At 40.8% G+C, this 230686-nt stretch carries 206 protein-coding genes and 1 riboswitch (2 of these 207 cut by a window edge); of the genes, 124 read left to right on the top strand and 82 right to left on the bottom strand.

The window, feature by feature from the left end:
* A protein-coding gene (locus PLZ15_05095; GenBank protein ID HOI29119.1) for a gamma-glutamyl-gamma-aminobutyrate hydrolase family protein crosses the window boundary here: on the bottom strand, positions 1-536 show its 5' portion. 34 nt of this gene lie to the left of the window's left edge; 536 of the gene's 570 nt are visible here — the first part of the coding sequence; its start codon is at positions 534-536; its stop codon lies beyond the left edge, outside the window.
* A gap of 45 nt (positions 537-581) precedes the next feature.
* Between PLZ15_05095 and PLZ15_05090 the strand changes: the two genes are divergently transcribed.
* Both PLZ15_05090 and PLZ15_05085 read left to right on the top strand, forming a co-directional pair.
* Entirely contained in the window at positions 582-1556 is a 975-nt protein-coding gene (locus PLZ15_05090; GenBank protein HOI29118.1) for an aminodeoxychorismate synthase component I, read from the top strand.
* The gene (locus tag PLZ15_05085; protein HOI29117.1) at positions 1540-2148 is read left to right on the top strand and encodes an aminotransferase class IV; all 609 of its coding nucleotides are present in this window, start codon (positions 1540-1542) and stop codon (positions 2146-2148) included. The genes PLZ15_05090 and PLZ15_05085 overlap by 17 nt, the downstream gene beginning before the upstream one ends.
* 20 nt (positions 2149-2168) lie before the next feature.
* On the opposite strand, the gene PLZ15_05080 is transcribed toward PLZ15_05085, so the two are convergent.
* Positions 2169-2783 carry a YdeI/OmpD-associated family protein gene (locus PLZ15_05080; GenBank protein HOI29116.1) on the bottom strand — a complete coding sequence of 205 codons (615 nt, stop codon included), beginning with the start codon at positions 2781-2783 and terminating at the stop codon, positions 2169-2171.
* Positions 2784-2860: 77 nt separating this feature from the next.
* Between PLZ15_05080 and PLZ15_05075 the strand changes: the two genes are divergently transcribed.
* A complete protein-coding gene (locus tag PLZ15_05075) occupies positions 2861-4192 on the top strand; it encodes a pectinesterase family protein (protein HOI29115.1) in 1332 nt (443 codons plus the stop codon).
* 2 nt (positions 4193-4194) lie between these two features.
* Positions 4195-5022, top strand: coding sequence for a tRNA pseudouridine(38-40) synthase TruA (gene truA, locus PLZ15_05070; protein ID HOI29114.1), 828 nt, complete (start codon positions 4195-4197; stop codon positions 5020-5022).
* A gap of 53 nt (positions 5023-5075) precedes the next feature.
* Here the strand turns inward: truA and PLZ15_05065 are convergent, their stop codons facing one another.
* Positions 5076-6197: a hypothetical protein gene (locus PLZ15_05065; GenBank protein ID HOI29113.1), complete on the bottom strand. Its 1122-nt coding sequence runs from the start codon at positions 6195-6197 to the stop codon at positions 5076-5078.
* 159 nt (positions 6198-6356) lie between these two features.
* Between PLZ15_05065 and PLZ15_05060 the strand changes: the two genes are divergently transcribed.
* The 7 genes from PLZ15_05060 (at position 6357) to PLZ15_05030 (ending at position 15715) form a co-directional block, all read left to right on the top strand.
* Positions 6357-7265: a DMT family transporter gene (locus tag PLZ15_05060; GenBank protein HOI29112.1), complete on the top strand. Its 909-nt coding sequence runs from the start codon at positions 6357-6359 to the stop codon at positions 7263-7265.
* 14 nt (positions 7266-7279) lie between these two features.
* Positions 7280-8395 (top strand): hypothetical protein, encoded by a 1116-nt coding sequence (locus tag PLZ15_05055; protein ID HOI29111.1) that lies wholly within the window; start codon positions 7280-7282, stop codon positions 8393-8395.
* Positions 8396-8510: 115 nt separating this feature from the next.
* Complete coding sequence (locus PLZ15_05050) at positions 8511-10157, top strand: amidohydrolase (protein ID HOI29110.1); 1647 nt, start codon at positions 8511-8513, stop codon at positions 10155-10157.
* Between the two features lie 47 nt (positions 10158-10204).
* Positions 10205-11143, top strand: a complete 939-nt coding sequence (locus tag PLZ15_05045; protein HOI29109.1) for a polysaccharide deacetylase family protein — start codon at positions 10205-10207, stop codon at positions 11141-11143.
* Positions 11144-11284: 141 nt separating this feature from the next.
* A complete protein-coding gene (locus PLZ15_05040) occupies positions 11285-13741 on the top strand; it encodes a TonB dependent receptor (GenBank protein ID HOI29108.1) in 2457 nt (818 codons plus the stop codon).
* Positions 13742-13846: 105 nt separating this feature from the next.
* A complete protein-coding gene (locus PLZ15_05035) occupies positions 13847-14998 on the top strand; it encodes a metallophosphoesterase (protein HOI29107.1) in 1152 nt (383 codons plus the stop codon).
* A gap of 6 nt (positions 14999-15004) precedes the next feature.
* Positions 15005-15715, top strand: coding sequence for a ThuA domain-containing protein (locus PLZ15_05030; GenBank protein HOI29106.1), 711 nt, complete (start codon positions 15005-15007; stop codon positions 15713-15715).
* Positions 15716-15717: 2 nt separating this feature from the next.
* Here PLZ15_05030 and PLZ15_05025 read toward each other — a convergent pair whose 3' ends face one another.
* From PLZ15_05025 to dnaA, 11 genes are all read right to left on the bottom strand, one after another.
* Positions 15718-16569, bottom strand: coding sequence for a T9SS type A sorting domain-containing protein (locus tag PLZ15_05025; protein ID HOI29105.1), 852 nt, complete (start codon positions 16567-16569; stop codon positions 15718-15720).
* Between the two features lie 239 nt (positions 16570-16808).
* Positions 16809-19655 carry a S8 family serine peptidase gene (locus PLZ15_05020; protein ID HOI29104.1) on the bottom strand — a complete coding sequence of 949 codons (2847 nt, stop codon included), beginning with the start codon at positions 19653-19655 and terminating at the stop codon, positions 16809-16811.
* Between the two features lie 134 nt (positions 19656-19789).
* The gene (locus tag PLZ15_05015) at positions 19790-21706 is read right to left on the bottom strand and encodes a M1 family metallopeptidase (GenBank protein HOI29103.1); all 1917 of its coding nucleotides are present in this window, start codon (positions 21704-21706) and stop codon (positions 19790-19792) included.
* Between the two features lie 161 nt (positions 21707-21867).
* Positions 21868-23076, bottom strand: coding sequence for an aminotransferase class I/II-fold pyridoxal phosphate-dependent enzyme (locus PLZ15_05010; GenBank protein HOI29102.1), 1209 nt, complete (start codon positions 23074-23076; stop codon positions 21868-21870).
* 25 nt (positions 23077-23101) lie between these two features.
* Positions 23102-25543, bottom strand: a complete 2442-nt coding sequence (gyrA, locus tag PLZ15_05005; GenBank protein ID HOI29101.1) for a DNA gyrase subunit A — start codon at positions 25541-25543, stop codon at positions 23102-23104.
* A gap of 93 nt (positions 25544-25636) precedes the next feature.
* Positions 25637-26617, bottom strand: coding sequence for a CBS domain-containing protein (locus PLZ15_05000; protein HOI29100.1), 981 nt, complete (start codon positions 26615-26617; stop codon positions 25637-25639).
* 3 nt (positions 26618-26620) lie between these two features.
* Positions 26621-28630: a DNA topoisomerase (ATP-hydrolyzing) subunit B gene (gene gyrB, locus PLZ15_04995; protein HOI29099.1), complete on the bottom strand. Its 2010-nt coding sequence runs from the start codon at positions 28628-28630 to the stop codon at positions 26621-26623.
* Between the two features lie 21 nt (positions 28631-28651).
* A complete protein-coding gene (locus PLZ15_04990) occupies positions 28652-28951 on the bottom strand; it encodes a DUF721 domain-containing protein (protein HOI29098.1) in 300 nt (99 codons plus the stop codon).
* Positions 28929-30041, bottom strand: coding sequence for a DNA replication and repair protein RecF (gene recF, locus PLZ15_04985; GenBank protein ID HOI29097.1), 1113 nt, complete (start codon positions 30039-30041; stop codon positions 28929-28931). The genes PLZ15_04990 and recF overlap by 23 nt, the downstream gene beginning before the upstream one ends.
* Before the next feature lies 1 nt (position 30042).
* Positions 30043-31173: a DNA polymerase III subunit beta gene (dnaN, locus tag PLZ15_04980; GenBank protein HOI29096.1), complete on the bottom strand. Its 1131-nt coding sequence runs from the start codon at positions 31171-31173 to the stop codon at positions 30043-30045.
* A gap of 302 nt (positions 31174-31475) precedes the next feature.
* Positions 31476-32867 carry a chromosomal replication initiator protein DnaA gene (gene dnaA, locus PLZ15_04975; GenBank protein ID HOI29095.1) on the bottom strand — a complete coding sequence of 464 codons (1392 nt, stop codon included), beginning with the start codon at positions 32865-32867 and terminating at the stop codon, positions 31476-31478.
* Positions 32868-33252: 385 nt separating this feature from the next.
* Between dnaA and PLZ15_04970 the strand changes: the two genes are divergently transcribed.
* Entirely contained in the window at positions 33253-34230 is a 978-nt protein-coding gene (locus PLZ15_04970; GenBank protein ID HOI29094.1) for an asparaginase, read from the top strand.
* A gap of 20 nt (positions 34231-34250) precedes the next feature.
* Entirely contained in the window at positions 34251-34772 is a 522-nt protein-coding gene (locus PLZ15_04965) for a hypothetical protein (protein ID HOI29093.1), read from the top strand.
* 12 nt (positions 34773-34784) lie between these two features.
* Here PLZ15_04965 and PLZ15_04960 read toward each other — a convergent pair whose 3' ends face one another.
* The 4 genes from PLZ15_04960 to PLZ15_04945 form a co-directional block, all read right to left on the bottom strand.
* The gene (locus tag PLZ15_04960) at positions 34785-36086 is read right to left on the bottom strand and encodes a sodium:proton antiporter (protein ID HOI29092.1); all 1302 of its coding nucleotides are present in this window, start codon (positions 36084-36086) and stop codon (positions 34785-34787) included.
* Between the two features lie 120 nt (positions 36087-36206).
* Positions 36207-36608 (bottom strand): large-conductance mechanosensitive channel protein MscL, encoded by a 402-nt coding sequence (gene mscL, locus PLZ15_04955; GenBank protein HOI29091.1) that lies wholly within the window; start codon positions 36606-36608, stop codon positions 36207-36209.
* 30 nt (positions 36609-36638) lie between these two features.
* Entirely contained in the window at positions 36639-37685 is a 1047-nt protein-coding gene (locus tag PLZ15_04950; protein HOI29090.1) for a Fic/DOC family N-terminal domain-containing protein, read from the bottom strand.
* A gap of 214 nt (positions 37686-37899) precedes the next feature.
* Positions 37900-38262: a co-chaperone GroES family protein gene (locus PLZ15_04945; protein HOI29089.1), complete on the bottom strand. Its 363-nt coding sequence runs from the start codon at positions 38260-38262 to the stop codon at positions 37900-37902.
* 112 nt (positions 38263-38374) lie between these two features.
* On the opposite strand from PLZ15_04945, the gene PLZ15_04940 reads away from it, so the two are divergent.
* The 8 genes from PLZ15_04940 (at position 38375) to PLZ15_04905 (ending at position 46112) form a co-directional block, all read left to right on the top strand.
* On the top strand, positions 38375-38977 hold the full coding sequence (locus PLZ15_04940) for a methyltransferase domain-containing protein (GenBank protein ID HOI29088.1): 603 nt from the start codon (positions 38375-38377) through the stop codon (positions 38975-38977).
* Between the two features lie 117 nt (positions 38978-39094).
* A complete protein-coding gene (locus tag PLZ15_04935) occupies positions 39095-39694 on the top strand; it encodes a TetR/AcrR family transcriptional regulator (protein HOI29087.1) in 600 nt (199 codons plus the stop codon).
* A complete protein-coding gene (locus PLZ15_04930; GenBank protein HOI29086.1) occupies positions 39691-40656 on the top strand; it encodes an efflux RND transporter periplasmic adaptor subunit in 966 nt (321 codons plus the stop codon). The genes PLZ15_04935 and PLZ15_04930 overlap by 4 nt, the downstream gene beginning before the upstream one ends.
* A 12-nt stretch (positions 40657-40668) precedes the next feature.
* The gene (locus PLZ15_04925; GenBank protein HOI29085.1) at positions 40669-41577 is read left to right on the top strand and encodes an ABC transporter ATP-binding protein; all 909 of its coding nucleotides are present in this window, start codon (positions 40669-40671) and stop codon (positions 41575-41577) included.
* A 25-nt stretch (positions 41578-41602) separates the two neighbouring features.
* On the top strand, positions 41603-42919 hold the full coding sequence (locus tag PLZ15_04920) for a TolC family protein (protein ID HOI29084.1): 1317 nt from the start codon (positions 41603-41605) through the stop codon (positions 42917-42919).
* Positions 42916-43854 (top strand): ABC transporter ATP-binding protein, encoded by a 939-nt coding sequence (locus PLZ15_04915; GenBank protein ID HOI29083.1) that lies wholly within the window; start codon positions 42916-42918, stop codon positions 43852-43854. Before PLZ15_04920 ends, PLZ15_04915 begins: the two co-directional genes overlap by 4 nt.
* Positions 43847-44977, top strand: a complete 1131-nt coding sequence (locus PLZ15_04910; protein ID HOI29082.1) for an ABC transporter permease — start codon at positions 43847-43849, stop codon at positions 44975-44977. The genes PLZ15_04915 and PLZ15_04910 overlap by 8 nt, the downstream gene beginning before the upstream one ends.
* 4 nt (positions 44978-44981) lie before the next feature.
* Positions 44982-46112 (top strand): ABC transporter permease, encoded by a 1131-nt coding sequence (locus PLZ15_04905; GenBank protein HOI29081.1) that lies wholly within the window; start codon positions 44982-44984, stop codon positions 46110-46112.
* Positions 46113-46168: 56 nt separating this feature from the next.
* On the opposite strand, the gene PLZ15_04900 is transcribed toward PLZ15_04905, so the two are convergent.
* Complete coding sequence (locus PLZ15_04900; protein HOI29080.1) at positions 46169-48820, bottom strand: DUF5916 domain-containing protein; 2652 nt, start codon at positions 48818-48820, stop codon at positions 46169-46171.
* Between the two features lie 423 nt (positions 48821-49243).
* Here PLZ15_04900 and PLZ15_04895 point away from each other — a divergent pair, with 423 nt between their 5' ends.
* Complete coding sequence (locus tag PLZ15_04895) at positions 49244-54187, top strand: DUF2341 domain-containing protein (protein HOI29079.1); 4944 nt, start codon at positions 49244-49246, stop codon at positions 54185-54187.
* Positions 54188-54660: 473 nt separating this feature from the next.
* Positions 54661-59463 carry an SdrD B-like domain-containing protein gene (locus PLZ15_04890; protein ID HOI29078.1) on the top strand — a complete coding sequence of 1601 codons (4803 nt, stop codon included), beginning with the start codon at positions 54661-54663 and terminating at the stop codon, positions 59461-59463.
* 169 nt (positions 59464-59632) lie between these two features.
* Here PLZ15_04890 and PLZ15_04885 read toward each other — a convergent pair whose 3' ends face one another.
* Complete coding sequence (locus PLZ15_04885) at positions 59633-59839, bottom strand: hypothetical protein (GenBank protein HOI29077.1); 207 nt, start codon at positions 59837-59839, stop codon at positions 59633-59635.
* A gap of 77 nt (positions 59840-59916) precedes the next feature.
* Between PLZ15_04885 and rpmH the strand changes: the two genes are divergently transcribed.
* From rpmH to PLZ15_04860, 5 genes are all read left to right on the top strand, one after another.
* Positions 59917-60063: a 50S ribosomal protein L34 gene (gene rpmH / locus PLZ15_04880; GenBank protein ID HOI29076.1), complete on the top strand. Its 147-nt coding sequence runs from the start codon at positions 59917-59919 to the stop codon at positions 60061-60063.
* Between the two features lie 82 nt (positions 60064-60145).
* The gene (rnpA, locus tag PLZ15_04875; protein ID HOI29075.1) at positions 60146-60544 is read left to right on the top strand and encodes a ribonuclease P protein component; all 399 of its coding nucleotides are present in this window, start codon (positions 60146-60148) and stop codon (positions 60542-60544) included.
* A gap of 55 nt (positions 60545-60599) precedes the next feature.
* Positions 60600-60755, top strand: coding sequence for a membrane protein insertion efficiency factor YidD (gene yidD, locus PLZ15_04870; GenBank protein ID HOI29074.1), 156 nt, complete (start codon positions 60600-60602; stop codon positions 60753-60755).
* Positions 60756-60770: 15 nt separating this feature from the next.
* Entirely contained in the window at positions 60771-62621 is a 1851-nt protein-coding gene (gene yidC, locus PLZ15_04865; protein ID HOI29073.1) for a membrane protein insertase YidC, read from the top strand.
* Between the two features lie 83 nt (positions 62622-62704).
* Positions 62705-65383: a BamA/TamA family outer membrane protein gene (locus PLZ15_04860; GenBank protein ID HOI29072.1), complete on the top strand. Its 2679-nt coding sequence runs from the start codon at positions 62705-62707 to the stop codon at positions 65381-65383.
* Between the two features lie 14 nt (positions 65384-65397).
* On the opposite strand, the gene PLZ15_04855 is transcribed toward PLZ15_04860, so the two are convergent.
* Complete coding sequence (locus PLZ15_04855) at positions 65398-65943, bottom strand: hypothetical protein (protein ID HOI29071.1); 546 nt, start codon at positions 65941-65943, stop codon at positions 65398-65400.
* Between the two features lie 5 nt (positions 65944-65948).
* A complete protein-coding gene (locus PLZ15_04850; GenBank protein HOI29070.1) occupies positions 65949-66338 on the bottom strand; it encodes a VOC family protein in 390 nt (129 codons plus the stop codon).
* A 103-nt stretch (positions 66339-66441) separates the two neighbouring features.
* On the opposite strand from PLZ15_04850, the gene PLZ15_04845 reads away from it, so the two are divergent.
* Genes PLZ15_04845 through PLZ15_04835 form a run of 3 tightly spaced genes read left to right on the top strand, consistent with a single transcriptional unit; the run spans position 66442 to position 68048 of the window.
* Complete coding sequence (locus PLZ15_04845) at positions 66442-66975, top strand: RNA polymerase sigma factor (GenBank protein ID HOI29069.1); 534 nt, start codon at positions 66442-66444, stop codon at positions 66973-66975.
* The gene (locus PLZ15_04840; GenBank protein ID HOI29068.1) at positions 66953-67507 is read left to right on the top strand and encodes a hypothetical protein; all 555 of its coding nucleotides are present in this window, start codon (positions 66953-66955) and stop codon (positions 67505-67507) included. The genes PLZ15_04845 and PLZ15_04840 overlap by 23 nt, the downstream gene beginning before the upstream one ends.
* A 1-nt stretch (position 67508) precedes the next feature.
* A complete protein-coding gene (locus PLZ15_04835; GenBank protein HOI29067.1) occupies positions 67509-68048 on the top strand; it encodes a DUF4252 domain-containing protein in 540 nt (179 codons plus the stop codon).
* A 41-nt stretch (positions 68049-68089) separates the two neighbouring features.
* Here the strand turns inward: PLZ15_04835 and rlmD are convergent, their stop codons facing one another.
* The 4 genes from rlmD to PLZ15_04815 form a co-directional block, all read right to left on the bottom strand.
* Positions 68090-69529, bottom strand: a complete 1440-nt coding sequence (gene rlmD, locus PLZ15_04830) for a 23S rRNA (uracil(1939)-C(5))-methyltransferase RlmD (GenBank protein ID HOI29066.1) — start codon at positions 69527-69529, stop codon at positions 68090-68092.
* Positions 69526-70230, bottom strand: coding sequence for a methyltransferase domain-containing protein (locus tag PLZ15_04825; GenBank protein ID HOI29065.1), 705 nt, complete (start codon positions 70228-70230; stop codon positions 69526-69528). The genes rlmD and PLZ15_04825 overlap by 4 nt, the downstream gene beginning before the upstream one ends.
* Positions 70231-70307: 77 nt before the next feature.
* Complete coding sequence (locus PLZ15_04820) at positions 70308-72134, bottom strand: T9SS type A sorting domain-containing protein (GenBank protein HOI29064.1); 1827 nt, start codon at positions 72132-72134, stop codon at positions 70308-70310.
* Positions 72135-72264: 130 nt separating this feature from the next.
* Positions 72265-73500, bottom strand: coding sequence for a T9SS type A sorting domain-containing protein (locus PLZ15_04815; protein ID HOI29063.1), 1236 nt, complete (start codon positions 73498-73500; stop codon positions 72265-72267).
* Positions 73501-73626: 126 nt separating this feature from the next.
* Between PLZ15_04815 and PLZ15_04810 the strand changes: the two genes are divergently transcribed.
* Genes PLZ15_04810 through PLZ15_04795 form a run of 4 tightly spaced genes read left to right on the top strand, consistent with a single transcriptional unit; the run spans position 73627 to position 76536 of the window.
* Entirely contained in the window at positions 73627-74220 is a 594-nt protein-coding gene (locus PLZ15_04810; protein HOI29062.1) for an SCO family protein, read from the top strand.
* 21 nt (positions 74221-74241) lie between these two features.
* Positions 74242-74691, top strand: coding sequence for a copper chaperone PCu(A)C (locus tag PLZ15_04805; GenBank protein HOI29061.1), 450 nt, complete (start codon positions 74242-74244; stop codon positions 74689-74691).
* A gap of 42 nt (positions 74692-74733) precedes the next feature.
* Positions 74734-75624, top strand: coding sequence for a hypothetical protein (locus PLZ15_04800; protein ID HOI29060.1), 891 nt, complete (start codon positions 74734-74736; stop codon positions 75622-75624).
* 21 nt (positions 75625-75645) lie between these two features.
* Positions 75646-76536, top strand: a complete 891-nt coding sequence (locus PLZ15_04795; GenBank protein ID HOI29059.1) for a hypothetical protein — start codon at positions 75646-75648, stop codon at positions 76534-76536.
* A 53-nt stretch (positions 76537-76589) separates the two neighbouring features.
* Here the strand turns inward: PLZ15_04795 and PLZ15_04790 are convergent, their stop codons facing one another.
* The 7 genes from PLZ15_04790 to PLZ15_04760 all read right to left on the bottom strand — a co-directional run bounded on the left by PLZ15_04790 (position 76590) and on the right by PLZ15_04760 (position 82036).
* A complete protein-coding gene (locus PLZ15_04790) occupies positions 76590-78005 on the bottom strand; it encodes an alpha/beta hydrolase (protein HOI29058.1) in 1416 nt (471 codons plus the stop codon).
* A gap of 9 nt (positions 78006-78014) precedes the next feature.
* Positions 78015-78218, bottom strand: coding sequence for a hypothetical protein (locus PLZ15_04785; protein ID HOI29057.1), 204 nt, complete (start codon positions 78216-78218; stop codon positions 78015-78017).
* A gap of 8 nt (positions 78219-78226) precedes the next feature.
* Positions 78227-78751, bottom strand: a complete 525-nt coding sequence (locus PLZ15_04780; GenBank protein HOI29056.1) for a hypothetical protein — start codon at positions 78749-78751, stop codon at positions 78227-78229.
* A gap of 16 nt (positions 78752-78767) precedes the next feature.
* Positions 78768-79643, bottom strand: coding sequence for an SPFH domain-containing protein (locus PLZ15_04775; GenBank protein ID HOI29055.1), 876 nt, complete (start codon positions 79641-79643; stop codon positions 78768-78770).
* 183 nt (positions 79644-79826) lie between these two features.
* Positions 79827-80039 carry a cold-shock protein gene (locus PLZ15_04770; GenBank protein ID HOI29054.1) on the bottom strand — a complete coding sequence of 71 codons (213 nt, stop codon included), beginning with the start codon at positions 80037-80039 and terminating at the stop codon, positions 79827-79829.
* A 208-nt stretch (positions 80040-80247) separates the two neighbouring features.
* On the bottom strand, positions 80248-81108 hold the full coding sequence (locus PLZ15_04765; protein ID HOI29053.1) for a hypothetical protein: 861 nt from the start codon (positions 81106-81108) through the stop codon (positions 80248-80250).
* The gene (locus tag PLZ15_04760) at positions 81098-82036 is read right to left on the bottom strand and encodes an NAD(P)H-binding protein (GenBank protein HOI29052.1); all 939 of its coding nucleotides are present in this window, start codon (positions 82034-82036) and stop codon (positions 81098-81100) included. Before PLZ15_04760 ends, PLZ15_04765 begins: the two co-directional genes overlap by 11 nt.
* A gap of 216 nt (positions 82037-82252) precedes the next feature.
* On the opposite strand from PLZ15_04760, the gene PLZ15_04755 reads away from it, so the two are divergent.
* From PLZ15_04755 to PLZ15_04715, 9 genes are all read left to right on the top strand, one after another.
* Positions 82253-83209, top strand: coding sequence for a calcium/sodium antiporter (locus PLZ15_04755; GenBank protein ID HOI29051.1), 957 nt, complete (start codon positions 82253-82255; stop codon positions 83207-83209).
* 108 nt (positions 83210-83317) lie between these two features.
* The gene (locus PLZ15_04750) at positions 83318-84157 is read left to right on the top strand and encodes an SDR family NAD(P)-dependent oxidoreductase (protein HOI29050.1); all 840 of its coding nucleotides are present in this window, start codon (positions 83318-83320) and stop codon (positions 84155-84157) included.
* A 47-nt stretch (positions 84158-84204) separates the two neighbouring features.
* Positions 84205-85017: an ion transporter gene (locus tag PLZ15_04745; protein HOI29049.1), complete on the top strand. Its 813-nt coding sequence runs from the start codon at positions 84205-84207 to the stop codon at positions 85015-85017.
* 40 nt (positions 85018-85057) lie between these two features.
* Positions 85058-86554 carry an AbgT family transporter gene (locus PLZ15_04740; GenBank protein ID HOI29048.1) on the top strand — a complete coding sequence of 499 codons (1497 nt, stop codon included), beginning with the start codon at positions 85058-85060 and terminating at the stop codon, positions 86552-86554.
* A gap of 43 nt (positions 86555-86597) precedes the next feature.
* Positions 86598-88055, top strand: a complete 1458-nt coding sequence (locus tag PLZ15_04735) for an SDR family oxidoreductase (GenBank protein ID HOI29047.1) — start codon at positions 86598-86600, stop codon at positions 88053-88055.
* A complete protein-coding gene (locus tag PLZ15_04730) occupies positions 88052-88606 on the top strand; it encodes a CIA30 family protein (protein HOI29046.1) in 555 nt (184 codons plus the stop codon). Before PLZ15_04735 ends, PLZ15_04730 begins: the two co-directional genes overlap by 4 nt.
* Positions 88607-88665: 59 nt before the next feature.
* Positions 88666-89403: a hypothetical protein gene (locus tag PLZ15_04725; protein HOI29045.1), complete on the top strand. Its 738-nt coding sequence runs from the start codon at positions 88666-88668 to the stop codon at positions 89401-89403.
* Between the two features lie 130 nt (positions 89404-89533).
* A complete protein-coding gene (locus PLZ15_04720; GenBank protein HOI29044.1) occupies positions 89534-90550 on the top strand; it encodes a pirin family protein in 1017 nt (338 codons plus the stop codon).
* Positions 90551-90573: 23 nt separating this feature from the next.
* Positions 90574-91047 carry a tryptophan-rich sensory protein gene (locus PLZ15_04715; protein ID HOI29043.1) on the top strand — a complete coding sequence of 158 codons (474 nt, stop codon included), beginning with the start codon at positions 90574-90576 and terminating at the stop codon, positions 91045-91047.
* Positions 91048-91181: 134 nt separating this feature from the next.
* Here the strand turns inward: PLZ15_04715 and PLZ15_04710 are convergent, their stop codons facing one another.
* Both PLZ15_04710 and PLZ15_04705 read right to left on the bottom strand, forming a co-directional pair.
* Positions 91182-92171, bottom strand: a complete 990-nt coding sequence (locus PLZ15_04710; GenBank protein ID HOI29042.1) for a hypothetical protein — start codon at positions 92169-92171, stop codon at positions 91182-91184.
* On the bottom strand, positions 92172-92777 hold the full coding sequence (locus PLZ15_04705; protein HOI29041.1) for a hypothetical protein: 606 nt from the start codon (positions 92775-92777) through the stop codon (positions 92172-92174).
* 360 nt (positions 92778-93137) lie between these two features.
* On the opposite strand from PLZ15_04705, the gene PLZ15_04700 reads away from it, so the two are divergent.
* The 3 genes from PLZ15_04700 to PLZ15_04690 all read left to right on the top strand — a co-directional run bounded on the left by PLZ15_04700 (position 93138) and on the right by PLZ15_04690 (position 95770).
* Positions 93138-94214 carry a serine hydrolase gene (locus tag PLZ15_04700; GenBank protein HOI29040.1) on the top strand — a complete coding sequence of 359 codons (1077 nt, stop codon included), beginning with the start codon at positions 93138-93140 and terminating at the stop codon, positions 94212-94214.
* A gap of 68 nt (positions 94215-94282) precedes the next feature.
* Positions 94283-94849 carry a hypothetical protein gene (locus PLZ15_04695; protein HOI29039.1) on the top strand — a complete coding sequence of 189 codons (567 nt, stop codon included), beginning with the start codon at positions 94283-94285 and terminating at the stop codon, positions 94847-94849.
* Between the two features lie 183 nt (positions 94850-95032).
* Positions 95033-95770: a hypothetical protein gene (locus PLZ15_04690; protein ID HOI29038.1), complete on the top strand. Its 738-nt coding sequence runs from the start codon at positions 95033-95035 to the stop codon at positions 95768-95770.
* A 35-nt stretch (positions 95771-95805) separates the two neighbouring features.
* Here PLZ15_04690 and PLZ15_04685 read toward each other — a convergent pair whose 3' ends face one another.
* On the bottom strand, positions 95806-96651 hold the full coding sequence (locus PLZ15_04685) for an HNH endonuclease (protein ID HOI29037.1): 846 nt from the start codon (positions 96649-96651) through the stop codon (positions 95806-95808).
* Between the two features lie 250 nt (positions 96652-96901).
* Here PLZ15_04685 and PLZ15_04680 point away from each other — a divergent pair, with 250 nt between their 5' ends.
* Positions 96902-98296, top strand: coding sequence for a pitrilysin family protein (locus tag PLZ15_04680; GenBank protein ID HOI29036.1), 1395 nt, complete (start codon positions 96902-96904; stop codon positions 98294-98296).
* Complete coding sequence (locus PLZ15_04675) at positions 98293-99750, top strand: pitrilysin family protein (protein HOI29035.1); 1458 nt, start codon at positions 98293-98295, stop codon at positions 99748-99750. Before PLZ15_04680 ends, PLZ15_04675 begins: the two co-directional genes overlap by 4 nt.
* A 102-nt stretch (positions 99751-99852) precedes the next feature.
* On the opposite strand, the gene PLZ15_04670 is transcribed toward PLZ15_04675, so the two are convergent.
* A complete protein-coding gene (locus PLZ15_04670; GenBank protein HOI29034.1) occupies positions 99853-100275 on the bottom strand; it encodes a secondary thiamine-phosphate synthase enzyme YjbQ in 423 nt (140 codons plus the stop codon).
* 137 nt (positions 100276-100412) lie between these two features.
* On the opposite strand from PLZ15_04670, the gene PLZ15_04665 reads away from it, so the two are divergent.
* Positions 100413-101609, top strand: coding sequence for a heparan-alpha-glucosaminide N-acetyltransferase domain-containing protein (locus tag PLZ15_04665; protein ID HOI29033.1), 1197 nt, complete (start codon positions 100413-100415; stop codon positions 101607-101609).
* 57 nt (positions 101610-101666) lie between these two features.
* Here PLZ15_04665 and rsgA read toward each other — a convergent pair whose 3' ends face one another.
* The gene (rsgA, locus tag PLZ15_04660; protein ID HOI29032.1) at positions 101667-102740 is read right to left on the bottom strand and encodes a ribosome small subunit-dependent GTPase A; all 1074 of its coding nucleotides are present in this window, start codon (positions 102738-102740) and stop codon (positions 101667-101669) included.
* A 301-nt stretch (positions 102741-103041) separates the two neighbouring features.
* On the opposite strand from rsgA, the gene PLZ15_04655 reads away from it, so the two are divergent.
* A complete protein-coding gene (locus PLZ15_04655; GenBank protein ID HOI29031.1) occupies positions 103042-104298 on the top strand; it encodes an MgtC/SapB family protein in 1257 nt (418 codons plus the stop codon).
* Between the two features lie 9 nt (positions 104299-104307).
* On the opposite strand, the gene PLZ15_04650 is transcribed toward PLZ15_04655, so the two are convergent.
* The 5 genes from PLZ15_04650 to PLZ15_04630 all read right to left on the bottom strand — a co-directional run bounded on the left by PLZ15_04650 (position 104308) and on the right by PLZ15_04630 (position 108804).
* Positions 104308-105063, bottom strand: coding sequence for a sulfite exporter TauE/SafE family protein (locus PLZ15_04650; GenBank protein ID HOI29030.1), 756 nt, complete (start codon positions 105061-105063; stop codon positions 104308-104310).
* Between the two features lie 86 nt (positions 105064-105149).
* Entirely contained in the window at positions 105150-106130 is a 981-nt protein-coding gene (locus PLZ15_04645) for a hypothetical protein (protein ID HOI29029.1), read from the bottom strand.
* Between the two features lie 181 nt (positions 106131-106311).
* Positions 106312-106965: an outer membrane beta-barrel protein gene (locus PLZ15_04640; GenBank protein HOI29028.1), complete on the bottom strand. Its 654-nt coding sequence runs from the start codon at positions 106963-106965 to the stop codon at positions 106312-106314.
* A 116-nt stretch (positions 106966-107081) separates the two neighbouring features.
* Positions 107082-107945 (bottom strand): hypothetical protein, encoded by an 864-nt coding sequence (locus PLZ15_04635; GenBank protein HOI29027.1) that lies wholly within the window; start codon positions 107943-107945, stop codon positions 107082-107084.
* A 130-nt stretch (positions 107946-108075) separates the two neighbouring features.
* A complete protein-coding gene (locus PLZ15_04630) occupies positions 108076-108804 on the bottom strand; it encodes a hypothetical protein (GenBank protein HOI29026.1) in 729 nt (242 codons plus the stop codon).
* Between the two features lie 590 nt (positions 108805-109394).
* On the opposite strand from PLZ15_04630, the gene PLZ15_04625 reads away from it, so the two are divergent.
* Positions 109395-110069 carry a DUF805 domain-containing protein gene (locus PLZ15_04625; protein HOI29025.1) on the top strand — a complete coding sequence of 225 codons (675 nt, stop codon included), beginning with the start codon at positions 109395-109397 and terminating at the stop codon, positions 110067-110069.
* A 189-nt stretch (positions 110070-110258) separates the two neighbouring features.
* On the opposite strand, the gene PLZ15_04620 is transcribed toward PLZ15_04625, so the two are convergent.
* Positions 110259-110792 (bottom strand): hypothetical protein, encoded by a 534-nt coding sequence (locus tag PLZ15_04620; GenBank protein HOI29024.1) that lies wholly within the window; start codon positions 110790-110792, stop codon positions 110259-110261.
* A 339-nt stretch (positions 110793-111131) separates the two neighbouring features.
* Here PLZ15_04620 and PLZ15_04615 point away from each other — a divergent pair, with 339 nt between their 5' ends.
* From PLZ15_04615 to chrA, 3 genes are all read left to right on the top strand, one after another.
* Positions 111132-112247: a DUF5009 domain-containing protein gene (locus tag PLZ15_04615; protein HOI29023.1), complete on the top strand. Its 1116-nt coding sequence runs from the start codon at positions 111132-111134 to the stop codon at positions 112245-112247.
* Between the two features lie 73 nt (positions 112248-112320).
* Positions 112321-112764, top strand: a complete 444-nt coding sequence (locus PLZ15_04610) for a DoxX family protein (protein ID HOI29022.1) — start codon at positions 112321-112323, stop codon at positions 112762-112764.
* On the top strand, positions 112757-113962 hold the full coding sequence (gene chrA / locus PLZ15_04605) for a chromate efflux transporter (protein HOI29021.1): 1206 nt from the start codon (positions 112757-112759) through the stop codon (positions 113960-113962). The genes PLZ15_04610 and chrA overlap by 8 nt, the downstream gene beginning before the upstream one ends.
* 49 nt (positions 113963-114011) lie before the next feature.
* Here the strand turns inward: chrA and PLZ15_04600 are convergent, their stop codons facing one another.
* The 5 genes from PLZ15_04600 to clpB form a co-directional block, all read right to left on the bottom strand.
* Positions 114012-116174 (bottom strand): DUF5916 domain-containing protein, encoded by a 2163-nt coding sequence (locus tag PLZ15_04600; GenBank protein ID HOI29020.1) that lies wholly within the window; start codon positions 116172-116174, stop codon positions 114012-114014.
* Between the two features lie 95 nt (positions 116175-116269).
* Positions 116270-118450 (bottom strand): DUF5916 domain-containing protein, encoded by a 2181-nt coding sequence (locus PLZ15_04595; protein HOI29019.1) that lies wholly within the window; start codon positions 118448-118450, stop codon positions 116270-116272.
* Positions 118451-118642: 192 nt separating this feature from the next.
* The gene (locus PLZ15_04590) at positions 118643-120436 is read right to left on the bottom strand and encodes a DEAD/DEAH box helicase (GenBank protein ID HOI29018.1); all 1794 of its coding nucleotides are present in this window, start codon (positions 120434-120436) and stop codon (positions 118643-118645) included.
* Between the two features lie 153 nt (positions 120437-120589).
* A complete protein-coding gene (locus PLZ15_04585; GenBank protein ID HOI29017.1) occupies positions 120590-121090 on the bottom strand; it encodes a ferritin-like domain-containing protein in 501 nt (166 codons plus the stop codon).
* Between the two features lie 92 nt (positions 121091-121182).
* Positions 121183-123801, bottom strand: coding sequence for an ATP-dependent chaperone ClpB (gene clpB, locus PLZ15_04580; GenBank protein ID HOI29016.1), 2619 nt, complete (start codon positions 123799-123801; stop codon positions 121183-121185).
* Between the two features lie 199 nt (positions 123802-124000).
* On the opposite strand from clpB, the gene mnmE reads away from it, so the two are divergent.
* The 6 genes from mnmE to PLZ15_04550 all read left to right on the top strand — a co-directional run bounded on the left by mnmE (position 124001) and on the right by PLZ15_04550 (position 130879).
* Positions 124001-125365, top strand: coding sequence for a tRNA uridine-5-carboxymethylaminomethyl(34) synthesis GTPase MnmE (mnmE, locus tag PLZ15_04575; GenBank protein ID HOI29015.1), 1365 nt, complete (start codon positions 124001-124003; stop codon positions 125363-125365).
* 113 nt (positions 125366-125478) lie between these two features.
* A complete protein-coding gene (mnmG, locus tag PLZ15_04570) occupies positions 125479-127353 on the top strand; it encodes a tRNA uridine-5-carboxymethylaminomethyl(34) synthesis enzyme MnmG (protein HOI29014.1) in 1875 nt (624 codons plus the stop codon).
* Between the two features lie 15 nt (positions 127354-127368).
* Complete coding sequence (rsmG, locus tag PLZ15_04565; GenBank protein HOI29013.1) at positions 127369-128049, top strand: 16S rRNA (guanine(527)-N(7))-methyltransferase RsmG; 681 nt, start codon at positions 127369-127371, stop codon at positions 128047-128049.
* A 117-nt stretch (positions 128050-128166) separates the two neighbouring features.
* On the top strand, positions 128167-129282 hold the full coding sequence (locus PLZ15_04560) for an SIR2 family protein (protein HOI29012.1): 1116 nt from the start codon (positions 128167-128169) through the stop codon (positions 129280-129282).
* A 71-nt stretch (positions 129283-129353) separates the two neighbouring features.
* Complete coding sequence (locus tag PLZ15_04555) at positions 129354-129941, top strand: PadR family transcriptional regulator (GenBank protein ID HOI29011.1); 588 nt, start codon at positions 129354-129356, stop codon at positions 129939-129941.
* A 92-nt stretch (positions 129942-130033) separates the two neighbouring features.
* Complete coding sequence (locus PLZ15_04550) at positions 130034-130879, top strand: DNA/RNA non-specific endonuclease (protein HOI29010.1); 846 nt, start codon at positions 130034-130036, stop codon at positions 130877-130879.
* Positions 130880-130897: 18 nt separating this feature from the next.
* On the opposite strand, the gene PLZ15_04545 is transcribed toward PLZ15_04550, so the two are convergent.
* Complete coding sequence (locus PLZ15_04545) at positions 130898-131971, bottom strand: MBL fold metallo-hydrolase (protein ID HOI29009.1); 1074 nt, start codon at positions 131969-131971, stop codon at positions 130898-130900.
* Between the two features lie 267 nt (positions 131972-132238).
* Between PLZ15_04545 and PLZ15_04540 the strand changes: the two genes are divergently transcribed.
* Together PLZ15_04540 and PLZ15_04535 are read left to right on the top strand one after the other, a co-directional pair.
* Complete coding sequence (locus tag PLZ15_04540) at positions 132239-132625, top strand: hypothetical protein (protein ID HOI29008.1); 387 nt, start codon at positions 132239-132241, stop codon at positions 132623-132625.
* An 11-nt stretch (positions 132626-132636) separates the two neighbouring features.
* Positions 132637-135423: a T9SS type A sorting domain-containing protein gene (locus PLZ15_04535; GenBank protein HOI29007.1), complete on the top strand. Its 2787-nt coding sequence runs from the start codon at positions 132637-132639 to the stop codon at positions 135421-135423.
* 219 nt (positions 135424-135642) lie between these two features.
* Here PLZ15_04535 and PLZ15_04530 read toward each other — a convergent pair whose 3' ends face one another.
* Entirely contained in the window at positions 135643-136422 is a 780-nt protein-coding gene (locus PLZ15_04530) for a hypothetical protein (GenBank protein ID HOI29006.1), read from the bottom strand.
* A 118-nt stretch (positions 136423-136540) separates the two neighbouring features.
* On the opposite strand from PLZ15_04530, the gene trmB reads away from it, so the two are divergent.
* Complete coding sequence (gene trmB / locus PLZ15_04525) at positions 136541-137182, top strand: tRNA (guanosine(46)-N7)-methyltransferase TrmB (GenBank protein ID HOI29005.1); 642 nt, start codon at positions 136541-136543, stop codon at positions 137180-137182.
* Between the two features lie 202 nt (positions 137183-137384).
* Here trmB and PLZ15_04520 read toward each other — a convergent pair whose 3' ends face one another.
* Positions 137385-138227, bottom strand: a complete 843-nt coding sequence (locus tag PLZ15_04520; GenBank protein ID HOI29004.1) for a NigD-like C-terminal domain-containing protein — start codon at positions 138225-138227, stop codon at positions 137385-137387.
* A gap of 221 nt (positions 138228-138448) precedes the next feature.
* Here PLZ15_04520 and PLZ15_04515 point away from each other — a divergent pair, with 221 nt between their 5' ends.
* Positions 138449-138856, top strand: a complete 408-nt coding sequence (locus PLZ15_04515; protein HOI29003.1) for a DUF1761 domain-containing protein — start codon at positions 138449-138451, stop codon at positions 138854-138856.
* 270 nt (positions 138857-139126) lie between these two features.
* Positions 139127-140071, top strand: a complete 945-nt coding sequence (locus tag PLZ15_04510; GenBank protein ID HOI29002.1) for an NAD(P)-dependent alcohol dehydrogenase — start codon at positions 139127-139129, stop codon at positions 140069-140071.
* 190 nt (positions 140072-140261) lie between these two features.
* On the opposite strand, the gene PLZ15_04505 is transcribed toward PLZ15_04510, so the two are convergent.
* The 11 genes from PLZ15_04505 to PLZ15_04455 form a co-directional block, all read right to left on the bottom strand.
* Complete coding sequence (locus tag PLZ15_04505; protein HOI29001.1) at positions 140262-141518, bottom strand: T9SS type A sorting domain-containing protein; 1257 nt, start codon at positions 141516-141518, stop codon at positions 140262-140264.
* A gap of 298 nt (positions 141519-141816) precedes the next feature.
* Entirely contained in the window at positions 141817-142683 is an 867-nt protein-coding gene (locus PLZ15_04500; GenBank protein HOI29000.1) for an alpha/beta hydrolase, read from the bottom strand.
* Positions 142684-142767: 84 nt separating this feature from the next.
* Positions 142768-143712 (bottom strand): alpha/beta hydrolase, encoded by a 945-nt coding sequence (locus tag PLZ15_04495; GenBank protein HOI28999.1) that lies wholly within the window; start codon positions 143710-143712, stop codon positions 142768-142770.
* A gap of 9 nt (positions 143713-143721) precedes the next feature.
* On the bottom strand, positions 143722-145287 hold the full coding sequence (locus tag PLZ15_04490) for a hypothetical protein (GenBank protein ID HOI28998.1): 1566 nt from the start codon (positions 145285-145287) through the stop codon (positions 143722-143724).
* Between the two features lie 72 nt (positions 145288-145359).
* Positions 145360-145893: a hypothetical protein gene (locus tag PLZ15_04485; GenBank protein HOI28997.1), complete on the bottom strand. Its 534-nt coding sequence runs from the start codon at positions 145891-145893 to the stop codon at positions 145360-145362.
* An 18-nt stretch (positions 145894-145911) separates the two neighbouring features.
* A complete protein-coding gene (locus tag PLZ15_04480) occupies positions 145912-147438 on the bottom strand; it encodes a long-chain fatty acid--CoA ligase (GenBank protein ID HOI28996.1) in 1527 nt (508 codons plus the stop codon).
* Between the two features lie 48 nt (positions 147439-147486).
* Positions 147487-149001 (bottom strand): sodium:solute symporter, encoded by a 1515-nt coding sequence (locus tag PLZ15_04475; protein ID HOI28995.1) that lies wholly within the window; start codon positions 148999-149001, stop codon positions 147487-147489.
* 11 nt (positions 149002-149012) lie between these two features.
* Positions 149013-150002, bottom strand: a complete 990-nt coding sequence (locus PLZ15_04470) for a ketoacyl-ACP synthase III (protein ID HOI28994.1) — start codon at positions 150000-150002, stop codon at positions 149013-149015.
* Complete coding sequence (fabG, locus tag PLZ15_04465) at positions 150002-150742, bottom strand: 3-oxoacyl-ACP reductase FabG (protein HOI28993.1); 741 nt, start codon at positions 150740-150742, stop codon at positions 150002-150004. The genes PLZ15_04470 and fabG overlap by 1 nt, the downstream gene beginning before the upstream one ends.
* Positions 150743-150826: 84 nt before the next feature.
* Positions 150827-151315, bottom strand: a complete 489-nt coding sequence (locus PLZ15_04460; GenBank protein HOI28992.1) for a MarR family transcriptional regulator — start codon at positions 151313-151315, stop codon at positions 150827-150829.
* A gap of 6 nt (positions 151316-151321) precedes the next feature.
* On the bottom strand, positions 151322-152500 hold the full coding sequence (locus tag PLZ15_04455) for an acetyl-CoA C-acetyltransferase (protein ID HOI28991.1): 1179 nt from the start codon (positions 152498-152500) through the stop codon (positions 151322-151324).
* A gap of 177 nt (positions 152501-152677) precedes the next feature.
* Between PLZ15_04455 and PLZ15_04450 the strand changes: the two genes are divergently transcribed.
* The 4 genes from PLZ15_04450 (at position 152678) to PLZ15_04435 (ending at position 156147) form a co-directional block, all read left to right on the top strand.
* The gene (locus PLZ15_04450; protein ID HOI28990.1) at positions 152678-154717 is read left to right on the top strand and encodes a WD40 repeat domain-containing protein; all 2040 of its coding nucleotides are present in this window, start codon (positions 152678-152680) and stop codon (positions 154715-154717) included.
* Positions 154718-154863: 146 nt separating this feature from the next.
* Positions 154864-155571 (top strand): peroxiredoxin, encoded by a 708-nt coding sequence (locus PLZ15_04445; GenBank protein ID HOI28989.1) that lies wholly within the window; start codon positions 154864-154866, stop codon positions 155569-155571.
* Between the two features lie 207 nt (positions 155572-155778).
* A complete protein-coding gene (locus tag PLZ15_04440; protein ID HOI28988.1) occupies positions 155779-155976 on the top strand; it encodes a hypothetical protein in 198 nt (65 codons plus the stop codon).
* 33 nt (positions 155977-156009) lie between these two features.
* Positions 156010-156147: a hypothetical protein gene (locus PLZ15_04435; GenBank protein ID HOI28987.1), complete on the top strand. Its 138-nt coding sequence runs from the start codon at positions 156010-156012 to the stop codon at positions 156145-156147.
* A gap of 36 nt (positions 156148-156183) precedes the next feature.
* Here the strand turns inward: PLZ15_04435 and PLZ15_04430 are convergent, their stop codons facing one another.
* The gene (locus PLZ15_04430; protein ID HOI28986.1) at positions 156184-157092 is read right to left on the bottom strand and encodes an MBL fold metallo-hydrolase; all 909 of its coding nucleotides are present in this window, start codon (positions 157090-157092) and stop codon (positions 156184-156186) included.
* Positions 157093-157200: 108 nt separating this feature from the next.
* Between PLZ15_04430 and PLZ15_04425 the strand changes: the two genes are divergently transcribed.
* The 9 genes from PLZ15_04425 to PLZ15_04385 all read left to right on the top strand — a co-directional run bounded on the left by PLZ15_04425 (position 157201) and on the right by PLZ15_04385 (position 166096).
* The gene (locus tag PLZ15_04425) at positions 157201-157389 is read left to right on the top strand and encodes a hypothetical protein (protein HOI28985.1); all 189 of its coding nucleotides are present in this window, start codon (positions 157201-157203) and stop codon (positions 157387-157389) included.
* Positions 157390-157396: 7 nt separating this feature from the next.
* Positions 157397-157879, top strand: a complete 483-nt coding sequence (locus tag PLZ15_04420) for a DinB family protein (GenBank protein ID HOI28984.1) — start codon at positions 157397-157399, stop codon at positions 157877-157879.
* Positions 157872-158630 carry an arylamine N-acetyltransferase gene (locus PLZ15_04415; GenBank protein ID HOI28983.1) on the top strand — a complete coding sequence of 253 codons (759 nt, stop codon included), beginning with the start codon at positions 157872-157874 and terminating at the stop codon, positions 158628-158630. Before PLZ15_04420 ends, PLZ15_04415 begins: the two co-directional genes overlap by 8 nt.
* A gap of 106 nt (positions 158631-158736) precedes the next feature.
* Positions 158737-159630, top strand: a complete 894-nt coding sequence (locus PLZ15_04410; protein HOI28982.1) for a hypothetical protein — start codon at positions 158737-158739, stop codon at positions 159628-159630.
* Positions 159627-160232 (top strand): hypothetical protein, encoded by a 606-nt coding sequence (locus tag PLZ15_04405; GenBank protein ID HOI28981.1) that lies wholly within the window; start codon positions 159627-159629, stop codon positions 160230-160232. The genes PLZ15_04410 and PLZ15_04405 overlap by 4 nt, the downstream gene beginning before the upstream one ends.
* 8 nt (positions 160233-160240) lie before the next feature.
* Positions 160241-160504, top strand: a complete 264-nt coding sequence (locus PLZ15_04400) for a hypothetical protein (protein ID HOI28980.1) — start codon at positions 160241-160243, stop codon at positions 160502-160504.
* A 9-nt stretch (positions 160505-160513) separates the two neighbouring features.
* Positions 160514-160981, top strand: a complete 468-nt coding sequence (locus PLZ15_04395; GenBank protein ID HOI28979.1) for a hypothetical protein — start codon at positions 160514-160516, stop codon at positions 160979-160981.
* A gap of 59 nt (positions 160982-161040) precedes the next feature.
* Entirely contained in the window at positions 161041-163452 is a 2412-nt protein-coding gene (locus PLZ15_04390) for a transglutaminase domain-containing protein (protein HOI28978.1), read from the top strand.
* Between the two features lie 154 nt (positions 163453-163606).
* Complete coding sequence (locus tag PLZ15_04385) at positions 163607-166096, top strand: DPP IV N-terminal domain-containing protein (GenBank protein HOI28977.1); 2490 nt, start codon at positions 163607-163609, stop codon at positions 166094-166096.
* A 97-nt stretch (positions 166097-166193) separates the two neighbouring features.
* On the opposite strand, the gene PLZ15_04380 is transcribed toward PLZ15_04385, so the two are convergent.
* On the bottom strand, positions 166194-167585 hold the full coding sequence (locus PLZ15_04380; protein ID HOI28976.1) for a Gfo/Idh/MocA family oxidoreductase: 1392 nt from the start codon (positions 167583-167585) through the stop codon (positions 166194-166196).
* Positions 167586-167735: 150 nt separating this feature from the next.
* Between PLZ15_04380 and PLZ15_04375 the strand changes: the two genes are divergently transcribed.
* Positions 167736-168176 carry a GNAT family N-acetyltransferase gene (locus PLZ15_04375; protein HOI28975.1) on the top strand — a complete coding sequence of 147 codons (441 nt, stop codon included), beginning with the start codon at positions 167736-167738 and terminating at the stop codon, positions 168174-168176.
* A 98-nt stretch (positions 168177-168274) separates the two neighbouring features.
* Complete coding sequence (gene ppk2 / locus PLZ15_04370; protein ID HOI28974.1) at positions 168275-169111, top strand: polyphosphate kinase 2; 837 nt, start codon at positions 168275-168277, stop codon at positions 169109-169111.
* Between the two features lie 41 nt (positions 169112-169152).
* Here ppk2 and PLZ15_04365 read toward each other — a convergent pair whose 3' ends face one another.
* The gene (locus PLZ15_04365; protein HOI28973.1) at positions 169153-170286 is read right to left on the bottom strand and encodes an Sb-PDE family phosphodiesterase; all 1134 of its coding nucleotides are present in this window, start codon (positions 170284-170286) and stop codon (positions 169153-169155) included.
* A gap of 153 nt (positions 170287-170439) precedes the next feature.
* Between PLZ15_04365 and PLZ15_04360 the strand changes: the two genes are divergently transcribed.
* The 9 genes from PLZ15_04360 (at position 170440) to PLZ15_04320 (ending at position 180016) form a co-directional block, all read left to right on the top strand.
* Positions 170440-171570: an alpha/beta hydrolase-fold protein gene (locus PLZ15_04360; protein ID HOI28972.1), complete on the top strand. Its 1131-nt coding sequence runs from the start codon at positions 170440-170442 to the stop codon at positions 171568-171570.
* The gene (yjjX, locus tag PLZ15_04355) at positions 171567-172100 is read left to right on the top strand and encodes an inosine/xanthosine triphosphatase (GenBank protein ID HOI28971.1); all 534 of its coding nucleotides are present in this window, start codon (positions 171567-171569) and stop codon (positions 172098-172100) included. The genes PLZ15_04360 and yjjX overlap by 4 nt, the downstream gene beginning before the upstream one ends.
* Positions 172101-172161: 61 nt before the next feature.
* Complete coding sequence (locus tag PLZ15_04350) at positions 172162-172950, top strand: PhzF family phenazine biosynthesis protein (protein HOI28970.1); 789 nt, start codon at positions 172162-172164, stop codon at positions 172948-172950.
* Positions 172951-173049: 99 nt separating this feature from the next.
* Positions 173050-174018 carry a carboxypeptidase-like regulatory domain-containing protein gene (locus PLZ15_04345; protein HOI28969.1) on the top strand — a complete coding sequence of 323 codons (969 nt, stop codon included), beginning with the start codon at positions 173050-173052 and terminating at the stop codon, positions 174016-174018.
* A gap of 5 nt (positions 174019-174023) precedes the next feature.
* The gene (locus PLZ15_04340) at positions 174024-175514 is read left to right on the top strand and encodes a sigma 54-interacting transcriptional regulator (GenBank protein ID HOI28968.1); all 1491 of its coding nucleotides are present in this window, start codon (positions 174024-174026) and stop codon (positions 175512-175514) included.
* 1 nt (position 175515) lies between these two features.
* Complete coding sequence (locus PLZ15_04335) at positions 175516-177090, top strand: serine/threonine-protein kinase (GenBank protein HOI28967.1); 1575 nt, start codon at positions 175516-175518, stop codon at positions 177088-177090.
* A gap of 5 nt (positions 177091-177095) precedes the next feature.
* Entirely contained in the window at positions 177096-178415 is a 1320-nt protein-coding gene (locus PLZ15_04330) for a kelch repeat-containing protein (protein ID HOI28966.1), read from the top strand.
* Positions 178412-179221: a hypothetical protein gene (locus tag PLZ15_04325; protein HOI28965.1), complete on the top strand. Its 810-nt coding sequence runs from the start codon at positions 178412-178414 to the stop codon at positions 179219-179221. Before PLZ15_04330 ends, PLZ15_04325 begins: the two co-directional genes overlap by 4 nt.
* A gap of 420 nt (positions 179222-179641) precedes the next feature.
* On the top strand, positions 179642-180016 hold the full coding sequence (locus tag PLZ15_04320; protein ID HOI28964.1) for an STAS domain-containing protein: 375 nt from the start codon (positions 179642-179644) through the stop codon (positions 180014-180016).
* A gap of 2 nt (positions 180017-180018) precedes the next feature.
* On the opposite strand, the gene PLZ15_04315 is transcribed toward PLZ15_04320, so the two are convergent.
* Positions 180019-181236 carry a peptidase U32 family protein gene (locus PLZ15_04315; GenBank protein ID HOI28963.1) on the bottom strand — a complete coding sequence of 406 codons (1218 nt, stop codon included), beginning with the start codon at positions 181234-181236 and terminating at the stop codon, positions 180019-180021.
* A gap of 106 nt (positions 181237-181342) precedes the next feature.
* Between PLZ15_04315 and PLZ15_04310 the strand changes: the two genes are divergently transcribed.
* From PLZ15_04310 to PLZ15_04285, 6 genes are all read left to right on the top strand, one after another.
* A complete protein-coding gene (locus tag PLZ15_04310; GenBank protein ID HOI28962.1) occupies positions 181343-182467 on the top strand; it encodes an MFS transporter in 1125 nt (374 codons plus the stop codon).
* 72 nt (positions 182468-182539) lie between these two features.
* Positions 182540-184471 (top strand): PAS domain-containing sensor histidine kinase, encoded by a 1932-nt coding sequence (locus PLZ15_04305; GenBank protein HOI28961.1) that lies wholly within the window; start codon positions 182540-182542, stop codon positions 184469-184471.
* Between the two features lie 14 nt (positions 184472-184485).
* Positions 184486-185868 carry a sigma-54 dependent transcriptional regulator gene (locus PLZ15_04300; protein ID HOI28960.1) on the top strand — a complete coding sequence of 461 codons (1383 nt, stop codon included), beginning with the start codon at positions 184486-184488 and terminating at the stop codon, positions 185866-185868.
* A gap of 9 nt (positions 185869-185877) precedes the next feature.
* Complete coding sequence (locus PLZ15_04295; GenBank protein HOI28959.1) at positions 185878-186228, top strand: STAS domain-containing protein; 351 nt, start codon at positions 185878-185880, stop codon at positions 186226-186228.
* 14 nt (positions 186229-186242) lie between these two features.
* The gene (locus PLZ15_04290) at positions 186243-187385 is read left to right on the top strand and encodes a SpoIIE family protein phosphatase (protein HOI28958.1); all 1143 of its coding nucleotides are present in this window, start codon (positions 186243-186245) and stop codon (positions 187383-187385) included.
* A gap of 311 nt (positions 187386-187696) precedes the next feature.
* Complete coding sequence (locus PLZ15_04285; protein HOI28957.1) at positions 187697-187951, top strand: septation protein SpoVG family protein; 255 nt, start codon at positions 187697-187699, stop codon at positions 187949-187951.
* 117 nt (positions 187952-188068) lie between these two features.
* On the opposite strand, the gene PLZ15_04280 is transcribed toward PLZ15_04285, so the two are convergent.
* From PLZ15_04280 to PLZ15_04270, 3 genes are all read right to left on the bottom strand, one after another.
* Positions 188069-189067, bottom strand: a complete 999-nt coding sequence (locus PLZ15_04280; GenBank protein ID HOI28956.1) for a DUF4922 domain-containing protein — start codon at positions 189065-189067, stop codon at positions 188069-188071.
* A gap of 8 nt (positions 189068-189075) precedes the next feature.
* Positions 189076-190524: a glycosyltransferase family A protein gene (locus PLZ15_04275; protein HOI28955.1), complete on the bottom strand. Its 1449-nt coding sequence runs from the start codon at positions 190522-190524 to the stop codon at positions 189076-189078.
* Between the two features lie 99 nt (positions 190525-190623).
* A complete protein-coding gene (locus tag PLZ15_04270) occupies positions 190624-192576 on the bottom strand; it encodes a TonB-dependent receptor (protein HOI28954.1) in 1953 nt (650 codons plus the stop codon).
* A 596-nt stretch (positions 192577-193172) separates the two neighbouring features.
* On the opposite strand from PLZ15_04270, the gene PLZ15_04265 reads away from it, so the two are divergent.
* The 4 genes from PLZ15_04265 to PLZ15_04250 all read left to right on the top strand — a co-directional run bounded on the left by PLZ15_04265 (position 193173) and on the right by PLZ15_04250 (position 195505).
* Entirely contained in the window at positions 193173-193655 is a 483-nt protein-coding gene (locus PLZ15_04265) for a septal ring lytic transglycosylase RlpA family protein (GenBank protein ID HOI28953.1), read from the top strand.
* Between the two features lie 110 nt (positions 193656-193765).
* Positions 193766-194302: an outer membrane beta-barrel protein gene (locus PLZ15_04260; GenBank protein HOI28952.1), complete on the top strand. Its 537-nt coding sequence runs from the start codon at positions 193766-193768 to the stop codon at positions 194300-194302.
* Between the two features lie 150 nt (positions 194303-194452).
* Positions 194453-194884 (top strand): Rrf2 family transcriptional regulator, encoded by a 432-nt coding sequence (locus PLZ15_04255; protein ID HOI28951.1) that lies wholly within the window; start codon positions 194453-194455, stop codon positions 194882-194884.
* Between the two features lie 15 nt (positions 194885-194899).
* Complete coding sequence (locus PLZ15_04250) at positions 194900-195505, top strand: PH domain-containing protein (protein ID HOI28950.1); 606 nt, start codon at positions 194900-194902, stop codon at positions 195503-195505.
* Here PLZ15_04250 and PLZ15_04245 read toward each other — a convergent pair whose 3' ends face one another.
* The 10 genes from PLZ15_04245 to PLZ15_04200 form a co-directional block, all read right to left on the bottom strand.
* Positions 195506-196249 carry a class I SAM-dependent methyltransferase gene (locus PLZ15_04245; protein ID HOI28949.1) on the bottom strand — a complete coding sequence of 248 codons (744 nt, stop codon included), beginning with the start codon at positions 196247-196249 and terminating at the stop codon, positions 195506-195508. It abuts the gene before it with no gap.
* 164 nt (positions 196250-196413) lie between these two features.
* Positions 196414-197247, bottom strand: a complete 834-nt coding sequence (locus PLZ15_04240; protein HOI28948.1) for a 4Fe-4S binding protein — start codon at positions 197245-197247, stop codon at positions 196414-196416.
* A gap of 26 nt (positions 197248-197273) precedes the next feature.
* Positions 197274-198065 carry an ABC transporter permease subunit gene (locus PLZ15_04235; GenBank protein ID HOI28947.1) on the bottom strand — a complete coding sequence of 264 codons (792 nt, stop codon included), beginning with the start codon at positions 198063-198065 and terminating at the stop codon, positions 197274-197276.
* Position 198066: 1 nt separating this feature from the next.
* Positions 198067-198771 (bottom strand): ABC transporter ATP-binding protein, encoded by a 705-nt coding sequence (locus PLZ15_04230; protein ID HOI28946.1) that lies wholly within the window; start codon positions 198769-198771, stop codon positions 198067-198069.
* Positions 198768-200078 carry a nitrous oxide reductase family maturation protein NosD gene (gene nosD, locus PLZ15_04225; GenBank protein HOI28945.1) on the bottom strand — a complete coding sequence of 437 codons (1311 nt, stop codon included), beginning with the start codon at positions 200076-200078 and terminating at the stop codon, positions 198768-198770. Before nosD ends, PLZ15_04230 begins: the two co-directional genes overlap by 4 nt.
* A complete protein-coding gene (locus tag PLZ15_04220; GenBank protein ID HOI28944.1) occupies positions 200056-200514 on the bottom strand; it encodes a nitrous oxide reductase accessory protein NosL in 459 nt (152 codons plus the stop codon). Before PLZ15_04220 ends, nosD begins: the two co-directional genes overlap by 23 nt.
* On the bottom strand, positions 200511-201089 hold the full coding sequence (locus PLZ15_04215; protein HOI28943.1) for a hypothetical protein: 579 nt from the start codon (positions 201087-201089) through the stop codon (positions 200511-200513). The genes PLZ15_04220 and PLZ15_04215 overlap by 4 nt, the downstream gene beginning before the upstream one ends.
* 47 nt (positions 201090-201136) lie before the next feature.
* A complete protein-coding gene (gene nosZ, locus PLZ15_04210; protein HOI28942.1) occupies positions 201137-203083 on the bottom strand; it encodes a Sec-dependent nitrous-oxide reductase in 1947 nt (648 codons plus the stop codon).
* A 15-nt stretch (positions 203084-203098) separates the two neighbouring features.
* The gene (locus PLZ15_04205; protein HOI28941.1) at positions 203099-203566 is read right to left on the bottom strand and encodes a cytochrome c; all 468 of its coding nucleotides are present in this window, start codon (positions 203564-203566) and stop codon (positions 203099-203101) included.
* Between the two features lie 9 nt (positions 203567-203575).
* Positions 203576-204322 (bottom strand): hemerythrin domain-containing protein, encoded by a 747-nt coding sequence (locus PLZ15_04200; GenBank protein ID HOI28940.1) that lies wholly within the window; start codon positions 204320-204322, stop codon positions 203576-203578.
* A 337-nt stretch (positions 204323-204659) separates the two neighbouring features.
* On the opposite strand from PLZ15_04200, the gene PLZ15_04195 reads away from it, so the two are divergent.
* From PLZ15_04195 to PLZ15_04085, 23 genes are all read left to right on the top strand, one after another.
* Entirely contained in the window at positions 204660-205778 is a 1119-nt protein-coding gene (locus tag PLZ15_04195; GenBank protein ID HOI28939.1) for a 4Fe-4S binding protein, read from the top strand.
* The gene (nrfH, locus tag PLZ15_04190; protein ID HOI28938.1) at positions 205750-206376 is read left to right on the top strand and encodes a cytochrome c nitrite reductase small subunit; all 627 of its coding nucleotides are present in this window, start codon (positions 205750-205752) and stop codon (positions 206374-206376) included. Before PLZ15_04195 ends, nrfH begins: the two co-directional genes overlap by 29 nt.
* 30 nt (positions 206377-206406) lie before the next feature.
* Complete coding sequence (nrfA, locus tag PLZ15_04185; GenBank protein ID HOI28937.1) at positions 206407-207894, top strand: ammonia-forming cytochrome c nitrite reductase; 1488 nt, start codon at positions 206407-206409, stop codon at positions 207892-207894.
* 290 nt (positions 207895-208184) lie between these two features.
* The gene (locus PLZ15_04180; protein HOI28936.1) at positions 208185-208655 is read left to right on the top strand and encodes a Rieske (2Fe-2S) protein; all 471 of its coding nucleotides are present in this window, start codon (positions 208185-208187) and stop codon (positions 208653-208655) included.
* Entirely contained in the window at positions 208652-209707 is a 1056-nt protein-coding gene (locus tag PLZ15_04175; GenBank protein HOI28935.1) for a cytochrome bc complex cytochrome b subunit, read from the top strand. The genes PLZ15_04180 and PLZ15_04175 overlap by 4 nt, the downstream gene beginning before the upstream one ends.
* A gap of 26 nt (positions 209708-209733) precedes the next feature.
* Entirely contained in the window at positions 209734-211341 is a 1608-nt protein-coding gene (locus PLZ15_04170) for a multiheme c-type cytochrome (protein HOI28934.1), read from the top strand.
* Positions 211342-211543: 202 nt separating this feature from the next.
* Positions 211544-212749: an ATP-binding protein gene (locus PLZ15_04165; GenBank protein ID HOI28933.1), complete on the top strand. Its 1206-nt coding sequence runs from the start codon at positions 211544-211546 to the stop codon at positions 212747-212749.
* Positions 212749-214098: a sigma-54 dependent transcriptional regulator gene (locus tag PLZ15_04160; GenBank protein ID HOI28932.1), complete on the top strand. Its 1350-nt coding sequence runs from the start codon at positions 212749-212751 to the stop codon at positions 214096-214098. The genes PLZ15_04165 and PLZ15_04160 overlap by 1 nt, the downstream gene beginning before the upstream one ends.
* 196 nt (positions 214099-214294) lie before the next feature.
* Complete coding sequence (locus PLZ15_04155) at positions 214295-215776, top strand: hypothetical protein (protein HOI28931.1); 1482 nt, start codon at positions 214295-214297, stop codon at positions 215774-215776.
* A gap of 19 nt (positions 215777-215795) precedes the next feature.
* Positions 215796-216161, top strand: a complete 366-nt coding sequence (locus tag PLZ15_04150) for a cytochrome c3 family protein (GenBank protein HOI28930.1) — start codon at positions 215796-215798, stop codon at positions 216159-216161.
* A gap of 22 nt (positions 216162-216183) precedes the next feature.
* Positions 216184-218475 carry a nitrate reductase gene (locus PLZ15_04145; GenBank protein HOI28929.1) on the top strand — a complete coding sequence of 764 codons (2292 nt, stop codon included), beginning with the start codon at positions 216184-216186 and terminating at the stop codon, positions 218473-218475.
* Positions 218476-218555: 80 nt separating this feature from the next.
* Positions 218556-218789, top strand: coding sequence for a chaperone NapD (locus tag PLZ15_04140; protein HOI28928.1), 234 nt, complete (start codon positions 218556-218558; stop codon positions 218787-218789).
* A gap of 27 nt (positions 218790-218816) precedes the next feature.
* Positions 218817-219341, top strand: coding sequence for a 4Fe-4S dicluster domain-containing protein (locus PLZ15_04135; protein HOI28927.1), 525 nt, complete (start codon positions 218817-218819; stop codon positions 219339-219341).
* 9 nt (positions 219342-219350) lie between these two features.
* Positions 219351-220211 (top strand): 4Fe-4S binding protein, encoded by an 861-nt coding sequence (locus PLZ15_04130; GenBank protein HOI28926.1) that lies wholly within the window; start codon positions 219351-219353, stop codon positions 220209-220211.
* 6 nt (positions 220212-220217) lie between these two features.
* Entirely contained in the window at positions 220218-220361 is a 144-nt protein-coding gene (locus PLZ15_04125; GenBank protein HOI28925.1) for a twin-arginine translocase TatA/TatE family subunit, read from the top strand.
* 7 nt (positions 220362-220368) lie between these two features.
* Positions 220369-220505, top strand: a riboswitch (molybdenum cofactor riboswitch).
* A 48-nt stretch (positions 220506-220553) separates the two neighbouring features.
* Positions 220554-221150 carry a hypothetical protein gene (locus PLZ15_04120; protein ID HOI28924.1) on the top strand — a complete coding sequence of 199 codons (597 nt, stop codon included), beginning with the start codon at positions 220554-220556 and terminating at the stop codon, positions 221148-221150.
* Positions 221147-221704, top strand: coding sequence for a hypothetical protein (locus tag PLZ15_04115; GenBank protein HOI28923.1), 558 nt, complete (start codon positions 221147-221149; stop codon positions 221702-221704). The genes PLZ15_04120 and PLZ15_04115 overlap by 4 nt, the downstream gene beginning before the upstream one ends.
* Entirely contained in the window at positions 221704-223644 is a 1941-nt protein-coding gene (locus PLZ15_04110; GenBank protein ID HOI28922.1) for a TonB-dependent receptor, read from the top strand. The genes PLZ15_04115 and PLZ15_04110 overlap by 1 nt, the downstream gene beginning before the upstream one ends.
* Before the next feature lie 115 nt (positions 223645-223759).
* Entirely contained in the window at positions 223760-224971 is a 1212-nt protein-coding gene (locus PLZ15_04105) for an alginate export family protein (protein ID HOI28921.1), read from the top strand.
* A gap of 89 nt (positions 224972-225060) precedes the next feature.
* A complete protein-coding gene (locus PLZ15_04100; GenBank protein HOI28920.1) occupies positions 225061-225351 on the top strand; it encodes a muconolactone Delta-isomerase family protein in 291 nt (96 codons plus the stop codon).
* A complete protein-coding gene (locus tag PLZ15_04095) occupies positions 225348-225980 on the top strand; it encodes an HAD family phosphatase (protein HOI28919.1) in 633 nt (210 codons plus the stop codon). The genes PLZ15_04100 and PLZ15_04095 overlap by 4 nt, the downstream gene beginning before the upstream one ends.
* Positions 225981-226061: 81 nt before the next feature.
* Entirely contained in the window at positions 226062-227861 is a 1800-nt protein-coding gene (locus PLZ15_04090; GenBank protein HOI28918.1) for a beta-galactosidase, read from the top strand.
* A 132-nt stretch (positions 227862-227993) separates the two neighbouring features.
* Positions 227994-229250 carry a hypothetical protein gene (locus PLZ15_04085; protein HOI28917.1) on the top strand — a complete coding sequence of 419 codons (1257 nt, stop codon included), beginning with the start codon at positions 227994-227996 and terminating at the stop codon, positions 229248-229250.
* Here the strand turns inward: PLZ15_04085 and PLZ15_04080 are convergent.
* Positions 229247-229882, bottom strand: coding sequence for a corrinoid protein (locus PLZ15_04080; GenBank protein HOI28916.1), 636 nt, complete (start codon positions 229880-229882; stop codon positions 229247-229249). The genes PLZ15_04085 and PLZ15_04080 overlap by 4 nt on opposite strands.
* 153 nt (positions 229883-230035) lie before the next feature.
* Between PLZ15_04080 and PLZ15_04075 the strand changes: the two genes are divergently transcribed.
* Positions 230036-230443: a PEGA domain-containing protein gene (locus PLZ15_04075; protein ID HOI28915.1), complete on the top strand. Its 408-nt coding sequence runs from the start codon at positions 230036-230038 to the stop codon at positions 230441-230443.
* A 40-nt stretch (positions 230444-230483) separates the two neighbouring features.
* Here the strand turns inward: PLZ15_04075 and PLZ15_04070 are convergent, their stop codons facing one another.
* A protein-coding gene (locus tag PLZ15_04070) for a sucrose synthase (GenBank protein ID HOI28914.1) crosses the window boundary here: on the bottom strand, positions 230484-230686 show its end. Its footprint extends 2185 nt past the window's final position; only the last 203 of its 2388 coding nucleotides appear in the window; the start codon falls outside the window, past its right edge — the gene reads right to left on this strand; the stop codon is at positions 230484-230486.

The following is a 230686-nucleotide window of genomic DNA, read 5'->3' as shown; positions in this document are numbered from 1 at the left end:
CCATGAGAAGTCATAATTGATTCGGGATGAAACTGAACACCATTAAGATCAAGCGTTCTGTGCGAGATGGCCATTATAATACCTTCGTCTGTTACAGCTGTTATTTTGAGCTGTTGCGGAAAATTCTCCTTTGAAACAAACCACGAATGATACAAGCCGACATTAATCACTTCGGGAAGCCCTTTGAAGAGGCGCCCGTTTCGGTCGATCACCCTGGCAGGCTTTGAAATTCCGTGGACAACATTATTAAAATTTATAAGCTTGGCGCCGTAAAACTTCCCTATTGCCTGGTGGCCAAGACAAACACCAAGGATGCTTTTTGTACCGGAATATCTTTCCAGGATTTCGAACATTGCGGGAAAATCTTCCGGAAGCCCCGGTCCGGGAGTAAACAATATTTTGTCGAATCCGGCAACTTTTTCTATCCTGAGCTCATTGCTCTTTTCAACCGCGCATTCACATACACCGATTTTTCTTACAAGTTCTACGAGATTGTAAGTGAACGAGTCATAATTATCCACAACCAGCAATTTCATTTGAGAGATTTTTATAAATTAGTTACGGCTAATATAAACTTAACAATGGAAAATAGAACCACCGCCATAAATTTAATGAACCGTCTGGGGACTTTAAAAATCCCCTTCCTGTTTATTATCGATTTCGAGATGAAAAATCCGGTCATAATCGAACTCGACAAAGTGAATAAAAATAAGATTAAGTACCGGTTAAAAAATCTGTCGAATTATAACGATGATTCTGTTTTAAACTCAAAACTCGATTTTAAAATAAAGCCGATTTCATATAATGATTACGTTGATTCTTTCAATGTTGTAATGAAAAACATTCTTGCGGGCAACACATATCTCTGTAATCTTACTTTCCCGACTCAAATAGAATCAAATTATTCGCTTAAAGAACTTTTCTTTATCAGCAGGGCAAAATATAAACTGTTTTTTGAAGACCGGTTTATTGTTTTCTCGCCGGAGAGCTTTGTCAAAATAAATGACGGAAGAATTTATTCTTTTCCCATGAAGGGAACAATCGATGCATCAATTCCCGATGCTGCCGAAAAAATCCTCGGCGATGGGAAAGAACTGGCCGAACACAATACAATTGTTGATTTGATAAGAAACGATCTCAGTATAATAGCAACAGATGTGAGAGTTGAAAGTTTCCGGTACATTGACAAAATAATTACGAACAAGAAGAATCTGCTGCAGGTCAGCTCGAAAATCAGCGGCAGACTGCCGGGTGATTACAATTCGCGAATAGGGGAAATTATTTTTAAGTTACTGCCCGCGGGTTCTATCAGCGGTGCGCCAAAGAAAAAAACAGTCGAAATAATTAAATCGGCTGAGATTTATAACCGGGATTACTATACCGGTGTATTCGGAATCTTCGACGGCTTAAACCTCGATAGCGCTGTGATGATACGGTTCATAGAGAAAACCGGTGACCTTTTTTACTTTAAAAGCGGCGGCGGTATTACTTTCGCAAGCAAGCCGGAAAACGAATATCAGGAGTTAATTGATAAAGTATATGTCCCTATTATTTGAGACAATTAAAGTTAAAGATGGTGCTGTACAGAACATCCGTTACCATAACGACCGGTTTAATTTATCGCGCAGGAACCTCTTCAATATTGATCAGACTGTATATCTTGAGGAAATCATCAAGGTCTCTGCAGATTATTCCGCGGGTGTATGCAAGTGTAAAGTTGTTTATGATTCTTCGATCAGAAGCATAAGTTTTTCTAGATACATTATTAAGCCGGTCAACCGATTAATCACGGTTGAGTGCAACGATATTGATTACGGATATAAATATTCCGACAGATCCCGGCTGGAAGAGCTTATTACGCAGGCCGACTGCTCGTTTGACGAAGAAATTCTGATAATTAAAAACGGACTGATTACCGACACGTCATATTCAAACGTTGCTCTGTTTGACGGTAAAGATTGGATCACCCCATCAACACCTCTTCTATCTGGAACCCGGCGCGCAAACCTCCTGGAGAGAAAAATTGTAAGAGAGGGTGAAATCAGGATTATTGACTTAAAGTATTTTGAGAAGATAAAGCTCTTTAACGCAATGCTGGATTTTGATGAATGCCCTGTTTTACCAACAATGAATATAGAAAGAATATGACTCTGTATAAGTCTTCTTTTTTATTTCTCCATGTATTTCCAGTTTCTCGGTTTTCCTCCGGCTATCCAATCTACCGCGGTTGATATTCTTTTGCTGCGTGTTTCTTCGGTTTTTGCCTCGGTTATCCATTCAATATATTCTTTTTTATGAGATGGGCTGAAATCTCCGAAGTTCTTTATTGCGGATCTTTTTTTCTTTAGGGCTCTTATAAAATAATCGGGCACAGCAATTTCTTTTTTTGACTGAATCGATTTCCTCGGGGGAAGTTTTACATCTTCATCATTAAGTTTTTTCGCCTCTTTTATATACGAAATCAGAATTTTATCCTTCGGCAAATCTTTAAGCGAGGTGATTCTGCCCAGGTGCCCCATTGAAGATTCCGACCTTGCGTTTTCAACCAGCTTTTTATCTTTCATAAGAGAGGCCTTCCAGAAACTGAACGCGCAATGCTGCTTGAATGAAGCCATGCTGCACATCATCCCCTTATAATCGAAATGAGGAAAGCCCCATTTCACGGTTTCTTCAACTTCGGGACAAGCTTTATGTACAAGTACTCTGAGGTGCTCTAAAATCGGTCTGCTAAATTCCTGCGACTTAGCAATATAAGCATCAACCCGCGGATCGTATTTACCCATAACACATTTCCTTTCTCTAATATGTAATTTTAAGATATGGATCGTTATTTTAACTATCAAATAAATAAGGGTTGTTGATGATTTCTCAGCTCTATAAAAACACCCTACTAATACTGATCTTAATTGGTGTTTCCGCTTGCTTTAATTTTGTTTATTCAAACGAACGTGCAGATATAATTGTTTCAAAAGACGGGAAAGGTAATTTCAGAACAGTAACAGAGGCGCTTAACTCTGCTCCTGCGCAGAACATCAAAACATTCGTCATCCTCGTAAAGAACGGTACTTATAACGAAAAATTGTTCATAACAAAAAGCAACATTGCGATTGTTGGAGAAGACCGCGACAGCACTAGAATTGTATTTGCGGAACTTCGGAAAAACTGGCTATCCGGGAAAGATAGAACCGACTGGGGTTCGGGTACCATTAATATTGATTCTGCGGTTACCGGATTCACGCTAGCAAACATTACTGTTCACAATAATTACGGTTCGCTATACGGCGATCACGATCACCAGTTTGCCATCCGCGGGTGGGGTACAAAAATAATTTTTATCAACTGCAATATAATTGCCGATGGCGGAGATACGGTTGCCCTCTGGCATCCGAACGGAATGTATTATCACAATAATTGTTACTTCGAAGGCTGGGTCGATTACGTTTGTCCGCAGGGCTGGTGTTACGTAACCGACAGCAGGTTTTACGGTCACAATTTATCGGCATCGCTCTGGCACAACGGTTCAGAGAATAAAGATCAAAAATTTGTTATCCGCTATTCATTCTTCGACGGTGTTCCCGGATTTCCGCTCGGAAGGCATCACCGTGACGCTCAGTTTTATCTGCTCGATTGCGTCTTCTCCGGAAACATGGCCGATATTCCAATCTACTGGCCTGTCTCGCCGAATGCTAAGACATGGATATGGGGGGCGCGTCATTATTTTTATAACTGCAGCCGTATTGGCGGCGATTATGACTGGTTCGGGGACAATCTTTTTGAAGCTGAGAATCAGCCCGCCCCTGAAACGATCGATGCGAAATGGACATTTGATAATAAATGGGATCCCGAAAATGAAATGACGCCGGTTCTTTCCTTCATATCTTTGCCGGCACCAAGAAACGGCTTGTATAAAATCGACTTGTCAGCAAAATTGAAGTGGCTCCCTTCGCGTAATTCAGTTTCCTTTAATGTGCATTTCTGGAAATCTATTTATCCGCAGGCATTAAAGAGGGGGGAAAAATTAAAAACCGGGACTCATGCACCCGGTGAACCAATTTTTATCAGAAATCAAAATGAGAATTTTTTTGATACTCCAATGCTTGAACCAAACTCCACTTATTACTGGAGAATCGACGAAGTATTAACAGACGGTTCTATTGTAACCGGACCGCTCTGGCATTTTACTACAAAATAATTATGGCACGATTTAAACTTTATATCGAATACGAAGGAACCCGCTATAGCGGGTGGCAAATGCAGAAAAACTCGAAATCCGTTCAGGGTAAACTCTATGAGGCTGCCGGAATTGTTTTTAAAGGGGAGCGGATTGAAATCTACGGTTCGGGACGGACCGACGCCGGCGTTCATGCGCTACGGCAGATTGCTCACCTCGACGTAAAAACAATGCTCGCCCCGGAAATAATCAGGATTAAAATCAATGATGAACTACCGGCGGACATCAATTTGCTTGAGGTAGAAAAAACGGATCCTAAATTCCATGCCCGGTACGATGCGAAAAGCAGAATATATCTCTATCAGGTGGCCAGAAGAAGAACTTCATTCGGCAAGAACTTTGTCTGGTGGATTAAAGATCAACTTAATTTTGAGAAGATGAATAACGCTTCACAATTGTTTGTCGGAATGCACGATTTTGTCTCTTTTGCCGATAAAGACGACGAAGAGAAGTCGACAAAAGTTCTTATCGAAAGCGTTCAGGTGAAAGAAGAGGGAGACTTAATATTGATAAGAATAACCGGATCGCATTTCCTGTGGAAACAGGTCCGGCGAATGGTTGGTGCTCTCGTTGAAGTTGGAAGGGGCAAGCTTACACATAACGACATAAAATATTTTTTAGAACACGCGTCGCCCACTCCGGCAAAATATACAGCTCCTCCGTCCGGGCTCTTTCTGGAAAAAATTATTTATGATGGGGATTCATTTCCCGAAGATTTAAAGTCGACGATAAATATTTCATCGGAAAAAAAGGTGGTGTCTAGAAAAAGCGTTACGGGAAATAAGAGATAACCTCCGGCCGGGGTAATTTATTTTAAATTATTTTTTAACTGATTGTTTCGTATTTAAAAATGCTTGATATAGCATCTTCGTCTTTTGTGCTGCCTTCCCTGATAATGACGCCACTGTGCTTGAACCTTGGTATTGGTTTCCAGTTCGGGATTAGATTCTGCTTTAGAAATGTTGTTGGCAATATAGATTTTGTTGATTTCATACATCATTATTGCGTTAACTCCTTTATCCTGATAATCCGGCCGTACTCCGGTAAGGTACAGATCAACGCGGTCGTTTTTTCTCAATGCTTTTAAAATGTAGAACAATCCGAACGGAAACAATTTTCCCTTTGCTTTCTGAAATGCCTTGGATAACGAGGGCATTGTAATTCCGAATGCAACAACTTCATTCTTTTCATTTACCACAACCGGCACAAATCCCGGCTTTATGAAACCGAAATATTGTTTTACATATAGATCGATCTGCTTTTCGGTTAGCGGAACGAATCCGTAAATATCTTTATACGCATCATTTAGAACGTGGAATATTTCATGGGCGTAAGGTAGAAGATCTTTGGCTTTTTTTACTTCAAGCATTCGGAGACGGTATCTTTCAAGAACTGCTTTTGCAATTCTCTCAACCTTTTCGGGAATTTCTTTCGGGGGAACGAGTTCGTACTCCATCCAATCTATATCTTTTTGATAACCAAGTTTTTCTATGTGGGCCGGGTAATATGGAAAATTATAAATGGTCGCGATTGTCGGAAGCTCTTCAAACCCTTCAATTAACATCCCTTCCGGATCCATGTCGGTAAAGCCGAGCGGTCCGTGAATTGCTTCTGCGTTTTTATTCTTCGCCCACTCCTCCGCTGTTTTAAAAAGTTGAGTTGAAACTTCGCTGTCGTCAATAAACTCTACATAACCGAATCTTGCAATTTTCTTTCCGACTTTTTCATTGTACCGGTTATTAATAATTCCGGCTATTCTGCCTGCAACACGTCCGTCTTTAAATGCAAGCCAGTAGGATGCTTCACAGAAATCGAATGCCGGATTTTTATCGGCATCCAGATTTTTATTTTCATCCATTAAGAGAGGCGGTACCCAGAATTTATTGCTCGAATAGTGTTTATAGGGAAATGTTATGAATTTTTTTAGATCTGATTTCGATTTTACTTCTTTTATTTCGATGCCCATCAGCAGGTTCCGCCCCGGTTTATAATATGAACTTTTTTTATGAATCAAATCAAAGATAATTTTATTTTCCTTCAGAAAGCAACTTAAAAAACCCCGAATAGTTAATTTCAAGCGGGTATCTGCTTTGAATGTTTAAGAAAGAAATTGTTAATTTTTGCCGTGAGTTTAGACAAACAAAAACCAAACAGAACCGCGACCGCCGGTTTTTTAGTAGAATACTGGAAGCCGATTGTTTCCGTAATATTTTGGGGCGCTTCTTTCATTGCCACAAAACAGGCGCTTGAAGAACTCGAGCCGCTGCTTATAATATTTTTAAGACAGGTTCTTGCTATAAGCCTTCTGGCTTCGATCGCCATACATCAGAAAAAAAATTTTTCTGTTAATCTTAAAAATCACGGCCGGATATTCATACTTTCATTAATTGCATCGTTTCATCTATGGATTCAGGTTACCGGGCTTCAATATACTTCCGCTTCCAATACCGGCTGGATTATCGGGATTACCCCGGTCTTTATGGTTCTACTGGGATTTTTATTTTTCAAGGAAAGAATCTCCCCTATTCAGATTTTCGGTATACTGGTGGCATTCGGCGGTCTTCTATTGCTTGTCGGTAAGGGTGATGTTACCTCGATCGATCTGATATCAAACAAAGGTGATTTGCTAGTTCTGATGAGTTCTTTTACATGGAGCGTCTATTCCCTTGTTGGAAAAAGGATTACAATTGAATACTCTCCGATTATGACAATCCTGTTTTTGTTTATAATGATGTCAATAATAGTTGTGCCCTTTGCATTAACCGCGGAGAATATTTCAGCTCTTATTAATCTAACGGCTGCCGGTTGGACTTCTATTTTGTTTCTCGGTCTTTTATGCTCCGGAATTGCATATGTTTTTTGGGCGGAATCACTAAGCCGAATGCCGGCTTCTAAAGTCGGGGCCTTTCTTTATCTGGAGCCTTTCGTCACAGTATTTACCGCGTGGATTTTTTTAAATGAAGAAATAAGTTTATTAACTTTTGTAAGCGGTTTGATAATTATCGGCGGTGTAATTTTAGTAAACAGAAAATAGATTGGCGGGATTGAATGAAAAAAAGAACGATAGTTTTTTTGTTAATCTTAAATCTGCTTTCAGCTCTTTCTCTTTCGGCACAGTCCGAAGAGAACGGATTCGAGGATTTAATTAAAAAATTTTTTAACGATATAAAATTCTCGGGTCAATGGTTCATCTCCTATCAGAGCGGAAGATTCAATAACATAACCGACAACGAATTCCTTCTTAAACGGGGATATATTACTTTCCAGAAAAAGTTCGACGACCGGTTCTCGGCAAGAATTACACAGGATGTGGTGGTTGACCGGGAAGGTGATGGCGAGGGAGACATCGAGATTCGTCTTAAATACGGTTTCCTGCGCTACCAGTTTGAAGGCGGAAGTTTTTTTCATAAGCCTTACCTTGAATTCGGATTGGTCAGCCGTCCCTGGATCGATTTTGAGCAGTCGATCAACCGCTACCGTGTTCAGGGCACTATGTTCCTTGAAAGATACGGATTGCTAAGTTCGGCTGATTACGGAATAGGGTTTGTTTCCCTCCTCGGGGGAGAACTGAGCGAAGAATATCAAAAAAATGTAAGTAACAACTTTCCCGGAAAATACGGAAGTATTGCCGTCGGGATTTATAACGGAGGCGGTTATCACGCTATCGAAAAAAATGAAAACAAAACTTTAGACGGCAGGCTGTCGCTTCGCCCGGTTCCGGATTATCTGCCGGGCCTTCAATTAAGTTTTGCCGGAACTTACGGAAAAGGAAACATTGCTTCCTCCCCGGAACACAGTGTTGCCGCGGGGATAATCTCGTATGAAAGCAGACTTTTTGATGCCACTGCGATTTATTATACGGGTAAAGGATTTGAAGACGGCAGCCGACTCGATCAATCCGGTAAGCCCCCCTCAAATAAAGGATACTCATTTTTTGCCGATTTCAATATACCCGGGACAAAACTAAGTCTGATCGGTCGATACGATTATTTTTCATCCGGGGCGCAAAATATTTTGAGAGAGTCCGAAAGATTTATTGCCGGAATTGCTTATTACTTTTTTGGGGATTCAAAAATTTTAATTGATTACGATCGGATTAAAAAAATACCCGCTTTATCCAGAGATGATTATATCTTCGAGGTAGCCGTTGAATTCAGATATTAATAAATTGATTTAAGACAAATTCGGGAATGTAATGATGAAATTACAAAGTAAGTTTTTCCCTGTTTTAGTTAGTCTCGTTTTGCTAACCTTTTTTCAAAGTTGCGGAGGAAAAGAAGTGAAAGAAGCTGCGGACCTGGTACTTACAAACGGAATTATTGCGACCATGGATGAATCCATTCCGTCTGCGGAAGCAATCGCGATTAAAAACGGAAGCATTTTGTTTGTCGGATCATCCGACGAGGTCGAATATTACACCGGCGATTCAACTGAGGTGATTGATCTCCAAGGAAAATTTGTGATGCCGGGATTTATTGAAAGTCATGCGCATTTTCTGGGACTTGGGAAATCGAAACAAATACTGGATTTGAGGAATGCTAAGAACTGGGATGAAGTTATTGCAATTGTAGCTAAGGCCTGCGAGACGGCAAGGCCCGGTGAATGGATCCTGGGAAGAGGTTGGCACCAGGAAAAATTTGATCCGGTTCCTTTCCCGAACGTTCATGGATATCCCGTTCATGAACAATTAAGCAAAGCTTCTCCGAACAATCCCGTTATGCTTTCCCACGCGAGCGGACACGCAATATTTGCAAACCGGAAAGCAATGGATCTCGCCGGAATTTCCAAATCGACACCAGATCCGGTTGGAGGTACAATTATTCGTGATTCATTGGGGGTTCCCGTTGGGGTTTTTGAAGAAAACGCCGAAAACCTGATCGCTAATCTTTACAACGATTATTTTAACAGCAGAACACCGGCGGAAATACGGAACGATTATATAAGCCAGATCCGTCTTGCCTCGGAAGAATCTCTCCGAAAGGGAATAACGTCTTTTCACGATGCCGGCGAAACTTTCGAACTTATTGATCTTATTAAGGAACAGGCCGATTCTAATAAACTTATGCTTCGGCTTAATATTATGATCGGCGACTCATACGACAATATGAAAGAAAAATTGAACAACTACAAACTGATCGGATATGCAAATAATTTTCTAACCGTCCGTTCAATAAAGCAGTATGTCGACGGGGCGCTCGGTTCCCGCGGCGCATGGATGATTGAGCCGTATACGGATCTGCAAACCCACTCGGGATCCAATGTTACGCCAATTGAAACTCTTAAAAAAGTTTCCGAGCTCGCTATTCAAAACGGTTTTCAAATGCGGATTCACGCCATTGGAGACCGCGGCAACCGCGAGGTTCTAAATATTTATGAAGATGCTTTTTCAAAACATCCGAATAAAAAGGATTTACGCTGGTGCATTGAACACGCGCAGCATCTTTCGGAAGCTGATATTCCGAGATTTGCAGAGCTTGGGGTAATTCCGGCGATGCAGAGCGTTCACTGCACCTCCGATGCAACGTTCGTTCCCGAAAGAATCGGCGATGTCCGCGCTGCCGAGGGCGCTTATGTGTGGAAAAAACTGATAGATAGTGGTGCGCGTATATGCAACGGGACAGATGCGCCCGTTGAAGATGTTGATCCTATAAAATGTTTCTATTCTGCCGTTACAAGAAAATCTTCCGGTGGTGATGAGTTTTATCCGGATCAGAAAATGTCGCGCCTTGAAGCTTTGAAATCATATACGATAAACGGGGCCTTTACATCTTTCGAAGAAAATTTAAAAGGCTCTTTATCTATCGGCAAGCTTGCCGATATTGTTGTGCTTTCGAAAAATCTTCTAACCTGTTCTGATAACGATATTTTGAGTACTGACGTGCTATTCACTATTGTTGGAGGAAAAATTTCATACCGTTCAAATTAATTCTATTTTATCATAACAACACAAAATAAATCGGGGGGATACAAACAATGAATAAATTTCTATTCCTGTCTCTGCTTTATACTTTAACAACATCCGGCCAGACAAAAAATATCGCGATTACAATAGACGACCTTCCTTTAAATCGTATCATTCATTATGACAGGAAGGAATACGGGGATTTAACAGACAGGCTGTTAAATCAGCTTGTCCGGCAGGGAGCCCCTGTTATTGGATTTGTAAATGAGGATAAACTTTATACAGACGGCAGTCCCGATAGCTCCAAGACCGGATTACTAACAAAATGGCTCGATGCCGGATTTGAGCTTGGCAACCATACATACGGTCATCAAAGCGCTAACCGGATTCCGCCGGAAGAATTCATCGAAAATATTAAGCGCGGTGAAATTGTAACGCGAAAGTTGATGAACCAGCGCGGTAAACAACTCCGGTTCTTCAGACACCCGTTTCTTCATACAGGCACTTCCCTTGAAACAAAAAACCGGATTGAATCTTTCCTTAAAGAGAGCGGATACACAGTTGCACCGGTGTCGGTTGATAATTCCGAGTGGATCTTTGCCGCTGCTTATGAAAAAGTCCGGCTCGATAATAATGTAGCTCTTATGAAATATGTGGGCGAAGAATATATCCGCTATATGAAAGAGAAACTCTTATACTGGGAGGAACAGGCACAATCCCTGTTCGGAAGAGATATTTCACACATTCTTCTGATTCATGCAAATTCTCTAAATGCGGATTATTACCATGAGCTTTGCGAAATGATCCGGTCCCTGAATTATAAATTTATCTCCCTGGAGGAAGCTCTTAAAGACCCTGCTTACGAAACCGCCGACAGGTTTATTAAAAATAACGGCATTTCATGGATTCACCGGTGGGCAATTACAGCGGGAAAGAAAAGAGATTTTTTCGGAAACGAACCGACAACACCGCAAAGCATTTTAGACCTCGCGGGAATTGAATCAGAATAATACCGCACAAAACAATTGCCGACTTATAAGGCGGCTGGATCGGTTAATCCGGCCGCTTATATAAAATTTTTATCCCTCGGTAACTTTTTTCGAGCTTTCCTCGTCTATAGGGTAGTAAAATAAATTTAATCGGGGGGATAAATGAAAAAGCTCTTGTTGCTTCTAATCTTTACTACATCTCTTTATTCGTCAACGTTTTTGCCCGGCGGAGAAAAAATCGACACGAAAAAAGGGATTATAAAAGCTGTTATTATGGACGGAAAAAACAACATTCCGGTTGAATATGCCAATGTTACCGTCCACAAATCTGCTGATTCAACTTTTATTACTGGCAGCGCTTCGGGAAAAAACGGCGAGCTGCTCATACCGAATATTCCTGAAGGCACCTATTATGTAAAAGTAAGTTTTATCGGTTACGACAAAACAATTATTCCGAACATCGCCATAACACCGGATAAAAAGGAGATCTCTCTCGGTGTTGTAAAAATAAATCCGACCGAAATTGCAATTGATGCGGTGAATGTTGTTGGAGAAAAACCGACCGAAGAATATCATCTTGACAAAAGGGTGATAAACGTAAGCAAAGATAATACTGCGGCAGGCGGAACGGCTCTCGATGTATTGCAGAATCATCCGTCGATCCAGGTGGATCAGAACGGTAATGTTACTCTGCGCGGAAGCTCTAATTTTACAGTTCTTGTAAACGGACGGCCCGGAGTACTTCAGGGGGCAGACGCGTTGAGGCAAATACCCGCAAATATAATCGACAATATTGAGTTAATTACAAATCCATCGGCTAAATATGATGCCGAGGGTGCTGCCGGTATCGTTAACATTGTTACAAAAGTATCTGCTTACGATAATATGTCGGGCGTTCTTAACGGGGGTATCGGTTCCAGATCCAAGTACAACAGCGATGTTACTATAAATTATAAATCGGGTAACTGGGCGTTAACCGGAAACGGTGATTATAGATTATTCAACAATACAAACGAACAGGATTACGACCGTTTTACACCGACGGCAACCGATATGCTCTACCAGAGGGCGGAAATAAATCAGAGATTCCGAAGAGAGAACTACAGCGCAAAAGTCGGAATAGATTATACCTTCAGTCCGGTTACCGGAATTTCTTTTACTAATTCAATCGGACGTGTCGCCTTCAATGGAACGTTTATATTAAATGGCGAAGACCAGCCGAGCACCGCCTCGAATATGAAAAAATACACAACAAATCAGCAATTATCGGAGGTTACAGCGCGGTATTATCAGTCGATTCTTTACTTCAACCACCAGTTTAATCCCAAGATTGATGAACTTACGTTCGAAGCAGTTTATTCAAATGTATCTCAACCGAATCTTCAGACTGCAAGAGAATACTTAACCGACATTAATCACGAAAACTGGTCGTTAAACCCGGTTACTATTCAAAACAATAATGATACAAAAAGAAACGACGGGAGATTCAAACTAAATTATTCCTATAAGATCAGCGACAAATCAAAGTTTGAAGCCGGCCTTCAGGCTAACCTTGCCTACAGAAATTTCGATTACCTTTTTAGAAGATACGACTGGGCTGCCGGCCAGTGGTCAGTTGATCCGGTCTATACAAATAAATTCGATTTCAGGAACAATATCTATTCTGCTTTCGCAACATACTCGAACAACCTTGAAGCAATCGGTCTCGACTACCAGATAGGACTGAGGGCCGAGCAGACAGACCGGCTACTTAATCAGATAACCCTTGATAAAGAATATTCATACAACCAGATTCATCTTTTCCCATCATTGAATCTTTTGAAAAAGATTGATCCGCTGCAGCAGCTCCAAATGAGTTACAGCCGAAGGATCAATAGGCCTTTTGAGGGTTCTCTAAATCCCTTCCCCAATTATTCCGATTCATATGCTCTGGTAATCGGAAATCCGGAGTTGAAACCAGAATTGGTAAATTCATTTGAACTTAATTATCAGAACACAATCAGCGGCGTGTTTTTGTCTGCACAAACATATTACAGAAGTACAACGAACACTATTCAGCAGGTTGCCTTTATAGGCCAGGATGGAAGGTTGAACTTGTCGTTCGGAAATATTGCCGAGACATATTCGATCGGTTCGGAATTATCGGCCGGCATTTCACTGGCTCAATGGTTCCGGATTGACCCTTCAATTAATATATACAAAACACACCTCGAGGGAATATTACAGAACGAATCATATGAACAGAACGGATTTGTCTGGTCGTCCCGTCTCCGCTCAACAATTCATTTCTCGCCCAGCACCCGGTTCCAGGTTATGTTATTCTATTCTGCTAAACAGAAGACTCTTCAGGGAGAAATTGATCCGCTGGTTAATCTGACTCTTTCACTGCGTCAGGAGTTTTTTGAAAAGAGACTTGTTGTTACCGCTACAGCACAAAATCTGTTCAACACCGGACAGTTTAAACTTTTCTCGAAAGCGGGAGGCGGAACAGATATGTATTTTTCAGCACGTCCTGAAGCCCCGGTATTCAATATCACTCTAAGCTACAATTTTAATAATTTCCAGAACACTTCCAGAGTTAACGACCGGGTTGATATAAACGTAAGCAACGGTCTATAAGTAAGATAATATGAGAGCGGATTACTTCCGCTCTCTTTTTGTTAGCCATTCTGATATATCATTTCTAATTTTGAACCATCCCTTTACATTTTCGGTTAATTAGGTATGAAACTTCAACAGGCAATAATTTTTTTCGGTATAGTCTTCTCCGTTTACGGAATTGTTAATTACTACATTTTCCGGAGAGTCGTTTCAATTGTACCAGATCAGTACAAAACAATTTTTACAATAATATTTGTTTTTGTAGTCCTATCATATATAGTCGGCCGTTTCCTGGAAAACTACTGGGTCTGGTATGTAAGCGATTTCCTGGTCTGGGTCGGCTCCTTCTGGATTGCAATTATGTTTTATTCGTTACTGATGCTGATAATTATCGATGCAGTAAGAATAATAAATTATTTCCTGCCGATTATACCTAATGCAGTAACAGCTAATCCGGATAAATTAAAGCAAACCCTTGCATTAATTGTTTCAGTTCTTGTGTTGATAATTGTAACGGGCGGTTTTTTTAATTCCCGCCTCGTAGCGATAAAGAAGTATGCCATTAATCTCGACAAGAAAGCAGGCGACCTGAAATCTCTTAACATTGTAATGGCCTCGGATCTGCATCTCGGAACTGTTAACGGAAAGAATTTTGCTTACAGGATTGTAGACAAGATCAACAAGCAGAATCCTGATATTATTCTGCTTGCGGGAGATATAATCGATGAGGATATAAAACCCGTTCTTCGGGATAATGTAGGCGAGGCACTTCTTGAACTTAAGGCCAAATACGGAGTCTTCGGTATCACGGGTAATCACGAGTATATCGGCGGTGTAAAAGATGCGGTCGACTATCTCACAAATCATAATATCAGGATGCTCATAGATTCATATATAAAAATCGACAGCTCGCTTTACATTGTCGGCCGGGCAGATCGGGACAGCCGGAGGTTCGCCGACTATACGAGAAAACCGCTTGAAGAAATTCTTGTGGGCGCGGATAAATCGCTACCTTTAATTCTTATGGACCATCAGCCGTTCCAATTAAACGACGCGCGTAATAACGGGATCGATTTGCAGCTCTCGGGCCATACACACAACGGCCAGCTTTGGCCCATAAATTACATTGTTGAAAAAATTTACGAGATTGCATGGGGTTACAGATTAATAGAAGGAACACACTATTATGTTTCCTCTGGAGTCGGAACGTGGGGTCCGCCAATTAGAACCGGAAGCCGCCCCGAAATAATTAAATTAACCCTCAACTTTAATTAGAGCTCTATGAAACGGCTAAACCTGATTTTATTCCTCCTTTTTTTTATCTGCTCTGTCGCACTGCCGCAGAACAAAAAAATATTAATTGTAACCGGCGGAAAGAATGTTGATGCCGGAACTTTCTATCCCCTCTTCGAGAAATTTGACTACGATACAATTTCTAAACCGGCTGCTTTCGATCTTTTTGATCGTGATAAAATGAGTGAATATGGCGTTGTGGTTTTCTATGATTCTTATCAGCCGATAGATGAAACACAGAAAAAATCTTTTCAAAATATTTTTGAGTCAGGAATCGGCGTCCTCTTTTTACACCACTCAATTGTTTCTCACCAGGAATGGGATGAGTACGAAAAAATAGTAGGCGGGCGCTATTTTCATAAAGCTTATGAAGACGGGGGGAAAAAATACGGAGCTTCAACTTATAAACACGACCAGGATTTCCTTGTGAAAATAATTGATAAGAATCATCCGGTAACAAAAGATATGGAAGATTTCGAAATCCACGACGAAACCTATTTAAATTACCGGGTACAGAAATACGTAATTCCCCTTCTTAAAACAGATTACCGGGAGAGCGGCGAGATCATCGGATGGATTCATACATACAAGAAATCAAAGGTGGTTTACTTTATGCCCGGTCACGACAAACAGGCCTACGGAAACAAAGGTTTTAAAACACTTATCCTGAACTCATTAGCATTTCTGATGACTCTCTAGTTTTATTTTATCAGCAGCATCTTCCGCGTTTCTAAATGATTTCCAGCCGTAAGACGGTAATAGTATATACCGCTCGCAAGAGAACCGGCGTCAAATTTTTCCGAATAGATTCCCCGCTCCCTGAATTCGTTTACAATTACAGAGACTTCATTTCCGAGCGTATTATATACCTGCAGCCGGACCATGCCGGGTTTATCAATTCTAAATTGAATTGTTGTTGAAGGATTAAACGGGTTGGGGTAAGCGTCGTACAGCTTGAAGGATTCCGGCAATTGAATTTCTTCCAGGTCCGTGGAGGCTGCGCTTGTAATTCCAAAGGAGATCTGAACATCATCCACAGACAAAATACCCGGAACAATACCGGATTGAGATTCCGCTGACCCCCATGCATAAAACCTGATAGAGGAAATAACCGGAATAAATGTTACCGGTAATTCGGTTACGAAAGATTTCCATTCCTGATCAGAAAGAAAAGTTTTTATAAGTAAAGTGTGATTACCGTACCGGTCTACAAAATATACTGCAATTGTATCCGGTGCCGGTCCGTTTCTCATTGCTTTAAAGCTAAGCCGGTCCTGTTTTCTTAAAACCATAATATTGTCGACTGTTAGAGGGCCGATCATGAAATACAGGTATTTATCCGGATTTAAAACACCATTGCCACTCCAGTCGAGACTGCTATAATAACTGCCCATGCTGATGCAATCAACACCCTGCCTCGAAAACTCGCTTATGTTTGCGTTGTCCTTCATTCCGGTGGAAGCATCATGTTCCAGAAGCCCGCACTGCCCGCCGCCCAACGGGAAGTATGCATAGCCGCTGGTTGTATCGGAAGAGCTGAGAATGTTCTGCATAGGAAAAATTGTAGTGTTCAAAATTAAAAATGCTGATAAATAAATGATCTTTATGAAATTCATCTTAAAGCTCTTTATTGTTGAATTAAATCTGAATAGGGATATTAATAAAGGTAAACGGAATAAATTTCAGAAGCCGGATTTATACCGGTGAGAATTAGACTTATGCTTCAAAAAAAAGTTGCAGCAATAAACCGGTTTACGTTTATAAAAATTACCGGATCCGGAATCGTCTGCTGTCATTTAACAAGGACCATCTTGGCCGATTTAATCCTGTTGCCTGTTTTCAGCGTGTAGAAATAAATTCCGCTGCTTAAATCAGATCCGTTGAAAGCAACTTTATATTTTCCCGGTTCCTGAAACTTACTTATAAGCGTTCTTATTTCTCTGCCAAGCGTGTCGTATACTTTTAAAGTTACAAATCCTTCGGAAGGTATTGAATATTCTATTGTTGTTGAGGGATTAAAAGGATTGGGATAATTCTGGACAAGGCTGAAGTCAGTTGGCGGCTCTTCTGTTTTTTCAATTCCGGTGGGAATGTCGTTCCTGTATTTTTCCCTGCTTCTTACAATCGCGCTTCTCAACTCACTTAATGTTGATGCGGCTGCAATGGCAAACGCGATGCTCTCTGTTTGTCCGGACGCGATGCTGAACGGTCCTCCGCTAACAACATAAGAGATATCCCCTGAAACGGGCGAGCTGTTTGCCAAACCGCTTGAAAGAGTAGTATATTTTTCGATATCCGTAAAACCGTTGCCGTCGAACAATATAACTTCACCCGAAGAAGCATCGTTCTTAATCGGGTAGTAACCGAAATTATTATGCGAGATAAGAGCTGTCCCAACATAAACATTCGGATTGTTCGTGTTATATGCATACGCGAAATTTCCTTCCGCGTCATAAAGCGTCCGGTTATTTGCATAGTCTTCGGCGGGAATATCCCAATCAATAAAAAATCCGGCATAAAGATTCTCTATGTTCTGACCGGCTGAATTATTGAGGGCTGTCCTTAATATAATATAGTTCTCTTCGGGAGGTGTGTTATAGCTGTACGAATATAAATGCGTCGATATTCCGATTCTGTTATTGTTTCCGCTGTCGTCAAAATTTGTATAACCCTCCTGAAAGGCCGTAACACCGGGACTAGCGAATTTGATCGGGTAAACTGTTTTAAAATCAGCGCTCTGCGCCTGGTCAATTCTGGCGGCATCCATTACTTTCGAAGAGGATGTACCAAACATAAACGCCCCTTCGAACATAAGATTCCCTCCGTTCATGAAGCGGAAACCGACTCCCTCTTTATTTGAACTGTAGTCGTTAAATCCGAGAGTGCCTTTGCTTGTTATACTCATCTGTATTTTACTTGTTGAATGTGTTTCGAGCGGTATATTAATCTTAAGTGATAAAATCTGAAAATCCGAGTATCCCGTCGCGGAATATCTTAATACAAAGTTGACCGTGTGATCAACCGGTGAATTTTCTTTTATAATAAACCCGAATCTGTTGCTGCCGTTGGAAACGGACTCCATTGTTCCTAGTGATGTATTAAAAACCGACTGAGTAATTTCAACGGCAGGATCATCGCTTTCCAATGTTATATAAATATTAGAGGTCGGTGCAAGGTAATTGATAAATGTAAGATCAATTTCAGCTGTTTCCCCCGCCTGATAAATTCCGTTTCCGTTTCCAATCTCTATAAAAGCTACATTAATTCCACGCACAGAGGGACTTCCTGTTTCACTCAAAGCTCTTTGCGCGTTTATCCTGCCTCTTCCCAACTGCATTTCATAGCCGGGATTCTGAGCATCAACATTATCCGCGGTAATCCTAATCTGCTCGGCAACCTGAAGGGGTGATACAAACTGATTCCCGAATTTTGAAAAGACCAATCCCGCCAGTCCTGCTACAAGAGGAGATGCCATCGAAGAGCCGCCCGAATAACCATAAAGCTGATTATTGTTGTTAGAGTCGCGCTGCCACGTTGAAAGGATTGAAGTACCCGGCGCCATAACATCAACCGTTTTTCCGTAATTAGCCGCGATACTCCGCGTATCATTATCGGTGTTGAGCCATCCGACCGAGAGAACTCCTGAGTAACTTGCCGGATAAAAAGGAATCTCTTCGGCATCATTCCCTGCGGCGGCAACTACTAGCGCTCCTTTAGAAACGGCATAATTAATTACTTCCTGTTCAAACTCGGACGAGCTGTATCCGCCCCAGCTGCAATTAATTACTTTGGCCCCTTTATCAGCCGCATATTGTATCCCCTCGTAACCGTAAACAACAAACGGATAATCATTGGCGTCGCGGAGATCGCTGCGCGAAACTTTCACAGGAAGAATTCGGCAGTTGAATCCGATCGATGCAATTCCAATAGAATTATCGGTTGAAGCGCCTGCAATCCCGGCCACGTGTGTTCCGTGATATGAATTTCTCCACGATGGATCTTCGACGGGATTATTGTCCGGTGTGCCGTCAAGTCCTCCGAAATCCCAGCCGTTTGTATCATCTGGAAAAGCGCCGCCGTCATCCTCGTCGGTTCCATTGCCCGGTATTTCATTTCTGTTCTTAAAAATATTAGAGGAAAGATCGGGATGAGTCCAGTCAACGCCCGTATCAATTATTGCGACAACAACATTCGTATCCCCCTTCGAAATGCTCCAGGCGGAATCCGCAAAAATCCTTTTTAAATTTTTCTGTTCATTCGAATTGTAGCGTGTATCGTTCGGCGTATAGACAACCCGGCGGACATATTTCGGTTCGGCCCACAGAATGCCTGTAATTTTCTTAATTCGTGACGCAACTTCCACGGGGTCGTCGTTCGATAAATATTCAAGCTTGTAAATATTGCTAAGCGGCGCGGCCGATTTATAAAGCGCCGGAGATTCATTTGGAAATACATTTTCAAGTTTAACGGGAGTTATATCCCGCACAATTTTCGATTGCAGCAAGCCCTCCCGCAAATTCTCTTTCAGCTTAATCATAACGGTGTTGGACAAATAATAAGTGCCGTTCCTGCTGATAATTTCCTGCTGCGGCAAAACGGCTGTATTCCAAAGGCAAAAGAGAAAAAATAATTTCTTCACCGGAAGTCCCTTAACTTGGTTAAGCAATTTTATGAATATTGAAATTCAATAACAATGAAATTGAAGAGGGGCGGGGATAAAAGAGAGCCGTACATATTAGTACGGCTCCTTAATAACAGAAAAACTATTAGGATCTATTTAAGCTCATACAGATTGTTCGACTTGTTAGAATCCGGGCCGAGTAGAGAGATTAATTCAATCTTCGTAAACTCTTTTCTTTTTCCAATATCAAAGCGATAGACGCTATCCCCGCTTTTCCAAACGTTAGCCTGTTTGTGAAGTGTTTCGGTTGCTCCGTCTTTATATGTTATTTTCAAATCGATCGGTACGGGATAGCTTCCCAGGTTTTTAATAATTACGGTCGCATTTTTTTCTTTATCAAAATTAACCCTATCAACGGAGAGGTCTGCAAATCCGGTCTCAAAAAACCAGGGTTTCCAGAACCAGCTGAGGTCTTCCCCGGCAATCCGGTCGAACGTAAAAAAGAAATCATAAGGAATGGGATGCTTTCCGTTCCAGTTGTTCATGTAATCGTGAAGAGCTTTTTTGAACAGTTCCTCTCCCATAAAATCTCTAAGGATAAGATATGCGAGGGCGGGCTGTTGATAGAAAAGAAGTCCGGTTCCCTGTGTCTTGTTAGAATAAGAAGGAGTCATAACTGGAATCATATATTCATTTCCGAGAAGCATGGAAAGCATAGAGACTGTTTGCGGAAGCTCGTCTCCATCCGGCTCCATTCTTTTAACGAGATCGAACGTAAGGAATGTGGCCCAGCCTTCGTCCATAAAAGAATATTTCCTTTCGTTTATGCCCATGTAAAACGGCATATAAGTATGTGAAATTTCATGAATAGTAACTCCGATCTGTCCGGCTCTGTTGGGATAAGTGCCGTTGTTACACATCATCGGGGTTTCCATTCCTCCGCCGCGTGTTTGCTCGCCGTTAAAAACTGTCATCTTAGGATAAGGATACGGAATGCCCGGCCATTCATTCGAAAGATATTCGATAGAAAGGCGGGCAAATAAAGCAACCTCATCCTGATATTTTATGCCGTGCTCATAGCAGGCATCAACAAATACTTTTCTGCCGGTAGTATAATCGACTTCAACCGCGGATCCGTCCCACACATATTTGTCGCTCGTGCCGAAAGAAAAATCAGGAACCTTTTCAGCTTTAAAGTGCCAAATGTTTTTTTCTTTACCGTTGGTAACAGAATTATTACTTAAATCCTCTTTTGTTACAATCGCAACGATCTCGTCGGAATTCTGTGCCTTCTGATAACGCTTAAAAACTTCCGGGTGTAACAGATCTTCCGCATTTTGAAGGACGCCTGTCGCCCACACTAAATTATTGCCAGGCACTGTAAGCTCAACGTCAAAATTTCCGAAGTCGTTATAGAACTCCGTGTTGCCCGTATACTCCTGCCGATCCCAGCCGTCTACATCATCATATACTACCACCTGCGGATACCAGTAAGCAACAAAGAAAGTATTTTCGTCATAAGCGCCCATTCTAATGCGAGTTTCTTTTGGAATTACAACGCTCCACCTCACCTCGATTTTTGCAAAACCTTTCGGCGGTACTTTGGTCGGATAATTGGCGATGATAAGATTTGTTCCGGTTCGCACAACTCTGTATGATTTTGAATTAAAGTCAATTCCGTTGTTGTTAATTATCAATGTATCGATCTTTATCCCGTCTGTTACATCAAGTGGATTTACTGAAAAGTCGCGCGGGCTTCCCTTTTTCATCATATCCTGATAAAGTCGGAAAGCAAATGTATTGAGAGAGTCGGGACTGTTGTTGTAAAAAGTAATCCAGGCATGACCATTAACGGTTCTTGAAGAAGGGATCAATTCTGCTTTTATTGTATAGTCCGATCGGTTGATCCAGTAATTCGGGCCGGGTTTTCCGTCGAAAGAACGGGTTCCTTTGCCATAAGCTTTTTGAATATTTCCCGGTATATATAGTTTGGTCTGTGCTGTAATTGAACTGAACAGGAAAGAAGTAATCGAAAGGATAAGAAGGAATGTTTTAAAGGATTTCTGCATAAAGCCCCCGATTTGTTTGAAAATTAGACGTCAAAGGAACTGAGAGGATTTACCGCCCGCCGAAAATAATAAAGCGAATAAATTCCTTCAGGAATAAAAACTCGCGCGGGTAATGATAATTAATGTTAAAATATAACCCGTCTTGCGGCTAAAATTATTTCTTAGACTTTTGCAGTCGACTTTTCTTCAATTTTTTTTAGCGCCTGCTCAAGATCTTCGATAATATCCTGTGCCGCTTCAATGCCAACCGAAAGCCGAACAAGGCCTTCTGTAATACCGGCGGCCTTTCTTGCTTCTGCTCCCATTGTAAGGTGCGTCATGCTCGCCGGATGCTGAATAAGAGTTTCTACGCCTCCAAGAGATACCGCGAGCTGAGAAAGCTTAACGCTGTTCATCACGGTTTCTCCTGCTTTAAAACCGCCTTTTAACTCGAAGGAGATCATTCCTCCGTGGCCTCTATGCTGCTTTAATCCGACCTGATAATTAGGATGACTTTTTAAGCCGGGGTATCTAACCCATTTTACTTTCGGATGATTTTCCAGATACTCTGCTATCAACTGGGCGTTTTCGCAGTGTCGATGCATTCTAACAGAAAGCGTTTTCAAACCGCGGTGAACCAGAAATGAATTAAACGGATCTATGACGCCGCCAAGCTGGTTTAACACTTTTCTCATGTTCAAATACATCTTTTCGTCTTTAGTAACAATTATCCCTGCAACTACGTCGGCATGACCATTCAGGAATTTCGTCATGCTGTGGAGTACAACATCGGCGCCCAGGTTCAGGGGCTGCTGAAGCGCTGGGCTCATAAATGTATTGTCAACAACCAGAAGTGCATTGTTCCTGCGGGCAAGTTTGGAAGCTGTTTCAAGATCAGTAATTGAAATCATCGGGTTTGCAGGTGTTTCTATGTAGATCAGCTTTGTGTTCGGTTTAATTGCGCGCTCTATTTCTTCGGCTATATCAGAATCGACAAAGGTAGATTCAATATTGAATTTATTCAGTACGGTGCTTAACAATGTCATCGTTGGGCCATATACAGACTTGCTGCAGACAACATGATCGCCTGCCTGAAGAGTTGAAAGAAAGACGGTGCTAATAGCAGCCATACCGCTTGCGCATCCGAGAGCTTTATAACCGCCCTCCAGTTCAGCAACGGAGTTTTCCATTGCTTCAATAGTGGGGTTCTTCATTCGGGTATATATGTACCCGTCGGCTTCTCCTTTAAAAAGGGCTGCGCCGTGTTCTGCAGACTCAAATTTAAATGTTGAGGTCTGGTAGATCGGCGGAACAACCGGGCCAAATTCGTAATCCCCTATACCGCTGTGAACGCATTTAGAATCGAACTGTAAATTTTTGTTGTGTGACATTTTCTAACTCAATTTTATTAATAGATTATTCTTCCCCGTTTCCTTCCTCGGGAGCAACTCTTGCGATATCAGCAATATCATCATCTTCATTCAGACGGATAAGACGAACGCCCTGCGTATTACGGCCCATAACACGAATGTCGGCCACCGACTGGCGAATCACCATTCCGCCAGTTGTAATAATAACGAGCTCGTCGCCATCATTAACTTCTTTCATTGCAATCAGTTTGCCGTTTTTATCCGAAGTTTTAATTGTAATAACTCCTTTTCCTCCGCGCTTGGTAAGTCTGTAGTCTTCGATCTCCGAACGTTTGCCGAATCCTTTTTCCGTAACGACCATTAGCGTTGTAGCATTCCGTACAACGATCATACCGATTACAACATCATTCTTTCCGAGTTTAACTCCCCTGACGCCGGTTGCTGTTCTTCCCATATCGCGAACATCTTTCTCGTTGAAGCGGATAGCCATTCCATTTCTTGTTCCAATTATAATGTCGTTAATTCCTTCAGATAGTTTTGCTTCTATCAGCCGGTCGCCTGCAGTAAGATTTATAGCGTTAATTCCGCCGCGCCGGATGTTTGAATATGCCGAGAGGACTGTTTTTTTGACGGTTCCTTTTTCAGTAGCCATCACAATAAATTTATCGTCGGAAAATTCTTTAACCGTTACAAAAGCGCTAATTTTTTCCTCTTTTTCTTTCTCGATTAAATTAAGAATGGATCTTCCCTTGGTAGCCCTTCCCCCTTCCGGAATTTCATGAACTTTAAGCCAGTAACACTTGCCTTTGTCGGTAAAGAACATGATGTAGTGATGAGTAGATGCAACGAACATGTGTTCAATAAAATCCTCTTCCTTGGTGCCGGCTCCCGTTACCCCTTTACCTCCGCGGGCCTGCCTGCGGTATCCGCTTACAGGGAAGCGTTTGATAAATCCCTGGTGGGATATAGTTACCACAACATCTTCTTCGGCAATAATATCCTCAAGGGAGAACTCTTTATAATCGCGGACTATTTCGGTTCTTCTTTCATCGCCGAATTTTTCTTTTAGAATCATTAGTTCTTCAATGAGAATCTGTCTTTGTTTTTTTTCGCTCGCAAGTATACTTTTGAGTCTCTCAATCAGTTTAATTGTTTCTTTGTATTCGTCCTCGATCTTCTTTCTTTCGAGACCGGTCAACCGCTGCAAGCGCATATCGAGAATCGACTTGGCCTGGATCTCGGAAAGTTTAAATTTCTTCATCAAATTATTTTTAGCGGTTTCAACATCTCTCGACTTCTTAATTGTCTCGATAACGGCATCAATATTATCGAGAGCTATTATATATCCTTCAAGAATATGAGCGCGTCTTTCGGCTGCATCAAGATCGAATTTAGTTCTGCGTTTAAGGACATCGAACCGGTGAGCAATAAAATGCTCCATACATTCTTTTAGCGTGAGAACCTTTGGAACGCCGTTAACAAGAGCAAGCATAATAACGCCGAACGTAACCTGCATCTGTGTGTGTTTGAAGAGCTGGTTGAGCGTAACGGCAGGCTGGCCGTCTCGCTTCATCTCAATTACAACCCGAAGTCCGTCGCGGTCCGATTCATCTCTAATATTTGAAATCCCGTCGATTTTCTGATCACGGACAAGTTCGGCAATCTTTTCAATTAATGAGGCTTTATTAACCTGATAAGGGATTTCTGTAATAACAATGTTCTCCCTGTCGTTTTTCATTACTTCAATGTTCGCTTTTGCGCGAAGTATAATTCTTCCGCGGCCGGTTAAAAAGGCTTCTTTAACACCTTCATACCCGTAAATAATTCCGCCCGTCGGAAAATCTGGAGCTTTAACATGTTTCATAAGATCTTCCGGCTTCAGCTTTGGATTCTCTATAAGAGCAACCATTCCGTCAACAACCTCATTTAGATTATGCGGGGGAATGTTTGTTGCCATACCAACCGCAATGCCGCTGGCGCCATTTACAAGAAGGTTGGGAAGATATGAAGGAAGAACCGTTGGTTCCTGCAGTGTATCGTCAAAGTTGGCGGAGAACTCCGCTGTGTTTTTATCGAGGTCGCGAAGCATTTCATCGGCAACTCTTGCAAGCCGGGCTTCGGTATAACGCATTGCCGCCGGGCTGTCGCCGTCTATAGATCCGAAGTTGCCCTGACCGTCAACAAGCGGGTAGCGGAGCGAGAAATCCTGAACCATGCGAACCATTGAATCATAAACCGCGCTGTCGCCGTGAGGGTGATATTTACCGAGGACCTCGCCAACAATACGGGCTGATTTTTTATACGCTTTATTGTATGCAACTCCGAGTTCATGCATACCAAACAGAACGCGCCGGTGAACGGGTTTAAGACCGTCTCTTACATCGGGCAGGGCGCGCGCAACAATCACGCTCATTGCGTAATCGATGTAAGATGATTTCATTTCTTCTTCAAGAGATACCGGTACTACTTTTTCGAATATTGTCGTCATGTTGTGTAATAGCTATTATGTTTTATGAAAATTATTTAATACTGATTGAAAAGCTTTTTAATTAACGATTTATTTCGTTGTTATAATAAAATTCTAAATTAAAACCGTTGCCATCCCCATATAAAACAGGATTGTAAAAATATCTGTAAGAGCAAGCGTAATCGGACCGGCGGCAACCTTAAGATCTAGACGCGTACTATGAAGAATGGCCGGTACACTAAGCCCCAGAATAGCTGCAATAAACTGTACAAGAAGAATGCTGGTACCGATAACCACCGATGTAATAATTTCGCCTTTCCAAAGAAACGAGATTGCCGCTACAAGCACTCCGCTGCTTCCGCCTATCAACAAGGCCGTCTGCGCTTCTTTCAAAAAACTTTTTAAATACCATTTAAGCGAGGGCTGAGCCGTGTGAAGCGTCTGAATTGTCAGAGTCATAGATTGTATGCTCATGCTTTCGCCAAGCCCAAGAACGAGTGTAAGGAAAAATGCAATAACAAGACTTTCTGCGAGCGTTGCTTCAAAAAATCCCGCAAGAATGGCGCAGATTGTACCGCTTGTAATTGTTGCCAGAAGCCACGGAAACCTTATCTGCCATGCTTTAAGCGGCGTAGCGTTTTTCACTTCGGAAATAAGAAAACCGATCGACTCGAATACGTCGCTTACTTTCTGCCTTTCGGAGAAATCGAGAAGCTCGTCGGTGAACATATTAACATCAACAATTCCTACAATCTTTCCCTCTTCATCAACAACCGGAAATGCAAGAAACTTATACATCACAAAGAACTCGCACGCGTCGTATACGGTTGCGCTAACGGGAATTGATGCCGTGTTTTTAACCATAATATCATGAAGTTTCGAATCGGGCTGAGTGGTCAAAATCCTGCGAGTAGGCAAAACGCCAACAAGCCGTCTGTTCTCGTCTATCACGTAAAAATAAATTATTCTTTCACCAACACCCTCAGACCGGATTTTTTTCAACGCTTCTTCAACCGTAAGATCTTTGTTGAGAGCGGAGAAATCCGACCGCATATGATCGGCAACAGGTTGTTGATATGTTGATTTGTTCTCCATCAATTAAATATCGAGGTTCGCATACTTAGCATGTTTTTCAATAAACGCCCTTCTCGGTTCTACCGCATCGCCCATCAGAGTTTCAAAAATTTTATCTGCGGCCGCGGCGCTTTCAAGATTAACCTGAAGAACTGTTCTTGTTTCAGGATTCATTGTGGTAGACCAGAGTTGTTCGGGATTCATTTCGCCAAGACCTTTATATCGGGATATAACAATTCCCTTGGAGGCGGTAGTTGACCCGGATACTTCTTCGGCTTCAACAATTTCTTCTTCCTCTTCGGCCTTTTTGCCTTTTGTGTCGCTCTTTATTCTTTTTAATATTTTATCGCGCTCGTCGTCATCGAATGCGTAATGCTCTTCTTTGCCTTTTTTAATTTTATAGAGGGGCGGTTGTGCAATATAAACCTTGCCTTCGGCAATCAATTCTTTCATATGACGGTAAAAAAATGTAAGAAGAAGAGTGCGGATATGGCTGCCGTCAACATCGGCGTCTGTCATAAGAATAATTTTACCGTAACGGGATTTTGAGGGATCGAAATCCTCTCCGATACCCGCGCCGATCGCAGAGATCATTGCCTGGATTTCCTGGTTCTCAAGAACCTTGTTAATTTTGGCTTTTTCAACATTCAATATTTTTCCTTTAATCGGCAGTATTGCCTGAAACCTTCTATCGCGGCCCTGTTTTGCAGACCCGCCCGCAGAATCTCCCTCAACAATATAAATCTCACAATGCTCGGGATCGTTAATGGAGCAGTCGGCAAGTTTGCCGGGCAAATGCATGGAGTCGAGAGCGTTTTTTCTACGTACAAGCTCGCGTGCTTTACGAGCGGCTTCGCGTGCTTCTGCCGCGCGCATACATTTATCTATTATCTTCTTGGCAACAGAGCCGTTTTCCTCCAGAAATTCGGCAAGTTTCTCGCCAACAATAGTTTCGACAATAGATTTAACTTCCCCATTTCCAAGTTTTGTTTTTGTCTGCCCTTCAAACTGGGGCTCCATTACTTTAACAGATATCACGGCGGTCAGGCCTTCCTTAAAGTCGTCTCCGGTAAGAGTAATTTTAGTATTCTCTTTTATCAGGCCGTTTTTGTAAGCAAAATTATTAAACGTTCTTGTAAGCGCTGTTCTGAATCCAACAAGGTGTGTTCCACCTTCTATTGTGTTAATGTTGTTAACGTAGGTATGTATGTTTTCGGAATACGATTCGCTGTATTCAAAAGCGATTTCAACGGGGGTGTTATCCCTTTCGCCTTCTATGTAAACCGGTTTATGAAGAGGGCTTCTCTGTTCATCAAGATACTTTACAAAATCAATCAGTCCACCCTTAAACTTATAGGTTTCTTCCAGGTCTTCGGCCTCGTCCCTTAGTATCATTGTAACTTCTTTATTAAGGTATGCGAGTTCACGCATTCTCTCGGCTACGGTGTCGAAGTTGAATTTAACGGTTTTAAAAATTTCCTTGTCAGGTTTAAAAGTTATTTTTGTTCCGTTATTCTCGCTTTTATATGTGCCGATCTGTTTTACGTTTGCTTTTGGAGCTCCCTGATGATATTCCTGAAAATGGATTTTTCCGTCTCTACGTACTTCGACCTTCATCCACTCCGACAAAGCGTTAACAACGGAGACTCCAACACCATGCAGACCGCCGGAGACTTTATAGGAATTTTTATCGAACTTACCTCCGGCGTGTAGAACAGTCATTACAACTTCGAGTGCCGATTTTTTCTCCTCCGGATGAATATCCACAGGAATTCCTCTTCCTTTATCCTCAACCGTTACGGACTGGTCCTTATGGATAGTTACTATAACGCGGTCGTTATAACCGGCGAGCGCTTCATCTATCGAATTATCTACCACTTCGTTGATAAGATGATGAAGGCCTCTCGAGCCGACATCTCCAATATACATAGCGGGTCTTTTGCGGACTGCTTCAAGGCCTTTTAAAACATTAATGCTTTTTGCTGTATAATCCTGCGAGCCGTTGTTTTTAATTTTTTCTTTCTCTTTAGCCATTTTGTTCCGGTTGTTTTGCTGTTATAAAAATTTTATTGATTTAATTATCTGTTCATTAAAATATTTATTTATCTTTTCTATCAATAACGACTTTTGAAAATTCAATTCGCTTTTCCAGACAGAGTTATCAACTTTTAAAAAAAGAGTCTGTTTTTCTGTTTTAACGGCCCGGGCTATTTGGGACAACTCCGGAAAAATTTTAGCAAATTCATCAACAACGTCATAATTTTTTATTGTGTCTCGAAGCTTCTCGAAATCCTTTTCTTTACCGATAATGTCTGTGATGCTTTTAAATCCGCTAAAAGTATGATGCTGTGCCATGGTCAACTTTAATCTTTTGGGAGCCGGTTAGAACATCCAGCTCTTCGACTTTTGTAAGATCCGTCATAGTAATAAAAGCCTGTCCAACTTCCGCCAGGTACCGGCTTATTTTCCTTGCCCTGTATGCATCCAGTTCCCCGAATACATCGTCCATTAAAAAGATCGGGGTCTTGCCGAGCTTTTCCTTAATAAAAAAGAACTGTGCAAATCGAAGAGCTATTTGAAAAGTCTTATGTTGTCCTTGAGACCCGAAACGTTTTAGCTCGTTTCCGTTTATATAAAAAATAAAATCGTCCCTGTGAGGGCCAATAAGATTAATCCCTCTTCTCAATTCATCTTCTCTTAAGGCGTTAAGTTCCTGTGTAAATCTTTCCGCCGCATTTTCCGGGGTAAGCTCCGATATAGAATCATAAACAATATCCGGAATTTCATCCGTTTCAATAATTCGGTTATAAGCCGCTTTCACAAAAATTTTAAATTCATCTATAAACTTAATTCTCTGAACCAACAGTTCGGCTCCGTTCTTAACCAGGGATTCCGTCCATGCATCGAGTTGTTCAAATAATTCCCTGCTGCGTGTTTCTTTCAGCTGCGAAAGAAGAGAAGAGCGTTGTCTTAATGTTTTGTTGTAATCGAGAAGTATTTCCAGGTAAGCGTGGCTGGCCTGGGACATAACAGAATCAACAAAACGCCTTCTATCGGATGGCGCTCCAAGTGTTATAGCATGGTCTGGTTGAATAAGCATAACGATTGGAAACCGGCCGATAATATCGGCTGAATTAAAAATCTGCTTATCGTCAATAAAAAAATTTTTTTTGTTTTTTACGGAGTCGTAAAAAATCCTGGTTTTATTTTCCGTAAGGTCCAGAAATTTTCCTTCGGCATTAAAATAATTCTCGCCAAACAAAACAACGTCGCCCTCTGAAGCAAGGTTAAGATTTTTTGTGGTACACAAGTAGTAGATTGCCTCTAAAATAGATGTTTTACCCTGACCGTTACCGCCGATGATGAGATTAAGGTTATCGGAAAAATCAATTGAAGTGCTTCTATGAAGTCTGAAATTTTGCAAATCAATCTGTTTAAGAACCATCTTAAGTATTTAAGCGAACCGGCATCAAGAGCATCATAAGTTCCTGGTTGTCTTTTTTCTGAACCGGTTCTATAATAACCGCCTTTGTGGGCGAGTGTAGTTTAAAAATTATTTCCTCATTATCGCTCATATGGTTGAGCACGTCGTTTACATACGTAGAATTAAATCCTATCTCAAGATCGTCTCCCGAATATTCGCAAACAACTTTTTCCTCTCCCGAAGCTCCAATATCAAGGTCTTCCGCAGAGATTTCGAGTGCGTTTTTAGAGATGGAAAACTTCACGCGCCGCGTGCTGGAAGTTGAAAACAACATCATTCTCCTAATCGAATCGTGTATATCGTTGGTATTAACCTTTAAGAGGAATTCGTTCTCAAGCGGAATAACGCTGTTATAATCCGGGTACTTCTGTGCAATTAATCTGGTAATTAATTCAATGTCGTTCAGCTTAAAGGAAATATAGGATTTTGTCATATAAACCTTAACATCCTTCTCATCAAGAACTTTAAGAAGAACAGAAACAGCTCTTTCCGGAACGACATACTGCTGACCGAAACTTGCCTTAATATTTTTCTTAAAAAGGTTTACAAGCCGGTGCCCGTCTGTTGTAACAAATCTCAATCCTTCGTCTGTAAATTCGAATAGAGTCCCCATCATTGCGGGCCTCATCTCCTCCTTGCTCATCGCAAAAGAGCTTTTTTCAAACGCCTGCCTGAGTTCAACACCGTTTATAACAACTTCATTAATTTCTTTTACATTTTTATCTTCAGTTACTGCGGGTATATCCGGAAACTCATCCGGGTCGAGGTAGCTTATAACATATTTTCCCGTATCGGTAATGAGATTAATTTTTTTATTGGATGTCAACTTGAAATGAATTGTGGTGTCTTTAAGAGACCGGACAATGTCGTTTAAAAGTCGGGCGGGTACAACAAGCCTAACATTGTCTTCAGTAACGATATTCAAAGAGGATTTGAGAGAGATCTCTAAATCAGTAGCATAAATGGTCAGCAGCCCGTCTTTTACTTCAAATAAAAAATTCTCGAGTATAGGCATCGGAGTTCTTGTAGGAACTGCTGGAATTATTTTACCGAGTAGTTTTTCTAACTCTTTGCTGTTTACTTTGAATTCCATAATAATTCTCCAAGTTGAGTCAAAAAATATCAAAAATAGGATAGATATTCAATTTTAGAATGACCGGTGGAAAACTTATCAACACCCTTATTTTTAAATGAGAGTATATATTTAAATAGAACATATAATAATAATAATGTGGATAAGTTGATAAACGTAAAATCCTTTTAATTGAGTTTAAAAACGAGACAAATTACCAACAACTATTTATTAACAGTTTGTTTATATCTCGAAGTAATTCCCACACTTTAAGATGTACCTATAATATCAACAGGGTTTCAATAAGTTATTAACATCTATTATTACACACTCAATTCAATCTTATTTTTAAGAGAAGAAACAATATCGTCAAAATTAGGGTCGTCTTTTATTAATTGTTCTATAGAAGACTGCGCATGAATAACTGTTGAATGATCCCTACCACCAAAATGGAGACCGATCGTTTTAAGGGATGACTTAGTCAGTTGTTTGGCTAAATACATAGCAACCTGCCTTGCGAGAACAACTTCTTTCCTCCGGTTTTTTTCCCGTACTTTGTTTTCTTCAACATTAAAAAACTCACAAACAATCTTGGTTATATAATCTATTGAAATATTAACCTGTTTATTTGTTGAAACCTCGCGCACAGTTTTTCTTACGAGCTCGAAGTCTATCTCTTTAGAATTAAGAGATGAATTGGCAAGTAGTTTAATTAAGCAGCCTTCAAGTTCTCTAATATTGGATGTTATATTTGAGGCAATATATTCGAGAATATCGTTTGATAATTTAATGCCGAATGTCTCGCTTTTGTTCATTAGAATTGCAACGCGCGTTTCGAAGTCGGGAGGCTGAACATCCGCCTGAAGCCCCCACAGAAACCTGGAAATTAACCGGTCGTTAAGACCCTTAAGATCCTTCGGCGCTTTGTCGCTCGATAAAATTATCTGTTTACCGGTTTGATGCAGTGTATTAAAAATATGGAAGAACAGATCCTGGGTTTTTTCCTTTCCAACCAGGAATTGAATGTCGTCTATAATCAACGCATCCATACTCTTATAAAAACTTGAAAAATCATTAACAGTATTATTCTGTATCGCCTCAACAAATTCAACCGTGAAGACATCGGACGATAAGTATATAACGCGTTTTTCCGGATACCGGTCCAGGATTTTATTTCCGATGGCCTGGATCAGATGGGTTTTACCTAAACCAACACCGCCATATATGAAAAGCGGATTGAAGGATGTTTGACCCGGGTTCTCTGAAACAGCATATGCGGCGGCGCGTGCAAGCTGGTTTCCTTCGCCTTTAATAAAATTTTCAAATACATACCGGGGATTAAGAAACGATTCAAATTCTTTTGGTTTTACTATTGTATTGTTTTGTTGCGTAACCGTTTTAGCATGATTTTCTGTTTTATCCGGGCTTATATCTTTTTCTTCTAAAATAATGTATGCGAGCTTACCGCTTTGTCCTAAAACCTGTGAAATGGTTTTGTTTATAAGAGTATTATAATGTTCTTCGATCCACTCGATAAAAAAGTTGCTTGGAACATAGATTTTTAATGTGCTGCCCTCAACTTCAAATGGCTTAATAGGCAAGAACCAGGTATTATATGTTATGTTTGGAACGTTTTCTTTAATAATACCAAGGCACTCTTTCCAGATGTCTTTGGCGTCACGTTCGGTTTGTAGAGAATCCGAAGAAATTATCATTTTATCCACAATAAGAAGTAATTAATAATGTGATAGCAAGGTAATTATTATATCAAAATTTATTGCCGGCCGACCAGCTTTCAACAAATTATTAACATTAAAACACACTTATAAACCGTTACAATAAAATCATTTAAAAGAATAAAGAGGTTTATGCAAACAAACAGGTCTAATTTCCCAACAGAAAACGCTGGTCCAAAAAATCTGTGAAACGTTTCACAAGGAGCCGTTGTTAACAAATTATCAACATGCTTTCCGGACATCGATTCTGCTTCAAAATAGACTTTGAAATAGAAATCTGCAAATAAAATTTATATAAATAATCTTTATCCTTTCGAATAAGTTTGTACAAGTCTAATTTTGTATCAGTGAAAGAGAGGCTTGAATGAAAAACATACTGGTTGTTTTTACGGGCGGAACCTTTTCAATGAAGATTGATGAGAATACCGGCTCCGCGATTCCATTTTACAGCGGCGGCGAACTGATCGAGATGATACCGGAAGCAGGACAACTGGCAAGCATTTCGGTATATGAGTTTGGTAATTACCCGGGTCCCCATATGACGCCGGAACTAATGTTTGAATTATCTTTGAGGATAAATCAGTTTATTGAAAAGGAGAGCGTAGACGGAGTTATTATTACTCACGGCACCGATACCCTCGAAGAAACGGCCTACTTTCTGGATTTAACCGTTAAAACCGACAAACCAATTGTTGTTATTGGCGCAATGAAAACGAGCTCTGAGCCGGAATGGGACGGACCCAAAAATCTTATTGACGCAATTCATATTTGTAATTGTGAAAACAGCAGAGCAATGGGCGTTCTTGTCTGTCTGAATGGTGAAGTAAACGCAGCAAGCGAAGTAACAAAAACACACACCGAGGATGTTGAAACTTTCAGGAGTCTTGATTTCGGATCTCTCGGATTTGTTGAAAGAGGGAGAGTGTTTTATAATAGGATGCCGAGAAAGCTCGAAACTTTTAAACCTCTAAAGATCAATCCGAACGTTGATCTTATAAAGGCCTATGCGGGGATGGACGATAAGTTCTTTAAATACTCTGCTGATAGCGGCGCAGAAGGAATTGTAGTAGAGGCAATGGGAGTTGGCAATGTACCGCCGTCGGCTTTCGACGGAATAAAATATGCGGTTGATAAAAAAATTCCTGTTGTATTGGTTTCGAGGTGTCCAGCTGGAGAAACACTGGATAGTTATGGATATCCCGGGGCCGGCAAATGGCTAAGGCAGGAAGGAGTAATTTTTTCAGATTATTTGAACGGACAGAAAGCAAGAATTAAAATGACCATCTGTTTGGGTATTACAAAGAATCAATCGGAATTGAAGAAAATGTTCGAGGAGAACTGATTAATCGGGCTAAAGGAATATTGAACGGATTAACTAAAATAAAACCATGGATCGCATCAGCATTGTTAATCCCGCTGATTTATTATTTAATAAGAAACGACGCCAGAGTAATTATAGTTGATTATGTTAATCTTCTTATTCACGAAGGCGGTCACGGAATATTTAAAATTTTTGGAAAGTATATTCATGCCATTGGAGGAACGTTAGCACAAATATTGATCCCGGGTATGTTTGTTGTGTTCTATTTTATTAATAAAAAAAAGATCCCCGCTCAAATCAGCCTGGTTTGGCTGGGACAAAACCTCATAAACATTTCAATATATGCTTCCGATGCGAGGGCTCAAAGACTTCCTCTTCTGGGAGGTAAGAAAGTTTATCACGACTGGACCTACCTGCTTGGAGAAACCGGATTATTGAATTTTGATAAAGAAGTTGGAATCTTTTTTTATTCTTTAGCAATAATAACGTTTCTTACCGCTCTTGTTATGCCGTTATTAATAAAAAGTTATAAACCCGCAAAAATTAATTTGGATATAGAATAATTTTAGATCAATCTATGCTAAAAACAGCAACTGAATTAATATGAATACGGGAAGAAGAATTATCAGAGAAAATTTGTAAACATATTCAAAAAATCCGGGCATTTTAATATTGTTTTCTTCAGCAACCGCCTTAACCATAAAGTTTGGACCATTACCTATATAGGTCATGCTTCCGAAATAAACAGCCCCTACCGAAATAGCTTTTAACAACTCTTCTGGAATTCCGGCAATCAGCGTTGAAGACTGAACCCCCAATCCGAGAGCCAATGAGTGGAAAGTAACCGCCGTGGGCGTATTATCCAGGAAGGAACTCAATAATCCCGTGAAATAATAGAACTGCTGAACCGATGCGACGCCGAGCTCTCCGGCATTCGATTCTAGATATAAAAGGCAGGGGACCATTGTAATGAATATACCCAGGAACAAAAAAGCAACTTCTTTAATCGGCTCCCACGTAAAGTTGTTCGACACGCGCGTTAGTTTTGGGGTGAACAAAATCGAAAGTATTGCCATAGAGAGAATTACACCCTCGCGTATGAACTTATAATAGTGATTGCTTTTTATGAATTCCAGATATTGCTCGTTCAAAAAAGCAACAGACAGAACCACACCAATTAACCAATAGAAATTTGTTTTACCTTCGATCCTAATTGGCCGGACGTAGGTCTTGTCTATTGCCCTATCCTCGGGCCTTTCTTTTTTGTAGTAATAAGTATCAACCACAAAATAAAGTATCAACAAAATAAAATTTGTAACAAACCATTCCGGAAAAAGCGAGAAGAACCATTCAAACGGTGCGCCGCGCAAATACATCATAAACAACGGAGGATCTCCTAGGGGTGTAAGCAGGCCGCCGCAATTTGCAATTATTCCAATAAAGAACAGAATCGTATGTACTTTGAACCTTCTCTGTTTGTTGGTTTGAATAACCGGCCGTATAAGAAGCATTGCCGCCCCGGTTGTTCCCATTATTGATGCAAACACAGCACCAATACTGAGAAAAAGTGTATTGATAGATGGTTTGGCTTCAATATCGCCGGAGAGGAATATTCCACCGGTAATTGTATACAAAGAACCAAGAAGAATGATAAAAGGGACATAATCGAAAACCATTGTTTCAACTAATCTGTCGCCCAGATTTATACTGGCAAGGTAAATTATAATTGGAATGCTTAGCAGTATTGCTATCAAAAGCTTGTTAGAATTTTTTTCCCAGAAGTGATTCCAGAAAAGAGGAAAAAGAGCAATGGATAAAAGCATGAGAATAAAAGGAAGAAGGCTTAAAAGCGGAACATTAGCAGATAAAGATTCCAAGTTGTTCATCCCGGTTATTTTAGTTTGGCAAAACTAAATTTATATATTCAGGAACGCAACGGAATTTTTTTAACATAAAGACAAAGGATCTGCCGCGCAGATCCTTTGTGTCCCGACGAATTATTTCTTTTTTAAAAGGTCTCTTATTTCTGTAAGCAGAACCACATCCTCGCTCGGAGCGGGAGGTGATGCCGGTTTCTCCTCCTCTTTTTTCTTAAGTGAGTTCATTGCTTTTATAACCATGAATATAGCCCAGGCGATGATTATAAAATCAATAATCGTATTTATAAAAACCCCGTATTTCAGAATTACAGCAGGAGCGGTATCTGTAGCCGCTTTAAGTGTTAATGCGAGTTCACTGAAATCGATGCCGCCCACAAGAAGTCCGATCGGAGGCATTATTACGTCATTCACAAACGACGAAACAATTTTTCCGAATGCGGCACCAATAATAATACCGACAGCCATATCAACAACGTTCCCCCTCATTGCGAACGACTTAAATTCATTGATTAGTTTCATTAATACTCCTCCCGATTCAAGTTGAACGATTTAATTATTTAATAGATTAAAGAGCGCTTTATTTGAGAATATTCTGTATCTCTGCTTGCCCGTTATCTCTTCCAGGATTTGGAGTTCCAGCATTCTCGAAACCGCAATATTGGCCGTTTGTTTTGTAAGATTCAAAACGGATGTAATCTGAGGAATCGAAATAACCGGCTGAATAAATATATAATTATAGAGTTTAATAACCGGTGATGATACAACATCACTCTCGATAATCTTTCTCATCCCGGTCGTTTCCACCTCCCCGATGTTTCTTGCCAGGCTTAGCGACAGAAGAGAGGATTCAATAATTATGTTTAGGAATAGTTTTAACCAATCAATCCACTCACCATTCTGGACGATGCCCCCAATGCTTGAATAATACTTTTTTTTATGATCATTTATGATTTTAGAAATCTGAAGAGGAAAACTTTTAAATTTTCTTTTCCAAAACAGGTGAAGATCAATTAAAATTCTACCGGAAGGAGTGTTGTTGACGGAAAAAGGTTTTATCGTTTCAAAATAACCATGAACAAGCCCTACGTTAATCAACAACGGATAAGACACATCGGAGGAAATATATTTTTCGAGGGATCTCATCAATTCCGGAATCTGGTCGGACGGCGATTCCGCTTCAGTGAAATCTCCGCTTACAGGCGACAGCTTTGTCGTTCTATATAAATAGAGATCATCTTGTTGATTGTTAGACAACTCTTTATAAATAGACTTTAGTATGTGGTCGGTACTTGCAACGTCCTTTAAAAGGCGTATTCCCAGATTACAAGCTGACAGGTAATTCTTAATTTCAGATAGGCCCGAAGGATGATCAACGCATTTATTAATAAAAAATTCTTCCAGCGTATATTGATAGCCCCCGATTCGGCAACTTTGAACCGCTTCATTCAACATCAAAAGATTTGTAATCTGGTGCTTTTCACCGAGGTGTCCGAACACACCCTCAAATTTACTAAGTGATTGTTCGGCGGAATTGAGAAGCGAGTAAATTTCTGAATCTAATTTCAGTTTTGGTTCGGGCGGAAGCCGGTTTATCATTGTTTTATTCCAAAATCAACAGCAAAAATAAAAGAAAACAATTATAAGTCAAGTATGTTTGTCTTAAAAAAACATCCCTGTTTCTAAGTCAATGATTCTTGGCTTGGAAGTGTTGTTCTAATCGAAGAACTCTGGTATTAATTTCAAAAAATAGTTTAAGTCAAAAACTGTGTTCTTAAAAAACAAATGGTAAAATTATTGGTTGTTAAACTACCTATGATAATAATTCTTCATCTCTATATATAATAAGAATTGCAGAATGATTAACTATAACGAACTTCTGTTTTTCAATTTCGACTTCAATTGCGTCTTTTCTCAGAAAAAGAGCAAAATCACCTTCTTTTGCCTGAAGGGGTATATACTTAGTAGAACGCTTCTCTTTCCACGGCTCCTCGTCTTCGGCAGGCATGCCAATCGGGTAACCGGGACCGGCTTTAATTACATAACCGCCCTGAACTTTTTCTTTTTCATAAACTCCCGGGGGAAGATAAAGTCCGCTGTTTGTTTTATTCAGGTTTTCTTCGGGTTTTATTAAAACACGGTCACCGACAATTATTATTTTATCTGTATTGATCATTGCTTTCCCAAATTAATTGTAAGTAAAATAACCAATGTTAAATTTATCATCAATTTGTTTTCATGACAATTCGCGTTCTCTTATTTTTAATTAATAAAAAATAGGCAGTAAATTGAAAGAAGCTTGGAATCAAAAATACTCTACAGAGGAGTATAAGTACGGAAAAGAACCGAATCAATTTTTGAAATCCGAACTCCCCGGCTTTAAACCGGGCAGAATATTATTTGTCGGCGAAGGAGAAGGGCGCAACGCGGTATATGCCGCTACCCTTGGCTGGTTTGTTGATGCAATCGATTTTTCGGATGAAGGAAAGCGCAAAGCAGAAAAACTTGCCGGGGAGTATTCTGTAAACATCAACTACCGGGTACTCGATTTCTCGGAATTTACTCCCGTGTTGAATTATTATGATGCCGTGGGTCTATTCTTTGTTCATCCCGAAGAGGAACAGCGTTATGAACTGTTCGAAAAATTAATGAACTCATTAGCTCCTGGCGGAATAATAATTTTCGAATGTTTTGCTAAGGAACAGCTTGGGTATTCATCTGGAGGGCCCAAGTGCGAGGAACAACTCTATTCACTCGAAGAAGTTGTAAATTATTTTATCGATCTGGATTTTATTAAGCTCTCCCGGGAAATAGTATTTCTGAAAGAAGGAACGGGCCACCGGGGCGAGGGGATGATAATTCGCTTATTAGCCGCGAAGTCAAACAACTGATTTTCAGTCCAATATAAACACCCGAGGAAACCGTGGAAACCGATACTTGACATTCCGGTTTCCTTTGCTTATGTTGGAAACTACAAAAACTAATTTAGTGTCCTAAAGGAAACAGCTATGAAGGAAATAATAATTGAGTTCGGCGCCGAAAAATTTTTTAAAGAGGGGTTTCATAAGGTTACAATGGAAGAAATTTCTGCCGAATTGCGCATGAGCAAAAAAACCATCTATAAGCATTTTCAATCCAAGGACGAGCTAGTTCATGAGATAATGAAATATTTTATGAGCCATATGAAATCTATGATTCTTCCCGTGCTGAATAGTGATAAGAATGCGGTAGAAAAACTTGAAGGCCTAATGGGAGTGCTCGTAACAGCATCCCAGAAAGTGAGCTCGAAAATGATAGAGGATATCAGGCGTCATTTCCCCGCCCGCTGGAGCGAAATAGATAAGTTCAGAACCGAGATGATGTTTGGAAATTTAACAAGAGTAATTGACCAGGGAAAACGGGAAGGACTGTTTCTTAATTACCCGACTGAAATTGTGATGACTGCTTTTGTTGCGGCAATGAGATCGGTTGTAAACCCGGAATTTATACTCGACAACAATTTTTCAATTAAAGAAGCCGCAGTAACCGCATTCAGAATTGTAATCGGGGGGATAGTAACCGATAAAGGAAAAAAACTTTTAGCAAAAAAAGAAAAGGACTTGAAATGAAAAAGCGTAATGCTTTCTTGCTGCTTGCAACCGGAATTTTTCTATCTGCTTGCGGAAATAATGAAAGCGACAGTTATATAGAAGCCACCGGCACTATTGAATCTACTAATGTAACTATAAGTTCAAAGAGCCCCGGAGAGATCATAAGCATGCTGGTTGATGAAGGAAGTCTTATTGCGCCCGGAGACACAATATTGGTTATAGACAACGAAGCTACCGGATATCAGTTAAAACAGGCCGAAGCTTCTGTTAAGATAGCAGAAGCACAGTTAAGCCTGATGCTTAAGGGTGCGCGTAAAGAAGACGTTAAATTCGCAGAAGAAAATATGAAACAAAGTCAGGCCTCCTTTAATCTCGCTAAAGACGATTATGTCAGATATACAAAACTTTGGGAGTCCGGTACTATTACTAAAAAACAATTCGATGAGATTAGCACACGTTTTCAAATCGCGGAAGCCCAGCAGGCAGCTGCCAGTGAAAATTACGAAAAGATAAAAAAAATATTCCGTCCCGAAGAGATCGAACAGGCGGAGGCTGGCCTGCAAAAAGCAAAAGCTTCAGCCGAACTGTTAAAGAAAAATATAAGGGATTGTTATGTCGTTTCACCCGTCAGCGGAACCGTTATCAAAAAATTTGTTGAGAGAGGGGAAACTGTAACTCCAATGTCCTCCCTCGTAAAAATATCTGATCTATTCAAAGTTCATCTCACTATTTATGTATCCGAAACCGAACTTGGAAAAATTAAGCCCGGTCAAAAATCTGAAGTTACCATAGACACCTACCCGGATAAAGTATATGAGGGGAGAGTCACCTTTATTTCATCAGAGGCGGAGTTCACACCCAAGAATATTCAGACGAAAGACGAACGTACAAAACTCGTCTTCGCCGTGAAAATAGAAATTTCTAATAAAGATTTCGAATTAAAACCAGGTATGCCTGCCGATGCCAGGATAATTCTGTAAACCGGATTTAATATGGAAGCGGCAATAAAAATAGATTCGTTGAGTAAAAGCTTTGGAAATATTTCTGCGGTTAAGAATGTAAGCTATTATATAAAAGAAGGAGAAATGTTCGGGCTTGTAGGACCGGACGGCTCGGGTAAAACAACTACTATTAGAATCCTTGTAGGACTTCTTAATCCCGACAGCGGATTTGTTGAGGTTCTTGGCCGTGACCTTAAATCCTCAAAAAAAAGTATAAAAAACGAAATCGGTTATCTATCTCAAAAATTTTCTCTCTATGGAGACCTGACAGTTGATGAAAATATAGAATTCTTCGCGGATATTCACGGAGTTAGAAATTTTGCTGATAGAAGGAATGAACTCCTGGAATTTACCCGTCTTACTCCGTTCAGAGACAGACTTGCGGATAAATTATCTGGCGGTATGAAGCAGAAACTTGCTCTGGCCTGCACTCTTATTCACAGACCGAAAATTATTTTTCTGGATGAACCAACCACGGGAGTTGATCCCGTTTCCAGGAGAGATTTCTGGAAAATCTTATCCAATCTATTAAAAGAGAGAATTACCATCTTTATGTCTACGCCCTACCTAGACGAAGCTGAAAGATGTAATACGATTGCTATGATGAATAAAGGCGAAATTATCAGCTTTGATACACCCGCAGGAATTAAAGATTCGATGGATATGCAGATTCTGGAGATTGTTTGTACACCGGCGCGAACCGCATATAATCTTATTAAAGCGAATTCCGGATTCGAAGTTCAAATGTTTGGCGACCGGCTGAATGTTGTGGTAAAAAATCCAACCTCCGATTATGAAATCATAAAAAAAATTTTTGCCGAACACTCCATTATTGATGTTGACAGGAGAGTTGTTTCCCCGTCTCTGGAAAATGTATTTATCTCAAGAATGAGCGGCTGATCTGAAAAATTAAAAAGGAAGCCAGATGAAAAAACTGATACTGATAATCTTTATTGCGGTAACTCTTAACGCACAGGAAAGGTCGTTAAACCTTGAGGAAAGCTTGCGTATCGGGATGACAAACAGCAAGGAACTGAAAATATCCCGGTCAAAACTTAATTACACCGATTCAAAAATAACAGAAATTAGAAGTCAATTTCTTCCGCAATTCAAACTTACCGGAAACTATACGCGATTAAGCGATAACATTCCCCCGTTTGAGGTTAGCATGCCTTTTGCACCGCTGCCTATACGAATCTCTGATCCGATAATTAATATTTACTCGGTACGGTTTGGATTCAGTCAACCGATCTTTACCGGATTCAGGTTATCATCTTTGAAGAATTCTGCCGACCTGAATCTTCGTGCTTCGGAATACGACTACTCAAAGGACGAAATTGAAAAAGCTTTTAATGTTTTTACCGCTTTCTGGAATTTTTATAAAACCGGCGAAATAAAGAAAGCTATAAAACAAAATCTTGATCAGATGGAGAAACACCTGCGCGACACAAAAGTTTTTTACGATAACGGTCTTGTATCAACAAACGATCTTCTTAAACTTGAGGTGCAGCGTTCTAATACGAAACTGATGCTTCTCGAAGCCGAAAACAATTTTAATCTTGCACGCATTATGTTCAATAAAGCCGTAGGACTTGAATTAACGGCGAATACCAGCGTTACGGTTGATGAAAAAATATTAGAGGAATCAGACTTTGAACTTGCGGAGATTTCCGCCGAAGCCTTTGCCAGCCGAAATGAATTGAAGTCACTTTCAAAAAGAATTGAAGCAAGCGAAAAAGGAATCAGCGCAGCAAAATCATACTGGCTTCCCTCGGTTTATCTTAACGGGAATTATTACTACAGCAATCCGAATCCAAGATTTCAGCCGGCAAGAAACAAGTTTGATTCAAACTGGGATCTAAGTGTCAGCCTGAACTGGGATGTATGGAATTGGGGATTTACTTCATCTCAGGTATTGCAGGCCGAGGAAACAAAAATACAGCTTGAAATAACACTCGAACAGATTAAAGAGAGTATTCAGGCAGAAGTTTATTCAAACTATTTGACATTCTTAAAAAGCAGTGAAAAACTAAATCTTAGCCGGCTGATGCTTACCCAGGCAAAGGAAAATTACAGGGTTACTGTTGAAAAATATAATGTCCAGCTTGCTACCAGCACCGAACTGATTGATGCGGAGACTCTTAAACTTCAAGCCGAAACCAATCTTAAAACCTCCGAAGTTGATTATCAAATCGCAAAAGTTAGTCTTGAGAAGTCTATAGGAAGACCTATTCCAAAATGAATGCAATCGATGTAAATAATCTTACAAAAGTTTTCGGAAATTTCACGGCGGTGGACGGCATCACCTTTAATGTTAAAGAGGGGGAGATATTCGGTTTCCTCGGAGCGAACGGCGCCGGAAAATCGACAACCATAAGAATGCTGATCGGAATACTGAACCCTACTTCGGGCGATGCAATTGTCGGAGGTTACAGCGTTAAGAAAAATCCAGATCAGGTCAAAAAAAATATCGGATATATGTCGCAAAAATTTTCACTTTATAACGACCTTACAGTTTCAGAGAACATTCGCTTCTTTGCCGGAGTTTACGGTTTATTTGGAAAGAAATACGAGGAAAGAAAAAAGTGGGTCCTTAAAGTTGCGAATCTGGAGAACATGGAAAACGTCTTAACCGGGTCGCTGCCGGGAGGAATAAAACAGCGGCTCGCCCTTGGAACCGCGGTTATTCACGAACCAAGAATAGTTTTTCTTGATGAACCGACAAGCGGGGTCGATCCTATCTCGAGAAGAAACTTTTGGGATCTTATTAACGATCTCTCCGGCAGCGGCACCACGGTTCTGGTTACAACACATTACCTCGAAGAAGCAGAATTCTGCAATGATATAATTCTTATTAATGCCGGGAAGCTGATTGCCCGGGGAAATTCCAAAACACTTAAGACAAACTATATACACAACCCCATAATTGAGATTGAGAGCGATAGGATAATCGACAGCCTCGAAATTCTTGAGAAGGAAAAGGGAGTTGGCGAAACCTCCGTTTTCGGAAATTACATTCACCTTATTTTAAACGAAAACACTCTGGATGAAAGCAAAATAACCGACCTGTTGCAGAATAAGAACGGAATAAAGGTAAAAAGAATTGAAAGGATTTCGCCCACGCTGGAAGATGTCTTTATTCATTTGATCGAAAAGGATGCGCAGAAAAATGTTTAACAGGATTTATGCTATTGCGAAAAAGGAGTTGATACAACTTAGCCGCGACAGGCGAATGCTTTTTATTATTTTTTTCGTGCCGGTTCTTTTACTTGCAATCTTCGGTTTTGCTATCAACTTCGATGTTAGACATATTAAAATAGCAGTTTATGACAGAGAGAGATCGGAGATCTCCAGAGATTTTGTTAACGGCCTGATAAGCTCGGAGTATTTTGATCTGGTTGCAAATATTGAGGCCGACCGCCAGATCAAAGAATTTCTTGACCAGAAAATTGTTCAGGCCGTAGTTGTGTTGCCGGGCGATCTTTCCGGAAAGCTGTTCTCGAGGCAGGAAGTAAAAATTCAGATACTCGTCGACGGCGTAGATGGAAACACCGCTAATGTAATTCAAAATTATTTTAATGCCGCCACATATAATTATTCGGCTAAACTGATTCAGGAATACCTCGCTCTTGCCGGCAGACAGGCGGTTGTCCCAATTGACCCCAAGCCCCGTTTCTGGTTTAATCCAGAACTTAAATCGACTATCTTTTTGATCCCCGGCCTGATGGGAATGATTCTGATACTAACCGCAGCTGTTTCAATATCGCTTTCAATAGTGAGGGAAAAAGAGAGAGGTACAATTGAACAGATAAATGTTTCTACCCTATCCTCAATTGAGTTTATTATCGGCAAAACAATTCCGTACATTTTTATTTCGCTAATCAACGCGGCTATAGTTTTGCTTGCGGGTTACATCCTTTTTGGAATTATAATAAAGGGGAACATACTTCTGCTTCTTGCCGGGACGCTGATTTTTTTATTTGCTTCACTCGGAATGGGAATATTTATTTCTGCCATAGCAGACTCTCAACAGGTCGCATTCCAGGCGGCTGCCGTAGCATCGCTTCTCCCTTCGATGATACTCTCCGGATTTATTTTCCCTATTGAGAGTATGCCGGAAGCAGTTCAGGTATTAACAAATATAACGCCCGCAAAGTTTTTTCTAGTGATTCTGCGTGCAATTCTTTTAAGAGGAGCGGGAATCTCGGCATTCTGGGATCAATTAATCTATCTGGGAATTTTCGGGATTATCTTTATGGTGCTTGCGGCGCTGGTTGATAAAAAGTCTAAAAACAAGTGATGGTATGAAAATAATATTTCAGTTTATTATTAAAGAGCTTTTGCAGGTTAAGCGGGATAAAAAAATGCTGGCCGTTATCTTCCTTGCCCCGATGATTCAATTAATTTTTCTCGGCTATGCAGCCAACATGGATGTTAATGTAATTCACACAACTGTTTTTGATATGGATAATTCTCTAACAAGCAGGGAGTTTGTAAGGAAGTTTGAAAAGTCCGGTTATTTTGTGATCGATAATTATGCCGATAATTATGAAGAGGTGACGGGATTACTAAATAACGGGGAGACACTAGTTGCTATAGTAATTCCGGGTGATTTTGAAAAAAGAATTGAACGGCGAGAAACGGCCCCGCTTCAAATCCTGTTTGAAGGATCGGACGGAAATAAATCATCTATTGCGCTGGGGTATATCCAGAAAGTAATAACGAGCTTTTCAAACACAATCCTCTTTGATATAAGAGACAAACTCGGGATGAAAATTGATTTGAGCGGCTCTCTAACCCCCGAGGTGCGTATCTGGTACAACCCCGAAATGAAAACCCGATACTTCATGCTGCCGGGAATCCTTGCCCTTATTTTGATGATAACTACAATATCATTGATGTCGATGGCTGTTGTAAAAGAGCGTGAGATCGGAACATTTGAGCAATTAATCGTAACTCCGATAAAACCAGGACAATTGATTATCGGCAAGCTTCTTCCCTTTACTATTATCGGTTTTGTTGTTCTTGTTACAGTAATGGTTGTTATGACGCAATGGTTTGGAATTGAAATCCGGGGCAGTAAATTGTTCTTGCTGTTCAGCGCGCTTCTTTTTGTCCTCTCAAATCTCGGTCTTGGATTGTTTATCTCCACAATTTCCAGAACACAGCAGCAGGCAATGATGGCTTCTATTTTTATTGTAATGATGCCGATGATCTACTTATCTGGATTTGCGTTTCCAATCGAAAACATGCCCGGGGTTATTCAATATATTACTTATGCAATACCTTTGCGGTATTTTATAACGATAATTCGCGGAATAGTTTTGAAAGGAATAGGATTCTCATCTCTCTGGATGGAAACATTAATTCTGTTTTTAATGGGTGCGGTAATTTTGTTTCTAAGCGCAATCAGATTCAGAAAAAGAATAGAATAAAAAAATCCGGTCTGTTAAACCGGATTTTCTTTTTCCAAGAATAAAACGAAAGAGTTTTAGATATCAAGCCAGTAGGAGAATTTGACCATAAGTATATCGTCCCCTTCACTATTCCACAATCTTTTAAAATCCCTTCCAAAGCTGAAATCACCGGCGTTATCATAATTCGTCTGATTATGTGACCAGACAAAGTAGAAAATTGATCCGGGCAGCACCTCCCACCTTAATACTGCCGTGCCGCGTAACGATTTATAATTGAAATCCGGATTAGAGAATACGAACGGATTCGCCGCACCGTTTCCGTCTGGATCAACCGTATATTCTCCGCTGTTATTGTCGTAATTAATTGTTGAACCGCTCTCTCCATATTTATTAAATCTGTTGCTGCGGGGTGCCGCCAACTCCTTAAATTCATTATAACTTCCGACAGCTATAAACGGCTGCATAAATAATTGCAAACTGAGTGTTGGAGAGAAAGTCCAGTTCAGCCTGATATTGGCCGAGATAGTATTCTGTTTTATTCTGCCGAATACATATCTGTTTTTATATGTTTCTGTTGCATACTGGTCTTCAAAACTTCCCACCCATTGACGGTGTTCCAGGTTGTTCGAATAAGCGGGACCAAAACTGAAATTGATTTGTGTGCTCGGCCTCCATTCGATTCCCAGGTAGCTATCAATATAAACTCCTCCGACCGCATCCTTTGCGTACATTGCGTTTCCGCTGACAACCAGTTTCTCCCGGCTGTCGCTGTTTGCAAACAACCAGAGATTCCATTCGGATGGAGTAACCGCGAGAGGGCCGCCGCGGGTTAAATTCCTCGTATATGTTTCAAAACTGTAATTTCCTCCAATTGTGAAACCGTAATAATTTGTAAATGTGCCCCCTGCGCGGAACCAGAGAAAATTACTTGTTACATTTCCTTCAAAATCATATGTGCGGGCATGAGATACATAGATATTTTTAGACCTGAAAATTCCTTCCGGTTCAAACCAGCGGTAGCCCAGAACCATATGGCCGTTTATTCTATCAGCAGCAAATTGAAATCCCATATCGTTGTGCTCTAATCCGGGCGACGCAAATCCCAGAGCGGTGTTTATATAAAAGTTACCTTTTTGTTTGTTCAGCATAATTCTTCCATAGGAACCGGAGAGAGAAGTTCTTTCGGGATCGTAAGCAGCATATGTTGCGTCGGGTCTCTGAAAATATCTTAGCGAACTCTTCTGAAGTTGCTGAATATACTCTTTTGTTCCAGCCGTATAAGTACCGACAATCGCACCGGCAAGCACGTATTCTTTATTCTCGTCAAGCGTTGCCCATCCGTCGATACCCAATGTATAAGCGTTCTGAGCAAGGGAGTTTTTCATAGGGCTGTTTCCGAGATCCCTGTTAACGGTTGTAAAAATAAATCCAAGCGCATGATTACCGTTGTTGAAATCTTTCCTTCCGCGCAGAGCACCGTAATGAGCGAACGGTTCAACCTCTTCATTTCTTTGTATTCCGTTATTATAAAGAGTTGCGTATGTTCTTTCCGTTACCGCGCTTAATGCGGCAATCGAAGTTGATTCATTAAGTTTCCCGGTCAGTTTTGCGGCGCCGAGAATTCTGGTCTCTGTAGGATAATTAATGAAAGAAGCATCCGAAGTAGAGCCCCGCGGCGAACGTCCGATTCGTCTAGAATAGAATAATTCCGGCCATCCGAAATTGAATCCCCAGTTATTATTTACGCCGCCAACTCCAAACCAGAAGAGATCGAAACCCTCTATAAAGAAGGGCCGCCTTTCCTGAAAGTATGATTCAAATGCCGAGAGATTCAACACCGCCGGATCAACTTCCACCTGTCCGAAATCAGGATTGATTGTTGCGTCCAGATTTAAATTACTTCCGATTCCGATTTTAAAGTCCGCGCCCAGAGTAGTTTTATATTGATTCCCTTTATAGAAAGGATCGTTTGAATCGTGCAGCAGATATTGAGCTTTCTGAACAATATAAGGACGCGCTTCCAGTCTTTGCTTCGGCTTAATTCCGTCTAGTCCTTCAAGTGTTGCGAATTTTGAAACGAATCCGCTTTCATTTTTTGGAACCATCACAAAGTAGGATCGTTCATTTACCCGTTTAATCTGGCGGGAGAAGTTTACTCCCCATTTCATCTGATCGGCTTCGTTGAACCGGAGCTGTGAAAAAGGGATCTGGATTTCAACCGTCCACCCCTCATCATCCCGTTCTGTTTTTGCATGCCAGATACCGTCCCACGAATTATCATCCCAGCTATCGTTGAACAGGACTCCGTCTGCCATTGTCCCGCCGGCGTTAATGCCGAAATAATATCCGCTTTTTTTATCGTTGTAAGGATCTACATAAAAGTAGAACCAGTCGGATTGAATGTAAGCGTCGCGGCGCGCAAGGCTTGCATCGATTTGATCGGGCCGGCTATCCATTAATCTTGCCGCGATATATAGGTTCGACTCGTCGAATGCGATCCAGACCCTGGTATTTTCGGAAGAAGGAATTCCCTCGTTAGGATCCCTCTGAACAAATTCTTGAATCGGGTCTTTCTGCCAGATTGGTTCAGTAAGCTTACCGTCCAGATTTATATTTGTATTATTCAGCTTATATGCGAGCACAACTTTTTTTTCGCTGTTTGTTGCGCCGTTGGCGTATGAAAGAATCGGCATTAATAGTAATAATAGAAGTCGATGTAGTTTCATTTTTATCCCCCGGTTTCTTTAATATTTGTTGATCGACAGAAATTTAGACTTGGCACTATATGATTTGGTTGTAAAAAATTACCCTGCCGGGTAAAGAAATTTTCTGATTCTTTTTGAGATTTCAGATTCGCGGGTATGTAGAATTATAGCCGTTTCGTTTTTTATTACGGCTAAGTGATAAACGGATTGTTTTAAATATCTCTTTAATAGACCTTCAACGACGGACCCCAAACTGTTTTTAAATGTAATTCTGTAACAACGAATTGACTCAAATCAGGATGCAAAAATCTTTTTGAAACAAAATTGAATAGTCTACTCTTTAAAACTCACTCAAAATCAAAGTTAAAGCAACCTTTCCCCGTGGCATTTTTATTGACCTTTAACCCGTTGGGTAAAAGAGCAACTTTAAGGAGGGCTTTAAATATGAAAAGAAATCCCCGTTGGAAAATTCCATTTTTCTGGACTTTTCTCGGACTACTTTTTTTAACAACACATTCAACTGCTCAATTCAGCTGGAACAGTCAGGAGTGGGGTTTTAGAAGAGCGATAATGGTTGATAATGGATCCGGCAGCACGTTAACGGATTATCAGGTTAAAGTAACATTATCATCATCGTTCGACTTTTCAAGATGTAAACCGGATGGAAGCGATCTCCGTTTTACAAGCAGCGATTCCCAAACACTGATCCCATACTGGATTGAAGAATGGAATCCGTCGGGCTCTTCGGCAACTATTTGGGTCAAGGTCCCGAATATTCCCGCAGGCGGTACTACAATCTATCTCTACTACGATAATCCATCAGCCGAATTCCCTTCCCCTCTTCCGCCATCAACAACAAATCTTCCTCCGACAGGACCATGGACAAACGTCCCCGGACTTGTAATTAACGGAAGTCCCGGCTCTTTGCTTGCCGAGAACATGGTGAAAGACGGAAGCACATACTGGCAATTATTCACGGATCGTTCAGCTTGTAACGGGCAGCTTGGATTTGCATATAATAACACAGGCAACCCCGCAAATAATACAGGGTGGAACTGGTCCGGTGATGTTACAATCGATTTTTCAATTCGTAATTCCACACCAATGTTTGCCGGCGATCCCCGGATGAATACTAATCCCGGAAATCTTTTAAATCCTTATCTCGATTGTCCTCATGTTGAAAAGGGTGACGACGGATACTGGTATTTATTTTATCACTGGATTGTTGGAGGCGATCCGCACGGAGGTTATGGCACCCCCACAAGCGTTATCACAACTCAAATTCCTGACGCTGAATTCAACGACGGACCGTATGAACTTGGGATGAAATTCAAATCGTCACAATCCGGAAGAATTACTAAAATAAAATATTATAAAACCGCGGGAGAAACAGGATCTCATACAGGTAAAATCTGGTCTTCAGGCGGAACCCTGCTGGCAACTGTAAACTTTGTCTCCGAAACTGCAAGCGGATGGCAGGAAGCAGCATTATCGGTTCCATTATATATTATGGAGAACACAACATACATTGTTTCTGTTAATTCAAACACCGCTTATGGTGCAACAAATTATGTTTTCGATTCCCCGGTAGTAAACGGATCTCTAACCGGAATTGCCGACGGCAACAATGGTCTTTATTCCGAAAGCCCCGGCGGTTTTCCGGCCACGTCGTTTAACAACAGCAATTATTTTCGCGATGTTGTTTTCGAATCCACAAGCGGATGCGGAGTTCACGGCGCGTGGAGCTGGACTCCCGATTCTTACGCGGCAATAGGCGTTGCAAGATCACTCTCTATTACCGGACCGTATGTTGAAGTAGATCCAAATGCTTTGATGTCCTCGGAAATGGAAGGCGATTCACACGCATGGGATTGGGCAAGAGTTTCTGAACCGTATGTCTTTAAACGCGACGATGGAAAATGGGTAATGTTGTTTATGGGAGATAAAGGGAATTATGATAATCCAGGCGATCCAAATCTTCTCTACATTGAACAGTGCAGTTATGCCGTTGCGGATAACATACAGGGGCCCTATGTAAAATGGCATGGCGGAGCTGATCCTTTTATTGCATTCGGTCCTCCGGGTTCTCTTGATGCCGGCACTATCGCAGACGCACATCCGGTCAAGTTCGGCGATACGTATTATATTTTCTATGCAGCATCGCCGACCACGTGGGGTTGGAATACAATGTATCTTACAACCTCCGATTGGGAAACAGTTAACAAATCTACACACTACGTTTACACAAATGACGGCAACAGTCCTTTCAGAGGCGCTATATCCACATTCAACGACACATATTATTTTTCATATCTTGGAAGCAGTTCGAGCAGCCCCGGTCCTTTTATGATCGCTACTCAGCCGGCAACCGGATTCATTCCGGGATTATCGCTCTATGGCCCGGACGCAGTCTTTAATTTTTATGACGGATTTGATGGAAACTCATACGATCCGACCAAATGGCACGGAGTAGATCCGGGTTACAGCGGATCCGTTGTTGTTGCCGGAGGTGAAATGCAAATTTGTAATTCCGGCGGCTTCCTTACACAGGTCACGGCCGATAAATCTTTCGGAATCGGTCATACTCTTGAAATAAAAGCAAAACACAGCGCGTCGGGATTTGCCGGTGAAATTGGATTCGGAAGACAGGAGTCCGGCGGCAATTGGGGCGGACCTCCTTTCGGATTTAAGAATCAGAGAATAATGGATCTCAGAGTGATAAACGGATCTAACTTTGTTGTTGATGCCGATAATGCCGATCACGTTGAATCACCCGGGGACTATGTATCTACAACAACACCGCTCGACTTTAACAATTATCTTGTTCATAAAGTAATGCGAGTGAATAATTCGACAACACGTTTTCAGCTTGATAATTTCCCCATTACAACAATAACAAACACTGTCGATCGCCCGGCACGTATAACCACCGATCCGTTGTCGCCGTGGTTCTTTATTCTCGGAGGATCCTGTGTTAATGTCGATTGGGCGCGGGTAAGGAAATATGCCGAACCCGAACCGGGCACCTTTGTCGGTCCGGAGGAATTATATAACTGCTACGCGGACCTCAGCATTACAAAAACTGTTGATAATATAAATCCGGATAACGGTGATCAAATCACATTTACAATCACGGTTTCAAATGACGGGCCCGGAAATTCAGCCTGGGCGCGGGTAGCGGATATTCTTCCTAATGGATTTGAATATATCTCTCACTCCACTATTAATGGAACATACGATCCTCTCGCCGGCATTTGGGATATCGGATTTATTACAGTCGGAAGCTCAGCCGAATTGTCGATAACAGTTGAAGTAAACATTTTTACCTCTGCGTTTGATTTCGGACCGGCTTCGGGATTCAACCTGTTTGTTCTGGAGGATTTGAATCAACCGTCATCAGACACTCAGGGCAAAGTAGCTGTCGGAAGAGATGCTTACTTTGCAAACTACAGCGTGGGCGATCAGCTTCCTAATTCCAACGGTGCGGTTGATGTTCTTATTGCAGGGAGAAATCTTACTTACATGAGCGGCGGTATATATGGCGGAAATGTGGTTTATGGGAATACAACTAATCTTCCAATCAGCGCTGTAAGTATTTTGCACGGAACATTGCGCCAGGATTACCCGATCGATTTCGCCGCCGCAGGAACATTTCTAAATAATCTTTCGTCGCAGCTTTCTTTATATACAGTAAATGGAACAAACACAATTCAGTGGGGCGGAATAACTTTGACAGGGACCGATCCTTTCCTGAACATATTCAGCATATCCGGTTCGGATCTTTCTTCCTCCAACAATGTAACCATTAATGTTCCTAACGGATCTGTTGTTCTAGTTAACATCGACGGGACTTCTGTTTCGTGGATGGGCGGTTTGACCGTTAACGGAACGGCAGTAACAAATGTTCTTTATAATTTCCATCAGGCCACATCACTTACAATTCAGGGAATTGATGTGCGCGGCTCTATTCTGGCTCCGTTAGCCACCGTCAATTTTTCAAGCGGTGTTCAGAACGGACAGATGATCTGTAAGAATCTTTTTGGTCAGGGTCAGTTTAATCTCGCTCTCTTCAGCGGTAATATTCCGCTTCCGCCCGATATTACAAACATCGTGGAAATAACCGACGCCGATCAGGATGACCGCGATTCAACACCCGGCAATGGCGATCCGGGCGAAGACGACTATGCATCTATCACAATTCATGTCAATATTTCTACGACTCCGGGAGACGACTGGCATTATGTTGGTCAGTTTGCAAACGGCGAAATAGTTTATTCGCTAGCATACGATAACGGAGGAAATATTCTTGCGGGTACTTGGGGCGGAAAAATCTATCGTTCCTCCAATAACGGGCAATCATTCAGCCGCATTAACAACGATATGTATGTTGGTTTGATCTGGTCAATTGCTGTTAATTCGAGCGGGGATATTTTTGCCGGTACCGAACAGGGAATTTTCAGATCGACCGACAACGGATCAACCTGGAGCTTAATCGGTTTGCAGTTTAAAGATGTCCGGTCAGTTATAATCGACAATGCGGGAGTGGTCTATGCCGGAACCTGGGGATTTGGAGTATTCAAATCCGCGGACAACGGTCTAACATGGACTTCCTGCAGCAGCGGCTTAACAATTCCTACCGTTAATGCACTTGCCGAAAATTCAGTATCACAACTCTTCGCGGCAACATTCGGAAACGGAATTTTCAAATCAGTTAATAATGCAGATTCCTGGACCGACATGAATGTTGGAAGTGCTTTAGTCTGGTCACTTGCGGTTGCGTCGAACGATTATCTCTTTGCCGGAACTTATGGCGATGGATTATACAGATCCGAAGACAACGGATTAAGCTGGTCAAAACTTACCAACGGATTAAATGCGCCATTTATTTATTCAATACAGATCGATTTAAACGACAAGATATATGTAAGCTCCTGGACAAGCGGCGTTTTTGCTTCTTCTGATTATGGCGATACTTGGACTTCGCTTGGAATGGGAGGTTTTGGAGTCAGCTCTATTCTCATTAATCCTAGTATGGACCAGGTATTTGTAGGAACCAAGGACGGAAAGATCTATGCTAAATCAGGAGAGCTTACTTCGTTAGACAACAACAGGAAAGAACTGCCTTCCGAATTTTCTCTGATGCAGAACTATCCGAATCCATTTAATCCAACAACAGTTATTGAATTCGGACTTCCCGAAAGCGGAAATTATATTGTTAAAGTATTTAACGTCCTAGGACAGACGGTTGGGGTTCTTGCCGACAGAGAATTCTCGGCAGGTTACCACAAGGTTGTTTTCGATGCCAGCCGGCTCTCTTCGGGAATCTATTTTTATCAGTTAAACGGAAACCGCGTAAACATAATCAAGAAAATGCTTCTTGTTAAATAACCTGCCTCAGATTTATTTAAGGGCGGCGGTAAGCCGCCCTTTATTTTCTCTTCCAACAAAGCCAATTTTTTCAAATGTTTTGGTTTACGCCAATATTTTTTTGATCATACGGTTTTATCAGTTCGGATTTACCCTGTTTGCGATTCAATTTGAGATAAATACTCAGTAATTGTTGAAAAAATAAATCAATAGAATTCTTTGTTTTACGTCTCATTTTCACATTGTTTTATTTTTATTCGATTACCAACCATCGGCGCCTAATTTAAGCTCCCTTTTCCGGCTGTTTGTAATAATAATCACATTAAAAATCCCGAAAAAACGATGACTCAATAATCCCTAAATTATCATTTTGAAACATTAGTGTAATTTTTTCCCCACAAAACCTCTCGTTTTCGACAAAAAACGCAGTTTTTTCTGGCATTCAGCTTGCCTTTATATCTTCATTAAAAATCAACACAACGAAAGGAGCAACAATGGTAGGTCAGCCGAAACTGTTTTTAAGAGTGATTTTAATTCTTTCACTCATTTTTAGTTTTTCTTCCTCTGCTTTTGCCCAGGGTAAAAACGGAGTAAAGAGCATAACGGATTATACCAGCATTGCAAAGATCTCTTCAACTTCAGTCGGAAAGAATATTACCTTCTTCAACCCTCCGATGAATAACACGGCAACATATTTTTCCGGCACATTCAAAGGAACTCTTAACGGAGAGACAAAATATTTTTATTGCATCGATCTCGGCCATAATCTTGTTTATAACGAAGATTACTGGGACGAAGGATCAACCCCCTCGGAAATTACCTATATACTAAACAATTATTATCCTTACAAAAACGGTTATCCGGGACAGATTGATAATTCAAAGGAAGCCGCTGCAATTCAGTTTGCAATCTGGCATTTCAGCGACGGCGCGGATCCGGCAACTATCAGCAACGATACGGATGTAAGAGCAAGGGCTATAGCAATTATCAATGACGCAACAGCAAATCATAACAATGTAAAACCTGTTGAAACACTTTTAATAGTTCCTCCGGCTGCATCTTACGTACAGGGAATGCCGGCACAGTTTTTTGTTTTTGCGTTTGATATTGACGGAAATCCGGTTTCTAACGTAACCATTCAGTTAACAACCACACTCGGTTCTTTAAGCGCTTCTTCGGTTGTAACAGACGCTGATGGAAAAGGCGGACCGGTAACATTATCATATTCAGGAATCGGGACAGCAACTATCAAAGCAAAAGCAGACGTTGTAATTCCTCAGGGAACAAGATACGTTCACAAATCAAGTCCTTCTCTTAAACAGAAATTAGTTCTTGCTACTCCGGGCTTTGATACCAAAGAAGTTACAGGCAAAGTTGAATGGTATGTTCCCGAAGAATGCGATCTTAGCGGATATGCAACTTATACTCAGGGCGGCTGGGGAAGTCCTTCAAACAGCGGTCCCGGAAAGATCCGCGATATGTATTTCGATAATGTATTTCCTTCAGGACTTGTAGTAGGTTCTACATATAAAATTACATTAACATCAGCTCAGGCAGTAGAGGATTTTCTGCCGCAGGGCGGTACGGCGGGCAAGTTAACGCAAAATTATACCGATCCACTTTCAACAAGCGCAGGCGTTTTAGCCGGCCAGATTGTTGCACTCAAATTAAATGTCAGCTATGATGCGGCCGGTTATATTGGCAGCAACACAACACCTCTTGGAAATCTGCAGATTGTAAGCGGCCCGTTCACCGGTTATACGGTTACACAATTTCTCGCTTTTGCAGAACAGGTTCTGGGCGGCGGCAATCTTAATGGATTTACATATAGCGAAGTAAACGATGCCGCAACCGCAATTAATGAGAACTTCAACGAAGGCGCAAACAAAGGATTTTTAGATTGTTATTATGAAACTAAAGCATCCCTTGGCGATAAGGTTTGGGAAGATCTGGATAAAGACGGAATTCAGGATGCAGGCGAACCCGGTATTTCCGGAGTTACAGTAAAACTCTACGACTGCAACGATAATCTTATTTCTACAACTACAACAGATTCAAACGGAAATTATCTATTCGATAATCTGGTTCCGGGCGATTACTATGTTGTATTCATTCTTCCTTCCGGCCATACATTCACAACAGCAGATGCCGGCAGCGACGACACAAAAGACTCCGATGCTAACGCTTCAACAGGCAGAACAATCTGTACGACCTTAACACCCGGCGAAAATGATTTAACGTGGGATGCGGGGTTAATTAAAGAAGAATGCAAAAACACAATTGGCGATTTTGTATGGCATGATGAAGATACAGACGGAATTCAGGATGCTAACGAACCGGGTTTACCTGGAGTTAAAGTTGAATTACTCGATTCACAGAATAATGTTCTTCAAACAACAACAACAGATGCTAACGGTTATTATGAATTTACTAATGTTCTGAATGGAACATATAAGGTAAGAATTGCTTCTAGCAACTTTACAGGCGGCGGTGTTCTTGCCGGAACCCAGAGCGAAAAGTGGTTCTTAACATTTAAGGACAAAGGTTCGAACGATTCTAAAGACAGCGATGGCGACAACAACAAAACTGCAACAGTTACAGTTAACTGTGCAGATAATTTAACCATCGATTTCGGCTTCTTTAAGGTATGTGTTGGTTTAGAAAAGAGCGGTCCAACTTCCATTAACGTTGGAGAAAAGATTGTTTATACCTTTACAGTTACAAATTGCGGCGACGTTCTCCTTTCTGGTGGAGCCAACGTATATGATCCGATGCTTATGCCTTCGGGCGATCATAAGATCAAATACCTAAAACTGTATCCGGGTCAGAGCGAATCTTTCACATACGAATATACTACAGACGAAAACGATTGCGGTCAGTTAATTAATAATGCATGGGTTATCGGTCATCCGGAATTAAGCGGTTACAACTTCGGCACCTCTACAGTACGCGACGACGATAGCCATACAATCGATGTTATATGTCAGCCAAAACAGGCGGATATTGAAGTTAAAAAGACAGCCAGCAAAACCCCGGTTCAGTGCGACGAAGCATTCTTCTATACAATTACCGTAAAGAATAACGGACCGGACAAATCAGAAGGCATCGTAATCAGCGATCTTCTCCCGGTCGGCGCAATTTATCAGTCACACTCGACATCACAGGGCTCCTACAATAATCTTACAGGATTCTGGAATGTCGGCGACCTTAATAACGGCTCAACAGCAACATTGACAATAAATGTTAAAGCTGATTGCGACGAAGTAAACAACGGAACATTTGATCTCGGAATTGCAAAAGATTATAATCTCTTTGTGCTGAACGATCTTAATCAGCCTTCATCCGATACACAGGGCAAGGCTGCAATAGGCGGAAACGCAACTCTGGCAAATTACAGTGTAGGCGACCAGCTTCCTGATAACAGCGGCGACGTATTAATAGTTGGCGGACACCTCCAGTATACAAGCGGCGCTGTCTATAACGGTAATGTGGTATACGGAAATACAACCAACCTGCCGATACCGGCCGTAAGTGTTGAAGGTACAATCGAGCAGGGCAACCCGATTGATTTCGTAGCCGCAAAAGCTTTCCTCGAAAATCTCTCTGCTACGCTCAGCGGTTACACAGCTAACGGTTCAACTACAATGCAGTGGGGCGGATTGGTACTTAACGGAACAGATCCTTTCCTTAACGTATTTGCTGTAAACGGTTCGGACCTTTCCAGTGCAAACAACGTAAGCATATCGGTTCCTAACGGTTCTGTTGTTCTTGTAAATGTAAACGGAACAACAATTACCTGGACCGGCGGATTAACAGTAAACGGCACAGCAATCGGAAATGTGCTCTACAACTTCTTTGAAGCAACATCGATTACAATTCAGGGTATCGATATCCGCGGTTCATTACTTGCACCAAAGGCGCATATCAACTTTGCTGCAGGCGTTATCAATGGTCAGATGATCTGCAAATCTCTCGAAGGCATGGGTCAGATGAATCTGGCTCCGTTCATCGGAAATATTCCTTATGAAAAAGAAGTAATCAATATAGCTTCCGTACATTCGGTTCTTACAATCGATCCTGTTCAGAACAACAATACATCAAGCGCAACAGTTCTGTTCAGCAATACCGGCACAGGCAATAATAATGATGGCGGTAATGGAAACGATTGGGAACAGGTTAACGGTTTTGGAAACAGTGAAATTGTCTACTCGCTCGTTTACAGCGGCGGAAAGATATACGCCGGAACATGGGGCGGAAAGATCTATATGTCTTCCGATAATGGCCAGACCTGGACAATTATCAACAGCAATATGTCGGTTGGATTTATCTGGTCGCTCCAGGTAAGCGGAGGATTCATATTCGCAGCAACCGAACAGGGTGTTTATAAATATGACGGTTCCGCATGGACACTTACATCTCTTAACGGTATGGACGTTCACGCTCTTACAGTAAACGGCGGAGTAATATATGCCGGCACATGGGGATTCGGAGTATATAAATCGGTTGATAACGGATCTACATGGACTGCAGTTAATAACGGTCTGGGATACTTTACAACAATTCAGTCCTTAACTGTTAAAGGCACAACATTATTCTGCGGTACAGTAGGCGGCGGAGTATTCAAATCAATTAACGGCGGCGCTAACTGGATTCAGGTAACTGTTGGCAACAATATTATCTGGGCTCTCGGCTCAACATCAACAGCAGTGTTTGCTTCTTCGTACGGCGACGGCCTCTATCGTTCGCTCGACGGCGGTTCATCATGGTCGAAGCTCGATTTAGGTGTTCAGTTCGTATACTCAATCGCAGTTGACGGTTCCGGAAAAGTATATGTAGCATCGTGGGCAAGCGGTGTGTTTGTATCCGAAGACAACGGCTCAACATGGACATCTATGGGAATGGGCGGTTTCGGTGTAAGCGCAGTACTTGCAGATAATAATTCCGAAAACGTAATTCTCGGCACCAAGGATGGAAAGATTTATATGTCCAAAGGTCAGGGATTAACAAGTGTTGGCGACGATTCAACACTACCAACAACAGTTGAATTAAGCCAGAACTATCCTAACCCGTTCAACCCGACAACAACAATTCAGTTTGCTCTTCCGGAATCCGGCAAGTTCAATCTGAAAGTGTATAACATTCTCGGTCAGGAAGTTGCAACACTAATCGACGGCGAAATGAATTCAGGAATTCACAAAGTAAACTTCGATGCCAGCAGAATCGCCTCTGGTGTCTACATCTACAAACTGGTTGGCAACAATGTTAACATTAGCAAGAAAATGATCTTGATGAAGTAAAAGAATAAAGGTGAGGGTGTGTGTAGAGCCCCGGCAAAAATGCCGGGGCTTTTTTTTGTAACCGTTGTATATAGACGAAAAATTTATTTTAGCGACTTTTTATGAAATTATCATTGACTCATTTCAATAAATCAATTCATAATGAAACAGTTGAGCCAAAAAAGAATCATCAAAACAGGTCAAATACTAAACATTTTTCCGGCACAATGATTGAATCTTTTAGATCAAATAAGCACTCTCTTTGGAAAGCTAAACCCCTCAAAAAAGCTTTCTGGATGGCGGCGGTTATTTTGGTGAACAGCACTCGGCTGGGTTGTTCGCTGAGATTTCCGCCCTTCTCTTTTAAAACCGCCTGTTTTCCTAAATTTTCCGGCATTTCCTGCGGCCCCAATTATTGGTTCTTACCCATATTTTAATTAATTTTGCGCACTTTCATATGAAAAAGGATAAATAATGAAGAGAACATTTCAACCAAGCAATAAGAAGAGAAAAAGTAAACACGGATTCCGTGAAAGAATGGCTACCAAGAACGGTCGTAAAGTTCTTGCGGGCAGAAGAGCCAAAGGTAGAAAAAAACTGACTGTTAGCGACGAGAAGTAAACAAATTATAGATTGTTAAGTTCTTAGTCTTTTATAAAATGTTGTCTGTTTTTACCTCGCAATTAATGGCGAGGAGGGTTATTTGAAACAGTTTGGTCTTTCTGCTTTTGAAAGAATCAAAAATAAAAAGGAATTCGAACTCGTTTATTCAAGAGGAGAAGTTTTATTCTCCTCTTCTAATAGATTGAAGGCAGTCTTTTTTATTGATAGAAATCCCGATACCATCGGAATTAAAACCGCGTTTGCTGTCTCAAAAAAATCGGGTAATGCTGTCTGGAGAAATAGAATTAAACGGCTCTTCCGCGAATCCTATCGACTCAATAAAAATGAAATTAAGTCGGATTGTGAGAATAAAAAAATAAAACTGTTTCTTGTTTTTTCTCCCAACACAATAAACCGGACAAACAGCAAGAAGATTTATTTGAAAGATGTTGTGGACGATGTTGTTGAACTTTTGATTAAGATAAGATCGATACTTTAAAATGCGTTCAATTTTTATTTACTTTATAAAATTTTATCAGAAGGCTATTTCGCCTATGTTTCCCCCCTCGTGCCGGTTTTATCCAACATGTTCGGAATATGCGGCTCAGTCAATTACTAAATACGGTGTTATAAAAGGGGGAATTAAATCAGTGTGGAGAATTTTAAGATGTAATCCCTTTAATAAGGGGGGTTACGATCCGGTTGAATAACTTATAGGAACCTGAATGGATAAAAGAACAACTTCCGCATTTATACTAATCGGTATTATTCTTGTCGTGTGGCTCTACATCAACTCCCCCACTCCCCCGCCCCAGCAGCCGAAACAGACAGACTCAACGCTTGTTAAAAAAGATACGGTTAAGGAAAAAACAGTTAAGGAAGTCGAACCGCTCAAAACCGAAGCAACCGAAACAGCTCCTTTCGGCGAAGTTGAAACCCGGGCGGAAAAGATAATTACAATCGAAACCGACCTTGTAAAAATTGAGATGACTACCAAAGGCGCCCGGATAAGAAAATATTATTTGAAAAATTACGGAACCTGGTATAAGTACGATATTGAAGATTCGACTAACTTCTACGACAGACACGTTCAACTCGTAAATCCCAGTCAGGGGGGCGACTTTAATATTATTTTTGTTACGAAAGAAGGAAAGCTTGTTAACACCGCCGCGCTCGATTTCAACTCGAACGTAAATCAGCATTATTACAGACTAAGCGGAACAGATTCTCTAGTTGCCAACTATGAATTTAAAACGCCCGATAACAGATATATTAGAAAAAACTTTGTTTTTTATGCCAACGATTACGCTTCCAGGGTTGATGTAGAACTGGAGAACATGAACGACATAATAAGCAGTTTTAGGTATGATGTTGTGTGGTCCAACGGAATTAATTTTACCGAGAAAAACTCTGTTGACGAAGCAAACTTCTCCAACACCAGCGCGTTTGCGGGCGACGAACAGGTTATTGTTGATGCGGGTACGGGCGGCGAAAAAGTTACAAAAGATTTAAATGGAAAAGTTGACTGGGTGGCCGTTAGAAATAAATATTTTGCAGTTATCATAGCGCCGGACCAGCCGAGCAATGAGGGCGGAGCTTACTTTGAAGGCGCGGGATCTCAGGAAAAACTTGGCGTTCGCGAAACCTACAGCGCCAGCATTAAAATTCCGTTTAAGAACGAATCTCTTCAGAAAGACTCATTCAGACTTTTTATCGGCCCTATAGATTACGACCTTTTAAAAACCTACGGCAAAAATTTTGAAGCCGTTGTTGATTTCGGAAGCTTTTTCGGCCTTACGTTTGTCATCCGACCTATCTCGGAATATGTTCTGCTTCCCCTGCTTCAGTTCCTTCACAGTTTTATACCGAACTACGGACTCGTAATAATAATTTTCTCTATAATAATTAAGATTGCACTTCATCCTTTAACAAAGCAGAGTTTAAAATCGATGAAGAAGATGCAGCTTCTTCAACCGAAGATAACCGAGCTGAAGGAAAAGTTTAAAGACGATCCGCAGAAGGTTCAGAAAGAAACAATGAAGCTCTATTCTACTTACGGAATTAATCCGATGGGCGGATGTCTTCCGATGCTTCTGCAAATGCCGATACTGATTGCTCTCTGGAGTTTGTTCAACGTCGCAATTGATATTCGTCAGCAGCCCTTTATGCTCTGGATCAATAACCTTTCCGCTCCGGATGTAATCTACCGCCTGCCATTTAAAATTCCTTTGTTCGGAATTGATGTTGTAAGCGGTCTTGCAATCCTGCTTGGCATCACAATGTTCCTTCAGCAGAAAATGAGCATTAAGGATCCGTCTCAAAAAGCTCTGGTATATCTTATGCCCATTATGTTTACCGCGCTCTTTATGACTTTTCCGTCGGGTCTGAACCTTTACTACTTTATGTTCAACCTCCTTTCGATAGCGCAGCAGTATTATGTTAATCATAAAAAAGGTGATGGCGAACTTGTTCCTGTTGAAAATCCGAAACAGAAGAAAGGATTTATGGCCAGAATGATGGAAGCCGCCGAAAAGCAGGCACAGACACAGAAAAAAGCCGCACAAAAGAAAAGATAATTTTATCTTCCCCTGTCAACTTTCTCTTAGTAAGTTGACGGGGGAATTTTATTTTATACAGAATGCTTCGACCAAATCAAATATTGTTATTACTTCTTCTAACATCCTCAATTATCCTTTCGCAGAAAATTGATACGCTCAAACTAAAACTTGAAACAAAGAATCTCCCGTTTGAACTGACAGAAGAGGTTCCGGTTAATCTTCCAAAGATCGGACTCGCTTTGAGCGGCGGCGGCGCAAGAGCTTTGTCCCAGATTGGAATCCTGCGCAGACTCGAAGAGGAACGGATCCCGATTGATATAATTGTTGGAACCAGTATGGGCAGTATTGTCGGCGGACTCTACTCTTCAGGATATTCTTTAAACGAGCTCGACTCAATAATTAAAACCACCAACTGGAATAATTTATTCTCCGTTGAACAGACGAACAGAAACGAATTGTTTGTTGATCAGAAGATAACCGAGGACCGGGCAATTCTTTCTTTCAGGATCGACGGCTTCATGCCGATTATTCCGATGTCGTTAAGCTCGGGTCAGCGCGGTGCAAATTTTCTTAATCTTCTTTCCTTAAACGCACCAATACAGGCGGATGATTATAATAATTTATTGTACAGGTACAGAGCGATTGCAACAGATCTTGTCTATGGTAAAAAATTTGTTTTCGATCAGGGTCCTCTCGGAATCGCTATGCAGGCGAGCTCGAGCGTTACCCTTTTACTTCCGCCGGTTAAAAAGGATACTCTTACGCTGGTTGACGGCGGACTTGTTGCCAATATCCCGGTGAAGGAGACCCGAAAACTCGGGGCGGATTTAGTTATTGCGGGAAATGCCGTTAGCCCTCTTTATGAAGAGAGCGAATTGAATTATCCGTGGGTAATTGCAGATCAGCTTGTAAGTATTCCGATGCAGATTCTCAACGAGCAGCAGCTTGAAGAAGCCGATTTTATTATTCAACCCGATCTTGGCAGCCTGAAAAATTCCGATTTTACCCAAATCGATTCTTCTATACACCGCGGATATGAAAGCACGGACAGGCAGATCAGTTCAATTAAAGAGGAAATTGAAAATCAGTTCATAAAAAATCTTGGCATTGCCGATAAGAAATATTATAACGTAATGATTGTTAATATTCCGGTTGAGATTGCAGAAGATTTCTTTAACGGCTCGGAAAAGCTCGACTCGGTTTCGAATTTACAGATCTATTATCAGCTTTATAATATTCACCGCCGCGGGGATTATAAAAACTTATATGTCCTTGTTGAGCGAAGCGGCAATACAGCTTTGCTGAATCTTGTTGCTGAAAAAAATCCGGTTGTTTCCTTTTATGAAATAACCGGGGTTTCGATTTTCGACCGGGAGAATCTTGCCGAAAAACTTTTTCACCTGATTAACAAACCCTATAATTCGCGTAAAACACTCAATGCCGCGCTTGATATTCTGAAAGAGTATAAAAAGAACGGATATATTCTTGCAAGAATTGAAAAAATTGGATTCGAAGAGGAATCCGGAATCCTTCATATAAAAATTAATGAAGGACAGCTCTCAAGACTTAATGTAGTTGGAAATACAAAAACACAGGAAAGAATAATCTCGCGTGAATTTGCCGTTAAACCCGGCGAGTATGTAAGATTTGACGAGGCCCGCAGAGGACTTACAAATTTGAGAAGCACAAATCTTTTTGAACAGATAGAACTTGTTGCCGGCAATTCTGATGAGGGTAACGAATTGAACGTTGTTGTTAATGAAAAACCCTCTAACATTCTCCGTTTCGGTATGCGTATCGATAACGAAAACGCTACTCAGGTTTCATTCGATATAAGGGATGAAAATTTCCTCGGGACAGGAACCGAATTAGGAACAGTTCTTTCCGGCGGCTTGAGAAACAGGTCTTACATCCTGGAACACCGTGCCAACAGAGTGTTTGAGTCCTACTTTACTTACCGGATCCGTGCGTTTTATGATTTTAACGATGTAAATGTATACGCCGATGATCCGCAGAAATCTCATAACAGGTTTTCGCGCAGCAGGACCGGCGAATACCGGCAGATATTTTACGGAGGCTCCTTCAGCATCGGTTCTCAGGTCGGGCGGTTCGGGCATGTCTCCGCAGAAGCAAAATACCAGCGGGATCAAATCAAATCGAAATATGATTATTCGGGTCCCACATACAAACTCGATATTGCGAGTCTCCGGTTTTCGCTTATGATCGACTCTCAGGATAGGTATCCATATCCTACGGACGGATTTCTGATTAAGTCGTATTACGAAACGGCGCAGACGGCTCTTGGAGGCGATATCAGCTATTCAAAATTCCTTTTCGATTATAAGAGTATACTCGGATTGAATGCGCCGAACGCTTTCATTTTTCACGGTATGATAGGCATTTCCGATAAGACTATTCCGCTTAGTCAGCATTTTTCATTTGGCGGACAGAATATGTTTATGGGACTGAGGGACAATGAATTCCGCGGCAGGCAGATCTTTACAGCTTCCCTCGAATATATGCATAAGCTTCCGTTTCAGATTTTTTTCGAAACCTATCTTAAACTTCGCTACGATCTCGGATCTGCATGGGCCGAGCAGGAACAGATCAGGTATAAAGACCTTCGTCACGGCATCGGCGCTACAATTTCTTTTAACACGCCCATTGGTCCGGCAGACTTTTCTGTCGGCAAAAGTTTCTATCTAACCGATGCGCTTCCTAAAAGCAAAGCCGTCTGGGGACCGACTTTCTTTTATTTTACAATCGGCTACTATTATTAAAATAACAGCGGATGTTATTTCCTTCCCTCCCTCTCAGCCGAAATATTGGCCAGGGCCAGATATCTTGAAGCGGTCTCAAGCTCGTTTTTCTTTTTGAAGATATCAGACAGGGAAAAATAAATTTTACTTTTCAGATTTACCGCTGGAACAAACCGGTCTATCAATTCTAAAATTGTTTTATTGTAAGGAAGATCAAGTTCTGCATTATAAAGCCGCAGCATTTCGAGCAGCGGTTCGTGTGCGTCAGGGCGGGCTTCTGCGGCAATTTTATAATGATGGATTGCATTATCAATAAATTCATATCCGCTCTGCCGGTTTTCAAAAATCTTTGCAGCCCACATACTTATTTGAAACCGGTTGTCCGGCATCTCTTTTAAAAGTTTTCCGGAGAACATTTTAATCTCGTCGATTGAAAGGACCGGATTGGCTAAAAAGATTCTGTAGAGAGACAGATCATCAATCTTCAGTTTCATGGCATCGCTGAAACTGTCGAACAGCTCATCCGGTGAGTTTGAATTTCGGAAAACCGATTCTATTTTTTTATAAAGATCATTTTGCATACACGCTACTTCTTCTTTTCGAACAGGGCCGCAACCGCACCGGCGGGATCGCGTATAATGCAGTATTTTCCGTAATCCCCGCTCGTCTTCGGTCCTAGAATTACCGATCCCCCTAGAGAATTGCAGCTGTCTATACTCTTTTCAAGGTCCTCAACTATTATATAGATCAACCATTGCGAGGGGATCTCTGCGTTGCCGCCCCTCTTGTGGCAGATTCCGGCAACGGACGTGCCGCTTCCCGGACTGACCATACTGAAGTCATTATAATCCCCCATTGAAACCTGTTCGTATTTCCAGCCTGTGACTGCCGAATAAAAATTTTTTATTTCAACGGCATTCTCAACCGTAAGGTCGAGCCATCCTATTGTGCCTGTATCGTTTTTTACGTCGGACATTTTGTTTCCTTTCTCTATTTATTCTTATCTATTATTGCAAGGAGAAACGGGAAGTAATTGTAACAATTATTTGTTTTGATTCGTCTTTAATATGGTAAAAAAAATGCTTAAGCAACAGAGATATCGTTTCCTGATTCAGCAGTATAAAAATAAGATTTATTCCTATTCAAAATATATGCTGAAAAACAGAATGGACGCAGACGACGTAACCCAGGAGGTTATGATCCGGATCTGGGAGAATATGGACCGTTTTAATCTATTTGCCGCAAAGACCTGGATAATGAAGACAACCAATAATCTCTGTATTGATTACCTGCGGAAGAGAGCCATCGCGTTTAAAAGGGAGTATGAAATCGACAGCGAATTTGAGAATAGTTTTTCAATTGATTCGGACTCTAACAATCCGCTTTTGAGTACGCATGTGAATTTAATGATGTCGAAAGTTAAAGAGTCGATTGAACGCTTACCTGAAAACCTTAGGAGCATTTTTGTTCTGTATGAAATAAACGGCCTTAAGTATCGCGAGATAAGCGATTCGCTTGAAATGCCGGTCAATACCGTTAAAGTCTATTTAATGAGAGCAAGAAAAAAATTACAAGAGGAACTGAAGCATTATGAAACGAATGAAGTCGTCTGATATAAGCGGCAGAATGAAGAGAAGAATAATTTCGGTAGCGTATGGTGATGCCGCATTGACCGACCGGCTGATTGTTTTCTTCGGTTCGATTTCGAATCCGGAGATAAAATTGGAACTCAAAATGTACAGGGAAACCGCCAAAACTGTACGTTCCCTCGGGGAGGAATCATGTCCCGATGAAGTTTTAAACCGGCTTAAGAAGAGAAATATTCCGGTCCGCATGAAAGATCAAGCATTTCTTTCGGATCTGGCGGCAATTATTATTAACAAGCCATTTGCATCTGCGCTCACAACATTAATTTTTATAACTGTGGTCGCGACCGCAATCATATTTAACAGGCCGGAGGAAAGAACTTTTACACGGCAGGAAATCTTGGCCGCAGATAAACAGGCACGCTATGCCCTTCAGCTTATCGGAAGTATTATGAGTCAGACTGAACAGACGCTTAAAAAGGAAATTCTGTCTGACCGGGTTGCATCGCCGATCCGCCGGGGAATTGATATTGTAAACTCATTAATAAAGGAGAAATAAAATGAAATCGATCAAATTTATTGTTCCGATACTTTTACTGGGCATACAGGCTCTCTTTGCTCAGCAAACCGATATCAAAAAAGAACAGGGATTCTTCGACTTCAGCCAGCTTTCAGCTCTTAAGAGCGGAGAGATGCTTACCGAAGTATATCTGGAGGAGCCATTACTTAAAATGGTTGCAGGGATGACCGACGACGATGAAGAGGGCATCGGAAATATGATTGCCGCATTGAAATTGGTTCGGGTTCAGGAATTTATGGTCGGCGAAAATGATCTTGAAAAAGCGGGTAAAATGATAGAGTCGATGGACTCCGATCTTCTAAATCAGAAGTGGACCCGTATCGTTAAAACCCGCAGTAAAAACAGTTCCGCAAACGTCTATGTTAAGCCGGCTTCAGAAGGCGGTTTTGCGGGGCTTGTAATAACAGCGCTTGACGGAAAAGGGAAAGCATCATTCGTTAATATCGTCGGGAAAATTGATCTTGAATCAGTTGGAAAACTTTCCAAACAATTCAACCTACCGAAAGTTGACGGGAAATAATTGCTAATCAGTAATGGGTTCGGAGATGTGCTTCTCCGGACTCATACTTTTTTAAGAAGAGCCACATTTTCTATATGATATGTATGCGGAAACATATCAACGGGACAAACTCTTTCCAGTCTATATCCACCTTCGCTTAAAAGTTTAATATCTCGCGCCTGCGTTGCGGGATTGCAGCTGATATAAACGATCTTATCCGGTTTTAATAATAGAATGTCGCTCACAGTTTTTGGATTCATTCCGCTTCTCGGCGGATCGGCAATTATCAGATCAGGTTTCGGAAGATTCATCTGGTCTACAACCGGAAGGAAAGATTTATTCAGGTCCGCCAGTATCGGCTCAAAGTTTTTAATCCCGTTTATGCCGATGTTTATCTTGGCATCGTCTATCGCCGGTTTAACGCTTTCAAATCCGTAGATCTCTTTAACGTTTCCCGAGATGAATATCGGGATTGTGCCGGCACCCGAGTAGAGATCATAAACAACTTCATTCCCGCGGAAAGAAGCAAACTCTTTTGCGGTCTGGTATAGCTTCTCCGCCTGCAAAGTGTTTGTCTGAAAGAAAGAATTGGCACTTATCCTGAACTTCCAACTCCCTATCATATCGTGGATATAACCGGAGCCATGGAACACGATCTCGTAATCTCCTGTGGCCACCTGGGATTTTTTAAGATTGATATTGTTTATTACCGTCGTTATCTCGGGGAATTGGGAAAGCAATTCTTCTTTATATTCTGTGAACAATCGTTCATTCTCTTGTGCGGTTACAAGATTCACCATTAGATCATCAGTTTTCTCTGATTGACGGATTACCAGATTTCGTAAAAAACCGTCATGATTTTGTGTAGAATAGACCAAAATCGACCGGCTTTTAAAGAAAAACCTTGTAAAATTCAAAATCCGGTTACTCAACTCCGATTGCAGAAAACACTCATTTATATCGAGTACTTTATCGTACATCCCGGGTATATGGAGGCCGAGGGCAAATTCTTTATCGGCTATTTCCTGCATCGAACCGATCTCCTCTTCGGAGAGCCATCTCCTTCGGGCGAACGAGTATTCCATCTTATTGCGGTAGAAGTATTCCCTGTCACCGGGAATTATCGGCATAAACTCGAATCCAGTTATTCCTCCTATCCTCTCAAATATCTCCTTTACCTGCGCTTCCTTATATTGAAGCTGCTGTTCGTACTTTAAATTCTGCTGCTGGCATCCGCCGCAGACTCCAAAATATCCGCATCGCGGGTTGGTTCTGAACGGCGAAGGAATAATAATTTCTTTAATGCGCGCCTCGGCGTACGACTTTCTAATCTTTCCAACCTGGGCAAGCACTTTATCCCCGGGGTATGAACCGGTTACAAAAACAACAAACCTCTTCGGCTCCTCGTTGAGAGTGTGAACCTCCTTGATGATCTTTGCAACGCCCTTCCCTTCAAAAGCATATCCGGTTATATCTAGTTCAAGCAGATCCCCTTTTTTCAATTCTTTTCCTTCTTTAATAATAATGCAACGAAACCGATAAATTTATCTCCGCCGAGTTTAAGGTAAGCATTCGATTCGTGTTTGATTCTGTTGATAATCTTCTTGTAATAACTCTGCTCGCCTTTATCTAACCGGTCCGAAATCTCTTCGAAGGCGGATCTCGACATCGAGTAATATTCTTTAAGCGAGCTCGAAAGGTCAGCTTTTCCTAAAAGCGAATATCCTCTTCCGGTATAGTAGTTTTCAATACCGTCGATGTTAAGCGGGAGAAGGTCTGATGAATCGTAAATATCTTTTACGAATCGGGGAACGTCCTTAACCAGAGATACTATCTCGCCGGCGCAAAGCAAACCTCCCGGCTTCAATATCCTTCCAATCTCTTTAACTATTTTGTTCCGGTTTGTTAGCGAGATCGATGCCTGCGCGTAGACGAGGTCGAACCGGTTCGCTTCGTAATCCGTGGAATCGAAACTCATCATCTTAACTTCAATTCCGGAAGAATTGACGAGAAGGTATTTGGAGTTGATAAGCGATTCGTAATCCTGAACAATTATTTCAACGCCGCATCCGAACTTTCCGGCAATCTTTAATGCGGTTGCCTCACTGCCGGATCCGATAACAAGAGTATTCTGAAATTGTTTAACATCCGATTTTTGTATCAGGAAGCGGATCTGCTGTTTGAGCCCCGGAAGTAAAACCAAATCTGATTTTTCCATGCGGTAAAGATAATGAAGAGAATAAACACTAACCCGATTAATTAACCGGGCTAGTAAGCAGATTATTTTGCTAAGAGCATCTTCTTTGTTTGAACAATTCCGTTTGCGGAAATTGTGTAGATATAAACACCGCTTGCTAATCCGCTTCCGCTAAAATGGATTTGATAAAATCCCGGCGGACAATTCTCGTTAACCAGGACCGCTACTTCCCTGCCGGGTAGATCTAAAACCTTTATTGTTACAAATGATGTTTCTTTTAACCGGTACTGGATAGTTGTAGAAGGATTAAAAGGATTGGGATAGTTCTGATACAGAATAGTTTCGGCGGGCATTTCGTTTTCAGTTATTCCGACGGCGGGCGCGGTCTGAAAAGTATATGACTGGGACCAGCCGCTCTCACCTTTGGAGTTTTTGGATTTCACCTGCCAGAAATATGTTTTGCCTGCCAGTAATCCGTTAAGCGGAGCTTTATTGATTACAACATTCTGTAGCTGATAATCAATTCTGTTAAAATCCTGATTCTCGGAGACGCGAATATCATACAAAGACGCATCCGATCCGTGCTGCCATTTCAATTCTATATTAGCCGGCAGATCTTGTGTTCCGTTTGCCGGTTCCGCCGGAGCCGGAATTCCCGGCAGAGGAGTATATGCAATGTATCTCTCTGCAACGGCATACCGGGATTGCTTGTTCCTTATAGAGGTTGTTCTCATTCTTCCGAAAGAATTTCCCCAGTCGATATCGCTCGAGATATCATTCCCCCAGAGGAATGTTCCGCAGATCAAACGGTTCCGCACGTCATTTACTTTGTAAAACGCTTCGAGGATATTGGATTGCTGTTCCTCCCCGTCATCTTTTCCATTACCGTTACCGTCAATCAACACCTTATTAACGAACTCATCGGCAACAGCATTGAAAGGCGACCCGAGCGCGTCTGTATAACCGAATTCCAGAAAGATAATTTTCTTTCCCGGATTCCTGTTTCCTAGAGGTATAAGGTAGTTTGTATAAATATTATTCCAGCCTGCCTCCAGCTCATAAACGCCGAGCACCCTATTAGGCTGCTGATTGACCAATTTGAAATATGCGCTTACTCCAACAACGTCGAATCCGGCGTCCTCCCAAAGATTATCGGATCCGGGTCCGAAAAACCCCGGATTCTCAAGAACGCCGAAGTGAAGGTCGTATGTAATGAATCCCGAAAAATATTTTCTTACTGAATCGACAAGTACTTTAATATAATCTTTGAAATTATTTGATCCCACACCGCCCGAACGCGTTCTGAATAAACGGTCTGTCTCCGTTCCAACATTAAACATTTTAACACCTTCCCGTTCGGCTATCTTGGCAAAATAGACAGCCTCATTTATATAACTGCTCCACCAGGAATTGGTGAATGATGCGTGCTGCGGGTGATTAAGAGACCATGGCCAGTTTTCGGCTTTTATGCTTGGATCGGAGCCCGGGATGTTGGGGTCTCCCAGTTGCCAGCGGTGTACCGGCATATTTGACTGCTCGGCCTCCTGCGTTTCGATTGCCAGCGTCAGCATTACATTTAGATTGTGTTCCTTGAAAAACCGGATCGCATCCTTCAGCTGTGAATCGCGAAAAGTCGGAACCGGAACATTGTCGTATACTTTTTCAACGGTTGCATCCATGCTGTTGCTTATGTGAAGGCCTACGCTTATGGCAATCCAGTTTACGCTTATATCCCGCAGGAATTTGTAATACTCTTCGGGCTGCTGGGCAATTCCGACCGGATTTCTGCCCCAGTTCCCGCCGATATGAATTGCACGCATATTATCGAGAAGATCAAGCGACTTATTGATCTGGGCTGTTGAGGTGGATAGGAATGAGAAGAGACACAGGAGAACGCATATCTTTTTCATACGCACTCCGTTTATTAAAATTAATCTCTTTCTCAGTTAATAGGAGGAATAGTATTCGCGGTAATTTACAGCCGGATGTAATTTGATTAGATTCGGGACAAAAATCAACTCCTATTAATTTCTTCCCTATCTATTTAATCAGTATCATCTTTTTTGTTGAACTGAAATTTCCACAGACGATTCTATAAAAATAAATTCCCGACGTTAGACCAAGATCACCGGAGGAGAAGTTTGAATTATAAATTCCCGGTAATTGAAATTGATCTACCAGAGTTGCAACCTCCCTGCCGATAAAGTCATATACTTTTAACGTTACATGGCCCGGGGATTCTATTCTATAATGAATTGTTGTTGAGGGATTAAAAGGATTCGGATAATTCTGCCTCAGATCGAATTGAACCGGGATGCCGGATTCGTCTACAGTCGAAGGAACTCCGAAGAGAATATCTGCAAATACCGGAAGATGATCGGATGCAGAGACTGCTGCATCGGCCAGGCTCTGCCCTAACAGATTTGTTGGCGGGGCATTAACCGCTTTGCCATAATGCTGCCCGTCGTTTGCAACTATCGGATACGGTACATAGCCGTAATCAACACCTCCGGGATCCCGCAATGATTGCGAGATAAGTATCATATCGAAACGTACGTTTAGATTGTTCGCGTACATTGTGTGTGTATGTGCATAAGCCGGATTACGTTCCCACTCGCCGACCGAATTCTGGGGGTCGAGCACATATCCCTTGCTGCTTTGATCAATAAGCATCTGAAAGGCAGTTTCTGAACCGTTAAGAGTATTGAAATCACCAAGTATCACAAAATTTTTATTTGCCGGGAGATTAGCCGTTCTGTTCCTGAACACCTGAACTTGTGATGCACGCTTCTGTTTATTATCAAAGTTATTATTTGCTGAATTAATATCGTTAGCTTTAAGATGCACCGAAAAAATTATAAGTGTATCACCCGTTGGTTCGTAGATCAGCGGGAATTCGTTTATCGGGCGCGTCTCGGCCTGGTGAACAATATTTCCAAGAGATGTAAAGATTGATTCTTTGTAGAATAGAACGCTGTTCATCTGTGTTGATGGAATAAATTCTGCGGCAATGTATTTGTATTCGAGAACATATTTAAGGAGCTGATCAACCGATGCCTGATCGCGTACTTCCTGACAGACAAGTACATCGGGCTTCATTTCGTCTATGACTGCTTTCAAACCGGGATTGTTAAAATCAACTCTCCCCGGATCTGTCGGAGTAGGATTGTAGGGTGTGTAGTCATGAATATTCCAGGTCATAACTCTAATACTGTTCTGCGCGGCGAGATTAAAAGAGATGAATAAACAGATCAATAAAATCCGGTATTTTTTCAAGTTGCCCGTCCTGTTTTTTTTCTATAATCAAAAATATCGACAGAAATTAATTTGCACAATAAAAGAATATTAAATTGATTAATTTACAGCCGGAATTAAAATCCCGTAAATATCCGGATCATAATTATGAAAAAAGAATTCTTCTTTTCGTGGGCTCTTCTCCTCACGTTAATCACTTCGTGCGCTAAAAATTTCGAGGTAATTGAAGACCTCGGAAACTCTAGTTATAATTTGATTGATCAGGAAGGAAGCGAAAGAAACTTTCCCGCATTTGTCAAAAATAAAATTGTTGTTGCGGGTTATATTTTTACCAACTGCCCGGATATTTGTCCGCTTACCACCAACAATATGCGGCTAATTCAGGAACGATTGAATAAGGATGAAGTTGAAGGCGTTCAGTTTGTTTCCGTCAGTTTCGATCCCGATAACGATACCCCCGAGGTACTCAAAAATTTTGCACGTATCCGGAATCTCGATTTGAGCAATTGGACGTTTCTAACAGGAGCTAAACCGGATATCGATAAGCTTATGAAGCAGGTTGGGGTCCTGGCCGTGCCGGGTGATTCAACAGTCTTTCCGTCCGGCAAGGTTTCGTATTATTATATTCATACAGACCGCATACAGCTGATCGACGGTGAAGGGAAAATCAGAAAAAATTATACCGGCAGCGCCATCAGTGTTGATGAAATAGTTGACGACATAAAATCGATTGCTAATTAATTCTGTAAAAGGAGATTCAAAATGAAGAGCAGAATTTTGTTGTTTTTATTTGCCGTGCCTCTCCTGGCCCAGAACGCCGGGAAAAATAAATCTGATCTGGTTATTAATGATGCGTGGATACGTGTAGCCGCTTCCGGCTCGAACACCGCGCTCTTCTTCGAAGTAGTAAATAATTCGGACAAATCAGATACGCTCTTGAGCGCGGAGTCCAACCTCTCCGAAGTTGTTGAGGTTCATGAAACTTTCAAAAGAGAAAACGATATGATGGGTATGCGGAAAGTTAAGTTTGTTGTTGTTCCGCCGAAGAGCAGCGTTAAATTCAAGCCCCGGGATCTCCATGTGATGCTTATTAAGCTGAAGAAGGATCTAAAAACGGGCGACAAGGGCGAGGCAACTTTAATATTTAAAAACTCCGGCAGAATAAAGGTTGAAGCCGTAGTCCGGGATATGCAGATGATGATGAATAAATAAATTATTCTTTTAATGAACAGGCGCAAATAGACCGGAATTAACTTGAACAAATACGTTGTCGGGATATTTATTTTGATTCTTACGCAGAATCTATCCGCACAAGCAAAATCCGATCCCGCATACGCCATTCCATCAGAAATTATGGGGTGGAAGGCGGAGGAGAACGACAGACGATTCGATAACGAATCTCTCTACGATTATATCGACGGTTCGGCGGAGATGTTTTTAAGTTTCGGATTTACGCATGTTTTCAACAGAATCTATTCACGCAGCAACCAGCCCGATATCATTCTCGATATTTTCTATATGAATAGTTCGTACGACGCCTACGGCGTTTTCACTCACTCAGTCGGAAAACACGATAAAGAGTTCGGGCAGCAGTCACAGAGCGCGGAAGGCGCTATCATCTTCTGGAAAGCGAATTTTTATGTGTCCATTCTTTCGCATCCCGAAACCCCGGAGTCGAAAGAGGCGATTTATAGACTCGCGGGGAAAATTGATGAAGCGATAGCTGACAACGGCGACTTCCCCCCAGTACTTGATTTCCTTCCGCAGGAAGATCTTCTAAAGGAAAGCATCAGGTACTTCCGCCATTACAACTGGATCAACTCACATACGTTTATATCGAACGACAACATTCTAAACATCGATCAGAAAACTCACGGTATTCTGGCACAATACAAACAGGGAAATGATAACGCCATCTTTCTGATTATCATGTATCCCGAAACCGGAGACGCGGAGAATGCATTGAAGAAATTTATTTCGGGTTATAATAATTCATTGAAGCCGGATGAAATAAATGAACTTAAAGAAGGTTTCTGGACCGGAGTTAAAACCGTAAAAGGGTTTTTAATAGGAGTTTTCAATTCGTCATCAAAAAATTATGCGGCTGATCTAATTGAAAGAGCAGAAACAATCTGTAAACAATAAATTGATAAGTGGAGAATTAAAATGTCCGGGAAGAATTTAACACGCCGCGAATTTATTAAAACCGGTACTCTTGCCGCAGTTGCCGGAAGTTTATTATTCGAGTATCCGGAAAAAATATTCGGTCAGTCAGTGAAATCACGCGTTGTTCTTATACGAGATAAGAGCGTTCTCGATGAATCGGGCAAAATTAATATCGAAGTACTTGAAAAGATGCTCGATGAATCGATGAAAATTCTCTTTGAAACAAAGGAGAGTAAAACCGCGTGGAAAAAGATCATTAAACCCGAAGATGTTGTTGGAATCAAAACTAATGTGTGGAATTACCTCCGCACCCCGGTAGAACTCGAAAACCTGATCATGAAAAAAGTAATGGAACAGGGAGTAACCGGCGAAAACATAAGCATAAAAGACCGCGGGGTTCTCAAGGATCCTGTATTTCAGAAGTCAACCGCGCTTATTAATTCAAGGCCGATGCGCACCCACTACTGGTCCGGTGTCGGCAGCCTGGTAAAGAATTATATAATGTTTGTAGAGAAACCATCCGACTGGCATGGCGATTCCTGTGCCGACCTGGCGGCTATCTGGAATCTTCCGATTGTAAAAGATAAGACCCGTTTAAATATTCTTGTAATGCTTACGCCTCAATTCCATAATGTTGGTCCGCACGGTTTCAGCAAGGAGTATGTCTGGAATTACTACGGACTAATAGTGGGTATTGATCCGGTAGCGTGCGACGCCGTAGGATTGAAAATCTTAGAAGCAAAGAGGAAAGAATATTTCGGAGACGACCGGCCGTTGAACCCGCCGGCAAAGCATATCGAACTTGCGGATACACGTCACCATCTCGGGAATTCGCAAATGTCTAAGATCGATTTGATAAAGATCGGGTATGATGAGGGAAGATTTATTTAATGAAACAGATCAGCCGCCGCAGCGAACAGCGGCTGACACCGAAAGATTTAAAATTATTTTGTTGTTTCTTTTATCCAGACGGAGATTATTTCGAGAGCTTCCGTTGAAAATGTTTCTTCAATAGTTCCGTATTCGTTTGGTGACCCGGTAACTGCTTTTTGAAAGAGATGGTTAAGCCCGGGTAATTCAACGAGCTTGTAATTTTTATTCCCGCCGTTTTTAAACGCCTCCTCTATTCCGCCGAGATTTTCTTTCGGTGGAACCTGAAGATCTTTCTCGCCGTTCAACGCAAGCACAGGAATCTGTACGCTCTCAAGATATTCTTTCGGATCGAACCGGAGGAAAAACCGGAACCAGGGACTTAAAAGAGTCCGAGCAGTCTGCTCAAAATTGGAGCGGCTGTTCTCCGGTTTGTTTCTTTCTTCTTCGGGCAGAGCTGCCATCCTGTCATCAAACAATTTTTCCAGCTCCTTATAAGCAAGCGCGCTATCGGACTGTTCGGCCACAATATTATACGCGGCTCTGTTGTCTGCCACAGAGGTTTCTATCTCTTTCTCAGCGACACCGTTTGCTCGCAAAATTAATTCGGTCTGAAGAGCCAGAAGATCGCTCCCTTTCATACCGGGTCCGGCAAGAAGAATTATGAACGCGACATCATCGGAAGACGAAGACGCCATCGGCGCGATCATTCCTCCCTCGCTGTGTCCGGCAATCCCGATTTTTAAAGGATCGATCTCTTTTCTTGTTTTAAGATACTCAACAGCCGCGAGAGCATCCGTTGCGAAATCCGCAGATGTAGCCACCAAAAAATTTCCTGTTGATTTACCGAATCCCCGGTCGTCGAAGCGCAATACTGCAATGCCGTTTCTCGAAAGATGATCTGCAATTACCATAAAGGGCTTGTGCTTAAAAATTGTTTCGTCCCTGTCCTGAGCCCCGGATCCGGTTACAAGAACAACTGCGGGAAAAGGCCCCGCCGTTTCCGGATAAGTAAATGTTCCGGCCAGCTTAATGCCGGCAGATTTGTTTTCGAATACAACTTCTTCCTCATTATACGGGAACGGTTTCTGAGGAGTCTGCGGCCGCTTTACCTCTGTGAGCGCTTCAACCTTTTTGAGATTCAACGGAAGCGACATAGGCCCCTGGTTCCATACGCCGACAGCAACGATACTGTCTTTCTCTAATCTTCCCGTGTATTTTCCCATTATCGCAGTGACCTCGAATTTAAGACTGTCCTCATTTATTGTTATCGAACTGACAGGAATGTTCTCTACATTCTGATCCGGGCTGTCTAAATAGGCATTTAATTTTCCGTCATCACCGGCGGAAACTTTCAATACAAGTCGGAGAGAAACACCCCCGATTTTTAAATTCCCCTCCCACAAACTGCTAAACTGTTTTTCAGTCTGCTGAGCGGTGATTGATCCTGCAAAAACAATTAAAAGAATTAACAATGAAATCTTTTTCATTTTCTCTCCCTATTTATTTTCCCCCGGGGGATTCTGTCCGTTGATTTGAGTACTCTGAGAATTGTTATTCAGCCTTCCCGATTTTTTGAGAGCATCCTTCAGCAGAAATTCAATCTGTGCGTTGATGCTTCTGAAATCGTCGGCCGCCCATTTTTCAAGAGCGGCGTAAAGGGCGTCGTCAATTCTCAGTAGAAATTTTTTCTTTTCGGCCATAATGTTTTTTAACTTGCTGCGGCGACAGAGTGATTCCTTCTCTGTGCCGATATATACCATGCAACCAGAATGACCCACGGATATTTATCGATAAGTTCGGATCGCTGCTGTATGGTGAATTCAGTTTTATCTTTCAATGAAAATTTATCTTTAATAAGAACCAGGCACTCGCCGTTCATATTTTGAATTTCGTAAGAGCCCTTGAAAGTTTTAAATACCAGGTTGAGTTTCTGACCCATCGGAAGATTGATTGTTCCTCCGGATTTAAATCCTTTCCTGGTATAGGAAGCGAACGGGAGTTGTTTGTTTATTTCTTTTATCTCAAGCAGGCTTTTCCAGATACTCGGCTTATAAACCTCCCATTTCATTTTTCCCCATTCAACGATGAAATTGGACCGGTACCATTTGGGGTGTGTAATTGACGCAACAATCTCAACCCCGTCTTTAAGCTGGTAATCCCTCCTGAAGAATTCCGGCTGTACCAGCAGAAGGGATTTACCGACATAATCCGACAATCTTTTTCCGTCTTCCATTACGCATCAAAACATTTTATTGATAAAGAGTTCCGGTATTAATAACCGGCTGTGCTTGAGTTTCCGAAACCAGCGCAACCAATAAATTATTCACCATAGTTGCTTTCTTATCTTCGTCAAGAACAACTATACGCTGTTCACTTAAAGCTTTCAACGCCATTTCGACCATTCCTACGGCGCCCTCAACAATTTTAGTTCTTGCGGCTACAACGGCCTGCGCCTGCTGACGCCTTAACATTGCCTGCGCAATTTCCGGCGCGTATGCAAGGTGACTTATTCTCGATTCAATAATTTCAACTCCTGCAATCTGAAGACGGGTTTGAACCTGCTTCTTCAATTCCTCGGAGATCTCCTGGGTGTTTCCCCTTAAAGAATGTTTTTCATCTTCGGAGGCATCGTATGCGTAATCGGAAGCGAGTCCTCTTACCGCGGTCTCGCTCTGGATTGCGACGAACTCTTCGTAGTTCTGAACATCGAACATCGCACGCGCAGAATCTACAACGCGCCAGACAATTACCGCGGCTATCTCTATCGGATTTCCGTGAAGGTCGTTCACTTTAATTTTTTCGCTGTTAAAATTGTGAATCCGGAGAGACACTTTTTTCTTTTCTGTAAACGGATTGACCCAGTAGAATCCGGAATCCCGGATTGTTCCAATATACTTTCCGAAAAGGATAAGTACACGCGAGTCGTTCGGCTGAATTATTGTAAATCCGCCGAAAAAAATGAAGAGTATGAAAAGAAGCGGTATGAAAATCCATAGGATCCAGGCCTCCTCGGTTTTAATTCCCTGGACGAGCAGGTAAGCTTCAAAGATGAATCCCGCGATTACTACAAAAAGCATTAAGAAACCGTTCAGTTTTTTTCCTGTTTTTTCTGTAATTGTTTCCATTTTTTCAACCCCATTTATTTTGCTATCGGAATGATATCATGTTGATAGCTTATTGTCAAGAAAAATCTTTGATTTTCTCAAAATTTTTTCGTGTTTCTTTTACCTCTGATTTTTTTGGGGGGGGGTAAAACAAAAAGCCCCGCTATTGCGGGGCTTTATTATCACTAACAGAATTATCGATTCTTAGCGAATTACTTTTACTTCAGCTGCCTGAAGCCCTTTAGGACCCTGGTTAACAGTGAATTCAACTTTATCATTTTCGTTTAAGGATTTGTAACCTTCGCCAATGATTGACTGATAATGTACGAATACATCATCTCCGCCTTCCTGAGAAATGAAACCAAAACCTTTTGTACTGTTGAACCATTTTACTGATCCTTGTTTGCGCTCTGCCATAACAGATGCTCCTTTGTAATTTGTTTGTAGATTGATTTTTATAGGACAGGGCTTTAAAACTTACTGAAGGGTTCGACATGATTTACGTCTACTTCTACATCAACTTCTAAAACTACTGCCACCACGGATGTAAACATACAACTAATAATCTTATAAACCTAATTTATAAAGACACCGCTGTCCAGAAGTAATAGTCCCGGCTTTTCTATTATTTCCGGATATTTCTCAATAGGATTGTTGAAAAAATTATTGAGATCACAGCAATTGACGGCATTATAAAAATTACCGGAATAACTTCAGCACCCGCAGAGGCCATAAAAAGTATTTTTGAAACGAGCGCTGTCATCAGCAGCGATAAAAAGATTAGATAAATAATAGTAAATAAATAACCGAGATGATTACCTCTTATAGCCGACCAGCCGGCGACAAACGCTGCTGGAAGGAGAAGGCCCAGATCGAATCCCTGAACTATCAGAGTTGTGTAATGCTGAACCTGTCCGGGGATTATTGTTCCGCCGGCCAGAGGAGGAATAACAACTCCGAGCCAGAGCAATGCAATCATGACCGCATTAATAATCAGAAAGATTCCCGCATTCCTTACCAGCCTTTCCGATTTGATGAACCGCACAATCCCGCTTTCGTGAATTGAGAAAACCGTAAGAAGAAATGCAAAGAAAGTTGTGCCGAGAAGAAAAACATATACTAAAAACATCGTGTTGTACATTGCCATTGCAAGGTAGAAAAGATAAGTAATAAGAAAGTACCCGAGTGTACCGGCAAGTATTAATTTACCGCGGAGAGAATTTTTTCTGGAAACGAGAAGAGAAATTATAAGCAGAGGTATGCCCGCAAAGAGCGTTATATAATCCTGAGCGATCCCCTGGATTGCTACATCGGCGGACATATGCTGATATAACCCTTTCCCGTAGATGGTGATCTTTTCGCCGCGAATTGATTCGTATTCATACTGTCCCGGCCCGCCGCCGGAAAAAATTCCTGCTGTTGTTGCGGTTATTGATGCAAGAACGATCAGAATAACTAAGACAGTAACCGTTTTTTTATTTTTCATTTGAAATTCCTTTTGAAACCATTTCCCGTATCCCCGTTTCCGGATCCGTAGGCTTAAAATTGAAACGCCCGTTAAATTTGCCGCTGTTTAAAAAGTAATCGTTATCAAGCTGGTATGAAACATCTTTTAATTCCTTGAGTACAGGAATAAACAAACCGATCGGTCCCATCATAAAAGTCGGAATAGAATTTATCTTTTTCTCTTTATTCATCGCTTTCATCATCAACTCAATCCATTGACGAGAAGTCATTTTCTCCTCTGCTGCCGGCAAATGCCATATCTGGTTGAATGCGTCGGGTGTGTTGCCCAGAATTGCAAGGGATATACCGATATCGCGGCTGTATGCAAAATTATGAATTACATCTGTCTTTCCGAGCCATTGCGGATTTTTATCTTTAATCAGATTGTTCAAAACCGTTTGTGTAAGATAGCTTCCGGCAACCCCCGGTCCGTAGAAATCCGCACTCCGCGCAATCAGCGCGCTTACTTCCCCCCTCTCAACCGAATTGATAAGCATTGAAGCGATTTCCGCACGGACTTTCCCCTTTTGGCTAACCGGTTTTACGGGTGTTTCTTCAGTCATATCGGAAAGGTATTCCGGATCGTACATATAAATATTATCAACAAAGACTATTCTGGATCCGTGTTTTCTGCAGGATTCGATAAGAGACCTCATGAACTTTGGCCATTTCTCTTTCCAGACGGAGGTTTTATATTCAAATCCGATTGTAACATAGACAACCTCCGAACCTTTTACAACCTCATCAAGATTATTCGGATCCGATAAATCGGCTTTTATAACCTGATCGCTTGCGTTTACCTTCTTCGGATTTCTGTTAACTATACGGATACGGTCTGTGTATTTGATTAATTGTCCGGCCAGTTCAGTTCCGGCGCCGCCTCCGCCGCCAAGTATTGTCTGCATCATCTTTACGATTCCCGTTGTTAAATAAATAATTCCTGCCCAAATATAAAGTTTTTGTTTAACCTTATTAATGATTGAAACTGAATTTCTTTTGGGAATATTACCAAATGAATCAGAATAAGACGTAATCGATGTTCTGCCGCCGGATAATAAAATGTTGAACTTTTTTGCAGTATATTCTTTTTCTTTAATAGCTTTGCTAATAAAAAAACGGTGACTATGTTAACATATATTCTTTTTGTTGTGGGCTTTTTCATTTTGATTAAAGGAGCGGATCTTCTAGTTGACGGCTCCTCTTCAATTGCGAGGAAGCTGAATATATCCAATATCGTAATCGGGTTGACTATAGTTGCTTTCGGCACGTCGGCCCCGGAATTTATTGTCAATATCTTCGCTTCCATAAACGGCAATACCGAGATTGCTATTGGCAATGTTCTTGGAAGCAATATCGCAAACATACTTTTGATACTCGGTATTGCGGCAATAATATATCCGATTTCAGCCAAGAAGAATACTGTTCTAAAAGAAATTCCATTCAGCCTGCTTGCCGCGCTAATAGTAGCAGTTACTGCCAACGATATAATAATAGACGGTAATTCCAGCTCTGTAATAACTAGAATAGACGGACTTGTTTTTCTCGGATTCTTCCTGATATTTCTTTATTACACGCTCAGTATAACAAAATCAGATGATGATATAAACGAAAAGCCGATTAAAGATTTGAGTTTTATGAGAGCAGGACTATATATTTTAATTGGATTAACCGGGCTGGTCTTCGGTGGTAAATGGATTGTAGAGGGCGCTGTTACTATTGCCGAATCGTTTAATATCAGCCAGTCCATTGTCGGTCTAACGGTCGTTGCGGTTGGTACTTCACTCCCCGAGTTGGCAACTTCGGCGGTTGCTGCATACAAGAAACAATCAGACATTGCCATCGGTAATGTAGTCGGTTCAAATATATTTAACGTCTTCTGGATTCTCGGGGCCAGTTCAATTATAAAACCCTTACCCTTCAATACAGATTCCAACGCGGACATTCTGGTAAATATTCTTGCGAGCGTAATACTCTTCTTTGCGATGTACGTCGGTAAAAAGCATGTCCTCGAAAGATGGCAGGGAGTTTTGCTTGTACTTCTCTACCTTGGATATCTGGCATTTCTGATAACGAACAGATAGCCCGACAAAACCTGTTCGTAACAGCCGTTTTTAAAACTGACTCTTCATTGCCGGAAGGAACGAATTAATTCCCTCCTGTGTTAATATTTAATTAAACAATGGATCATAATGAAGGATAAGGTTATCATAATTACAGGTTCCAACGGAGGAATCGGTAAAGAAGCGGCCGGAGAACTAGCAAAGCTCGGCGCAAGAATCTATATGGCAGGCCGCTCTGTAAATTCTTTAAATGAAGCAAAAGATGAAATTGTTAGAGAAACCGAAAACGAAAGTGTATTTGTTGAAGAACTTGATCTCGCCTCTCCCGAATCTATTCGAAAATTTGCTGAAACGTTCAAAAAGAATGAATCAAAGCTCGATGTATTAATAAACAATGCCGGTTTGTGGAGCGGGGATAAAGTATTAAGCGGATTCAAAGAGGAAATGACTTTTTCTGTAAATGTATTGGGCCATCAGCTCCTCACAAAACTTTTAGTTGATCTTCTTAAGAAAGGCTCGCCGTCAAGAATTATTAATGTTGCTTCGCATTTTGCAGGCGGACTGGATGCTGACGATGTTAGTTATGATAGAAGAAATTACAATGCAACTTCAGCATACAAACAGTCCAAACAGGCCAACAGAATGCTGACGCGCGAATGGGCCCGGATACTGGAGAATGATAATGTCCGGGTTTACTCTATGACACCCGGTTTTATACCAACCACCGACCTTTTCAGGAATCAGGGTTTTATCGGAAAGATTCTTCTTAAAATTGTCGGCTGGATTGAAGGAAAAACAATCCAGCAGGGAGCAGACACTATTGTATGGCTTACCTCGGCAGAGAACATAAACGGCAGCAACGGCGGATTCTTTAAGGAAAGAAAAGAGGAAGTCTGTGCCTTCAATCATTCCGCAAGAGAAAAAGAACTCTGGGATAAGTGCGAACAAATAATCGCCCGGATTAAATAAACCCGGATTGACACCAGCATTATTATTCTTATAAAAGCAAAAGGATTATGACAAGGGAAAAAATCAAACAGTTGTGCGAAAGCACCGGATTTCAGAATTTCATTATTGGTCTGATAATCTTCAATTCCATTACAATCGGTTTTGAAACCTCTGAAAATATTATGTCTTCCTTCGGCAGCACACTGCTGCTTATCGACAAAATAATTCTGGCGGTGTTTGTTGTTGAGATAGTTTTAAAACTTTATGCGTACGGCTTTTCTTTTTTCCGGAACGGATGGAATATTTTTGATTTTTCAATTGTTGCCGTTGCGCTTCTGCCGGCCTCCGGCTCGCTCGCAGTTCTAAGGTCGTTAAGAATATTCAGGTCGCTTCGTTTAATAAAAAATGTTCCTAAACTCAGGTTTATTGTTGAGTCCCTGTTTCATTCGCTTCCAAGTTTATTATGGATTTTTGTTCTGCTTGCGCTGGTGTTTTATGTTTTTGCTGTAATTGGTACAAAGCTGTTCAGTTCAGAATTTCCTACGTGGTTCGGAACGCTGGGAGCTTCAATGTTTACACTTTTTCAAATTATGACTCTGGAAGGATGGGCTGAAATATCAAGGGATATAATGAGCGTTTACCCGCTCGCAAATATTTATTTCATACTCTTTATACTTCTAGCCTCCTACACAACGCTTAATATTTTTATCGCAATTGTTGTTAATACGATGAGTGAAGTTCAGCAGAAAGTAGCAAGTGAAAAGGTTGATAAGATAGAAACAATTATTCAGGACGAAAACGAGGAGTTGAGAAACGACATAAAGCTGTTAAAGGAACAGATTATCAGAATGGAAGAAAAGCTAACAAAAAGAACCAATTGATAAATCAAGCGAAAGGCAACCTGTTGTGAAGAAAAATTTTATGGAATCTTTTTTAGGTAAGATAGAAAAGGTTGGGAACAAACTTCCTAATCCGACCACCCTTTTTGCACTCTTTGCTTTCGGTGTAATTATTCTCTCGTGGATCGTATCTCAGTTCGACTTTTCTGTAACCCTGCCCGGTTCTAACAGAGAGATCCGTCCGGTAAGTCTCCTTTCCGTTGAAGGATTGCATAGAATAATTACAAGCCTGATAACTAACTTCACATCATTCGCTCCGCTGGGAACCGTCCTCGTTTCCCTCCTCGGAATTGCGGTTGCTGAACATAGCGGACTGATCGGAACGTCTCTCCGGCTTATCGTAATAAAAGCGCCAAAGAAACTTTTAACATTCGTTGTAGTCTTTGCCGGCATTATGTCTAACACTGCGAGTGAAATTGGTTATGTTCTTCTTGTACCGCTCTCTGCAATGATCTTTCTTGCTGTCGGAAGACACCCAATTGCCGGGCTGGCAGCGGCGTTTGCCGGTGTATCCGGCGGCTACAGCGCAAACCTTCTGCTTGGAACAATCGATCCGCTCCTTGCCGGACTTACCCAGGAGGCGGCACATATTATCGATAAATCCTACGAAGTAAACGCGGCGGCGAACTATTATTTCCTTTTTGTATCTACCTTTTTTATTGCAGCCGTTGGAACCTGGATAACCGAAAAAATTATTATTCCCCGGCTGGGAGAATACAAGGGGAATGTTAAAGCGGAGGAAATTAAACCGTTATCGGCCGATGAGAAAAAAGGTTTGATCTATGCATCGGTTGCTGTTACGGTTTTTATGGCCATTATTCTGTTTGGAATAATTCCGGAGAACGGATTCCTGCGCGATCCCGAAACCGGTAGCATTTTGAAATCCCCTTTCTTAAGCGGCATTGTCGCATTCATATTTCTCGGCGGAGTTGTTGCCGGACTCGCTTACGGAATAGGTGCAAAAACGATTAAGTCCGATAACGATGTAGTTAAGGGAATGAGCAAATCGATGGAGACTCTCGGCTCATATATAGTGCTTGTTTTCTTTGCCGCTCAGTTCGTTGCGTTTTTCAATTGGACTAATCTCGGTCAGATTCTGGCAGTTGAAGGAGCGATGGCTTTAAAAGCTTCGGGTCTCGGTCCGATTCCTCTTATGATTTTGTTTATAATCATTACAGCGTTCTTAAATCTTTTTATAGGAAGCGCTTCGGCTAAATGGGCAATAATGGCCCCCATCTTTGTACCGATGTTTATGCTTCTCGGTTATTCGCCGGAGCTTGTTCAGGCGGCTTACCGCGTGGGCGACAGCGTTACAAATATAATCGCACCGATGATGTCATACTTCGCGCTGATTATTGCGTTCATTAATAAGTACGATGAAAAAGCGGGTATTGGAACTCTTATAGCAACTATGCTTCCGTATACAATTTCATTTTTTATAGTGTGGACTCTATTGTTTGTTGTCTGGTTTGCTTTCGGATTACCGCTCGGTCCGGGCGCCGAATTGTTCTTACAATAGAATTGCCATTGATAAGTAATTAAGTAGAATTTAATTAAACAGTATGAAGATTTTACTAACCGGCGCAACCGGATATATTGGAAAACGGCTTCTCCCGTCTCTTATTGAGAAGGGACATGAAGTTATCTGCTGTGTAAGGGATAAAAACAGATTCCCTGCCGAGGGCATATTTGCGGGTAAATCCGTTAAACTGTATGAGGTTGATTTCCTGAAACCGGTCCCGCTTCCCGATGAATATAGGGACATTGATGCGGCATATTACCTGATTCATTCGATGAGCTCCGGAATAAGTGATTTTGAAAAACTTGAAGCCGCATCAGCTGAAAATTTTACGAATATGATAAGCGCAACTTCCGCAAAACAGATTATCTACTTAAGCGGAATTACAAACGAAAATAAATTATCGCGTCATTTAAGCTCAAGAAAAAATGTTGAGTCGATTTTAAAACAAGGCGTCATTCCCGTAACAACTATAAAAGCCGGAATTATAGTAGGGAGCGGAAGCGCTTCATTCGAAATAATTAGAGACCTTGTTGAAAAACTTCCGGTTATGATCGCGCCTAAATGGCTTAAGACAAAACATCAGCCCGTTGCAATCCGAAACGTGATTGAATCCCTTACCGGGGTTTTACTCAATGAAAAAACATTCGGTGAAGATTTCGATATCGGAGGTCCGGACATCCTTTCCTACAAAGAGATGCTTCTTCAATTTGCCGAAGTAAGGGGGCTTAAAAGAATAATTTTCTCCGTTCCGGTTATGACACCGCGGCTCTCTTCATACTGGCTCTACTTTGTAACAGCAACATCATACAAGCTTGCAGTCAATCTTGTTAACAGCATGAAAATTGAAATTATTGCAAAGGACGATTCCCTGGTAAAAATGTTGAACCTGAATATGATTTCTTATAAAGATGCAATTAAACTTGCTTTTCAAAAAATTGAGGGGAATTCGGTTATATCGAGCTGGAAGGATTCACTGGTTTCAAGTTCCGGGGAAACATCGCTGCTCGGACACATTAACGTTCCGGAACACGGATGCTTTATTGATAAAAGAGAGGTTGAAATAGCCGGGAGTACCGAAACCGTTCTTAATAATATCTGGTCCATCGGAGGGGATCGGGGCTGGTATTACGGCAACTGGCTCTGGGGGCTGCGCGGTTTTATCGATAAAATTTTCGGGGGTGTAGGATTAAGAAGGGGAAGAACAAATGCTTTCGCAATTAATCCCGGCGATACTCTCGATTTCTGGCGCGTCCTCGATGCGGATAAAAAAAGCAAGCGGCTTCTACTCTATGCCGAAATGAAATTGCCGGGCGAGGCATGGCTAGAGTTTAGAATATTCAATCGGAATGATAAAAACTATCTTCGTCAAACCGCAACCTTCCGCCCGAAAGGTTTACTTGGAAGATTGTATTGGTATTCTGTTCTGCCGTTTCATTATTTCGTGTTTGATGGAATGGCAAGAAATTTAACCAGTTACAGGGGATATAAAACAGAATGATCATTTTATTAAATATGTTTTCGGTATTGATGTTGACCATTTCCGCTCAATCCGATTCTGAAACACTTCTGAATTCTTCCATTATGAAAAGCAATGAAAAATGGCGAATTGTTAACGACGGCGTAATGGGAGGATTAAGTTCTTCAAAAGCTGGAGTTACAGATGAAGGAAAAATTATTTTTAACGGAAGCGTCTCTCTTGATAATAACGGCGGATTCGCCTCTTTGAGAAGCCCCATTAAAAATTACAATTTTGTTGAATACACCGGAATTGAAATACGAATTAAAGGAGATGGTAAGATTTATAGCGTGTCCATGAAAGAAACATCATATTTTACCGGCTCTTTTTATACTGCAAATTTCCAAACCGTAAAAGAGGAGTGGATCACCTTGAAAATCCCTTTTGATAGTTTTTCGCTTTATTATTTTGGAAGAGAAATTTTTTCTGATTCGAAAATTCCTTTAGATAAGATAAAAGAAATCTCAATCCTAATAGGAGAGAAACAGGAAGGTGCCTTTTATTCAGAAATCGATTTTATAAAACTTTATTGATTCGTACTTTGATTTTACCATTAAAGCAATTGTTGAAAATAAATATGGATCTATCTAAAATGAAAAAAAGAATCCTGCTGGCCGTATCATTAATTCTATTTATCAGCATTTCTATGCATGCACAGGTGAGCGTTGATTTTGAAACCGGACAAGTAAGCACCGGTTATAACGATGTACGCATTCCGGGCAATCAGGGTACGTTTATCTCGTTGCAAACCGATTTAAAACCCGACGCGGATATTTTTTATAGAATTAAACTTAATTACACTTTTAGCTCCGCCCATACTTTATCTCTGCTTTACGCCCCACTAACAATAAAATCGGAAGGACAGTTGAATAAAGATGTTAACTTTGCCGGCAAGGTATTTCAGGCCAATAGAGATTTAAGCGGTTCATATAAATTTAATTCCTATCGATTGACCTACCGCTACGATTTTGTTCAGAATCCCGATCTGGAATTTGGATTGGGGTTTACAGCTAAAATTAGAGACGCAAGAATTGCTTTATCATCTCAAAATATTTCTGCAGAGAAAACTAATGTCGGGTTTGTCCCGATTATTAATTTCAGGCTATTATGGCATATCGGAGACGATTTCGGTCTGCTCTTTGAAGGCGATGGACTTGCGGCCAAACAAGGAAGAGCGTTTGATATTCTTTTGGCCGCATCATATAATTTGTTAGAAAAAATCACTTTTAAAGCCGGGTACCGAATTCTTGAGGGAGGCGCAGATAATGAGGAAGTATATAACTTCGCATTATTTCATTACATTTCTTTTGGCCTATCCTATGAATTATAGAAAATAATAAAAACAAAATGTTGTTTTAATTTTATTTAAAGCAAGCGGACCGACTTTGTTTTAGAAATTGATTAGATTAGATCGGAATATAAATTGAAATAAGCAGCACAGTATTTGGGGAAGAATTATTATGTACAATAAGATTATCTCAAACATTCAACCTCTTGGCTTTACCTGGCAAACCAATAATCCGTTTTTATTCTGCGTGCATCATCTTGACAATTTTCCTCCCGGCAACGATCTACTTGGACCAAATGCGTCGTTAGAAGGAAGAAACCTTGGACAGGATTTTACTTTGAAAGATGGGTGGAGAATGTATCACGGCGAAACAATACCCGGCTTTCCCGCGCATCCTCATAGAGGTTTCGAAACGGTTACAATAGTACTTCAAGGATTTGTAGATCATTCTGATTCCCATGGTGCCGCGGGCAGATATGGCAACGGAGATGTTCAGTGGATGACGGCCGGTTCCGGTCTTCAGCATTCCGAAATGTTTCCTCTTCTAAATAAAACCGAAAATAATCCATGCGAACTTTTTCAGATATGGCTCAATCTTCCCCAATCCAGTAAGTTTTGTAAACCGTATTTTAAAATGTTGTGGAATGAAGATATTCCGTTTTATAAGGAACAGGACCCTAAAGGAAAATCGATTGAAGTAAGGATTATTGCAGGGGGGATTAAAGATGTAATTGCTCCCCGGCCGGCACCAGATTCCTGGGCGGCAGATGAGAAAAATGAAGTTGCTATTTGGCTTATCAAACTTGAGGAAAATGCCGAGTGGTCATTGCCCCCCGCATCTTTTGGAATTAACAGGTCGCTATATTTTTATAAAGGCTACTCGCTGGAAATTGCCGGAATAAATCTTGAATCTTATCATTCGGTTGATTTGCTTGCCGATCAAAATGTATTGATTAAAAACGGCGGAACAGAGGCTTACATACTTCTGCTTCAGGGCAAAGCTATTGATGAACCGGTCGTTCAGTACGGTCCTTTTGTAATGAATAGCAGAGAAGAGATACAGCAGGCATTCGATGATTTTCGGAAGACTCAATTTGGCGGGTGGCCCTGGAAAAGATCTGATAATGTCCATCCAAAAGAAAAAGGTAGATTTGCAAAATATGCCGATGGTACAGAAGAAATAAAATAATCTGTTAAACAGGAATATTCGAAATGTTAAGATCAAATATTGTTAAGCTTATTCTCTCTTTAATAATTCCCTTATCTGTGGGAGCTGTTGCCGGAATGTTTACTTCTCAGGCTGTTCCAACCTGGTATGCATCATTAAACAGACCCTCGTTCAGTCCTCCCAATTGGGTGTTCGGTCCCGTGTGGACATCCTTATACATTCTTTTAGGCATTTCATTTTTTCTTATTTGGAAAGAAAGCCCTTCTCAGCAAAGAAACCGGGCAATTATAGTCTTTGCATCTCAAATGTTATTGAACTTTGCGTGGAGTTTTATCTTCTTCTATTTTAATATGATTGGCATTGCACTTTTAGAGATTATTCTTTTATGGGTTAACATAGCGGTCATGATTTCTCTGTTCTATAAATTAAAGCCGCTTGCTGCTTATTTGAATATTCCATACTTGCTATGGGTTAGCTTTGCAACGATTCTAAATGCCGGTTATTATTTCTTGAATTAAAAATATGATTAGGTGAAATTCAGGAGAGGTTTCTTAAGTATTTTTTTTTATTTGATTAAACGTAGAACAGCCGGTTTCTTTAAGGTTTTTTGAGTTGCGAGGTCGCTTCTTTTGTTGCTCACATTTATGATTTTCTATCTGCTCAAATCGATTCTGATTCCCGCTAAAAACCGGGGCTCCCTGCTTATGTAATTCTCGGAGAACCACCTGATTTTTTTGTCATCTGTTATTTTACCCGTCAGCTCTACTGTTAATGTATTACCGAAACGGTAGAAATCGTCTGTTAAGAATCCCCGTGTTCCAATTTCTTCGTCGGTATGATTGAAATAGACCTTAAGTTCTGCGTATTCCTCCAGCTTATCATCAAACCACTTAAGCAGATCTGATTCGAGAGTTATGCCGTAACTAACAGAGGAATTGTTAAGATGAACGAATGACTCCAGAGTAAGCTGAAAATAATTTTTACCGGAAAGATAAATGTCCACCCGGTATTCGCCTCTTAGATAATCGTCCTTTCCTAATCTTTCGTATGATATTTCGGCAAGCGTATTTTCGCCGAATTTTTTTGAGATCTCTGTTTCGAAGTAATTGAGTATAAAATTTCTGTCCAGGAAGTTGGGTGTGTTAAGGTCTGTAAGGCTTCCCCCCACAAACTCTACAATTGCAGACGAGACATTGAACTGAAATCTTCCCCCGTCGATCCATCCGTTGCTTCCGAGACCGGTACTCGATACTTTTCCTTTAATTGTCGGAATAGATCCGATCTGTATTCGAGAACTCTCCCACTCTTTCTGAAAATACAACTGTCTTAGATTCAAATTGAATCTCCTGTTCTCGCCGCTCACCCTGAAATCCTTAACATTCTCCCAGCGCGAAGTGAAATTGCTTCCGGTTGATGTAAGTCCGATCAGATAATAATCGTCAAATAAATTTATTTCGAACGGAATTCTTAATGATGCCTGGATTCTGTTCTGCTTATCGCCGAACGAAATATTATCGTATCGCGCCTCCCAGATCATTTTAAAATCCTCGAGCGATTGACCCGGCGAAGTTCCATTCAACACGAATACCGCCAGCAATAAGATTCCGGAGAAAATATTCTTTCTAATTCCCGCTCCTTTCATTTATAGACTTATCCTCACGCCTATTCCTGCTCCGCCGCTCAATAAACTTTCCAAATTCGGATAAAGATTTACCGACGCGTTGTTCTGGTGAATGAAATAGAGAGCCACATCAAAAGCCAGAAGAAATCCACCCTGAAGAAGAAGGCTGTTTCCGTATCCTCTCAAACGGTCGGCATTCGAAGAGTTCTTAGCACGTTCCTTCAGATACAATCCCGTAACCATATATGCCACATCCAGTCCGGCATTAAGCAGAAGAAAATTCTGAAGTGAATTATATTCATTCAGTATTTGCGATGCAGTCATTGACCCGGGGTCCGAACCGGCGGCGCTGAAGTAACCGAAAGCAGCAATGCCGAGATTCACAACATTCCACATAGCGTTGAACTGATGGAAATATTTCGTCTGACCCTCGTACTTGTAATTGCTGTATGCACCGATCAATAGATTTCCAACGGCCCAGGAACCGAGCACTATCATCCCTGTTCTGTTGATCTCCCCCCTTCCGGCTTCAAATGATTGAATTATGTTTAATTCCTGCCCCATATTTTCATCTAAAGGGAGAATAATCAGGAATAATGCGGCCAATAAAATTTTAATCTTTTTCATATCCGGTTTTTTATTTAGCGAACAAGCAATTCAGTTAAAGAGTTCTTCGGCGGGAAAGATTTCATCAGCAGGGGCGGAATTGAAACGCCCCCGGGTATTTGATTGAATCATTCTTTTACCCTTTTTGCCCGGCTCCGTTTATAGACCTTCGCGGATTCCTTCACCTTCGGCGTCTGTTTCGGAAGGGGAATCCTCAATTTCGGCTTTTTCGGTTTCCTCTTTTTCATCTTTACAAGCGATTAACGTTTCTAAATTGTATAAAAATTTCTGAAATGGCAATCGCACTAATTTATTACTTTGATTCTAATAATTCCTTCGTTTAACTTTTGACGGAACTTCAAATCCTTATGCGGAGTCCGGATGACAAAAAGCTTATTCTCCTTTTTACTCCCGCTCTTTCTGATCAACTCCTGTGTAACGGAAACAGACACGGACGGCCCGTCCTTTAAGAGTTATAACTGGGAAATCTCCAATCCTACGAACGAAAATCTGAACGAAGGGCTCATATCAGAGGGATTCAGCGAAGCATCAAATACCGGGTATATCTATTCAATGGTTATAATCCGGAACGGCCGCCTCGCCGCTGAAAAATATTTTAAAGAGAGAACCCCCTCCAGCTATCAGACGATCCGGTCCGTCTCGAAGAGTTTTCTCTCCGCGTTTTTCGGAATTGCCGTTCAGAAAGGAATCTTAAGTCTCGACAGAAAGCTGGTCGATTATTTCCCCGAATACAAACAAAACATAATCGATCCCCGCATTAATAATGTTACGGTTGATCATCTAATTAAAATGAGAGCCGGCTTCAAAGGCGATCAGGAATTTTATTTCACATTTACAAACAGCAGCGACTGGGTTAAAACAATTCTTAGCTCGCAGTTAAGTTTCGATCCCGGGTCGCGGATGCAGTATTCAACAGCAGGAACACATCTGTTATCCGCACTGCTTGCGAGAGGATGCGGCAAAAGTACATTCGATTTTGCAAAAGAGAATTTCTTCGATCCGTGCGGATTCGATGCCCGCAACTGGCCGAAGGATCCGCAGGGAAATTATTTCGGCGGTAATAATATCTATCTTACAACGCGGGACATGGCCGTTCTCGGGTTGATTTATTTAAACAGCGGAAAGCTCGACGGCAAACAGATTGTACCCGTTGATTGGGTAAGTAATTCTCTTGTTACTTATTCCGGCTCTTCAACAATTCCCTGGGGTAATCTTAATAAGGTTGGCTACGGTTATTTATGGTGGCTCGGTGAAGTGAATGGCTTAAAAGTCTTTACGGGGATAGGACACGGCGGACAGTTTGTTCTATGCGTTCCGTCGCTTAATATGATTGTTGCAGTGCAGTCCTATCCGGATAGCGACTGGGCTACGGCCGATGTTCAGGAGAGAGGCGTTCTCAATATAATTGCAAATTACATATTGCCTGCCGCGTTATAATATCTGTAAATAAAACTTTTTCTGAGTTTACACCGGTGCTAATACTGCGTCATTTTAAGGAGGGGGGAATGAAAAGTAAATTCCCGGAACGTAAAAGATTACGCCACAAAGATTTCGATTATAGCAATCCCGGTTATTATTTTATAACAATCTGTTCTGAAGATAAACAAGAAATATTCGGACGGATTGAAAAAGGGAAAATGATTTTAAGTGAATCAGGCAGGATTGTTTACAAATGCTGGTATTCAATCCCGGAACATTTTCCGGATGCTGAATTGGATCAATTTCAAATTATGCCGGATCATTTACACGGAATTATAATTATAAATCCACACTCAAATACCGATGTCGGGGATGCATATTATGCATCCCGAAAAAATAGCGGGGACGCAAAATTTGCGTCCCCGACTGACAGGACAAAAATGCTTCTTTCAATAATTATTCAGCAATTCAAGCGTCAGGTAACGATTGAAACAAGATCACTCCATAATAAAAAAATCTTCCAGCGTTCATTTTACGACCGTATTATCCGCAACGAAAAGGAACTTTATAACATTCGGAAATACATAATTGATAATCCCATGCGTTGGGAACTTGAAAAAGATTCACAGGAAAATCCTGACATGCCATTCTGAATCCCGATTATTCCGGGCCCGGGTCGTTACGGCAAATGTATCGTACAGCGATTCCTTTATGCGCAGATTCTGATTGTCATCAGAATGACACCGCGCATGTAAAACCTAATGCAGAATTATTGGTATGTACAATTGCAAACTTACTAACGATATTGCTTGCGGAAATTTCAGCCGGCGGACTGTATGAAAACAAATCTCCTGATATTCCTCATCGCACTCATTAATGTATCGTGCAAAGAGAATGCACCCACTGTAATTGCGCCGGAGAATAATGCGCCGGTTCTTTCCGAACACTTTGCTTTCGAGTTATACGACGGGCTCGCAAACACCGTTGCTGCGCCTGTCCTTAATAAGCTGAATGAAAATTACAGCAGGATTCTCTCCGACCTAGAATTGACCTCGCTGCCGAAAGTAAATGTTCAGATCTGGAACGACGAGACACATTTCCAGAACGATATGAAGCGCGACCTCGGAGTTAACTACTGGGGCTCCACAGGATACGTTTATAACCTTACAACAGTCAGAGTTCTTAACAGGCACAATCTGCCGCAGACGGTTCTGCACGAATTTGCTCATATTGTTTCTCTCCACGTTAATAACCGTTTTGGAAACAATCCGCGGTGGCTCTGGGAGGCGGTCGCTCTTTACGAAGCGGGCGATTTCGTCCACCCGCGTAATATTTCCTATTTAGCTGCAGGCAGCTTCCCTACACTTGAAGAGCTTAATACGGATTTTAATCAGGGTAATCAGAAAATCTATGCGGTCGGCTATCTCCTCGCCGAATATATTGTTAATACATGGGGTAAGAGCAAGTTTGTGCAGCTGATTAAAACAAACGCCAACATAACTACAACACTTGGAATTACAACGGGACAGTTTGAAACCGGATGGAAAGAATTTGTTGTAAAGCAGTATTTGTAAGAAACATTTTGGTTGTAATATAGCTTATAGAATATCTATAAATGAAGATTTAGTGACAAGGCTTCTGTTCTCGAATAAAAATTAAATGAATAACTTGAGAAATCAAAAACAGCATCTAACCTATGTACGGCCGAATGATGGTTGGGGCATAATAGTACTAAGTTTTTAATATTGTCTTCTCCGCCCCGACTTAACCATTGCAAATGATGGACTTGGCAAATATTTCTGCCATAGTGTTTTATCGGGTCCCAAGAACATATTTGGCATTTTCCCTTATAAAGCTCGTTAAGATGGACAACGAATTCAGCATTTCTTCTTGGTGATTTAGTGTAAAGATATTCAATTCTTTTTTCAGCTATACCGTGTGGAACCTCCTTAAACAATTTATATATAGCCTCTGGATTTTTTGAATATATCAACGCTTCAAGTCTCTCTTCTGGTAAAAGTCTAGCTCTTTCTTCAATTGGTAAAAGTTTTGAATATTCTTTTAAAATTAGATTGTCTTGATAAGATATTTTTCTTAGAGCAGCATGACCCTGAAAAGATTGTCCAAGCAGTTTTGCATTAATTGTAATCGAGAAATTTCTTAAAATGTTCTCAAAATTAGGCTGGACAATAACTTTAAAATATTTAGATCTTTCTAAATCACCCCAAACTCTATATCTACCATATCGATAATTCGAAGGATTATATGTTTTTGCTGTAATAACTAATTCTGACGCTAAAACATATTTACCATTGTTGGTTTTAGTAAATGCCCACAGGCTATCTCCAATTTCGATTTCGTGAAGTAGTTTATTTGATTGGTTTAAATGATAGCTTGCACCGAAATCTAAATCTCGCCTATAATTGTCACCTCGCCAATAATATAATAACGGCATAATTCACTTGTTCGTTGAATTTACAGACATATAAAATTACAAAACTAGATTGTTAATTCAAGCCTGTATCTAACACACATATAAATTTTATCTTTTTTGCTGTCCATCAAAATGCGACATTCATCCGTCTAAAACCTGCATCAAATTTTCCATTCCGCACTTTAGTAGAAATGGTTAATTTATGTATGAAAGAATATTAGTATTAATTAATTAACCAATAGATTCTTCGCCCGGCTCTGCCGGAAGAAGAATGACACAAACAACAGGAGTATGCATGAAGCGGATTGCAGTTGTGCTGGTTCTTCTATGCGGATTTACGATAGCGCAGGAGAAGCAGATCAGCGTGCCTTATACGCGCGTTGTGCTTCCGAACGGATTGAATGTTCTTCTACACGAAGATCATACCGTCCCGATGGTAAGCGTTAATATGTGGTATCACGTAGGTTCGGGCAACGAGAAACCGGGACGCACCGGGTTCGCGCACCTCTTCGAACACTTGATGTTCGAAGGGTCCGGGAACGTTCCCGAAGGTAAATTCGACGAGTGGCTCGAAGCCGTAGGCGGCAACAATAACGGTTCTACAAATACCGACAGGACTAATTACTGGGAGAACGCCCCCTCCAACGCACTCGAACTTGTCTTCTTCATCGATTCGGACAGAATGGGATTCCTGCCCGACGCAATGACGCAGGAAAAGCTCGACGGTCAGCGTTCGGTTGTTAAGAACGAACGGCGCCAGAGCTACGAGAATCAGCCATACGGACTCTCGTGGGAGATCCTCGCAAAGAACCTTTATCCCGAAGGTCATCCGTACAACTGGACGACCATCGGTTCTATGGCAGATCTCGACGCGGCAAGTTTTGAGGACGTTATAGAATTCTTCCGTCTCTATTACGCGCCCAACAATGCGTCCCTCGCTATAGCCGGCGATATCAATATCGAAGAGACAATTAAACTGGTTGAAAAATGGTACGGCGAGATTCCGAGAGGCAAGCCCGTTCCACCAATCGATCCTCCCGCGGCAAAACTTACCGAGGAAAAAATTCTACTACAAGAGGATAACGTTCAGCTTCCGCGCCTCTATATGACGTGGGTTACTCCTGCGTTCTATCATCCGGGCGATACAGAGATGGATCTCCTTGCAAAAATATTTACGTCCGGCAAGGATTCGCGGCTCTACAAACGCCTTGTTTACGAACTTCAGATAGCACAGGATGTAATCGCGTTCCAGAATTCGAATAAACTGAGCAGCGAGTTCTTTATTATAGCTACCGCAAAGTCGGGCCGTACTCTTGAAGAATTGAAAAAAGTTATTCAGGAGGAGATCGATAAGATAAAAGCCGAACCCCCTTCTCAAAGAGAACTTCAGAAAGTAGTTAACCAGACGGAAGCGGAATTTCTGGACCGGCTGGAGAGTGTCGGCGGTTTCGGTGGAAAGGCCGACCTTCTCAATCAGTATTATTTCTATACAGGCAACCCGGATTATTTTAACGAGGACCTTAACCGTTATAAGGGGATAAGCCCCGGGGATATACGCGCAATGGCTCAGACATACCTGCCCGATAACGGAAGAGTAATTCTCAGCATTGTCCCGAAAGGCAAAACGGATCTGGCGGTTCAGAAGAAAGAGGGAGGTGTGAAATGAAAAGGGAAATGAATAAAAGAATAATGGGATTCGCTGCAATTATTTTGTTGATCGGTTCTGCAGCATTTGCGCAGAAAGCCGATAGAACAAAAGTGCCTCAGCTCGGCGAACCGAAGAAACTGAGTCTTCCGGCAATTCAGTCGTTTGAGTTATCGAACGGATTGAAAGTTGTATTGATGGAGAAGCATAATGTTCCGCTTGTTCAGATGAATGTAATCGTTAAATCCGGAATAGCCGATGATCCGGCAGGAAAATCGGGTCTTGCCAATTTTACGGCGGATATGCTCGATGAAGGCGCTGCAGGTAAAAGCTCGCTTCAGCTTGCAGATGAAATAAATTATCTCGGCGTGCGGATCTCAACATTCTCCAGATGGCATAAAACCGGATTGAACCTTCACTCCCCTCTTTCCAAATTCGATGACGCGCTGAAGATCGCGGCGGATATTCTTCTCCGTCCCGATTTTCCTCAGGCGGAACTCGACAGGATCCGTAAGGAAAGACTTACCGCAATTCTTCAATGGCACGATCAGGCAAACACAATTGCCGGTGTAGCGTTTCAGAAATTCCTGTTCGGTACGGATCATCCGTACGGCCGCCCGACAATGGGAAATGAAGTATCTCTGAAAAGTTTTGTTCGCGACGATTTCAAAAACTTCCACGCAAAATATTTCAAATCGAATAACGCTTATATAATTGTCGTGGGAAATATTACTAAAGAACAGCTGGTTCCCAGACTTGAAGACGCGTTCGGCAAATGGGAAAAAGGGGATGTTCCTTCGGTTAAGCTGAAAGAGGCCGGACAGGTTAATAAGCGCGTTATTTATCTTGTTGATAAACCGGGCTCGGCGCAGTCGGTTATTTCTATCGGAAGGATCGGAACCGATCGACTTACGCCGGATTATTTCCCGATAACAGTTATTAATACAATTCTCGGCGGATCGTTCACTTCCAGGCTCAACAACAATCTCCGCGAGCAGCACGGCTATACTTACGGCGCGGGATCGGCATTCGATATGCGTCCGTATGCGGGACCGTTTGTAGCGCGTTCATCGGTTCAGACCGAAGTTACGGATAAAGCGCTTGTTGAGTTTTTTAAAGAGCTTGATGGAATTACTAAACCGATTCCGGCGGAGGAGCTGACAAGAGCAAAGAATTATGTGGCGCTGGGGTATCCGGATAATTTCCAGACCGTTGCAGAGATTGCTGCAAACATCGAGGAGATGATCGATTATAATCTGCCGGGCGATTATTTCAATAATTATATCGGGAAGGTTCTTAATGTGAGTGCCGGGGATGTATCTAAAGTATCAAAGAGATATATAGTGCCGGATAAAATGGCTGTTGTGGTTGTAGGAGATAGAAGCAAAATTGAGGAAGGAATTAAGAAGCTGAATCTGGGCGAGATTAAGCATTATAAGATTGGGGATGTGCTGGGCAAGAAACCGCAGCTTTGATAATCTGAATCATTCCGCAAGGGTAATCTCTCACAAATTATTTGAAGGATTACCTTTGCGGCTTTTTATTTATCCGCCTTAAGCTTTCCAATCAGCATTCTATCACTCGCCATAAATCGTAACAACAATTCTTCTCGCTCCGCCATAGTTGCGGTGTTCACACAAATAAATCCCCTGCCATGTACCAAGATTAAATTCTCCATCCGTAATCGGGATTGTAACAGAGCTTCCCAGCATCGACGCTTTAATATGCGAGGTCATATCATCCGAACCTTCTAGTGTATGCTCGTAATATTTAATGTCGGATTCCGGAACTGCACGGTTGAAAAATGTTTCCATGTCGGAACGGACAGTCGGATCGGCATTCTCGTTTATTGTCAGCGATGCCGAAGTATGCTTAATAAAAATATGTGCAATTCCCCTCCTTGTGTTTTTAAGTTCGGGCAATTGCTGAAGGATCTCGTTGGTAATTAAATGAAATCCGCGACCGATCTGCTTTATTGTAATTTCTTTCTGATGAATCATATCAACTCTTTTACTTATTTCCATTTTAAAAATAATAAACAGATTTGTAAGTATTGTGAATATAGTTGTGCGGTTTGAACTCCCCAATTTTTTTCATACTTTAATTTTAACAATAGACTTTTGTAGAAAGATATTTTATGGCAGGACAAATAAATAATGTTGACGGCACCATCTTAAATAAACAGGGAAGAATTGAGTCGATTGATCTTCTTCGCGGATTTGTAATGGTAATAATGGCGCTTGATCATACCCGCGATTTCTTTTCCGCAGCCCCGTTCAATCCTCTTGATTTAACAAACGGTAACGCATACTATTTTATAACACGATGGATAACCCACTTCTGCGCGCCCGTCTTTGTATTCTTTGCGGGAACTTCGGCATTTCTTTACGGATTGAAAACCGAATCGAAGAAGGAGCTTGCTAAATACCTTGTTGTAAGAGGACTGCTTCTTGTTGTGCTTGAGCTTACGCTTGTCCGTCTTGGATGGCAATTCAATGTTAATTATTCTTATGCATGGGTCCAGGTAATATGGGTCCTTGGTGTTGCAATGATTGTATTAGCGGGACTCATCTATCTGCCATTAAGAGTTACCACAATATCCGGCATTGTAATGATTCTCTTTCACAACTTGCTGGATGGTATTAGAGCAGAGGACCTCGGCTGGTTTAAGACAATCTGGATTTTCCTTCATGACGGGGGCGAAATAAGATTCGGCAGCGACGGATTGTTCTGGGTTGTTTATCCTATCATTCCATGGATAGGTGTAATGGCCGCCGGATACGGATTCGGTAAATTGTTTTTATTGCCGGCGCATGATCGGAATAAAATTCTTATCCAACTCGGTTTATCGGTAACAACTGTTTTCATCATATTAAGATTCATAAATCTTTATGGCGATCCGCATCCATGGATAACACGAGATAATTCGTTCTATACACTTCTTGAATTTCTTAATACCGAAAAATATCCGCCATCACTGCTGTTTTTATTAATGACGCTCGGACCATCTTTTATTACACTCGTTCTTTTCGAAAAGTTAATTGGTCTTCCTAAAAAAATTCTTTTGATATTTGGAAGAGTTCCGCTCTTCTATTATCTGCTTCATGTTCCCGTGATACATCTTCTTGCTGTTGTTCTTGCACTGGCGCAAGGGCTTGATGCAGTTTTTTTGTTTGATAATTCCGATCCATCTAGCTGGCCAAATGAGTTTGGATATGGTCTATTCGGAGTTTACATCGCATGGTTGTTGGCAGTCGTTATTATGTACCCATTATCAAAATGGTTTTATGAAATGAAAAAGAAGAGAAAGTATAAATGGCTTAGTTACTTTTGAAATATTCCGGGGTAATAAAAATCATTCGTTGAAAATTATTACCCCGTTGTTCTGATTTTACTGCTTGTTCTTCTTGTTGAAATTCTTCAGCTCTTTATGAATAATCTTCCACTTTCTTTTCTCTTCAATCTGGGCGGAGATATTCTGCTTCGATTCCAGGTACTTCAATTCCTTGCGCAGCTTAAGATAATTCTCGTATCTCTCTTTGGGTATAAATCCCTTTTCGAGCGCACTTAGCACGGCACAACCAATCTCGTGTGTATGAGTACAATCGGAGTATTTGCACGATTCCGAATAATCATCGAATTCCGAAAAAGTTTGAGCCAGCCCATTATCTGCATTCCAGAGACCGAGCTCTCTCATCCCCGGTGTGTCTATTAATATACCGCCGGAGGGAAGCAGAACCATTTCGCGGCGGGTTGTAGTGTGCTTCCCTCTTGAATCCTGTTCCCGCACTTCATTTGTTGCGAAGCGGTCGTATCCAAGGAGCGCGTTTATAAGTGTCGACTTTCCAACGCCCGAGGAGCCGAGGAATACAATGGTTGATCCGGGCTCAATCATACTTGTTATTGCATCCAAACCATCGCGGTTAAGAGCACTGACAGAAACCGGATTTTCAATTCCCGTCCTTTCTTTAACAAGTTTAACCTTTTCTTCCACGTCATTACAGAGGTCTGTTTTATTCAGAATCACGACGGGTTTTACCCCGCCCTGATATACAACGGAAAGATATCTTTCCAGGCGGTTTATGTTAAAGTTATCGTCAAGCGACTGAACAATAAAAGCGATGTCAACATTTGCGGCTATTATCTGCTCGTCTGTTTTTCTGTCCGCGCTTTTCCGGGATATTTTTGTTCTTCTTGGAAGCGTCTGATGAATAACAGCCAACTCATTATTATTGAAAAGTGTTATTACAACCCAGTCTCCTACTTTCGGTAAATCGCTCTGTCTTTCAGTTTCGAACAGGTACCTGCCCGAAACCTCTCCGATGATCTCGCCGGACCCGGTAAGCACCGAGTAATTTGTTTTGTTTTCAGCGGAGATCCTTCCGCATTTATATGTATTGGAATCGAAATTTTTAAATGAATTATCAAAGAAATCATTCCATCCCAATGAACTAAGATATTTCATTGCATCCTCTCTAATTAAAATTCGTTATAATTTTTTAAATATGCTTAAGCATTTTTAAAGTACGTACTTATCCCGCGGAGAATTTCTCTAAAGGATAAGCAGCTATGCAATGAGAGCAGCTGTTGTGATATGTTGTAAGATGGTTTTAATAAATCATCAAAAATTCTAACGGTAAATCTATAAAAAAAATCATTAATAGGAAGAAAGCCGGACAAAACCGGTCTAATCATTCTCTGTTTATTCTTCACAAAATTTTCTGCAAATTGAGAATGGTTTTTCAACTTTGTATTAACGGTGAGAGATGGAAGCAATTGAGTGGACCGTACAGCTAAGACTAGTTGTTGCTCTTGCATTGGGTTTTTTAGTTGGACTAGAGCGGGAGTCTTCACAGAGCAAGCATAAAAAAGTTTTATTCGGCGGAATCCGGACTTACCCGATAATCAGTTTATTCGGATTCGGATGCGCGTGGCTCTTCACGATGGGAGAGAAATCGATATTGCCGATCGGTCTTATAGCGCTTGCGGCACTTACCGCAATTTCATACTTCTCAAAATTTCAGTACGATCAGCCCGGTGTTACAACCGAACTCTCTGCACTTCTAACTTTCATTGTGGGCGCGCTTGCAATGCTTGTAGATATATGGGCGTCTATGGCGCTTGGAATAATAAACACAATGCTTCTTTCGGAAAAAGCCCGTCTGGAGGATTTTGTAGAAAAACTCGACCGCGTTGAGTTTCTTGCAGTGCTTAAATTTTTACTTGTCACGCTTATTATACTTCCCGTGCTTCCTAACGAGGAGTATACACAGTTCAGGGTGAACCCATCGAAGGTCTGGCAGATAGTAATACTCGTTTCAACGATCGGATTTGTAGGATATATTTTGTCTAAGCGCCTCGGCGAGAAAGTCGGCTTCTGGGTATCGGGGCTTGTAAGCGGAATAGTTTCGAGCACCGCGGTTTCAATTGCATACGGAAGGATGACGCAGCAGAACAACCAGATTTCGAAAAATGCGCTTCAGGGAGTTCTCGTCGCATCGAGCGTAATGTATCTGCGGCTTCTGGTTCTCATCTATATTATTAGTCCATCCATAATATCCTCCTTGTGGTGGCAGATGATATTTCTGAGCGGAACCGGATTTGCAATATCGCTATTTAATTTTCCGACAAAAAAATATAAGGTTTCCAAACTTGGTGACTCGGAGAAACTTCAGAACCCGTTCGAGATAAGACCGGCGTTTATATTTGCCGTTCTCTTCGTTGCCTTATCTTTTATTACCGGACTGGTAAAAGAATATTTCGGTCAATCCGGAATTCTTTCGCTTTCAGTTCTTGTCGGAGTTACGGATGTAAGCCCATTTGTTCTGTCTCTTGTTAATTCGTCGGGATTTACAACGGGTGTAATTGTTTCAGGCATTCTTATTTCGATTTTGAGCAACACAATAATGAAAGGCGCTTATTTCGGATATCTTGCTGAAGATGTAAGAAAAGAAACTTTTTTAAGATTCGGAGTCTTTGCGTTAATCCATATTCCCGTTATCGCAGTTACACTTCTGGTCTGATGAAAAAACTTACGGGATTATTTTCATAAGTTTAAGCGCCATAATAAGTATTGCGATAGAAAGGACGGCTTTAATAAACTTATCCCCTTTTTTAATAGAGTGTTTTGTTCCCCACCATCCGCCGAGCGCATTACCAAGTCCCAGACTTAAACCCCAGTACCAGTTTACATTACCGGAAATGATGAAGATAAGGAGAGCAGGAATTGTCAGAATGAATACGATGAAGACTTTGTGCATGTTAACATAGATAAGGCTGAAGTGCATCATCTTGTTCAGTATTGCCATAAGAACAAAACCGATTCCGATCTGAATAAATCCGCCGTAGAAACCGACCACAACAAATGTAAGAAAGAGAGGTATTGTAATTTTTTTATTCTCGGTGTCGTCATTCTTTTTTGATTTTGATGCCGGGAAGATCATTGTTAAAGTAATTGCAATCATTATTATTCCGAGAATGGTATTGAACAATTCATCGCTAATCTTAATCGCAACGAGGGCGCCAAGAACAGCGCCGGGAAGAGTAATGAGCGAGAGTTTCATGCTGAGGTTGAATTGTTCGTACTGCGCCTTCTTGAAAGTATAAATAGAACTTACATTCTGCATAAGAATAGCAATTCTGTTCGTTCCGTTAGCGGTTGCTGAATCAAGTCCTAAAAAAATAAGCGCAGGAAGCGTAAGCGACGAACCGCCGCCGGCATTTACATTTATTACCGCGGCAATAGCACCGATAATAAATAGAATGAGTGAAGCGATAATATCATTCAATTGTTCAGATCCGGAAATTTTGAATGGCAATCTATAATAAATTAGAGAAAAATGTTGGTGCAGACGGATGGTCTGCACCAGACAGTCTACTTTTTAGGAGTCCATTTTGTAACGGAATTATAGATCGGTTTGAGAGAATAGAGATAATCGTAAATAGCCCCCAGGTCTTCTTCGGTCATGCCGGCATACATTGTCCAGGGCATTGCAGTGTTGTAATCCGTCATGTTAACTGATTGAATCTGGTTGCTGTCCGGATCCATTACTTTGAACCTTGCAATGAATTGTTCTTTCGTCCAGCTGCCGAGCCCTGTGTTTTTGTCCGGAGTTATATTTGCGCTTCTTACAACGCCGCCGGGGAAATTAAATTCCGCACCGCCCGCAAAGGCCTTCTCCATAATGTATTCCCCTTTAACCGATTGAGTGTGGCAATCGAAACACGCCGCCATTTTAGTAACGTACTCTCCATATTTAAGCTGATCGTTTCTGTCCGGTTCCGGTGAGGGATTGAATGATTTAGGCGGAATCGTTTTAACGATGAAGTTGAGAGGGAAGTCGAGACTCCCTTCGGGCACTTCGTTCTCAACCGGTTTGAGAGAGCGGATGTATGCAACAATTGAATAGAGATCCTCTCTTGTCATTTTATTATAGTTTAAATACGGCATCAGTGGAAAGAATGCGTTGCCGTCTTTATTTACGCCGCATGTGATCGCACGGATAAGTTCTCCGTCGGACCAATCCTTCAAAGATGCAGGCGTAATATTTTTTGAATAGAGGGTTCCCGGGAAACCGATCTCTTCACTGAACTTATCGCCCCCCATTCCCCATGTTTCCAATTTAGGAGGACCCGAAAATTTTGTCCAGTCGCGGGATGAATGGCAATCCATACAGACAGCCACATGTTTCGCAAGGTATTCACCTCTGGCGATTCTCGCCGGTGTTATTTCAACCGTTTCATTCGACGGCGGATCTACCTTTGGATATGATGAGTTAAAGTAGATTAGAAATGCAATTACAAGTACAAACACTCCCCCAAGAATGTATGCAAGAATTTTAAAGAATTTATTCATTTGTCCCCTCGCCCCTTTCATTTTTGTGTGAGACACAAATAAGTTAATAAAAACAGATTTAACATCCGATAAAAAAATTAACAGTCTTATGACGCAGGTTTTGGACGAAAGGTTGCTTTAGAAGAAAATTTTTTTCAGAAGAGGTTCCGGTCCGGATAAATCTCCGGACCGGATTGTAGAATTATAATTCTATCTGAACACCAGCAGAAACAGTAATGAATGTGGTTGTTGATGAAGATGTGGTTTCAACAGTTGTATTGCCGGTCTGGAAAGAAGTGCTTGTTCCTACTTCGGCAGCATTTCCGTTCATTTTTGCATCAAGATTCAGAAAAATCTTCGGCGCAACTTTATATAAAAATCCGACACCGATTCCCCAGGCCCCTTTTGTTTCGGTAGCTGACTGACTGATGTCGTAATTTGTTCCTCCGAGATTAACCGAGTTCCCCGATACACTCATTAAATGAAGTCCTACGATTGCACTCACATAAGGTTTGAAATCTGAAACCGAGAAGAAATATTTTCCGCCAACCATCAACGGTATAATTGAGATCGGAGCGTCAACGTCAACGGTAACATTGAATCCGGCTTCTTTTAAAAGATCACTGTAATACTCGTTGTTGAATGCAAATGTGTAATAACCGGCAGAGGCCGACAACTGTATTGATTCGTTCAGATCGTATGTTAAACCTGCGTTTCCGCCGAATCCCATATTATAAACGTCGCCGAAGTCTCCACCGGGCGAAGCTATTCCGGCATTTACGTTAAACCCTAATTTGCTCTGTGCATTGATTACGATAGCAATAAACAGGAAAGAAAAAACAAGTAACTTTTTCATTATGCGCCCTCTTTTTTGTGAAATGTTTATGAAGCATTGCAAATATATAAAAAATGGATTCTTTGTCAATTTAGAAGATTACTTTTATCTCCGGCTGGAAACATGAATTTACTTTTTCAAATTTCATTTCTGTGTTTGTGCAGTTCGTATGAAATGTAGAGATTCTGAAAGAATACATAAAACACAGGACCGATTGCTGAAACGGGATTCATGAATGTAAGAGAAATCCAGATCGTAAACGCGTTATTCTTCTGACCCAGGGATTGGCTTGCCTCGTGGCGAAACTCTTTACCTCCGATGAGCCAGCCGAGACAGAAGAAGAAAATACATAAAAACGCGGATGATGCCGCTATCATCATTACAATTTCCAGGTTCGACGAGAATTCACTGCGAATGTAATTTGAAGCGTCCGATGTTGCGATGTAAATATTGGCGATCAGTATATAGAACGAAACATCCTTCCATTCAGTAAGTTTTTTCCAGACCCGCTGTGAAGTAAATTTTAGAATCTGTGCTGCAGCAAGCGGAATTGAAAATGTGATTAGCACAGGAAAGAGTATATCGAGAACGGATATTTCGGTATTACTCTGCAATATAACCGGAAGAATAAACGGGATTAAGATTGCAACAGCAAAATTATTCAGTATTAACGAGAAAGCAACAAACTCAACTTTTTTTCTCTTCAAGCTTGTGATAACCGGCGCCGCAATAGCTGTAGGAGCAATTGCGGTTATGAATGCCGTTTGGGCAAGTTCATCACTGAATGGCCTTATAATAAAATATATCAGCGATGCTGAAAAAATTATTGTGAACAGAATTATAAAATGTTTCCCGGTGATTATATCCCGGCTGGCTTTGATATCAAGGAATGAGAAGAAAAGCATTACCATTAACAGATACCGGATTAAGAAAGTGTATTCATGTCCGTATGGAAAGATGATCCCTGCGGTTATTGTTAATAGGAGAAGAATAGTTTTCATCGAATCTGCAATTTTGTCCGGTAAACTTATAAAGGAATTTGAAAGCGTGCAATAAGAGAAGTCTTAGCTGGAGTAATTAAATAATTTAAGTATTCCCGCCGGCAAAGAGCCGGCAGGGATCAATCGGGTTTTATTCAACCTGGATCTGTTTGAAATAAAAATCGAATTTTAAATTTCCGGCAGGTACGGTTAATCGTAAAAACTTTATTTCCGGATTGAACGGAATAAATACGAGTCCCCCCACCGAGTCGTCGGGCTTTAGCTCTGTTTTTCTTAGCACTTCATTCTTCCAGAATTTTCTCTGGGATTCGAGATGTTTCATAGATTCGCTGTAATCGATTTCCTCCCGCGCCTGATTATCGGCCCAGACAAAAACATCGTGAACAACTTTAGCCCCGTCATTTCGCGTATCGTCGTCGGATAGATTTCCTATTATACTTAGAAGAGCGAACGCTGCATTCAGTCCGGTAGCAACTGAATGAATAGTCTTACGGCTCTCTTTCTCGCGGTTGATTTGCATCAATTCTCTTTCCGGATCTGCCGCGCGCATCGTTCCGAAATATTCTTCGGTTTCAGAGAGATTCCGGTCTACGGCTTTGGCAAAAATTCCGGCAGGATTTACGAGAATAATCTCTCCGGAACGGTTCATTATTTCTACGTAGTACACAAAATCGTTTTCGGACTGCCCGTCAAATTCAACGGAAATAATTACATCGCCCATCTCTTTCGTAATTATTTCTCTACCGTTATAAACTTCCTTTTCATCAATCGGCTCTGCTTTAAAAATATTCTGAGCCGAGCACCCGGTACCGAGAAGAATGAGCGGCAGGATGGCAAATAGTAAAATGTATTTCTTCATCTTTTTCCCCCTTGTTTATTATCCGGGTTTATCAAATCAAATGCCAGGGGGCGTATTTGAATAAGGAGGATTTTCGCATTCTTCTAATGCAAATAAAATGAACCTGTATATAAAACCAAATTAAACTGTACTCTCTTTAGAACAGGATAATTCTGATATATTGAAGGGCAATTTCAAAAAATTCTTCCGTATAGGATCGATCCGTTCTGAATCCGGACCCCTCCCCGTAAGGTTACGGCATCATCATCATTTAATTACAAATCCCTGCAGACCCCCGTTTAATTGCTGCTCTAGAGATTATTGATCATATATCTCCGTGTTGAAAAATATATTGGAGAATAAATTATTAATAATTAATTTCCACGTGCCTCTCACCGCGATAAATGGCGTTTGTCTTACCCATGATGCGGTGAATAATCTTACTGAAATAATTGAATTAATTCGTTTGGATTAATTCATTATAAATAAATCTCCTTTCCTCAAATTATCCTATTTAGTCAGTAGAGATTATTTATCAATAGTCTTTGTCAAGACTCAGCCGCGCTTATCCGGGATTCAACCTTTTAATAATATAACTGGAGTAACTTAAAATGGAAGGGTTAAATGAAATATTTCCGTACTTCAATTTATCAATGGCTCTTGTGTCTACTATATTTGCGGTCACTCTTACAATTTTAATTAAAGAAATCGTTGGCAAAAAATGGTTGCTTGCCTCTGTTGTAATTAATCTAATAACCTGGCCGGGATTTCTTATTATTTCCATCCTGACCCAATTTACAGAAGATCGGTACTCGCTCTATCAGTGGTATGATGTACTCAATATGTTTGTTCTTTTCGGAACAGCCTGTTTTGGACTTTTTCTTTTTATTAACTGGAGCGCCACACGAATTAAACTGGATTTAATGGATTTTCTTTTTTCATTTAAAGGAAGAATTCCGCGCTCAGCATTCTGGATCTCTTATTGCATTATGTACCCGCTTGGCTTGATTCTTGGCTTCGCCCCATTTACAACCGACGCTGTAGGCCTTGCCAAAATAATTATCTGGATTGTCTACGGACTGTGGTCAATAATGAGTATCTGGATCTCACTTGCTGTTTATACTAAACGCTGGCACGACATTAATAAATCCGGCTTGATGACGTTAATAATTCTTATTCCACTAGTCGGATTTATTTATTTTATTGTTAAGCTCGGATTTACAAAGGGAACGCCAGACGCAAATTCATATGGCGAGAATCCATTGCTCGGTATAAAATTAGAATAAATCTATTCTTGTTTTTGGTGTTATAAGTTCTAGAATAGCGTTGAAACCGAAATCAAATTAAACTGTAATCTCCTTAGAATGCATATACGTTTTATACCAAGGAAATTCCGGGTGGTTTTTAAATAGGCCCGTATTTTTCCAGAATCGTTCGGAAACCGGACCGCTCCCCGGCGGAAGCGGTCCTATTATTTAATTACAGACCTTTGTTAATCCCCGCTCAATTATTTCTTTCAATAGATTGCCGAATTCATCATCAAATAAATCTTTATTAATAACCGCAGTATGAAAGCCGACGGGATTTCTGTATTGACTAATCACCTCTTCGGTAACCAGCTCTCTTATAAACTTCCCTTCCTGCGGAAGTTTGCTTTTGTCCTTTAAATGCTCGTAAAATGTTTCATGTTTTTTGTTGAATTCTATTATTTCTTTCGGTAGTGCCTGCATAAAAACAACTGTTACAAAAATCTGATTTGTGTTTTCCATTTCTGATGTAATGATTAGCAATTCAACTTCCGCCTTCTCGGTTATTTCGAAATTTTCCTTTTTCAGGCTTTCGGATAATTTCCCGGCGAACTTCCTGTTGATTTCCGAATTTCCGGAGTAACTAAGGTACTTGACAGAGACAGTTTTTTTTCCGTCGTCTCCCGAATGAACTGTTTGTACTGTTAATAAAAGGGCTGCAAAAACAGGGATAAATTGATGGAACTGCTTTCGGGTAAACATATTACCTCCTTTACTGTGGATTGGTTTGATTTAGCCTATTGCTTTTAGAGATTACCGCAAAGCAGTATCACTTAAATATATGTTTAGCCCGGTTTATTGAATGGTAGATGTTTATTAAATATAACCCCGGATTTTTCTGGGTGAGGTTATCGGCGGGTTTATACAGCGTTCATTTACCATATTCTGGTTAATTTTTAATATTATTTTTATGGCAGGTATAACTTAATTGTTGAACTTGAATTTAGCAAGTTAAAATTACTCTTTGCGGCTAATCTGAATATCTTTGCGAAAAAAATAAATTAAGCTAACTTACTTCTGTTTTTAAAAGGAGTGGAACAATTGACCGCAGAAAAAAAAGAGAGAATGATCTCCCTGGACGTTTTCCGGGGAATGACGATTGCGGGAATGATAATTGTAAACAGTCCCGGCAACAGCAGTTATGTTTACCCGCAGCTTGCGCATGCCGATTGGAACGGGTGCACATTTGCCGATTTTATTTTTCCTTTTTTTCTTTTCATTGTAGGTGTTGCAGTTACGCTTTCGCTCACGAAAAGAAAAGAGAGTGGTGATAACAAATCAAAATTACTTTTTCAGGTTTTCAGAAGATCGCTCATAATTTATCTGCTCGGTATGTCGCTCGGCGTTTTCCCGGAACTTAATTTTGCAAACATTACTTTTACCGGGGTTCTCAAACGGATTGCCATAGTCTATTTTTTTACAGCGCTTATATTTCTCTATTCAAGTATTCGTATTCAAACAATTATTACAGCATCGCTTCTTATTATCTACTGGTTCCTTTTAACTTTTGTGCCGGTCCCGGGAATCGGAAGCCCTAATCTTGGCAAGGAAACGAATCTGGTCGCATGGCTCGACAATCTTCTGCTTAAGGGATATCTTTCTAACGGGACGTGGGATTCTCTCGGTGTTCTAAGTACTGTCCCGGCAATTGCAAATGCCCTTATCGGCGTTTTAACTGGTCATCTTCTCCTCTCCGACAAAGATCAAATAACCAAAACGGTTTATCTGTTTGTCGCCGGGAATATTCTTCTCCTATCGGGCTACGTGTGGGATTTCTGGTTTCCTATTAATAAAAACCTTTGGAGCAGTTCCTTTGTTCTTTTCACGTGCGGATTTGCCCTTAATCTGCTTGCCCTCTGCTACTGGACGATCGACATTAAAGGTTTTAAATGGTGGACCAAACCTTTCCTTGTATTCGGAATGAATGCGATTACCGTCTATTATCTTGCTGTACTTGCAGGCAGATACATGAAATATATAAAGGTCTCTGATTCTGGTGGAAGTCTGGTCAACCTGAAAGTTTTTATATACAATAATTTCTTTCTCCCCTTATTCAGCCCTGTTAACGCTTCGCTGGTTTATAGCCTTGTATATACGATGATGTGGCTGGGATTTATGTGGATTTTATATTCCAGAAAAATATTTATTAAAGTTTAATATTGAGAAGAAAATTAAAATTGATTTGTATTATCGTTGAGATGAAAACCAAAAATCGTTGAAAGGATGAAACATGAGATTTCCTGTTAAAAATATAAAATCGAAATACGCAATCCTGCTTATAAGAATTATGGTTGGATCTGTATTTGTTTCCGAAGGGATTCAAAAATTTTTATATCCCGACCAGCTCGGTGCGGGACGTTTTCTAAAAATAGGTCTGCCGCTGCCGGAGTTCTTCGGTTTATTCGTCCCGGCAATCGAAATTCTCTGCGGACTCTTTCTTCTGATCGGTCTCTATACCCGTTATGCAGCTGTTCCTCTTTTAATCATTATGATTGTGGCAATAATTTCAACCAAGATTCCAATTCTGATAAATGATGGATTCTGGAAGATGGCTCACGATTCCCGAACCGATTGGTCAATGCTTATCGGGTCAATCTTCATTATTCTGGCTGATAAAGGGAAACTCCCGCTTCACAAATTCATTATTAAGAAAGTAAGAAAAGTAGATGAATAGATTAAAAGAGCTCGCCAGGCTCTTCCTGAAACTTGGATTGATCACATTCGGCGGGCCGGCGGTTCACATCGCCATTTTCGAGGATGAAGTAGTTACACGTAGGAAATGGATGACGCGACAGCACTTTCTTGATCTGGTAGGTGCCACCAATCTTATACCGGGACCGAACTCAACAGAGATGGCTATTCACTGCGGATTTCACCGGGCCGGTATTGCGGGGGCTCTGGTTGCCGGAGTGAGCTTTACATTACCGGCTGTTCTTATAACCGGTATAATTGCCTACTTCTATTCTCTATACGGTAATCTTCCTTCAGCTCAACCTTTTTTATACGGCATTAAACCCGCCGTTATTATAATAATCCTGAACGCCGTTTATAAACTCGGATTTAAAGCCGTTAATTATAATCCCTCTTTCTTTAAAGATCGTACTAATATTAAAATGACCCGGGATTTTGTAAAATTTCTGATTCTCTGTATACTGGCGGTTGTTGTTGTTTCTGCCAATTTTTTAGGCCTGAACGAAATAACCTTAATTCTTGCCGGCGGAATTGCAGGCGGGTCTATTCTTTATTTTTCAGAAAGGAAGAATTTTCTTTTTTCCTTTTCACCGTTTATGGTTTTTCTGCTCTCACCTATCTACTCGTTTGCCGAATCAATTGCTAAATCAGAAATCTCACTTACAACTCTATTCCTATCCTTCCTAAAAATCGGTGCTGTCTGGTTCGGAAGCGGATACGTTCTTGTTGCTTACTTCGACGGCGAGTTTGTTCAGGGATTGAACTGGCTCACACGGCAGGAATTGATAGACGCAATTGCTGTCGGCCAGTTTACTCCCGGACCGTTTCTTTCATCAGCAACGTTTATCGGATTTCAGATTGCGGGATTGAGCGGAGCCGCGCTGGCAACAATAGCGATTACTATTCCGGCATTTCTCTTTGTTTTTATTCTCAACCCGATTATACCGCGTATAAGAAAATCTGAATTTATTTCCCGGCTTCTGGATGCAGTAAATGTAAGTGCTGTTGCCGTGATGTTTGCCGTTGGAGTGAAACTGGCATTAGAAGTTCTTGTTGACTGGCAAACCTGCCTGATTGCGATTCTGAGTACGATAGCTTTTTTTACTATAAAGAAAATAAATGCGGCTTATATTGTTGCCGGCGGAGCCCTTGCCGGCTACCTTCTTTATCTGCTTATTTAGAGTATTAAATGAACTGTACAGCAGTATTTATATTGTCATTTACTATTAATTAAATTATCAGCATCCAGACGAATTTTGCGAGTACCGTTACATCTTTTGAACGGATTCCGTTTTCTGTTGTAAAGAGCTGATTGACAACAATATATAAATCGCTGCCAATTTTCGGCTTCCAGTTGAACCGGTAATTTACATTCATCTCGTTTATTTCATTGTTCCATTGTGCGAAGACCGAGGAGTTTAAGTGTTTCGAAAAAGTATACCCTATTCTTCCGCCCACCTCGCTTGTGTTCAGCACGCTGCTGTTAATTTTGATATGATTGAAGGTATAGTCGCCGGAGACCGTAAGATTTTTATTAACTGTAAAAGTTATTCTTCCTTCAATCTCGGAACGGTTCCCATTATAATACCCGCCCGTAATCATATCAACCTCGCCATAGACTTTTCTCATTGGCGATGTTTCAAATCCTATTCCGTAAGTAGTATACCAGTAGCTACCGGCGTTAACTTTTGTTGTATCAAATATTTCAAAATCCTCATGCGGCCTATCGAACACCCTGTGAATGCCGATACCGATTTCGTCTCCCGATTCAAACTCGATTCCGAGAGGGCTGAACGCAAACTCGGCCGACTCTAACTCTCCGTTGCTACCGTAGATCATCGAGCTTTCGAGCGGTTCGAAACGGAGTTGTTTGATTCCCCCGCTGTTTATACGGGGAGAGATCCCGAGATTATAAACCAGCTGCTGATATCCGCGCCTTGAAACAAATCCGATTTCAGGATCAAATCCCGATTGAATGAACCTGTAGCCGAGATATGTGTCCAGCAGATCGTTCGGATAATCAATATAAAAATTACCGGCCCAGGAATTTTTCTTTCCGTTCTGAAGGTCGGATCGTGCTGCGGTACCGTGAATAACAAGGTTTTTATCACCCAGGAAATCATTAAATGAAAAATGAAAATCACCGCCTATAGAACTTGTATGCTTATCCTTCGAAATTTTATTTGTAAGCATTATCCCGGCATACGATTGATTAAGCAGATCGTATTTTATTCTGGCTGTTCCGTAATTTGTTGAAGGCTCGCCAGATTTTTCCGCCGTCTGCATATCAATCAGTCCGATTTCAACATCTCCCATTCTCCCAACGAGTTTTGCGCCGCCGATAATAGGGATCTCCTGGTTTCTACTGATACCGATTCTCCGGCTGTAAAAAAGATTATTGTTCCCGCCCAGATTGAAGTCGAAAGTTTTTCTCCCTTCGAGAAAGAATTCTCTTTTCTCCGGAAAGAATAATGGAAAGCGCGATAGATTAATCCTTGCGCGATCCGATTCGACCTGTGCAAAATCTGTATTTACAGTTACATCCAGGGAAAGAGTTTCTGTTATTCCATATTTAACGTCGAGTCCGGGCTCAGCCAGATATTTTTTATTTCCGTTGACAAATTGCGCCCCGGAGGAGAAATATGGCATCAGATAAACCGGACTTCCTCTTTTAATATTTTCAATTCCCTCCAGATTACCTGCTTGTGCAATTGTTAACAAGCCCAGGTTTTGTCCGACCGAAGTCCACAGAACCTCTTCATTTTTTCTCCGGATCGATCTTAAAATATTAAAACCCCAGAGCTGCACGCTTCTGTCGTGGAATTTAAAAGTTGAGAAAGGGAATCGGAACTCGGCACTCCATCCGTTTTCAAGAATTGAACACTCCACCTCCCAAACGCCATCCCAATCCTCATTAAATCCGCCCATATCAAATCCTGTAAGAAGCGCATCATCCTGGGAACCGAGAGGATTTGTACCGAACCAGTAAGCGGAGCGGTCGTCGTTGAATGTATCGAAGATCAGTTTAATGTTATCGTCCGCGCTTATAAATCCGTCCCATTTCATTTCGCGCGCAATTATTTTATCCGGCTCGTCATCGTAACAGATTACGCCGATATAGAGATTTTCATCATCATAAATAATTCTGAATTCGGTTTTTAATGAAGGATTGGAATTCGGTATCGGCTCCTGCTGAAGAAAATCATTCGTAATTATCCCCTTCTGCCAGACCGGGTCGTCGAGGAGCCCGTTAATTACAGGCGCTTCATTTACTTTTACGGCTTTTACAGATTTAGATTGTGCGTTGAATGACCCGGAAATAAATAGTGAAATGAATATGATAATATGAATTTGATTATAAGAATACCGGAAACGATCAATAATGGACTGCATAATCCCCCGTTTAGGAAAATAATGTTTGGAAAAATAAAAAAGTATTGAATGGAATTAAAGAAATTCCTGTACGGCTGCCCGATTTTATTATTGAATCAGAGCCGCCACAGGTATGAAGCCTTGAAGAAGAAGCTTCTGGCGGTTTCCTTAAAATTATCCGATGGAATATAACGGCCGTTGAACCATTCTGTTTTTTCATAAAGCGAGCCGTAACCGAAATGAAGTACGGTTCCCGGGATGTAAGTGAATGATGCGAGAAAATCGGTTATTAGCTGCTTTCTGAATTTATTGTATTCTGCGATTCCCCTGAAGAAAAGGTATTTGTTCATCTGGTAAGTCAATCGCAGACGGGTGATCGGGTACTCATAAAGAAGGAGATTGTCGGAATCCCGTTTGAAGTCGGAGAATACAAAATCGATCCGGGCAGTTATCTTCTCGGACGGCTGATAAATTGCAATTGCCTGAACCACATTGCTCGATCCTTCAAACGGAGTTGATGAATAATAAATAGAATTCAGTTTTTTGTAAATAAGAGCAAAGTTCAGGAGATTGGAAACGAGCCCGCCGAATGAAAGACTTAATCCGCCGGTACGGAATCTTTCATTAAGAAAAATTTCGTTTGAGAAAGCATACTTCAATCTGAAATTGAGGCTTCCCAAGAAAAAAATTGTTGCCGCGAGTGAATTATTCGTTTCCCATTTTTTATAGATATTGTCCTTGGTCTGTGCTGTAAAGAGTTCGGTATCGATTCTCTGAATCGATTGAACAGCCGGGTAGAACTTCGGTTTTATATAGCCCGCCAGGGAAGTGATTCCTGTTCTTGTAATATATCCCATGTCCGCCGCAAAATCTTCGGTTACATTTTTTACAGAATAATCCATATCAATATCGCGCGAACTGTAATTGTATTTTAATCCGAATGTATTTCCGAAAACCCGGTCTGATGTGTTAACCGGTTTACTTTGCGAGAGTATGGCATTGAACTCAAACTGGCTCGCTTCAGTCAGACGGATCTGTCCGTCGACCCCGGCAATTCTATTGAAGTAATTTTTCTGTTCTTCGGAAGCGGCAATAATACCCATATAGCTGTCTTCGTTTAGACTTCTTTTATAACGAATGATCGGGAAATGAGTATTCTTTTCCACACCCGGCGCCGGATTTGTTATTTCATCAATTGCATAAATTGCGGCGATAGTATTGCGCTCGCTTAATTTTCCGGCAAGTTTAATTCCGGCGATCGGACTTAATATGTTTCTTGTATGAACAATAGATCGGATCGGATCAACTTCGTTAATAGAGGTTGCAGCAATTCCGAAATTTTCTCTTCCTTCAAGAAAGAAAGGCCGTTTCTCCGGAAAGAAGAGACTGTACCGCAGGTTAATATCAATCTGGCCTGCGTCCGCCTCTACCTGCGAAAAATCGGGATTATAAGTCGCGTCCATAATTAAATCCGAAGTTATACCGTATTTCATGGTAACGCTAAGATCCTTTGTTACTTTCTCGCTTTTAAGTTCTCCCTGCCTGTCGATAAATCTTTCACCGTAAGTTATTGCGGGAAGAATTTCGAAGAGGGTATAATGTTCGATATCGTAATAGAACATCGGCTGCATCTGAGTAAGGAAAGCGTATCCCTTTGCCGGGTCCATTGCAGGGAAACTTCCCTGTTCGGCTCTTCGGCTGATTTTTCTTTCGAAGAAGACCGACATTTGAACAGGATTAGTGTTGGAGTAGCGCAAACTCTTGAGCGGAAGTTTTATTTCAATTGTATATCCGTCGGGATCAATCCTGCCGGCGCTATACCACACAAGATCAATTCCGGTATCTTCGGTATTGCCGGTGAAGCGGCTGTCCTCCTGAATGCCAAGCGGATTAACGTAAAGCGCGTAAAGACTCTGCTGATCGTTAAATGAATCGAGATTAATGCAGATCCAGTCTTCTGCCCTTATATTGTCTCTCGAAGTAACAGTTCCTCTTATTTTCTCCGGTTCCCTGTCGTAACATTTGTATGCGAAGTATAGATTCTCTTTATCGTATGCCATGTAAACGATCGTCTTCTCCGAAAGATCCTTTCCGAAATCCGGGACAAATGTTTTGAAGTCTGAAACGGTCGGCGCGGATCTCCAGATTTCATCGTCGAGACTGGCGTCAATTACGGGAGGTTTTTCAGTGAATAAAGGTTTTAGCGGTTCTCTGGACTGAGCAAAGATTAAACTCGTTAGAAGAAGAAAAAGAAGTGAAATGGAATTGCCGAAATCGCGAAATTTTGTAAAAAGCATAAACCCCGGTCTGCTTTTACTTGTCGACTAAATTTATTACTAAAACTAAAAATATAAGAGTTGGAATTTGCTGAAGTCAAAATAAGGATAGTATTTATATAAAAAAAGCATGGTCGCGATTTTTTTTTAACGACCAGCCTTTGGGAATATTAGTATTATATTCGAATCAGATTAATTGAAACAGATTTTTTATTAACGGAATCTTTTTTTCCTTTCTTTTTTATTACTAACGGCTGAATCGTCCCGCCTTCTTTCGCGCCGGTTATCTCTTCCATCCCTTTTTCCACCCTTTGGTCGGGATTTATCATTTCTCTTACTTTCTTTCCATTCCTTCTTGTCTTTCCAGCGGTCGTTCCCCTTGTTACTATCGCTCTTCCCTTTAGAAGAAGCCGGTTCTAGAACAATAGCTCTTTTCTTATAGCTTTTATCTTTGAATGCATTCAATACGGTTTGTGCAAAGTCGGAATCAACTTCGAAGAACGAGAAATTCTTCAGAAGCTCTATCTTTCCGATCTCAATATTATCGATACCTGTAAATTCGTTTATTAGCCCCATCAGCGTATTCGGTTTTAAATCGTCCGTTCTTCCAAGATTAATAAAGAAACGGGCAAATCCAGAAGCCGCCCCTTTCTCTTTTCCGGTCTTACCGAACTCTCTCGGCGAATTAAGATCGGCTGCTTTTTTATAGTATTCGAGGAAGCGGTTGAATTCAACCGAAACAAATTTTTTGATAAGCTCTTCACGGTCAAGCCATTCAAGTTTTCTGAAAATGTCAGGAAGCATCGGATCGATCTGGGAGTAATCAACTTCAACTTTCTCGACACGATCGATTAAATGAAATAACTGCCGCTCGCATATTTCTTTACCCGACGGAACCGGTACGAAAGAAAATTTCTTCTTCAGCTGCTTTTCAATCTGCTGAATCCTTCCCTTCTCCTTTTGACCGGCAATTACAATCGATATTCCTTTCCGTCCGGCGCGCCCTGTGCGCCCGCTTCTGTGAGTATAAATTTCGAGTTCTTCGGGAAGATTGTAGTTTATTATATGTGTAAGGTGATCTACATCGAGTCCACGCGCAGCAACATCGGTTGCCACTAAAAGCTGAAGGTGCCTGATCCTGAACTTATTCATAACAATATCGCGCTGTGCCTGGGAAAGGTCGCCGTGAAGCGAATCGGCATTGTAACCGTCTTTCATAAGAAGATCGGCAACTTCCTGTGTTTCTTTTCTTGTTCTGCAGAAGATGATGCCGTAAATATCCGGATTAAAATCTACAATTCTCTTTAATGCCAGATAACGGTCTTTAGCGTTTATCAGATAGCAGAAATGTTCGACACTCTCCGCTCCCGCATTACGTGTACCCACTGAGATCTCGAGCGGATCGGTCATATATTTTTTGGTGAGAGCAGCAACCTCTTTCGGCATTGTTGCAGAAAAAAGGAGTGTGTTTTTCTGTTCCGGGGTAACTTTCAAAATTGCTTCAAGATCATCCCGGAAACCCATACTTAACATTTCATCGGCTTCATCCAGAACAACTGTTTTAAGCGATTTGAGATTTACAATTCTACGGTTGATTAGATCGACAAGCCGGCCGGGTGTGGCCGAAACAATGTGAACACCTTTCTGGATTTTCTGTATCTGCCGCTCTATGCTAGCTCCCCCGAATACAGCTGCAATTTTAATTTCGGGAAGATACTTGGCAAAGCTGGCCAGGTCGTCAGAAATCTGGAGACAGAGTTCTCTTGTGGGACTGAGAATGAGGTACTGGATTTTATTTATTGACGGATCGGTTTTTTCAATAATCGGTACACCGAAAGCGGCTGTTTTGCCAGTTCCTGTCTGGGCCAGAGCAACAATATCCCTGTAATCCGATTCCATCAAGTGAGGAATTACCTTTATCTGTATCGGCATCGGATTCTCAAAACCGAGTTCTTTCAATGCTTCAAGTATATTTCTGCGGATCCCCATTTCTTCAAATGTGTTCATTCGTTTTTCCATAAAATTGATATTCAAAGATATGCTTTAATTGAATTATAAGTTGGATAATTATTTTCTGGTTGAAAAGTGAAATTGAACGGCCGGAATATTAAAGTTGATTTAAACGGCGGCTTGAACCGGCCGCCGTTTAACCTGAAATTCTTAATCGACTGATCCTGCTGCAGATCCGCGGGCTTTACTTCTTTCAATTGATTGAAGCACGAGGTAACGGTCGCCAAACTTCTCAAGATTCTCAGTTTCAACATCGAACTGATCGAAGTGACGCTCTTCATCTGCAACGAGAGCTTCAAATAGATGTTTTGAAACCGAATCGGCATTTGCAGAACACTCATTTGCCCAGATATTGTATTCTTTTGCGCTTTCGTGTTCCATTTGAGCGGCTTTCTTCAACATCTCTTTTACATCGTGAATCTTATCAACAGGATATGCAGGAACCATTTCGACTTCGCCTTTAAGAAAGAGAATTCTCTCGGCTAATTTTTCGATGTGAATCATTTCTTCGATAGCTGTTTTCTTGAAAAGATTTGCAAGAAGGTCGTATCCCTGATCGTCGCAATGAAAATGAAAATACATATACTGATGTACGGCATGTAATTCGTCCGCTATAGCTTTGTTCAATAGAGCCTGACTTTTTTCGTGCATTGTTGTCTCCCTGTAAGTGTTGAAAACTTTATATCACAAAATAAGAAATAGTCATCAAATAAATCTTTTGTCCTCCGGCCATCAACCACATCTTATTTTATTTCGAATTCAAGATTACCCGCGCCGGGATATTTTACAACAACGGTATCCCCGCTTTCATATTTGTTCATAAGCAGAACCGATGAAAGAGGATTTATTAAATACCGCTGAATGGTTCTTTTAAGCGGACGGGCACCGAATGTTACATCGTATCCGTGTTGAAGCAGAAAATTTTTTACCCCCTCTTCAATTTCAAGCTGTAAACCTTTCTCTGCAAGCAGTCTGCCTACTCTCTGTAATTGCAGGTCGATTATCTTTTCAATTTCATTTTTAAGAAGTGGTTTGAAAAGGACAACCTCATCAATCCGGTTCAGAAATTCCGGACGAATGGTTCTTCTCAATAATTCAGACAGAGAGAGTCTCAGTTCCCCCATCATATTATCGAAATTTTTTTCATCAAGTCCTGAAAGTTTTTCCTGAATCAGATGTGATCCGAGATTTGACGTCATAATGATTATTGTATTTTTGAAATCGACCGTTCTTCCCTGATTGTCGGTTAGCCGGCCGTCATCTAGCACCTGAAGGAGAACATTGAATACGTCGTGATGCGCTTTCTCGATCTCATCGAGCAGAACAACAGAATATGGTCTTCTTCTAACGGCTTCTGTAAGTTGTCCCCCCTCGTCGTATCCGACATAACCGGGAGGCGCTCCGATGAGGCGCGATACGGAGAACTTTTCCATATACTCGCTCATATCGATTCTTATCATTGCGTGTTCATCGTTGAAGAGGAATTCAGCCAGTGCTCTTGCGAGCTCTGTTTTACCCACACCTGTTGTACCGATGAATATAAATGATCCGATTGGCCGGTTAGCATCCTGAAGGCCGGCGCGGGATCTGCGAATAGCATTGGAAACTGCGGCTACTGCATCGTCCTGTCCGACTATACGTCTGTGGAGCTCTTCTTCAAGCCGTATCAGTTTACTCCGTTCGCTTTCAAGCATCCGGCTTACGGGAATGCCGGTCCACTTTGCAACAATTTCAGCAACATCTTCTGCATCCACTTCCTCTTTGAGCATTTTACTTCCCTTCTGAATTAGAGCGAGATCTTCCGATTCTTTTTTCATTCTGCGCTCAAGCTCGTTAATAACACCGTACCGGAGCTCAGCAACTTTACCAAGATTTCCTTCTCTTTCAAACCGGTCGGCATCGTTCTTAGCTTTTTCAATTTCGCTCTTCATTGTGCGTAATGACTGAATCTTTTCCTTTTCAAGTAGCCAGTGACTTTTAAGCCGGGTTCTTTCTTCCATCAGTTCGTTTAATTCGGCTTGCAGATCTACGAGCCTTGAAGCGGAGTCGGAATCCTTCTCTCTTTTCAATGCTTCCCTTTCAATCTCGAGCTGTTTAACTTTTCTTTCTACTGCGTCAAGCTCCTCCGGCATAGAATCGATTTCAATTCTTAGTTTGGAGGCTGATTCATCGATCAGGTCGATCGCTTTATCGGGCAGGAACCGGTCGGTTATATATCTGTTCGAAAGTTGAACCGCCGCTACTATTGCGCCGTCTGTAATTCTTACGCCGTGATGAACCTCGTAACGTTCCTTAAGTCCGCGCAGAATTGAGATTGAATCCTCTTCGTTCGGTTCGCTTACAAGGACAGGCTGAAATCGTCTTTCGAGCGCGGCATCTTTCTCGATGTATTTACGGTATTCGTCCAGAGTTGTAGCGCCGATTGCATGAAGCTCGCCTCTCGATAGAGCCGGTTTAAGAATATTGGCCGCATCCATAGCTCCGTCTGTTTTTCCTGCACCGACAAGCAAATGGAGTTCATCTATAAATAAAATTATTTCGCCTTCTGATTCCTGGACCTCTTTAACAACAGCTTTCAGCCGTTCTTCGAACTGCCCGCGGAATTGAGTTCCGGCAATAAGCGCGCCCATATCGAGCCCGACTATTCTTTTGGTACGCAGAGTTTCCGGTACATCTCCGGCTACAATTCTGTGCGCGATACCTTCTGCGATAGCGGTTTTGCCGACGCCCGGTTCTCCGATAAGAACCGGATTATTTTTTGTCCTTCGCGATAAGACCTGAAGGACTCTTCTAATCTCCTCGTCGCGGCCGATTACGGGATCGAGTTTATTCGACCGGGCAAGTTCGTTAAGATCGCGGCCGTATTTTTTTAATGCTTGATAAGTATCTTCCGGATTCTGTGAAGTTACCCTCTGGTTCCCGCGAATATCTTTTAGAGCGGCGAGTATAACATCCCTGCCGATACCGTTTTCGTTTAAAAGTTTTCCGGCGGAAGACTTATCCTCGCTCAATGCGAGAAGTATATGTTCGTTCGAAACATATTCGTCCTTTAGCTTTCTCGCTTCTTCCGCAGAATTGTCGAATATACGCGCGGTGTTCATTGAGAGCTGCTGGTTGCCGGTTCCGGAACCGGTTACTTTCGGGAGTTTTTCGAGCAGTTCACCTGTTTTTATGCGCATCTGATTTATGTTGCCGCCGGCTTTCTGAATTATTGAATGCGCAACATTCTGCTGGTCCTGCAGAAGAGCGGCAAGGAGATGTTCCGGCTCTACAATCTGATTATTATAATTCTGAGCAATCTCAATTCCGTTCTGAATTGTATCCTGTGCTTTGACTGTAAACTTGTTGAAATTATATGCCATTTCTTTCACCAGAATTTTACTTTGTAAATTTAACTTTCATACAAAATAGTTTCTTAAAAAGTTTCACAACTAATCTAAATATTAATGATAATTAAAATATAAACTTATAGTATCGCTATTTGAATGGATGCCGACTCCCAATGTTTTCTTGTTAGTGCAAATCTATTATTATAATTTTGAATTCTTCTTGAGAAAGATTATGACTCATATATTATTACAGAACGAAGATACAATTGTTGCGCTCGCAACACCCCCGGGTATCGGTGCGATCTCTATTATCCGTATCAGCGGACCGGACAGTATTCCTGCAGCGGATAAGATTTTTAACGGTAAGAAGCCATTAAAAGACTCGCCAAGCCATACGATCCATTACGGAAAAATCTTTGATAAAGACCGGTTAATTGATGATGTGCTTATTTCGGTTTTTCACACACCGAATTCATATACCGGTGAAGATTCAATTGAAATCAGCACTCATGGAAGCCCGCTTATTGTTCAGAAAATAATCTCGCTGATTGTTGAAAATGATGTCCGGCTCGCAGAACCGGGCGAATTCACAAAACGCGCATTTCTAAATGGAAGAATCGACCTGGCCCAGGCGGAAGCGGTTGCCGATATAATTAATTCGAGTACTGAAGCCTCGCTTAGAGGAGCCAGGAATCAGCTCGACGGATTACTTTCCCAGAAAGTCGATCAGCTGCGGGAACTGCTCATTAATACATCATCCTTGATTGAACTTGAACTCGATTTTGCCGAGGAGGGTCTCGAATTCATGTCGTTAAAAGAGATTCTAAAAAATATCAATACAATAGAAGAGGAGATTGACAAGCTCCTTTCGAGTTATTCATTCGGACGGATTATACGTGACGGCGTTAATGTTGCCCTGGTAGGAAAACCGAATGTAGGGAAGTCGTCACTCCTGAATTACCTTTTGAAAGAGGCGAGAGCAATTGTAAGCGAAATTCCCGGAACAACGCGCGATATTATCCGCGAAGAACTTACAATTGACGGAATCCTGTTCCGGTTATTCGATACAGCCGGTATCCGGAAATCCATCGACGTAATCGAAGTAGAAGGTGTAAACAGAAGCCGGGCAGCCGTTCAGAATGCCGATATTGTGCTGTTTCTGAATGATGCGACAGTCGGATTCAGCGACGATCTCTATTCTGATTTATTACAATTAACAAGCTCGGATAAAATACTTAGCGTGGTAAACAAGATTGATATTGCAGATTATTCACCTGAAAAATTTGATGCCGGAATTTCTGCAAAAACCGGGAAGGGGATTGATCAATTATTCGGGAAATTGAAAGAAAGGGCGATCGGGACTCATAGTTATTCCGAAAAATCGGCGGTGGTCTCCAATCTCCGTCATTTCAATTCTCTTAAGAAAGCCCGGTTTCATCTGGAAGGGGCAAAAAAATCGATCGATGGAAAATTGACAGGTGAGTTTATTGCCGTAGATCTTAGAAATGCCGAGAGCTCTTTGGGTGAAATAATCGGAAAAGTAACTTCCGATGATATTTTGAACAATATTTTCTCCAAATTCTGTATCGGGAAATAGATGTTTCATGTGAAACTCTGGAAAGTTCCGGTTTCTTTTGTGTCGGCCGGACTCACTTGAATTCCATCTACCATTAAACTGTTATTTGTTTCATGTGAAACAGAAAGACTTTTATGAAGGAATATGATGTAATAGTTGTTGGTGGCGGACACGCTGGCATAGAGGCCGCAATAGCGGCAGCCCGGATTGGCTCCTCTGTGGCTGTAGTAACTATGGATAAAGAGGCGTTCGGACGACTTTCGTGTAATCCAGCTATTGGAGGAAGCGCTAAAGGCCATTTAGTCCACGAAATCGATTCCCTTGGCGGTGTGATGGGGCTTATTGCCGATCAATCCGGGATTCAATTCAGAACTTTGAATAAGTCGAAAGGTCCCGCTGTCTGGGCCGGCAGGAGTCAGAACGACCGGAAAATCTATACCAAAGTTGCCGGCGAATTCGTTAAATCGACTCCGAATGTTGATATTTTAGAAGATTCCATTATTGAAGCAATAGAAGAAGATAAAAAAATTGCGGGCGTTAGAACTCTTAAAGGTTCAGAGATTAAATGCAAAGCCCTGATCGTCTGTTCCGGGACATTTTTAAATGGACTGATGCATACAGGTATGGAATCAGTTTCGGGAGGAAGATTTGGTGAACAACCATCCATAGGACTTACCGATTCACTTATTAAAATGGGATTTGAAGCGGGAAGACTAAAAACCGGCACACCACCAAGGCTTCACAAAGATTCAATTAACTGGGGAATTCTCGAAGAGCAGCCGGGGGATATTCCGCCTTTACCTTTTTCAAGAAGAACTTCTAAAGAAAATTTTCCGCTACTCCGGCAGGTCAGCTGCCATATCACTTATACCGATCTTTCAGTTCATGGAATTCTCCGTAAAGGATTCGACCGCTCACCCTTGTTTACCGGACTTATTCACGGGGTAGGACCGCGTTACTGTCCCTCTATTGAGGATAAGATAAATCGTTTTTCTGATAAGGAGAAACATCAGTTATTTCTTGAACCCGAAGGACTCGATTCCGATCTGATCTATATCAACGGTTTTTCAACATCACTTCCCACCGAGATTCAATTTGAAGCTCTTAGAAAAATTAAAGGACTCGAAAATGTTGAAATGGTCCGGCCCGGCTATGCTGTTGAATACGATTACTTTCCACCATATCAGGTCGATCTTACACTCGAAACTAAATTGATAGAAGGACTCTACTTTGCCGGGCAGGTAAACGGAACTTCCGGATATGAAGAAGCTGCAGGGCAGGGACTTATTGCCGGAATTAATGCGGCTCTTAAAATTCAGGGAAGAAAAGAGCTCGTTCTTAAAAGAAGCGAAGCTTATATAGGTGTTCTGATTGATGACCTTGTGGGGAAATCCACTAACGAACCGTACCGGATGTTTACTTCCAGAGCAGAACACAGATTGATTCTCCGACAGGATAATGCGGACAGACGTTTAATGAAATACGGCTACGAATTCGGATTAATCCCCGAAGAACTTTATAAGGAACTTTCGAGAAGAGAAGTACAGATTGTAAAATCGAAGGAGTTAATCAGTAAAATAAAAATTACCCCGAACCTAATAAATGCATATCTGGTTAAAATTAATTCGCCGGAATTGAATAACTCCGAGACAATTGAAAAAATAATCAAGCGTCCCGAAGTCGCTCTGCGCGAGACTCTAGAATGCGCTAATAACGGCGAGGGTCTCTTCGATGAACTTTTAAACGACGGAAAAGCGATCGAACAGATAGAAATTGAAGTAAAGTACGATGGATATATTCAGCGGCAGTTCGATCTTATAAACAAAATGGACCGGCTGGAGGACACGTTAATACCATTAAATTTCAATTACTCTAATTTGAATTCTATTTCTACCGAAGGAAGAGAAAAATTAAGTAAAGTGAAACCACGGTCGATCGGACAGGCTTCCAGAATCTCCGGAGTGACACCTTCAGATATTTCCGTTTTATTAGTATATTTGAAAAGCTAATTTTTAGAGGGTTTGTTGGATCTTCAAGAGCAGTATTTACGCGAGCTAAAGATGCTCTTCTGGGAAAATAGTCTTAATCCCGATGAATATCAGCTTGATCGACTTGCCAGTTTTGCAAATTTAGTTACACAGAAAAACTCTAAAGTCAACCTTATCTCCCGCAGGGATATCCCCAAAATAATCGAAAACCACGTTTTCCTGTCGGCTTTTGTTTCCGAATTTATTCCTCCAAAAGCCACAAAATTTCTCGATATCGGTACGGGCGGCGGATTTCCGGGTATTCCTCTGGCTATTACACGACCGATGCTGAGAGGAGTTCTTGTTGATTCAACAGCGAAAAAAATTGAAGCCGTCCAGGAGTTTATTAGTAAACTTAAATTGAATAATGTTACCGCTGAAAATTTCAGAGTCGAGAGCGACGAGTTCAAAGAGAAGTATGCTAATTCATTCGACATAATTGTAAGCCGTGCGACTGTTCCTCTCATCATCCTTTTCAGGTATGCCCTACCTCTGATTAAGGAGAAGGGTTATATTATTTCGATGAAGGGGGGAGATCTTACAGACGAATTCAAAACGGCCGAGCTTAAGTATAAAGCCAACCTTAAAAAATCGACAGTGTTCGAACTCGCTTACAAACCGAATAATGTAAGGAACGAAAAAGGGAAGAAGCTGATTCTTATAGAACTTGTTAAATAAGCTGAGCAGTCCCGATTTCAATCACGAAACTCCATCAGACCTTCACCGGTCGAGTCTGCTGTTAAAGTTTTTATCCGGTTAAATTTTTATTTTGCAGATAACTTAAATTCCAGTTAAATGAAAACAGAAAAATTTCTTCAGTATCCGCCCCAGCGCGACGTTATATTTGTACTAGGAGCCGGCGCTTCCAGACCGGACGGAGTTCCTCTCCAGAGAGATACGCTTCCACTTATTATATCGGGTAAGATTGAAGAGATTGAAAATTCTGAGATCGGAAGGATCGTTACTGAATTTATAAAAGATAATTTTGAATTCAATGTCGATACAAACAAGTTCCCGCAGCTCGAAGCCGTATTCGGTTTCCTCGACTATTTTATTCAGCAGAACGAAAGTCTCAGCATAAAATATCCGAATCAGAAACTCCGGGAGATTAAAGAATATTTAATCAAACTGATTCATTACGTTGTTAATCTTCAGACCGACAAAACAAGTCATTTCTATCAGCTCTTCTGGAATTCGATTACAGAAATAAATCCCAATACTTCAATAATAACATTAAACTACGATACTCTTCTTGAACAAGCCTTCGATCATCTCTTTAAAAAATCCGGTTACATCGATTACTCGATCCCTTTCATGAATTACGAAAAACTTCCAGAGATGAAACAATATAACTTCTGGATAAATCCGAAAGAACCTGTCCTTGTCGAAGAAGACGAGAATCCTCTCCCTTTTAAAATTCTCAAACTTCACGGGAGCCTCAACTGGAAATACTGCAACTGCTGCAATCAGACACTTCTGACGCCCTGGGACCGAGGGATCGACCTGAAGCGCGGAAAATTCCTCGGTTACACATATCCCGACAAACTTGAATATGAATATACATGCCCGATCGACGGAACCGATTTTCAGACTCTCATTGTTCCGCCGAGTTATCTGAAAATCTTAAGCCACCCGATTATATCGCAGCTGATGACCGTAGCATCGCGCGAAATCAGAATTGCACGCAAGATCGTTTTCGTCGGCTATTCACTCTCGGATGCAGACATACATGTAAAAGCCCTCTTTAAAAAACAGATGAACGCAAACAAAGAGGTTATAGTTGTAAACCCGAAGAAGAAGGAATCCCTCGAACTTAACTACAGATCGCTCAGCCGTAATGCACGGTTCATCGACATGAGTTTCGAAGAATTCGTCAGCGACCCGGCACAGCTCAAATCTATTTTATCCTAGATTTCGATTGACTCATTCAATTTTGTGCTCTATTTTTATACTACTTTATTTCAATAGCGGATTTATTTAGAATGCTTTCTAAATTAGCAACCTTGATACTTGGTATTCTTTCGGAGAAGGAGAGAAATCCCTACGAAATTACCAAGATGCTCGAATACCTGAATACTAAAAAATGGCTCCCACTTGCCGACTCAACTGTCTATGCAACGATCAACAATCTAAAGAAACGGGGATTGATAAGCGGCCGTATCGAAAAGCTGAGCAACCTTCCGGAAAAGACTATCTATAATATTACGCCGGAAGGTGAGTTCGAACTTCAGGAATCTGTTACTGGATTTTTATCCGAGGATAATTACCAGCCGACCAACTTTGATATAGGCATACTTCTGATGAACAACCTTAGTAAAGCCGAAATACTTATCAAGCTGAAGAAGAAGCTCGAGCGGCTCGAATCCAATGCGTTCGATATCAGGAAACAGGTCTTCGCTTTCGAAAGAGATGCGAACAAGATTGCTTTTACAAGCCTGTCGATGCTTAAACACCGGCTCCATATAAGCGAGGCGGAAATCAAAACTATTAAAGAACTTATAAAAGAATTGAATATTAGAATGGAAACTCCGGAGCTCTCGCCGTTCGATATGAGAATGGTCGATTCCTGAAATACGGTTTCTTCCAGTAAAAAATTTTTGATTCACCAAAATTCCTATACACATATTCAGCAAATTCGTTCCGTCAAAATCGATCCGGTAATATGAAACGAAACCTGTTCTTCTTATCATCACTTCTGTTTATCATTCTAATTCTCTCATGTTCCGGCTCGTCCACTGTTTCTGTTGATGATAAAACCGGAAACCGCGGTCTTGTAATCGACAATATCAACGTGGCTGCGGGTGTGCCGGCCGATCAGGATTCTACGGACGATTTTATAATTATCCGTCAGCAATATGTATTGAGTTACAATCCCGTTCGGAACGTTCCCAACTGGGTAAGCTGGAATCTCGACAGCTCCTGGTTCGGCGATGCATCAAGGTACAAAGGATCGTTCATTGCCGATACAACCCTTCCAGATTCATTCTACCGCGTTAGGCATTCCGATTATACCGGCTCGGGCTACGACCGGGGACATATGGTTCGCAGCGAGGAAAGAACAAGAAACGACGAAGACAACAAATCTACATTCATACTCTCGAGTGTTCTTCCGCAGCGCCCCGATCTCAACAGGGGAGTCTGGCTGGACCTTGAATACTTTTGCGAAGACCTCTGTAAAAATGAAAAGAAGAAACTCTTTATAATCGCCGGCGGAATATTCCGGTCGGAGAACAGGATTAAGGAGAAGATCGCCGTCCCCGACAGCTGCTTTAAAATAATTGTTGTTCTTAACGAAGGGGAGTCGGTTGAATCCGTTACAGATACAACAAGCGTTATTGCCGTTGTAATGCCGAATGTAAATGGAATAAGAAGCGTTCCGTGGAGTAATTATGTTACAACTATCCGCCGTATTGAATCTTCAACCGGATATGATTTTCTCTCCAATGTTAGCCGCTCTGTTCAGGAGATAATAGAGAAAAGAATTTATATCAGCCGGAATACGAATTGAGTCCCCATCTCTTTACTTCTACTGTGTCTTAAACTCCCGGTAAGCCGCCCTAACCGAAGGGCCTTTCACATAATAATCGAATAGGACTTTTTTCAGTTTGGAATCTCCCGCAAACAAAAGTTCAAACTCTTTAAGATTAACAGCCGACAGAGTTTCATCGAGCGATTTACCCGATGTAACCGCTTCTCTTGTCTGTTTGGTTATTGATTCGAAGAGCAATTCCATATTGCGGATAAATAAATCATCGTACATTACTTTGCCGTGCCCCGGTACAATTATCCCGGCATCGAGAATGCGTAAATTCTTAAGAGCGGAACTCCAGGCGGATATGTGCGACTGCTCGCTTCCTACAAGCGGAACAGGTGAAACTACAAGGTCTCCCGTAAAAAGTATTCTCTCTTCAGGTAGGAATACAGCAATATCACCGGCTGTATGCCCGCTGCCCGGTTTGATCAGCTTGATCTTTCTGTTTCCGCAATCGAGTATTAATGAATCGCTGAAAGTTATTGTAGGTAGAATGAATTCCGTCTTTGGAACTATGTCAAGGTAATGCTCTACTAACTTGATATCGCTTAAATAGCTTTCACGCTCTTCATCAGTAATCGGGCCGCCGCCGAAGCTTTCATTTTTTTCAAGTAGGGATTTCAAATATACAACTCCGCCCGGCGCACTTTGAATCATATTGTTTCTGTTAGCCAATCCATGAACAGGCAGGTATTCTTTTGTATTCGTATGAGCAATAAACTCAACCCCGGGATATGCATCACGGTAGTATTGATTACCGGTAATATGATCATCATGCCAGTGAGTATTGATTACATACTTAACTGGCTTGTCGGTTATCTTTTTAAGTCCGGCAATTATTTCTTTTGTTGCTTCCGGGGCATCGATTACTACAACGTCCTTTTCGTTTATAATGAATCCGCTGTTGCCGTCGCACATCAGTCCCGGGGGATCCTTCCGGACAACACCGTAGACATTCTCCGCAAGTTTCTTCAATTCAAAATTCGATGCCGCGCTTTGCGCTTCGATCGTTGCAACACTAAAGTAAAGAAGTAAAGATAAAACGGGGAGGAATTTATGTCGCGCCATATTATGTTCTATGGTTTAATTGATTTAGGATAGGACGCCCCAAAACCGCTCCGGTTTGATGGAATAACGTTATAACTATTTCTCTTTAAAATACCCCGTGAAAAGCATATTAAGATTGCCGGAGTAAAAAATTTAAACAATGTCTTCAATTATAAAGACGGTAAAGTGTTAATATTTTAACCTGTCTTTTGGATAAAAGAGAAAAAAATAGATATATTAAGACATCGAGTCCCTCAATATTTTTTTCACACAGATGAAAGTAATATAATGAAACACGTTTTTACTTTTCCGTTTTTTTTTGTTGTATTCCTACTTCAAAGCTGTACTTCAAACCAATCTCAATTCGTAACCAGAGAAAAATTTCCTCCTGGAACAGCCCATATTGTTGGTCTGATTGGAACTATAGAAACCGCAGGCTCAAATTTCTTAGTAGAATTAACCGTAACCCAAATTCTTGGTTATGGCGCGGCGTCTTCTCCAATTCCCCAAAATTCAAACTTTACCGCTCTTGCAACACTCGATGCGGTAAAAACATTCCTCTCCAAAACAAATAAAGGGGAATCATATACCATAGAATTGAAGTTGTTTCAGGGAGGAGTTGATACAAAAGATTCACACAAATGGGAAATTATTTACATATCTAAAAACAATTAACGAAAGGATTTATGAAAATAAAATCTCAAATTACCGGCTTAGTTGTATTATTAATTGCGGCATTATTTTCTTCCGCTGATTTAGGCATCAACTCAAGTTCCATATCTCCAAAAGTCAGATCCTCTGGCAGCCCCAAGGCTAAAATTGAAAGTAAAAAAATGAGAAGCGATTACTTTTTTAACAAGCTTCGTGATCCAAGACTTAATGAGATTCCATCGAATATACGAGAAATTGAAATTACTTATTCCAAAACATTACCCACATCACGGAAATTATTTAAAGGAAACAATACTCTTAAATTTGACTGGCAGGAAGCCGGACCGGTTGATTTAGGGGGAAGAACCAGAGCCCTGGCAATAGATATAAAAAATTCTAATGTTATTTTGGCCGGGGGGGTTAGCGGGGGTGTATGGAAATCAACAGATAAGGGAATAACATGGAATTTAAAAACGTCGCCAAATGAAATACAAAGTGTTGTAGCTATAGCTCAGGATACGCGAGATGGCTTTACAAGTACCTGGTATTACTCTGCCGGAGAAATGGATGGTTCCGCTGGCGATAGAAGCGGTGGTGCGAAGTTTTACGGGGGCGGCGTTTATAAATCAACCGACAATGGTGAAACCTGGCAAATACTTCCCAGCACAAAGGTTCAGAGTAATGTTGAATGGAGCGATATTTATTCTTTTACAAACGAAATTATTGTCAATCCGAAAACCGGATCTGTTTTTATTGCAACCAACGCTGGACTTATTGTAAAATCAACAGATCAGGGAAATACTTTTACACCATCACTGGGCGCATTGAATGAGCACTTGAGAACAGATATTAAGGTAAATAAGGATGGAGCACTTCTCGCTTCTTTATCACAAAAAACAAACTCACAATCGCAATCGAATAATCCCGGATTTTATTATTCAACTGATGATGGGGCTACATGGAAATTTATAACCAGCGCAAATTACCCTTCAGAGCATGACAGAACTGTTCTTGCATTCGCCGCATCAAAACCAAATGTTGCTTACGCTCTTATGAATACGGGTAATAAATTTCAGAATACGCAAGCGGATGATTTGCGCATGTTGAAAATAGATATTAATACCGAACAAATAGAAGATTTAAGCAACAATATTCAAGTATACAGCACCGAGGAAAATGGATTGCTGAACAGTCAGGGTAATTATAATATGGCTTTAGCTGTTCACCCCGCAAACGAAAATATTGTCTTTTTTGGTTTAACCAATGTCTATAGAACTTTAGATGGTTTTGCGACAAAGATTGAAGATAAAAAAGTTAATTGGATTGGTGGTTACACTGTAGAAAATAATAACAGTTCTCATCCGGATCTTCATCCAGATGTTCACGCATTTGTCTTTGATCCTAATAGTGCGGATGATTTATGGGTTGCTCATGATGGAGGATTAAGTTTTACTTCACAAGCATCTACAACAAATTATCAAGAATTATTTCCATGGACGAACAAGGATAGAACATATAACGTAACGCAATATTATACTATGTCGATTTACGATACCCCTAGCGACAGCAGGCTTCTTGGCGGAACACAGGATAATGGAACGCCTTATTTCAGGTTTGATGGCTCTAATGCATCTCCGCATAGAGATGTTAGTACCGGAGATGGTTCATATTCTTATCTTGGTGCTAAATATGCGTTCGTATCAACTCAAAATGGTTCCGTGGTCAGATTAGGATACGACCAGAATGGAAATCCCGATCCAACCCGGTGGAGCAGTATAACTCCCAATGATGCAACAGGTCAATTATTTATAAATCCTTTTGTTGTTGATCCGCAAGACGAGGACTATATGTATTACCTTGCCGGTAATTTACTTTGGAGGAATAAGGAGTTAAGTAATCTTCCTGATTTCAATCCTGATAAACTTTCACAAGGGTGGACATCGTTAGATTTAAACCTACCGCAAAATTATGTCTATACTACATTAAGTATTTCGAAGAATCCCGCCCACATTTTATATCTGGGCGCATACTCCGATGCCGGTAACCCGGTTGTTTTTAAATTAGAAAATTCAAAAACAGGTACGGCTGCGGTCAATATTTCTCCCAACCTTTCTCAGGTAACCTCTGGTTCTTATGTTAGCGCCATTGCTGTTAATCCTCAAAATGCCAATGAGATTATTCTGTGTTTATCTAATTATGGAATTATTGGACTTTTTCATTCGAACGACGGCGGTGCTAACTGGACTGCAATAGAAGGAAATTTACAGGGAGGGAGCAACAACCAGGGTCCTTCAATCCGTTCAGCCATAATACTCCCTTTTAATAATTCAAAACTATATTTGGTTGCGACGAGCACAGGTGTTTATTCAACAGAAACTCTCGATGCCATGAACACGGTCTGGTCTTTAGAAGCCCCGTCTTTAATTGGAAATGTTGTGGTTGAAACTATAGCCGGAAGAAGCAGTGATGGTGTTGTTGTAGTAGCAACTCATGGCCGGGGTGCTTTCAGGGGTCAAATAAACGGTGCGGTATCGGTGAATCAAAACGCCAGCATTCCTTCGAATTATTCATTAAGTCAAAACTACCCCAACCCGTTTAATCCATCTACATCAATTTCATACAGCATACCGAAGGAATCTAATGTAAAACTAACGATATACGATGTTACGGGAGGAGAAGTATCGACTTTGGTAAACGGAAAACAAAATGCCGGACAATATTCGGTCCGGTTTAACGCGCAAGGATTAGCCAGCGGAGTTTATTATTATCGGGTGGAAGCTGATGCTTATTCAAGCACTAAAAAAATGATTCTTATTAAGTAAAATTTAAGATTGGGTTTTTTCGGAATTAATTTTTTACGATTCATATTAATCATTTTAAGTCTGCCAGATTTTTTAATAATTATAAAAAAAATTGTGAAATCCGGCGGACTTTTTTGTTAAGAAAACCAAGGTTAATTTTTCTTGAAAAATTTTTCACAGCACTGCTTATGATATAACATCGGCTGAATTCCATTTTCTTATTTTGTTAATAACCTCTATTTAAACATCACTTCCTAAAAGCTTAATATCAAACCATAATTCAAGCGGGTCCATATTCATTTCGGGATTTCGTCCTCCCTGCATTCCTCCCTGCCTTCTGCCTCCGCCCTGACCGCCTCCGGTATTCATTCTGCCCGTCGGCTTTCGGGAAGGGGACTCCATTTTAAACTGATTCGTTTCAATTCCGATCCGTATCGCCTCCGGCGGAGAAGCTTCAACAAAATATTTTGCAGTGCGGTTTGTTGAGAGGGGAATTTTAATTTCGTATACCATCCTTCCCTGTGTCAATCCGATCTTCGCTTTTATATTCTGCTCGTCATCGCTCCTTAAGAGATAGAGAGGGTAATCATCCTCGTTTACAATTGAGAGTTCGTTAAACCTTGATATCATTTTAAGAAACCGATCATCGGGATTTTCCTCAATATTTCCGGGTCTCTCCTCCAGGAACGGTTCCGTTCCGGTTAACGGATATTTGATTCCAATCTTTTTACCGTTTAAAGGTTCGAGCCAGATAGTTACACCAAGCCGCAGAATCTTCATGATGTTCGAACGGTCGCCCGTAGTAAGGCAGATATATAAATTCCCGTAGTCGTTCATGAATCCCACAGCTACTTTCAACTTGGTATCAAAGTTTAATTTTCCCTCCCATTCACTCTGAATTCCGTCGATGATGACCTGATCCTTCGGAATATTACTCTCAACCTCTTTTAAACCGGAACAGCCGGAAATAATTAAAAATGTAATTACTACCGTATTTTTTAATGAGCTGATGATCTTCATTCCATTTCTCTGATTATACTGATTATTGACACAAGAATTGGCCGGGCGGTTTAACAATCCTTTCTCATTCTCCGCGGATAATTTGTATTTTCCGTTTCACAAAATCAATCTTTTAATAATGCCCCGTAAAAAACATATTAAGATTGCCGAAGTAAAAAATTTCAGCAATGTCTTCGGCTATAAAGACGAAAATGTATTTCAGAATATATGCGCATACTTCGGTCATCAATCGGGATTTACATTAGAGCTCGGATGCGGCCGTGGGGATTACACAATCAGCCTCGCGCAGCTCCATCCCCGGAAAAATTTTATAGGTGTCGACCGCAAGCCCTCGCGCATCTATAACGGCGCTAAACACTCGAACGAAATTAAAGTTGCCAACGCCGGTTTTCTGGTGGGTTATGCCGAACTCCTCGCGGAAATATTCGCACCAGCGAGCGTTGATGAGATCTGGATTACATTCCCCGATCCTTATCCGCGCCGGAGCAGTATGAAAAAACGGCTTACTCATCCGAGGTTCCTCGAAATCTATAAGAAAATTCTGAAGAGCGGGGGAAAGGTCAATCTTAAAACAGACGACGATACTCTCTACAATTATACGCTGAAAGTTGTGAATGAGTCCGGACTTAAACTTCTTAAAGAGAGCAGCGACCTTTATGCCGGCGGTAAACTCACCGATGAGGAAAAAATCCTTACCAAGTATGAAGTGCAGCACCTCGCCGACGGAAAGAGTATAAAACTCGTCCGCTTTGCATTCTGACAAAGAATATAGATGCTGATAGAACGCTGATTTGGCGGGTTAACACGTATTGAAAGTGGCTTAAAATTTTGTTGTCATTCTGAATTCATTTCAGAATCTGCACATAATAGAATTTTTGTAACGAACAGATTCCGGCACAAGGCCGGAATGACAGACTGCATTAAACAAGCCGTTGGATCAATAGTATTCTATTGCAATTTTACTAAAACTTGTACTCCACCACAGGATTGCGGATAGGCCTGCCGGAAGGATCGTGTATTATCAGAAGCGCTTTATCGCTGATGCCGTGCACCGACTTAAGGTAATTCTTTAGAGCCGTAAGGTCGAACGATGCGGTTTTCGTTATATACGCCTCGCACATATCCCCGTTGCCGTTGTGGGAAAGTATCAGAGTCGCCTGCGCCGGACTCGTTTTCTGAATCTCCTTAAACGCATAGAGTTCGATCGAATGGTCTCTGCATCCGCCTGAATACGATAGGTTGAATACGAGCTTATCACCGTTCAGAGAGAACGAATTCACGTCCAGGCGGTCACGCTTTAAAATGTCCGTGTTATTCCCCTCGATAAGTTTTACGGGCACTGAATTGTTCGTTCCGCCTGCTGCGGGTTTGATAACAAGGTCAACACTGTATTCATCCGGCTTTATCTGCTGATCCGACCTGCGCGATGGATTGAGCGACTTAAGCTCTATAACGAACTCATCGAACCGGTAGCTCCGCGGTTCCAGAAGCGTATTTACCGTAAACTCCTTCTTCTCGCGTTCCGCCTTCAGACTCATTTTAACTTCGCCGTTGCCGGGCCATACGCAGATTGCGTCGATAGGGCAGCGTGAGTCGCTCGCCACGCCTTCGAACTTTAACATCGCGTAATTGTTGATCAGAATCTCTTTGCCGTATTCAAGCCGGACTGTTACCGAATCGAAACTCCGGTTTAATAACAGCGCGCGGTGGTCCGGGCCTGTCGGCTCATTGTTTGTGCATTGAACGATGAGCGATACGATGATAATAAAGAATAAACCGAATCTATAATTCATTTTTAATTCCATTAATAACCGCCGCAAATTTAAATGATTGGACGCGCAAAAGAAGTGAAAAAATTTTGTTATACCCCTTTACGCTCAATTTTACCCGCATGATGGTGCAGGTCGTTAGAAAACCTTAAGGTCTTATTGTGAGCTTTTTATAAATAATTTTTAAAAAAAATATTTTCCGCCGTAAAAATAATTTCATTAGTTTGATCCCCGTCATTCAATTATAAGGAGGGCAAATGGAAGGCGCTCAGATTCATATAAATTACCTCGCGGTGTTCTTTGCCGCGCTTCTCGGTTTTATTATCGGGGGACTCTGGTACGGTCCTCTGTTCGGAAAGCAGTGGATGAAAGAGATGAACTTTACTGAAGAGAGTCTTAAGAAATCTAATATGGCAAGGATCTTCGGATTATCGTTCGTACTGTCGCTAGTAATCGCGTTCAACCTCGCGGCTTTCCTGGGCGAGAAGGCGGATCTGATGTGGGGATTAACAGCCGGCGCCCTCGCGGGTATCGGGTGGGTCGCCGCTTCGTTAGGGATTACATACCTCTTCGGCAGGAAATCACTCAAGCTGTTTTTAATAGATGCCGGCTACCAGGCAGTAACATATACATTGATGGGCGGCTTGCTCGGCATCTGGAAGTAATTTTTTTAGCATCCGGGGGCGCGTACTGCGCCCTCCGGATTGTTTCTGAAACGTAATTAAATTGAGTAATCAGTGATCTGTAATCTGTAACGGGTAACATGTAGCGAGAATCCAGATCTCTCCAAACCAACTACGAACAAAGAACACCGAACCCTGTCCTTAGCTTTCCGAGCGAAGCGAGGAATTGTGGAAGGAGAAGCAACCTTTCAACAAACGAATAACCAATTTAATACGTCTAACTTTCCGCAATTACACTTTAAAAGGAATTTTATGAAAGCAGTCATCTGCACAAAGTACGGTCCGCCTGAAGTTCTTGAGATCCGGGAAGTTGAAAAACCCGCGCCCAAACCGAATGAAGTCCTTGTCAAAATTTTAGCAACAACGGCACACATAGGCGATACAAAGATCCGCCGGTTTGAACCGGGGATGGGTCCTGTAAAAGACTTCTTCTTCAAACCGATGATGAGAATTGTCCTCGGCTTTAAAGGTCCGCGGAAAAAAATATTAGGCATGGAGCTTTCAGGAGAAGTTGAAGCAATAGGAAAAGATGTAACGCGTTTCAAAGTTGGAGATCCGGTCTTTGCGTCCACGGAATTCAGATTCGGCACATACGCACAGTATTGCTGCCTGCCGGAGAATGGAATCCTCGCAATCAAACCCGCTAACATGACTCACGAAGAAGCCGCGCCCGTATCCAACGGCGGAATAACCGCGTTGATACATCTCCGAAAAGCCAACATTCGCAAAGGGGAGAAAGCACTGATCTACGGCGCTTCCGGGAGTGTAGGCACTTATGCAATTCAGATCGCTAAGAATTACGGCGCCGAAGTAACGGCCGTATGCAGCACTTCGAACATTGAGCTGGTGAAATCCCTCGGCGCTGATAAAGTTATTGATTATACTAAAGAGGACTTTACACAGAACAATGAAACTTTCGATGTTATCTACGACGCAGTAGGAAAGATCGAACATTCGAAAAGGAGAAAGCCCCTCTCCGCAAACGGGCGATTTATTAATGTTCTTACGGCATCGGGCAATATCAAATTGAACGTGAATGACCTTTACGCATTAAAGGATCTTTGTGATGCGGGGAAGTTGAAATCAGTTATCGATAGAATCTATCCGCTGGATCAGATAAGGGAAGCTCACAGGTACGTGGACAAAGGACATAAGAAAGGGAACGTGGTTATAACCGTCCCGCATGATGATTATTAACAAACGTAGTGTCATTCTGAGTCCCGCAAAGCGGGACGAAGAATCTTGGTTTTATTTTAGACTCTTCACTTCGTTCAGAGTGACAGAGCTACATTTTCATTCTAAATAAAGCGAAATGTAGAATCTTCTTTTTACTTTCTTTAGATTCTTCACCTCACTTCGTTCGGTTCAGAAGGACAGAGAGCAATTGTCATTTCATTAATATCATTTTCTTAACAGAAGAAAATTCCCCCGCGCTCAACTTATAAAAATAGACGCCGCTCGACAGATTCAATTCCGTTGGATTGAAACGGTAGCTATAATTGCCTGCGGGCTTGTATTGATTTATAAGTGCGGCAACCTCTCTTCCGGTAATATCATAAATCTTCAGTTCCACATTGCCCGGCGTGTCTATCGAAAAATTTATTGTGGTTGAGGGATTAAACGGATTAGGATAATTCTGACTCAGCTCAAACTGCGCGGGCAGTTCATCCCCATCGACAGATGTCGGATCCAAAGGCCTGTAATTGAATCCGTAAACCCTTCCGGCGAAAAGTTTATTATCCACTACAAGTGCGCTTAATACGTCAATGCCTCTTTGGTCATCAAAGAAATTCCATGTTTTACCATTATCATCAGATGTAATCCATAAAGTTCTTCCGGCCCCTTTTGTAAAATGTGCATAAATTCTATTGTTGTGAAGCGCAAAGTTCGATTCGTTAATAACTCCGGCACCGGTATTGAAATAATTCCAGTTAACCCCGTCACTGCTCGTATATATCCCGTATGAAGCCGAAATTATGTACTGATCGCCCATTTTAATAATATCGAAAACATTATTCGGCTCCCCCCACATTTCGCCGAAAACAACTTCCTCCCAGAGATCTGAGTTCTCTCTGTTTTTAAAAAAGGATGAATTTCCGCCGGCGCCGGCATAGAGTGTTCCGTCTATATTTTTGATTGAGTTGATGTTGTAGGAAACAGTAAATGAAAGTCCGTTGCTAAAGCTATTCCAATGCGAGAGAGCGTTGAGATCCGTTACAAAGACACCCCCGCCGTAAGTTCCGGCATATAAGTCGGACCCTCTTACCGCAAACTCCGAAATAGTCTGCGCACCCAAACCGTTCAATCCTGTATTCAGACTGTTCCATGTTATTCCCTCGTCCGATGAATAAAAGACGCCGTGATTGTAGGTGCCGACGAAAATTTTATTATCATGTTTGATCAACGCGCTGATGAAATCAACATCGGGAGAAATGATATTGGATTCTTTCCAGTTAACGCCGTTATCGGAGCTGCGGTAGATCCTGTTGTCGGAACCGGCGTAAATTATTCCGTCTTTAAGGAAGAGAGAAGGAGCAGGACGGGCGTCGCTTATTATATCGATCTTCATCCACTGTGCTTCGGAATCGGCGAAGAATAGTATTAGAAAAAGCAGAGAAGCTTTTATAGTGTTAAAACGTTTCATCGTTTTCCTTTCAATCTGAATTTTGAAATTTGATCAGAGTGTTAGACGGATTTTATTCAGAAGAGTTTATTTATAACCGGGAAAAAATGCGGTAATCCCTATTCATCAATTTAACGGCAAAAATAAAAGAATTATTTCTTTTTCCAAACACTATTTGGGAGATGATGAAATATTTCAGAGGGACGAAACGATTCCTTTGTCGTTTTTATAAGTGAGATGCAACGAGAAAACTTTTTCAACATACAGATTCCGGCAGTCACATGCCTGCGGCAGGCAGGACCGGAAGGACATGTGCTGATTAAATTAGAAAAGATTTTATTTCTCTGGCGAGTAGTTCAGGGTGCTCGTATGGAATAAAATGTCCGCATTCATCAATCAATATTAATTTTGAATCAGGAATCTGCAAGGCACCCTTCAATGCAATTTCTTCTGTTGTAGTGTTCTTGTGAAGATTTTTGTTTGGAATCCATCTATCATTCCTGCCGAAGAAAATCAATGACGGCACCTTAAGTTCTTTTAATTTATCATAAACCGGATAATCGAGAAGGCCGTTAAGTGAATTAACAACTATCCGGCAGTAATCGCCGAAGTTTTTCCACCCCCTCATCTTAATTCTATCGTCTATCATCGGTTTAACATCATCATTCATTTTAAAAAAGTTCGAACGGAAGCTTGCAATAATATCATCATCGCCGGCAGAATAATAAAACTGCTGCGTATTGTATTTTTTTATAAGGGCGATTTCTTTATTGCTGAAAGTTTCGAATCCGGCCGGCGCTAATAAAACAAGCTTCTGAATAAGAGAAGAGAATTGTAGCGCCGTTGCAATTGCGATCTGCCCGCCCATCGAATGACCGGCGAGAGTTACGTTTTCCAAATTAAGTTTTCTTATGAATGATGAAACAACTTCTGTGTAAAAAGGAACAGTTCCTTCGTGAACGCCTGCGGATGACTTGCCGTATCCGGGGAGATCGATAGCGATGCATCTGAAATTGTTCTGAAGAAGCGGAATGAGTTTAAGCCATGCGGGTATGTAACTCGATAATCCGTGAATGAAGAGAAGCACATTATTCCCGCTGCCGGTGTCATAATATGCGATCGATAATTGATTTTCGATTTCAATGAGTCTGTAATCAAAATTATAATTCAGATCGGGGAATTGCATTATCGTCTTTTAAAAGGAAAAGCCCCGGATTCCGAACAGCAAAAGAGGGGGTGTTTCGCTGCAGGGTCTGCGGGGCAGAGAAAATTAGTTAAGAAAATCTGAAACAGCTTTAGTGAATTCCTCCGGCTTTTCAATCTGAAGCATATGTCCGCAGTTATCAATTTCATACAATCTGCAGCCGGGAATCTGCGAGGCGCCCCATTTGAAAATATCCGAAGTAAAACCGGGATTAAGATACGGATTTGGAATCAAACCGTCATATTTCCCGTAAACTATAAGTGTTGGAACGGAAATATTTTTAATCTTATCGAATGTCGGTTCGTCGAGCATCGCATTAACGCATCTTACTACCGTATAGGTGAACTCATCGAAGTCTTTTGCTTTGGACATTCTAACGCGTTCTTCAACCATCCATTCCCATCTGCTCTCGTCCCAGGAATAGAAATTATTCGCGAGATTTCTCCTTATCCCGTCCTCATATGTTTTCTTAACGCCGTTCATCGTCATAACGCTTCTAAGCCAGTCGCCTTCCCCTTTTTCAAACTCCTCGATACCCGCCGGTGAAGCGAGGACAAGTTTTTCAAGACGATCGGGATATTTTAGAGAAAACATAATTGCTATCTGTCCGCCCATCGAATGTCCGGCTATAGTAAATTTCTTCAGTTTCAATTCATCGGCAAGCAGTTTGATCTGCTCGGCGTAGAATGAAATTGAATACTGATATGCACCCTTACCGGATTTTCCATAACCGGGAAGATCAACCGCAATTACCCTGAATTCTTTCGATAACTCCGGAATCACATATCTCCAGAATCCCGCATTGCTCGCGAGTCCGTGAATGAGTATAAGAGTTTTCGGACCGCTGCCGGCTTCGATGTAGGCGATCTCCGGATTTTTAAGAGCTGATTTAGTCGGGAAACCGTAATCAATATCCCGGAATTCAAGAGCCGGCTTGTCTGTATAGAGGAATCCTGAACATCCGTAAAGACCGAAGATTGCAACGATTGTAAATAATAATAGTCTTTTCATATCATCCTCCTAGAACATTAGCCAGCTAAGTGAAGTGAATATAACCCACGGATCTTTCGGACGGAGTTTGTCGTATGTTGCACCGGGCGCGTTATAAAAATCGCCGAGCATACAGTATCCGGCGCTTAAACCGAGAGTGAGAAAAACTTTTATGTTGTATTTGATTTCCGCATTAATTTCAGACCCGATGAATGATGAACCGCCCGCCGGTTTAACGTTTGAGATCGCGGCTGCAAGACCGATCTTACCGCTCAGCTTGTTCGGTATAAAGTCCTTCATTACACTTAAAAATCCTGCCGTTACGCCGAGTCCCATATTTGAAATATCGTGAACAGCCGAGTAATATCTGTTAACAACCTGAGGATCCGGGAATAACAGAAGAGCTTTGTGAGAGCTGTAAATTCCGGTAGGAGAGCCCCATATATTTCCGGTGAGAACGCTTCCAACCGACTTATCGGCGGCACCGTTACCGTCACCGCTTGTAAATTGTGCTTCGAGTGAAATCCTGTCATTAGCGGTCATTCCGTATTTGTAAGAAATCATAGCATTGGCGCTTATACCGAAGATGTCCGCATAGGAATTAACCGTGTTTTTAGCGGAGACAGTATCAACGTTTCCGAAATTAGCCATAACATATCCGTTGGCCCACCATCTTCCGGCCATAAAATCTCTGTTGTAGGAAGCGTGAGTTCCGAGCCAGAATACATTTGCTTCGTAGCGCTGTGTCGGGAGATTCAATCTGGGGGCGCCGTTATATTCCGCAAGGCCGCTGTTCAATCCCTGACCGAGAACAGAAATACCTCCGGCATTTTTTCCCCTGTCCCATAAATACCATGCATCAACGCCCCATTCGAGAAGGGGAGCGATACGCGATTCGAGATCGAACATCCAGAGCGCAACGTCGTCATTCTCCTGAATAATATTTTCGAAGAGCTGGTAATATCCCGCACGCATTTGTGTTGTCTTGTTGAGATTTGCAAAGAGACTTATTCCAACTCCCTGTGTCCCCCAGTAGCTTAACTTGTAAGAGCTTGTCTGAGCAGTGCTTAATGCGGCAATATTAGGATCGCGCACGTTATCAAAAATTCTCTGAAGACCAACTACAACGTTCCAATCAGCGTCTTTCGGACGGATCTCAACGTTCGCGAGAAGGGTCTGAAGGTTTACCTGTCCGGCATTAATGCCGCCGCCTGTGTTACCTCCAACTCCGTAAGCCGCGTCGCCCCATGTCATATCGATCTTGAATAAACTTCTGAATGTTGCAACACCATCAAGTATAGAGGGCGTATAGATGAACATAGGAACGAAACGCTGTTCGAAATAAGATGAAGTTTTGGAATGCGTGTTTGTAGTGTTAGGACCGAATAATCTTCCGATTATCTGTCCGCGCAGAAGTTCGTTTGTTGGTGCGATATTAGAAGCGGTGCCGCGCGAAAACCAATAGCCGATAAATTTGATTTCAGGAATTTTAGGTTCTGCGATTCTTTCAAGTTTTGTTCCGGTTGTATCCTGGGAGAAGAAAACTGCCGGCGCGGAAACGGTTAAAAGAAGAGCAAGAATTAATATTTTTTTCATTTTACGCTCCAAAAGAAATTGAAGAAAGCGGATTGAAATTTTTTCAATTCACAATCCGCCTCCCAATTCAGATTATTGCTTTACATATTTCTGTACGTAGATAGCATATTTTGTTCCTGCAATCGTTGTACTACCGAAACCGCCGGCTGCTGTCGGAGCCGAAACGCCTGTAAGAGGCGGGGTTGTCTGAATTACTTCGTAAGTCATTTTTGTTCCGCTGATAGCATAAATGCCGGTTGCAGTAACTGCTGCGGGTGAACTCTGATTTGCAACGATAGTATAGATCTTAGCGCCCTGAGTTCCGTAAGTTGCGCTTGCATCCGTGCTCGTGGTTTCGGTATTCGTATAAGTTCCGGTTAATGTAGTCGTTACATTGCTTTTATCTGTCTGAACAACAGTATAGGATTTGTTTGCGTTGAATGTTGCTGTAATTTTTGCAACGTTGAATGGAGCAGCGCTTAATCCAACAGGAACATTTGCACCCTCACACACCCAGACGCCTACAATCGGATCTACAACAACTGGAGCGGTGGATTCCTCTTCGTCGCTGCATGCCGATAAGAAAACAAAAGTTAACATTAACAGAAGTGATAATAGCTTTTTCATAATTCCTCCTTAAGGATATTATTTGGTTGTTTGTTGTTTGTGTATTTCAAGAAGTTTCAGTTTGTTAATTTTACCTGCGTCTGTTTTCGGAATTTCATTTACGAACTGAAAGTACTTCGGTATCTTATACTTTGCCAGGTTTCCTTTGCAGAAATTGATTGCTTGTTCCTCATTCATCGAATTATTTTCTTTAAGAACTATAAAAGCTTTTCCGACCTCGCCCCATTTTTCATCGGGCACACCGATTACGGCAACTTCTTTAACCGTCTCATTTGTATAGAGATATTTTTCAATCTCGGCGGGATAAACATTCTCTCCACCGCTGATGAACATGTTCTTCTTGCGGTCGACAACAAAGAAGAATCCGTCTTCGTCCTTCCTCACTAAATCACCAGTGTGGAAGTATCCGTCTGTAATCGATTCTCCGGTCTCCTTCTCTTTTCGCCAGTAGCCGGGAGTTACAACCGGCGAACGGAGCCAGAGTTCGCCGACTTCATTAATCCCGACTTCCTTTCCGTTATCATCAATAATTTTTGCTTCGAAATAAAAATTCGGGAAACCGATCGAACCTTTTTTGATTATCGCATGGTCCTGGTGAAGAGAAAAACAGTTCGGCCCAACTTCAGTCAATCCGAAACCCTGGCGGATCGGGATTCCTTTTTCGTGCCAGATGTTTATTAACGGAATCGGCATGGCAGCACCGCCAACTATCGCGTATCGTACACTTGAAAGATTCGCTTCTTTGAAGTATGGAAGGTCGCTCATCATCTGAAGCATTGTGGGAACACCGAAAAGGAGCGTGGTCTTTTCCTTCTCCATTAGTTTCAAAATAAGCTCGGCGTCAAAGTTCTGAAGAATTGTATGTGATGCGCCGTGAAAGAGGAACGGTGTAAACAATACATTCCACCCTCCGGTATGGAAAAAGGGCGCGTAACTTTGTGTGTGATCGTTGGAATTAATATCGAGTCTTAGACAAGTATTAACCGCATTCCAGTAGAGCATGCGGTGATTGATCATCACGCCTTTCGATAAACCGGTTGTGCCGGCGGTGTAAAGGATCATTACAACATCATCTTCGGTAAATAACCGCGGAGGAGTAAAATCAATTTCTGAAATACCTCCGGTCAAAAAATCTGTAATCTCTTCAATGCTTTTCTGATGAGGAATGTTTTTTAATGTCTGAAGTTTTTGTGACTGTTCTTTGTATTCGGATTCGTAGAAAAAAACTTTTGGCTCAGCGTCACCGATGAGAATATCGAGTTCTCTTGGAGTCAGCCGGAAGTTAAGCGGGACAAGTATGGCTCCGGTTTTAACACACGCAAGGAATAACTGAACGTATTCAGTTCTGTTTTTGGAATAGACAGCTATGCGATCTCCGGTTTTAATCCCGAGTTCATTAGTCAAATATTTGGCCAGTGCGTTAGTTCTTAAATTGAATTCACCGAACGACCATCTTAAATCCCGGTTGTGCTCGCGCAGGAAGAATTTATTTGGCGTGTAATACGCCCATTTAGCCAGCCAATCAGTTTGAAAATTATGAAGCATTACCAATCCGTCCCCGGGTTTCATCCCGTTTTATTAAATCTGATTTAATCAGTTTTTGTTTTTGTATAAGATCAAAAGAGCAAATCCAACTATTAATGAAGTTATAATCGCCATTGCAGCGGCTACTCCCGGGTTTTCACCGGTTGCTTTTGTAAGCGGAATACCAATCTTGCCGTAATAAAATGTAAAGTGAACAATTATCGCCGCAGCCGATGCTGCTATTACAGAAACTTTTGGCGCATTCTTAAAGAACATTCCGAATAATATCGGTACGAATGCTGCCGAGAAGTATGCGTAAACCCCGTTCTGTGCGAAGATAGCGACGCTCAGTTTCGGATTAACCAGCTGATCGTATGAAAGCAGAATTGAGATAACGGCGAATACAGCGATCACTATTTTATTAGTTAGTATAAATGATTTTTCGTTTTTAGCAGGATCGGAGGGATACAGCTTTCCGAAAATCGGTTTGATAATATCAGTAGTTGCAGTTGTGGAGATCGACTGGACCAATCCTTCGAGTGTTGAAATACCGGCGGAAATCAATCCGAGTACTACAATAATTCCAATAAACACCGGGAATTCGCGTACAACATAAGCCGGAATTACACCATCCATCTTTAAAGCGGTTTCGTTGATCATCAAATCCGGAAAAGCGATTCGCGCATAAAAGCCGGCAAACACAACCGAGAAGAAAATCATCTGAGTTATTGTGCCGTAAATAAGATATTTGTTCACATCTTTGTCGGTCTTAAGAAGTAGCGACTTTGTAATTATGTGAGGCTGACAGACAATCGCAACACCTATTACAATCTGTGTAAATACAATTTCAAAAAAATCTCTGAATAGGAAACTCGATTCGTTTGTTGACTGAACAAGTTTCGGATCGATGTTGCTCAGTTTATCTATAAAACCGTGAACACCGCTGCTAAAATGTTCATAACCCGAACCGAGCAGAATAAATGCAACTACGAGCATTATGATTGCCTGAACCGTGTTTGTGTAAACCATCGAATTAGCTCCGCCGAACATCATATAACCGAAAACAAACAGAACCGTTCCGATCAGCACATAAAGCTCCGGCACATTAAGTGACTTCGATAAAACTTTAGTAAGTCCTACAAGTATCAGAACAATGAAAGTGATAAGCAGAAGAGAAAGGAAGGCGAAGAAGAGTGAATAGCCCCTGCTCTTATAACGCGTTCCCATCCACTGAGCCATTGTTAATGCCTTAACGCTCTCGCCGTGCTTTCTGAATCCTTTTGTAAGAATTATTAACGAGATAATCGCCGCAATGGGATATACGATTCCGAAAGATAGGTAAGCGCTCCAGCCGTAAAACGCTATAAATCCGGGATTGATTATAAATGTTGCCGCGCTTGTCATTGAAGCCGCTAATGCGAGTCCGACCGCATAAGGCGGGAACTGAACATTTCCGACTGCGTAATCGCGCATGCTTTTTATTTTTAAAGCACCGCGGATAACAAAGAACATAGTTATTGCAACATAGACAAGAATTAAGATCCACGAAGCCGTAATCATTCCGGATGAAGCAACGTCGGTCACTTTACACCTCTTTACAATTTATAGATTGCGTTAGCGAATGCGAGTCCGCCGCCCGATCCCATAAAGCAGACTATTTCGCCTTCGTTCAGTTTATTTTTCTGCATCGCGTCGTCGAATGCCATTGGTATGCATGCCGAGCCCGTATATCCGTAACGGTCCATTATTGTATGCGCTCTGTTCCTGTCAACACCAAGGTTCTCCATCGTCTCCCAGATGGTATTAATGTTTATCTGTGTGAAGAAGAAATGAGTAATATCGTTTGGTGAAATATTGATTTTCTCACACGACTCTTTAATCATCTTTGTCCATGTAGTCGGGTTTATTTCTTTTGGGAATTTTTTAACGAATTTCAGAAGATGATCTTTTGCATCAACAACATTGTGATTAACCGGCATGTGAGTACCGCCCGCATAAATTCCCATCCAGTCTGCATATTGACCTTCGGTGTGAAGTTTGCTTGTCAGCTGTCCCCGGTCAGCGCTCTCTATTGATTTCAGAACAACGGCACCAGCGCCGTCAGCGAATAATGTGACCGTCTTTTTGTCCGAGAGGTCGAGGTATTTGCTCATAGCATAAGCGCCTATAACAAGTATGTAATTATAGTTTTCGTCGGCCCGGATAAATTTATTTGCAGTATCTAATGCAGTAACAAATCCGGCACACGCGGTGTTAAGGTCAAACGTTCCGGCGTTGAGCGCGCCTAAGCGGTGCTGAACAACAGATGCGGTTGATGGCGATATATATTCCGGCGTGTCAGTTGATATTATTATAAGGTTAAGATCAGCTGCATTGATTCCGGCATTCTTCAAAGCTTTGTTTGCCGCCTCCACACATAGGTCAGCTGTTGATTGATCCTGTGTACACCACCTTCTCTCTTTAATAGTTAGATTGGTTTGAAGCCAGGTATCTACATCCTCGCCGAGCAGTTCGTTGAAGTATGAATTCGGGAGAACCCGGTCCGGCGCATAACTCCCGCTTCCTATAATTATACTATTTCTCATCAGGTAATCACTCCGCCGTCGATACTTAGAACTGTTCCGTTTATAAATGAAGCTTCATCGCTTGCAAGAAAGAGATATCCGTTTGCAATATCTTCGGGTGTTCCGAGCCGTCCGACCGGCGTTTTTTCTTTCATCATGTTGATAATTTTTTCGGGCATCGAAGCCACCATCTCTGTGGCGATAAAGCCGGGAGCGATTGCATTAACATTTATTCCTTTCCTGCCGAGTTCTCTCGCCCATACTTTAGTCATCCCGATAACACCCGATTTTGTAGCTACGTAATTAGTCTGACCGAAATTGCCGTAAATTCCGACTACTGATGTTGCGTTGATAATTCTTCCGTATTGTTTTTCAATCATATACGGTGCGACACACTTTGTAGAGTTGAAAACACCGGTCAGGTTAACATCGATTACCTGCTGCCATTGTTCGGGAGTCATTTTAGCAAGCGTAGCATCCCGGAGGATTCCGGCGTTGTTTACGAGTATATCAATCCGGCCGAATTCGGCGATAACCGACTGCACAGCTTTTTCGACCTCTTCGAATTTTGACACGTTAACTTTCATGTAAACCGCTTTACCTTTGGATGATAGATCTTCCGCAAGCTGATTTCCTTTTACATCGTCGACATCCCAAATGACCACGTTCGCCCCCTCGTCAATAAATTTAATAACAGTGGCTTTCCCGATTCCCTGAGCGCCACCTGTTACAATGGCTACTCTGTTTTCAAGTCTTTTCATTTTACCGCCTCATAATGTTTTTAACGTTTGAAAATTTTAAAACGATCTTTCAATACGAAAAAGTATTAATTAAGGAACACTTTTTCATTTATAGATTTTTTCTCTTGTTGAAATCCACTCCGTCAAAAAATTTCTGTAGTGCTGTTCCATCAGGATATAGAACGATTCCATCTCGTCCATCCGCTGTTTCAATGTCAGGATTTCATTCGACCTTACATTTTTAACAACCGACTTAAGCTGTTTTGCGATTCTAACATTGTTTTTAATCAGTTCAAGATTATTTCTGAATGCATTCTCGAAAATTTCAGGTTCAATCTCGTAGAAATCCTGCCGGTTATTTTCCGGCGACCATGCCTTGCGTATAAGTTTTCTATCGCGTAAGCGTTTTAGAATCTGGCTTACAGGTCCCTTGCTTCTGTGCAGGTATTTTGAGATATCGCCTAAAGAAAGAGGTTCGCCCGAATATATTAACAGGGCGACAATGTGCCCCATCAGCTTATTAAGGCCGAATGATTTATAAGCGTCGCCGAAACGCTGAATCATTTCTTTTCTTATTTTATCTTCGTTGGACATAGAAATTTATTCGTATAGTTTTACAATAAGCGCCGAAGCTTCGCCGCCGCCGATACAGAGAGATGCCAATCCGTACTTCGATTTTCTACGTTTCATTTCGTGTAATAGTGTGGCCATAATTCTTGCGCCGCTTGCGCCGATCGGATGACCGATTGCGATTGCTCCGCCGTTAACATTTACGTTTTCAGACGAAAGTCCAAGCAGTTTATTAACTGCTAAGGAAACAACCGCAAACGCTTCATTAATCTCATAAAGATCGATATCGGTTGTTTTCATTTTTGCTTTTGCAAGAACTTTGTTAATTGCATCCGCGGGGGCTGTAGTAAACTGAATAGGCGCTTTTGCAGCAGAGCTTTGAGCTACAATTTCAGCAATTGGTTTTAATCCGAGCTCTTTGGCTTTCTCTTCGCTCATAACCAAAACCGCCGCAGCACCGTCGTTTATTTTGGAAGCGTTGGCGGCAGTAACAACACCGTTTTTATCAAAAGGTGGTTTAAGAGAAGGAATTTTTTCGAAGTTTACTTTTTCCGGTTCGTCATCTTTTGTAACAATTGTTTCACCGCTTCTCGATTTAATTGTAACAGGTATTATTTCATCGTTGAACCGTCCTTCTTTCTGAGCCGCTTGTGCGCGCTGATAGGACATAATGGCGAAATCGTCGAGTTCTTTCCTTGTAAAGTTCATCTCTTTAGCACACGCTTCTGCGCAGTTACCCATATGAAAATTGTTATATACATCCCAGAGTCCGTCCATAATCATAGAATCATGGATTTCTCCGTGACCCATTCTATATCCGCCGCGCGCGTTCTTTAATAGATAGGGAGCGTTGCTCATACTTTCGAGTCCGCCGGCAATAATAACCTCTGCGTCCCCGAGTTGAATTGCCTGGTGGGCGAGCATAATTGCCTTAAGGCCGCTTCCGCACATTTTATTGATTGTAAGACATTCTGTTTTTTCAGGCAATCCAGCATAGATAGCAGCCTGACGTGCAGGCGCCTGACCCAATCCGGCACTCAGAATATTTCCCATTATAACTTCATCCACAGCATTAGGGTCAATTTTAGATTCTTCCAGCAAAGCTTTAATTGCGATACTTCCCAATTGTGTGGCCGATAAACTGCTTAACGAACCGTTGAATGAGCCAACGGGAGTTCTCTTTGCGTGGGTTATAACTACTTTTTTCATGTGGAGCTTCCTTTTATTTACGTTTTAATATTTTGAAACGTTTGAAACGCTGACAACTTAATAAATCTCCTGTCTAAAGTAAAGCACATTTTTTTGGACGCGGACAGATTATCTGCTTATCTTGCCGCACACGTATTCTTATTTATTAATTTTTTTTAAGAACTGAGAGAGATAATCATGAAAATGCGATTGATAATATTATCAATCCTGATATCTAACTTTGGGAATCTTTATTCTCAGGGAAAACAGGATTTATACCAATCATATACGGCTCACATTGCCGCTGCTAATTCTTCGCTTCGTTTAAATGAAAAAACCGAAGCAGCCCGATGGCTGAAACTAACACCCGTTGAATATCGCGGGTGGGAATGGAAGATGCTTAATTCCAGAAGCGATATTAGCGTTGGAAATATTTCCTGCACGGATTTTTCTCCTGTAAAATCGCTTTTCAGTAATGACGGGAAATATATTGTTGTGCCGGGTGATGATAGTAAAATCAGGATTTATGATTCATCTTCGTTGAAAGAAATTAAAAAGCTGGAGGGGCATACCAATGCTGTATACTCGGCTGAATTTTCATCCGACGATAAACTGATAGTTTCCTGTTCGAGAGATACGACGATAAAAGTATGGGATTTTGAAACCGGTCAGATTAAATGGAGCGGTAAATCGGGCGGACATGGTTTAGCGGATATTGATATCAGTCCCGATGGAAAACAGATCCTCTTCTGTTCATGGTATTATAACAGGGAAAAAGGAGTTGTTGGAATTGTCTCTTTGTGGGAGCTTGAGACGGGGAAAAAATTATGGGATACAGAGTTTGGAAATAAACCGTTAGTCGCAGCGCGATTTAGTCCCGATGGAAAATATTTCGGCGCCGGAGGATGGGGATGGCGTGTGGGTGTCTGGTCAACTACCGTTAAGGACGGACCTAAAATATTTCATTACGATGATGTTTCAAGTTATTCGGCAATAGATGATTTTGCCTTTTCTCCCGATTCGAAGTTTCTTGCTACGGCTTCAAAAAGTACCATCATAAGAATTTTTGATCTTAACACCGGTGAAATTGTTAGAGCGCTTTATGGCCACACTCGTCCGGTATTAGCTCTTGCTTACAGTAAAGACGGTTCAAAAATATATTCGAGCGGTTCCGACCAATCGATATTTGTCTGGAATTCACAGAACGGTCAGCTTCTCAACCGAATTCACGGGCATGATAATAAAATCAATTCGATCAGTTTGAATAAAGAAGGGAACCGGTTATTAACCTCCTCTTCCGATAAGACAATCCGCATCTGGGATGCTGAATACGGTAGGGAGTTTACTGATGAATCGGGAAGAGCGGAAACAATTTATGCATTCGATCTGAGCAATGACGATAGAATGCTTGCAGCATCGGGACCAAACAACACAATTAGCATCTGGGATTTCAACTCGGGTAAACTGATCAGGAATTTTCCGGCGCTCGATGGCTTTATGAACTTTGTAAAGTTTAGTTATGATAATAAACTGCTTGCTGGTGGTAATTGGGGCAAAACTGTAAAAATCTGGAATGCTGAAAACGGTGATGTCGTTAGATCATTCGAAATGAAAGGTGGTACTTCCAGTCTCGATTTTTCTCCAGATGGAAAGGTGCTGATTGCATATTCAACAGAAAAAGCAGTTTATGTCTGGGACGTGGAATCAGGCAATCAAATTAAAATCATCCCGCTCGAAGTCCGTCCATATTATATTAAATTCAGCAGTAAAGGAGACATATTTTCTACTGCAGAGAACAACGGCAAACTGAAACTGTGGGATGCAAAAAATTACGGGCTTATTATGGAGGTCCAAGCTCACAGCGGTATGATTCTTTCACTAGCTTTTTCTCCCGACGATAAATATTTAGCAGCAGCTCTGGATAATGGTAAGGTAAAAATATTTGATTTAAAAAGCGGTAAAGAGATAAAAGAACTTGCAGGACACGCGCAGTATGTATATTCAATTAATTTCAGCAAGGACGGAAAGAGATTTGTCTCAGGCGCGGCTGATAATTCTGTGCGGATATGGGACACGAAAAACTGGGGATCCCTCCTTGTCCTATCCGATTTTTCAAATGTCGTTTACAATACAGTCTTTAGTAATGATGGAACCAGGCTGGTAGTAAATTCAACAGGGAAAGAAATCATAATTTATGATTCAATCCCTTATTCAGAAAGGTTTTCCGAAAAAAAATAAGCGGCTACATTGCTGAATTAATACTTGAACAAGCATAATAAAAAGTAGATTGAAAAAGACTAAGGCGCATATTCGATGAATCGCATTGAACGTGATTTCATCTTATCATACATAAAATCACACTATTAACTATAAGGAGATATACTATGGAATCAACTCAATCGTTTTCGATGCCCAGAATCGGTGAAAAAGCGCCTGAATTCAAAGCAGTTACAACACAGGGGGAAATTAATTTTCCAGCCGATTATCATGGAAGCTGGGTAATCCTTTTCAGTCACCCCGCGGATTTTACACCTGTATGTACATCTGAATTTATGACTTTCGCTCATATGGAAAAACAGTTTGAAGAAGCGAATTGTAAGCTGGTCGGTTTGTCGGTTGACGGACTTTACAGCCACATCGCATGGCTCCGCACAATTAAAGAGAAGATCGAATACAAAGGAATGAAGAATATCGAAGTAACATTTCCTTTGATAGAAGACATTACAATGGAGGTTGCTAAGAAATACGGAATGATTCAGCCAGGCGAAAGCAACACTAAAGCGGTCCGCGCAGTTTTTGTTATTGATCCGAAAGGAATTATCAGAACCATAATTTATTATCCACTAAGCCTCGGAAGAAATTTCGATGAACTTTACCGCGTTTTAGTTGCTCTTCAAACGGCCGATGAATTTAACATTGCTACCCCGGCAGACTGGAGACCGGGCGACGATGTTATTGTCCCTCCGGCGGGCTCTTGCGGTACAGCAAAGAACAGAATGGAAGGCAAAGAGGATATGAAATGTTATGACTGGTTCTTCTGTACAAAAGAGTTAAGCAAAGAGAAAGTCCTTAAAACAATTCTAAAGAAGTAATTTGTTTATGGCGGGGCTCTACCAGCTCCGCCGTTTTTCTCTCCCCGATCAGCAATTTTAATTCAAACCCTCATTGAAACATCGGGTTCGTTGACGTTTGTTTTTTAATTAACTAACTTTTCTTCGGTTCAATTTACATACTATTATTCCTTCCTTTTCAGTCCTTCTGTTCTAGTAGTTAAATAGAATGTTTTACGAGGTGAGAAAATGAAACGATTAATTATTCTTATCCTCGCCATCATTATTATTCTACTTTTCAGCAGCATAGCGCTCGGACAGAAAGGGAAATCGAGACAGATTAAAAATGAGCCGCAGACCAAAGAAAATATGATTCTCAAAATAAAAATTGAAAGAACGGTACAGCAGTTAGTGTTGAATGAAAGCCGAAATGAAAAGCCTCGTTAAATATTAAAATAGATAACCAGCGAAGAGGGAAATATGAGAAATCTTGGATTACTCGGATTCCTTGGCTTTTTAGGATTTCTTGGAATGAACGAAGGCTCTGAATTCTTTTACGGATTATTCGGGCTCTTCGGGCTATTCAGCTTTTTCGGATATCAGAAAAAGAAAGAATAAACCCCATCCCCCGGACAGGGATGGAGTCTATTTAAATCACTTAGAGGAGAGTTCGTCATAAGCGCGTTCTAGATTCATTTTACGCGCTCCCTGCCACCTCTCTTTCATTTCTTCAAATCCCGGTATAGAAGCGGCTGCGGCAATTTCCTCTTTTGATCCTCCCTTTTTTATTTCCCCGGAAACAAATTCAATCAGAGAGGTTAGGTAATCTCTCATATTCGATACGTCTTTCTTTGAACCGATGAGAAATTCATCAGCTATTGAATGGCCGAAAATAAACGTGGTATCGTTATCGTAGTATTTAAGAATCTTTTCCAGAGTAACAGCCCATTGTTGAATTGAACCGCCCCCGTTTGGATCGATGAACGGAAAAGTTTTATTGAAGACGAGATCACCCATGTGGGCAATGTTTGATTTCTCGAAATGAACGACTGAATCACCGCCTGTATGAGCAGGACCAAAATATCTTGCAACAACTTTCTCTTTGCCAATATCTTCGCCCCAGGTGCTTGTAAATATTGCTGATGGATATACCTGCGGCTTTTCGGGATTGCCGCCGTAATTTTTCTCCTGGAGTGCTTTGCAGTTTTCGTGTGCAACAATTTTATTGGCATAATCTTTCAGGAATAGATTTCCCGCGGTATGGTCTCCGTGATGATGTGTATTGAACAGAATGTCGATCTTGCGGGGGGATCTCTGTTTCAGGCCCTCTAAAAGATTCTTCGCGGTCTCCGGATACTGTGAATCGATTACAACAAGACCGTCGTTTGAAGCATACCATCCGATTGTTCCTCCCCGCTCGGTAAAAATGCCGATATTATTTCTAATAGTTGTGAATTTATAAGACTGCTCCTGGAAAGGATTGAAAAATTTGAAACCCGGCAATAAAAGACCACCGGTAAATAAAGCCCCTGTTTTTAAAAAATCTTTACGGGTCAGTTTCATTTTAATCCCTCAAATTATTTTTGATATGGAAATTTTCTTTGGTTAATTTAACAACAATTCTTTAATAAAAAGAATTCATTAGTAGTTCAAAAAATCAGGGGGTTTATTATGGTGCGCATTGCCATTTATGCTATTGCACTTCTCTGGATAATAGCAATCGGAGCTACCTATTTCACCTTAAAAGAAACCGAATATTTCACAAAGTTGAGTTCCGTCTACTTTATCTGCATGGCGGGGTCGATACTTGTTGTAAAATTCGCGTTTAGAAAATTATCCCAGAAGGAAAAAGAGGAGTAAAAACCGGATGAAGAACAGAATCGATTACCTGATATCCATCTATAATACCAACGCGAAGCTGCTGATCAACTCGTTTGCTAAAGTTACAGAAGCCGATTCTCTGAAACGTCCGAACAGAAAAACAAACTCGATGATCTTTATTGCACTCCATATTCTGGACGCACGATGTTTTATCCTTACCCAAATCGGTAAGCCGACTAAAAATCCATTTGCAAAATATGTTGATTGGGCTAAAACAATAGACGAAATAAAAACTTACCCGAAGCTCAAAAAAGTTCTTAGTGAATGGAATCGGATCGACGGAATATTTGTGCAGGATTTAAGCAGAATCAATTCAAGAAAACTGAACTCCAGTCAGCAATTCGAATTTCCCGGCGGTAAAAAAATTATTAACATGCTGGCGTTTCTCGCCGAGCACGAAGCGTACCACGTCGGACAGATTTCTTTCATTCGAAAATACCTCGGATATACCGCGACAAGTTATGAATGATCTCTCCGTAGAAAAATATCTTGAGCGGATCGGATTAGTAAAAATTGAAGCTCCCTCGATAGAGTTTCTTTCAAAGCTTCAATTGGCGCATCTTTATTCAATTCCGTTTGAGGATCTCGATATTCCGGATAGGGCGAGAATAATTCTTGATATCAAGCGTTTCTATTACAAAATTATACCGGCGAAGCGCGGCGGCTTCTGTTATGAGTTGAACGGACTATTTCATTGGCTGTTAACTCAACTCGGCTTTAACGTTGATATGCTGTCGGCACGGGTATATAATAAGCAGATACAGGAATTAGGTCCGGAGTTCGATCATATGACTCTTCTTGTCCATCTCGACAAAGATTATCTGGTTGATGTAGGATTCGGGGATTCATTCAGGATTCCTATTGAAATGCCAAGCGGAGAGTGCGCGGATATCAGCGGACGGTACAAAACATTCCCAGCAGAAGGAAACCTTTTTGAGTTGAAAAAATTTGAAGAGAATGATTGGATGCTGCAATACACATTTAAAACTATTCCGCGCAAACTTTCGGACTATTCGGAAATGTGCGACTTCCAGCAGGATAGTCCGGACTCTCATTTCCGAACCAGAATGAAATGTACAATTGCTACTCCAACCGGACGAATTACTCTGAGCGATAACTCTTTAACAATAACCAGGCATGGAGAAAAGAAGAGGACCGAAATTGCCGATAACCGGCAATTCTTTAATTTCCTTTACCAATATTTTGAAATAGAATTGTGATTTCTTCTTTATCAGCGCCTTTTTCCCGTTTTAGGTCATTTTAGCTCCTCAAGAGAGACCACGGTAATAATCTATATATAGATAGAAAAATAACTTGACTTTAAAGGTGAAAAATTCGATTATTGGACAGTTCATAAAATATGAAGTATATAATAAATGCATAATTGGAGTTGCTATGATCTATTCAAGAAAATTAAAACCGGATCGTGATTTTACGGGTCTGTTGCCCGCTTTCTTTTCTCTATTATTTAGCGGATCGGTAGCAGCAGTTTTTGGTCCCGAAGAAGCTATTAGAGTCTTAGGTGCAATCGTTTTCATCTATTCAATATTCGGATTTATTGCTGTTTACAGGACTAAAAATACCGGATACACTTTCAGCGCATTCTATATGCTTAGTATGTCATTATATTTATTTGCACTTCACGTTGATGAAAACAGCAGGAAAGTACTTATCCAGACTCCCTTGTCAAAGCTCTTTTTAGTTACAACAATTTCCCTGCTGATAATCCTGCTGGTTATGCTCTTTCTCAGAAAATTGAAATGGAGAGGTCGCGAAATTTTAGAATTAGCTGCGGTTAATGTAAACGAAGGTCCGGATACTTATACGGACCGTCCGCGGCCGATTGCAAATTTAGAACTCACCCGCGATGAAGTTGAAAACTTCGCAGAATTTCTGAAACGCAACCTTGTTGCCATGCCTTATTATGAACAGGAAAGAATATTATTTGTCCCGGTTAGAATGGGTCAGGAATATTTCTATTTGTTCAACAACAATGTTAAATACTGGAATAAAACCTGGGTCGCATTCGATTTCGATGGCAAAGTATCTGCTCACATTTCAAAAAAAGATTATCTGGAGTACAGAAAAAATCTTGAGTTTGACCCGCTTTGTAAATCTTTCGGAATATTATTTATTGAGTTTTTTGAGTATATGAAAAAAGACGAAGCGAGCAGGATAATTGATAAACTTAATGAAGTAAAAATAGGATTCTTCTCATGATTAAAGATTTTGAAAAAATAAAATTGTTCGGGTCTGCAATCTCAAAAGAATATTCCAAAGATCTCTTGCGGCTTCTCTACTTATATAAAGATATCTCCGCCAGCGAAGCTGCCTCCAGAATGGGAATGCATATTAAAACGGTCCAGGAATTCTTTGATGCTCTTCACGAAACAGGACTGCTGGATAAGCGCGAAGTATACGAAAGCAAGCGGCCCTACTTCAGGTATTCGTTCAGCTTGGACGGGATTGAACTATCTCTTAATGTAAAAGAATTAGTTGACCTGAATACATCAGGAGATATTCCGGAATTATTAATACGCGAAAAGAAAAACGCTAATGTCAGGTTCACCACCGCGAGAAGCAAACTATTTTTCAGCAGCGTATCCGTATGGATCGGTCAGGGGAGAGAGACGATTGAAAAAAAAGTGAGTCTTACAATTCCTCAGGGCAGGTTCTTATTCAACCTTCCTTTTCCCAATGCAGAATTTCTTTCAATCCCGGAAATAATGAAGAAAGCAGATGTGTCTGATGAACATAAATCCGAAATAATAGATATAGTTCATTTGTTAACGGAACACGGAGTGATTGAAATTAAGGAGTAAAAAAAATTATGAACGGTTTTATGGTCGCGGCAATAATATGCCTCTTCACTGGCATCGGTTGTTCGATAGCTATGGTTTCTTTTCTTCAGGAGCGCGGTGTGAAAATAAACTGGCTCTTAATCCGATTATTCCTTCCCCGGTATGTAAGTCAATATAAAAAAATGACCGAGGAAGAGAGTGGAAATCCTGGTAGTTTATATTACATTTTTGTTGTCTGTATGGTATCAGCCTCAACTCTTGCAGTTATTGGCTTGCTGACAAAAATTTTCTAAGAGAGATATATGGAAAAGCTGACTCTCGAAAGACTTTTAAGGTTTGACTCGAAAAGAGTTCTTCTCTTCATAATATTCCTTCTCGCTTTTATTATTACGGAAATTGGGAGAAAGGTCTACCGGCCGTATATCTACTCAAACGGCATCTTCGATTTCTGGATTGCCGATACTATTGGAAATTTTACAGGAACAATCGCAATAATATTTTTTGATCTGGCAATAATTAATCTTCCGGATGAAAAAAGAACAAAAGGAAAGTGGTTCGTATTATTTATCACAATCGGATTAATTATTTATGAACTGGTGCAGTATATATTGCCGGGCAGAAACACTTGCGACTGGCGGGATATTATTGCAACCATAATAGCCGGACTCATCTCACTCGGATTATATAAAATGATCTATTCGGGAAAGTTCGATCCCGGAAGAGAACTCTTTTCCCAGGCGCACAATGCTAATTCTGATAATAAAAACTGATACCGGAAACAATTACGGATTTAATAAAATCAGGAATTAAGTATACAGGGGGTACCATAATGAAAGTGGAAAATAGAAGAACTATTTGGCTCGCATTCTTATTAGTTGCTTGTGCACTTCAGATTGACGCAAAAGTATTTTATCAGACGGCGGATTCTACAATCAGGGAAAAAATCTACTATGCAATTGAAATTAACGGCGTTGTTTGCGGATATTTTGAAACAACCGAAAAACCGGTCGTTATTGACGGCACGGATCTGATCCGGGGCGACATTAATATCTTTACGATGCTTTCACTTCTCGGAAGTCAATTCAATCAGGAGCTGAAGATAACCGCACTTATTGACCCGGATACCAGGAGGTATAGAGAAGTAAAAACACTCATTGATCAGGGTACTGCCAAGTATACCATCGAGTTTACGATAAAGAAGGACACCGTTTTCTATTTTTCTTCAATTTATAATCAGAATAAAAAAGTAAAGTTGAATCCCGGGACGATTACGGGGAATGACGAGATGTTCATACTTGTTAAAAAAGATTTTACTGAAAACAAAAAAACGGAAGCAACGTATGAAATGTTTGAAATGGTTGAAGGAGAAATACAAAGTATAACATTCAAAAAGCTGGGGGAAGAGAGAGTTGAAGTTTCCGGAAAAACATACAATTCAATTCTCCTTGAACAGACTAACAATAAAACTAATGTTAAAACCAGGTTCTGGCTCGATCCCGGCTACGATTACTTTGTAAAGTTTGAAGTTCAGAACCGGAGAGTCTATCTCGCTGACCGGTCGGTAGTAGATAAAATAAAAGTTTCTAATATGGACGAAAACTTCTTTACCAGATCAAACGTGTCGATAGCCGATTTTCAATCGATTACCCGGATGAAAATAAAGGCGAGAATTGAACCGACCGGCGTCCAGATCACTCCTGAATCTCTGAATCTGCCCGGGCAGAAATTCGATGGATCTGTAACCGGGAATACAATAGAAGGTGTTTTTGAAATTGAGCACAAAAAGTATGACGGAAAGAACGCCCCTCCTTTCCCGAATGATTTTAATACTAAGCAGGACTTGATTAAATATCTGGTTCCCGACTCATTTATTGAATCAGATGACCCGGTTCTCATTCAGAAAGCGCGAGAGATCGCCGCCGGCTCGCGCGACAGCTGGGAAGCTGCCTTAAGATTAAGCAGATGGGTTGCGGAAAACATCAGCTATGCGATACCCGGAGGGGGAACCGCAAGACGTACTTATGACATAAGAGCGGGCGAGTGCGGCGCTCATTCGATGCTTCTGGCGGCTTTTTGCCGGGCTGTTGGAATTCCCGCGCGGGTTGTGTTCGGCGCAATGTATGTTCCGAACCGGGGAGGGGGTTTCGGCCAGCATGCGTGGAATGAGATTTTTATGGGGCATGCCGGCTGGATTCCGGTTGATGCTACGGCACGCGAGATCGATTATGTGGATTCGGGACACCTGAGGATATCGGAAATAACAAGAGTCACCTCGATAGCTTTTAATGGTAAATCAATTGAAATTCTCGAATACAAACTTATTGGCGACGACAACACATCAGGAATAGTAAAAAATGACTTTACTCCATTTTTAGGAAAGTACACCAATCTGGAATCGGCAAGAACGTTTACGGTTCTCTTGAAGGAAGGAAACCTTTCGGTTGAAATTCCCGGGCAGGCAGTTCTTCCATTCAATCCTCCGGCTGAAAATGAAAAGTGGCAATGTAAAATAGCACCGCATATATCAATCAGTTTTAATTCTGATCAGCTGGGGAAAACAAATGAAATGCTTTTATATCAGACATTTTCACTTGCTAAGAGAACACCTGATGAAAATAGATATGAGAACCTCCCGGCGGAGTATGTTCCCTATCTGGGAAAATATTTTTTCCCGGCAATTAATGCAGATCTTACTGTAATGGTCTCCGGGGGAGGACTCGCAATTTATGACCCTGTCAATAAAGCAACTATTAATCTGAAACCGCTAGGCAAAGAAGGTGAATGGATTGATGAATCCGGCCGCAACAAGATATTCTTTGAAAAGGAATCGGGCGTAAAAGTAACAGGTTTTAAGCTTGAAACCGGGAATAGTTTTAAGAGAGGTGAACTTGCGGCTTCGGTTATTGAAAGGATTATTAACGAAGGCAATCTCAGGAAGGGGATTCAAAAATATGAAGAACTTAAAGCCGGAGATATCAAAGAGACAATCTTCTCTGAACAGGCTCTGAATAATCTCGGATACAAGTATTTAAATGCCGGGAAATTCGAAGAAGCGCTTGAAATTTTTCTTCTCAATACACGGGAATATCCCGATTCGTTCAATGTTTACGACAGTCTCGGAGAAGCTTATTTGAAGTGCAGCCGTAATGAAGAAGCAATTGATAATTATAAACGATCATTAGAAATTAATCCGGATAACGAAAATGCCCGGAAAAAACTGGCAGAGCTGGGATTAAAATAGATCCGGAATAACCGAATATTAATTGCGTATTTATAATACAAATCTCCTTAACCGCCCCCGCCTTGAAAAAGGAAATATCTTCCCGGTCGGGAATATATAGTGGAATCATTGTATTTTTAGTTGTTCTTTCAATCAATAAAATAGGGGATAATAAATGAGGAAGCTGACAACAATTTGTTTCCTGTTATTAGTAACCGCGTTAACAGTTAGCGCACAGAATCAGCCGGTTACTAAAGCCAACTATGACCTTGCCGCGAAATTCGCACCCAAGAAAGTCGATAAGATGGTTTTCAGTACTTCTGTTGACCCGCACTGGCTGAAAACGAGCGACAAGTTCTGGTACAGTTTCGAAACACCTACAATTAAGAATTATTACATCGTCGATCCTGCAAAGGGGACAAAAAAATTGCTATTCGATAATGTTCAGATGGCGCGGAAATTAACTCTCCTTACAAAAGATCCTTATGACGAAAAACATCTCCCGATAACCAAAATCAGATTCAACATGGACGAAACCGCGTTTGAGTTCGAAGTTAACAGCTCGCAGGACGAAGAGAACTCAACTAAAACTTCAAAGGATAAGAAGGAAAAGAAAATTTTCGGATTCGAATTCAACATTAATACTCAGGAGTTGAAACTGATTGAGGATTATCAGAAGAAGAAGGAGATTCCGCGCTGGGCCAGCATATCGCCCGACGGCGAGAAAATAATCTTCTCAAAAAACTTTAATCTCTTCTGGATGGATAAGGAAAATTTTGAAAAAGCTAAAAAGAAAGAGGACGATTCCACTATTGTAGAGCACAGGATAACCAGCGACGGTGTTGAATATTATTCGTACGGAGAAATGGCGGGCGGACCCGAGAATAATGTTGATAAGGAAAAAAATAAGGATAAACGGAAAGGTGCAGCGGTAATATGGTCGCAGGATTCAAAATATATCGCTGTAGATAGAACCGACTCCCGCAAGGTTAAGGATCTCTGGGTTATTAATGTTCTGTCGGAACCGAGACCTACACTCGAGACCTACAAGTATCACATGCCGGGCGAAGCTGAAGCCCCGGTTGAAGAACTGATTGTTATTAATCTTTCCGATACGACTTATAAACAGACAAAGATCCAATCCGAAAAATTTAAAGACCAGAATCTCTCAATTCTTACTGCCCCACGGCCGGAGAATACTAGAGACGACGATTACCGTTCAACAATGTGGCTCTCTAAGACAAGCGACAAACTTTACTTCGAAAGAATCAGCAGGGATTTGCACCGTCTCGATGTTTGCGTTGCCGACGTCAACACTGGTGAATCTAAAACTTTAATCTCCGAAGAGATGAATACTTATGTTGAGTCGAGAAGACTCGGATTGGTGAATAACGGAGAAGAGCTCATTCACTGGAGCGAGAGAGACGGATGGGCTCACTTTTATCTATATGACAAGAACGGAAATCTGAAAAAACAGATTACAAGCGGAAATTTTCATTGCGAGGATATTGTAAAAATCGACGAGAAGAACCGGGTTTTCTACTTCATCGCGAATATGGTTGATCCGAACGAGGATCCTTATTATACTCATCTTTACAGGGTCAATTTCGACGGCACAGGATTCAAGCTTCTTAATCCCGGCAACTTCAATCATAATGTAAACATGAATGATTCACAAAAATATTTTATCAATAATTACTCCCGTGTGAATACGGTACCGGCCTCAGCCCTGTACGACAACACCGGTAAGAAAATTATGGATCTGGAAACAGCCGACCTTTCTCAATTATTTGCTGCCGGTTATAAATTTCCTGAACCGTTTGTTGTAAAAGCGGCCGACGGAATTACTGATATTTACGGTGTTATGTACAAACCGTTCGATTTCGACTCAACCAAATCCTATCCGTTAATTCAATATGTTTACCCCGGCCCTCAAACCGAAGCTGTAAACAAAAGTTTCAGCAAAGGATTGGATAGAACCGACCGACTTGCTCAATTTGGTTTTATAGTTGTAACACTCGGCAACAGAGGCGGGCATCCGTCCCGTTCCAAGTGGTATCATAATTACGGATACGGGAACCTGAGAGATTACGGTCTGGCCGATAAAAAGTACGGCGCAGAACAACTGGCGTCAAAATTTAAGTTTATCGATATATCACGCGTAGGAATTCACGGGCATTCGGGAGGAGGATTCATGTCCACCGCGGCCATGCTTGTTTATCCCGACTTCTTCAAAGTGGCGGTTTCATCAGCCGGCAATCACGAAAACAACATTTATAATAGATGGTGGAGCGAAAAGCACGACGGTGTTAAAGAGGTCAAGGACAAGAAGGGGGAAATTAAATTTGAATATGATATCGATAAAAATTCCGAACTTGCAAAGAACCTGAAGGGTAAATTGCTTCTCGTAACAGGCGACATAGACAATAATGTTCATCCCGGAAACACGATAAGAATGGCCAACGCATTAATTAAAGCTAATAAGAGATTCGACTTTATGATAATGCCGGGTCAACGCCATGGATTCGGTGATATGACAGAATATTTCTTCTGGCTTATGGGCGATTATTTTTCGAAACATCTGATCGGCGATTATTCATCAAGTGTTGATGTAAAAGAGATCAACAACGAAATTGAACAAACAGGAAGTAAGAAACCGAGATAGAGATTATTGTTGAAGTAAATTAATTATTAGGTCACACTATTTTTTTTAAGTGTGACCTTTTTTATAACTAAACATGCAAGCCGTCAAAAACCGGTAACTATACAACCACCTTTTCAACCCGAAGTGTTTTTTTACTTGTCTCTGCCGCAAATCCCATAATATGACTTTCGATTGAAACGTCGATGGAGGATGAAAGCAGCTCCGGATTATTCTGTGTTATTGCCTGAATCCAGTCCCGCACAAGACGCCAGTCGCCTCCGCCGTGTCCGCTATGTTTATAATTTTCTATTTCAATAGTTTTTGCGTCGTAAGTTTTTGCCTCTTTCGTTCTGAAGTCGCTGATAGTAAACGAATTCATATCGCCGTAGATATGACCCATGCTTCCCATTATGTGAGTTCTTCTTCCTCCGTAAGGTGTAAATGCTTCCATCGAAAAGTTAGCCGTCACTCCATTCTCAAACTTCATTGAACTTATATAATGATCATCCTGGTCGTTATCCATTCTATAAACACAGCGTCCGTAATTTGTTGTCCGCAGATATTCGAGGATTGCGTCTCCATGTTTCTCCTTATCGTCCGGCAAATCGAATACATATGTCCACCCTCTTTCGCGATAGTAAATTTTAAGAGCGGAATAAGGGCACGAACTTTCAACCTTACAGCCGTTCATGCATCTATCGGTACTTCCCTCTGGAGCATTTTCTTTTTTAAACCATTTAAGATCACCCATAGCAACAATCTGTTTACATGGTTGTCCAACCATCCACCGGAGAATATCGAGGTCGTGACAACTTTTAGCAAGAATTATAGGTGTTGTTTCTTTACTGTTATGCCAGTTGCCCCGGACATAAGAGTGGGACATATGAATATGCTCTATCGGTTCAAGATGCTGAAAACTGATTAGCTCTCCCAATGCGCCGGAATTTATCAGTTCTCTTAATTTTATGAAATAAGGTGCGTAGCGGAGTACATGGCAGACAGCGACAATCCTTCCTGTTTTCTTAGTCATAGCGAGAATATCGCGGCACTCCTTTTCCGAAGGGGAAATCGGTTTTTCGAGTAGAACATCGTAGCCCATTTCGAGCGCCGCCATACAAGGTCCGTAGTGAAGATTATCCGGCGTGCTTATAATTACCGCATCAGCAAATTTCGGCTTTTCAAAAACATGTTCCCACGTAACAAACCTGTTTTCATCACTTATGTTATGTTTTTTTGTATAGCGCTCGTTTCGGACCGGTATCGGTTCAGCAACGCCGACAATGTCGAGTTCATCAGGAAATTCAACGGCATAATTACCGTAAACATTTCCTCTTGCGCCGGCTCCGCATGTTATTGCTCTTACCGGTTTGGCGGGTTTCTGAAAAAACGGATTGTCGTCATATCCGGAAAGAGGAATTCTTGTGTTCTCTCCCATCCTGAAATTTGAAAGTAACAATCCTCCCGTTGTGATTCCCAGAGTTTTTAAAATTTCGCGTCGAGTGAAAGGCATGTCGGTCACCATTATCTGTTTAGATATAACGGAACTTAACAAAAAAGAAGATTATATGAATCAATAATTTATCTGTGGCGGTATTGCTCCTGTTCCACTAAATTTCAGCATTAAAATATTTATTAATTGAATTATGCGGCCGGGATTAAAATGATGAAATACAATAAGACTGATTTTACAATCAGTACGAACAAGCGCAGGCTGGATATTTTCGAAACTCACAGATTTCTAACTAATTCATACTGGGCAAAAGGAATTCCTCTAAGCGCAGTTAAAGAACAGATATCAAACTCATTCTGCTTTGGAGTTTACTTTCATAAAAAACAGGCTGGATACGCAAGAATTATTACTGACTTTGTCGGGTTTGCATATCTGTGTGATGTCTTTATAAAGGAGGAGTATAGAGGCATCGGACTTTCGAAGATGCTTATGGATGAGATTATAAATCATCCGAAACTTAAAAATGTAAGATCCTGGATGCTCGCCACAAAAGATGCGCACAAGCTTTATGAAAAGTACGGATTTGAGCCGCTCGATAAACCGCGTAAATATATGAGACGGTACAAATTTAAAGACTGGACCGAAAAATAATTATTCGGTGTTTGGATCTAATTTCCGATTCAATTTTTTTATGGATTAAAATAAAGCTATCAGGTATATTCCTTCAAGAAATTACCGGCGGGCTGAATATGGGACATAAAAAAGAAAAGTCGGAAAAATCCCCGAAAGAAAAAAATCACTCCGGAAAAGAGAAACTCAAAAAAAAGTTTTACGAAAAAGAACTTGCCAAACTTCAGATCGAACTGGTCAAACTTCAGGAATGGATAAAAAATAAAGGATTGAAGGCGGTTGTTATTTTTGAAGGGAGAGATGCCGCCGGCAAAGGCGGAACTATCAAGAGGATTATTGATAAACTTAATCCACGTATTGCAAGACTGGTGGCTCTCGGAGTACCGACCGAGAAGGAAAAAACTCAATGGTACTTTCAGAGGTATGTTCAGCATCTGCCGGCCGCTGGTGAAATGGTCTTATTCGATCGATCCTGGTATAACCGTGCCGGCGTAGAACATGTAATGGGATTCTGTACAGAAGATGAATATCGGGAGTTTTTCAGATCCTGTCCGGAATTTGAAAGAATGCTTATCCGGTCCGGTATAATTTTAATAAAGTACTGGTTCTCCATAAGCGATAAAGAACAGGAGAAGAGATTTCAAAAAAGAATTCACGACCCGCGCAGAAGATGGAAGCTCAGTCCGATGGATCTTGAATCCCGCGCCAAATGGGAGGAGTATTCAAGAGCCAAGGATGAAATGTTCAGCCATACCGATATAAAACAGGCACCCTGGTTTGTTGTAAATGCGGACGACAAGGAGCGCGCACGCCTGAATGTAATTCATCATCTTCTTACGATGATTCCGTATAAGGATTTAACCCCCGGGCAGATTGAACTTCCGCCTCGCGAGAAATCGAAAGGATACGTAAGACCGCCAATGACCGATCAGACGTTTATTCCGGAGGTTTATTAAACCGGCAGCTTATTATTGCTGCCGGTAAATTCATGAAATACTTACTTCTTCGGAGTGACCTTAATATTAAAATCGAGATTTAATTTGAGGTTTTTTTCTGCGCCTGTTATAAGGTTTTCTACCGCATATACTACTGAATATTTTTTCTTGACGTCCGTATCATCCTTGCGTGCTCTCACGGGAAACATCATTGTTGTTCCTGCAAGAAGTTTAATGTATTCCGGAAAACGGATCTTCTCGTCAGTTCCCTCCAGACGCAATTCAAAATCGATATCTGAATTATTTGTCACTTTTATGTTGGCAGTACTTCTTCCAACTGTGTTTACGGTTGTAGTTTCAAATTTAACCGATGATCTGAAAAGAGGATCAAGGTATTTTTCCTCACCGTATAATTTTCCGTCGTAAAAGATTGCCGTACGACGGTTCATAATTCCGTCCTTTATTCCTTCCGAAGATGCTGTTTTGGCAAAGACTAATGTTACGGGCCGTCGTGTGTTTACGTAATCGAATTCAATCGGATTATGAATATCGCTGTTACCAAGGATCGCTAACTTTTTTTCCAGGCACCATTCAAAAACAGTCGGGTAATACTCAATGCTGTTTACAACTTCAATTCCCGAGATCAGTTTGTTTTCTAAAAGGTAGGTGTGTTCATCGTACCAGCGCGCAACTCCGTCGGGCTGCTGACCGGTCCATCCGGGATGATTCCAGAAAACAAGCCCTCCCTGTTTAACGGCTTCTTTAATAGCGTCCCGCCAGTCGTCTTTTACAAGAGCGTTAGCATCCGTAATAAAAATAGCATTGAGATGCCCGGGAGGCATACTGCGTGTAATCTCTGAACCGTGGATCAGAATAATGCCGAGCTGATCTGCAAGAGCATTGCCGATCTCATATGCGGCGTTGTGATTCGTAGGAACATAATCCTTGTGCGGCTGATACTCAATATGATCCGTTATTGCAATTGCGTCCAGCCCGCTCCGCCATGCTTCTTCTATTCTGAATGTAGGCCATACTGTTCCGTCCGAAAAAACCGTATGTGAATGGAAATCGCATTTTAAAGATTTGTATCCCGGAATGTCGGGAATCTTAATCTCTTTTCTGTAATTCGGCTGAGCACTTAAACTGGTGAAAAAGAAAACGAATAGCGCTGCTGTTAATAGATGTTTGATTTTCATTTGGGAGGCTCCAAGACGTTGAAAATTATCTTTTGAAAAATACCAATCGTTTAGACTATATGAAAAGAATATTTAATATTTGACAAGCTTTTTCAAGAGTTATAAGAAATAATAATAATTGTTATTTTTGACGGGTTAAAAAATGGTGTTAAAATGAAGAAGTTGTATTCTATCCTGATTTTCTTTCTTGGAATAAATCTGTCGGCTCAAACAATTAATGTTACATTAGAAGTTGTTTCGCCTACGCTCGGCGATTCTTCAAAAGTTTATGTCTCCGGAAATTCGGAACTGCTCGGCAACTGGCAGCCGGATAAAGTTATGCTTGATAATATCGGAAATAAAACATGGAGGAGAAAACTCCAGGTTCCAAAAGGATTCCGGATGGAGTTTAAATTTACCAAGGGAAGCTGGGATACAGAAGCTCTTGGAAGCGATTCTACTATTCCTCCGAATACAATCCTTACAGCAGAAAAGGATACCGTAGTTGTTATTACAGTTATGAACTGGAGGGATAAATTTAATTTTGTTGTTAAAGGACAAATTACCGGCACGGTTGAATTTCATAAAGATTTTATGATTGATGGTTTGAAGCCGCGCGATATATTCGTCGGGCTTCCGCCCGGTTATAATGAGAATCAGGATCAGCGTTATCCGGTTCTATATATGCACGACGGGCAGAATCTTGTAAACCCACGTACTTCCAATACTTTTATCGACTGGCAAGTTGATGAGACTGCGGATACTCTTATCCGCAAGGGTGAGATTAAACCGTTTATTCTGGTGGGGATCAATAATACATCCGACCGTGCCAGTGAATACAGTAAAACTCCGCTCGGGGAATTGTATATGAAGCTGATTGTCGAGAAGATTAAACCGTTTGTAGATTCAAATTACAGAACACTGCCCGACCGTTTAAACACAGCTGTAGGCGGCTCGTCGATGGGGGGATTAATCTCTTTTGTAATCGCCTGGGATTATCCCGAAGTATTTTCGAAAGCTGCCTGCTTCTCGCCCGCATTTAAATTCAGGGATTACAACTATGTTGATGTCGTAAGAAATTATTCGGGCAGGAAAAAGAATCTCCTCTTTTACCTGGATAACGGCGGCGTTGGGCTTGAATCGGTTCTGCAGCCGGGAATAGATGAAATGATAGACGCGCTTAAATCACACGGGTTTAATAAAGAGAAAGATTTTTTTCTGTTTATTGATAACGAGGCAGAACATAATGAAGCTGCCTGGGCGAAGAGAATGTGGAGACCTCTAATTTTATTCTTTGCAAAATGAAAATATTTGTCGGCTCAAAAAATCCGGTTAAAATTGATTCTGTTAAAGAAGCTCTTTCCAATTACTTTGAGAGTATCGATGTAATTGGGATGGACGCTGAATCTGGAGTATCCGTTCAGCCGGTAGGCGATGAAACCTTCATCGGCGCAAGGAATCGCGCGCTGTTTTTACAGTCGTATTGTAATAATAAAAATATCGGTGCCGACCTTTTTATTGGAATTGAGGGAGGAATTGCGAAACTATTCGACAAATGGTTCGCGTTCGGATGTATGTGTGTTATTGATAGTGCCGGCAAAGAAGGATTTGGAACATCACCGCTTTTTGAATTACCGAAGCCGGTTGTTGATAAGCTTCTTGACGGAATAGAGCTTGGCGATGTGATGGATCAGATTCAGAACGAAGAGAACACCAAACAGAAACAGGGTGCTATCGGCTATTTTACAAACGGAGTTATGAACAGGAAAGAACTTTATATAGAAGGATTGAAAGTTGCAGTTATTCCATTTTTACATAAAGACAAATACTTCTAATTATTCATTCTAATGATCAAGAGCATGATCCCGATCATGATCAAGATTTTCAGGAGACAATATGACACTTCCGATTTACCAGGTTGATGCGTTCACCGGTGAGTTGTTTGGCGGTAATCCCGCAGCAGTTGTTCCTCTGGATAAATGGCTGGACTACGGTACGATGCAGAAGATCGCCGCAGAAAATAATCTGGCCGAAACAGCTTTCTTTGTAAAAGAAAAAGAGAATTATCATATAAGGTGGATGACTCCGCTTAAAGAAGTTAATTTGTGCGGACACGCAACTCTAGCTTCTGCGTTTGTAATCTTCAACTTTTTCGAAAAAGAGAGCAGTAAAGTAAATTTTAATTCAAGAAGCGGAATTCTTGCGGTCGAACGCAACAGCGAATATCTTACACTCGATTTTCCATCGAATAAACCGAAGCCAGCTAAAAGACCCGATAAAATTTCTGAATGTTTCGATCGCGAACCGGTTGAAATACTTGAAGGAGGAGAATATTTATTTCTGGTCTTCGATTCGGAAGATTATATTCGAAACTATAATCCCGATTTTGAACGGCTTAAAACTCTTCATCCGGTTCATATGATTATTACTGCGCCCGGAAAAAACGTTGATTTTGTCTCAAGGATGTTTGCTCCAAACCTTGGAATTAATGAGGATCCGGTTACTGGCTCAGCGCATACGGTACTAACTCCTTACTGGTCTGGAAGGCTCGGCAAAAATGAGCTGCTGGCCCATCAGGTCTCTTTAAGAGGCGGTGAATTAAAATGTGTTCAAGCTGGTGACCGGGTTAGAATAAGCGGTAAAGCGGTACTTTTCCTCACGGGAAACATATTTTTGAATTTTTAATTTCTAATAAATTCTGCATATTATACCCACAAAATTTTGCGTGGTGCGAAAAATTTGCACAAACAACCTATCTTATTATGTGATTTTTTGACTTTTTTAATGAAAAAATATTTAGCAATCATTTTTGCTGTTTTGGTTCTTATCTCTCAACTTTCATGTGATGCACCGAGATTGAACCCCCTTGATCCCTCGAGCCCTGATTACAAGTTGACTTCAATAGAGGGGACTATAAAAACAACAGCTCTTCCGCAGCAACCGATTGCGGGTGTAAAAGTTTTCTGGAAGGATAAGAACCTCACCGTTCAGACAGATCAGAACGGTTATTATAAGCTGGATGAATTGGTTATGAATGATGGAATCCTGATTTTTGAAAAGGATGGATATTCAAAAGATTCGGTAAGAATTGTTTGGGCAGGCCAGAAGAACAAACGGGAGGATGTTTCTTTAAACGCAATTCCTCAAATAAACAAATTCAATCTTTTTACAATTGTTCAGAACAGGTATGCAGATGTTCAGGATAGCAGATTAAACGGTCAGGTATCGATATCGGATCCCGATAACACAATCGATACTGTCTACTTAAAGTGTGATGAGCTCGCTTTTTCAAAAAAGCTAAGCTTTAGCCCTGTCCTGAATATGTTCGAAGGTTCATTTACTCCTGCAGATCTCAATGTTACTTCTCTCGACATTGTTATCGGCAAGAAATTTGAACTGGTTACGATTGATAATACCCATAAAGCTTTTTTAACGGGCTCCACCAATGTAATGCGAATAATTAAACAGGAAGTTATAATCCGCGAACCGTTGAATAAAATCTCGGTGAATACGAAGCCTGTTCTTAAATGGTATCGCTTTCTTCCCGGATTCAATTTCAAATACAAAGTTGAAATTTATACAGACGAACTCGTTCCCCAACCAATATGGGACAAAGAAAATATTTCCAAAGAGGACGTGGAAACAACACCCGATTTTGACCTTTCTCCGGGTGAGTATTATTGGGTCGTCTGGGCTGTGGACGATTTCCAGAACCGGTGCCGTTCTAAACCGGCATCTTTTGTTGTCAAGTGATCAAAATGAAAAATCTTGTTACTGAAAATATTAGCCATGTTAAAAATCTTTCCAGGGAAGAGTTCGAAGCTCTATACGAGTTTACACAGATTTTAAATTCCGCTACCCGACAGGATTCTTTAATTGAAGATACAATCGACATTGTAATTAAGATTATTAATGCCGAACGGGGGATTTTTGTTAAATACGACGACTCTACAAATAATTTTTCGATAATTACGGGGAGGAAGATCTCGAGTGAAAACATTACAGACCTCGGCGAGTTTTCTTCGGGAATACTTCAGAAGGTAATACAGGAAAAGAAACCTCTCTTATATCACGATGTAATGAGCGACCCGCACCTTTCTCAGTTTGAAAGCGTTCAGATTCACAGAATTAAATCGGTGATCGGTGTGCCGATTAAAAGGAACGGGAAAGTCTGGGGTGTTATTATTGCCGATAGTACTCTGGACCGCCGGGAATTCACCGAAGAAAATCTCACATTCCTTAATTTCTTCTCGAACCTGGTTTCATTAGCCCTCGATAAAATTCTGAAGCTCGAAGAACTGGAAAAAGAAAACATTATTCTAACAAACAAACTCCAGTCCACCGAAGAAATTCCCGACATGATCGGTGCAAGCGTTGTTATGAGAAACCTTTCCCAACTCCTTTACAAGGTTGCCCAGACAGACGCTACAGTATTAATTGTCGGCGAGAGCGGAACAGGAAAGGAAATTGCTGCGAAAGCGATTCATCAGCTGAGTAAAAGAAAGGAAAAACCTTTTCTTGCGCAGTTCTGCGGATCGATTCCGGATAATCTACTCGAAAGCGAATTGTTCGGTTATAAAAAGGGCGCTTTCACGGGCGCCAATTCGGATAAGCAGGGACTCATCGAAGCAGCGGAAGGAGGCACGTTTTTCCTGGACGAAATCGGGGATATTTCCACGGCTCTCCAGGCAAAACTTCTTCGTGTTCTTGAAAGCAGGGAAATTATCCGGCTCGGCGATACCAAAGTAAAAAAAGCGGATGTAAGAATTATTGCGGCCACTAATAAAGACCTCCATTCACTTACAAAAGACGGACAGTTCAGGGAGGATCTTTTCTACCGGTTGAACGTTTTTCCTATTAAAATGCCGCCGTTACGTGAAAGGCGAGAGGATATTCCGATGCTGGCCAGTTACTTTGCCAGGAAACTCGGAAGAAAAGATGTCTCTATCGACCCGTCCGCAATTAAAAAACTTGAAAATTACTACTGGCCGGGAAATATTAGGCAGCTGATCAATGTGGTTCAAAGAGCTCTGATACTTAGCGATACAAACAGAATTTCAAACGAACATATAATAATGGAAGACAGCAGGGATGTTGCGGATTTTAAGGGGACTCTTCATGAATTTGAAATGCTGCTTCTCAAAAAACGTCTCGAAGAATTTAACGGCAACCGAACGCTTACCGCAAAATCTCTTGATGTTTCGGTAAGGTGGATACAACTCAAATTAAAGGAGATGGGCGAGCAATAGAATGCTTGGAATAACAACTGAAATATTGTTCGAAAAATTCGAAATACTTGAAGTCCTTAAAAAAGATGAACACGCGGCCGTTTTCCTTGCGAATCATGTTTATCTGAGCAAGAAAATTATTCTTAAAGTTCTCAACACGCAGAAAATATCCGACCATGCGTTGGTGGAACGTTTTAAACGGGAGGCAAAACTTCTTGCAAAGCTTGATCATCCGAATATTATTAAGGTTCTCGACTTCGGAACAGCCAAAGAATATTTTTATATTTCGTTCGAATATATAGACGGCGTGAGCCTTCGCAACATATTTAAAACAAAATCTCTTGAGCCTGATCAGAAAGAAAAACTGATGGTTCAGCTCCTTAAAGCTCTCGACTTTGCACACGCTCACCAGATAATTCACCGTGATATCAAGCCCGAGAATATTTTCATCGATAAAAATCTTAATCTTAAACTCGGCGATTTCGGACTGGCTCTTTCCGCCGAGGACAACTTTGTTACTAATCCGTATTCAATTGTCGGAACCCCGAGTTATATGTCGCCGGAACAGGTCCGAGGCGCAAAATTAAATCCCCAATCCGATCTCTTCTCTGCGGGTGTTGTTTTGTTTGAAATGTTTACAGGCAGGAATCCGTTCTTAAAAGAGAATGTTAGCTTAACACTAAATGAAATAATGGGATTCGACGAGGGAAACATTTCGAACCAGGTTAAAGACTTACCGGAACAGATCGGGAATTTACTTTCAAAACTTCTTCAGAAAAATTTATCTAAAAGATATGATTCTGCGCGGGAAATTCTTAACGAATTGAATATACCCGATGAACAGCCGACAATGACAGTTGAACAGTATGAAAGGGAGAGCGGGAGATCGAAAAAACTCTTATGGCTAATGGCCATTGTTTCGGTTGTAGCAATTCTGATAATAATTATGATGAAGCTGGAGAATCCGGGAGTTGAATCAAATTTAAATCCCGAGAATAAAGAGATTTCTAATAGCACCGATACTGCGGGAAGGAACAATTCCGAATCCGGCATAAATCGGGATGAGATCAATCAGGATGAAGTAAATCCCGCTAATCTTAATAAGCCTCTTGTTGAGCAGGGGAATAATAAAATGGATCAGGACCAATCTCAGAATGTGCCCGTTGTAAAATACGGCCAGCTCCTGGTTAATGTTTCTCCGTATGCAGAAGTTTTTATTGACGGAGAAAGAATCGGGTTAACACCATTCACAAAACCGCTGGTTTATCAGGAAGGCGAGCATACAATTAAACTTGTTCATCCCGATTATCCTGTTTTTTCGGATGTTGTTAATGTTATACAGGGAGAAACAACAAGATTCAGGGTTTCTCTGGAATCAACAATCGGGTATATCCGGTGCAGAGTAGCTCCCTGGGGAAATGTCTATGTAAATGAAGATTTTAAGGGAACAACACCGCTTCCGGAAAAAGAATTGATAAGAGTGGCACCGGGTCCGGTCCGACTTGTAATAAAACACCCGAGTTATAAAGACATTGATACGGCCTTTACAATTTCCCGCGGGGATACATTAAATTTCAGATTCACTTTCAAAAAGTAATTTATATGAAGGTAAGAATATTCGCGTTGTTGATATTATTTCTCTTTACACTTCAGATCTCTTCCCAGCAATACAGGTGGAGAGTTGTTGGAACAATGAAGTATCCGGTTTCGGGAGCCCAGGTTGTATATGATATTGCATCGGGCAGTGATAAGATATATCTCTTCGGCGGGTATTCGGATTCCCTCCAGAGTGCCGTCGATTGGATCCAGGAATATGACGTGGTTAAAAATACATGGACTATTGTCGGCCGAATGCTTCAAACCCGCGATCAGTTCGTTGCAGATATATGGAAAAACAGCATTATGTATTTCGGCGGTACTGTTGAATCATCTACCGATAAAAATGCGATTGAAACATGGGATTATAAAATCGTTACGAATCTGCCGTCGGTTTATGATAGGGGAAGGAATTTCGGAAGGTCGTTTTCCACGGGTCAGGTGATAGGAGATAATTTTTATATAATCGGCGGGGATGCCCAGAACCCGAGCGATACGCTCGATTATATTGTCGGTTATAACCTTAATACAAAACAGGTCGGATTTACTTTCAAATCCCCGTCGTCGAATACACTAAGTCAGAGAATGACTTTTATTGTCGGGAGCAATATTTTCATATTCGGCGGTGTAATGAACGGAGTAACCAACGCTATTCAGAGATTTAATATTCCGCAGCAGAGACTTGAGAATCTGACCGAACAGCTTCTCGAAGTGCGCGCAGCTGGTTCTGCCGTTTATAATCCCTTAAGTCAGAAAGGATTTATAATCGGCGGTTATAACGAGAAGCTGGGAGCCCTTAACACGGTTGAAGAGATAGAGTTCCGGCCAGATGGAACTCTCGAAATTAGACAGGGTCCGCCCCTTACATATGCCCGCACAAATCTTATGGCGGTTGCATATAAAAACGGCCTCGTTGCTGTTTTCGGTGGCAGAACCGACCGTGGTCATTCCGGCAACACCGTGCCTTATGTCGAGATCCTGGAACAGGTCACTTCAGTTGAGGATGAGACATCTGTCATTCCGTTATCACATAAACTCTATCCGAATTATCCCAATCCATTTAATCCATCTACGAATATTCAGTATGAACTTGCGGACGGATCAAATATTTCTCTCGATATTTACTCGGTGCTCGGCGAACACGTAATAAACCTGGAAAAAGGATTTGCAAAAGCCGGATCGCATACAAAAGTATGGAACGGTCTGGATACAAACGGAAGTAAAGTTCCCAGCGGAATTTATTTCCTCACACTTAAAATCAGCGGGGATAGTTTTAAGAAAACCGCCGGATCAATTCAAACACAAAAAATGATCCTTATCAAATGACAAAAAAACTGATAATTATATTCTTCTTCTTTTTAACCGCTGTAATTACGGCACAGGAAGTTACGTTCAATCAGGTTAAAGATGAATATGAAGCGTTTGAATATGAAAAAGTTATCAATCTATCTAATACATTGATAAAGCAGGGCGGGATTTCCGATTCGTTGAGAATAGAAGTTTACTTGATGAGAGTTGTATCGTTTTATTCGATTGGGGATGAGTCTTCGGCCCAGAATAGTTTCCTCGAGATTTTAAAGGTCGACAATAATTTTATACCCGATCCCTCGAAAATTTCTCCACGCCTTATTACAATTTTTGAAAATGTGAAAACCGATTTTGTTAAATCATTGAAACCGGAGTCAACTACAAAGGACACTACGGATCAGACGCAGAAGTATTTGACCGATCCGTCTTACAAAACCGCAATACTAAAAAATATTTTTGTCCCGGGATGGGGACAGATATCCAATAACAGCGGAACAAAGGGATATCTGCTTACTGCGGCATCATCCGCAAATCTTGCAGCAATGATCTATTTTATTTTCGATTCAAATAAAAAAGAGAAAGAATATATAAACGAGATTAACAGGAATCTGATCCAGGCTAAATATGATTCATTTAACAGCTCTTATAAAACCAGAAATGTTCTTATTGCCTCTTACGTACTGATCTGGATTTACAGCCAGATTGATCTGCTGATCTTTAATGACAGGGATGAAGTTTTAACTAACGGAGGGGAAGAGAGAGTCACTTTTTCAGGCGAAAGAGGAAACCTTAACCTTAATTTTAAAATCCCGATCAGATTTTAAGCCTCGCATAATTTTCAGATAGAACGAAAAATATTCGCACCGATCTTTATTCAACAGCTGATTATAATTTTAAAAAACCCCATTAATTGACTCGTTTAGATGTTTTTTCTTGGTAGAATTAAAATCCGGCTTGTGGCATTCGAATTGCATATACTTAAACACACACACATCAAGGACTTAGTCCTTAAGGCTGGCGAAGGGAAAGTAAGTTTAAGAAGGTCCTTCGCCTTCTTTTTTTTAAAATCAAGTTTCATCAAACTTGTCTCCCTATTCTTCCTTGGATTGGTTCTGTATTGAAATTATCGAATAATTTTTTTTAGAGAGTGATTTAGGAAGGCAATTCTAAACACCCGGTTTTAAATTAGGCCATAAATTCATATATTGAACCCCCGAAAACAAACTACAATTTATTTTTAGAGAATGGAATTCAAGTCGGAAAAATTCAGTGATGTGATGGTCATTCACGTCTTTTTGACGAGGGCGACATTGGCCAAAGCGGTTACCTTTAAAGAATATGTTAGCGGCATTGTAAACAGCGGTTCACATAAAATAATTATTGACCTGAGTATTTGCGAATATATCGATTCAACTTTCCTCGGCGCAATGGTTGCTATTCTTAAAAAAGTAAATTCACTTAACGGGGATTTAAGACTTGTTTATAACAAGGAAGTCCCTTCGTTATTATTTGTTCTAACGAGAATGGACAAGGTTTTTAAAACCTTCACAGCACTCGATGACGCACTGGCAAGCTTTAATGTTTCCGGCAATAAACCGCCGACATTAAACTGGAAATAATCTCACCTCTCCAGCTCAATAATTTTATATACTTTGTCAAACTCGCGGACTCTCTCTCCGCATTGAATTGTTACGTTATCCCCTTTCTCAGCGGTAGCAATCAGCAAATCGTCTTTATAAATTTCACCGACGGATATTTCCAGATTTCCGGTAGTATTGCCGGTAATATAAATTAAATCCCCGCTCGAAATTTTTTCAGCTTCAATCTTGATTTGAGCAATTTTACTTTTCTTATAATAATTAACCACCTTACCCGCATATACTTTTCTTGTCGTTGCTATGCTTCCGTAACTTTTGGCATAACTTTCCGAACCCGGCTGACCCAAATAAAATCCGGGCGAGAATCCCCGGTTATAGACTTTCTTCAATTCATTTTCCAGATCCTCTTTCTTTTCCCGCGAAAGAGTATTCGAAAAATACCTCTCAATCGCCTCTCTGTAAACCGAAACGGTTTTACCAATATACTCCGGACTTCTCTTTCTTCCTTCAATTTTGAACGCGTCAATTCCGGCTTCAATAAGTTTATCTATAAACCCTATTGTACAGAGGTCTTTTGGCGACAGTATATAATCCTCTCCGACTATCATAGAGTACTTATCGTCCTTGTCGATGATCTCATATTCTCTTCTGCAGGGTTGAATACATTCTCCGCGGTTGGCGCTTTTATCGAATATCTCGTGACTCATAAAGCATCTTCCGCTGACAGCAATACACATAGCGCCGTGAATAAAAACTTCTACTTCCACATTGGTTTTCTGTTTTATCTCAATTATTTTATCAAGAGTACACTCGCGAGCCAGAACTACCCTTCCGGCACCGAGATTTTCGAAATACAGTGCTGCTTGAGAGTTGGATATAGAAGCCTGAGTGCTTATGCAGAAAGGAATTCCGTATTCCCGGCATTTCATTATAACCGCATGGTCCCAGCAGATTATCATATCAACGCCGGCGGATTTGGCGGCTTTCACAATGCGGTCGAGTTGTTCAAGTTCGTGCTCGAATACTATGCTGTTGAGCGTAAGATGTGTTTTAACATTCTTTTCCCGGCACGCGGAAACGATCTCCGGCAGCTCGGATATATCAAAGTTGTTTGCTTTGGCCCGCATGTTAAGGTCTTTCACGCCGAAATAGATTTCATCGGCTCCGGCACTAATAGCTGTGTTGAGCATTGTCCAGTTGCCGGCCGGCGCGAGCAAAAGCGGTTTTCTTCTGTTTTCCATAAATAATATAAAATTGCTTTTTACTACCGCAATTATAATAAAGCTTGCCGAATAATTGTTTATTTATTTTACCTTGAACTATTTTAGCGTGTCATTATAAATTCTTATGAACAAGAATATCTATCTTGCCTTAGTCGGTATCGGGATTGGAGGAATTGGATTCGGTCTGATAACCCCTGTTACTGTTCTGCTTCTTGAACAGGCGGGAGCGTCGAGTTTTATTACCGGCTCTACAACTATGACTGGCTACCTGAGTATAGCCCTGTTTTCCCGTTTTACAGGAAGATTAATCGATAAACTCGGTGTAAAAAGAGTCCTTCTCGCCGGATTGATTATCTGGATGCTCGGCGCAGTTGCGCACGTCTTCTGGTTTATTTACCCGCTTTTATATCCGATAAAATTTTTAATGGGAATCGGAGGCACGTTTATTTTTGTTTCAACCGAGGTTATGATTAATCACTATAGCAATGATTCCAATCGGGGTAAAAACATAAGTCTTTATGTTGTTCTGCTTTCCGCGGGGGTTGCTGTGGGTACGCTATTGATATGGACAATTAATTTAGCAGATTGGGTTCCTTTCGTTATCGGAGCTTTGATAATGTTTGTAGTACTGATTTTCGAGTATCTTATACTGGACGACTTTAGAATTAAATCATCCGAAGAAATTCCGGAAAAGATGCCGCTTTCCAGAATGCCCGTTATCGGTCTTTTGGCCGGAATTGTATATGGGCTTTTCGAATCCTCTATTATAGTTGCTCTTCCGATGTACGGTTTAAGGAACCGGTTTGGAACTGAGGAAGTTTCGATCTTTCTTGCGTCATTTGTCGTTGGAGGAATTGTTTTACTTTATGTAATCGGTTCGATCGCCGATAAGTTGAGCAAACACCGGCTTCTTCTTTACATCTCTTCTATCCTTGCGCTACTCTTTCTGATTCCTGTCGCAGTTAAAGAATTCGTTACTCTGTTAATAGCCTTTTTTGCAATGGGAGGAATTGTTCCCGCGTTTTATACCGTTGGATTAAATTACACAGTCGAACAGGTGAATAAAAAATATATGGCACAGGCAAACGGTTTCTTTGTGATGATGTACGGTTTAGGTACAATTGCCGGTCCACTTTTAGGCTCTCTGACCGTTGAGCTGGATAAGCAATACGGATATTGGATAATGGCCTCGGTATTGTGTCTTTTATTTTACATATACCTGTTCCAAAAGCCCCGTTCCAACGCTTGAACTATGTTATATTATTACTCATATGATTTTATTATTTTAAGATCGGTTTTATATCAACTATGAAAGTTATGAATGACCGGTAGACTTGCAGACATACTCCGCGGTATTCAATCGTCAATCAGATTTGATGCGGGTTATCTATTTAAAAAGGGGAAAAAATCCTTTTCGATTTTGTGTGATATCGGGCTAACTGATATTGAAAACGGGAATATTGCCGCAATTAATAAATTGATTGCCGATAAGAATTCGGCTCTAGCCGACCTCTATAAATCTAAACAATTTATCCGTTTAAAAGAGGAGTCGGGCTTACTCTCTATTTACAGGGATAAAATACTGGTGAATAATTCATGCGATTTCTATTTAGTCCTTTTAAGTAGAGAAAAATTACCTGATTTAAAATCAATCAAAACGAAAATCAGCGAGCATACCGATGCTATAAAAAAAGAACTTCTGGAGTCCGGCCCGGCGGTTGAATCCGATATTGATCAGCTCTATAAAGAAGCATTAACTACAATTCCTACTGTCATCTATTCTACTGATGCAGGGGGAGATAGATATCATTTTATTACTGACGCGGTTAGAAATCTCTTCGGCTATTCTCCGCAGGAGATCTACGAAAACAAGCTTCTTATTCTCCGATCAATCGATCAGGATCACTTCCATAAATTTCGCGGCTTTACAGACAGGCTAAGAAAAGGTGAAGTCTGTTCGGTTGAGTACAGAATGAAAGACCGTTTCGGTAAAGAGCGCTGGGTTAGACATTCGGGAATTCCGATATTGAGGGAAGGCGAGGTTGTACGTGTTGTTGGAACAATTAATGAAATATCGGAAGAGAAAATTGTTCAGCTCAAACTCGAAAACTCCGAAGAAAAATTCAGAATGCTTATTGATACAGCCGACGACCTGATATTTATTCTTAACGGGTTCGGATATTTCAGCCTTGTAAATAAGAACGGCGCAAGTGCTCTTGGTTATGTCCCTGAAGAAATGATAGGAAAGCATTTTCTTGAGTTCATTGATAAAGAAGATGAATCCAAAATAGCCGAAGCATTCACAAGAATTTTAAGTTCAAGCGAAGTAACCACTTTTGAAGCGGTTTTTCTGGACCGGTTTGATAAAAGCGTTACCTTTGAGATCCATGCAAAACCGATGATGAGCGACGGCGAAGTCTCCGGAATGATTAGCATCGGAAGAAATATTACAAACCGGAAACTCGACGAACAGAAAATCCGGGACCTTAATGCAAAACTTGTTGAGGCCAACAGGATCATCTCTATCGAAAGGGAAAGAGCCCGGCATAAAATAAATGTACTTGAGGAGCTGAATAAACTTAAAAGCGAATTTATCTCGAATATTTCTCATGAATTGCGTACACCCCTTGCCTCAATCGTCGGTTTCGCAGAGACAATACTTTCCGACCCGGATCTTCCGAAAGAGACGGCCCGGGAGTTCAACGAGATTATTCTTAGCGAAGGAAAAAGACTTGCCAAACTGATTAATGATGTCCTCGATTTTTCAAAACTGGAATCGGGAGAGGAGGAGCTGAAAAAGGAAAGCTTTAATCTCGCGGATCTTTTTCATGAAATAATTGATTTGTATCAAAAACAGTTGACCGAAAAAGAAATTCATCTCTCAAAAGATTTTCCTGAAGACGAAATTAATATTGTTGCAGATCGGGCAAGAATTGGTCAGGTAATTTATAATCTTATGTCCAACTCAATTAAGTTTACTAACAAAGGGGGCAGAATATTTCTTTTTCTGGTTGATCACGGCAGGGAAGTCGAATTTAACATTACTGATACGGGCATTGGAATTCCGGAAAAAGATATTCCGAGATTGTTCGATAAATTTACCAAAATTCAGAGACCCGGCGCACCACTGATGGGTGCCGGATTCGGACTTGTAACAGTTAAACAGATTGTAGAACTTCATAAGGGTGTAGTACGCGTTAGAAGCGAGGAGAATAAAGGTTCTACTTTTATTATCAGGTTACCTAAACAGTAGTATAACGAGGGCAAATGAATAAGCTTATTTTCATTGTGGATGATGAGGAGGCAATTCTTAAAATGTTGACACACTGGTGCAAGACCCAGTGGAATTATAACGTTAAAACATTCACAAACGGCAGTGATGCTCTTAATTCTTTAAACGAAAATCCGGATCTGGTTCTGCTGGATATTATGCTTCCGGATATAAACGGAAATGATGTCTTACGAACTATAAAATCGAAACATCCCAATCTTCCTGTTATTATGCTTTCTGCACAGGGAAGCGTTGAAGTTGCACTTGAATCCGTCCGGCTTGGTGCCTTCGATTATTTCCCTAAACCGATCGATAAAAACCGTCTTGAACCTGCTATTAGAAACGCATTAAAGAATTACGACCTGGAACGTGAATTAGAAAACCTGAAAGAGAATCTCCAGAAAGAATTCAGTTTTGAAAATATCGTCTCCGCGGACGACAGGATGCAGGAAGCGTTCAAAATGGTTTCAAAAGTCCTGAATAATGATATAACCGTTTTAATAACAGGTGAGAGTGGTACTGGTAAGGAATTGGTTGCCCGGGCCATTCATTATAACGGCAAAAGAAAGGACGCCCCTTTTGTTGTTGTTAATTGTGCTTCGATTCCGCGCGAACTTCTTGAAAGCGAACTGTTCGGTCATGAAAAAGGATCGTTTACCGGCGCTCACCAGAGAAAGATCGGAAAGTTTGAATTAGCCAGAGGAGGTACAATATTTCTGGATGAGATTGGCGAAATGGAAATGTCGCTGCAGGCAAAAATATTGCGTGTGATTCAGATGAAGGAGTTCGAACGCATTGGCGGTAATGAGATTATTAAAAGTGATGTGCGGATTATCTCGGCTACAAACAGGGATTTGAAGAATGCCGTTGAATCAAAAGGTTTCAGAGAGGATCTTTATTACCGTTTAAGTTCATTCCCTATTCATATTCCCCCGTTGCGCGAACGGAGAAGGGATATTGTGGTACTTATCGATCACTTTGTTAAACATTTTAATCAGAAGCTCGGCAAAAATATTAAGAATCTTTCTAAGACGACACTTAAAATACTTTATGATTACGACTGGCCTGGTAACGTAAGAGAACTTGAAAACACAATTGAGCGCTGCCTCATTCTAAGCGATGGCGATCTAATTGAACAGGATGTTCTGCCCGATAGCATTACGATGCAACTAAAAAGCGGCCACATGATTTCATCCGCTGAAATTTTTAACGACAGTTCTCCCGTAGTTCCTTTTGAGAAATTGAAAGAAGAAGCCATAAAACACGCTTTAAAGGTAACCAATAATAATATTGTTGAAGCAGCCAGAAAATTGAAAATTGGAAGGGCAACTTTATACAGGCTGATGGAGAAATATAAGATCAGTGCAGAAAAAAAATAGGAGACGTTTATGGGTATTATTGAAGAAGTAATTGATGATATTGTTGTTGAAATTATAAATCTGGACAGGGCAACATTAAAAGAAGCCGACCAGCTTAAGAGTATGATTAACGATAAAATCGATGCCGGCTATAAAAAAGTGATTATTGATATCTCATCGGTCGAGTTTATCGATTCAACTTTTCTTGGTGTGATAGTGAATACTCTGAAGAAAGTGGCGGCTCTTAAAGGCGATCTTAAACTTGTCGGATTCAAACCAGCGGTCCGCGCAATGTTCGAACTGACCCGTCTTTTCAGAATTTTTGAATCGTTCGGGGATCTTCAGGACGCAATTAAGAGTTTCAGCAATTTTAACAAATAGGATACAGGTCAAGCGTGCCAGTAAGCGACAGCAAAATTCCAAATAAAATTCTATTGGTTGAAGACGAATTTAATATAGCGAAATTGTTTATCTACAACCTTACAAAAGCAGGCTTTGTTTGTGATCATGCAAATAACGGAAAAGAGGGACTTGAGTTTGCACATAGAAACCGACCGGATATAATTATCAGCGATGTGATGATGCCGGAAATGGATGGATTTGAGTTTAGAAAAAAATTGCTTGATGATACAGATTTAAAATCGATTCCATTTGTTTTCCTTACTGCAAAAGGTGCCGAAGAGGATATTCTGCAGGGATTTGATCTTGAGATTGAAGACTACATAATAAAAACTTCCAGCCCCAAAGTTGTAATCGCAAAGGTATCCGCTATTCTTAAGAGCCTTGAAAAGGAAAGAGTAAAAATTGTTGACGAGGTTCAGAAAGCAGCGGATTCAATGGGCGCAAAGGTGGTTCCCGATGAAGCTCCCCAGTTTGAAGGATTCAGTATTAAACACTGGCATCTGCCATTTAAAAATGTACCCGGCGGGGATTTCATTGATTATTTTAAAATCGATGAAAATAATATTGCAATCGTTCTTGGCGACGTCATGGGAAAAAGATGGGGCGCCTGGTATTTTGCAGTTGCATACGCGGGTTACGTTAGAAGTGCAACAAGGTTTGTCCTTGAATCTTCCAGTGAATATAGCCCGAGTGATATTCTGCATAAAGTTAACGAATCGGTTTTTAAGGACGAAAGAATTTCCGAAGTGTTTATTACGCTTTCAATTGTTCTCCTCGATAAAAAAAATAAGGTTGCAAAATATTCCGGTGCCGGAGATTTGCCGATTGTTTACAAATCAGGCGAGGCTAAACTGATCCATTCAACAGGATTGCTGCTTGGATTCAGCAGTACAGGCGAATATGAAGATCATGAAATTAAACTTAATACAGGTGATGAGATCTTCCTGGTTACTGACGGTATTACAGAAGCAAGGAATAAGGAAGGACTTCTGTACGGACAGGAAAAGCTTATCAATTTCATAACCGGAATGAGAACAGAAGAGGATTCCGTTGAACAGATGAAAAATGAATTGTTAAGTTATACCGGCGGAGAATTGGAAGACGATGTAAGCTTTATAGCCGTAAAACTTCTCTGATAAAAACTGTTCATGGATTCTTAACCGGTGGCGGTATAACCTCAAAAACATTAATATAAATTACTTCTTATACCTATCAGCAATTCCTTCACCTCTCAATAAATCTAATATTTTAAAAATTGAATTATTGTAATACAACGCTTATTTTCCGTAAGAGTAATAATTTCAATTGTAAATATTATGATTCGATCCTTATTTCTGGGTGATTCTAACGATTTCGAATCCAACTTTGTTGGAATCGTAAATAAAATCCCGGAGACTTAAAATTGTTGGGGTGGTTTAACTGTCTAACTAATTATCAGGAGGCTCAAATGAAGATTGTCCGTATGAATCTTCTGGACGGGAATTCCAGAAGCAAAACGGTTGCCTTTTTTGATTTCCAGACAATTGATGAAATTACCATTAAAGGATTCCGTGTTGTAAATGGATCCAACGGACTGTTCATTTCTTCCCCGGACCATAAGGGGAAAGACGGAAAATATTACGAGTCGGTTATTCTATCAAAAGAAATGAAAAAAGACCTGGAAAAACTGGCTCTCGATGAGTATAACAAATCCCGCAAGTAAAATGGCGCCGAGGGTCGTCTTAAGAGCAATAATTCTGTACTTATCGTTTTTTAAAAAGGATTCAAAGGAAAAACATCGACTCCACACTTTTGAGACGACCGGCTTAATCGGCATTCCTTACTTCGTCATGTAATCTGTTATTTTCTTTCTTAAGTATTCAAAAAATTCTTTTGTAACTGAAACCTGTTTGAAAATATCAATTACATCATGTGCCGCTATTTTCTTCCAGTCCTCCTCTCGAGGAAGAACAAAAACTCCTCCTAAATCTACTGCCGCTGGACTAATCATAATTTTCGCGGATCCTTCTTTGTAATACTGATCCGGTCTGTGATTTCTTCTCGGGAAGATTACAACTGTCCATTTGTTTTCACCGTAAGAACTGATAATGTTCCACATCGGTTCCTCGTTGGGCAGGGATATATTCCGGAAGATATTCGCAACATTTTTAAAAATGCTTTGAATCTCGCCTTTACTTGATGACTCCATAACAATTCCATACCGCAAATAATTGTCCAGAAAACAGATCTCGGTTTTATCTTCTTTCAGCAGATTCCCCCGGTTTAATTCTTTTAGTTTGGCTATTTCGTTTTCTAAAGGAAGTGTTTTTTTAGGAATTGCCTGGAAGTGAAAATGATCCGGTGCGGAAGCACCGCAGTTTGGTCCGTTGTAGAAGAGAGTGAAATTCTGATTCAGATCTCTTGAGATTTCGATAAGGTCATCGAAATTAAGAACTAGATTTTGAGGAATATGTTTTCTGTGTGTAATTGTTAAATGACCCGGAAAAATCGGATAGGGATTACAAAGTATGAGATAATGTTTGTTATACTCGAGCGCCGATTGCTCGGCGGGTAGATTGTTCAGGCATAAAAAACAGGGACGCATGCTGATCGATTTGCTGTCCACTTGGGCCGTTGTAGAAGTAATTCGTTCCGGATTATGCTGCAACACAATTTCAAATCCGTCAAATTCGATTTTTCTTGTATTGACATGAGAGAGGTTGTTTACATTATTATTAAGAAGCGGCCACGATTCCCTCTGATCCGTAATCAATTTTTCAATTGCAGCTGTCCAGGCTGCAGGACTGACACTTTTCTCTTTACTACTACCAAGAATCATTTAATTATTCAACTTCGGTTTATCGTTTTTCTGGTTTCGATTTCAATTGTTCGCAACCGGTCTTTATAAAAATTGTTTCTATTAAGCCTGTTGATATCGAGTTCGGCATCGGTATTCCCTTCCCATCGTCTGCAGATGTAAATCGGCTCGTAAATTCTTCCGATTTTATAACTCCGCGATATCGTTATTCCAAGATAATAGTCCTCACCGTAACTCACATTCGGAATTTTCAATTCCCTGAGCAGTGGAGTATAGAATGCACGGGGAGCTCCCAGGCCATTGATTCTTAAAGCGTTGTTTGTACCGTTGTCGTCGCTCCATTCTTTATGGTCTATTAGTCCGGGCGGTATCGGATTAAGTTCAAAATCACTCAAAATATAAGATCCGATAACCATTGCGCAGTTCTCGCGGCGGAAGGTATCGATAACCTTTTGAAGGGTGAATTCATCTTTATAAAGATCATCACTGTCGAGCTGAACAGAAAATCTTCCGCATTCCGGTTGATTCACGCCGTTATTCCAGCATCCGCCGATAAGTAAATCACCGCGCGGGGGAATCCTGTGAATAAGCCGATTGTCCTTTAATGCAAAGTTTGTTAGAATTTCTGTGGTTTTATCTGTCGAATGATTATCTATAACAATAACATTGAACGGGAAATCCGTTTTCTGTTTAAGGGCAGACGAGACTGCATCGGCAATTGTTTTCTCACGGTTCTTAACCGGAATTATTACTGATGCTTCGTTCTGAAATTCGTGAGAACCGAAGTCAATCTCCCGTTTTTTAGGTTCTATATATGCACCAATCTTTTTTAAATGATCAGTTGCAACATCTTCCATCTCAATCTGCATTTTCCGGTTTCGCGGATCGACATAATCGAATTGCTTTTCCCCTGATTTGCGCGGATCGAATACCTGAGTGGAATACAAATATTCCGGTATCCTGAAAACCCGCTTCCGTCTGGAAACACTCAATCGAATTGAATATAAAGCGGAAAATTCCAGTTCGAACGGAATTTCATTTACCCCGTTTTTAAATTCATTTGAATCAATCAGCATTACCGGGCCGAAATCAAAATCATCACGGATACTTCCCGTTTGGTAATCGATCAGAGGATGAGGTTTTAACGTACCGGCAATTTCATAATAGTCGGAGTAGATTATTCCCGCCCTGGTATCGCGGGCAACAGAGAGCATTCTTTCAATTGAATGAATTCCAAAATCTATTTCAATTGCGCGGTTAATAAGAAGAAGATAATCGGTTTCCAGTCTCTCTGCTATTATTTTTAATGTGTTAAAATTATTAATGCTGTTTACCGGAATAAGATTAGGAGTTGATGAGATCGGATTGACTGCTAAAAAATAAACTGATTCAATTAAAGGATGGTCATTGAATTGCTTATTAAAGTATTCGGCTTTGGAATTATTGTCGATCGGAATAAATGCCGAGATTTTTTTCATCGATAAACTTTTTTTATTCTTCCTGAAATTATAAAAAACAATCTACCGGACAAAACTATTAATTGTTTTCGTCCGTAATTTACACCGGCTCTATCCTACCTAAAATTCAAAATTTGCACCGAGAAAAAACTGTCGCCCGGATTCAGGCAATCCGAACTGTGTGTAATAGAGCCGATCGAACAGATTGTTGATTCTAAAATAAACCTCGAGGCCGGAACCGCCTAATTCAAAGTTGTAGGCAATTCTGAAATTACTTAAGAAGTAATCGGGAAGCCTCTGGTATCCAGCCGTGCCTTCTCTCAATCCGAATTCATTGCCGACATATTCAAATTCGAGTAAAGCAGAGAGACGGTTTGTTAAAGAGTAATCAATTCCGAAAGTGCTCATAAGTTCTGGCCGGTATTCAAGAGTATCGGCAAATTCGCCCGAAGCGTTTTTAGCCGATGCTGATAAATAGGTGAAATTGAAATATGCCTGAACATCTGGTCCGGTGTATTTTGAAATCAGTTCGATTCCGTATGTTCTTATTTCATCTTTATTTACTCTCATAAACTGCTTTTGCGGAAGAGTAATTCTTACTATCCCGTCCTTTAAATAGGAAAGAAAAAGAGAGGCATCGGTGGAAAATCCAGATTTTAGATAACTGAAACTCAATTCGCCGGAAGTTGCTACTTCGGCTTTTAATTCGGGATTGGTAACAAATCTTCCGAGCGCCCCGGAGAAAGTTTCTCTGAGGGTTGGGAAGCGTGTCTTTCTTCCGCCATTAATTCGAACCGACATATTAGATGTGATTGAGTAAACGAAAGCAGCGTTGACGGAAAAATCCGTTACACTTTCCTTTGCCGGTTTGTCTCCTGTCTTAGGAGTTTCAATTCTATCAATTCCGCCGCCAAGCGAGAGAACATAATTGTCTTTTATGTATTCGTATTCAAATCCGCCGCTTAAAATGTTTTCGGAATAAATTTGGGAGACGAAATTACCAGACATAAATTCTTCCTTATGCTGGAAAAATTGACCGTTCAAACCGATTTTAAGAAGAGAGTTCTCGCTTAGAATATTTGTATAGATTATTCTTCCTCGGAATGTGTTGTCGTCATTCTTTTCAATATCATCATACGTATTAAAAGTAAAGTCTGTGAACTGATCAATCTCCATATCAAACTTGTTATATGATAGAGAATAGAAGAGATAAGAACTGACCTGATCGAGCTGAATATTTCCCATTGTCCCGACAATGAGATTTTTCCATTCAGGGTAACGCCAGTACCTGGGGTTTTCAACACCGATTTCCGGAGGGACTCCTTTCTCCGAATCGATATATGAGAAAAAGAATCCGCCGTTAAATTTCTCGCTGAATTTATAATTCAGTTTGCCGAAAAGATTTTTACTCTCCCGGAAACTATTTAAACGGTCCCTCCCCGGATTCGATGGATCGCTGAATGATGAAGGTAATCTATAATTATTATTATCTATATAATTGGCCGATATGAGATAAGAGAGTTTTTCGTTTCTGTTCATGTAAGTGCCGGCAAAACTTCTATCTCCTGTCTCCCCCAGCTGTGCAGAGATTGTACCATTCTTGTCTGTCAATCCGGGATTGACAGAACTCATCTCAATAACACCCGAAATCGAATTAGCCCCGAATAATGATGGAGGAATTCCTTTCAGCATAGTTATTCCGCCAATTACCCCGGCCGGAATCAGACTCAGATCAATACGGTTATCCCAAGGAATATTGAGGGGTATGCCGTCGAGAAACAGTGTAATCTGTCGTTCACCCGAACCTCTGAAAAAGAAGAGACTTTCTCCCCTCGAGTTTGTCTGGACCTTAATAGAGGGTATTTTTCGTCCGAGTTGAATAACCGTCCCGGCATCAGATTTTTTTATTTCTTTTGGGCCGATCTTAATAAAGGATTCAGGCTCAAGGACGAGAACTCCCTGTACGGTTAGTTCTTCTAACCGGTATGATTTAATTGAATCCTGAGATTGGGCTGACAAATGGTTGAATGCTAAAAAAAACGAAAAAACTGATAGCAGGATGCCTTTTTTCATGATGATTCAGAATTTATTTGAGAAACCAGTTTTCTGATTTATAGAACTGTCAAACGGTGGAGTAAGCAATAAAAATTTTGTCCACCGATCAAAAAACCTCGAAAATATGTAAAAATCAAAGATTTTTACCAGATGATTCTAATCACATATCATTTATCAGTTTCTAAAATAACTATTATTTCCGTAAATTTGCCATGCGAAAATGAAAGGATTTATACTAACATATAGTTTAATGATGGGTCTACTTCTGTATTCGCTTGGAATTGGGAGTGCCGGTTCCAAAGCGGATGGGATCTCAAATTTTGAATCCACTCACTATGACTGTTCGGAAGAGTTCTTTTGCTTTTACGACAGTCCATATATCAACTCACATGATTTCGGGCAGGATCAGGTTGTTTATTTCATCAATTCAAATAATCCGGTTCATTATCCCTTAGTCACCCAAAATCGAGAGCAAAGTATTGCTCTTAGCCAAAAAAGCTATCGGACCCATAAAGGGTACGCTACAAATCTGAAGATTTAGCGTTTTTCTTTTTAACCTAAGTTTTCCTTTTTCTCAGTCTAATAGGTATGTTCAACTAACAAAGAGGTAATATTTGCGTACGTTAAAATTAATCTTCATCATAAGTCTGGTGCTCGTTACAGTCGGGTTTATCAGCTGGACTGATTCATCGGCATCAGAGAATGTTGGTGCGGAGAAGATTTCCGTAAGCAAAGATGCAAAGCCAAATGTATCAAACGTTAACTTCGAAGAGATCGGAACCATGGTTGCATCCTGGTACGGTCCCGGATTTCACGGGAGGTTAACAGCTAACGGGGAGACGTATAACCAGATGGCATTAACGGCTGCACATAAAGAATTGCCGTTTGGCACTTTCCTTCGAATTACAAATCAAAAAAATGGTAAGTCTGCTGTTGTAAGAATAAATGATAGAGGACCATATATTGAAGGAAGAGATCTGGACCTTTCAAAGGGAACTGCTATAGCTCTCGGAATGGTGCAGAGAGGTGTTATAAAAGTAAAGGTAGAGGAGATCTCCCTTGGAGATTATAATCCGCCGGTTGTTACTCTAAATTGATTTAAATGCGCCCGGCCCTTTGTGACCGGGCTCATTCTTTTATTGAAAAGCACTAAGTATCTTTTTATGTTACATTTCCAAATAACACAATTATTCTTTTAGGAGGTATTATGAAAAAAATTGCTTTACCTATTTTAATCCTGTTATTCGTTGTTGGAAATATTACCGGTCAAGGTAAGTTTTCTTTAAGTGCCGGCGGAAATCTTGCAATTCCAATGGGAGATTTTGGCGATGCTGTTAATATGGGGTTTGGTGCTTCGGTTCAGGGAGAATATCAATTCCAGGAGAAACTATTTGGCACAGCCACAATCGGTTATTTAATGTGGGGAGGAAAAGATATGGATTTCGGATTCGGCTCAATTAAATCCGATTTCAGCGCTATACCATTAATGGCCGGCGTTAAATATTTCTTCGCAAAAGGAATTTACGGTCATGGTCAGCTCGGTCTCCATTTCTTCTCTGCAACTGTTGAAACCACAGGCGGTTTATTCGGTTCATCTAAATCATCTGCCAGCGAAACCGAATTTGCTATTGGTCTTGGAGTCGGCTACGAAGTTTCGAATTGGGACTTGTCTGCTCTATTAAATATTATCAGTGATTCCAATTATATTGGAATACGGGCAGCATACAGATTTTCACTCAAATGATTTTTTAGAGGCGGTTAATCAACTTGATAGACCGCCTTTTTTTTACCCCCTCATCTTTTTCCCTTCAGGAAAATTTATTTTCTGTTCAGTTGCTTCCTTTTTTCTATTTTTACATTAACCATTTGAAGATTAGAACAACAGGTAATATAAATGACAGTGTTTTTCTCCAAAACCTGCGAACTTGGACTTCAGGCAGTTCTATTCCTTTCCATCAAAAAGGAAAAAATCATTTTTAACGCAGATGAAGTATCCAAAGAATTGAAAGTCCCGAAGGAATACGTTTCCAAAGTCCTTCAGATTCTAACAAAGAGCGGAATTGTGGGATCGAAAAAGGGGAAAAGCGGGGGATTCTATCTTGCCAAGAGTCCTTCCGGAATAAAGCTGATCGATATTGTTGAGGCAATCGATGGATTAGAAGTATTTCATTCCTGTGTTCTCGGATTCCCCGGCTGCTCTTCCGAGAATCCTTGCCCCATACATAATAAATGGGGTAAACTCAGGGATGAAGCATATAGAATGCTGAGCGAAGAAACTCTTGAACAGCTGAAAGAAAAAACAATTCAAAAAATAATTTCATTATAGTTCCGAGAGGCGGATATGAAAACCACATTAAGAAAGGATGAACACTTATTATTCGAAACAAGAAAACACTGGTTCTTTCTGATCATTCCGGTTTTAATTACGGCCGCACTTATAGTACTCTCGTTTTATATTTATTTTCAACTTGATGATAAAAAAAGCTGGTATTTATTTATCCCCGTTCTGTCGGTCCTTTATTTTTTATTCAGATATTATTCATGGAAAAATGATCTCTGGGCGGTTACTAATATCCGGGTTATTGATGAAAGCGGTGTATTCTCAATTAATTCGAAAGAAAGCCCGATTGATAAAATCAATAATGTGGCATACAGTCAGAATGTCCTGGGCAGAATTTTCGGTTATGGTGATGTGCAGATTCAAACAGCCGCAGAAATGGGAGAGACAAGTTATACGAATATTTCCTATCCGAACAAATTGAAGGAAGCTCTCTCAAGCGCAATGGAACAATACAAAGAATCGCAGATCAACAAACAGGCCTATAAGCTTGCAGATGCCGTTGACGGCGAGATAGGTGAGGAAACAAAAGAATGCCCCTATTGCGCGGAGAAAATAAAAGCCAAAGCCAAAGTATGCCGGTATTGCGGCAAAGAGTTACCGCTCTAATTATTTTCTGATTGCTTCGATAAACAGATCTTTGGATTTTCTCAGATCGAAAGGATCGCCGGCAAAATTCCCGCTGAATTTAATTTTGTAAAATCCAGCTCCCTTCAGATAATTCCCGATTCTCTTTTTTGAATGAGGATAATGAATTGTGGTAACAAGCCGGAACTCCTTCGGAGATGCTGTAGGAAAAGCGAGTATGTTGAACCTGATTTTTTTATTCCCAAGGTCATAAAAACGGATTATTGTCTGGCCGTCACGAACCGCAATATTGTTTATTCTTTTCTTCTCGCGCAGAATTAATTCATAATTCAGTATATGAAGAAAGAGTTTCCCGCCCGGTACAAGAGTTTGTTTAATCTTGTTGAAAGCTTTTTTAAGATCGGCGGGTGATAGATGAGCTATTGTATTACCGACGGAGACAATGTTATCGAAATAGCCGTGATATTTCTTCGGGAGAGAGTTGAATGAATGAACATGAGAGTCGATTGAGACGTTAAATTTTGATGCGTTGTTTTCTGCTTCTTTGATCATTAAGAGTGACGGATCGAAAGAAGAAACAGAATGTCCGTTTCGCGCGAGAGCAATTGAATCAAGACCTATCCCGCATCCGATATCTGCTGTTCTTCCGGGTTGAGGAAAAATATTTTTATAGGCATCTGTTCTGAGTGCCAGGTTTTTTTCGAGATCGATCATTCTGCCGTAGAAACTCGAAATCTCATCATAAAAATTTTTACTGTTGAGCATTTATCCCTCTAATTAATCACCGTCCGCAAAATACAATTGTAAAATCTTAAAAACATTTTATATCTAAGAATGAAATAACATTACGGATTTCAAGGTCAGTTGTTAAGCTGATCGATTCTTTGTCTTTGATTGTTTATTAACTCTCATTGTTATCCTTTCTGTAATTAAAGGTCTATACTTTTTAACTGATTGCCGTTTATACCGATTACAATTACTCTTACCGGCAGATTTCTTTCAGAATGATCGAGCGCCTGTGTTACAAGCTGAACCAGTCCGCTGCAGCACGGTACTTCCATAACCACTACAGTAATTGAGTTTATGTTCGTCTGGTTGATTAGCGTAATCAGCTTATCGAGGTAGACCTGCTTGTTTGAATCAAGTTTAGGACAAGCAATTGCAAGGGATTTACCTTTAATATAATCTTTGTGAAAATCTCCGTAGGAGAACGCGGCACAGTCTGCGGCAAGAAGCAGATCCGAATTCCTGAAGTGAGCAGCAGTTGGAGAAATCAAATACATCTGAACCGGCCAGTTGGACAATTGCGAGGTACGGGTTCCTTCCTCTTCAAATTGACTTGGTACAAGCACTGCTTCCTTATTACCGGGACATCCTTCCTTTAATGGTTCTTCAGCCACAGCGTCATCCGGCACCGGTATTATTATTTTGTGGTCGTTTAAATAATCTATAGCTTCCGCAAAGAGACCAAACTCCTTATGATCGCGCAGATGCTTTAAGTGGGCCTTAATAACGTTAGGCCCCCCTTTTACAATGGCTTCCATAACAATGTATTCGTTGTAGGGATCTGCCTCTCTTCGTTCTATTGTTATAGCTCCCTGCGGGCAATCGGATATGCATGCACCAAGCCCGTCGCAGAAAAGGTCGCTTATCAATCTGGCCTTACCGTCAATAATCTGAAGAGCGCCTTCGGCACAGGCGGGCACGCATACTCCGCAGCCGTCGCATAACTCCTCGTCAATTTTGATTATTTCCCGAATCATTTTATTGCTCCGTAAAGAAGAATAGTTTATAAATCCTTTTTAGAAAATTTTGACTTTCCGATTACAAGCGGAACAAATGTCCATATAATTAATGAAACAATGGAAATCAGTATTCCGAGATCGGTGTTAAAGAATTTCTGAAAGACAGCTCCCGTGTAACCCATTAAAGCCGCCACATCAAGTTTAAGAATTATTAATATCCTCGCCAAATCGACCGGATTAAATATTGAAAAACCGATCAGAATTTTTTCAAGAGGATAATCATTAAAATACTGAATGAATACAAGGAGCAGACCGTCGTAAAGAACTGCAAAACAGAGCCAGACAAATATCGATAATCCGAGTCCAAGCATTCTGTTTTCATTATATGATGCAATCAGGAATGCGATCGATACAAAAATGGCCGTCTGAAAAAATCCTGATACGAATAGATAGATCAAAACTTCATAGTGATCTTTCAAACTTATCTTTGAAAAAAGAAGCGGTATAAGCGTACCGATAAAAAAACTCGATACTAGCGGTATCACAAGCCCAAGGTATAATCCGATGAAGAGAATATTTCTCTTTATCGGCTGGGAAAGCATCAGTATGATGTAATCTTTGTTGTTGTAATGATAGATAGTGCCGAATATGATTGATACAAGCGGAATTATTATAAGTGTAATATTCATCATGCTTACAAGAACCTTCGGCGCGTCTGATGAAAAAGTCGTAAGCCCGTAACCGGTAATTAAGAAAAAGGCCGTGTAAATTATCAGCCAGAGACTTCTGGACATATCGTGTATCTGGTACCGGATTATTTTAATTAGTGTTCTCATATTAATTTCCCGTCATGATCGATGCGATTGAGCGTTCGAGATTCTGTTTTCCGGTGGAATTGATCAGATCGATCATTGTACCTTGAAAGCGGGTTTCACCTTCAAGAAGGAAAATAACATCTTCTGCAAGTTCTTCAAGTTCGCTCAAAATATGTGAAGTGAATATTATTGTCTTGCCCTGTTTATTTTCTTTAATGATTTTGTCTTTTAGAATACTGCTGGAGACAGGATCGAGGCCGGCAGTAGGTTCATCGAGAATTAATATTTCCGGGTTAAAAAGGAATGCAATAACCGCGTTTACTTTCTGCTTGGTGCCCCCTGAAAGGTTTTTTAAACGCTTGTTGAATTCTTTGCTGAGTCTCAGCATGTCTATCAACTCTTCGTCGTAGGATTTATAATCATCACGAAGATTCTTTATCATCTTAATAATTTCAGTAACTGTCAGGTTATCGGGGAAGCTTGCAATCTGGGGCATATAGCCGATTTTGGATCTGTAGGAATGATTGCCGTTTAATTTTTCCGCATCAATATATATTGAACCGTTGTCCGGCTTTACTAATCCCAGTATCGATTTAATAAGAGTTGTTTTTCCGGATGCATTCGGCCCCACAAGATATGTAATTGTTCCATTTTTAATCTCGAGGTTTAGATTCCGCAGAACTTCAAGCGACCCGAAACTTTTATTTAATCCTGAAATGGTGATCATAAAATCCTTTTCATTTTTGGTTTGTCGTCTGTTAGTCCGGCAGGTGTAAGAGTCGGAAAAATATTTTCAGCGAGATTTATCAATTCGGTAAATAAACTTCTGATCAAAATGAGAGAGGGGCGGACTTTCTCGCTGATTAGTGAAAAATATTTTACAGGCCGGAATGGTATGTCTCCAATTCCGTCTTTATTCAGATCATATCCTTTGTATTCGGACCAGTAATTACCCTCGAAGAAATTATAATTTCGGGTACTGTTGGTTGTTACGTCAAATGTGTTGCCGATAAAATTGTTTGATAAAAATTCATTGTCCATCGAGTTTGCCATCAGCCGTATTCCCCAGCCGTTCTCTATAAATTGATTCTTTTCCGTAAGGACTCGGCTGCATCCTTCATAATAAACGGCACAGGAATTTTTAATGAACCTGTTGTTGAAAATTCTGCTGTCGGAAATGTCTTTAAGCAGAAGTCCGTATGCGGCCCCGCCCCAATTGTTTTCGAACAGATTATTAAACATTCGTACGTTTTTGGTAAACATTACTGCTACTCCGGCACCGTTGCCGGCAAAATAATTATCGGAATAATCGCAGCTGTCTGAAAACATAAAGTGAAGACCGTACCTGATGTTGTTTCTACTCCGGTTTTCTTCGATTCTGCTTTTCTTAACAAATTCGAAATAGATGCCGTCTCTGTGACCGTTTATTTTATTTCCCTTAATATACATTTCCCGGCATTGCCACAGATGAATTCCGTTTCCTGAGTAGGTCTCCCGTTTTTGAAAAGCCGTCAGTTCGTTGTCTAGAATCCTGCATGAGGATGATTTGGAGAGATAGATTCCGAAGAAATTATTAATGAATTTATTCTTTTCTACTGTACAGTTTTGAACACTATCAAGCTTTACAGCTGCATTTTCATATATAAAATTGATTCCGGCATCTTTAAAGATAAACCCGCGGATTACTACATGATCTGCTTTTACTTTTACAATTTCATGTTTACCATTCCCTGAAATTACAGGCTCATTCATTCCGATGAGCAGGATCGACTTTGTAATAAGAAGTGTTCCTTCGTTATAAAATCCGCCGGCAACTATTAATGTATCCCCGTTGGAAGAGGCTTCGAGTGCGGCGCGGATCGATTTTATTTTATGCTTCTCGCCGATAACGAATGTTTTTGCAGAAAGTATAGAAGAGAATAGGAGGAATATTATAAAAAATAAAAGACCGCCGTAAGAATATTTTCTTAGATTACTTACTGTACTGTAACTGCTTATTAAGTCTGCTCGCTTAATTCCATTTCTCTGATACATATTTTAGAATACCGTCCCAGGATATTATTACCCCGTCAAATTCTTTTAATACCTTGTCAAGTTCGTTTGAGTTGCTGAATCCGCTTAGATTAAGCCCCATTGGACTTCTTAGTTTTTCGCTTTTAAGAAAGAGAGCATTATTGGTATTGATCAGGCTCTCAGGATTTGAAAAATCTGTTACCCACATGGATCCTATAGTTTTGCTATCGATTTTCATAGAATAATCGGCAAGGCATTCGATAGAATCAAATTTGAATATTTTCCCTTTGTCCGTTATAAGCTCAGTACCGTACTTGGGATCGGAAATAGCCATTTTGCAATTATCACAATTGTCCTCGCCGTAAGAAATCGGTTCGGGTTTTGACTGACAGGATAATACTGTAAAAGCTGACAATAAAACTAAAATCGTCCATGCTGCTAAATAATTCCTTTTCATTTCTCCTTTCCTTTTTTGTCTATAAAATATGATGTGGTTGCCAACCCAACTGAAATAAAAATCAGGATGCTTCCAAGACCCGGTAAAGAAGTTGCGGTTATATTGAGCAATTTTTTTGTTCCGATTACCGGCGGCTGATAACTCATGCCGGGTACTTTAATAGGTGCTGTAGAATCAAGATTGTGTCCGTAATCGTATCCCCACATGTAAAAATCATACAGGCCGATGGACATAACAACAAGTACAAAAACGATCCAGACAAGAAGCATTTTTCTCTTTTTAAGAAATGCGATTAATATTCCTGTTAACGAAAGAAAAATCAGTATATAGGGCATATACTTTAATTCTGGAATTGCATCGGGTACAATGGGCTTCATTCCGATATAGTGATTAAGCCCGTTAATGTTTTTTAGATCGAATTCTTTTTCACCTGTTACCTGATTTACCCATATTCTCAACCCGATTCCTTCGGGATATTGGGGAGCTTCAAGATTTATATTCCAAATAGGAAATAGAAAAGCACCTAATAAAATCAAAGCTGAAGCAATCATTAAATATTTTGATCTGTTACTCATTACGTTACCTCGGGAAAGAGTCCGCCTTAAAGGCGGACTCATTTCAATTACTTGTTATATGAAATCTGGACGTTACTTCCTGCAGGCGAAACTCTGATGTAGCCCGACATTTCCTGATGAAGTGCAGAACAGAAATCGGTGCAATAGAACGGATATATACCGACCTTCTTTGGTTCCCAGACAATTGTCTTGGTTTGTCCCGGCATTATCAGCAATTCCGAACTGTTAAGTCCTTTCACAACAAATCCGTGCGGAATATCCCAATCCTGTTCAAGATTCGTTACGTGGAAATAGACTTTGTCGCCGACTTTTACACCTTCAATATTATCCGGCTTGAAATGTGAGCGGGAGGCAGTCATATAAATTCTCACTTCATTACCATTTCTAACTACTCTCGCGCCTTTCTCACTTTTAACGGCGTTGGGATTCTGATTTTTCTCCAGCTCATAAATTCTTTTTGAATTTTTCATCAACAGATCTGCAGAAATTGCCTGAGCATAATGAGGCTCGCCGGTTGTCGGAAAATCGAGTAGTAGTTTCATTTTATCACCGGTTATATCTATCAGTTGAGCTGATTGGGTTAACTCTGGCCCGGTTGGAAGATATCTGTCTTTTGTAATTTTGTTTAGGGCAATAACATATTTACCCCAGGGCTTTTTTGTGTCGCCGCCCGGAATCATTAAGTGACCGATTGAATAGTACGTAGGAATTCTGTCCACAACTTCCCAGGTTCCGATTTTCCATTTAACGATTTCGGAGGAAATGAATGCGGATGTGTAACCGTATCCCTCGCCGTCAAATTGTGTGTGAAGCGGTCCGAGACCCGGATCCTGAACTTCACCTGCGATAACCGAACCGTACTTTAGAATTGGAATACCTTCTATCTCACCATCAAATTGTTTTTCTTCAATTGCTTTTTGCATTTTTGAAAATGAATGAACAGGAATCACTGTAGCCAGCTTTCCTCCGGCGGCTATATATTCTCCGGTAGGATCAACATCTACTCCGTGAGGAGATTTAGGAGTTGGAAGGTAGTAGATCATACCCGGACAATCTTTAGGATTGAGAACGAGTACTTTTTTGTTGATCTCCGAAAAAGCGGTCTGCTTTTCCTCATCGTAATAATTTCTGTAATATTCTCCATCCATTGTTACAGCTTTACCCTGTTTTACGTACTCTTCTGCTTTTTTCCAGTTAACTGCCGCAATAAAATCTTTATCATTTTGCGAAGCATTTATTTCTAGCATGGAATTAGCACGTTCGCTATTGTAGGAGGTAAAAAATGCCCATCCGTGTGAGGGACCTTTTCCGGGTATTGCAAGATCGTAATTGAATCCCGGTACAAGAATTTGAAATGCGAGATTCATTTTACCGGAATTTTTATCGACACATATAAATGAAACGGTTCCGTTAAAATTTTCTTTATAGGAACTGATCGGAACATCTTTGTTCGGAATCGGAATGCTGAATCTGGTGGAAGCCACAACGTATTCAGTGTTTTCGGTTACAAACGGAGAAGCGTGGTTTCCTCCGGAATTAGGAGTTTCGATTATTTCCACTGTCTCGAAAGAATGAAGATCAATACGCGCAATGCGTGGTGTATTATTTCCGTTAATAAATAGCCATCTTCCGTCCTGTTCTCCATTAGTCATCGATAGTGAAGGATGGTGAGCGTCATCCCATGGAACAAATCCGTAGGATGTCATTAGCATTGCCTTGCTCTCTTCGGAGTATCCGTAACCGGTTTCGGGATCCTGCGAGAAAACGGCAATCTCCTTGAATAATCTTCCCGAAGGTAAACCGTATACCCCAACCTGCCCGCTGAATCCGCCGGACATGAAAGCGTAGAATTCATCGTATGAACCGGGCGCAACATAAACTTTATTTGCCGCATCGCTGAAGTCACCGGAACTACCTGAACCGGAACAATTGTAAATTATGCCTGAAACGACTACAAGTGCTAAGAAAGAAAATATTAATTTATTGTATTTCATTCTTCACCTCCTTGGTTATTGATTAACTGAACGGAAGTATTCTAAAATAGCTTTGGCGTCATCAACACTAACATTTTGAAATGTCATTTGCGTTGGATATGTAGCTAACAATTTTTTTACTTCCGGATGTCTTTTTGTCATTTCCTCGGGATTTAATATTTGATTTAAAATAAATTCTGGTGTTCTTCTTGAAGTAACCTCCCGCAACGCAGGACCGGTATATCTTTCGTCAAGCTTATGGCACTGAGTACATTTTTCGGTAAAGATTTTCTCACCGCTTTTGACTTTTATCATATCAATCTGTCCAAGATCGATTTTTTCCTTGATCGGGCCAATGCCGTTTTCATATTCAAAGACGGTTAAACCGAATTTTTCGGCGAGTTTTTCTTTTCCGGAACCGGCGGAAGAAGCTTCCTTTTTTTCTTCCCCGCATGCAATAAAGACTACCGACATTATTATTAATGAAGCAAACAGCTTTTTCATTTTATCTCCTTATAATTTATTTAAGAGTTTGTTTTCAAGTTGAATTGTTCTTGGAAAAAGAAGGTTGTTTTCCAGGTGTATATGCTTATAAAGATCGTAACGGAACGCAGTTATTTTATTTTTTAAATGTTCTTTTAAATATTGCAAGTTTTTTCTCTCCGGCAGGTTATCAATTGACGAGGCAATTTTTTTTAATAATGTTACGGAGTTATCATGTTCGTTTAACATCTGTTGTACGGGGTTTCTTATCGTGCCGTAATTCCTGGTCTTGGGTCGCTCGTTGAATTTTTCGGTTTCTACAAGGTATTTTATCAGAGGGAAAAGAATTCTTTCCTCCCGCTCCATATGCGAAAGGAGTTCGGTTTCAAGTGCTGTTAATTGTGTGTGAAGGTTTTTGAATGCCTCGCTGAATTCTTCCAGTAAATGCTCATGAACATAATTGATAATTTCTTTCATACTCTCTTTTGTATATGAGTGATGAACTTCAACTATCCATTTTGACAGCTCAACGGGTTCCATGTTAAACGGATTCTGGTTGTCTTTACCATCATTCAGAATCGTTTTAAGTTCTCGTATAATATTAGCTAATGGAATTCCCGACTCTCTTGCCGCATCTTCAAGCCTCATTTCAGAAACAGAGTAGTATTCAATACCATACTTATTAAATACATTAGCGGTGTTGAGGTTTGAATTCAGGATCTCGATAATTTTTGCAGTTTCCAGGCTGTTCGTAATTTGATTTAACTCATTGTTCATAGCGGGTTCTCTTATGATACAAAATGTCCTTTTTTTGACGAAAAAATTTTATCTTTCTTTGTTTATATAAAAAGAGGAATCTGTCCGGTAGTTAAACATTATATACATAATAGTATTCAGGCTCATTAAATAGTTATAGAATAATATCAGACAAATAGTTCTGCTATAAACCTACTAAGACACGAGTTAATTGTCAAGAGAAAAGTAAAGCAGGTCGTGATTATCCGATTATTTGTGTTTTTCGAAGATTTCAACGCTTTGAAAATCATTGACAAATAGGATAGAAACCTATAATTTTATAACCAGAAATTATCATCTGATATTAGAAAGCCCCGGCATGACTGAAAAAAGTAAAATAATAAAGAATCAGGAAAAGCCCGTTCAAAAGTACAGGTTTATTGTTCAAAGTATATTTGCATTGGTTTGTATCTGGATTGGTATCGAATTCTATTCTTTCGTTTCGTATCTGGAATCAAGCGGTGTTTCAGGAAGTGCATATAGACCTCCGGGGGTAGAAGGATTTCTACCTATCAGCGCATTGATGAGTGTATATAATTTTTTTATAACCGGAGATATTCACCCCGCGCACCCGGCCGGTGTTTTCATATTGCTGGCAATCATAGTAGTATCCTTCGTTTTCGGAAAATCATTTTGCAGCTGGTTATGTCCGGTCGGTTTCCTCTCGGAACTTGTCGGTGATTTCAGTGAAAAGATTTACAAGAAGCTATTTAAGAGAAGAATTAAACTCCCCAAACTTTTAGACTATCCTTTGAGAAGCCTGAAATATCTTCTGCTCGGTTTCTTTATATATGCAATTTTCTTTTCGATGACGGCAGCTTCACTTCAGTTCTTCTTAAGCAGTTCATACAATAAAGCGGCGGATGTAAAGATGTGGTATTTCTTTGCGGATATAAGCAGGTTTTCTTTGATTGTTATTGCGTCATTATTTGTTCTCTCGATCTTTATCCGAGGATTCTGGTGCCGTTACTTGTGTCCGTATGGAGCGCTACTCGGTTTAATTTCCTTTTTCAGTCCGACAAAGATTAAGAGAGAGACCTCCAGCTGTATTGACTGCAACTTATGCGCGAAAGCATGCCCTTCATTTATCAAAGTGGATAAAGTTATTACTGTTCGATCCGATGAATGTACAATGTGTTTAAGCTGCGTTGATGCCTGTCCAGTTGCAGATACGTTGAACGTTAAGACAAAAATAGTTGAGAAGAAGCTCTCTAAAAGATATATTGGTTTAGGAATTATCGGTCTCTATATATTGATAATAGGAATCGGAATTCTATCCGGCAACTGGAAGAATAACATTTCGAAAGAAGAATATTTGATTCTTCACAAAAACATCGACAAATTGGGTCATCCGACGAGCACACAGGACATTCGGGAGCTGAACCGCGCCTCAGAAAAAGGAGCTTCAAATGGATCAGAAAAAACCGGAAAAAAATAATTTTATTATTAGGCTAGTTAAAGGTATTATTCCGCCGTCACAATGGCAGTTCTACGTAATACTGCTGTTGGGGATTTTAACAGGTCTGGGACTCTATATTTTTTATATCTCAAATGCATCCGCATATCTATCCAACGATCCAAGGGCGTGTGTTAACTGCCATGTAATGAATGTACATTATGCAAGCTGGCAAAGGGGAAGCCATGCCAGGGTTGCTACATGCAACGATTGTCATGTACCTCAGGATAATTTTATCCGTACGTATTGGTTTAAAGCTAATGATGGTTTGCGTCATGCTACCTATTTTACCATGCGGTGGGAACCGCAGGTAATTCAGATTAAGCAGGCCGGCAAAGAAGCCGTTCAGGAAAACTGTATCCGCTGCCATTCAAACGCAATTCATCCGGTTGCCTTGCGCGCAATAAGTAATAAAAATGTAGCTGATCAGACTGAAAGGTATTGCTGGGAATGTCATAGAGATACGCCGCACGGAAGGGTAAATAGTTTATCTTCAGCCCCTTTGGCAAGAGTTCCGTCACTTGAACCGGTGGTGCCGGAATGGCTAAGCAGGTTTATAGAATCCGAAAAAGTAAAGTAATATTTATTAATAAGAATAAAGGTAAATGTTATGAAACCAATTCAAGACATTATTAAAAACAAACCATGGGTTGGTTGGACTCTGTTTATTGCGACTGTTGTGATTGTATTCTTAATTGGACTGCTGGCGTCATCTATAGTTGAAAGAAGAAGCGAATCATTTGCGCTGCAGGTAATTAAACCGCTGCCCGACTGGGAGCCCCGTAACGAAGTATGGGGAGAAAACTTCCCGAGACAGTATGAAACTTACCGTCAGACTCTCGATACAACATTTGCAAGCAAGCACGGCGGATCAACAATTGTCGATTATCTGGAAAGATATCCGGAGCTTGTAGTAATGTGGGCAGGCTATGCGTTTTCTAAAGATTACAATCAGGGGCGCGGGCATGCTTATGCAGTCAAAGATATAAGAAACACCCTCCGGACTGGCGATAATAAAGTGAGTCCTCAGCCGGGAACATGCTGGACCTGCAAAAGTACTGATGTGCCCCGCGTGATGAACAATATGGGTGTTGCGGAATTTTATAAATCCAAATGGAAAGATCTTGGTGCTGAAATTATCAATCCGATTGGTTGCCAGGATTGTCACGATCCCAAAACAATGGATTTGAGAATTACCCGCCCTGCGTTAATTGAAGCATTCGAGCGACAGGGAAAGGACATTAAAAGTTTTACTCATAACGAAATGCGTTCACTTGTATGTGCTCAGTGTCATGTTGAATATTACTTTAAAGGCAAGGAGGAAAAGTATTTGACTTTCCCGTGGGATAAAGGCTTCAGTGCAGACGATATGGAAAAGTATTATGACGAATCTGATTTCACCGATTGGACGCATGCATTGAGTAAAACACCTATGCTTAAAGCACAGCATCCGGACTATGAACTATATATGACGGGTATACACGCAAAGCGCGGTGTATCATGCGCCGATTGCCATATGCCGTATAAAACGGAAGGCGGAGTGAAATTCACAGATCATCACATTCAAAGTCCATTAAATAATATTGAGAATTCCTGTTTTGTTTGTCACAGAGAAAAGACTCAGGCATTGCTCGAAGATGTATATGCCCGCCAGGATAAAATAGAAGAGTTGAGACACCTTGCTGAAAAGTCGCTGGCTGCCGCTCACATAGAAGCAAAGATTGCATGGGATAACGGTGCTACGGAAGCAGAAATGAAACCGGCACTTCAACTGATCAGACACTCACAGTGGAGATGGGATTGGGTTGCTGCTGCTAATGCATTAGGTTTCCATTCACCTGTTGAAGCAATGCGTGTTCTCGGTACCTCCATTCAAAAAGCTGAAGCAGCCAGGCGCGAGATTGCTTTGGTACTTGTTAAGCACGGCGTCAATTACCCGGTTCAATTACCCGACATCTCTACAAAAGAGAAAGCTCAAAAGTACATTGGTCTAAATGCGGCAGAAATGAAAAAAGACAAGGCCGAGTTTCTGAAAACAACCACAGTAGAATGGGATAAGAAAGCAAAAGAAAGACAGGGAACGCTTATTAGTTATTGATCTTAAAAACCAGAGATGCTTTCTATCTTAATATGGAAAGCATCTCTATATTAATTACGCTCTCCTATCAACACTCCGCAATCATTAATTTCAATTTCTTAAAGTCGGTGTGACGGATTTCCGTTTTCTGACGGAAATATATCAGACCCGATCGGCATATCAGTTCTCAATTCATCTTTTTTCTTCAAAAGGAATTCTATTTTCCTCAAATCATTAACCGTTTGAGATGGCATCATAATTGAAAAACAATTCGGAATAAATGATTTCTTCATAAAAGGAATATTGAGGAGATGATGAATCTTGAAGAAAAAATCAAATCGTTAAGCAGAAGAGATTTTTTAGCAAAAGTTTTATTTAGCGGAGGATTGATTGCCGGCGCTCTTTTATTAATTCGAAACGGAATTGCATTCCTGTTGCCACCAAAAGAAGATAAAGAAGCACAAAAAATTTTAATTGCACGAAAAAACGAACTTGAAATTGGTAAAGCTAAAGAGTTTCAAGTTGGCGCAAGTACTTACTATATCGTTAATACAGAAGCCGGAATGAAAGTGTTTTCTGCTGTTTGTACTCACTTGGGATGTAAAGTTAAATGGGAAGCGTACAGGAATCATTTTTATTGCCCTTGTCATCAAGCCGAGTTCGACATAATGGGAAATGTAATAAGCGGACCACCTCCGCGCCCGTTAGACGAGTTCAAAGTGGAAGTGAAAGATAATCTTGTTTATATGTGGCTGGGAAAAAATGAAGAGAGTATTGCATGAAAAAGAGGATCGATTCTTGGCTGAAAGAGAGAATTCCGTTTAATCGTGAAAAATCCTCTCATATTATAAAAGAAGTCCTTCTTAAAGAACCGATACCAAAGCACATGAAAAATTGGTTCTATGCTTTAGGAGCAACTCCTCTGGTGTTGTTTCTGTTCCAGTTAGTAACAGGTGTGTTTTTAACATTTTATTATGTCCCTTCTCCCGAGGGTGCTTACGAAAGCGTTCGACACATTACTCAGGACGTTGAATTTGGATTCTGGATAAGAGGTTTGCACCGATGGGCCTCTAACTTCATGGTTATTGCAATGATGCTACACGTTGTAAGAGTTTTTTTCACAAGAGGATATAGAAAACCGCGAGAATTAAACTGGATTGTCGGAATTCTTATGCTCGTTACCACCCTCGGTTTGTGTTTTACAGGTTATTCGCTTCTGTTCAATCAACTGTCTTACTGGGCTGCAACGGTTGGAACAAATATGATAAAGGAGGTCCCTCTGATTGGTAGTTCGATACTTGAATTGCTTCGAGGCGGAACTGATGTATCCGGAAATACTCTTACCCGGTTTTATAATCTGCACATCGTATTTCTGCCGGCGGTATTATTAATTCTGATAGTAATTCATATCATAATGGTTAGACTACATGGAGTATCTAAGTTGGAGGGTTATGAAACTACAGAAGAGAGTTATCCTTTCTATCCCGAACATTTTTATCACACCCTGGTAATTTCACTGTTTTTATTGATCACTATCAGTGCGTTGACAGTAATACTTCCTCCCGGTTTAGGTGAGGAAGCAAATCCAGCTGTTACTCCCCCGCATATAAAACCGGAGTGGTATTTCTTTGCGGTTTATTCAATCTTGAAAATACTCCCGTTGCGTCTTGGTATCTATCTGTCAATAGCCGTTTTGATAGCAGCAACATTCTGGCCATTTATAGAAGATTATATTCTGAGAAAATGGCCGGGAATAAAAGCCAATTATTGGATCGGGTCTATTATAATTCTGCTCTTTTTATTCTTTACACTGTATGAAATAATCGTAATATAAAATCAAGCTAAAATGTCGGAGAAAATATGGCCGAGCAAGACAAATTAAAAACTCAAAAATTAATCGTAGGTGTGTTCAGCATTTTATTGGTGATTGTGTTAATCATTGTTGCCGGTGTTGAAATGAAACAGACCCAGAGCACAAAATTATCTGCTGTAATTAGCGGAGATAATAATCGGTGCGTCGATTGCCATACAAATAAAGGAATGGCGGTCAAAGCAATTGATGCCTGGAAAGAGAGTGTTCACGCGCAACAGAATATTGGCTGTCTGGATTGTCATAAAGCTAATAAGGAAGACTTCGACGCTTTTTATTGTCCCGAAAGTGATCTGCTGGTTGCAAAACATCCAACACCAAAGGATTGCGCCGAATGTCACGAACAGCAGGTAAATGAGTTTGCCGATAGTAAGCACGCTCATCAGTTCTGGTTAATTAAGAATACGGATCGATCAATATTCGAGACACCGATTGCAACAAGACACGGTTGTGAGCAATGCCATCAGATTGGTAACGTATGGCCGGATCAATCGGTTGGTGAATGCGACGCATGTCACCCCAAGCATACTTTCAGCAAAGCTGTTGCACGTCAACCGGAAACTTGCGGAGAGTGCCATATCGGTCCAGATCACCCTCATATAGAAATCTATTTGGAATCGAAACACGGAAACATTTTTAGATCAAAAGAGAAATCACTTGATCTAAACTATTCAACAAAGGATTACCAGAATATTCCTCTGGAGTCTCCAGTCTGTACTACATGCCATATGGACGGTAACGAAAAACAGCCGATGACTCACAACGTAAGCGAAAGATTAGCCTGGGAATCTCAGGCGGCTTGGAGTTTCAGAACTGTATGGAATGAAGAAGAACTTGGAAGCTGGGAAATGAAAAGAGCAAGGATGGAATCAATCTGCTCAAGTTGTCATTCCCCGAACTTCATCTCTACTTATTTACTAACTGCTGATCTTGTTAATCTTCAATACAACGAAATGAGAAGAAAGTTTGTTTACTGGACCAAGAAATTGACGGCTAACGGTACAATTAAAACATTGAAAGCCAACGGAAAAGAGTATTCGGATCCTGTATTGAACGGATGGGATGAAACTCCCGAAATATTAATGTATCATGCTTGGCATCATGAAGGCAGACGATTCAGACACGGGGCAATAATGATGGGTGCGGATTATACACAATGGCATGGTGTCTGGGAGTTGCAGCATGATCTTGTTGAATTAATAACCTGGGCGGCTGAGCGAGGGGATCAGGAAGCTAAACAATGGGTTAACTCAACTCACCCGACCAAATTTGTACCATACCCGATTTTTGATATTCCGGGAAATGCCTGGGGCATAAACGTTCTTAGCAATACTTTTCCTTTTCTTTATACATATCCCGATTACTGGGAAAGAATCTATTCAAATGTTGAAGAAGCTCATAAAAATAAATTGCTTTCAGATACTCAATGGCAATTCTGGCAGAACAGGTATAACAACAAAGAACATTTTCTCGGTACAAAATATAATGCCGACTCCGTCTTCAAGTTTTATAAAGACAGAGACGCAATCGATACCAAAGCATTTAACGATCAGGCAGTCAATTTAAAACTGCCGGGAAAGTCTTTTATGAATTTCTGATTTATTATGAGTGGTAAGTAATAAATCTATGCGGAAACCTTTCTATAAATCGGAAAGGTTTCCCGTTTTTTAAAGGGAATTGAATTCCAAGTTTCAGGTAAAAAAGAATTTCGGAATTTAATATCGGATTTTTTTATCTTTATTACAGTAAGATATTAAATTATGCGGTCAGTAGACCAAAAGATCAGAAAATGGAGGTAAAATGCCGGATTCCAAACTTTGTTCGAGAGAAAACCTGGTTGAAATTCTCGACAGTCTTAATGTAGGCGTTGTTTATGTTGATAAGGAGAGGCGGTTTTCTTTCATCAATAAGGCTGGTGAAGAAATAAGAAACATTAAAAGTGAAGACCGGATAGGCAGTTCGGTTCTGGATTGCCATGCACCACAAATGCAGAATCGTGTTCTGGAGGATCTTTCTTCATTTAAAAAAGGTGAATATTTATCCCGCCATAAAATGATCCATGTAAAAGGAAAATATTTTGAAAATACATATAGTGTTGTGAAAGATGCTAACGGGGAATTCAAAGGGGTGGTCCTGATAAGCAAAGATGTTACGGAAAAGGAGAAACTCGCAAAAGAATTAAAGAAGACAAATGAAGAACTTGAATTAAAAGTTATAGAGAGAACCGCTGAAATTGAACAGGCCTACAATAAACTTAAAATTGCACAACAGCAGTTAATGCAGACCGAAAAGATGTCTGCTATTGGGCAGTTTGTATCGGGCGTGGCGCATGAAATTAATAATCCGCTTGATGGCATTCAGAATTGCATAAGAATGGTCTTGTCTGATGTTGACGACAGAAGACAGACTCAGAATTATTTATCACTTGCTCTTGAAGGTCTGTTTAAAATAGAAATTCTTGTTAAGCAGCTTCTTGATTATGCAAAACCCCATTCTTTTGAAAAACAGGAATTATCGATAAAACAGATTCTGGATGAGTCACTGCAGTTCTGCATTTACAAACTCAAAGAAAATAATATCTCGCTCGATCTTAAGATAAGCGATGATCTGAAAAATATTTACGGTGATCTCCACTATTTAAACCAGGTCTTTGTTAACCTGATATTGAATGCATGTGATGCAATGAGTCCCGGAGGTAAGCTTTCGATCTGTGTGAGCAATACGGAAAACGAATCGATATCGGTTAAAATAAAAGATACCGGTATTGGCATTCCAAAAGAGCAGATCAATAAAATTTTTGATCCGTTCTTTACGACAAAGCAAAAAGATAAAGGAACCGGTCTCGGCCTATATCTCAGTTATAATGTTTTGAATGAGCACAGAGCAAAAGTCTTTGTAAAAAGCAAAGTGAAAAAAGGAACCGAATTCACTATCATTTTCCCAAATGTAGAATGTCGGGAGGTTGAGACTAAAATATTCTCTGAAACTGTTAATATGAGTTATTGATGAAAATATTAGTTATTGAGGATGAAAAAACTAAACGCATCACAATGAATGATGCGCTTGAAAAAGCAGGTTATAATGTTGAATCATTCGAAGACCCTGTGGTTGCTATGAACTATCTGAAAGATTTTGAAGCGGATTTAGTGATTACCGATGTTAGACTCCCCCAGATGGATGGATTTGAGGTGCTTCAAAAAATAAAGGACGAATACCCCCGGATATCGGTAGTTATGATGACTGCATTTGGCACAATTGAATCGGCGGTTGAAGCCATGAAGCTGGGCGCTCACGATTATATTACAAAACCGTTTTCAATAGACCAGCTTTTATTACTTGTTAAAAAATTTAAAAGAATTAAAAATCTTGAAGAAGAAAATGTTACCTTAAAAGAAAAACTACAGGAGCGGTATTCTTTCCATAATATAATCGGTAAATCTAAGCCGATGCAGGAACTTTATGATCTTATAGAAACTGTCTCGTCTACAGATACCGCAGTTTTGATCGAAGGCGAAAGCGGAACAGGCAAAGAGATGGTCGCAAATGCAATCCACTATAACAGCAATAGAAAAAACGGTCCTTTTGTTAAACTTAGCTGCGCGCTTTTAAATGAATCCCTTTTGGAAAGTGAATTGTTCGGTCATGAAAAAGGGGCCTTTACCGGTGCGGTAAAATCAAAAAGAGGAAGATTTGAGCTTGCACACGGCGGAACAATTTTTCTTGATGAGGTGGATGATATCCCGGTTGCGTCCCAGGTTAAACTGCTCCGGCTTCTTCAGGAAAGAGAATTCGAACGGGTCGGCGGTACTACAACTATTAAGACAGATGTACGTTTTATCTGTGCCACAAAAATAAATTTATGGCAGAAGGTTAAGCAGAATCAGTTCAGGGAAGATTTGTATTACAGATTACGCGTTATTCCTGTTAACCTTCCACCCTTGCGGGAGCGAAGGGAGGATATTCCGCTTTTAATTAATCATTTTCTGAAAAAAATAAATAGAACGGAGCTTTTTTTTAATTCGGAAGCTGTAGAACTTTTAACCTCTTTTAACTGGCCAGGAAATGTCCGGCAACTTGAAAATTCCATTTACAGAATTGCTGCCCTTGTAAAAGAAAATGAACTTACGAAAGACATGATTCCCGAGGATCTTATCCACATTAGCAACAGCAAGTCAATTATCGATTTTCGAAAATTCAGCTCAGTTGACCTCGAGAAAATGGTTAGAGAAGTAGAGATTGGTGCAATAAACTGGGCTATTGAAAAGTCCGATAAAAACCAATCAAAAGCTGCTGAACTTTTAGGTATCAAAAGAACTACTCTAAGAGATAAAATGAAAAGATATAATCTTCTTTAATAATTAAAGACGGTTATTCGACACTAGACGTAACTTCGTCGTATCTTTTCGTTTTTTAACTTTCCAGAACGATTAAAATTATGGTCAAAGTCTAATTAGTAGACTGGGATTTGGTGGCATTATTATTGTCTATAGTTCTTTTTCAAATGAATCTAAAAGGATGTTCAACAAATTAAAATCAAAGGAGTAAAGGTCTATGAAAAGAACATTGATTATATTCTTTAGTCTTCTGTTAATCTTTGCGCAAACGGTGACAGGACAGGAGAAACCCAAGACGGAATTTAAGTATGGAGGTGTTTATACGGCATGGGGCCAGTATCAGAACAATTTTTTACTTGGTAAAAGTGATTACGAAGATCATTACGTCGTTCAGATGTTACGACTCAATTTTTCATTTAATTATACCGAGAATATTAAAGCAGTTACCCGTTTTGATATGGGACAAGGTTGGTGGGGAGTTGACAACCAGGAACCAACTTATTTAGGAAACTCCGGCACTTTCGATGGTAAGGACACAAAATATTTTTTGCATGTCGATCACGCATATTTGTGGTTTAATGTTCCTTCTGTAAAATCTGCTTTTACAATTGGTCGTTTCAATTGGTCACTCGGCAACAAACTTGTTCTCGATAATAATTATGACGGTATCACGGCCGATATAGCTGTTGGAGAAGGCAATTCGTTAAAGCTTGGATGGAGCAAGGCCTCGGAAGGAGTGAACGGAATAAGCGACCTTGAGAAAGTTGCTGTTGATCCGAAAGGAAATTATGATGCCAAGGATGCAAATCTTTTTCTTGCGTCTTTTAAGACAAAGTTTAGCACAACCAATCTAGAATTCTATGGCACATATTATAACGACGCGTCTATTGGCGATTCAACCGCTTATTTGATTGACGGACTTTATTATAACCGTCCGCGCTTTACGCCTCAAGTAACATCCTTGTTTGTATTTGGCATTGCGGGTACATCAAAGTTCGACGCGCTTACTTTAAACTATGAAGCTAACTATCTGATGGGAAAGGATGATATTAAAAACACAAAGTATTCGGGAAGATTAAATACTGCAAGAGGCGCAATCGATCCTTTGAAATATGATATTAATAATGGCGATCTGAAAGGTTATAATGTATATGCAAAACTGGATTATGCAGTTAGCCCCGATGTTACACTTGGTGTTGTAGCCGGAATGGGTTCGGGCGATGATGATCCTACCAAAGGTGAAGGTAACGTAAACAAATTAAGCACCGCCGGATTCTTCTATTTAACGGAAATATGGGAAGATTCTATTATGCCGGATGAAGAAGGTATTACACCGCAGGGCTTAGGAGCTCCTAATGTAAGAGCATACAGAGAACTCGAGAACACTACAGCATTTCAGGTTAATGGTTTGTTTAAATTAACCCCATCATGGAAAATCTTCGCGTCATTTACTTATTTAATGGCTACTCAACCGGTTTTTGCATGGACCGCTGCAGGGCCCAATCTTGCAAAAAGTGCGGACGATTTAGGCTGGGAGATAGACCTGAAGACAGATTACAATATTTTTGACAACCTTGTATTTACATATCGTCTCGGTTATTTAAAGCCTGGAACAGCAACTATGTACCTGATAAACGGAACAGACCAGTTCGATAAATCTCCGTGGGAGATGAAAGCTGAAATCACTTTTACATTTTAGTCAATTAAAGGAGCCGGATATGCTTAAAAAATATTTATTGATGATCTTTTTATTTTCTGGAATTCTCCTTATTAACGGGAATGACGCAAACGCTCAGTCCAAAAAGGGAGAAAAACATCCAAAGGTTGACTGGGATTTAAGCTGCCAGGATTGTCATGCTGATGTTACCCCGGAAATATTTAAACAGTGGGAAGACAGCAAACATGGCGGCGCAAATTTCGGCTGCTATATCTGTCATGGCGACGGTCAGGAAGTCTTTTATAAAAAAGGTAAAGACGATCGTTGCGAAGGCTGTCATTCAAGTCAGCAGGAAACCATGGTTAAAACTAAAATCAAATCGTGTTTTACTTGTCATCAAGGACACACGCTAAAATTTCATAATTGAAAATTTCATTGGAGGAAATTCAATGAGTCTGAATAGAAGAGAATTTTTAAGAAGATCGGCTTTAGCAGCCGCAGCCGCGGCCATAGGAGTTGACGGAATTTTTGGCAAAACTATCGGTGCGGCCGCTAATTCTGATGAATTAGCCGCCTTGCAGGCTCAGGGCGGAATAACCTGGCACAAATCCGTCTGCCGCCTTTGCGGAGTTGGTTGTGGTGTAATGCTTGGTGTTAAAGACGGTAAGCCTTATGGTATTAAGGGCGATAAAGATAATACAATTAACAGCGGGCTTCTTTGCGTTAAAGGTTTTTATCTGCATAAAATGATTACCGCGAAGAATAGATTACTCTATCCTATGGTTCGTAAGAACGGAAAACTTGAAAGAGCAAGCTGGGACGAAGCCCTTAATCTTGTCGCTTCAAAATTTAAAGAGATAAAAGAAAAACATGGACCGGATGCCCTTGCGTTCTATGGATCCGGCCAGGCCGAAACAGAGGAAACATATGTAGCTAACAAATTATTCAAAGGACATATCGGAACAAATAATGTTGACGGTAATCCTCGCTTGTGTATGGCAAGTGCTGTAGGTGGCTATACAACTACATTCGGAGCGGATGAACCGATAGGGACTTACGACGACATTGATCACTGTGAATTGTTTCTCCTTATCGGATCAAACACAGCTGAAGCTCATCCTGTTCTTTACGATAGATTGGTTAATCGTAAAAAGAAAAATCCGAATACAAAAATACTTATTATCGATCCGCGTAAAACTCCCACAAATAAAATTGCAGATCTTCATCTTCAGGTATTTCCGGGTTACGATCTGGCAATTATGAATGCTATTGCTAACATCATCATTAAAGAAGGAATGACCGACGAGAAATTTATTTCCGAATCTGTAAGTTTTAGCGATGGAACAAAGGCAATCACATTCGAAGAGTATAAAAATTTCCTTGAGAAGTTTACTCCCGAATACGCCGCAAAACAATGCGGTGTAAAAGCTGATGATATTGTGAAGGTAGCCAGAATATTCGGCCAATCGCCAACAGCAATGACGATGTGGACTATGGGTGTTAATCAGAGAGTTGCGGGTGTATTCCTGAATAACCTTATTCATAATATTCATTTGTTGACAGGTAAATTAGGTAAACCGGGCTGCGATTCATTTTCATTAACCGGTCAACCGAATGCCTGCGGCGGAGTACGCGAAGGCGGAGGATTAAGCCACTTGTTACCCGGCCACCGTGTAATTGCTAATGAACAACACCGAAAAGAAATTGCTGCAATATGGAATGTAGCCCCGGACGCTATTAAACCAGAACCCGGCAAGCATACCATTGCAATGTTCGAAGCGGCTGCAAAAGGCGATGTAAAAGGTCTTTATGTTATGTGTACTAATCCGGCACAGTCTCTTCCAAACCTTAATAAGTATTTGAAAGGAATGGACGACGTATTCATGGTAGTTGCCGAATCATTCCACCCAACCGAAACTTCAAAAAGAGCTGATGTTGTATTGCCCGCATCATTCTGGGGCGAGAAAGAAGGAGTATACGGCTGTACGGAAAGAAGATCTCAGCATATGGCTCAGGCTCTTAGACCATCGGGTGAAGCCAGATGGGATGCTTTCATTTTAGTGGAATTAGCAAAGAGAATGGGTTATTCACAGAACTTCGAACACTTCAAATCCGCCGAGGATATCTGGAACGAGTACCTTAAAACAACCAAGGGAAAGGATATGGATTTGACCGGTGCAACCTACGCGAGGTTGAAAAAATTACGCGGATTAAGATGGCCGGTACCTAACGAAAACCATCCGGGTACATGGCATCGGTTTACAGAAGGAGATCCGATGCTGCCGAAAGATAAAGCTGCCGGAAAAAGAATGTACTTCTATACCAAACCTGACGGAAAAGCAACGGTTTTCGCAAGACCAGATAAAGGTCCCGAAGAACCAATCTCGGCCGATTATCCATATGCATTAACAACGGGTAGAATTCTTGAACACTGGCACACAATGACAATGACAGGCCAGGTACCTGAGCTTTTTAGAGCTGCACCGAAACCGTACGCTGAAATAAATCCCGAAGACGCTAAAAATCTCGGTTTGAATAATAGAGATAAAGTTAAGGTTACTACAAGACGAGGTTCCTTGATTGTTGAAGCTCGCGTTATTGATCGTCCGAGAAAAGGTACTATCTTTATGCCATTCCACTGGCCCGAAAGCTTAACAAATATTCTTGTTATTGATGCAGTAGATGCTGCTTCAAAAGAACCTGAATATAAGGTGGGCGCAGCCAAATTGGAAAAAGCATAACGAAATAACTGATTTGAAGAAGCGGCTGATCTATCAATCAGCCGCTTCGTATTTATTTTATAAACTGAATCTGGTGAAAAATGATTATTGCAAGTATGATAGTGAAAACCACTACAGATAAAGCCGAAGATGTGGCGCTTAAATTGAATAAATTACCTAATGTAACAACACACGGTATCTACAAGGAAGATAATATAATCGTTGTTGTTGAAGCTGAAAATGAAGAAGAGCTTGAAAGTTTTGCCAAATATATCTCCTCTGAAATAATTGATGTTCTGGGCGTTTATCCCACTTTCGTTTCGGCAGAAGAGTAATCCTGTTAAGTTAAGTGGAATAAGGCAATGACTCTTCTCAGGAAACTGATTCAAGGTATTCAGGAGATTACGAATTACAAATCTCCTTTGCGCCCCCCGGGAGCGTTAAAAGAAGAAGATTTCTTGAAACGCTGCATTAAGTGTAATAAATGTGCTCAAATTTGTCCCTATGATAGTATTGTAATGGCTGGCATTAAATGGGGAAAGAATATGGGTACCCCTCTGATTTATCCCCGGGAAATACCATGCTATGTTTGTATGAAGTGTACAGAAGTTTGTCCTACAGGAGCTCTTGACAGAACTGTAGATGAGAAAGAAGAAGTTCGGATGGGAATCGCATATATTGAAACCGAAAGGTGTTTTCCGTATATGGGAATAATTTGCAGAGCCTGCTTTGAAAGTTGTCCTATTTTTAGAGAAGCTATTTACCTCGAAGATGAAATGTACCCGAAAGTCGATATCTCTAAATGCATCGGCTGCGGTATTTGCGAAAAAGTATGCCCCGTTGAAGGATCGGCCATTGTTGTTAAAAGCTCAAATCAAATTATCTGATTAAAAGTTATGAAAATATTCTCCGGACATATTTATAAAAAGCTGAATTTAACGAGAAGAATATTCCAGGTGTTCACTCTTTTTTTTCTGTTCGCAATACCGCTCTTAATTCTATTAGAAATCAGATTGATTATAGGAAACCTCTATTCCATAACTATCCTCGGTTTGGAGATTTCCGACCCCTCCATGCTGCTTCAAAATATTTTACTGTCCCAATCTTTTTATGTGCCTCTTTTAATCAGCGCAATAATCCCGGTTGTGATAGCCGCTGTATTCGGACGCGTGTTCTGTAGCTGGGCTTGTCCTTACAATTCGATCCTTGAGTTTTTTGATAAACTTTACAATAGTATATTAAAACGATTTTTGGTAAAGAAGAATAAATCCGATGAGGGGATAAATCCACGCCCTTCGATTTACTGGGCAATCTACATTTTACTTACTTCAACAGCGCTATTGATAGGATTACCCTTGTTTACTTTTCTATCGGCACCCGGAATTATTTCGAGCCAGATTGCCGAGGGAATTATCGGCTCCGGACTTGGATTGGAGCTTGTTTTGGTTTTTATAATTCTTACGTCCGAAGTAATCAGCAGAAAAAGAATCTGGTGCAAATATATTTGTCCGGTTGGCGCAACCTTAGCTTTGTTCAGAACAAAATACACATTGCGGATTGTTCATGATAAGCTTAAATGCGATTGCGGCGGCAATATCGATCCATGCCAAAACAGCTGTCCTTATAACCTGAAGCCAAAAGATGGAAATATCTATCCTTATTGTACTAACTGCGGATTGTGTATAAAGACGTGTGAGAAAACCGGGAAAGGTTCGCTTTCGTTTTCCTTTGGAAACAGAAAAAAATTAAAAATGTGAGTTGATATGTTTGGAGCTATCGGTTTAACCGAAATACTAATAATTCTGTTTATAATGATTCTCTTTTTCGGAGGAAGAAAAATTCCGGAACTGGCAAAAGGCTTTGCCGACGGTATCAGAAGTTTTAAAAGAGGATTGAAAGAAGAGTAGTATTGCTTTATAAAATAATGTCCGAGCTTTATCTCTAAAAGCGTTGCTCAGGGGAAAAAAGCCTATGGGTCTTACTGGAAACGGTTTGGCCTCCCGAATTCCGGCTAACGGAAAGAATTGGAAAGGATTAATTAACATTGCATGAAAATGTTGACCCGCCTTTCCGCGGGTTTTTTAATTTAAAGGAAATCTATGGATCAGAAAATTCTAAGAGAAGAAATAGTCTATACGGCTATTTTTGGAACCCTTTGGGGTATAACGGAAATCTTTGTAAGCTCATTGCTCTATGCGGCACGGCTCCCGTTCCGTGGGATTATTATGGCTGCTATTGCAACTGTAATACTTGTTGTAGCAAGAGAATTTGTTTCATACAGATCATCATCCATTGTTATCGGAGTAATTGCATCCCTGCTCAAAGTATTTTCAATGGCAGGTTTTGCGGTTACACCGGTCGTCGCAATTTTGCTTGAATCGTTTCTTGCAGAACTGGCGTTTCTTCTTGTCGGGTACAATATCTATTCGGCGGGATTAAGCGGCGCGCTGATTCTTGTCTATTCTTTTTCACACGGCCTGATAATGCACGGTGTCTTCTTCGGAACCAGCATTTACAAAACCTATATGAATATTATTTCTGAAATAGCGTCCTGGATTAACGTTACTAGGGAAAATCTCTACATCTTTCTTATTGCAATTGGATTGATTAACGGAATTATTGGTATCACAGTTGGAATTATCGGCTGGAAGATTGCTAAAAAGGCCAGATCCTCTTTAAAGGAGACCATGGAATGAAATTAATCCGGCTTTCGATAGTGGCTGCAGGATTGACGGGATTATTTCTTCCATTGAAAATTCAATTCTTATCAATCATAATTCTAACATTGCTTGTATTAAAATACGATTACACCATATTAAAACAATTCACCAATAAAGGTGTACTTGTAATAACATTTATCTTGCTCGTGTTTCAACCTTTAATATCGGGAGTGAAAGATACCGAGTTGTTATCGGTTGGATTTTCATTTAGTACTTTTTATTCCTCTCTTCAAATGGTCCTGCGGGCATTTTTTCTAATCACGGTTTTTTCCGTATTAATTAAGTCGATTGACAAAAACTTATTCCTTAAAACCATTTCTAAAATTAATCTGAAAAATTTTAAACCGGCCTACGACGATGCTCAACTTCTTCTTCCCGTTATAACCAAGACGTTAACACACTCATTAAAAAATTACCGGAAAGACAGGAGGCGGATTCTTTTAAACCCGGTTAATTTTGCTGCCTTTGTTGTGGTTAGTATTATTAAAGATTCTCAAATAATTCTTAAAAAAAATCAGGGATTTGAATAATGAAAAAATTATTTGTTCTGACAATTGTCGCTTTTGCGGGTATTCTTAAAGCCCAGCCGGATTCTCTAAAAAACTATCTGCTTGGCGAAATTATTGTCAGCGCACGAAATCAGGAATTCTATTCGGACTTCTCTCAGTTAAGTATAGAATTGAATCAGATTAAAGCAAAAGATCCCGAAAGTATAACGGATGTTTTGAATAATTACACGGGAATATTTATAAAATACTCTTCACGAAATGAAGCCGTAGTAAATATTAGGGGATACGATCAACGCCAGATTGCGGTATTTTTCGACGGAGTTCCGATCTACGTTCCGTATGACGGCCTTGTTGATCTTAATAAAATTCCAATTGTAGCGGTGAATAAAATAAGTGTAAACAAAAGTATCCCTTCGATGCTCTATGGTGCGAATACTATGGGGGGGACAATTAACATAGTATCCGGGGAAACGAGATACGGAATCTCTTCCCGCCTTAAAGCACAAACCGGGGAGTCAAATTATTTTTCAGCTGAAAACGGCGGTTCTTTAAACAATTTTTTCTGGCAAACATCAGCGTCGTATTCCAAAACGAAAGGATTTTCACTCCCTGCTGATATTAATTTGTTCAGGAACGAAAATGGCGGTATGAGAGATAATAGTCAGAGAAATGCTTACAGCGCTTTTTTGAAACTGGGTTATCGGTTCAATGAGGGCTCTAACATTGCGCTATCTTATTATCATAATAACAATACCGGCGGTGTGCCCGTAAATGTATATACCGTTAATCCCCGCTACTGGCGATTTACCGAATGGAATAAGTCGATTATAAATTTTATGTATCAAACTGTCGTTTCAACAAATCTCCGGATTAAAGGAAATATTTTTTTAGACAAGTATAAGAACGTACTGGATTCATACGACGATGCATCGTATACACTGCAGACAAAAAAATATGCTTTTCATTCAACGTACGACGATTATTCGCTCGGCGGAAATCTGTTCGTCGAATTCGATTCCGGTATAATTGCCCCGACAAAGTTTGCTGTTCTCTACAAAAAAGACTTGCATAAAGAACAGGGAAATACGGGATCGCACTATTCTCAATATGAAAACGACACTTATACTTTAGGGCTGGAACAGGAAATACCTTTAAGTAATTCGCTGCTCTGTATGACGGGATTAAATTACGACTTAATTACACCGGTCTTTGCGAATAATTCTCCGCTCAGGAATCGAAGTGCGGTTTTGAACGGTTACATTGGAATTAATTACAAGGTAAGTGAACCTCTTCGGGCTCATATTTATTTTTCCAACAGAAGTCGTTTCCCTACCCTAAAGGAACTATATTCGGAGGTTATGGGAAAGAATATTGCTAATCCCGACCTGGCAGCGGAAAAAAGTACAAATACAGAGATCGGGCTAAAATATTTATTAGGTCAAGATTTTTCGATCGAAACAAACTTCTTTCTAAATAAAATTAAAGATCTCATTGAGATTACAAATCTGCCTGAAAATAAAAGACAATTTCAGAATATTGGTCAGGCTGAAGTAAAAGGGATCGAGGTTGGTTTAACCCTGATTAATTCGTTTGTTAATCTGAATGCTGCGTATACTTATATGTCGGCGGATAATAAAACACCTTTAGCTGCCAGCACTAATTTAAAGTATAAGCCGAAACACATGCTTCATATTTCATTAAATCGTGCATACTTGTCAGGTTTCGCATGGCATGTTGAATCATCCTATTTCGGTCGGCAATTTGGTATTGAACCCGATATTCTAAGCTGGGTTAATATGCCGGATTATTTAATTCTCAATCTCAGAGCATCATACAAATTATTTAATGAATTAGAGCTCTTTGTTAGAATTAATAATCTTTTAGATAAGTACTACGAGTCGGAATACGGATATCCGCAACCGGGCAGAAATATTCTTTTGGGAATCGATCTGACTCTTTAATCATAATCCCAAAGTCATTGTAGTCATAATAAAGCCGGTTAATCCGGCTTTTTTATTTCCGTTCGATTATATTTTAATTATAAAGAAATTGTTTTTAGGAATGTAGTAATCTAAAATGAAAAAATTCTTGTCTTTAACATTATTGTTTTTATCGGGTTCTATTCTGACTGCTCAAGAGTCGATTAAAATTTCAGCCCAGATTCGCCCGAGAATTGAAATTGAAGATAAAGATTTCAACTCATCTACGCGGTTAAGTACGCAAACACTATTTAGAACAAGATTAGGATTATCCTTTGCTCCTTCCGGAAGTGTTTCGGGCTTTATACAACTTCAGGATTCAAGAAAATTTGGTGAAGAATCGGCCACAATTGCAAATATGAAAAACGTTGATCTTCATCAGGCCTATTTCAAGCTAGATCAATTGTTTGACCTTCCTTTTAGTTTGAAAGCTGGACGTTTTGAAGCTCTGTACGGTTCGCAGCGTTTTTTCGGAAACAATAACTGGAATAATATAGCAAGGTCTTTCGACGGGGGAATTCTGGGATATAGTAGCAGTAAGATAACTATCGACCTGTTTGTATTTCGTGAATACGAAAGATCTTTACCGGGCGACTCAACTGATTATAATGTTTACGCGTTAATAACCGATCTGGATGTGATTGAATCAAATAAAATTCAAACGTATTTTATTTTTCAAAGAGCTCAACCAACAACATTATTGAACCGGGCGACAGTAGGGATTAACATTAAGGGAAATATTGATCGTTTTAACCACGAAATTGATTTTGCATACCAGACAGGTTCATTTTATTCCGGAGGGAGAGATCAGTCCATAAGTGCATATACTTTTTCCGTCAATGCTGGATACAGATCCTGGAGCCCTCTTAAACCTGCCGTTAATCTTCAACTGGATCTGGTTAGCGGGGATGATTCACCCGGGGACAATACTTTTAAGTCGTTCACATCTTTATACGGAGGCCGGCATAAGTTCTTCGGCTATATGGATTATTTCGTGAGCTTCCCAAACGATACGTACGGACTCGGATTGATTGATCTTATCGGTAAGCTTAGTGTAAGTCCAATTCAAAACCTTACACTTAATATTCATGCCCATCTTTTCAGTTCTATGCATGAATATATATTGAATTCGGGAACAGGATCTAATTCCTTTGGTTCAGAAGTCGACGTGGTTGCAGCCTATAAGTATAGCGATCACGTATCATTTGAAGGCGGAGCTTCAATGTTTTTTCCCGGTGATATTTTTAAGGAAAAACGGGGCAAAGACAACTCTTCCTGGTTTTATATAATGGCGGTGGTAAATTTCTGACCGCCAACTAATCATCTTTAAGTTGTAAAGGGATGTGAATAACGTCCCTTTTTTTTATGTTTGACTTGAAAATAAATTCAAAATGAAATATGAAAATACTGGCGATTGAAAAAGAGAATAGCGGTGTCGATTCCGGGAAATTTGATCTTTATTCTAAGGAAGAGGCAGGAAGAGTATGGGAACTATATAAGGAAGGAGTAATCCGCGAGATTTATTTCAGAACCGATAAAAACGAAGCAGTTCTTCTACTTGAATGCGGTGATGCGGCTGAAGCCAGAAAAATATTAAACACTTTGCCTCTGGTTTCAAACGGACTGATCGATTTCGAAATCATTTCTCTTAAACCGTATCCCGGTTTTGAAAGGCTCTTTGCCGAATGATAAAATCTATCTTTTGGGATAACGACGGAATACTTGTAGACACAGAAAAACTCTATTATAAAGCATCTAAACTTACATTTGCAAAGATCGGGATCGATCTAACCGATGAGATGTACGTTCAGTATTTTTTAAAACAATCACATGGAACCTGGCATCTGGCTAAAGAGCTCGGCTACAGCGATGAAAAGATTTCTGAATTGCGCAGAGATAGAAATCAGTTATACAGCAGACTATTGGAAACAGAAATTGAAATTATTGACGGAGCCGAATCCGTTCTGAATAAACTTTATGGAAAAATTAAAATGGGAATAGTTACAAGTTCCCGCAAAGATCATTTCGAGATTATACATAAGCAGACCGGCTTTCTGAAATATTTCGATTTTGTTATTACGGGCGATGACGTAAAAAATACAAAACCGGATCCGGAGCCATATATTAAAGCACTTCAGGTTTCCGGAATGAAGAAGGATGATTGCATTGTTGTCGAAGATTCGGAAAGAGGATTAAATGCGGCTCTTCAGGCGGGATTACGCTGTTATATAATTCCTACACACCTCACTTTAGACTCGGATTTCACCGGTGCCGAAAAAGTTCTTAATAACATAAAAGAAATTCTTTCCTTAATTTGATATCAAAGTTTTAAAACTTATAATCCGTGGAAATCTTATAGATCTGCGAAATCCGCGTTCTATTCCTTTTGAGGTGTTGCTATGAGAACAAAAATTATTTTTTTAGGAATTATATTATTCGGTTTTACTTCTTTATCGGCACAGGATTTTAAAATCTCCGGCAGCAATTTTATTCTGGATGGAAAACCGTTCAGAATCTTTTCGGGTGAAATGCATTACAACCGGATACCACAGGAATACTGGAAAGACCGTCTTACAAAACTGAAAGCAGCAGGATTAAATACAGTCTGCACTTATGTTTTCTGGAACGAACACGAGCCGTCACCCGGCAAATTCGATTTTTCGGGTAACCTGAATCTTGCAGAGTATATAAGGATTGCTCATTCGCTCGGATTGAAAGTTCTGCTGCGTCCCGGCCCGTATGTCTGTTCGGAATGGGACCTCGGCGGTTTGCCTGCGTGGCTATTGAAACAACCCGACATAAAGCTCAGATGCATGGACGAAAATTATATGTCGGCTGTGGAGCGGTATCTGATGCGGCTCGGTAACGAACTTAAAGATCTTCAGATTACACGCGGCGGACCTATTATTATGGTTCAGGTGGAAAATGAATACGGAAGCTACGGTAATGACAGGGAGTACATGAAAGAATTGAAACGGATAATCCGTAAAGCGGGATTCGATGTTGAGCTTTTTACTTCCGACGGACCGGCACATTACCTGCTGGAGAGCGGAACTCTTGAGGATGTGGTTCCGGTTGTTAACTTCGGCGGCAATCCGCAGAAAGCTTTTGAGGAACTCGAAAGATTCAGGCAGGATATTCCGCATATGTGCGGCGAATACTGGTGCGGATGGTTCACTCACTGGGGAGATGAAAAATGGGGAAGCGCCGACTGGGAACGTCAGAAAAAAGAATTGCAGTGGATGCTTGAGAACAACAAATCATTCAATCTTTACATGTTCCATGGCGGGACAAATTTTGCATTCTTTGCCGGAGCCAACTTCAGCGATAAGTATGAACCGGATGTAACAAGCTACGATTATGACTCACCACTCGATGAAGCCGGAAGGCCGACTCAAAAATATTGGGACATCCGCGAGATGCTCGCAAAATATCAGCCGGAGGGATCCGTTCTGCCTGATGTTCCAGATAATATTAAGTTTATCGAGATACCGGAAATCAAGTTGGTAAAATCTGCAGATCTGTTTGATAATCTTCCCGCCCCCATCAAATCCGTTCAGCCGAAACCGATGGAAATGTTCGATCAGAATTCCGGATTTATTCTATACAGAACGAAACTGATAGGACCGAATAGCGGGACTTTGAAAGTAACCGATCTGAATGATTACGGACTTGTCTTTGTAGACGGGAAATATATCGGCACAATTGATCGTACAAAAAAAGAAAACTCAATTACTCTACCCAAAACCGATGCAGATAATCCTGTTCTTGACATTCTTGTTGAAGGAATGGGACGGATTAATTTCGGTCAGCAACTGATCGACCGGAAGGGAATTACCGAGCGCGTAACATTAGGCGGTGTAACGCTGATGAACTGGGAAGTGTTTACTCTTCCAATGGACGGCAAATACTTATCAAAAATTAATTATAAAGATATTGATACGGCGAGCGCACAGAAATTTTTTAAAGGTACATTTAATCTGAATGAAACCGGCGATACGTTTATTGATATGAGCAAATGGCAGAAGGGGGTTGTCTGGGTGAACGGACATAATCTTGGCAGGTATTGGAATGTTGGACCTCAGCAGAGATTGTATTGCCCCGCCCCGTGGCTGAAAAAAGGGGGGAATGAAATAATTGTTTTTGAGCTTCACTCAAAAGATGTGGGGGAAATCAAGGCTTTCAGGACAATGAAATAGATATAAGGTTTTAACTGCATTATTAAATTAAGGGTGTTACGGATAATTTATTTTTGATTTCTGCTCCGGCAGAATTAATTTACGAACGAACTAATAAACAGTTCTTACAACTCACAATCCATGGGTGCCTACATGGAAGAACAAAAAATTAAGTATGGTTTTATTCCGGTTGCCAGCAGCATCACATCCATACCCCGGGAGGAAATAGCCCGGGAAATTCAGATAATTCTTAATCAGTATGAAATATATCAGGTGGACGAGCATTCTGTTACCCGTTCCATACCTCTTCTTTATTTTATACTTACCGGCGGGACCGAACAATTAACTTACAATCTGATTGCCGAGCGGAGAAAATACTTCAATCACGAACCTGTAATTCTACTCGCTCATCCCGGCAACAATTCACTGCCGGCCTCGCTTGAGATTTTAGGCCGCCTTCAACAGGAGGGAATGAAAGGGAGAATTATTTATCTGGATGAAACATCTAACAAGGATTGCTGGCGCGATATCGAGAAAACCGTTAAATATTTCGAAGTCTATTATAAAATGCGGAATACAAAAATCGGACTGATCGGCGATCCGTCCGACTGGCTTATAGCAAGCATGCCCGGTCATGAAGCGGTTCAAAGGGTATGGGGTGCGCATATAACAAAAATTCCACTCGAAGAATTGAAGAATATGATACCACAAATTACCGATGAGGAAATTGAAGATGAACACTTCGCGTTTGTAAATAAGGCGGCTAATGTAAAAGAACCTTCTAAGAAGGAACTGAAAAATGTTGTTAAAGTATTTGCCGCATTGAGAAAGGTTATTGATGAATATAAAGTTGATGCAATTTCACTAAGATGTTTCGACCTTGTAACAGACCTAAAAACCACCGGTTGCTTTGCGCTCTCCAAACTGAATGATTACGGTATTGTCGCTTCCTGCGAAGGCGATATCGTCTCTACGCTCGGAATGATCTGGTCCAGCTATCTTACCAATCAAATCCCGTGGATGGCAAATCCATCACGCATTGATGAACAGAATAATTCCCTCTGGCTTGCTCACTGCACGGTCCCGATCGGAATGGTCGCTAATTACAAACTGAGATCCCATTTCGAATCCGGTCTCGGAGTAGGAATAGAAGGGGAGATATCGAAAGGTAAAGCAACCCTTTTCAGAATCGGCGGACGCAATCTGGATAAACTCTGGATCTCGAATGCAGAAATAATCCAATCAGGTTCCGAAGAGAATCTCTGCAGAACCCAGGCCCTGGTTAAACTGCATGGAAGCTACAAAGTGTCGGATATACTTTCCGAACCGCTTGGAAATCATATGCTTCTGCTCAGGGGCAATTTTGGAAAAGAACTGACCGCCTGGTGGGAAATGTTTGTAGGTAATTAAGACAGTAACGCGTCGGCGGTTTTAACGGCGTCGTATGCGTCTCTTCCGTATCCGGCGGCTCCGATCTCTTCGGCAAATTTCTGATTGAGCGGGGCGCCTCCAACAATAAAAGGAACATTTACATTCTTCTCCTTAAAATGATCGATCACCGGTTTCATATTGACCATGGTTGTTGTAAGGAGGGCTGACATTCCGATTATATCCGGTTTATGAGTTTCATACTCCTGATAAAATTTATTCACATCGCACCCGGTACCGATGTCGATTACTTCGTACCCTGCACCCTGCATCATTGTCGCAACAATATTTTTCCCGATATCGTGCACGTCGCCTTTAACGGTTCCGATCAGAACTTTCCCTTTCGATTTAACCGCGCCGGAAAGCATAAGCGGTTCTATAACTTTCATCGATGTCTTCATTGCTCTTGCTGAGACAAGTACCTGCGGAACAAACATCTGGTTATCCCTGAACCGCTGACCGACAACTTCCATTCCTTTCATCAGGCCGTCATTTAAAATAGTCTGCGGATCGCACTTCTCGTCAATCAGTTCCTGCGTAATCCTCTGCGCGTCGAGATGTTTGCCGGTAATTACTAATTGTGCAAGTTCAGAAAGTTTTTCCTGTGCGGTCATCAATTCACCTGTTGAGTGTTCTGTTTTTTGGATTCAAATTTAGAAAGGAAAATCATCAAATGCCCGCATTTTGCGGGTTTTTCTATGATAATTCAGTATCAATATAAAAATTGCTAGTCTTTTTTCGATAATAAATCAAAAAGGATTTTATAAATGAGATTTCTTTTTAATCTTGTCTTTCTCCTTTGTGTTCTTATTCTGATTTCCGCCTGTTCAACAGTTATTAATACAACCTCTCAGGAAGTTGAACTGAAATCGAATCCGCCGAATGCAAAAATTACAATCAACGGAATAAAATTCGGAACAACTCCCCAGATTGTAAATATCGATAGAGGATCGGATCATTCTGTAAAGCTTGAACTTGAAGGCCATGATTCTTACGAAATTCAGATTACACGCAAGCTATCAGCATGGTTCTGGCTTAATGCTTTGAACGGATTTATTCCGGGCATGCTTACTGATATGATAACCGGCTCTATGTACAGTCTTCTTCCGGAGATAATTGAAGTTGATTTGCAGCCGGTCAAAGTTATAGAACCTGAAAAAAAGGGAAGAAGGTAAAAGTCTTCTTCCCATTTTGTAAAATTCATTTAATAGTTAATTATCTCCGCATATGTTCTTCGAGTAGCATATTTGCTCTTGACCGGAACAGAGTATGGTAAATTATATCCAGATATGCTTCCATATCACCTCGATCCAAATTTGTAGAGTATTTCCAGAAGCCGTAAAGTTTTGCAAGAGATAGTAACCATTGAGTATAAAGTTTCCAGTTGTATTTTTCATTCACCCGTTTAATTGAGTTTT

Source organism: Melioribacteraceae bacterium, from assembly GCA_035362835.1.
Lineage (GTDB): Bacteria > Bacteroidota > Ignavibacteria > Ignavibacteriales > Melioribacteraceae > DSXH01.
The sequence above is the reverse complement of the archived record's forward strand: the minus strand, read 5'-3'. Positions and strand labels throughout refer to the sequence as shown.

What these genes read in the sequence shown, in the direction of transcription:
- PLZ15_05090 (HOI29118.1), top strand. Translation starts at nt 582, where the DNA reads ATGGAAAATAGAACCACCGCCATAAATTTAATGAACCGTCTGGGGACT.
- PLZ15_05085 (HOI29117.1), top strand. Translation starts at nt 1,540, where the DNA reads ATGTCCCTATTATTTGAGACAATTAAAGTTAAAGATGGTGCTGTACAG.
- PLZ15_05080 (HOI29116.1), bottom strand. Translation starts at nt 2,783, where the DNA reads ATGGGTAAATACGATCCGCGGGTTGATGCTTATATTGCTAAGTCGCAG.
- PLZ15_05075 (HOI29115.1), top strand. Translation starts at nt 2,861, where the DNA reads ATGATTTCTCAGCTCTATAAAAACACCCTACTAATACTGATCTTAATT.
- truA (HOI29114.1), top strand. Translation starts at nt 4,195, where the DNA reads ATGGCACGATTTAAACTTTATATCGAATACGAAGGAACCCGCTATAGC.
- PLZ15_05065 (HOI29113.1), bottom strand. Translation starts at nt 6,197, where the DNA reads ATGGGCATCGAAATAAAAGAAGTAAAATCGAAATCAGATCTAAAAAAA.
- PLZ15_05055 (HOI29111.1), top strand. Translation starts at nt 7,280, where the DNA reads ATGAAAAAAAGAACGATAGTTTTTTTGTTAATCTTAAATCTGCTTTCA.
- PLZ15_05045 (HOI29109.1), top strand. Translation starts at nt 10,205, where the DNA reads ATGAATAAATTTCTATTCCTGTCTCTGCTTTATACTTTAACAACATCC.
- PLZ15_05040 (HOI29108.1), top strand. Translation starts at nt 11,285, where the DNA reads ATGAAAAAGCTCTTGTTGCTTCTAATCTTTACTACATCTCTTTATTCG.
- PLZ15_05035 (HOI29107.1), top strand. Translation starts at nt 13,847, where the DNA reads ATGAAACTTCAACAGGCAATAATTTTTTTCGGTATAGTCTTCTCCGTT.
- PLZ15_05030 (HOI29106.1), top strand. Translation starts at nt 15,005, where the DNA reads ATGAAACGGCTAAACCTGATTTTATTCCTCCTTTTTTTTATCTGCTCT.
- PLZ15_05025 (HOI29105.1), bottom strand. Translation starts at nt 16,569, where the DNA reads ATGCAGAACATTCTCAGCTCTTCCGATACAACCAGCGGCTATGCATAC.
- PLZ15_05015 (HOI29103.1), bottom strand. Translation starts at nt 21,706, where the DNA reads ATGCAGAAATCCTTTAAAACATTCCTTCTTATCCTTTCGATTACTTCT.
- PLZ15_05010 (HOI29102.1), bottom strand. Translation starts at nt 23,076, where the DNA reads ATGTCACACAACAAAAATTTACAGTTCGATTCTAAATGCGTTCACAGC.
- gyrA (HOI29101.1), bottom strand. Translation starts at nt 25,543, where the DNA reads ATGACGACAATATTCGAAAAAGTAGTACCGGTATCTCTTGAAGAAGAA.
- PLZ15_05000 (HOI29100.1), bottom strand. Translation starts at nt 26,617, where the DNA reads ATGGAGAACAAATCAACATATCAACAACCTGTTGCCGATCATATGCGG.
- gyrB (HOI29099.1), bottom strand. Translation starts at nt 28,630, where the DNA reads ATGGCTAAAGAGAAAGAAAAAATTAAAAACAACGGCTCGCAGGATTAT.
- PLZ15_04990 (HOI29098.1), bottom strand. Translation starts at nt 28,951, where the DNA reads ATGGCACAGCATCATACTTTTAGCGGATTTAAAAGCATCACAGACATT.
- recF (HOI29097.1), bottom strand. Translation starts at nt 30,041, where the DNA reads ATGGTTCTTAAACAGATTGATTTGCAAAATTTCAGACTTCATAGAAGC.
- dnaN (HOI29096.1), bottom strand. Translation starts at nt 31,173, where the DNA reads ATGGAATTCAAAGTAAACAGCAAAGAGTTAGAAAAACTACTCGGTAAA.
- dnaA (HOI29095.1), bottom strand. Translation starts at nt 32,867, where the DNA reads ATGATAATTTCTTCGGATTCTCTACAAACCGAACGTGACGCCAAAGAC.
- PLZ15_04970 (HOI29094.1), top strand. Translation starts at nt 33,253, where the DNA reads ATGAAAAACATACTGGTTGTTTTTACGGGCGGAACCTTTTCAATGAAG.
- mscL (HOI29091.1), bottom strand. Translation starts at nt 36,608, where the DNA reads ATGAAACTAATCAATGAATTTAAGTCGTTCGCAATGAGGGGGAACGTT.
- PLZ15_04950 (HOI29090.1), bottom strand. Translation starts at nt 37,685, where the DNA reads ATGATAAACCGGCTTCCGCCCGAACCAAAACTGAAATTAGATTCAGAA.
- PLZ15_04945 (HOI29089.1), bottom strand. Translation starts at nt 38,262, where the DNA reads ATGATCAATACAGATAAAATAATAATTGTCGGTGACCGTGTTTTAATA.
- PLZ15_04935 (HOI29087.1), top strand. Translation starts at nt 39,095, where the DNA reads ATGAAGGAAATAATAATTGAGTTCGGCGCCGAAAAATTTTTTAAAGAG.
- PLZ15_04930 (HOI29086.1), top strand. Translation starts at nt 39,691, where the DNA reads ATGAAAAAGCGTAATGCTTTCTTGCTGCTTGCAACCGGAATTTTTCTA.
- PLZ15_04925 (HOI29085.1), top strand. Translation starts at nt 40,669, where the DNA reads ATGGAAGCGGCAATAAAAATAGATTCGTTGAGTAAAAGCTTTGGAAAT.
- PLZ15_04920 (HOI29084.1), top strand. Translation starts at nt 41,603, where the DNA reads ATGAAAAAACTGATACTGATAATCTTTATTGCGGTAACTCTTAACGCA.
- PLZ15_04915 (HOI29083.1), top strand. Translation starts at nt 42,916, where the DNA reads ATGAATGCAATCGATGTAAATAATCTTACAAAAGTTTTCGGAAATTTC.
- PLZ15_04910 (HOI29082.1), top strand. Translation starts at nt 43,847, where the DNA reads ATGTTTAACAGGATTTATGCTATTGCGAAAAAGGAGTTGATACAACTT.
- PLZ15_04905 (HOI29081.1), top strand. Translation starts at nt 44,982, where the DNA reads ATGAAAATAATATTTCAGTTTATTATTAAAGAGCTTTTGCAGGTTAAG.
- PLZ15_04900 (HOI29080.1), bottom strand. Translation starts at nt 48,820, where the DNA reads ATGAAACTACATCGACTTCTATTATTACTATTAATGCCGATTCTTTCA.
- PLZ15_04895 (HOI29079.1), top strand. Translation starts at nt 49,244, where the DNA reads ATGAAAAGAAATCCCCGTTGGAAAATTCCATTTTTCTGGACTTTTCTC.
- PLZ15_04890 (HOI29078.1), top strand. Translation starts at nt 54,661, where the DNA reads ATGGTAGGTCAGCCGAAACTGTTTTTAAGAGTGATTTTAATTCTTTCA.
- PLZ15_04885 (HOI29077.1), bottom strand. Translation starts at nt 59,839, where the DNA reads ATGCCGGAAAATTTAGGAAAACAGGCGGTTTTAAAAGAGAAGGGCGGA.
- rpmH (HOI29076.1), top strand. Translation starts at nt 59,917, where the DNA reads ATGAAGAGAACATTTCAACCAAGCAATAAGAAGAGAAAAAGTAAACAC.
- yidD (HOI29074.1), top strand. Translation starts at nt 60,600, where the DNA reads ATGTTTCCCCCCTCGTGCCGGTTTTATCCAACATGTTCGGAATATGCG.
- yidC (HOI29073.1), top strand. Translation starts at nt 60,771, where the DNA reads ATGGATAAAAGAACAACTTCCGCATTTATACTAATCGGTATTATTCTT.
- PLZ15_04855 (HOI29071.1), bottom strand. Translation starts at nt 65,943, where the DNA reads ATGCAAAATGATCTTTATAAAAAAATAGAATCGGTTTTCCGAAATTCA.
- PLZ15_04850 (HOI29070.1), bottom strand. Translation starts at nt 66,338, where the DNA reads ATGTCCGACGTAAAAAACGATACAGGCACAATAGGATGGCTCGACCTT.
- PLZ15_04845 (HOI29069.1), top strand. Translation starts at nt 66,442, where the DNA reads ATGCTTAAGCAACAGAGATATCGTTTCCTGATTCAGCAGTATAAAAAT.
- PLZ15_04840 (HOI29068.1), top strand. Translation starts at nt 66,953, where the DNA reads ATGAAACGAATGAAGTCGTCTGATATAAGCGGCAGAATGAAGAGAAGA.
- PLZ15_04835 (HOI29067.1), top strand. Translation starts at nt 67,509, where the DNA reads ATGAAATCGATCAAATTTATTGTTCCGATACTTTTACTGGGCATACAG.
- PLZ15_04820 (HOI29064.1), bottom strand. Translation starts at nt 72,134, where the DNA reads ATGAAAAAGATATGCGTTCTCCTGTGTCTCTTCTCATTCCTATCCACC.
- PLZ15_04810 (HOI29062.1), top strand. Translation starts at nt 73,627, where the DNA reads ATGAAAAAAGAATTCTTCTTTTCGTGGGCTCTTCTCCTCACGTTAATC.
- PLZ15_04805 (HOI29061.1), top strand. Translation starts at nt 74,242, where the DNA reads ATGAAGAGCAGAATTTTGTTGTTTTTATTTGCCGTGCCTCTCCTGGCC.
- PLZ15_04795 (HOI29059.1), top strand. Translation starts at nt 75,646, where the DNA reads ATGTCCGGGAAGAATTTAACACGCCGCGAATTTATTAAAACCGGTACT.
- PLZ15_04790 (HOI29058.1), bottom strand. Translation starts at nt 78,005, where the DNA reads ATGAAAAAGATTTCATTGTTAATTCTTTTAATTGTTTTTGCAGGATCA.
- PLZ15_04785 (HOI29057.1), bottom strand. Translation starts at nt 78,218, where the DNA reads ATGGCCGAAAAGAAAAAATTTCTACTGAGAATTGACGACGCCCTTTAC.
- PLZ15_04780 (HOI29056.1), bottom strand. Translation starts at nt 78,751, where the DNA reads ATGGAAGACGGAAAAAGATTGTCGGATTATGTCGGTAAATCCCTTCTG.
- PLZ15_04775 (HOI29055.1), bottom strand. Translation starts at nt 79,643, where the DNA reads ATGGAAACAATTACAGAAAAAACAGGAAAAAAACTGAACGGTTTCTTA.
- PLZ15_04770 (HOI29054.1), bottom strand. Translation starts at nt 80,039, where the DNA reads ATGGCAGAGCGCAAACAAGGATCAGTAAAATGGTTCAACAGTACAAAA.
- PLZ15_04765 (HOI29053.1), bottom strand. Translation starts at nt 81,108, where the DNA reads ATGAAAAATAAAAAAACGGTTACTGTCTTAGTTATTCTGATCGTTCTT.
- PLZ15_04760 (HOI29052.1), bottom strand. Translation starts at nt 82,036, where the DNA reads ATGATGCAGACAATACTTGGCGGCGGAGGCGGCGCCGGAACTGAACTG.
- PLZ15_04755 (HOI29051.1), top strand. Translation starts at nt 82,253, where the DNA reads ATGTTAACATATATTCTTTTTGTTGTGGGCTTTTTCATTTTGATTAAA.
- PLZ15_04750 (HOI29050.1), top strand. Translation starts at nt 83,318, where the DNA reads ATGAAGGATAAGGTTATCATAATTACAGGTTCCAACGGAGGAATCGGT.
- PLZ15_04745 (HOI29049.1), top strand. Translation starts at nt 84,205, where the DNA reads ATGACAAGGGAAAAAATCAAACAGTTGTGCGAAAGCACCGGATTTCAG.
- PLZ15_04740 (HOI29048.1), top strand. Translation starts at nt 85,058, where the DNA reads ATGGAATCTTTTTTAGGTAAGATAGAAAAGGTTGGGAACAAACTTCCT.
- PLZ15_04735 (HOI29047.1), top strand. Translation starts at nt 86,598, where the DNA reads ATGAAGATTTTACTAACCGGCGCAACCGGATATATTGGAAAACGGCTT.
- PLZ15_04730 (HOI29046.1), top strand. Translation starts at nt 88,052, where the DNA reads ATGATCATTTTATTAAATATGTTTTCGGTATTGATGTTGACCATTTCC.
- PLZ15_04725 (HOI29045.1), top strand. Translation starts at nt 88,666, where the DNA reads ATGAAAAAAAGAATCCTGCTGGCCGTATCATTAATTCTATTTATCAGC.
- PLZ15_04720 (HOI29044.1), top strand. Translation starts at nt 89,534, where the DNA reads ATGTACAATAAGATTATCTCAAACATTCAACCTCTTGGCTTTACCTGG.
- PLZ15_04715 (HOI29043.1), top strand. Translation starts at nt 90,574, where the DNA reads ATGTTAAGATCAAATATTGTTAAGCTTATTCTCTCTTTAATAATTCCC.
- PLZ15_04710 (HOI29042.1), bottom strand. Translation starts at nt 92,171, where the DNA reads ATGAAAGGAGCGGGAATTAGAAAGAATATTTTCTCCGGAATCTTATTG.
- PLZ15_04705 (HOI29041.1), bottom strand. Translation starts at nt 92,777, where the DNA reads ATGAAAAAGATTAAAATTTTATTGGCCGCATTATTCCTGATTATTCTC.
- PLZ15_04700 (HOI29040.1), top strand. Translation starts at nt 93,138, where the DNA reads ATGACAAAAAGCTTATTCTCCTTTTTACTCCCGCTCTTTCTGATCAAC.
- PLZ15_04695 (HOI29039.1), top strand. Translation starts at nt 94,283, where the DNA reads ATGAAAAGTAAATTCCCGGAACGTAAAAGATTACGCCACAAAGATTTC.
- PLZ15_04690 (HOI29038.1), top strand. Translation starts at nt 95,033, where the DNA reads ATGAAAACAAATCTCCTGATATTCCTCATCGCACTCATTAATGTATCG.
- PLZ15_04685 (HOI29037.1), bottom strand. Translation starts at nt 96,651, where the DNA reads ATGCCGTTATTATATTATTGGCGAGGTGACAATTATAGGCGAGATTTA.
- PLZ15_04680 (HOI29036.1), top strand. Translation starts at nt 96,902, where the DNA reads ATGACACAAACAACAGGAGTATGCATGAAGCGGATTGCAGTTGTGCTG.
- PLZ15_04675 (HOI29035.1), top strand. Translation starts at nt 98,293, where the DNA reads ATGAAAAGGGAAATGAATAAAAGAATAATGGGATTCGCTGCAATTATT.
- PLZ15_04670 (HOI29034.1), bottom strand. Translation starts at nt 100,275, where the DNA reads ATGATTCATCAGAAAGAAATTACAATAAAGCAGATCGGTCGCGGATTT.
- PLZ15_04665 (HOI29033.1), top strand. Translation starts at nt 100,413, where the DNA reads ATGGCAGGACAAATAAATAATGTTGACGGCACCATCTTAAATAAACAG.
- rsgA (HOI29032.1), bottom strand. Translation starts at nt 102,740, where the DNA reads ATGAAATATCTTAGTTCATTGGGATGGAATGATTTCTTTGATAATTCA.
- PLZ15_04655 (HOI29031.1), top strand. Translation starts at nt 103,042, where the DNA reads ATGGAAGCAATTGAGTGGACCGTACAGCTAAGACTAGTTGTTGCTCTT.
- PLZ15_04645 (HOI29029.1), bottom strand. Translation starts at nt 106,130, where the DNA reads ATGAATAAATTCTTTAAAATTCTTGCATACATTCTTGGGGGAGTGTTT.
- PLZ15_04640 (HOI29028.1), bottom strand. Translation starts at nt 106,965, where the DNA reads ATGAAAAAGTTACTTGTTTTTTCTTTCCTGTTTATTGCTATCGTAATC.
- PLZ15_04635 (HOI29027.1), bottom strand. Translation starts at nt 107,945, where the DNA reads ATGAAAACTATTCTTCTCCTATTAACAATAACCGCAGGGATCATCTTT.
- PLZ15_04630 (HOI29026.1), bottom strand. Translation starts at nt 108,804, where the DNA reads ATGAAGAAATACATTTTACTATTTGCCATCCTGCCGCTCATTCTTCTC.
- PLZ15_04625 (HOI29025.1), top strand. Translation starts at nt 109,395, where the DNA reads ATGGAAGGGTTAAATGAAATATTTCCGTACTTCAATTTATCAATGGCT.
- PLZ15_04620 (HOI29024.1), bottom strand. Translation starts at nt 110,792, where the DNA reads ATGTTTACCCGAAAGCAGTTCCATCAATTTATCCCTGTTTTTGCAGCC.
- PLZ15_04610 (HOI29022.1), top strand. Translation starts at nt 112,321, where the DNA reads ATGAGATTTCCTGTTAAAAATATAAAATCGAAATACGCAATCCTGCTT.
- chrA (HOI29021.1), top strand. Translation starts at nt 112,757, where the DNA reads ATGAATAGATTAAAAGAGCTCGCCAGGCTCTTCCTGAAACTTGGATTG.
- PLZ15_04600 (HOI29020.1), bottom strand. Translation starts at nt 116,174, where the DNA reads ATGCAGTCCATTATTGATCGTTTCCGGTATTCTTATAATCAAATTCAT.
- PLZ15_04595 (HOI29019.1), bottom strand. Translation starts at nt 118,450, where the DNA reads ATGCTTTTTACAAAATTTCGCGATTTCGGCAATTCCATTTCACTTCTT.
- PLZ15_04590 (HOI29018.1), bottom strand. Translation starts at nt 120,436, where the DNA reads ATGAACACATTTGAAGAAATGGGGATCCGCAGAAATATACTTGAAGCA.
- PLZ15_04585 (HOI29017.1), bottom strand. Translation starts at nt 121,090, where the DNA reads ATGCACGAAAAAAGTCAGGCTCTATTGAACAAAGCTATAGCGGACGAA.
- clpB (HOI29016.1), bottom strand. Translation starts at nt 123,801, where the DNA reads ATGGCATATAATTTCAACAAGTTTACAGTCAAAGCACAGGATACAATT.
- mnmE (HOI29015.1), top strand. Translation starts at nt 124,001, where the DNA reads ATGACTCATATATTATTACAGAACGAAGATACAATTGTTGCGCTCGCA.
- mnmG (HOI29014.1), top strand. Translation starts at nt 125,479, where the DNA reads ATGAAGGAATATGATGTAATAGTTGTTGGTGGCGGACACGCTGGCATA.
- PLZ15_04560 (HOI29012.1), top strand. Translation starts at nt 128,167, where the DNA reads ATGAAAACAGAAAAATTTCTTCAGTATCCGCCCCAGCGCGACGTTATA.
- PLZ15_04555 (HOI29011.1), top strand. Translation starts at nt 129,354, where the DNA reads ATGCTTTCTAAATTAGCAACCTTGATACTTGGTATTCTTTCGGAGAAG.
- PLZ15_04550 (HOI29010.1), top strand. Translation starts at nt 130,034, where the DNA reads ATGAAACGAAACCTGTTCTTCTTATCATCACTTCTGTTTATCATTCTA.
- PLZ15_04545 (HOI29009.1), bottom strand. Translation starts at nt 131,971, where the DNA reads ATGGCGCGACATAAATTCCTCCCCGTTTTATCTTTACTTCTTTACTTT.
- PLZ15_04540 (HOI29008.1), top strand. Translation starts at nt 132,239, where the DNA reads ATGAAACACGTTTTTACTTTTCCGTTTTTTTTTGTTGTATTCCTACTT.
- PLZ15_04535 (HOI29007.1), top strand. Translation starts at nt 132,637, where the DNA reads ATGAAAATAAAATCTCAAATTACCGGCTTAGTTGTATTATTAATTGCG.
- PLZ15_04530 (HOI29006.1), bottom strand. Translation starts at nt 136,422, where the DNA reads ATGAAGATCATCAGCTCATTAAAAAATACGGTAGTAATTACATTTTTA.
- trmB (HOI29005.1), top strand. Translation starts at nt 136,541, where the DNA reads ATGCCCCGTAAAAAACATATTAAGATTGCCGAAGTAAAAAATTTCAGC.
- PLZ15_04520 (HOI29004.1), bottom strand. Translation starts at nt 138,227, where the DNA reads ATGGAATTAAAAATGAATTATAGATTCGGTTTATTCTTTATTATCATC.
- PLZ15_04515 (HOI29003.1), top strand. Translation starts at nt 138,449, where the DNA reads ATGGAAGGCGCTCAGATTCATATAAATTACCTCGCGGTGTTCTTTGCC.
- PLZ15_04510 (HOI29002.1), top strand. Translation starts at nt 139,127, where the DNA reads ATGAAAGCAGTCATCTGCACAAAGTACGGTCCGCCTGAAGTTCTTGAG.
- PLZ15_04505 (HOI29001.1), bottom strand. Translation starts at nt 141,518, where the DNA reads ATGAAACGTTTTAACACTATAAAAGCTTCTCTGCTTTTTCTAATACTA.
- PLZ15_04500 (HOI29000.1), bottom strand. Translation starts at nt 142,683, where the DNA reads ATGCAATTCCCCGATCTGAATTATAATTTTGATTACAGACTCATTGAA.
- PLZ15_04495 (HOI28999.1), bottom strand. Translation starts at nt 143,712, where the DNA reads ATGAAAAGACTATTATTATTTACAATCGTTGCAATCTTCGGTCTTTAC.
- PLZ15_04490 (HOI28998.1), bottom strand. Translation starts at nt 145,287, where the DNA reads ATGAAAAAAATATTAATTCTTGCTCTTCTTTTAACCGTTTCCGCGCCG.
- PLZ15_04485 (HOI28997.1), bottom strand. Translation starts at nt 145,893, where the DNA reads ATGAAAAAGCTATTATCACTTCTGTTAATGTTAACTTTTGTTTTCTTA.
- PLZ15_04480 (HOI28996.1), bottom strand. Translation starts at nt 147,438, where the DNA reads ATGCTTCATAATTTTCAAACTGATTGGCTGGCTAAATGGGCGTATTAC.
- PLZ15_04470 (HOI28994.1), bottom strand. Translation starts at nt 150,002, where the DNA reads ATGAGAAATAGTATAATTATAGGAAGCGGGAGTTATGCGCCGGACCGG.
- fabG (HOI28993.1), bottom strand. Translation starts at nt 150,742, where the DNA reads ATGAAAAGACTTGAAAACAGAGTAGCCATTGTAACAGGTGGCGCTCAG.
- PLZ15_04460 (HOI28992.1), bottom strand. Translation starts at nt 151,315, where the DNA reads ATGTCCAACGAAGATAAAATAAGAAAAGAAATGATTCAGCGTTTCGGC.
- PLZ15_04455 (HOI28991.1), bottom strand. Translation starts at nt 152,500, where the DNA reads ATGAAAAAAGTAGTTATAACCCACGCAAAGAGAACTCCCGTTGGCTCA.
- PLZ15_04450 (HOI28990.1), top strand. Translation starts at nt 152,678, where the DNA reads ATGAAAATGCGATTGATAATATTATCAATCCTGATATCTAACTTTGGG.
- PLZ15_04445 (HOI28989.1), top strand. Translation starts at nt 154,864, where the DNA reads ATGGAATCAACTCAATCGTTTTCGATGCCCAGAATCGGTGAAAAAGCG.
- PLZ15_04440 (HOI28988.1), top strand. Translation starts at nt 155,779, where the DNA reads ATGAAACGATTAATTATTCTTATCCTCGCCATCATTATTATTCTACTT.
- PLZ15_04435 (HOI28987.1), top strand. Translation starts at nt 156,010, where the DNA reads ATGAGAAATCTTGGATTACTCGGATTCCTTGGCTTTTTAGGATTTCTT.
- PLZ15_04430 (HOI28986.1), bottom strand. Translation starts at nt 157,092, where the DNA reads ATGAAACTGACCCGTAAAGATTTTTTAAAAACAGGGGCTTTATTTACC.
- PLZ15_04425 (HOI28985.1), top strand. Translation starts at nt 157,201, where the DNA reads ATGGTGCGCATTGCCATTTATGCTATTGCACTTCTCTGGATAATAGCA.
- PLZ15_04420 (HOI28984.1), top strand. Translation starts at nt 157,397, where the DNA reads ATGAAGAACAGAATCGATTACCTGATATCCATCTATAATACCAACGCG.
- PLZ15_04415 (HOI28983.1), top strand. Translation starts at nt 157,872, where the DNA reads ATGAATGATCTCTCCGTAGAAAAATATCTTGAGCGGATCGGATTAGTA.
- PLZ15_04405 (HOI28981.1), top strand. Translation starts at nt 159,627, where the DNA reads ATGATTAAAGATTTTGAAAAAATAAAATTGTTCGGGTCTGCAATCTCA.
- PLZ15_04400 (HOI28980.1), top strand. Translation starts at nt 160,241, where the DNA reads ATGAACGGTTTTATGGTCGCGGCAATAATATGCCTCTTCACTGGCATC.
- PLZ15_04395 (HOI28979.1), top strand. Translation starts at nt 160,514, where the DNA reads ATGGAAAAGCTGACTCTCGAAAGACTTTTAAGGTTTGACTCGAAAAGA.
- PLZ15_04390 (HOI28978.1), top strand. Translation starts at nt 161,041, where the DNA reads ATGAAAGTGGAAAATAGAAGAACTATTTGGCTCGCATTCTTATTAGTT.
- PLZ15_04385 (HOI28977.1), top strand. Translation starts at nt 163,607, where the DNA reads ATGAGGAAGCTGACAACAATTTGTTTCCTGTTATTAGTAACCGCGTTA.
- PLZ15_04380 (HOI28976.1), bottom strand. Translation starts at nt 167,585, where the DNA reads ATGCCTTTCACTCGACGCGAAATTTTAAAAACTCTGGGAATCACAACG.
- PLZ15_04375 (HOI28975.1), top strand. Translation starts at nt 167,736, where the DNA reads ATGATGAAATACAATAAGACTGATTTTACAATCAGTACGAACAAGCGC.
- ppk2 (HOI28974.1), top strand. Translation starts at nt 168,275, where the DNA reads ATGGGACATAAAAAAGAAAAGTCGGAAAAATCCCCGAAAGAAAAAAAT.
- PLZ15_04365 (HOI28973.1), bottom strand. Translation starts at nt 170,286, where the DNA reads ATGAAAATCAAACATCTATTAACAGCAGCGCTATTCGTTTTCTTTTTC.
- PLZ15_04360 (HOI28972.1), top strand. Translation starts at nt 170,440, where the DNA reads ATGAAGAAGTTGTATTCTATCCTGATTTTCTTTCTTGGAATAAATCTG.
- yjjX (HOI28971.1), top strand. Translation starts at nt 171,567, where the DNA reads ATGAAAATATTTGTCGGCTCAAAAAATCCGGTTAAAATTGATTCTGTT.
- PLZ15_04350 (HOI28970.1), top strand. Translation starts at nt 172,162, where the DNA reads ATGACACTTCCGATTTACCAGGTTGATGCGTTCACCGGTGAGTTGTTT.
- PLZ15_04345 (HOI28969.1), top strand. Translation starts at nt 173,050, where the DNA reads ATGAAAAAATATTTAGCAATCATTTTTGCTGTTTTGGTTCTTATCTCT.
- PLZ15_04340 (HOI28968.1), top strand. Translation starts at nt 174,024, where the DNA reads ATGAAAAATCTTGTTACTGAAAATATTAGCCATGTTAAAAATCTTTCC.
- PLZ15_04335 (HOI28967.1), top strand. Translation starts at nt 175,516, where the DNA reads ATGCTTGGAATAACAACTGAAATATTGTTCGAAAAATTCGAAATACTT.
- PLZ15_04330 (HOI28966.1), top strand. Translation starts at nt 177,096, where the DNA reads ATGAAGGTAAGAATATTCGCGTTGTTGATATTATTTCTCTTTACACTT.
- PLZ15_04325 (HOI28965.1), top strand. Translation starts at nt 178,412, where the DNA reads ATGACAAAAAAACTGATAATTATATTCTTCTTCTTTTTAACCGCTGTA.
- PLZ15_04320 (HOI28964.1), top strand. Translation starts at nt 179,642, where the DNA reads ATGGAATTCAAGTCGGAAAAATTCAGTGATGTGATGGTCATTCACGTC.
- PLZ15_04315 (HOI28963.1), bottom strand. Translation starts at nt 181,236, where the DNA reads ATGGAAAACAGAAGAAAACCGCTTTTGCTCGCGCCGGCCGGCAACTGG.
- PLZ15_04310 (HOI28962.1), top strand. Translation starts at nt 181,343, where the DNA reads ATGAACAAGAATATCTATCTTGCCTTAGTCGGTATCGGGATTGGAGGA.
- PLZ15_04305 (HOI28961.1), top strand. Translation starts at nt 182,540, where the DNA reads ATGACCGGTAGACTTGCAGACATACTCCGCGGTATTCAATCGTCAATC.
- PLZ15_04300 (HOI28960.1), top strand. Translation starts at nt 184,486, where the DNA reads ATGAATAAGCTTATTTTCATTGTGGATGATGAGGAGGCAATTCTTAAA.
- PLZ15_04295 (HOI28959.1), top strand. Translation starts at nt 185,878, where the DNA reads ATGGGTATTATTGAAGAAGTAATTGATGATATTGTTGTTGAAATTATA.
- PLZ15_04285 (HOI28957.1), top strand. Translation starts at nt 187,697, where the DNA reads ATGAAGATTGTCCGTATGAATCTTCTGGACGGGAATTCCAGAAGCAAA.
- PLZ15_04280 (HOI28956.1), bottom strand. Translation starts at nt 189,067, where the DNA reads ATGATTCTTGGTAGTAGTAAAGAGAAAAGTGTCAGTCCTGCAGCCTGG.
- PLZ15_04275 (HOI28955.1), bottom strand. Translation starts at nt 190,524, where the DNA reads ATGAAAAAAATCTCGGCATTTATTCCGATCGACAATAATTCCAAAGCC.
- PLZ15_04270 (HOI28954.1), bottom strand. Translation starts at nt 192,576, where the DNA reads ATGAAAAAAGGCATCCTGCTATCAGTTTTTTCGTTTTTTTTAGCATTC.
- PLZ15_04260 (HOI28952.1), top strand. Translation starts at nt 193,766, where the DNA reads ATGAAAAAAATTGCTTTACCTATTTTAATCCTGTTATTCGTTGTTGGA.
- PLZ15_04255 (HOI28951.1), top strand. Translation starts at nt 194,453, where the DNA reads ATGACAGTGTTTTTCTCCAAAACCTGCGAACTTGGACTTCAGGCAGTT.
- PLZ15_04250 (HOI28950.1), top strand. Translation starts at nt 194,900, where the DNA reads ATGAAAACCACATTAAGAAAGGATGAACACTTATTATTCGAAACAAGA.
- PLZ15_04245 (HOI28949.1), bottom strand. Translation starts at nt 196,249, where the DNA reads ATGCTCAACAGTAAAAATTTTTATGATGAGATTTCGAGTTTCTACGGC.
- PLZ15_04240 (HOI28948.1), bottom strand. Translation starts at nt 197,247, where the DNA reads ATGATTCGGGAAATAATCAAAATTGACGAGGAGTTATGCGACGGCTGC.
- PLZ15_04235 (HOI28947.1), bottom strand. Translation starts at nt 198,065, where the DNA reads ATGAGAACACTAATTAAAATAATCCGGTACCAGATACACGATATGTCC.
- PLZ15_04230 (HOI28946.1), bottom strand. Translation starts at nt 198,771, where the DNA reads ATGATCACCATTTCAGGATTAAATAAAAGTTTCGGGTCGCTTGAAGTT.
- nosD (HOI28945.1), bottom strand. Translation starts at nt 200,078, where the DNA reads ATGTATCAGAGAAATGGAATTAAGCGAGCAGACTTAATAAGCAGTTAC.
- PLZ15_04220 (HOI28944.1), bottom strand. Translation starts at nt 200,514, where the DNA reads ATGAAAAGGAATTATTTAGCAGCATGGACGATTTTAGTTTTATTGTCA.
- PLZ15_04215 (HOI28943.1), bottom strand. Translation starts at nt 201,089, where the DNA reads ATGAGTAACAGATCAAAATATTTAATGATTGCTTCAGCTTTGATTTTA.
- nosZ (HOI28942.1), bottom strand. Translation starts at nt 203,083, where the DNA reads ATGAAATACAATAAATTAATATTTTCTTTCTTAGCACTTGTAGTCGTT.
- PLZ15_04205 (HOI28941.1), bottom strand. Translation starts at nt 203,566, where the DNA reads ATGAAAAAGCTGTTTGCTTCATTAATAATAATGTCGGTAGTCTTTATT.
- PLZ15_04200 (HOI28940.1), bottom strand. Translation starts at nt 204,322, where the DNA reads ATGAACAATGAGTTAAATCAAATTACGAACAGCCTGGAAACTGCAAAA.
- PLZ15_04195 (HOI28939.1), top strand. Translation starts at nt 204,660, where the DNA reads ATGACTGAAAAAAGTAAAATAATAAAGAATCAGGAAAAGCCCGTTCAA.
- nrfH (HOI28938.1), top strand. Translation starts at nt 205,750, where the DNA reads ATGGATCAGAAAAAACCGGAAAAAAATAATTTTATTATTAGGCTAGTT.
- nrfA (HOI28937.1), top strand. Translation starts at nt 206,407, where the DNA reads ATGAAACCAATTCAAGACATTATTAAAAACAAACCATGGGTTGGTTGG.
- PLZ15_04180 (HOI28936.1), top strand. Translation starts at nt 208,185, where the DNA reads ATGATGAATCTTGAAGAAAAAATCAAATCGTTAAGCAGAAGAGATTTT.
- PLZ15_04175 (HOI28935.1), top strand. Translation starts at nt 208,652, where the DNA reads ATGAAAAAGAGGATCGATTCTTGGCTGAAAGAGAGAATTCCGTTTAAT.
- PLZ15_04170 (HOI28934.1), top strand. Translation starts at nt 209,734, where the DNA reads ATGGCCGAGCAAGACAAATTAAAAACTCAAAAATTAATCGTAGGTGTG.
- PLZ15_04165 (HOI28933.1), top strand. Translation starts at nt 211,544, where the DNA reads ATGCCGGATTCCAAACTTTGTTCGAGAGAAAACCTGGTTGAAATTCTC.
- PLZ15_04160 (HOI28932.1), top strand. Translation starts at nt 212,749, where the DNA reads ATGAAAATATTAGTTATTGAGGATGAAAAAACTAAACGCATCACAATG.
- PLZ15_04155 (HOI28931.1), top strand. Translation starts at nt 214,295, where the DNA reads ATGAAAAGAACATTGATTATATTCTTTAGTCTTCTGTTAATCTTTGCG.
- PLZ15_04150 (HOI28930.1), top strand. Translation starts at nt 215,796, where the DNA reads ATGCTTAAAAAATATTTATTGATGATCTTTTTATTTTCTGGAATTCTC.
- PLZ15_04145 (HOI28929.1), top strand. Translation starts at nt 216,184, where the DNA reads ATGAGTCTGAATAGAAGAGAATTTTTAAGAAGATCGGCTTTAGCAGCC.
- PLZ15_04140 (HOI28928.1), top strand. Translation starts at nt 218,556, where the DNA reads ATGATTATTGCAAGTATGATAGTGAAAACCACTACAGATAAAGCCGAA.
- PLZ15_04135 (HOI28927.1), top strand. Translation starts at nt 218,817, where the DNA reads ATGACTCTTCTCAGGAAACTGATTCAAGGTATTCAGGAGATTACGAAT.
- PLZ15_04130 (HOI28926.1), top strand. Translation starts at nt 219,351, where the DNA reads ATGAAAATATTCTCCGGACATATTTATAAAAAGCTGAATTTAACGAGA.
- PLZ15_04125 (HOI28925.1), top strand. Translation starts at nt 220,218, where the DNA reads ATGTTTGGAGCTATCGGTTTAACCGAAATACTAATAATTCTGTTTATA.
- PLZ15_04120 (HOI28924.1), top strand. Translation starts at nt 220,554, where the DNA reads ATGGATCAGAAAATTCTAAGAGAAGAAATAGTCTATACGGCTATTTTT.
- PLZ15_04115 (HOI28923.1), top strand. Translation starts at nt 221,147, where the DNA reads ATGAAATTAATCCGGCTTTCGATAGTGGCTGCAGGATTGACGGGATTA.
- PLZ15_04110 (HOI28922.1), top strand. Translation starts at nt 221,704, where the DNA reads ATGAAAAAATTATTTGTTCTGACAATTGTCGCTTTTGCGGGTATTCTT.
- PLZ15_04105 (HOI28921.1), top strand. Translation starts at nt 223,760, where the DNA reads ATGAAAAAATTCTTGTCTTTAACATTATTGTTTTTATCGGGTTCTATT.
- PLZ15_04100 (HOI28920.1), top strand. Translation starts at nt 225,061, where the DNA reads ATGAAAATACTGGCGATTGAAAAAGAGAATAGCGGTGTCGATTCCGGG.
- PLZ15_04095 (HOI28919.1), top strand. Translation starts at nt 225,348, where the DNA reads ATGATAAAATCTATCTTTTGGGATAACGACGGAATACTTGTAGACACA.
- PLZ15_04090 (HOI28918.1), top strand. Translation starts at nt 226,062, where the DNA reads ATGAGAACAAAAATTATTTTTTTAGGAATTATATTATTCGGTTTTACT.
- PLZ15_04085 (HOI28917.1), top strand. Translation starts at nt 227,994, where the DNA reads ATGGAAGAACAAAAAATTAAGTATGGTTTTATTCCGGTTGCCAGCAGC.
- PLZ15_04080 (HOI28916.1), bottom strand. Translation starts at nt 229,882, where the DNA reads ATGACCGCACAGGAAAAACTTTCTGAACTTGCACAATTAGTAATTACC.
- PLZ15_04075 (HOI28915.1), top strand. Translation starts at nt 230,036, where the DNA reads ATGAGATTTCTTTTTAATCTTGTCTTTCTCCTTTGTGTTCTTATTCTG.